At 57.0% G+C, this 230686-nt stretch carries 215 protein-coding genes, 5 tRNA genes and 2 pseudogenes (2 of these 222 running past the window's edge); 150 read left to right on the top strand and 72 right to left on the bottom strand.

Going from position 1 to position 230686, the window contains the following annotated elements:
* From topA to NMK_RS05435, 3 genes are all read right to left on the bottom strand, one after another.
* A protein-coding gene (gene topA / locus NMK_RS05445; RefSeq protein ID WP_109015077.1) for a type I DNA topoisomerase crosses the window boundary here: on the bottom strand, nt 1-1946 show its 5' portion. The gene continues 541 nt to the left of window position 1, outside the view; the window shows 1946 of its 2487 coding nt (coding positions 1-1946); the start codon lies at nt 1944-1946; its stop codon lies off the left edge, out of view.
* Between the two features lie 129 nt (nt 1947-2075).
* Nucleotides 2076-2990, bottom strand: coding sequence for a tRNA 2-thiocytidine(32) synthetase TtcA (gene ttcA, locus NMK_RS05440; RefSeq protein WP_109014736.1), 915 nt, complete (start codon nt 2988-2990; stop codon nt 2076-2078).
* 10 nt (nt 2991-3000) lie between these two features.
* Nucleotides 3001-3741 carry a pteridine reductase gene (locus tag NMK_RS05435; RefSeq protein WP_109015076.1) on the bottom strand — a complete coding sequence of 247 codons (741 nt, stop codon included), beginning with the start codon at nt 3739-3741 and terminating at the stop codon, nt 3001-3003.
* 56 nt (nt 3742-3797) lie between these two features.
* Here NMK_RS05435 and NMK_RS05430 point away from each other — a divergent pair, with 56 nt between their 5' ends.
* A complete protein-coding gene (locus tag NMK_RS05430; protein ID WP_109014735.1) occupies nt 3798-4955 on the top strand; it encodes a class I SAM-dependent methyltransferase in 1158 nt (385 codons plus the stop codon).
* Between the two features lie 7 nt (nt 4956-4962).
* Nucleotides 4963-5637 carry a tRNA (guanosine(46)-N7)-methyltransferase TrmB gene (trmB, locus tag NMK_RS05425; RefSeq protein ID WP_109014734.1) on the top strand — a complete coding sequence of 225 codons (675 nt, stop codon included), beginning with the start codon at nt 4963-4965 and terminating at the stop codon, nt 5635-5637.
* Here trmB and yihA read toward each other — a convergent pair.
* Nucleotides 5596-6234 (bottom strand): ribosome biogenesis GTP-binding protein YihA/YsxC, encoded by a 639-nt coding sequence (gene yihA / locus NMK_RS05420; protein ID WP_109014733.1) that lies wholly within the window; start codon nt 6232-6234, stop codon nt 5596-5598. The genes trmB and yihA overlap by 42 nt on opposite strands.
* Nucleotides 6235-6336: 102 nt before the next feature.
* Here yihA and NMK_RS05415 point away from each other — a divergent pair, with 102 nt between their 5' ends.
* The 3 genes from NMK_RS05415 (at nt 6337) to ccsB (ending at nt 10299) form a co-directional block, all read left to right on the top strand.
* The gene (locus tag NMK_RS05415) at nt 6337-6978 is read left to right on the top strand and encodes a c-type cytochrome (RefSeq protein ID WP_109014732.1); all 642 of its coding nucleotides are present in this window, start codon (nt 6337-6339) and stop codon (nt 6976-6978) included.
* Between the two features lie 165 nt (nt 6979-7143).
* Complete coding sequence (locus NMK_RS05410) at nt 7144-9063, top strand: cytochrome c biogenesis protein ResB (RefSeq protein ID WP_109015075.1); 1920 nt, start codon at nt 7144-7146, stop codon at nt 9061-9063.
* A 90-nt stretch (nt 9064-9153) separates the two neighbouring features.
* Nucleotides 9154-10299 carry a c-type cytochrome biogenesis protein CcsB gene (gene ccsB / locus NMK_RS05405; protein ID WP_109014731.1) on the top strand — a complete coding sequence of 382 codons (1146 nt, stop codon included), beginning with the start codon at nt 9154-9156 and terminating at the stop codon, nt 10297-10299.
* A gap of 71 nt (nt 10300-10370) precedes the next feature.
* Here the strand turns inward: ccsB and NMK_RS05400 are convergent, their stop codons facing one another.
* The 5 genes from NMK_RS05400 to NMK_RS05380 form a co-directional block, all read right to left on the bottom strand.
* Nucleotides 10371-11174: an RMD1 family protein gene (locus NMK_RS05400; protein WP_181376175.1), complete on the bottom strand. Its 804-nt coding sequence runs from the start codon at nt 11172-11174 to the stop codon at nt 10371-10373.
* Nucleotides 11174-11701 (bottom strand): adenine phosphoribosyltransferase, encoded by a 528-nt coding sequence (locus NMK_RS05395; RefSeq protein WP_109014729.1) that lies wholly within the window; start codon nt 11699-11701, stop codon nt 11174-11176. Before NMK_RS05395 ends, NMK_RS05400 begins: the two co-directional genes overlap by 1 nt.
* Nucleotides 11702-11844: 143 nt before the next feature.
* The gene (aspS, locus tag NMK_RS05390; RefSeq protein WP_109014728.1) at nt 11845-13629 is read right to left on the bottom strand and encodes an aspartate--tRNA ligase; all 1785 of its coding nucleotides are present in this window, start codon (nt 13627-13629) and stop codon (nt 11845-11847) included.
* A gap of 31 nt (nt 13630-13660) precedes the next feature.
* Complete coding sequence (locus NMK_RS05385) at nt 13661-14287, bottom strand: DUF502 domain-containing protein (protein ID WP_109014727.1); 627 nt, start codon at nt 14285-14287, stop codon at nt 13661-13663.
* A gap of 59 nt (nt 14288-14346) precedes the next feature.
* Nucleotides 14347-14598, bottom strand: coding sequence for an FmdB family zinc ribbon protein (locus tag NMK_RS05380; protein WP_109014726.1), 252 nt, complete (start codon nt 14596-14598; stop codon nt 14347-14349).
* Nucleotides 14599-14788: 190 nt separating this feature from the next.
* Here NMK_RS05380 and dinB point away from each other — a divergent pair, with 190 nt between their 5' ends.
* Nucleotides 14789-15958 (top strand): DNA polymerase IV, encoded by a 1170-nt coding sequence (gene dinB / locus NMK_RS05375; RefSeq protein ID WP_109014725.1) that lies wholly within the window; start codon nt 14789-14791, stop codon nt 15956-15958.
* A gap of 46 nt (nt 15959-16004) precedes the next feature.
* Here the strand turns inward: dinB and NMK_RS05370 are convergent, their stop codons facing one another.
* Together NMK_RS05370 and NMK_RS05365 are read right to left on the bottom strand one after the other, a co-directional pair.
* The gene (locus NMK_RS05370) at nt 16005-16496 is read right to left on the bottom strand and encodes a single-stranded DNA-binding protein (RefSeq protein ID WP_109014724.1); all 492 of its coding nucleotides are present in this window, start codon (nt 16494-16496) and stop codon (nt 16005-16007) included.
* A 1-nt stretch (nt 16497) separates the two neighbouring features.
* Nucleotides 16498-17880: an MFS transporter gene (locus NMK_RS05365; RefSeq protein ID WP_227871376.1), complete on the bottom strand. Its 1383-nt coding sequence runs from the start codon at nt 17878-17880 to the stop codon at nt 16498-16500.
* Nucleotides 17881-17953: 73 nt separating this feature from the next.
* Here NMK_RS05365 and uvrA point away from each other — a divergent pair, with 73 nt between their 5' ends.
* On the top strand, nt 17954-20767 hold the full coding sequence (gene uvrA, locus NMK_RS05360; RefSeq protein ID WP_109014723.1) for an excinuclease ABC subunit UvrA: 2814 nt from the start codon (nt 17954-17956) through the stop codon (nt 20765-20767).
* A 15-nt stretch (nt 20768-20782) separates the two neighbouring features.
* Here uvrA and mtgA read toward each other — a convergent pair whose 3' ends face one another.
* Genes mtgA through NMK_RS05345 form a run of 3 tightly spaced genes read right to left on the bottom strand, consistent with a single transcriptional unit; the run spans nt 20783 to nt 22720 of the window.
* Nucleotides 20783-21475 (bottom strand): monofunctional biosynthetic peptidoglycan transglycosylase, encoded by a 693-nt coding sequence (gene mtgA, locus NMK_RS05355; RefSeq protein ID WP_109014722.1) that lies wholly within the window; start codon nt 21473-21475, stop codon nt 20783-20785.
* On the bottom strand, nt 21472-22272 hold the full coding sequence (gene aroE, locus NMK_RS05350; RefSeq protein ID WP_109014721.1) for a shikimate dehydrogenase: 801 nt from the start codon (nt 22270-22272) through the stop codon (nt 21472-21474). Before aroE ends, mtgA begins: the two co-directional genes overlap by 4 nt.
* Entirely contained in the window at nt 22265-22720 is a 456-nt protein-coding gene (locus NMK_RS05345; protein WP_109014720.1) for a rhodanese-like domain-containing protein, read from the bottom strand. The genes aroE and NMK_RS05345 overlap by 8 nt, the downstream gene beginning before the upstream one ends.
* Nucleotides 22721-22969: 249 nt before the next feature.
* On the opposite strand from NMK_RS05345, the gene glnA reads away from it, so the two are divergent.
* From glnA to ntrC, 4 genes are all read left to right on the top strand, one after another.
* The gene (glnA, locus tag NMK_RS05340; RefSeq protein WP_109014719.1) at nt 22970-24379 is read left to right on the top strand and encodes a type I glutamate--ammonia ligase; all 1410 of its coding nucleotides are present in this window, start codon (nt 22970-22972) and stop codon (nt 24377-24379) included.
* Nucleotides 24380-24488: 109 nt separating this feature from the next.
* Entirely contained in the window at nt 24489-24989 is a 501-nt protein-coding gene (locus NMK_RS05335) for a DUF4124 domain-containing protein (RefSeq protein ID WP_109014718.1), read from the top strand.
* A 57-nt stretch (nt 24990-25046) separates the two neighbouring features.
* Complete coding sequence (glnL, locus tag NMK_RS05330) at nt 25047-26144, top strand: nitrogen regulation protein NR(II) (RefSeq protein WP_109014717.1); 1098 nt, start codon at nt 25047-25049, stop codon at nt 26142-26144.
* The gene (ntrC, locus tag NMK_RS05325) at nt 26141-27532 is read left to right on the top strand and encodes a nitrogen regulation protein NR(I) (RefSeq protein ID WP_109014716.1); all 1392 of its coding nucleotides are present in this window, start codon (nt 26141-26143) and stop codon (nt 27530-27532) included. Before glnL ends, ntrC begins: the two co-directional genes overlap by 4 nt.
* Here ntrC and cysC read toward each other — a convergent pair.
* On the bottom strand, nt 27529-28134 hold the full coding sequence (gene cysC, locus NMK_RS05320; RefSeq protein WP_109014715.1) for an adenylyl-sulfate kinase: 606 nt from the start codon (nt 28132-28134) through the stop codon (nt 27529-27531). The two genes, ntrC and cysC, sit on opposite strands and share 4 nt — an antisense overlap.
* A 70-nt stretch (nt 28135-28204) precedes the next feature.
* Here cysC and nudB point away from each other — a divergent pair, with 70 nt between their 5' ends.
* The 11 genes from nudB to NMK_RS05265 all read left to right on the top strand — a co-directional run bounded on the left by nudB (nt 28205) and on the right by NMK_RS05265 (nt 40263).
* Nucleotides 28205-28654, top strand: coding sequence for a dihydroneopterin triphosphate diphosphatase (gene nudB, locus NMK_RS05315; protein ID WP_109014714.1), 450 nt, complete (start codon nt 28205-28207; stop codon nt 28652-28654).
* Nucleotides 28655-28682: 28 nt separating this feature from the next.
* Complete coding sequence (nadA, locus tag NMK_RS05310; protein ID WP_109014713.1) at nt 28683-29780, top strand: quinolinate synthase NadA; 1098 nt, start codon at nt 28683-28685, stop codon at nt 29778-29780.
* Between the two features lie 6 nt (nt 29781-29786).
* Nucleotides 29787-30527 (top strand): endonuclease/exonuclease/phosphatase family protein, encoded by a 741-nt coding sequence (locus NMK_RS05305; RefSeq protein ID WP_109014712.1) that lies wholly within the window; start codon nt 29787-29789, stop codon nt 30525-30527.
* Nucleotides 30524-31675 carry a cardiolipin synthase ClsB gene (clsB, locus tag NMK_RS05300; protein WP_109014711.1) on the top strand — a complete coding sequence of 384 codons (1152 nt, stop codon included), beginning with the start codon at nt 30524-30526 and terminating at the stop codon, nt 31673-31675. Before NMK_RS05305 ends, clsB begins: the two co-directional genes overlap by 4 nt.
* Before the next feature lie 52 nt (nt 31676-31727).
* Nucleotides 31728-31803: transfer RNA gene (locus NMK_RS05295), tRNA-Thr, on the top strand.
* 174 nt (nt 31804-31977) lie between these two features.
* A complete protein-coding gene (locus NMK_RS05290; RefSeq protein ID WP_109014710.1) occupies nt 31978-33204 on the top strand; it encodes a tyrosine-type recombinase/integrase in 1227 nt (408 codons plus the stop codon).
* A 124-nt stretch (nt 33205-33328) separates the two neighbouring features.
* A complete protein-coding gene (locus NMK_RS05285; RefSeq protein WP_109014709.1) occupies nt 33329-34714 on the top strand; it encodes a deoxyguanosinetriphosphate triphosphohydrolase family protein in 1386 nt (461 codons plus the stop codon).
* A complete protein-coding gene (locus tag NMK_RS05280) occupies nt 34687-35580 on the top strand; it encodes a nucleotidyltransferase domain-containing protein (protein ID WP_109014708.1) in 894 nt (297 codons plus the stop codon). Before NMK_RS05285 ends, NMK_RS05280 begins: the two co-directional genes overlap by 28 nt.
* A 230-nt stretch (nt 35581-35810) precedes the next feature.
* Nucleotides 35811-36779 (top strand): DNA adenine methylase, encoded by a 969-nt coding sequence (locus NMK_RS05275; protein WP_181376174.1) that lies wholly within the window; start codon nt 35811-35813, stop codon nt 36777-36779.
* A gap of 26 nt (nt 36780-36805) precedes the next feature.
* The gene (locus NMK_RS05270) at nt 36806-38896 is read left to right on the top strand and encodes an ATP-binding protein (protein ID WP_109014706.1); all 2091 of its coding nucleotides are present in this window, start codon (nt 36806-36808) and stop codon (nt 38894-38896) included.
* Nucleotides 38896-40263, top strand: coding sequence for a hypothetical protein (locus NMK_RS05265; protein WP_109014705.1), 1368 nt, complete (start codon nt 38896-38898; stop codon nt 40261-40263). The genes NMK_RS05270 and NMK_RS05265 overlap by 1 nt, the downstream gene beginning before the upstream one ends.
* A 109-nt stretch (nt 40264-40372) precedes the next feature.
* Here NMK_RS05265 and NMK_RS05260 read toward each other — a convergent pair whose 3' ends face one another.
* Both NMK_RS05260 and NMK_RS05255 read right to left on the bottom strand, forming a co-directional pair.
* On the bottom strand, nt 40373-41860 hold the full coding sequence (locus NMK_RS05260) for a YfjI family protein (protein ID WP_109014704.1): 1488 nt from the start codon (nt 41858-41860) through the stop codon (nt 40373-40375).
* Nucleotides 41857-42192, bottom strand: a complete 336-nt coding sequence (locus tag NMK_RS05255) for a helix-turn-helix transcriptional regulator (RefSeq protein WP_181376173.1) — start codon at nt 42190-42192, stop codon at nt 41857-41859. The genes NMK_RS05260 and NMK_RS05255 overlap by 4 nt, the downstream gene beginning before the upstream one ends.
* Before the next feature lie 1048 nt (nt 42193-43240).
* On the opposite strand from NMK_RS05255, the gene NMK_RS05250 reads away from it, so the two are divergent.
* The 3 genes from NMK_RS05250 (at nt 43241) to NMK_RS05240 (ending at nt 47489) form a co-directional block, all read left to right on the top strand.
* Complete coding sequence (locus NMK_RS05250) at nt 43241-44953, top strand: type IV secretory system conjugative DNA transfer family protein (RefSeq protein WP_109014702.1); 1713 nt, start codon at nt 43241-43243, stop codon at nt 44951-44953.
* Nucleotides 44954-45823: a winged helix-turn-helix domain-containing protein gene (locus NMK_RS05245; RefSeq protein ID WP_109014701.1), complete on the top strand. Its 870-nt coding sequence runs from the start codon at nt 44954-44956 to the stop codon at nt 45821-45823.
* Between the two features lie 475 nt (nt 45824-46298).
* Complete coding sequence (locus NMK_RS05240) at nt 46299-47489, top strand: HD domain-containing phosphohydrolase (protein ID WP_109014700.1); 1191 nt, start codon at nt 46299-46301, stop codon at nt 47487-47489.
* Nucleotides 47490-47720: 231 nt separating this feature from the next.
* On the opposite strand, the gene NMK_RS05235 is transcribed toward NMK_RS05240, so the two are convergent.
* Nucleotides 47721-47996, bottom strand: coding sequence for a Rho termination factor N-terminal domain-containing protein (locus tag NMK_RS05235; protein WP_109014699.1), 276 nt, complete (start codon nt 47994-47996; stop codon nt 47721-47723).
* A gap of 162 nt (nt 47997-48158) precedes the next feature.
* A complete protein-coding gene (locus tag NMK_RS05230) occupies nt 48159-49247 on the bottom strand; it encodes a DNA topoisomerase IB (RefSeq protein ID WP_227871375.1) in 1089 nt (362 codons plus the stop codon).
* A 91-nt stretch (nt 49248-49338) separates the two neighbouring features.
* Between NMK_RS05230 and NMK_RS05225 the strand changes: the two genes are divergently transcribed.
* From NMK_RS05225 to NMK_RS05205, 5 genes are all read left to right on the top strand, one after another.
* Nucleotides 49339-49857 (top strand): SRPBCC family protein, encoded by a 519-nt coding sequence (locus NMK_RS05225; RefSeq protein ID WP_227871374.1) that lies wholly within the window; start codon nt 49339-49341, stop codon nt 49855-49857.
* 110 nt (nt 49858-49967) lie between these two features.
* The gene (locus NMK_RS05220; RefSeq protein WP_109014697.1) at nt 49968-50459 is read left to right on the top strand and encodes a MarR family winged helix-turn-helix transcriptional regulator; all 492 of its coding nucleotides are present in this window, start codon (nt 49968-49970) and stop codon (nt 50457-50459) included.
* Complete coding sequence (locus NMK_RS05215) at nt 50452-51897, top strand: efflux transporter outer membrane subunit (RefSeq protein ID WP_227871373.1); 1446 nt, start codon at nt 50452-50454, stop codon at nt 51895-51897. Before NMK_RS05220 ends, NMK_RS05215 begins: the two co-directional genes overlap by 8 nt.
* Nucleotides 51890-53167 (top strand): HlyD family secretion protein, encoded by a 1278-nt coding sequence (locus tag NMK_RS05210; RefSeq protein WP_109014695.1) that lies wholly within the window; start codon nt 51890-51892, stop codon nt 53165-53167. The genes NMK_RS05215 and NMK_RS05210 overlap by 8 nt, the downstream gene beginning before the upstream one ends.
* Nucleotides 53148-54770: a DHA2 family efflux MFS transporter permease subunit gene (locus NMK_RS05205; RefSeq protein ID WP_109014694.1), complete on the top strand. Its 1623-nt coding sequence runs from the start codon at nt 53148-53150 to the stop codon at nt 54768-54770. The genes NMK_RS05210 and NMK_RS05205 overlap by 20 nt, the downstream gene beginning before the upstream one ends.
* Nucleotides 54771-54778: 8 nt before the next feature.
* Here NMK_RS05205 and NMK_RS05200 read toward each other — a convergent pair whose 3' ends face one another.
* The 4 genes from NMK_RS05200 to NMK_RS05185 are packed head-to-tail and all read right to left on the bottom strand — an operon-like array spanning nt 54779 to nt 60699.
* Nucleotides 54779-55642: a mechanosensitive ion channel family protein gene (locus tag NMK_RS05200; RefSeq protein ID WP_109015072.1), complete on the bottom strand. Its 864-nt coding sequence runs from the start codon at nt 55640-55642 to the stop codon at nt 54779-54781.
* Nucleotides 55643-55654: 12 nt separating this feature from the next.
* Complete coding sequence (locus NMK_RS05195; RefSeq protein WP_109014693.1) at nt 55655-57607, bottom strand: amylosucrase; 1953 nt, start codon at nt 57605-57607, stop codon at nt 55655-55657.
* A 9-nt stretch (nt 57608-57616) separates the two neighbouring features.
* Entirely contained in the window at nt 57617-59815 is a 2199-nt protein-coding gene (locus NMK_RS05190; RefSeq protein ID WP_109014692.1) for an HAD-IIB family hydrolase, read from the bottom strand.
* Nucleotides 59803-60699 carry a carbohydrate kinase family protein gene (locus NMK_RS05185; protein ID WP_109015071.1) on the bottom strand — a complete coding sequence of 299 codons (897 nt, stop codon included), beginning with the start codon at nt 60697-60699 and terminating at the stop codon, nt 59803-59805. The genes NMK_RS05190 and NMK_RS05185 overlap by 13 nt, the downstream gene beginning before the upstream one ends.
* Nucleotides 60700-60934: 235 nt before the next feature.
* Between NMK_RS05185 and NMK_RS05180 the strand changes: the two genes are divergently transcribed.
* Together NMK_RS05180 and NMK_RS05175 are read left to right on the top strand one after the other, a co-directional pair.
* Entirely contained in the window at nt 60935-62011 is a 1077-nt protein-coding gene (locus NMK_RS05180; RefSeq protein ID WP_109014691.1) for a glycosyltransferase family 4 protein, read from the top strand.
* On the top strand, nt 62004-64169 hold the full coding sequence (locus tag NMK_RS05175; RefSeq protein ID WP_109014690.1) for an amylo-alpha-1,6-glucosidase: 2166 nt from the start codon (nt 62004-62006) through the stop codon (nt 64167-64169). The genes NMK_RS05180 and NMK_RS05175 overlap by 8 nt, the downstream gene beginning before the upstream one ends.
* A gap of 17 nt (nt 64170-64186) precedes the next feature.
* On the opposite strand, the gene NMK_RS05170 is transcribed toward NMK_RS05175, so the two are convergent.
* Nucleotides 64187-65542 carry an acyltransferase family protein gene (locus tag NMK_RS05170; RefSeq protein ID WP_109014689.1) on the bottom strand — a complete coding sequence of 452 codons (1356 nt, stop codon included), beginning with the start codon at nt 65540-65542 and terminating at the stop codon, nt 64187-64189.
* 123 nt (nt 65543-65665) lie between these two features.
* Here NMK_RS05170 and NMK_RS05165 point away from each other — a divergent pair, with 123 nt between their 5' ends.
* On the top strand, nt 65666-66727 hold the full coding sequence (locus tag NMK_RS05165) for an HDOD domain-containing protein (protein WP_181376172.1): 1062 nt from the start codon (nt 65666-65668) through the stop codon (nt 66725-66727).
* A gap of 134 nt (nt 66728-66861) precedes the next feature.
* On the opposite strand, the gene NMK_RS05160 is transcribed toward NMK_RS05165, so the two are convergent.
* From NMK_RS05160 to NMK_RS05150, 3 genes are all read right to left on the bottom strand, one after another.
* Nucleotides 66862-66937: transfer RNA gene (locus NMK_RS05160), tRNA-His, on the bottom strand.
* Between the two features lie 10 nt (nt 66938-66947).
* A tRNA-Arg gene (locus NMK_RS05155) sits at nt 66948-67024 on the bottom strand.
* Nucleotides 67025-67054: 30 nt separating this feature from the next.
* Nucleotides 67055-67131, bottom strand: a tRNA-Pro gene (locus tag NMK_RS05150).
* 82 nt (nt 67132-67213) lie between these two features.
* Here NMK_RS05150 and folD point away from each other — a divergent pair.
* On the top strand, nt 67214-68080 hold the full coding sequence (gene folD / locus NMK_RS05145; protein ID WP_109014687.1) for a bifunctional methylenetetrahydrofolate dehydrogenase/methenyltetrahydrofolate cyclohydrolase FolD: 867 nt from the start codon (nt 67214-67216) through the stop codon (nt 68078-68080).
* Between the two features lie 12 nt (nt 68081-68092).
* Here the strand turns inward: folD and NMK_RS05140 are convergent, their stop codons facing one another.
* Nucleotides 68093-68860 (bottom strand): HAD family hydrolase, encoded by a 768-nt coding sequence (locus NMK_RS05140; RefSeq protein WP_109014686.1) that lies wholly within the window; start codon nt 68858-68860, stop codon nt 68093-68095.
* Nucleotides 68861-68953: 93 nt separating this feature from the next.
* Here NMK_RS05140 and dksA point away from each other — a divergent pair, with 93 nt between their 5' ends.
* A complete protein-coding gene (gene dksA / locus NMK_RS05135; RefSeq protein WP_109014685.1) occupies nt 68954-69376 on the top strand; it encodes an RNA polymerase-binding protein DksA in 423 nt (140 codons plus the stop codon).
* Nucleotides 69377-69493: 117 nt separating this feature from the next.
* Here dksA and pnp read toward each other — a convergent pair whose 3' ends face one another.
* Nucleotides 69494-71620: a polyribonucleotide nucleotidyltransferase gene (pnp, locus tag NMK_RS05130; RefSeq protein ID WP_109014684.1), complete on the bottom strand. Its 2127-nt coding sequence runs from the start codon at nt 71618-71620 to the stop codon at nt 69494-69496.
* Between the two features lie 87 nt (nt 71621-71707).
* On the bottom strand, nt 71708-71977 hold the full coding sequence (gene rpsO, locus NMK_RS05125; RefSeq protein WP_109014683.1) for a 30S ribosomal protein S15: 270 nt from the start codon (nt 71975-71977) through the stop codon (nt 71708-71710).
* 203 nt (nt 71978-72180) lie between these two features.
* Between rpsO and rpsP the strand changes: the two genes are divergently transcribed.
* The 6 genes from rpsP (at nt 72181) to xerD (ending at nt 75547) form a co-directional block, all read left to right on the top strand.
* Nucleotides 72181-72423: a 30S ribosomal protein S16 gene (gene rpsP, locus NMK_RS05120; protein ID WP_109014682.1), complete on the top strand. Its 243-nt coding sequence runs from the start codon at nt 72181-72183 to the stop codon at nt 72421-72423.
* 39 nt (nt 72424-72462) lie between these two features.
* A complete protein-coding gene (rimM, locus tag NMK_RS05115) occupies nt 72463-72951 on the top strand; it encodes a ribosome maturation factor RimM (RefSeq protein ID WP_227871400.1) in 489 nt (162 codons plus the stop codon).
* A gap of 2 nt (nt 72952-72953) precedes the next feature.
* Nucleotides 72954-73706, top strand: a complete 753-nt coding sequence (gene trmD, locus NMK_RS05110) for a tRNA (guanosine(37)-N1)-methyltransferase TrmD (protein WP_109015070.1) — start codon at nt 72954-72956, stop codon at nt 73704-73706.
* Between the two features lie 18 nt (nt 73707-73724).
* Nucleotides 73725-74123, top strand: coding sequence for a 50S ribosomal protein L19 (gene rplS / locus NMK_RS05105; RefSeq protein WP_109014680.1), 399 nt, complete (start codon nt 73725-73727; stop codon nt 74121-74123).
* An 82-nt stretch (nt 74124-74205) separates the two neighbouring features.
* Nucleotides 74206-74682 (top strand): methylated-DNA--[protein]-cysteine S-methyltransferase, encoded by a 477-nt coding sequence (locus tag NMK_RS05100; protein ID WP_109014679.1) that lies wholly within the window; start codon nt 74206-74208, stop codon nt 74680-74682.
* Nucleotides 74654-75547, top strand: a complete 894-nt coding sequence (gene xerD / locus NMK_RS05095) for a site-specific tyrosine recombinase XerD (RefSeq protein WP_109014678.1) — start codon at nt 74654-74656, stop codon at nt 75545-75547. The genes NMK_RS05100 and xerD overlap by 29 nt, the downstream gene beginning before the upstream one ends.
* 74 nt (nt 75548-75621) lie before the next feature.
* Here xerD and fabB read toward each other — a convergent pair whose 3' ends face one another.
* Nucleotides 75622-76839 carry a beta-ketoacyl-ACP synthase I gene (gene fabB / locus NMK_RS05090; RefSeq protein ID WP_109014677.1) on the bottom strand — a complete coding sequence of 406 codons (1218 nt, stop codon included), beginning with the start codon at nt 76837-76839 and terminating at the stop codon, nt 75622-75624.
* Between the two features lie 16 nt (nt 76840-76855).
* Complete coding sequence (fabA, locus tag NMK_RS05085; protein ID WP_109014676.1) at nt 76856-77371, bottom strand: 3-hydroxyacyl-[acyl-carrier-protein] dehydratase FabA; 516 nt, start codon at nt 77369-77371, stop codon at nt 76856-76858.
* Between the two features lie 123 nt (nt 77372-77494).
* Here fabA and NMK_RS05080 point away from each other — a divergent pair, with 123 nt between their 5' ends.
* Both NMK_RS05080 and NMK_RS05075 read left to right on the top strand, forming a co-directional pair.
* Nucleotides 77495-77959 (top strand): FKBP-type peptidyl-prolyl cis-trans isomerase, encoded by a 465-nt coding sequence (locus NMK_RS05080; protein WP_181376171.1) that lies wholly within the window; start codon nt 77495-77497, stop codon nt 77957-77959.
* Nucleotides 77960-78093: 134 nt separating this feature from the next.
* Nucleotides 78094-78210 (top strand): DUF3149 domain-containing protein, encoded by a 117-nt coding sequence (locus NMK_RS05075; protein ID WP_109014675.1) that lies wholly within the window; start codon nt 78094-78096, stop codon nt 78208-78210.
* Between the two features lie 21 nt (nt 78211-78231).
* On the opposite strand, the gene ubiD is transcribed toward NMK_RS05075, so the two are convergent.
* Nucleotides 78232-79698, bottom strand: coding sequence for a 4-hydroxy-3-polyprenylbenzoate decarboxylase (ubiD, locus tag NMK_RS05070; protein ID WP_109014674.1), 1467 nt, complete (start codon nt 79696-79698; stop codon nt 78232-78234).
* Nucleotides 79699-79812: 114 nt separating this feature from the next.
* Between ubiD and NMK_RS05065 the strand changes: the two genes are divergently transcribed.
* Complete coding sequence (locus tag NMK_RS05065) at nt 79813-80244, top strand: OsmC family protein (protein ID WP_109015068.1); 432 nt, start codon at nt 79813-79815, stop codon at nt 80242-80244.
* Nucleotides 80245-80251: 7 nt separating this feature from the next.
* On the opposite strand, the gene fur is transcribed toward NMK_RS05065, so the two are convergent.
* The 5 genes from fur to NMK_RS05040 all read right to left on the bottom strand — a co-directional run bounded on the left by fur (nt 80252) and on the right by NMK_RS05040 (nt 83076).
* Nucleotides 80252-80677, bottom strand: a complete 426-nt coding sequence (gene fur, locus NMK_RS05060; protein ID WP_109014673.1) for a ferric iron uptake transcriptional regulator — start codon at nt 80675-80677, stop codon at nt 80252-80254.
* Between the two features lie 53 nt (nt 80678-80730).
* Nucleotides 80731-81198: a transcription antitermination factor NusB gene (gene nusB, locus NMK_RS05055; protein WP_109014672.1), complete on the bottom strand. Its 468-nt coding sequence runs from the start codon at nt 81196-81198 to the stop codon at nt 80731-80733.
* Nucleotides 81195-81644 carry a 6,7-dimethyl-8-ribityllumazine synthase gene (gene ribH / locus NMK_RS05050; RefSeq protein WP_109014671.1) on the bottom strand — a complete coding sequence of 150 codons (450 nt, stop codon included), beginning with the start codon at nt 81642-81644 and terminating at the stop codon, nt 81195-81197. The genes nusB and ribH overlap by 4 nt, the downstream gene beginning before the upstream one ends.
* A gap of 7 nt (nt 81645-81651) precedes the next feature.
* Nucleotides 81652-82236, bottom strand: a complete 585-nt coding sequence (locus NMK_RS05045) for a phospholipase D family nuclease (protein ID WP_109014670.1) — start codon at nt 82234-82236, stop codon at nt 81652-81654.
* A 183-nt stretch (nt 82237-82419) separates the two neighbouring features.
* Nucleotides 82420-83076, bottom strand: coding sequence for a helix-turn-helix domain-containing protein (locus tag NMK_RS05040; RefSeq protein WP_109014669.1), 657 nt, complete (start codon nt 83074-83076; stop codon nt 82420-82422).
* A gap of 212 nt (nt 83077-83288) precedes the next feature.
* On the opposite strand from NMK_RS05040, the gene NMK_RS05035 reads away from it, so the two are divergent.
* The 34 genes and pseudogenes from NMK_RS05035 to NMK_RS18980 all read left to right on the top strand — a co-directional run.
* On the top strand, nt 83289-84530 hold the full coding sequence (locus NMK_RS05035) for an FAD-dependent oxidoreductase (RefSeq protein WP_109014668.1): 1242 nt from the start codon (nt 83289-83291) through the stop codon (nt 84528-84530).
* Between the two features lie 12 nt (nt 84531-84542).
* On the top strand, nt 84543-84806 hold the full coding sequence (locus NMK_RS05030; RefSeq protein ID WP_109014667.1) for a sarcosine oxidase subunit delta: 264 nt from the start codon (nt 84543-84545) through the stop codon (nt 84804-84806).
* Nucleotides 84803-87700 (top strand): 2Fe-2S iron-sulfur cluster-binding protein, encoded by a 2898-nt coding sequence (locus tag NMK_RS05025; protein ID WP_109014666.1) that lies wholly within the window; start codon nt 84803-84805, stop codon nt 87698-87700. The genes NMK_RS05030 and NMK_RS05025 overlap by 4 nt, the downstream gene beginning before the upstream one ends.
* Before the next feature lies 1 nt (nt 87701).
* Nucleotides 87702-88379, top strand: a complete 678-nt coding sequence (locus tag NMK_RS05020) for an aminomethyltransferase family protein (protein ID WP_109014665.1) — start codon at nt 87702-87704, stop codon at nt 88377-88379.
* 30 nt (nt 88380-88409) lie between these two features.
* Entirely contained in the window at nt 88410-89744 is a 1335-nt protein-coding gene (glnT, locus tag NMK_RS05015) for a type III glutamate--ammonia ligase (protein WP_109014664.1), read from the top strand.
* 34 nt (nt 89745-89778) lie between these two features.
* The gene (locus NMK_RS05010) at nt 89779-90675 is read left to right on the top strand and encodes a class II glutamine amidotransferase (protein WP_109014663.1); all 897 of its coding nucleotides are present in this window, start codon (nt 89779-89781) and stop codon (nt 90673-90675) included.
* Nucleotides 90663-91346, top strand: a complete 684-nt coding sequence (locus tag NMK_RS05005; RefSeq protein ID WP_109014662.1) for a GltB/FmdC/FwdC-like GXGXG domain-containing protein — start codon at nt 90663-90665, stop codon at nt 91344-91346. The genes NMK_RS05010 and NMK_RS05005 overlap by 13 nt, the downstream gene beginning before the upstream one ends.
* A gap of 13 nt (nt 91347-91359) precedes the next feature.
* Nucleotides 91360-92706: an FMN-binding glutamate synthase family protein gene (locus tag NMK_RS05000; RefSeq protein ID WP_109014661.1), complete on the top strand. Its 1347-nt coding sequence runs from the start codon at nt 91360-91362 to the stop codon at nt 92704-92706.
* Between the two features lie 333 nt (nt 92707-93039).
* Nucleotides 93040-93333 carry a hypothetical protein gene (locus NMK_RS04995; RefSeq protein WP_227871372.1) on the top strand — a complete coding sequence of 98 codons (294 nt, stop codon included), beginning with the start codon at nt 93040-93042 and terminating at the stop codon, nt 93331-93333.
* 44 nt (nt 93334-93377) lie between these two features.
* Nucleotides 93378-93758 (top strand): hypothetical protein, encoded by a 381-nt coding sequence (locus NMK_RS04990; RefSeq protein ID WP_109014659.1) that lies wholly within the window; start codon nt 93378-93380, stop codon nt 93756-93758.
* Nucleotides 93759-93799: 41 nt separating this feature from the next.
* Nucleotides 93800-93955, top strand: a complete 156-nt coding sequence (locus tag NMK_RS18415; RefSeq protein ID WP_181376170.1) for a hypothetical protein — start codon at nt 93800-93802, stop codon at nt 93953-93955.
* 22 nt (nt 93956-93977) lie between these two features.
* Entirely contained in the window at nt 93978-95372 is a 1395-nt protein-coding gene (locus NMK_RS04985; protein WP_109014658.1) for an APC family permease, read from the top strand.
* A 27-nt stretch (nt 95373-95399) separates the two neighbouring features.
* The gene (locus tag NMK_RS04980; protein WP_109014657.1) at nt 95400-95831 is read left to right on the top strand and encodes a universal stress protein; all 432 of its coding nucleotides are present in this window, start codon (nt 95400-95402) and stop codon (nt 95829-95831) included.
* 126 nt (nt 95832-95957) lie between these two features.
* Nucleotides 95958-96863, top strand: a complete 906-nt coding sequence (locus NMK_RS04975) for a TorF family putative porin (RefSeq protein ID WP_227871371.1) — start codon at nt 95958-95960, stop codon at nt 96861-96863.
* Between the two features lie 66 nt (nt 96864-96929).
* A complete protein-coding gene (locus tag NMK_RS04970; RefSeq protein WP_109014656.1) occupies nt 96930-97589 on the top strand; it encodes a hypothetical protein in 660 nt (219 codons plus the stop codon).
* Entirely contained in the window at nt 97586-97873 is a 288-nt protein-coding gene (locus tag NMK_RS04965) for a hypothetical protein (protein ID WP_109014655.1), read from the top strand. Before NMK_RS04970 ends, NMK_RS04965 begins: the two co-directional genes overlap by 4 nt.
* Nucleotides 97870-98577 (top strand): type 1 glutamine amidotransferase, encoded by a 708-nt coding sequence (locus NMK_RS04960; RefSeq protein WP_109014654.1) that lies wholly within the window; start codon nt 97870-97872, stop codon nt 98575-98577. Before NMK_RS04965 ends, NMK_RS04960 begins: the two co-directional genes overlap by 4 nt.
* Nucleotides 98578-98587: 10 nt before the next feature.
* The gene (locus NMK_RS04955; protein WP_109014653.1) at nt 98588-100591 is read left to right on the top strand and encodes a methyl-accepting chemotaxis protein; all 2004 of its coding nucleotides are present in this window, start codon (nt 98588-98590) and stop codon (nt 100589-100591) included.
* A gap of 60 nt (nt 100592-100651) precedes the next feature.
* The gene (fae, locus tag NMK_RS04950) at nt 100652-101200 is read left to right on the top strand and encodes a formaldehyde-activating enzyme (protein WP_109014652.1); all 549 of its coding nucleotides are present in this window, start codon (nt 100652-100654) and stop codon (nt 101198-101200) included.
* Nucleotides 101201-101217: 17 nt separating this feature from the next.
* Complete coding sequence (gene hutG, locus NMK_RS04945) at nt 101218-102039, top strand: N-formylglutamate deformylase (protein ID WP_109015066.1); 822 nt, start codon at nt 101218-101220, stop codon at nt 102037-102039.
* A gap of 48 nt (nt 102040-102087) precedes the next feature.
* Nucleotides 102088-103257, top strand: coding sequence for a trans-sulfuration enzyme family protein (locus NMK_RS04940; RefSeq protein WP_109014651.1), 1170 nt, complete (start codon nt 102088-102090; stop codon nt 103255-103257).
* A 368-nt stretch (nt 103258-103625) separates the two neighbouring features.
* Entirely contained in the window at nt 103626-104423 is a 798-nt protein-coding gene (folE2, locus tag NMK_RS04935; RefSeq protein WP_109014650.1) for a GTP cyclohydrolase FolE2, read from the top strand.
* Entirely contained in the window at nt 104420-105553 is a 1134-nt protein-coding gene (gene ribBA, locus NMK_RS04930; RefSeq protein ID WP_109014649.1) for a bifunctional 3,4-dihydroxy-2-butanone-4-phosphate synthase/GTP cyclohydrolase II, read from the top strand. Before folE2 ends, ribBA begins: the two co-directional genes overlap by 4 nt.
* An 8-nt stretch (nt 105554-105561) precedes the next feature.
* Complete coding sequence (locus NMK_RS04925; protein ID WP_109014648.1) at nt 105562-106626, top strand: DMT family transporter; 1065 nt, start codon at nt 105562-105564, stop codon at nt 106624-106626.
* Nucleotides 106623-106916: a hypothetical protein gene (locus NMK_RS04920; RefSeq protein ID WP_109014647.1), complete on the top strand. Its 294-nt coding sequence runs from the start codon at nt 106623-106625 to the stop codon at nt 106914-106916. The genes NMK_RS04925 and NMK_RS04920 overlap by 4 nt, the downstream gene beginning before the upstream one ends.
* A 268-nt stretch (nt 106917-107184) precedes the next feature.
* Nucleotides 107185-107937 (top strand): FAD-binding oxidoreductase, encoded by a 753-nt coding sequence (locus NMK_RS04915; RefSeq protein WP_109014646.1) that lies wholly within the window; start codon nt 107185-107187, stop codon nt 107935-107937.
* Nucleotides 107938-108221: 284 nt separating this feature from the next.
* A complete protein-coding gene (locus NMK_RS04910; protein ID WP_109014645.1) occupies nt 108222-109901 on the top strand; it encodes an APC family permease in 1680 nt (559 codons plus the stop codon).
* A 220-nt stretch (nt 109902-110121) separates the two neighbouring features.
* Nucleotides 110122-112314: an oxidoreductase gene (locus NMK_RS04905; RefSeq protein ID WP_109014644.1), complete on the top strand. Its 2193-nt coding sequence runs from the start codon at nt 110122-110124 to the stop codon at nt 112312-112314.
* Nucleotides 112315-112402: 88 nt separating this feature from the next.
* Nucleotides 112403-114535, top strand: coding sequence for a heterodisulfide reductase-related iron-sulfur binding cluster (locus NMK_RS04900; protein ID WP_109014643.1), 2133 nt, complete (start codon nt 112403-112405; stop codon nt 114533-114535).
* Complete coding sequence (locus NMK_RS04895) at nt 114519-115898, top strand: DUF2336 domain-containing protein (RefSeq protein ID WP_146187128.1); 1380 nt, start codon at nt 114519-114521, stop codon at nt 115896-115898. The genes NMK_RS04900 and NMK_RS04895 overlap by 17 nt, the downstream gene beginning before the upstream one ends.
* Before the next feature lie 51 nt (nt 115899-115949).
* Nucleotides 115950-116744, top strand: a complete 795-nt coding sequence (locus NMK_RS04890; RefSeq protein ID WP_109014641.1) for an electron transfer flavoprotein subunit beta/FixA family protein — start codon at nt 115950-115952, stop codon at nt 116742-116744.
* Between the two features lies 1 nt (nt 116745).
* Complete coding sequence (locus tag NMK_RS04885) at nt 116746-117705, top strand: electron transfer flavoprotein subunit alpha/FixB family protein (RefSeq protein ID WP_109014640.1); 960 nt, start codon at nt 116746-116748, stop codon at nt 117703-117705.
* Nucleotides 117706-117790: 85 nt separating this feature from the next.
* Nucleotides 117791-118531 (top strand): annotated as a pseudogene (locus NMK_RS18945) (PAS domain-containing protein); the annotation flags it as partial.
* 12 nt (nt 118532-118543) lie between these two features.
* A pseudogene (locus NMK_RS18980) lies at nt 118544-118768 on the top strand (methyl-accepting chemotaxis protein); the annotation flags it as partial.
* An 83-nt stretch (nt 118769-118851) separates the two neighbouring features.
* Here the strand turns inward: NMK_RS18980 and NMK_RS04875 are convergent.
* Nucleotides 118852-119205 carry a cupin domain-containing protein gene (locus tag NMK_RS04875; RefSeq protein WP_109014638.1) on the bottom strand — a complete coding sequence of 118 codons (354 nt, stop codon included), beginning with the start codon at nt 119203-119205 and terminating at the stop codon, nt 118852-118854.
* Nucleotides 119206-119456: 251 nt separating this feature from the next.
* On the opposite strand from NMK_RS04875, the gene NMK_RS04870 reads away from it, so the two are divergent.
* The 7 genes from NMK_RS04870 (at nt 119457) to NMK_RS04840 (ending at nt 125190) form a co-directional block, all read left to right on the top strand.
* The gene (locus NMK_RS04870) at nt 119457-119870 is read left to right on the top strand and encodes a globin family protein (protein WP_109014637.1); all 414 of its coding nucleotides are present in this window, start codon (nt 119457-119459) and stop codon (nt 119868-119870) included.
* A gap of 122 nt (nt 119871-119992) precedes the next feature.
* Entirely contained in the window at nt 119993-121108 is a 1116-nt protein-coding gene (locus NMK_RS04865; RefSeq protein WP_109014636.1) for an aminomethyl transferase family protein, read from the top strand.
* Nucleotides 121109-121136: 28 nt separating this feature from the next.
* Nucleotides 121137-121739 carry a dimethylamine monooxygenase subunit DmmA family protein gene (locus tag NMK_RS04860; protein ID WP_109014635.1) on the top strand — a complete coding sequence of 201 codons (603 nt, stop codon included), beginning with the start codon at nt 121137-121139 and terminating at the stop codon, nt 121737-121739.
* Nucleotides 121736-122689 (top strand): PDR/VanB family oxidoreductase, encoded by a 954-nt coding sequence (locus NMK_RS04855; RefSeq protein WP_109014634.1) that lies wholly within the window; start codon nt 121736-121738, stop codon nt 122687-122689. The genes NMK_RS04860 and NMK_RS04855 overlap by 4 nt, the downstream gene beginning before the upstream one ends.
* A 12-nt stretch (nt 122690-122701) precedes the next feature.
* Nucleotides 122702-123742, top strand: a complete 1041-nt coding sequence (locus tag NMK_RS04850; protein ID WP_109014633.1) for a heme-dependent oxidative N-demethylase family protein — start codon at nt 122702-122704, stop codon at nt 123740-123742.
* 25 nt (nt 123743-123767) lie between these two features.
* Nucleotides 123768-124190 (top strand): group II truncated hemoglobin, encoded by a 423-nt coding sequence (locus NMK_RS04845; protein WP_227871370.1) that lies wholly within the window; start codon nt 123768-123770, stop codon nt 124188-124190.
* 142 nt (nt 124191-124332) lie between these two features.
* The gene (locus tag NMK_RS04840; protein ID WP_227871369.1) at nt 124333-125190 is read left to right on the top strand and encodes a TorF family putative porin; all 858 of its coding nucleotides are present in this window, start codon (nt 124333-124335) and stop codon (nt 125188-125190) included.
* A gap of 101 nt (nt 125191-125291) precedes the next feature.
* Here NMK_RS04840 and NMK_RS04835 read toward each other — a convergent pair whose 3' ends face one another.
* Nucleotides 125292-126671: a PAS domain-containing protein gene (locus NMK_RS04835; protein WP_109014631.1), complete on the bottom strand. Its 1380-nt coding sequence runs from the start codon at nt 126669-126671 to the stop codon at nt 125292-125294.
* Nucleotides 126672-126946: 275 nt separating this feature from the next.
* Between NMK_RS04835 and NMK_RS04830 the strand changes: the two genes are divergently transcribed.
* The 9 genes from NMK_RS04830 to NMK_RS04790 all read left to right on the top strand — a co-directional run bounded on the left by NMK_RS04830 (nt 126947) and on the right by NMK_RS04790 (nt 135170).
* On the top strand, nt 126947-128569 hold the full coding sequence (locus NMK_RS04830; RefSeq protein WP_227871368.1) for a histidine kinase: 1623 nt from the start codon (nt 126947-126949) through the stop codon (nt 128567-128569).
* Nucleotides 128570-128578: 9 nt separating this feature from the next.
* A complete protein-coding gene (gene narL / locus NMK_RS04825; RefSeq protein WP_227871367.1) occupies nt 128579-129232 on the top strand; it encodes a two-component system response regulator NarL in 654 nt (217 codons plus the stop codon).
* A 254-nt stretch (nt 129233-129486) separates the two neighbouring features.
* Nucleotides 129487-129804: a cupredoxin domain-containing protein gene (locus tag NMK_RS04820; RefSeq protein ID WP_109015063.1), complete on the top strand. Its 318-nt coding sequence runs from the start codon at nt 129487-129489 to the stop codon at nt 129802-129804.
* 25 nt (nt 129805-129829) lie between these two features.
* On the top strand, nt 129830-130651 hold the full coding sequence (locus NMK_RS04815; RefSeq protein WP_109014629.1) for an FTR1 family iron permease: 822 nt from the start codon (nt 129830-129832) through the stop codon (nt 130649-130651).
* A 32-nt stretch (nt 130652-130683) separates the two neighbouring features.
* Nucleotides 130684-131424: a hypothetical protein gene (locus NMK_RS04810; protein WP_109014628.1), complete on the top strand. Its 741-nt coding sequence runs from the start codon at nt 130684-130686 to the stop codon at nt 131422-131424.
* A gap of 167 nt (nt 131425-131591) precedes the next feature.
* Nucleotides 131592-133001: a S41 family peptidase gene (locus NMK_RS04805; RefSeq protein ID WP_109014627.1), complete on the top strand. Its 1410-nt coding sequence runs from the start codon at nt 131592-131594 to the stop codon at nt 132999-133001.
* 60 nt (nt 133002-133061) lie between these two features.
* Nucleotides 133062-134213 (top strand): (Fe-S)-binding protein, encoded by a 1152-nt coding sequence (locus NMK_RS04800; protein WP_109014626.1) that lies wholly within the window; start codon nt 133062-133064, stop codon nt 134211-134213.
* Between the two features lie 2 nt (nt 134214-134215).
* Entirely contained in the window at nt 134216-134851 is a 636-nt protein-coding gene (gene coq7, locus NMK_RS04795; RefSeq protein ID WP_109014625.1) for a 2-polyprenyl-3-methyl-6-methoxy-1,4-benzoquinone monooxygenase, read from the top strand.
* Between the two features lies 1 nt (nt 134852).
* Entirely contained in the window at nt 134853-135170 is a 318-nt protein-coding gene (locus NMK_RS04790; RefSeq protein WP_109014624.1) for a DUF2322 family protein, read from the top strand.
* Nucleotides 135171-135290: 120 nt separating this feature from the next.
* Here the strand turns inward: NMK_RS04790 and recN are convergent, their stop codons facing one another.
* Nucleotides 135291-136946: a DNA repair protein RecN gene (gene recN, locus NMK_RS04785; protein WP_109014623.1), complete on the bottom strand. Its 1656-nt coding sequence runs from the start codon at nt 136944-136946 to the stop codon at nt 135291-135293.
* Between the two features lie 25 nt (nt 136947-136971).
* On the bottom strand, nt 136972-137835 hold the full coding sequence (locus tag NMK_RS04780) for an NAD(+) kinase (RefSeq protein ID WP_109014622.1): 864 nt from the start codon (nt 137833-137835) through the stop codon (nt 136972-136974).
* A gap of 119 nt (nt 137836-137954) precedes the next feature.
* Between NMK_RS04780 and NMK_RS04775 the strand changes: the two genes are divergently transcribed.
* From NMK_RS04775 to NMK_RS04720, 12 genes are all read left to right on the top strand, one after another.
* Entirely contained in the window at nt 137955-139856 is a 1902-nt protein-coding gene (locus NMK_RS04775; RefSeq protein WP_109014621.1) for a sulfatase-like hydrolase/transferase, read from the top strand.
* A gap of 12 nt (nt 139857-139868) precedes the next feature.
* Nucleotides 139869-140885, top strand: coding sequence for a heat-inducible transcriptional repressor HrcA (gene hrcA, locus NMK_RS04770; protein ID WP_181376191.1), 1017 nt, complete (start codon nt 139869-139871; stop codon nt 140883-140885).
* Nucleotides 140886-140888: 3 nt separating this feature from the next.
* The gene (hemH, locus tag NMK_RS04765; protein ID WP_109014620.1) at nt 140889-141989 is read left to right on the top strand and encodes a ferrochelatase; all 1101 of its coding nucleotides are present in this window, start codon (nt 140889-140891) and stop codon (nt 141987-141989) included.
* A gap of 17 nt (nt 141990-142006) precedes the next feature.
* Nucleotides 142007-143407 (top strand): ArnT family glycosyltransferase, encoded by a 1401-nt coding sequence (locus NMK_RS04760; protein ID WP_109014619.1) that lies wholly within the window; start codon nt 142007-142009, stop codon nt 143405-143407.
* A 54-nt stretch (nt 143408-143461) separates the two neighbouring features.
* Nucleotides 143462-144436, top strand: a complete 975-nt coding sequence (gene rfaD, locus NMK_RS04755; protein WP_109014618.1) for an ADP-glyceromanno-heptose 6-epimerase — start codon at nt 143462-143464, stop codon at nt 144434-144436.
* A complete protein-coding gene (locus tag NMK_RS04750) occupies nt 144423-144998 on the top strand; it encodes a D-sedoheptulose-7-phosphate isomerase (RefSeq protein ID WP_109014617.1) in 576 nt (191 codons plus the stop codon). The genes rfaD and NMK_RS04750 overlap by 14 nt, the downstream gene beginning before the upstream one ends.
* The gene (gene rfaE1, locus NMK_RS04745) at nt 144979-146466 is read left to right on the top strand and encodes a D-glycero-beta-D-manno-heptose-7-phosphate kinase (RefSeq protein WP_109014616.1); all 1488 of its coding nucleotides are present in this window, start codon (nt 144979-144981) and stop codon (nt 146464-146466) included. Before NMK_RS04750 ends, rfaE1 begins: the two co-directional genes overlap by 20 nt.
* 2 nt (nt 146467-146468) lie before the next feature.
* Nucleotides 146469-147497, top strand: coding sequence for a lipopolysaccharide heptosyltransferase II (gene waaF, locus NMK_RS04740; RefSeq protein WP_109014615.1), 1029 nt, complete (start codon nt 146469-146471; stop codon nt 147495-147497).
* On the top strand, nt 147494-149029 hold the full coding sequence (locus tag NMK_RS04735; protein WP_109014614.1) for a putative glycosyltransferase family protein: 1536 nt from the start codon (nt 147494-147496) through the stop codon (nt 149027-149029). The genes waaF and NMK_RS04735 overlap by 4 nt, the downstream gene beginning before the upstream one ends.
* 25 nt (nt 149030-149054) lie before the next feature.
* Nucleotides 149055-150146 (top strand): glycosyltransferase family 4 protein, encoded by a 1092-nt coding sequence (locus NMK_RS04730; RefSeq protein ID WP_109014613.1) that lies wholly within the window; start codon nt 149055-149057, stop codon nt 150144-150146.
* Between the two features lie 19 nt (nt 150147-150165).
* Nucleotides 150166-150861, top strand: coding sequence for a polysaccharide deacetylase family protein (locus NMK_RS04725; protein ID WP_227871366.1), 696 nt, complete (start codon nt 150166-150168; stop codon nt 150859-150861).
* Nucleotides 150862-150922: 61 nt separating this feature from the next.
* On the top strand, nt 150923-151915 hold the full coding sequence (locus NMK_RS04720) for a glycosyltransferase family 9 protein (RefSeq protein ID WP_109014612.1): 993 nt from the start codon (nt 150923-150925) through the stop codon (nt 151913-151915).
* On the opposite strand, the gene NMK_RS04715 is transcribed toward NMK_RS04720, so the two are convergent.
* From NMK_RS04715 to NMK_RS04690, 6 genes are read right to left on the bottom strand one after another with little or no spacing between them, the layout of a single operon-like run.
* Nucleotides 151912-152820 carry a glycosyltransferase family 2 protein gene (locus tag NMK_RS04715; protein ID WP_109014611.1) on the bottom strand — a complete coding sequence of 303 codons (909 nt, stop codon included), beginning with the start codon at nt 152818-152820 and terminating at the stop codon, nt 151912-151914. The two genes, NMK_RS04720 and NMK_RS04715, sit on opposite strands and share 4 nt — an antisense overlap.
* Entirely contained in the window at nt 152817-154541 is a 1725-nt protein-coding gene (locus tag NMK_RS04710) for a carbamoyltransferase family protein (protein ID WP_109014610.1), read from the bottom strand. The genes NMK_RS04715 and NMK_RS04710 overlap by 4 nt, the downstream gene beginning before the upstream one ends.
* Nucleotides 154538-156010, bottom strand: coding sequence for a lipopolysaccharide kinase InaA family protein (locus tag NMK_RS04705; protein ID WP_109014609.1), 1473 nt, complete (start codon nt 156008-156010; stop codon nt 154538-154540). Before NMK_RS04705 ends, NMK_RS04710 begins: the two co-directional genes overlap by 4 nt.
* Nucleotides 155986-157494, bottom strand: a complete 1509-nt coding sequence (locus NMK_RS04700; RefSeq protein WP_109014608.1) for an ArnT family glycosyltransferase — start codon at nt 157492-157494, stop codon at nt 155986-155988. The genes NMK_RS04705 and NMK_RS04700 overlap by 25 nt, the downstream gene beginning before the upstream one ends.
* Nucleotides 157491-158321 (bottom strand): lipopolysaccharide core heptose(I) kinase RfaP, encoded by an 831-nt coding sequence (gene rfaP / locus NMK_RS04695; RefSeq protein ID WP_109014607.1) that lies wholly within the window; start codon nt 158319-158321, stop codon nt 157491-157493. Before rfaP ends, NMK_RS04700 begins: the two co-directional genes overlap by 4 nt.
* Nucleotides 158318-159448, bottom strand: a complete 1131-nt coding sequence (locus NMK_RS04690; RefSeq protein WP_109014606.1) for a glycosyltransferase family 4 protein — start codon at nt 159446-159448, stop codon at nt 158318-158320. Before NMK_RS04690 ends, rfaP begins: the two co-directional genes overlap by 4 nt.
* Before the next feature lie 87 nt (nt 159449-159535).
* Here NMK_RS04690 and waaC point away from each other — a divergent pair, with 87 nt between their 5' ends.
* The 5 genes from waaC (at nt 159536) to dnaJ (ending at nt 165511) form a co-directional block, all read left to right on the top strand.
* A complete protein-coding gene (gene waaC, locus NMK_RS04685) occupies nt 159536-160522 on the top strand; it encodes a lipopolysaccharide heptosyltransferase I (RefSeq protein ID WP_109014605.1) in 987 nt (328 codons plus the stop codon).
* A gap of 43 nt (nt 160523-160565) precedes the next feature.
* The gene (locus tag NMK_RS04680; RefSeq protein WP_109014604.1) at nt 160566-161579 is read left to right on the top strand and encodes an SPM autocatalytic domain-containing protein; all 1014 of its coding nucleotides are present in this window, start codon (nt 160566-160568) and stop codon (nt 161577-161579) included.
* Nucleotides 161580-161698: 119 nt separating this feature from the next.
* Nucleotides 161699-162268 carry a nucleotide exchange factor GrpE gene (gene grpE / locus NMK_RS04675; RefSeq protein ID WP_109014603.1) on the top strand — a complete coding sequence of 190 codons (570 nt, stop codon included), beginning with the start codon at nt 161699-161701 and terminating at the stop codon, nt 162266-162268.
* A gap of 81 nt (nt 162269-162349) precedes the next feature.
* Nucleotides 162350-164281 (top strand): molecular chaperone DnaK, encoded by a 1932-nt coding sequence (gene dnaK / locus NMK_RS04670; RefSeq protein WP_109014602.1) that lies wholly within the window; start codon nt 162350-162352, stop codon nt 164279-164281.
* Between the two features lie 105 nt (nt 164282-164386).
* Nucleotides 164387-165511, top strand: coding sequence for a molecular chaperone DnaJ (gene dnaJ, locus NMK_RS04665; protein ID WP_109014601.1), 1125 nt, complete (start codon nt 164387-164389; stop codon nt 165509-165511).
* A gap of 41 nt (nt 165512-165552) precedes the next feature.
* Here the strand turns inward: dnaJ and NMK_RS04660 are convergent, their stop codons facing one another.
* Nucleotides 165553-166251: a tetratricopeptide repeat protein gene (locus tag NMK_RS04660; RefSeq protein ID WP_181376169.1), complete on the bottom strand. Its 699-nt coding sequence runs from the start codon at nt 166249-166251 to the stop codon at nt 165553-165555.
* A gap of 177 nt (nt 166252-166428) precedes the next feature.
* On the opposite strand from NMK_RS04660, the gene NMK_RS04655 reads away from it, so the two are divergent.
* Nucleotides 166429-166704, top strand: coding sequence for a (2Fe-2S) ferredoxin domain-containing protein (locus NMK_RS04655; RefSeq protein WP_181376168.1), 276 nt, complete (start codon nt 166429-166431; stop codon nt 166702-166704).
* Nucleotides 166705-166717: 13 nt separating this feature from the next.
* On the top strand, nt 166718-167869 hold the full coding sequence (locus NMK_RS04650; RefSeq protein WP_109014598.1) for a nuclear transport factor 2 family protein: 1152 nt from the start codon (nt 166718-166720) through the stop codon (nt 167867-167869).
* A 53-nt stretch (nt 167870-167922) separates the two neighbouring features.
* Here the strand turns inward: NMK_RS04650 and NMK_RS04645 are convergent, their stop codons facing one another.
* The 5 genes from NMK_RS04645 to NMK_RS04625 form a co-directional block, all read right to left on the bottom strand.
* Nucleotides 167923-169548 (bottom strand): HD family phosphohydrolase, encoded by a 1626-nt coding sequence (locus NMK_RS04645; protein WP_109014597.1) that lies wholly within the window; start codon nt 169546-169548, stop codon nt 167923-167925.
* Nucleotides 169549-169551: 3 nt separating this feature from the next.
* On the bottom strand, nt 169552-170295 hold the full coding sequence (locus NMK_RS04640; RefSeq protein WP_109014596.1) for an FHA domain-containing protein: 744 nt from the start codon (nt 170293-170295) through the stop codon (nt 169552-169554).
* 25 nt (nt 170296-170320) lie between these two features.
* A complete protein-coding gene (locus NMK_RS04635; protein ID WP_109014595.1) occupies nt 170321-171145 on the bottom strand; it encodes a Stp1/IreP family PP2C-type Ser/Thr phosphatase in 825 nt (274 codons plus the stop codon).
* Nucleotides 171142-173667 carry a CHASE2 domain-containing serine/threonine-protein kinase gene (locus NMK_RS04630; protein ID WP_109014594.1) on the bottom strand — a complete coding sequence of 842 codons (2526 nt, stop codon included), beginning with the start codon at nt 173665-173667 and terminating at the stop codon, nt 171142-171144. The genes NMK_RS04635 and NMK_RS04630 overlap by 4 nt, the downstream gene beginning before the upstream one ends.
* Nucleotides 173668-173749: 82 nt before the next feature.
* Complete coding sequence (locus tag NMK_RS04625) at nt 173750-174112, bottom strand: dihydroneopterin aldolase (RefSeq protein ID WP_109014593.1); 363 nt, start codon at nt 174110-174112, stop codon at nt 173750-173752.
* Between the two features lie 184 nt (nt 174113-174296).
* On the opposite strand from NMK_RS04625, the gene plsY reads away from it, so the two are divergent.
* Entirely contained in the window at nt 174297-174908 is a 612-nt protein-coding gene (gene plsY / locus NMK_RS04620; protein WP_109014592.1) for a glycerol-3-phosphate 1-O-acyltransferase PlsY, read from the top strand.
* A gap of 27 nt (nt 174909-174935) precedes the next feature.
* Here plsY and tsaD read toward each other — a convergent pair whose 3' ends face one another.
* Nucleotides 174936-175952 carry a tRNA (adenosine(37)-N6)-threonylcarbamoyltransferase complex transferase subunit TsaD gene (gene tsaD, locus NMK_RS04615; RefSeq protein ID WP_109014591.1) on the bottom strand — a complete coding sequence of 339 codons (1017 nt, stop codon included), beginning with the start codon at nt 175950-175952 and terminating at the stop codon, nt 174936-174938.
* Nucleotides 175953-176038: 86 nt separating this feature from the next.
* On the opposite strand from tsaD, the gene rpsU reads away from it, so the two are divergent.
* The 7 genes from rpsU (at nt 176039) to NMK_RS04580 (ending at nt 183566) form a co-directional block, all read left to right on the top strand.
* Nucleotides 176039-176251 carry a 30S ribosomal protein S21 gene (rpsU, locus tag NMK_RS04610; RefSeq protein WP_109014590.1) on the top strand — a complete coding sequence of 71 codons (213 nt, stop codon included), beginning with the start codon at nt 176039-176041 and terminating at the stop codon, nt 176249-176251.
* A gap of 15 nt (nt 176252-176266) precedes the next feature.
* Complete coding sequence (locus NMK_RS04605; RefSeq protein WP_109014589.1) at nt 176267-176713, top strand: GatB/YqeY domain-containing protein; 447 nt, start codon at nt 176267-176269, stop codon at nt 176711-176713.
* 76 nt (nt 176714-176789) lie between these two features.
* The gene (dnaG, locus tag NMK_RS04600; RefSeq protein ID WP_109015060.1) at nt 176790-178535 is read left to right on the top strand and encodes a DNA primase; all 1746 of its coding nucleotides are present in this window, start codon (nt 176790-176792) and stop codon (nt 178533-178535) included.
* A gap of 56 nt (nt 178536-178591) precedes the next feature.
* Nucleotides 178592-180514: an RNA polymerase sigma factor RpoD gene (rpoD, locus tag NMK_RS04595; RefSeq protein WP_109014588.1), complete on the top strand. Its 1923-nt coding sequence runs from the start codon at nt 178592-178594 to the stop codon at nt 180512-180514.
* Between the two features lie 9 nt (nt 180515-180523).
* Nucleotides 180524-180602 (top strand) — tRNA-Ile (locus NMK_RS04590).
* 454 nt (nt 180603-181056) lie between these two features.
* A complete protein-coding gene (locus NMK_RS04585) occupies nt 181057-182259 on the top strand; it encodes a porin (RefSeq protein WP_109014587.1) in 1203 nt (400 codons plus the stop codon).
* 77 nt (nt 182260-182336) lie between these two features.
* Entirely contained in the window at nt 182337-183566 is a 1230-nt protein-coding gene (locus NMK_RS04580) for a tetratricopeptide repeat protein (RefSeq protein WP_109014586.1), read from the top strand.
* A 1-nt stretch (nt 183567) separates the two neighbouring features.
* Here the strand turns inward: NMK_RS04580 and NMK_RS04575 are convergent, their stop codons facing one another.
* From NMK_RS04575 to rsmI, 3 genes are read right to left on the bottom strand one after another with little or no spacing between them, the layout of a single operon-like run.
* Complete coding sequence (locus tag NMK_RS04575) at nt 183568-183810, bottom strand: hypothetical protein (protein WP_227871365.1); 243 nt, start codon at nt 183808-183810, stop codon at nt 183568-183570.
* Nucleotides 183810-184844, bottom strand: a complete 1035-nt coding sequence (gene pyrC, locus NMK_RS04570; protein ID WP_109014585.1) for a dihydroorotase — start codon at nt 184842-184844, stop codon at nt 183810-183812. Before pyrC ends, NMK_RS04575 begins: the two co-directional genes overlap by 1 nt.
* Nucleotides 184845-184846: 2 nt before the next feature.
* Entirely contained in the window at nt 184847-185692 is an 846-nt protein-coding gene (gene rsmI / locus NMK_RS04565) for a 16S rRNA (cytidine(1402)-2'-O)-methyltransferase (RefSeq protein ID WP_109014584.1), read from the bottom strand.
* Here rsmI and NMK_RS04560 point away from each other — a divergent pair.
* Genes NMK_RS04560 through NMK_RS04545 form a run of 4 tightly spaced genes read left to right on the top strand, consistent with a single transcriptional unit; the run spans nt 185684 to nt 188613 of the window.
* The gene (locus tag NMK_RS04560; protein WP_109014583.1) at nt 185684-187348 is read left to right on the top strand and encodes a penicillin-binding protein activator; all 1665 of its coding nucleotides are present in this window, start codon (nt 185684-185686) and stop codon (nt 187346-187348) included. The genes rsmI and NMK_RS04560 overlap by 9 nt on opposite strands.
* Nucleotides 187345-187692, top strand: coding sequence for a YraN family protein (locus NMK_RS04555; RefSeq protein ID WP_109014582.1), 348 nt, complete (start codon nt 187345-187347; stop codon nt 187690-187692). The genes NMK_RS04560 and NMK_RS04555 overlap by 4 nt, the downstream gene beginning before the upstream one ends.
* Nucleotides 187693-187694: 2 nt before the next feature.
* Nucleotides 187695-188270, top strand: coding sequence for a BON domain-containing protein (locus tag NMK_RS04550; protein ID WP_109014581.1), 576 nt, complete (start codon nt 187695-187697; stop codon nt 188268-188270).
* A gap of 46 nt (nt 188271-188316) precedes the next feature.
* A complete protein-coding gene (locus NMK_RS04545) occupies nt 188317-188613 on the top strand; it encodes a DUF3579 domain-containing protein (RefSeq protein ID WP_109014580.1) in 297 nt (98 codons plus the stop codon).
* 11 nt (nt 188614-188624) lie between these two features.
* Here NMK_RS04545 and NMK_RS04540 read toward each other — a convergent pair whose 3' ends face one another.
* Together NMK_RS04540 and NMK_RS04535 are read right to left on the bottom strand one after the other, a co-directional pair.
* A complete protein-coding gene (locus NMK_RS04540; protein WP_109014579.1) occupies nt 188625-189080 on the bottom strand; it encodes a TlpA disulfide reductase family protein in 456 nt (151 codons plus the stop codon).
* Nucleotides 189080-189643, bottom strand: a complete 564-nt coding sequence (locus NMK_RS04535; protein ID WP_109014578.1) for a YqhA family protein — start codon at nt 189641-189643, stop codon at nt 189080-189082. The genes NMK_RS04540 and NMK_RS04535 overlap by 1 nt, the downstream gene beginning before the upstream one ends.
* A 243-nt stretch (nt 189644-189886) precedes the next feature.
* Between NMK_RS04535 and trxA the strand changes: the two genes are divergently transcribed.
* The 6 genes from trxA to NMK_RS04505 all read left to right on the top strand — a co-directional run bounded on the left by trxA (nt 189887) and on the right by NMK_RS04505 (nt 195548).
* Nucleotides 189887-190213: a thioredoxin TrxA gene (gene trxA, locus NMK_RS04530; RefSeq protein ID WP_109014577.1), complete on the top strand. Its 327-nt coding sequence runs from the start codon at nt 189887-189889 to the stop codon at nt 190211-190213.
* Nucleotides 190214-190346: 133 nt separating this feature from the next.
* Nucleotides 190347-191606 (top strand): transcription termination factor Rho, encoded by a 1260-nt coding sequence (gene rho, locus NMK_RS04525; RefSeq protein ID WP_109014576.1) that lies wholly within the window; start codon nt 190347-190349, stop codon nt 191604-191606.
* 146 nt (nt 191607-191752) lie between these two features.
* On the top strand, nt 191753-192298 hold the full coding sequence (locus NMK_RS04520) for an iron transporter (RefSeq protein ID WP_109014575.1): 546 nt from the start codon (nt 191753-191755) through the stop codon (nt 192296-192298).
* On the top strand, nt 192298-193803 hold the full coding sequence (locus NMK_RS04515) for a carbohydrate porin (RefSeq protein WP_109014574.1): 1506 nt from the start codon (nt 192298-192300) through the stop codon (nt 193801-193803). The genes NMK_RS04520 and NMK_RS04515 overlap by 1 nt, the downstream gene beginning before the upstream one ends.
* Before the next feature lie 11 nt (nt 193804-193814).
* A complete protein-coding gene (locus NMK_RS04510) occupies nt 193815-194141 on the top strand; it encodes a cupredoxin domain-containing protein (RefSeq protein ID WP_109015058.1) in 327 nt (108 codons plus the stop codon).
* Between the two features lie 3 nt (nt 194142-194144).
* Entirely contained in the window at nt 194145-195548 is a 1404-nt protein-coding gene (locus NMK_RS04505; RefSeq protein ID WP_109014573.1) for a 4Fe-4S binding protein, read from the top strand.
* Nucleotides 195549-195578: 30 nt separating this feature from the next.
* Here NMK_RS04505 and NMK_RS18410 read toward each other — a convergent pair whose 3' ends face one another.
* Entirely contained in the window at nt 195579-195743 is a 165-nt protein-coding gene (locus NMK_RS18410; RefSeq protein WP_181376167.1) for a hypothetical protein, read from the bottom strand.
* A gap of 161 nt (nt 195744-195904) precedes the next feature.
* Between NMK_RS18410 and NMK_RS04500 the strand changes: the two genes are divergently transcribed.
* From NMK_RS04500 to NMK_RS04490, 3 genes are read left to right on the top strand one after another with little or no spacing between them, the layout of a single operon-like run.
* Complete coding sequence (locus tag NMK_RS04500; protein WP_109014572.1) at nt 195905-197797, top strand: ATP-binding cassette domain-containing protein; 1893 nt, start codon at nt 195905-195907, stop codon at nt 197795-197797.
* A 40-nt stretch (nt 197798-197837) separates the two neighbouring features.
* Nucleotides 197838-198314 (top strand): hypothetical protein, encoded by a 477-nt coding sequence (locus NMK_RS04495; RefSeq protein ID WP_109014571.1) that lies wholly within the window; start codon nt 197838-197840, stop codon nt 198312-198314.
* Nucleotides 198311-198838, top strand: coding sequence for a hemerythrin domain-containing protein (locus tag NMK_RS04490; RefSeq protein WP_181376166.1), 528 nt, complete (start codon nt 198311-198313; stop codon nt 198836-198838). Before NMK_RS04495 ends, NMK_RS04490 begins: the two co-directional genes overlap by 4 nt.
* 214 nt (nt 198839-199052) lie before the next feature.
* On the opposite strand, the gene NMK_RS04485 is transcribed toward NMK_RS04490, so the two are convergent.
* The 3 genes from NMK_RS04485 to NMK_RS04475 form a co-directional block, all read right to left on the bottom strand.
* A complete protein-coding gene (locus tag NMK_RS04485; RefSeq protein ID WP_109014569.1) occupies nt 199053-200627 on the bottom strand; it encodes a peptide chain release factor 3 in 1575 nt (524 codons plus the stop codon).
* 169 nt (nt 200628-200796) lie between these two features.
* Nucleotides 200797-201267, bottom strand: coding sequence for a glycine zipper 2TM domain-containing protein (locus tag NMK_RS04480; protein WP_109014568.1), 471 nt, complete (start codon nt 201265-201267; stop codon nt 200797-200799).
* Nucleotides 201268-201446: 179 nt separating this feature from the next.
* Entirely contained in the window at nt 201447-202130 is a 684-nt protein-coding gene (locus tag NMK_RS04475; RefSeq protein ID WP_109014567.1) for a Pr6Pr family membrane protein, read from the bottom strand.
* An 83-nt stretch (nt 202131-202213) separates the two neighbouring features.
* Between NMK_RS04475 and NMK_RS04470 the strand changes: the two genes are divergently transcribed.
* The 6 genes from NMK_RS04470 (at nt 202214) to NMK_RS04445 (ending at nt 209405) form a co-directional block, all read left to right on the top strand.
* Entirely contained in the window at nt 202214-202591 is a 378-nt protein-coding gene (locus NMK_RS04470) for a hypothetical protein (RefSeq protein ID WP_109014566.1), read from the top strand.
* 119 nt (nt 202592-202710) lie between these two features.
* Nucleotides 202711-203037 carry a copper-binding protein gene (locus NMK_RS04465; protein ID WP_181376165.1) on the top strand — a complete coding sequence of 109 codons (327 nt, stop codon included), beginning with the start codon at nt 202711-202713 and terminating at the stop codon, nt 203035-203037.
* 47 nt (nt 203038-203084) lie between these two features.
* Nucleotides 203085-204359, top strand: coding sequence for a TolC family protein (locus NMK_RS04460; RefSeq protein ID WP_109014564.1), 1275 nt, complete (start codon nt 203085-203087; stop codon nt 204357-204359).
* The gene (locus NMK_RS04455) at nt 204359-205771 is read left to right on the top strand and encodes an efflux RND transporter periplasmic adaptor subunit (RefSeq protein ID WP_109014563.1); all 1413 of its coding nucleotides are present in this window, start codon (nt 204359-204361) and stop codon (nt 205769-205771) included. The genes NMK_RS04460 and NMK_RS04455 overlap by 1 nt, the downstream gene beginning before the upstream one ends.
* A gap of 1 nt (nt 205772) precedes the next feature.
* Entirely contained in the window at nt 205773-208901 is a 3129-nt protein-coding gene (locus NMK_RS04450; RefSeq protein ID WP_109014562.1) for an efflux RND transporter permease subunit, read from the top strand.
* A 102-nt stretch (nt 208902-209003) separates the two neighbouring features.
* Nucleotides 209004-209405, top strand: coding sequence for a four-helix bundle copper-binding protein (locus tag NMK_RS04445; protein WP_227871364.1), 402 nt, complete (start codon nt 209004-209006; stop codon nt 209403-209405).
* Between the two features lie 388 nt (nt 209406-209793).
* On the opposite strand, the gene NMK_RS04440 is transcribed toward NMK_RS04445, so the two are convergent.
* From NMK_RS04440 to NMK_RS04430, 3 genes are all read right to left on the bottom strand, one after another.
* Entirely contained in the window at nt 209794-210480 is a 687-nt protein-coding gene (locus tag NMK_RS04440; protein ID WP_109014561.1) for an SH3 domain-containing protein, read from the bottom strand.
* A 466-nt stretch (nt 210481-210946) separates the two neighbouring features.
* Nucleotides 210947-213541 (bottom strand): FAD-dependent oxidoreductase, encoded by a 2595-nt coding sequence (locus tag NMK_RS04435; RefSeq protein ID WP_109015056.1) that lies wholly within the window; start codon nt 213539-213541, stop codon nt 210947-210949.
* A 390-nt stretch (nt 213542-213931) separates the two neighbouring features.
* A complete protein-coding gene (locus NMK_RS04430) occupies nt 213932-215197 on the bottom strand; it encodes an EAL domain-containing protein (RefSeq protein WP_109014560.1) in 1266 nt (421 codons plus the stop codon).
* A 387-nt stretch (nt 215198-215584) separates the two neighbouring features.
* On the opposite strand from NMK_RS04430, the gene NMK_RS04425 reads away from it, so the two are divergent.
* Together NMK_RS04425 and NMK_RS04420 are read left to right on the top strand one after the other, a co-directional pair.
* Nucleotides 215585-216832: a class I SAM-dependent methyltransferase gene (locus tag NMK_RS04425; protein WP_227871363.1), complete on the top strand. Its 1248-nt coding sequence runs from the start codon at nt 215585-215587 to the stop codon at nt 216830-216832.
* A 15-nt stretch (nt 216833-216847) separates the two neighbouring features.
* On the top strand, nt 216848-217300 hold the full coding sequence (locus tag NMK_RS04420; RefSeq protein WP_109014558.1) for a CBS domain-containing protein: 453 nt from the start codon (nt 216848-216850) through the stop codon (nt 217298-217300).
* Between the two features lie 57 nt (nt 217301-217357).
* Here NMK_RS04420 and NMK_RS04415 read toward each other — a convergent pair whose 3' ends face one another.
* From NMK_RS04415 to NMK_RS04405, 3 genes are read right to left on the bottom strand one after another with little or no spacing between them, the layout of a single operon-like run.
* The gene (locus NMK_RS04415; RefSeq protein WP_109014557.1) at nt 217358-218545 is read right to left on the bottom strand and encodes an NAD(P)/FAD-dependent oxidoreductase; all 1188 of its coding nucleotides are present in this window, start codon (nt 218543-218545) and stop codon (nt 217358-217360) included.
* Nucleotides 218520-219194, bottom strand: a complete 675-nt coding sequence (locus tag NMK_RS04410; protein ID WP_109014556.1) for a methyltransferase domain-containing protein — start codon at nt 219192-219194, stop codon at nt 218520-218522. Before NMK_RS04410 ends, NMK_RS04415 begins: the two co-directional genes overlap by 26 nt.
* On the bottom strand, nt 219191-220249 hold the full coding sequence (locus NMK_RS04405) for a type III polyketide synthase (RefSeq protein ID WP_109014555.1): 1059 nt from the start codon (nt 220247-220249) through the stop codon (nt 219191-219193). Before NMK_RS04405 ends, NMK_RS04410 begins: the two co-directional genes overlap by 4 nt.
* A 199-nt stretch (nt 220250-220448) precedes the next feature.
* On the opposite strand from NMK_RS04405, the gene NMK_RS04400 reads away from it, so the two are divergent.
* The 6 genes from NMK_RS04400 to NMK_RS04375 all read left to right on the top strand — a co-directional run bounded on the left by NMK_RS04400 (nt 220449) and on the right by NMK_RS04375 (nt 226351).
* Nucleotides 220449-220859 carry a CHRD domain-containing protein gene (locus NMK_RS04400; RefSeq protein ID WP_109014554.1) on the top strand — a complete coding sequence of 137 codons (411 nt, stop codon included), beginning with the start codon at nt 220449-220451 and terminating at the stop codon, nt 220857-220859.
* Nucleotides 220860-220910: 51 nt separating this feature from the next.
* A complete protein-coding gene (locus NMK_RS04395; protein WP_227871362.1) occupies nt 220911-221267 on the top strand; it encodes an acylphosphatase in 357 nt (118 codons plus the stop codon).
* A 78-nt stretch (nt 221268-221345) separates the two neighbouring features.
* Entirely contained in the window at nt 221346-223127 is a 1782-nt protein-coding gene (locus NMK_RS04390) for a glycoside hydrolase family 2 protein (protein ID WP_227871361.1), read from the top strand.
* On the top strand, nt 223127-224233 hold the full coding sequence (gene galT / locus NMK_RS04385) for a galactose-1-phosphate uridylyltransferase (RefSeq protein ID WP_227871360.1): 1107 nt from the start codon (nt 223127-223129) through the stop codon (nt 224231-224233). Before NMK_RS04390 ends, galT begins: the two co-directional genes overlap by 1 nt.
* Nucleotides 224226-225305 (top strand): galactokinase, encoded by a 1080-nt coding sequence (gene galK, locus NMK_RS04380; RefSeq protein ID WP_109014551.1) that lies wholly within the window; start codon nt 224226-224228, stop codon nt 225303-225305. Before galT ends, galK begins: the two co-directional genes overlap by 8 nt.
* Complete coding sequence (locus NMK_RS04375; protein ID WP_109014550.1) at nt 225302-226351, top strand: aldose epimerase family protein; 1050 nt, start codon at nt 225302-225304, stop codon at nt 226349-226351. The genes galK and NMK_RS04375 overlap by 4 nt, the downstream gene beginning before the upstream one ends.
* 35 nt (nt 226352-226386) lie before the next feature.
* On the opposite strand, the gene NMK_RS04370 is transcribed toward NMK_RS04375, so the two are convergent.
* Nucleotides 226387-228546 (bottom strand): sugar nucleotide-binding protein, encoded by a 2160-nt coding sequence (locus tag NMK_RS04370; RefSeq protein WP_109014549.1) that lies wholly within the window; start codon nt 228544-228546, stop codon nt 226387-226389.
* A 77-nt stretch (nt 228547-228623) separates the two neighbouring features.
* Complete coding sequence (locus NMK_RS04365) at nt 228624-228956, bottom strand: DUF3135 domain-containing protein (RefSeq protein WP_181376164.1); 333 nt, start codon at nt 228954-228956, stop codon at nt 228624-228626.
* A 308-nt stretch (nt 228957-229264) separates the two neighbouring features.
* On the opposite strand from NMK_RS04365, the gene NMK_RS04360 reads away from it, so the two are divergent.
* Together NMK_RS04360 and NMK_RS04355 are read left to right on the top strand one after the other, a co-directional pair.
* Entirely contained in the window at nt 229265-230485 is a 1221-nt protein-coding gene (locus NMK_RS04360) for an MFS transporter (protein WP_109014547.1), read from the top strand.
* 29 nt (nt 230486-230514) lie between these two features.
* A protein-coding gene (locus NMK_RS04355) for a quinone oxidoreductase family protein (RefSeq protein WP_109014546.1) crosses the window boundary here: on the top strand, nt 230515-230686 show its beginning. 800 nt of this gene lie beyond the right edge of the window; the window shows 172 of its 972 coding nt (coding positions 1-172); the start codon lies at nt 230515-230517; its stop codon lies beyond the right edge, outside the window.

Below are 230686 nucleotides of genomic sequence, written 5' to 3'. Positions count from 1 at the left end.
TAGGGGCCAATCAACAGGCGCACTTCCTTACCGGTATCAGGATCGACACCCAATACGGCCGGCGTACTTTCCTCCGCGCCGTTGCCGTCCATGTTGCGGGTGTAGTCGCACTCTGGGTAGCCCGTGCAGCCGATAAAGCTGCCGCGCTTGCCTAGGCGCTTGTTGAGCGGCTTGCCGCACTTGGGGCAGGCTTCGTCCAGGATTTCTGTGCCTGGGCGCTCGACTTCTTCCTTGACCGCGATCTGGTCCTTGAGGCCTTTCCAGAAGCTATCCAGTACCGGAATCCAATCGCGCTCGCCTTCAGCGATATCGTCGAGTTCGTTTTCAAGGTCGGCCGTAAAGCCATAGTCGACGTATTTGGTGAAATGCTCGGTCAGGAACTTGTTCACTACGCGGCCCACATCCGTCGGGATGAAGCGCTTTTTATCCAGTGTGGTGTATTCACGGTCCTGCAAAGTGGAGATGATGCTGGCATAGGTCGAAGGGCGGCCGATGCCGTATTCTTCCAGCGCTTTCACCAGGCTGGCTTCGGTATAGCGCGGGGGCGGCTCGGTAAAGTGCTGCTCGCCGAATATCTTGTCGATATCCAGCATCTCGCCCACTTCCAGCGCCGGTAGCTTGCTTTCGCCTTCTTCCTCGGTGTCGTCCACGCCTTCGGTGTAAACCGCGATAAAACCGGGGAATACCAGCGTCTGGCCGGTAGCGCGGAAGACGTTGGCTTCGCCGCCGACGGTGATGTCCACGCTGACCGAATCGAACTTGGCCGGCGCCATCTGGCAGGCCAGAGCGCGCTTCCAGATCATATCGTAGAGCTTGAACTGCTCAGGCGACAGGTAATTGCGTAGGCTGGCCGGAGTGCGGCTGATATCGGTCGGGCGAATCGCCTCGTGTGCTTCCTGGGCGTTTTTGGACTTGGTCTTGTACATGATTGGCGATTTCGGCAGGTATTCTGGCTCGAAATTGCTCTTGATGTGCTGGCGGATCTGCATCACCGCTTCGGTGGCCAGGCTGAACGAGTCGGTACGCATGTAGGTGATCAAACCCACAGTGCCGGTGCCGATGTCCACGCCTTCGTAAAGCTGCTGTGCAATGCGCATGGCGCGGCTGGTGGTAAAGCCTAGCTTGCGCACGGCTTCCTGTTGCAGGGTCGAGGTCGTAAATGGCGCTGCTGGGCTGCGCATGCGCTGCTTCTTCTCGACGCGGGTAACCAGCGCCTTGCCGGCGCTCGACGCCAGTAGCTTGCCGACCACGTCTTGTTCTTGCTCGGCACTGGTGATGTCGAACTGTTCCAGCTTCTTGCCCTGGTATTGCACCAGCTTGGCGTCCACCATCTGGCGTTGCTTGCGAGCGTTGAGATGGATGGACCAGTACTCGCGGCTGACGAAGGCCTCGATTTCCAGTTCGCGCTCGACGATCAGGCGCAAGGCCGGGCTTTGCACGCGGCCGGCGGAAAGGCCGCGCCGGATTTTTTTCCACAACAGCGGCGACAGGTTGAACCCGACCAGATAATCCAGCGCACGGCGGGCTTGCTGGGCGTTGACCAGCGGCATGGCGATGTCGCGCGGATTATCTACAGCCTGCTGGACGGCGGACTTGGTGATTTCATGGAACACCACGCGGCGCAAGGGTTTGTCCTTGATCAACCGCTTGGATTTGAGGATTTCTGCAATATGCCAGGCAATGGCTTCGCCTTCGCGGTCCGGGTCGGTTGCGAGCAGGATTTCGTCGGACTGCTTGACAGCTTTGGCGATGGCGTCGACGTGCTTGGCGTTGCGGTCGATCACCTCGTATTTCATCTCGTAGCCGTGTTCGGTATCGACGGCACCGTTCTTGGGAATGAGGTCGCGTACGTGGCCATAGGAGGCCAGCACCTGGAAATCCTTGCCAAGATACTTGTTCAGTGTCTTGGCCTTGGAGGGCGACTCGACGATCAGCAGCTTGGACATGGCCTGGGCAAAATAAATGGGAAGCGGCAGATAATAAGAGGAAAAGTTGAGGAAGGGCAAGGGCCGTCGTCTTAACGGCCGCTTCCGACTTGTCGCCCTAACGCCAAAACGGAGGGGATTTTTACGTTTTTAGGCAGCTTCGTCCCGCAGGTTACGGATGAACTGGATGCGGGTGCCGTCGGTCTCGGAAAGATCAAAGGCCGAGCTACCCTCGTCGCCGAACAACGGGTCGCTCACATCCCCTGCGTCGCCCGACAGCGATTTGAAATCGAACAGATCAGTATCCGCCAAATGCGAGGGCACCACGTTTTGCAGCGAGCGGAAAATCTTGTCCGCGCGGCCGGGGAATTCACGCTCCCACCCCTGGATCATGGTCTTGATCTTCTTGCGCTGCAGGTTTTCCTGCGAGCCGCACAAGTCGCACGGAATGATGGGGAACGCCATATGCCGGGCATAGGTGGCAATGTCTTTCTCGGCGCAGTAAGCCAGCGGCCGGATGACGATGTGTTCACCGGTGTCGGTTGCCAGCTTAGGCGGCATGGCTTTCAATGTCCCGCCGAAAAACATATTGAGGAACAGCGTTTCGATGATGTCGTCGCGGTGATGACCCAGCGCGATCTTGGTCGCGCCGAGTTCCTTGGCCGTGCGGTAAATCACCCCGCGGCGCAAGCGCGAACAAAGCGAGCAGGTGGTTTTGCCTTCGGGAATCTTTTCCTTGACGACGGAATAGGTATCGGCTTCGACGATGCGGAAATCCACGCCAATAGAGGATAAGTAACCTGGCAGTACATCTTCCGGAAACCCCGGCTGCTTCTGATCCAGGTTAATGGCGATGATCTTGAAATCGATCGGCGCGCGCTCCTGCAAGGCTCGCAAAATGGTCAATAGCGTGTAGGAGTCCTTACCTCCGCTCAGGCACACCATGACGGTGTCGCCTTCCTCGATCATGTTGAAATCGGCGATAGCCTTGCCAACTGCGCTTTGCAAGCGTTTTTGCAGGCGGAAGAAGTTGTTGGAGGGCGATACAGGAGCGGATGTCGACATAATCAAAACATTACAAACTGAGCGAACGGCCGCCATCGACGGCAATGATGTGGCCGGTGATAAAGGGCGCGTCCTGAATCAAAAAGCGCACGGCGCGCGCGACGTCCTCTGGCTCTCCAAGGCGTTTTAGCAGGGTCTGCGAAATCACGCGCTGGCGATAGACTTCATCGAACTGCGGATTGTCTTCCGGCCACATGACCGGTCCGGGCGCTACGGCATTGACGCGTACATCGGGGGCAAGTTCCAGTGCCAACGATTTGGTCAGGGTGACCAGGCCCGCCTTGGCGATGTTGTAGACGATATAGCCTTTCTTGGGGCGTTCCACGTGCATGTCGGTGATGTTGACGATGCAGCCGTGCTGTTTGCGCAATTCCGGCGCGGCGGCCTGAGAAAGCCACAGCGGCGCCTTGAGATTGGAACCCATCAGGTCTTCCCACTCGCGCTCGCTGATTTCCCCGAGTTCGGTCGAGTAATAGCTGGAGGCGTTGTTGACCAGTACATCCAATTGGCCGAAACGGCTGATCGTTTCGTGCACCAGGTTTTCCAGCTTGGCGACATTCAGCAAGTCGCCCTGGATGATGGCGGCGGAGTCCGGACGTTTCAGGTTGAGCTCCGATTGCAAGGCGCGTGCCTCGCCGTCGGAGTTGCGATAGTGAATCATCAGCTTGGCGCCATGTGCGTGCAGCAGTCGGCAAATAGCCGCACCGACGCGCTTGGCGCCGCCCGTGATGAGGACGACCTTGTCTTGCAGTGAATTATCCAAGGGGAATGGCGGGAAAAAACGGTAGGCTATAATGTAGCACAGCCATGTCATCCTTACCCCCACCCAGTCCCGAAGCCCTCGCCCATAGCGCATGCCTTGCCGAAGCGATCCGTAACGAAATCGCCCAGGCCGGAGGCTGGTTGAACTTTGCCCGCTATATGGAGTTTGCCTTGTATGCGCCCGGATTGGGCTATTACAGCGCAGGGTCGGTAAAGCTCGGAGAAGACGGCGATTTCGTCACTGCGCCCGAGATTTCCTCGTTGTTCGGCCGTTGCGTTGCACGACAAGCAGCACAAGTACTGGCCGAGGTAGGCGGTGGCAGCGTCCTCGAGCTGGGGGCCGGCAGCGGCAAGCTGACGGTCGATGTGCTTAGCGAACTGGACCGGTTGGAGCAACTGCCGGAGCGGTATTGCATTCTCGAAGTCAGCGGTGATTTGCGTGCTCGACAGCAGCGCTTGATACAAGCTGACTTGCCTCCAGCATTAGCTGGGCGAGTTAGCTGGTTTGATGCTTTGCCGGAAACTTTTGCCGGAGTGGTGCTGGGCAACGAGGTGCTGGATGCCGTGCCGGTGCATCTAGTGGCATGGACGAACGAGGGCCTGTTCGAGCGAGGGGTCGAATTCGAGGATGGCCGCTTTGCCTGGCGCGATCAGCCTTTGGCGGAAGGGCCTTTGCTAGAGGCGGCATCGCCGATCGATGTCTTGCCCGAGCATCTAAGTGAAATCAGCTTGGCGGCCAACGGGCTGGTGACAAGCTTGGCGCGCATGTTGGAAAAGGGAGCCGTCATTCTGGTGGACTACGGTTTTCCGCGCCGCGAGTTCTATCATCCGCACCGGGCGCAGGGCACCTTGATGTGCCACTATCGCCATCAGTCGCACGACGACCCGCTGATTTATCCTGGATTGCAGGACATTACGGCGCACGTGGATTTCACGGCCGTGGCCGAGGCGGCTATAGACGGCGGGGCATCGCTCATGGGCTATTGCAGCCAGACGCAATTCCTCATCAATTGCGGCATTACAAACTTTCTTTCCGAGGTCTCGCCGAGCGATGCGGCTGCTTATCTGCCGCTCGCCGCCCAAGCGCAAAAATTGCTCTCGCCCGCCGAAATGGGCGAATTATTCAAGGCCATTGCCTTCGGCAAAGGGCTAAAACAACCGCTTCTGGGATTTGCCGGCGGCGATAAACGACACACGCTTTAATATCATCATGACAGAACAACACCGTCCCATCCGTAGCTTCGTCTTGCGCCAGGGGCGCATTTCCGAGGCGCAGCAGCGGGCTTACGAACAGCATCAGGCGCGCTATGTGATCGACTATGCGCCGCAACTATTGAACTTGGACGTGGCATTCGGACGGCAGGCGCCGAAAATCCTGGAGATTGGATTTGGTATGGGCGGGGCGACGGCGCATATCGCTGCCGAGCATCCCGAGAACGACTACCTGGGGATTGAGGTGCACACGCCGGGCGTCGGCGCATTGATGCGCTTGTTGGACGCCGGCAATATCGACAATACCCGCATCATCCAGCACGATGCGGTCGAGGTGCTCAACCACATGATTGCGCCGGCTTCCCTCGACGGCATACACATTTATTTTCCCGATCCATGGCCGAAAAAACGCCATCACAAGCGCCGCCTCATCCAGCCGCCGCTCGTGGCCTTGCTGGCTTCACGCCTCAAGCCGGGCGGCTATCTGCATCTGGCGACGGATTGGCAGGAATACGCGGAATGGATGCTGGAAGTATTGCGCGGTGAGCCGCAGCTCAAGAATACGGCGGAGGATTATGCGCCCAAGCCCGATTACCGCCCGGAAACCAAGTTTGAGCGGCGCGGGATCAATCTAGGCCACGGGGTCTGGGATTTGGTCTTCCGACGCGTCTGAAGGGGCGGCTAGCCACGGAGCGATGATTTTTTCCGCCTCGTCGACGCCTTGCTTTTTCAGGCTGGAAAAAAGCTGTGCAGTGCAACTGCCCCAGTTTTCGTTGAGTTCCTTGCGCACCGCGGCCAGCGTTTTCATGGCCTCGCTACGCGAAAGCTTGTCCGACTTGGTCAGCAGCACGTGGATGGGCTTGCCGGTGGGGCCGAACCAATCCAGCATCTGGCGATCCAGCGAGGTGAGCGGATGGCGCGAATCCATCACGAGTACCAAGCCGCGTAGGCTGGGGCGGGTGGACAGGTAAGTGGCGAGCACATGCTGCCAATGCTTGCGCATGGCTTCCGGCACCTTCGCGTAGCCGTAGCCCGGCAAGTCCACCAGGTAAGCATTTTCGCTGATGGTGAAAAAATTGATGAGCTGGGTTCGCCCCGGCTGCTTACTTACGAACGCTAAACGGTTGTGGTTTGCCAACGTATTGATTGCGCTCGATTTTCCGGCGTTTGAGCGGCCGGCGAACGCGACCTCCGCGCAGCCGTCTTCCTTCGGAAGTTCGTGCAGATGGTGGGCGGAAGCGAAATATGCGGCGTTCTGGAAGAGTGGCATGGGCGTGTGCTGTGCAAAATCAGCGAAATAGTACCATGCATGCCGGGCGCTATTGCGATAAAATCACGCCCATTTCCGATTTTCGAATTTGAGGAGCATGAGATGAAGTTCCCCGCAGTTGCGCTGATTGCCGCCGGCCTGTTGAGCGCAAACCTGGCTTTTGCCGCCGAAGCTGCCGTACCGACCGAAGCCAAGGCAGATGCCCCCAAGGCCGACATCACGACCACCGTGAACACGGTTTGCGCAGCCTGCCATAACGCAGACGGCAACAGCATTATTACGACCAATCCGCGACTGGCAGGTCAACATCCCCAATACATCACCAAGCAGCTCACCCAATTCAAGTCCGGCGAGCGCAAGAATCCCGTGATGAGCGGCATCGCTGCTACTCTCAGCGCCGACGACATGATTAAGCTCGGCCAGTACTTCAGTAGCCAGAAGCCCAAGGGCGGCAACGCTAAGGAAAACGGCCCCGGCTCACTGGGCGAGAAGATCTACAAGGGCGGTATCGTCGCTCGCGGCGTTGCAGCTTGCGCAGCCTGTCACGGTCCGACCGGCGGCGGCATTCCTGTGCAGTTCCCGCGTATCGGCGGTCAGCATGCTGATTACGTGATGGTGCAGCTCAAAGCCTTCCGTGCCGGCGAGCGTGCCAACGACGCCAACAAGGCCATGCGCATGATCGCAGCTAAGCTGAGCGATCAGGAAATCGCCGCTGTTGCTGATTACGTGCAAGGGCTGCATTAATGCACCAAAGGGAGCGGCGGGCACTTTCCGAGTGTCTTGCCGTCTCACACCGGTAGATAGACTAACGATTCAGGGGTGGCATCTTGCCGCCCCTTTCGCCATTTATAGATCTTGAAAAACCACACTCACAGTCGCCTGCGCGAAATCTACGACCTGCTCAGTTCCATGCGGTTTGCCGTCTCCTTGCTGACGGTACTGGGCATCGCCTCCATCATCGGCACGGTGCTCAAGCAGAACGAGCCGTACCCGAACTACATCATCCAGTTCGGCCAGTTCTGGTTTAGCGCCTTCGAAAAACTGGGGCTGTACGACGTTTACCACAGCGGCTGGTTCATCGTCATTTTGGCCTTCCTGGTGATTTCCACCGCCTTATGCGTGTATCGCAACACCCCCCTGATGCTGCGCGAGATTCGTTCATGGCGCGAGCACGCGACGGAAAAGTCGCTGCGCTTGTTCAGCCACCAGGCCGAATATGCGACAACGCTCACCAAGGAAGAATCATTGCCCAAGTTGCAAGGTTTCCTGACGGCGCACGGTTTCCGTTTCAAGACCGTGGATCGCGAAGCGGGCGATGTATTGATCGCTGCGAAAGCAGGCGCTTACCAGCGCCTGGGCTACATTCTGACCCATGCGGCGATTATCGTGATCTGCATCGGCGGACTGATCGATGGCAATCTGCCGTTCAAGTTCCAGGAAATCATGGGCTGGAAAAAGATCGAGACGCGCGATCTTGCGGCCGATAAAGTTCCTGCCATTAGCCGCCTGCCGGTCAACAACCTGTCTTTCCGCGGCAACATTACGATCCCCGAAGGTTCGCAAGGCGATGTCGTGTTCCTGCGCATGCGCGACGGCTATCTGGTGCAAGAACTGCCCTTCGCCATCGCGCTCAAGAAATTCCGCATCGAGCATTACCCCACCGGCCAGCCCAAGTCGTTCGAGAGCGACGTGGCCATTCTCGACCCGGATCGCAAGGAACCCTTCAATGCCACCATCAGCGTCAACCATCCGCTGATCTATAAGGGTGTGGCTATCTACCAATCCGATTTCCAGGACGGCGGCTCCAGCCTCTCCTTCGATGGCTGGCAGTTGGCAAGCGCCGAGGCGCGGCCGTTCAAGGTGGACGGCAAGGTCAACGGCACGGTGACGCTTACTACCTCTGGCGCGCCTCTTACCGTGGAACTGGACGATTTCCGCCTGTTCAATGTGCTCAACCTGAGTTCCGACGGCAAGGGCAAGCCGCACAACGTCGGTCCCAGCGTGACTTTCAAGGTGCGTGATGCTCAGGGCCAGGCCCACGAATACCTCAATTACATGCAGCCCATGCAATTGGACGGCCGTACCTATTTCGTCTCCGGCATGCGCGGCAGCCCGAGCGAAAGCTTCCGCTATCTCCGTATTCCTGCGGATGAAGACGTTTCCATCCAGGGCTACATGCAGTGGCATGCGCTCATGTCCGATCCGGCGAAAGCACCCATATTGGCCAAGCGTCTTGCCGACAAGGTGTTGCAAGGTGAGGCGGGCGCCGAGGCTATGCGTCCGAAATTCATCAACAGCGTGCAGCAACTGCTGGGACTGTTCGCCAAGGGCGGTTTTAACGCTGTGGCGGATTTCATCGAGAAATCCGTACCGGCGAACGAGCGTGAAAAGGCCGCGCAGACGTATATCCGGATTCTGGAAAACGTGGCTTTCGAAGCCTACGGCATGAGCCGCGAGGCTGACGGTAAGCCCGCACCCAAGACCGACGAGGCCACGCTTGCCTTCATTCGCGATAGCCTCAATTCGGCCAGCGATGTGTTCTTCTACGGTTCGCCGTTCTTCTTGCAGCTGACCAGTTTTGAACACCGCCAAGCAAGCGGCTTCCAACTGACGCGTTCGCCGGGCAAGAACTTGGTATACGGTGGCTCCATCCTGCTGGTGTTGGGTATTTTCGCCATGTTCTACGTGCGTGAACGCCGTGTGTGGTTGCTGGTCAAACCTGGCACGCAGCGTGTACTGTTCGCGATGTCGAGCGCCCGCAAGAGCCGAGATTTCGATGCGGAGTTCGAACGCTTCAAGGGCCGCCTGCAACAACTGATGCAACAATAAAACCGGTGTAATTCAGAGCCGGATGTCATCGCGTTGCGATGTTCATCCGTTTTCTGCTGGCAAACCGGAATATTGACCGAGGATCAAGCAATGGAATTGACGCAAAACTATATCGAGCCGCAACCCCTGCTCAAGACCCTGTCGTGGGTGGATTGGGCTTATGCCTTGCTGCTGCTTTTCGGCGGTGTTTTCGCCTTCAGTCGTTACGGCGCTTACATGGATGCCTATGAAAAGAGCTTCCTGCTGGGGGCTGTTGCGGGTTTTAGCTGGCTGGGCTGGTTCTGGAAACCGGTGCGTCCGCTGCTGGTCGGTATCGCCGCGTTGAGCCTATTCGGCATCAGCCAATATCACGGCGATCTTGCTAGCGTCGATCACGCCTTCTTCCTGAAGTTCTTCGTCGGCAGCCAGACCGCCATCATGTGGATGAATGTCCTCTTCGTGCTGGCAATGCTGACCTACTGGGGCGCGACGTTCTCTCGCTCGATGTTCGTAGGCAAAGTGGCGACGGGACTGACCTGGAGCGCCGTGCTAATGGGCTTTACCGGCCTCATGGTGCGCTGGTACGAGTCTTATCTCATTTCGCCCGATGTCGGCCATATCCCTATCAGCAACTTGTATGAAGTATTCATCCTGTTCTGCCTGATCACGTCGCTGCTGTACTTGTATTACGAAGGCCGCTTCAACACCCGCCAGCTGGGTGGGTTCGTGCTGCTGGTGGTGAATGCAGGTGTGGGGTTCATCCTGTGGTACACCTTCGATCGTCAGGCGAGCGGTATTCAGCCACTGGTGCCGGCACTACAGTCCTATTGGATGAAGATCCACGTGCCGGCCAACTTTATCGGCTACGGCTCGTTCTCGCTGGCTGCCATGGTGGGGAGTGCCTACCTGCTGTCGCAACGTGGCATCCTGACATCTCGCCTGCCGGCCCTGGAAGTTCTGGACGACCTGATGTACAAGGTCATCGCCATCGGCTTCGCCTTCTTCACCATCGCTACCATCCTCGGTGCCATGTGGGCGGCGGAAGCATGGGGCGGCTACTGGTCCTGGGACCCGAAGGAAACCTGGGCGCTGATCGTCTGGCTTAACTATGCGGCCTGGCTGCACTTGCGCCTCGTCAAGGGTCTGCGCGGAACGGTATTGGCCTGGTGGGCGCTGATCGGCCTGCTGGTGACGACCTTCGCCTTCCTGGGTGTGAATATGTTCCTGTCCGGCTTGCATTCCTACGGGCAGCTCTAAATGACGACTTAAGTGCAAGCTGACCAACAAAAAAGCCGGGTGCATACCCGGCTTTTTTGTTGAGGTGAAGCTCAATGAAAAAACTTATCGCCTAGCTCGAACAAGCTGATGATGATCTCAAAGACGATGAGTCCGATGACATACCATTCCAGCTTATGCAGCTGCTTGTTGTCCCATACGTCGGCAAGCGTCTGGGCGGTATCTGAGATCAGTCCCAGCTTGCGCTCCAGCGCAGCTTGCCGCTCCGGCAACTCGAATTCGTCCTCCAGGCTCGCATACAGTCCGCCTAGTTGCGGATAATCCCAGAGGGTTTCCGGCTTATCGCCGAGCTCTGCCCGTCCTACCATGCGATGCTCGATGAGCAGCATGTTGCCTATCTTGGATAGCAGCGTCTTGGCATCCGCGCTGACCTTGCCGTGCGTTGCGAGCTGCTGTGCCAAGGGCTCGATCTTGTCGAATTCGCTGCCCACTGTTTTTTCATAAAGCGACAATAGCAAGCTCTTGCTCAATGCATCGGCGATCACCTGCATTTTCTCGAGCGAAATTTCATCCAATGAAACGGCCCCGCTCTGCACGCCCAGGCCGGACTTTCCGCAGTGGATATCCATTTCTTCGATTTCCGGCGTCGCATAGGGATTGGTGATCAAGGGCTTGAGCGTGTCGATGAACCGGACTTCGTCGAGGCTTTTCACGCCGAAAAACACCACCACCCCATAGCGGAACAGCACCGCAATGCCGCCGTCGGCATCCGCTTCCAGCGTCAATGGCGTCGTCGCGAGACAATCTGCAATCTTGAATGCCCTGAGATCAAGGCGATCGCCCAGCAAGAGCGCGCGAGCCTTAAGATCTTGCCGATTCGTGAGTGCGAGCTTCATCAATCCCCCTCGAATTCGCACAAGGCAAAGACCGAGTACCCTTCACCTTCAAGCCGACGACGGCCGCCGACATCCGGCAGGTCGACGACGAAAGCGCATTCCACGAGCGCTCCTCCAAGCTTCTCGATGAGGTGAATCCCTGCGAGGGCCGTGCCGCCTGTCGCTAGCAGGTCGTCTACAAGCAGTACCTTTTCCCCAGACTCGATCGCATCGCTATGCAGTTCCAGGCGGTCGCTGCCGTATTCCAGCTGATAGTCGTGCCCGACCTTCTCTCCCGGAAGCTTGCCTGGCTTGCGGATAGGCACTAACCCCACACCAAGCTGCACGGCGAGCGGCGCAGCGATGATGAAGCCGCGCGATTCGATCGCGGCTATCTTGTCGATCTTCTGCCCCGTATAGCGCTTGAACAATTCGTAGACGACGAGGCGCAGACCGAGAGGATCCTTGAGCAAAGTCGTGATGTCGCGGTATTGGATTCCGTATTTGGGGAAATGCGGAATGGTGCGGATACGGGATTTGATGGGCATGGACTACATGCTCCTGAGGGCTGGTCGGTGATTTCGAAGAATAATTGCAGTGCAGTTGCCATGCAATTGCGATGGATATAAAAATGGCCTCGGTACATCTGCACCGAGGCCATTGATAGCCTAAAAAGCTAGATGCTGAGCTATTAGCCGGCGACGTTCTGCTGGCGCACGCGGATATGCAACTCGCGCAGCTGCTTCTCGTCGACCTCGTTCGGTGCCTTGGTCATCAAGCACTGAGCACGCTGGGTCTTGGGGAAGGCGATGACGTCGCGGATGGACTCGGCGCCGGCCATGAGTGTGACCAGACGATCCAGGCCGAAAGCCAGGCCGCCGTGCGGGGGCGCACCGTATTGCAGGGCATCGAGCAGGAAGCCGAATTTCTCCTGGGCTTCTTCTGCAGAGATTTTGAGCGCATCGAATACCTTCGATTGCACTTCCTGGCGGTGGATACGGACGGAACCTCCGCCGACTTCCCAGCCGTTCAACACCATGTCGTAGGCCTTGGAGAGTGCTGCACCAGGGTTAGTGGTGAGCAGGTCTTCGTGGCCGTCCTTGGGCGAAGTGAAGGGGTGATGCAAGGCGACCCAGCGGTCGGCTTCCTCGTCGTGTTCAAACATCGGGAAATCCACCACCCAAAGCGGAGCCCAGGTGCGGCCGTCGACGTGGCCCTTCTCGTGGCCGACCTTGGCGCGCAGTGCGCCTAGCGCTTCGTTGACCACCTTGGCCTTGTCGGCGCCAAAGAACACGAGATCGCCGTTCTGAGCGCCGGTGCGCTTAATGACGGCTTGCAGCGCGTTGACGTGGATGTTTTTCACGATCGGCGATTGCAGGCCTTCTTCGTTGAGCTTGGTGATGTCGTTGATCTTGACATAGGCCAGACCCTTGGCACCGTAAATCTTGACGAATTCGGTGTATGCGTCGATTTCGCCGCGGGTCAGTGCAGAGCCGCCAGGGATACGCAAGCCGGCCACTCGGCCGCCTGCCATATTGGCTGCACCCGAGAACACCTTGAAGTCGACATCCTTCATTACATCGGTGAGTTCGGTGATTTCCAGCGTGACGCGCATGTCAGGCTTGTCGGAGCCGTAGCGGTTCATCGCTTCGCTGAAAGGCATGCGCGGGAAGGGATTGGGCAGGTCGATGTCCTGCACTTGCTTGAACATGCGGCGGATCATTTCCTCGACGATGTCCATGATCTGGTTTTCGTTGAGGAAGGAGGTCTCGATATCCACCTGGGTGAATTCCGGCTGACGGTCGGCGCGCAGGTCTTCGTCGCGGAAGCACTTGGTGATCTGGAAGTACTTGTCGAAGCCTGCCACCATGAGGAGTTGCTTGAACAACTGCGGAGACTGCGGCAGCGCGAAGAACATGCCATGGTGCACGCGTGACGGCACCAGGTAGTCGCGTGCACCTTCCGGGGTGCTGCGGGTCAGCATCGGCGTCTCGACTTCGATGAAACCGGCAGTATCGAGATAATCGCGCAAGGTCTTGGCAACACGATAGCGCAGCATCATGTTCTTCTGCATCGCGGGACGGCGCAGGTCGAGATAGCGGTGCTCCAGACGCACGGTTTCACTCAGGTTGTCGTCGTCCAGCATGAAGGGGGGCGTGAGCGATGGGTTGAGGATTTCGATTTCGCTTGCCAGCATTTCGACCTCGCCGGTCGGAATATTAGGGTTGACCGTGCCTTCGGGACGAGGGCGCACCTTGCATGTAATCTTGAGTACGAATTCATTGCGTACGGTTTCGGCCAAGGCAAAGGCTTCGGGGGTGTCCGGATCGATCACGATTTGCGACATACCGGTGCGGTCGCGCAGGTCGATGAAGATAACGCCGCCGTGGTCGCGGCGGCGATGCGCCCAACCGCATAGGGTGACGATTTGTCCGATATGTTGGCTATTGAGCTCGCCGCAGTAATGAGTACGCATAGAAATTTCGAATTGCTTGTTTGAAGTTGAGTTAATCGCCAACGTAATTGGCGGCTTGGATATCTTTTGGCGTCGGCACTACGACGCCCATCGAGACGATGTATTTCAATGCCTCGTCCACGCTGATATCGAGTTCGACGGTGTCGCTTTTTTTCACGAAGAAGAAAAAGCCGTTGACCGGACTAGGCGCGGTGGGGATGAATACGCTCACCAGTTCTTCGTCGCTGTGCTGGGCCACTTGTGGGGTCGGCGTGCCGGTTTGAAACGCAATCGACAAGGCGCCCTGGTGTGGGTAGGGAACGAGCAGCACTTTCCCGAAGTGCTCGCCAGTGCCGGAAAACAACGTGTCCGAGACTTGCTTGACGCTGTAGTAGATGGATTTGACCACCGGCACGCGTGCCAGCAAACCTTCCCAAAACAGGATCAGTCGCTTGCCGAAGAAATTGGTGGCGAGGATGCCGGTAATCAGCACGATCAGTACCGTCAGCACCGCACCCATGCCGGGCACGCTAAAGCCGAAACGACTCTCAGGGCGCCAGCTCGGCGGCAGCAGCAACAGGCTTTGGTCCATGAGGCCGATCAGGGTCGCCAATACCCATACGGTAATGGCGAGCGGCACCAGGACGAGCAGGCCGGTCAGGAAATAACGTTTTAGCATGAGATGAAAAAAGCAAAGTCCGCTATGCGCGAACTTTGCTATTGGGTCTCTTCAATCGCTTAGTGGCAAGCGCAGCTGCCGCCGCACGGCGTGCTAGCTGGCGCGCTGTCTTCCTTGGGCTTGGAACTCGCGCCCTTGAAATCGGTAGCGTACCAACCGCTGCCCTTGAGCTGGAAGCCGGCTGCGGACAATTGCTTGGCGAACGTTTCCTTGCCGCAATCCGGGCAGGTGGTGAGCGGCGCATCGCTCATCTTTTGCATGACTTCTTTTTCGACGCCGCAGCTGGTGCAGCGGTATTCGTAAATCGGCATAAGGAACCTCCTTAAAAAACAAAATTATACCTGACAAGCCATGTTTTTCTATTACCGCACCGATATTGGGGCATAGGCTTGCGGTATCAAGGGGCGGAAATGTAGCGCAAAGACGCGTTTCAGAACGGTTCGCGGCGTTGCAGATAAAGCGCAAGCATCATTTGCGCCATCCGATGTCATAATTTCAGCTATGGAGCCGCTACCCGCCAATCACTCCCCTCGTCGCATCGCCCATCTGGATATGGACATGTTTTTCGCGGGGGTGGAACTGCTGCGCTATCCCGAGCTGAGGGGCCTGCCCATGGTTGTGGGCGGGCGTTCCATCGATGCGCCACGAGTGCTGCCCGACGGCACCCGCAGTTTTGCAAAGCTGCGCAATTATGTTGGGCGAGGCGTCGTTACTACCTCCACCTATGAAGCAAGAGCGCTCGGCGTGTTTTCCGCCATGGGCGTGATGAAGGCGGCCAAGCTGGCGCTGGACGCCGTGCTGCTGCCAGCTGATTTCAATGCCTACCGCCATTATTCGCTGCTGTTCAAGCAGGCCGTCTCGATCATCGCGCCGGAAATCGAAGATCGCGGCATCGACGAGATTTATATCGACCTGACCCAGCATGCCGAGGAAACTCATGCCTTGGCGGCGCGTATCAAGCAGGCCGTCTTTGAAGCTACCGGGCTGCGATGTTCCATCGCCGTCGCGCCCAACAAACTGCTCGCCAAGATCGGCTCCGACCTCGACAAGCCGGACGGCCTCACCATTCTTGCGCCGGAGGATATTCCTGCACGTATCTGGCCGCTCAAGGCCAGCAAGGTCAACGGCATCGGTCCCAAGGCGGCGCAACGGCTTGCATCGCTTGGGATAGAAACCATCGGTCAACTTGCCCAGGCCGATCCGAAAGTACTACTGGAGCACTTCGGCCGCAGCTACGCCGAATGGCTGATCGACGCGGCCAATGGTCGGGACAACAGACCGGTAGTGACACGCTCCGAGCCCAAGTCGGTCAGCCGTGAAACCACTTTCGAGCGCGACCTGCACGTGCGGCAAGATCGTCAATTGCTGACCGATGCGCTGACCCGGCTGTGCGATCGGGTTGCCGACGATCTCAAGCGCAAGGGGTACGAGGGCAAAACTATCGGCATCAAGCTTCGGTTTCAGGATTTCAGTACGGTGACGCGCGACATCACGCTGCCTTACGTAACACAACGCCCTGACGATATCCTTCAAGCGTCCCGGGAATGCTTGAAGCGGGTTCGGATGGTGCAAAGGCTTAGGCTGCTGGGGATAAGGGTAGGTGGACTAGCGCCCTTTGGCGTGGGGCTGGAACAAAGAGAGGCCTTTCAGCAAGCCGAGTTACCGTTTTGAAAGACAAAAGGCCGCACGGGCGGCCTTTGGGTTCAGCACTGACAGATCAAAATGGAATATCGTCATCCATATCATCAAACGATGACGCCGGTGCCGGGGCTGCTGCCGGACGGCTGGCGGGGGCTTGCTGGCGTTGCGGGGCGGGAGCGGAGCTGCCCATGCTCATGTCGTCATCCATTACTTCGAAGCTGTTGCCGCCGCCGGAACTGCGGCCGCCCAGCATTTGCATGCGGTCGGCGACGATCTCGGTGGTGTACTGGTCCTGGCCTTCCTTGTTGGTCCACTTGCGGGTTTGCATGCGGCCTTCGATGTAGACCGAGGAGCCTTTCTTGAGGTATTCGCCGGCGATCTCGGCTTGCTTGCCGAACATCACGATGCGGACCCATTCGGTACGCTCCTGCTTGGCACCGCTCTTGTCGCGGAAGCTGTCAGTACAGGCAATGGAGAAGTTGGCCATTGCGTCGCCGCTCGGCATGTAGCGGACTTCCGGGTCGCGCCCGAGGTTGCCGATGAAGATGCATTTGTTGACTGACGCCATATCATTCCCCTTTTTCGATCAATTCACGTGCACGGGCTTCATCCCAGTCGCCCATGCTCACTTTTAAATAGGCCACGCCTTCGTCGGCGATCACCACGGCTTCGTTGACGCCGTTCAAGGCGGAGAGCTGTTCGGACAGCGCGCGGGCTTTTTGTTCATCCAAGGCGTAGCCGACATGATACATGCGGGTACGGACGGCTGGCGGCTTTTCCATGGAGAGCGCCAGCAGCAGCCATGCCAGGCATAGTCCGGACGAGAAGGCGAACACGGCTGCATGGCTGGCATGCTGGGCCAGGAAGCCGCCAATGGTGCCTCCCAGGAACAAGCCCAGGAATTGGAAGCTGTTGTAGACGCCGATGGCTGTACCTTTGCTGCCGGCCGGAGCGATCTTGGAAATCAGCGAAGGTAGGGTGGCTTCCAGCAGGTTGAACGCGAGGAAGAACAGGAAAAGCGCGGCGACGATGCCGTAGAAATTGTTCACCATCATTGCCATGAGCAACGTAGCAATAGTCAGCAGTCCGACGGCACTGCAAAACACCGGCTTCATCTTGCCTCGCGTCTCGGCGATGATGATGGCGGGCACCACGGCGAAGAACGAAATCGCCATGACCGGCAGGTAGACCTTCCAGTGCTCGTTGACCGGCAAGGGGCCGACATTGAGCAGCAGCAACGGCACTACGACGAATAGTCCGCGCATGGCTGCATGCAGGCTGAATATACCGAAGTCGAGGCGTTGCAACTCGGTGTTCTTGAGCACGCCGAGAATTTGCGACGGCACTGTACCTGCGTCGGCATGTTGACGGCTGATCTGCGGCGTCGGCACGACGAAGCGGATGACGAAGATGGCGCCCAATGCCAGCACGCCAGTCAGCGCAAAGATGCCGGAAACGCCGATGTAGTGGTTGAGTGCCGGACCTAAGGCCATCGATGCGCCGAAGGTGACGCCGATGCTCATGCCGATCACGGCCATGGATTTGGAGCGATGTTCCTCGCGCGTCAAATCGGCCAGCAGCGCAATGATGGCAGCGGCAACAGCGCCTGTGCCCTGCACCAACCGGCCCAGGATGATCATGTAGATATCGTGGGCGCCTGCTGCGATGAAACTTCCCAGCGCAAACAGTGCCAATCCGATGTAGATCATGCGCTTGCGGCCGTAACGGTCGGACAGCAAGCCGAACGGGATTTGCAAAACGGCCTGGGCCAATCCATCGATGCCGAGCGCGATACCTACCAGCAGCGGCATGCTGCCGCCGGGCAGCGATTGGGCGTGGATCGCGAGCACAGGCAGGATGGAAAACATGCCGAACATGCGCAACGCGAACACCAAAGCCAATGAAACGGTGGTCCGCATCTCCAGCGGAGTCATCTTTTCTGAGGGCTGCATGGAAATTTGAGATTGAGAAATTGGTGCGAAGTTGCGTATATTATCAGGTTAGCCTAACACTCGTCAGGAACCCATGGACAGCATTCGCATTCGAGGTGCGCGTACGCACAACCTCAAGAATATTTCCCTCGACCTGCCTCGCAACAAGATGATCGTGATTACCGGCCTGTCGGGCTCGGGTAAGTCTTCACTTGCGTTCGATACCTTGTATGCAGAGGGGCAGCGCCGGTATGTGGAATCGCTGTCAGCCTATGCGCGCCAATTTTTGGACCGGATGGAGAAGCCCGATGTCGACCTGATCGAGGGCTTGAGCCCGGCGATTTCCATCGAGCAAAAGTCCACCTCGCACAACCCTCGCTCCACCGTCGGCACCGTGACCGAAATCCACGATTACCTGCGACTGTTGTTCGCCCGTGCCGGCGATCCGGAGTGTCCGGAACACGGGATCAAACTCGAAGCCCAGACGGTCTCGCAAATGGTGGATGCCGTGATGGCGCTGCCGGAAGAAACCAAGCTCATGGTGCTGGCGCCGGTGGTGGCCAACCGCAAGGGCGAGCAACTGGAGTTGTTCGACGATTTGCGTGCCCAGGGTTTTGTCCGAGTGCGGGTAGACGGCAAGATTTACGAACTGGACGAGGTGCCCAAGCTCGCCAAGACGCAAAAACATGACGTCGACGTGGTGGTGGATCGTCTCAAGATTCGCGCCGACATCAAGCAGCGTCTGGCGGAATCGTTCGAAACCGCGTTGCGCCTGGCTGACGGGCGGGCGATTGCGATGGAAATGGATACTGGCCGCGAGCAATTGTTCTCTGCCAAGTTCGCCTGCCCGGTGTGTAATTTCGCCTTGCAGGAGCTGGAGCCCCGTCTCTTCTCCTTCAACAACCCCATGGGCGCCTGCCCCAAGTGCGATGGCCTGGGTGCAGTCAGTTTCTTCGATCCCAAGCGCGTGGTGGCCTTCCCGCACATGTCGCTGGCATCGGGGGCGGTGAAGGGCTGGGACAAGCGCAACCAGTTCTATTTCCAGATGCTGCAAAGCCTGGCGTCGTTCTACGATTTCGATATCGACGCGCCGTTCGAAAAGTTGTCGGAAAACGTGCAGGACATCCTGCTCAACGGCAGCGGCAAGGAAACCATTCCCTTCATATACCTCAACGAGCGGGGTGTCGCGAGCACGCGCAGCCATGCGTTCGAGGGCATCCTGCACAACCTCGAGCGCCGCTATCGCGAAACGGATTCCGTGTTGGTGCGTGAGGAGCTGGCGAAATATCTCAATTCCAAGCCCTGCCCCGAGTGCGATGGCACGCGGCTGCGCAAGGAGGCTCGCCACGTGAAAGTGGGCGGCAAGACGCTGCACGAGGTGTGCGAGTGGCCGTTGAAGCAGGCGCTGGTGTTTTTCGACCAGTTGCAACTGAGCGGACAGAAACTTGCGATTGCAGACAAGATCGTCAAGGAGACGGTAAGCCGCTTGTCCTTTCTCACCAATGTGGGGCTGGATTACCTGTCGCTGTCGCGATCGGCGGAAACGCTATCCGGCGGCGAGGCGCAGCGCATCCGGCTTGCGAGCCAGATCGGCTCGGGTCTGACGGGCGTAATGTACGTGCTGGACGAACCTTCCATCGGCCTGCACCAACGCGACAATGACCGACTGCTCGAAACCATGCATCGCCTGCGCGACATCGGCAACAGCGTGATTGTGGTCGAGCACGACCAGGATGCCATCATGGCAGCGGATTATGTGGTGGATATTGGTCCTGGCGCCGGCGAGCACGGGGGGCAGATCATCTCGCAGGGTACGCCCAAGGAGGTCATGTCCGATGAGAAATCCCTGACCGGCCAGTATCTTTCCGGCCGAAAGAAAATCGAGGTGCCGCGTGAGCGTCATGCACCTGATGACAAGCGTTGGCTCAAGCTGGAGAACGCCACCGGCAACAACCTCAAGAATGTCACGCTCGATCTGCCCGTAGGCTTGTTTGTCTGCGTGACGGGTGTCTCCGGTTCAGGCAAGTCCACGCTCATCAACGACACGCTTTATCGCGTGGTGGCGCGGCATTTGTACGGCTCCAGCACCGAGCCCGCGGCTTATGAGGAAATCAGCGGCCTGGAGTTTTTCGACAAGGTGGTGGACGTGGATCAGAGTCCGATCGGCCGTACCCCGCGTTCGAATCCAGCCACCTATACGGGGCTCTTCACGCCGATCCGTGAGCTGTTCGCCGAAGTGCCGGAATCCCGTGCCCGCGGTTACGGTCCGGGACGCTACTCCTTCAACGTCAAGGGCGGCCGCTGCGAGGCCTGTCAGGGCGATGGCGTGATCCGCGTGGAAATGCACTTTTTGCCCGATATCTACGTGCCGTGCGATATCTGCAAGGGACATCGCTACAACCGCGAAACGCTGGAAATCCAGTACAAGGGCAAGAACATCCACGATGTGCTGCAAATGACTGTGGAGCAAGCGCATCAGTTCTTCAACGCGGTTCCAGTGGTAGCGCGCAAGCTGCAAACCTTGCTGGACGTGGGCTTGGGTTATATCACGCTGGGGCAGTCGGCGACGACGTTATCCGGCGGCGAGGCGCAACGCGTCAAGCTGGCGCTGGAACTCTCCAAGCGCGATACCGGCCGCACCATGTATATCCTGGACGAACCGACCACGGGCTTGCATTTTGCGGATATCCAATTGCTGCTGGACGTGCTGCATCGCCTGCGCGATCACGGCAATACCATCGTGGTGATCGAGCATAACCTCGACGTGATCAAGACGGCGGACTGGATCATCGATCTCGGCCCCGAAGGCGGCAGCGGCGGAGGCCAAATCATTGCTCAGGGCACACCTGAAACAGTGGCAGCCACACCTGCGAGCTATACCGGAAAATACCTCAAGCCGATGCTTTGATCGGGCGCGTGCCGGTCAGGGCAGCTCTGCCGCCGGCATACGAGCGAGGATGATGCCGGTCTTGCGACCCAGGCCCACGGCGTTGCGGTGCGCGTCGTAATACCGTGGATTGGGCACCATGGCCGCCAGCTTTGCAGCTTGTGCTGCGGAAAGGCCGGCGGCTGAGGTGTGGAAGTAGTGGCGCGACGCTGCTTCTGCACCGAATACGCCGTTGCCCCATTCGATGCTGTTGAGGTAAATCTCGAGGATGCGGCGCTTGGTCATGAGCTTTTCCAGCATCAGCGTGATCATTGCCTCTTCCAGCTTGCGCCAGGGTGTTCGGCGTCCCGACAGAAACAAGTTCTTGGCAAGCTGTTGGCTGATGGTCGAGCCGCCCGCGACAATCTTCCCCTTCTTGAGATTCTTTTCGTAGGCTTTTTGGATGCCGTCCCAGTCGAAGCCTTCGTGGTCGACGAACTTGGCATCTTCGGCAGCAATCACGGCGCGCTTGAGGTTGTTCGATATCTTGTTGTACGGCACCCAGCGGTGCTTGATCTCCGCATCCGGGTTTTTCGCCTGCAGGATTTGCTCCTGCTCTTCCATGAAAGCGCTGGAGTCGGGGTTGTGATCCACCCACCACCATACGTGCAGGAAAATCCAGAGCTGGTAGAGCACAAGCAAGATCAGCAGCGCGAGCAGGCCGCGCCAGAGAAAGCGCTTAAAGGTCATGCGGCGCGGAATTGGGCGATGACGGGCGCGGTTTGGGGGCGGACGCCGCGCCAGATGAAGAAGGCCTCTGCCGCCTGCTCTACCAGCATGCCCAGCCCGTCGGCCACAGTAGTGCCATGTTCGCGGGCAAAACGCATGAAGGGTGTTTCGCGGCCGTACATCATGTCGTAGGCCAACGCGCCGTCGGAAAAAACGGTGTCGGGCAGCGGCGGCAGTTGGTCGGAAAGTCCGCTGGACGTCGCGTTGATGACGAGATCGAATTGTCTGCCCTGCAAATCGGCATAGCCGCCGGTTTTGATGCCGTTAAAGAAATCGCGCAAGAGATGCGCTTTTTCCTCAGTGCGATTGACCACCATCAGCGCGGCCGGCTTGGCCTCAAGTAGTGGCTGAATTACGCCGCGTGCCGCGCCTCCGGCACCCATGAGTAAGATACGTTTTCCGGCGGGTTCGAAGTGCAGATTGTCGCGAATGTCCCGCACCAAGCCTGCACCATCGGTATTGTCACCGAGAATTTCGTCGCCTTTGAAGGTCAGCGTGTTGACGGCCTCCGCCTTGGCCGCGCGTTCTGAAAGTTGGGTGGCAAGGCGAAACGCCTCTTCCTTGAACGGCACGGTCACGTTTGCGCCGCGACCGCCCTCTACCGCAAAGGTGATTGCGGCTTGAGTGAAGCCGTCCAGCGCTGCCAGCCTGGCTTCATAAACGATGTCCTGCCCCGTCTGCCGGGCAAAGGCGGCATGGATGAGGGGGGACTTGCTGTGGCCGATGGGATTGCCGAAAACTGCGTAACGATCAGGCATTGAACCAGGGCAGGTGAGCCGCCCGCCAACCGTTGATTTCGCCGCGATGACGGGTCTGCGCGTTGGCCTCGCCTTCGAAGCCTTCCAGCATGTTATAGACCTCGGCGAAACCGGCTGCCGCGGCTGCCTTGGCTGCCTTGTCGGAACGTGCGCCCGTGCGGCACATGAAGATCACTACGCCTTCAGGGTCCACCTGCTGCTTGAGCTGGGCAATAAAGTCGGGGTTGGGTTTCCACTCCGGGTAGAACGCCCATTGAATATGGGTGGTCTCGGGAACGCGGCCGACCAGGTCGAGTTCAGCCTGGCTGCGCACGTCGACGAGTTTTGCGGTCGGGGCTTTTTTCAGCACTTCCCAGGCTTCGGTCGGAGTGAGTGCGCCGGTATAGCCCAAGCCGTTTTCGGTAGCGCGCTGTTTGGCGCGGCCTAAAATTGCGTTCAAGGATTCCATGATCGGTCTTCCCGGTGGTCCAAATGGCGCGAGTATAAGGCTTTTTTCATGAAGGGAATACGATGCCAACCTAAATGCACCTTGTTGGTGCTCTGCCTCGTCGATTTGCCCATAATTGGTGCGGCGCTTTTTGTTTCGCTTCCCTATCTGTTTGTGGGAGAATGGAAACTTTACAAAAATTGAGTGGCACGAATTGTGCTGCTCAACCGGGTCGCTTTAATCTTTAACTCGCGTTTTGAGGAGAAATAAATGGCAGTCGCCGACGTAATGAAGCTGGTCAAGGATAACGAAATCCGCTTCGTCGATTTTCGTTTTACCGACACCCGCGGCAAAGAACAGCACGTTTCCGTGCCGGTTTCCGCTTTCAATGAAGAGAAGTTCACTGAAGGTCACGCCTTCGATGGTTCTTCCATCGCCGGCTGGAAGGGTATCCAAGCTTCCGACATGCTGCTGATGCCGGATCCGGATACCGCTTACATTGACCCGTTCTTCGACGAGCCCACGCTGGTGTTGACCTGCGACGTCGTCGATCCGACCGACGGCCTGGGTTACGACCGCGACCCCCGTTCCATCGCCAAGCGCGCTGAAGCTTACCTGAAGGCTTCCGGCCTGGGCGACACCGCTTACTTCGGTCCTGAGCCCGAATTCTTCATTTTCGACTCCGTGCAGTGGAACATCGACATGTCCGGCTGCAGCGTCAAGATCAACTCCGAAGAAGCTGCATGGGCTTCCGGCGAGAAGTTCGAAGGCGGCAACATCGGCCACCGTCCGACGGTCAAGGGCGGCTACTTCCCGGTTCCTCCGGTCGATAGCCTGCACGACATCCGTTCCGCGATGGTCATGGCGCTGGAAGAAGTAGGCATTCCCGTTGAAGTGCATCACCATGAAGTGGCAACTGCCGGTCAGTGCGAAATCGGTACCCTGTTCAACACGCTGACCAAGCGTGCAGACTGGACGCAAACCCTTAAGTACATCGTGCACAACGTTGCACACCAGTACGGCAAGACCGCGACCTTCATGCCTAAGCCCATCGTTGGCGACAACGGTTCCGGTATGCACGTTCACCAGTCCATCTGGAAGGACGGCAAGAACCTGTTCGCTGGTAACGGCTACGCTGGTTTGTCCGAATTTGCCCTGTTCTACATCGGCGGTGTCATCAAGCACGTGAAGGCGCTGAACGCCATCACCAACCCGGGTACCAACTCCTACAAGCGTCTGGTTCCGCACTACGAAGCACCGGTCAAGGTGGCTTACTCCGCCAAGAACCGTTCCGCTTCCATCCGCGTGCCGCACGTGCAGTCCGACAAGGCTCGCCGTATCGAAACCCGCTTCCCGGATCCGATCGCGAACCCGTACTTGGCATTCTCCGCTTTGATGATGGCTGGTCTGGACGGCGTTCAGAACAAGATTCATCCTGGCGATGCCGCAGACAAGAACCTGTACGATCTGCCGCCGGAAGAAGATGCAAAGATCCCAACCGTGTGCGCAAGCCTGGACGAAGCTTTGGCTGCCCTGGACAAGGATCGCGAGTTCCTGACCCGTGGCGGTGTGTTCTCCAACGAATGGATCGATGCTTACATCGAACTGAAGATGCAAGAAGTCAACAACATCCGTATGACCACGCACCCGATCGAGTTCCAGATGTACTACAGCGTTTAATCGACGTTGTGAATTAAAAAAGGCGGGGAAACCCGCCTTTTTTATTGCCTGTCATCGGATACTGAGCACATGCGTTGTTCGAGGTGATTTTCTCTACTACACTAGCACCATGAAAATATTACCTTTTTTCCTGAGTTTGGCTTTTGCGATGCCGGTATGGGCAGACACATGCAAGTATCAGGATGCCGACGGCCACATCATCTACAGCAATATTCCCATGAAGGGCGTTAAAAAACTGAGCTGTTTCGGCTCTGATGGCAGCAGTTCCGGCGGAGCCGCGCCGCGGGCCAGCCAGCCCACACCTTCCAACTTCCCCAAGGTGGATGCGGGCACTCAAAAGCAGCGCGATGACACGCGCCGCAAGATATTGCAGGACGAATTGGCGAGCGAGCAGGTGGCGCTCGAGCAAGCCAAGAAGGCTTACGCCGAGGGTGAGTCCGATCCGGAAACTTTCAAGACCACCATCGTCGGCAAGGATGGTAAGTCCCAGACCGTGACGCGACGCAATGTAGCGGCGTTCGATGAGAAAATGAAAAAACTCCAGGACGACGTCGATCTGCACCAAAAAAATATAGAAATGTTGCAGAAAGAATTGTCCGGTCTGCGCTAAAGCTGGTCTTTCGATGCGAATGCGAAAAAATGGCCCGGCTCTTGCTAGAGGGTTGGGATGCTGAGCCAATTACCTACATCTTTCGCCGGTCTTGAACATCTAGCCACTGCCGTATTCCTCCTCGATGGCGAGCGACGCGTGATCTACGCCAACCCCGCCGCCGAGGTCATGTTCGCCGTCAGCCACCACCACGTGTTCATGATGCCGCTCGACCAGGTGTTCGTCGGCGCGGAAATGCTGTGCGGAGCGGTCGGCAGCGCGTTGGTAAGTAATAGTCCCTTCCGCGAGCACGAGCTGACGCTAAACACCTATCGTGGCGCGACCTTGGCAGCGACTTGCACAGTCACTCCTGTCGATCTGCCGCCGGTGCGCGTCGTGGTCGAATTCCAGCAAATGGACCAGCAACTGCGCATCGCCCGCGAGGAGCGCATGCTGATCCAGCAGCAGGCCAATGCCGAGCTACTACGCAATCTTGCTCATGAGATCCGCAATCCTTTGGGCGGTCTTCGTGGCGCCGCACAGTTGCTGGAGCACGAGCTGGCGCAGCCGACCTTGCGCGAATACACCCAGGTCATCATCAAGGAAGCTGACCGTCTGCAATCGCTGATGGATCGATTGATGGCGCCGCATCGTGTGCCCAAGTACGAGCTCACCAATATTCACGAGGTCTTAGAGCGCGTGCGCAGCCTGTTGCTGGCAGAATCGCCGGGGGGTATTACCATTCGCCGCGACTACGACACCAGCTTGCCCGACCTCGTCGGCGATCGCGAAAAGTTGATCCAAGCGGTGCTCAACATTGCCCGTAACGCCGTGCAGGCCATGCACGGACAGGGGATGATTACGTTGAGAACGCGCGCCGAGCGGCAAGTCACCCTGGCAAAGAAGCGTTATCGCGTCGCGATCAAACTACAGATCGTCGACAACGGTCCGGGTATCCCCGAAGACATCCGCGAGCGTATTTTCTATCCGCTGGTGTCGGGCCGCGAAGGCGGAACCGGACTGGGGCTGACGCTCGCGCAGAATTTCATCACCCAGCATCACGGCATGATCGAGTGCGAGAGCGAGCCCGGCCGCACCTGTTTTACCATTCTGCTGCCCATCGAATACACGGCCACACGCGCCAATCACCAAGCCAGGAACCAGGACACACTATGAAACCCATCTGGATTATCGACGACGACCGCTCCATACGCTGGGTGTTCGAAAAGGCCTTGGGCCGTACCGATATGCCGTTCAAGACATTCTCATCCGTGCCTGAGGCGATGACCGAGTTGGAAAGCTCGAAGCCGCAGGTCGTCGTGAGCGATATCCGTATGCCCGGTGGTTCCGGCCTCGATTTCCTGCAGGAAATCAAGAAGCGCTTGCCCGAAGTGCCCGTCATCATCATGACGGCGTATTCCGACCTGGAAAGCGCCGTTGCGGCTTTCCAGGGCGGGGCGTTCGAATATCTGGCCAAGCCCTTCGATGTGGATCAGGCCGTTGAGATCATCCGCCGTGCCGTGGAAGAAAGCGAACGCGAGAGTGCCAGCGTGCAGGTCGTGGAGGAAACGCCGGAAATCATCGGACAGGCGCCTGCCATGCAGGAGGTTTTCCGCGCCATCGGCCGCTTGTCGCGCTCGCATGCGACGGTCCTGATCAACGGCGAGTCGGGCACCGGCAAGGAACTGGTTGCACGCGCCTTGCACCGCCATAGCCCGCGTGCAGACAAGCCTTTCATCGCCATCAACACGGCGGCGATTCCCAAGGATTTGTTGGAGTCCGAATTGTTCGGCCACGAGCGCGGTGCCTTTACCGGTGCCCAGGGTGCGCGACGCGGTCGCTTCGAGCAGGCCGACAGCGGCACGTTGTTCCTGGACGAAATTGGCGATATGCCTTCGGATTTGCAGACGCGTCTGCTGCGGGTGCTGTGCGATGGCCAGTTCTACCGCGTGGGCGGCCATCAGCCGGTCAAGGTCAACGTGCGGATTATCGCTGCCACGCACCAGGACCTCGAAGACCGCGTGCGGCAAGGCTTGTTCCGCGAGGACTTGTTCCACCGCCTCAACGTGATCCGCCTGCGACTCCCGCCGTTGCGCGAGCGCCGTGAAGATATCCCCTTGCTCACGCGGCACTTCCTGCAGCAAAGCGCCCAGCAATTGGGTGTGGAGCCCAAACATCCCTCGCCGGCTGCTCTGCGCTTTCTGTCCTCGCTCAACTGGGGCGGCAATGTCCGCCAACTGGAAAACGTCTGCCATTGGCTCACGGTCATGGCACCCGGGCAGAACGTGGACGTGGCGGATTTGCCGCCGGAGCTGCGCCAGGACAGCGAAACGCATCCCGCAGCTTCGACGGACTGGCTGAGCGCCTTGGAAGGTCAGGTAGGCAGTATGCTGGATCGAGGCGAGCCGGAAATCCTCGATACGCTGACGCGCCAGTTCGAGCGCGTCATCATCACCAAGGCGCTTTCCCATACCGGCGGGCGCCGCATTGAAGCGGCCACTATGCTTGGCATGGGGCGCAATACCTTGACCCGCAAAGTGCAGGAGTTGGGGATCGAGGATTAAGGAATGATCTTGCGCTGGCGCAATAGCGCCAGCACTTGGTCGACGCAGGCGTCGAGAGTTTGAAGGTTTGTATTGATCGTCAGCTCAGGCGCTTCCGGTGCTTCATAAGGCGATGAAATTCCGGTGAACTCCTTGATTAGCCCCTGCCGGGCTTTAGCATACAAGCCTTTCACATCACGCCCCTCGCATACGTCTAGTGGGCACTGGCAGTAGATTTCGAGAAAATTTCCTTCTCCGGCTAAGACGCGGACACGGTCACGATCGGAACGAAACGGCGAGATGAACGCCGTGAGGGCGATGACACCAGCCTCGATAAACAACTTGGCCATTTCGCCGATGCGCCGGATGTTTTCCGTGCGATCCTCAGCCGAGAATCCCAGGTCTGCGCACAAGCCATGACGAACATTGTCGCCGTCGAAAACAAAAGTCTTGCAACCGAGATCGAAAAGCCTTTTTTCGACGGCATGGGCAACCGTGGATTTACCCGCGCCGGACAGACCGGTAAACCACAGTATCACGCTCCCGTGTCCGTTTTGACGGTTGCGGTCGCTGCGGCTGACCTGAGCTTCATGCCAGCGGATGTTTTTATCGTTGGAGTTCAAAATAGATCAATCAATTACATAAACCGAGTATGGTGGTAATTGTATCAGGCTCTGGTAAAGTATCGCCCCGATGCCCTACAAGACGCCTGTTTCCGTTCTCGTCCTGATTCATACCCCGGATTTGCAAGTACTGCTGCTGGAGCGGGCCGATAAGCCCGGTTTTTGGCAATCCGTCACGGGGAGTCTCGAGGATGGCGAATTGCCGATAGATGCGGCGGTGCGCGAGGTCGCGGAAGAAACCGGGCTCGACGCCGAACACTACGGTCTTGAAGATTGGCAGACGCAACACATATACGAGATCTATCCGCACTGGCGCTATCGGTATGCGCCGAGCGTGACGCACAATACCGAGCACCAGTTCGGGCTGGAACTGCCGGCCCCGCTGCCGGTCACATTAGCACCGGACGAGCACTTGCGGTATGAATGGGTGGATTGGCGGGAAGCCGCCGTCCGTGTTTTTTCATGGACCAATGTCGAGGCTTTGCGGTTGCTGGGCGAACGGCATGGCCAACACTTATAAGTAATCCGGTTGAGTACCAAGGCAGACTATGCAATCAGCTCCCATCAAATTCGAACGCTTCCAGTCCGAGAACGACGATGCTTGCCAGGAACGCATCCTGTCGGCCATCGACAAGCTCGGCGACCGGCTGGTGATCTTAGGCCATCATTACCAGCACGAGGGCGTTTACCGCCATGCCGATTTCACGGGCGATTCGCTTAAGCTTTCGCGCTACGCGGCTGGGTCGGATGCTGAATATATCGTCTTCCTCGGCGTGCATTTCATGGCGGAAGTGGCGGATATCCTGTCCCGTCCCGATCAGGTCGCCATTCTCCCGGACATGGCCGCCGGCTGTTCCATGGCCGACATGGCCAATCTCGCCAAGGTCGAGCGCTGCCGCCGCGAACTGTCCGAACACTACGATTTCGATCAGACCTTTACCCCGGTTACCTACATTAACTCCGCAGCTGATCTCAAGGCATTTTGCGGAGAGCATGGCGGCATCGTGTGCACTTCCAGCAATGCGACCAAGATTGCCGAATGGGCATTCAACCAGCGCGAAAAAATCCTGTTCTTCCCCGACCAGCACCTGGGCCGCTGGACCGGCTACAAGATGGGTATTCCGCTCGACGAGATGATGGTGTGGGATCCGGATCTGCCGCTGGGCGGCTTGACCAAGGAAGAGATCGACAAAGCCAAAATCCTGCTGTGGAAGGGCCATTGCTCGGTCCACCAGATGTTCCAGCCGCAGCACATCGCCAAGTTCCGCGAGCAATATCCGGAAGGCAAGGTCATCGCGCACCCCGAATGTACGTTCGAGGTTTGCCGCCAGTCCGATTACGTCGGCTCGACAGAATTCATCCTTAAGACCGTGTCCGAGTCTGCACCCGGTACGCGCTGGTTGGTAGGCACCGAACTCAACCTGGTCAATCGCCTGGCCGAGCGGATGAAGCCGGAAGGCAAGGTGGTGCAGTTCATGTCGCCGCTAGTGTGCGAGTGCTCGACCATGGCTCGCATCGATCCACAGCATCTGGCCTGGACGCTGGAAAATCTCGCCTCCGGCAATGTTGTCAACCGTATCCACGTCGCTCCCGATGAGGCAGAACTGGCGAAGCTGACACTGGATAGGATGCTAGCCGTTTCATAATTCGAGATGTCGAACACGCTGCGCATCGCAACGTTCAACATCCACAAGGGCATGACCAGTTTCAATGCCCGCATGGTCTTGCACGAGCAGCGCGAGATGATTCGCAAGCTGCAAGCCGATATCGTGTTTTTGCAGGAAGTCCAGGGTGAGCATGCGCGGCACGAACCCTTGTTCCGCGGGCTTCAGCACGAATTCCTGGCCGACAGCATCTGGTCTAGTCATGCCTACGGCAAGAACGCCGTTTATCCTGCCGGCCACCACGGCAACGCGCTGCTTTCAAAATATCCAATTTCCAAATGGGAAAACGAGGATATTTCCGCCCACGCTACAGAGAAACGCGGCATGTTGCACTGCGAGATGGCCGTGCCCGGCTGGGATCAGCCACTGCATTGCGTATGCACACATCTCGGTCTGTTTGGCCGTTGGCGCGAGCAGCAGATCCTGGCGCTACGCGAACGCATCGAAACCCTGGTGCCGCCCCATGCGCCGCTCATCATTGCCGGCGATTTCAACGACTGGCGCATGCATGCCAGTCGGATCCTTTGCGAAAAGCTCCAACTCAAGGAAGTCTTCGAAAACCAGCGCGGAAAGCCTGCGCGTAGCTTTCCATCGGTATTCCCCATGCTGCGGCTCGACCGTATCTACATTCGCGGGTTTCATGTTCAACAGGCGCAAGTCTATGGTGGCACCGCCTACGCCAAAATCTCCGATCATGCTGCCTTGTCTGCCGTGCTGACGAGGCTATGACCGATTTTCTCCCGCATAACCAGATCACCCTGCTACGCAATGGCACCGAGTATTTTCCGGCATTGGAGCGCGCCATCGAGCAAGCCAGCTTCGAAATTCACCTACAAACCTACATTTTCGAAGACGACATCATCGGTCGCCGTATCGGCGGCGCCTTGATGCATGCCGCCCAGCGCGGTGTCCATGTGTGCTTGCTGGTAGATGGTTTTGGGTGCAATCGGCTGCCTCGCAAGTTCATTGCAGAACTGCAAGACTCCGGCGTCGAAGTATTGATCTATCGCCCCAAGATTTCGCCCTGGACCCTCAAGCGCAACCGCCTGCGTCGCTTGCATCGAAAAGTGGCGGTCATGGACGGCAAGGTTGCCTTCGTGGGGGGCATCAACATCATCGACGACATGAATACGCCGGGCCATACGCCACCGCGAGTGGATTACGCAGTTCAGGTAGAAGGTCCGCTGCTACCGAGTATCGAGGCTAGCGTCAGACGCTTATGGCGTCGTATAGCCTGGGCCAGGCTCCGTAGTGTTCGACCGCATCGTACCCTGGCAGCGCCTCACCAGGTTGGTAACATGTGGGCGGCATACGTCATGCGCGACAATGCCTTGCACCGCCATGACATCGAACAAGCCTATCTCGCGGCGATCGAGTCTGCCCAGCACGAAATTGTCATCGCAAACGCCTATTTTCTTCCCGGTATGGATTTTCGCCGCGCTTTGATCAGCGCTTCCAGACGCGGCGTCAGGGTCGTCCTGCTACTGCAAGGCCGCGTGGAATACTGGTTGTTACACCACGCAACTCGTGCCCTCTATCGCAGTTTTCTCGCCGCGGGCATCGAAATCCACGAGTACCAAAAGAGCTTTATGCACTCCAAGGTGGCCGTCATCGACAACCGTTGGGCGACGGTGGGTTCGTCCAATATCGACCCGATGAGCCTGTGGCTCGCCCGCGAAGCCAACATCGTGGTGGACGATGAAGGCTTCGCCCGGCAATTGCGTGCTGACCTCGAATTCTCCATCCAGAGCGGCGCACGCTTGTTGCGTCTAGATGATTGGAACCATATCGGCTGGATAAGGCGCGGCACGACATGGATGACCTACAACTTCATCCGCTTCGTGATGGGCCTGGTTGGATTTCCCGATAAGGCTTGATAGAAAAACCAAAATTGCACATGTAGCCGAGACAATCTATAATCGCGCCTTCGCCGCTGTAGCTCAGTCGGTAGAGCAGCGCATTCGTAATGCGAAGGTCACCAGTTCGATTCCGGTCAGCGGCACCAGTTTTAAGTCTAAAGCAGTCCAAAATAATCCAGAAAACCCAATAAAACCGTGAATTTAAGCGGTTTTATTGTCTGGGTTAGTCCAATCTGATCCGTAGACATCCAAGAAAAATCCGTATATAAAACCGTATACATTCGTTTGTATACAAAATTTGTATACGTTTTGGAGGCGATATGGCTACGGAATTGTTGACAGACAAGTCAATTAGCAACGCCAAGAGCACCGAAAAGCCGTGGACTCTGAAGGACGGCGGCGGGCTTTTTGTGCTCATTCATCCAAACGGAAGCAAATATTTCCAGGTACGAACCACCTTGCACGGCAAAGAAAAGCTGGTGCGCCTGGGTAGCTATCCCGATATGAGCCTGGCAGAGGCACGAGATGCGGCTAAAGCGGCGCGTAAGCTCGTCGCTGATGGCGTAGATCCAATCCAGCATAAGCGCAAGGTTGCCGAATCAAAGGCACTAGAAGCGGAAACAACTTTCAAGGCGGTCGCCCAGGAATGGATCGAGATCAAAGGCAGCGGAATCTCCGAGTCCTATCGCAGTAAGATCACAGCAACTTTCGCAGCTAACGTCTATCCCCGAATCGGAACCCTTTCGGTTTCTGACATCACTTCCCCTTTACTGCTATCTACGCTGCGTGTCATGGAATCACGCGGCGCATTGGAGTTGATGGGTAAATGCCGAGCATGGTTGTGCCAGGTATTCGACTATGCCAAAGCCACAGGAAAGCTCAAAGGCGATAATCCGGCCTCATGCCTGGTGGGTGTGCTCAAGAAACCAGAGAGCGAAGGCTATCCAACTTTTCTCAATCGAAATGATGCCGGGGAGTTCCTGCGGCGCTTGACCGACTATCAAGGGCGACACGAGACCATCTTAGCGATCTGGTTACTCATGCTCACTGCTAAGCGACCAAGCGAGCTACGCGCAGCCCAATGGGATGAGTTCAATTTGGATAAAGCAGAATGGACGATTCCAAAAGAGCGCATGAAAACGCGTCAGGCGCACATAGTCACGCTATCAAGGCAGGCTATCGCGGCCCTGGAAGATTTGGAGCGATTAACAGGCCATAGCAAATGGCTGTTCCCTGGTAGCGATCCAACCAAGCCAATATCAGAAATGACGCTGACCAAAGCATTCAGAATGCTCTGGCCCGAGTATCGAGTTGTTCCTCATGGTTGCCGTCATTTCTTCAGCACGATGGCGAACGAGCATGGGCAATTCCGGCACGATGTGATCGAGGCGGCTTTGGCTCATAAAGACCGAGATGCGATCCGAGCTACTTACAACCGGGCCACGTACATCGAAGAACGCCACAAGCTGGCGCAATGGTGGGCCGATGAACTGGAAACGATGCGGGAAGGGGGAAGAGTGCTACCTCTTCGAGCGAGATCTCCATAATGGACCTATCGTTAATAACTGTATTCGGCTTGAGCGAGAATGCTCTCAAATTTGGTTATTAATATTTATTGACGATGTTCTGAAGTTCTTTAATGATTTTGTACGATTCGAACGAGGGGGAAAAATGCTTGAGTGGAAAAAATTGTTGAATCAATCAAGGCGTAAGGATCTGCATGGATCAGCTGAGTCCATAGGAACAGGTGCAAGCAGGACAGAGTTTGAGAGAGATTTTGACCGTATTCTATTTGCTACCCCAACGCGAAGATTGGCTGACAAAACGCAAGTTTTTCCGATGGAAGAGCACGATTCTGTAAGGAACAGACTTACACACTCCCATGAAGTTAGTAATCTAGCTAGAAGTATTGGTGTGCGTTTGGCTTTTGAACATGCAGAAAAGGTTTTTGGTTCGGCGCATGAAGAGCTTCAAGTAAAAAGAAATGTCCCTGCGTTATTGGCTGCGGTAGGTTTGGCACATGATTTAGGTAACCCACCATTTGGACATCAGGGTGAGGTTGCAATGCAACAATGGTTTCGTAGTGACAAAGCATGCCCTCATGCTGACATTGACTTTCGTGAGTTCGATGGTAACGCTCAGACGTTTAGGCTTTTAACGCGCCTACAAATATTAAATGATCAATTTGGTCTTAATTTGACTGTTGGGACGCTTGCCGCGCTTATTAAGTATCCGAGTGTGTATGGATCTAAAAATAAAGGCGGATTCAAAAAGTTTGGTATTTTCAATGGTGAAGAAGAAATAGTCCAAGAAGTATGGCAGCACACTGGCCTTGCAGAAGGAATTAGGCATCCCTTGGCTTACGTGATGGAGGCTTGTGACGATATTGCTTATTCAATAATCGATGCCGAAGACACCGTGAAGAAAGGTTATGCATCATTTTACGACCTTATGGATTTTCTCGAATCTCATGATGGGAGCGACGACGTAATAAGAGACGTTATCAAAGTGTCTAGGGATCAGAACGGTAAATTTAAAAAAAATGACTTAAGCTCCCGAGAGTTAAACGACATTTCGATGCAAATGTTCAGGGTTAAGGCAATATCCGCAATGGTTGAGTCGGCAACAAATGTGTTTGTAGCCCATGTTGAAAGTATGATGAATGGAACGATAGAGCTTGGTTTTGAATTAATTAAAAATTCACCTTGTGCTCAGTTATGTAAAGCGGTGAAAGATTTTGATTTTCGCCACGGTTTTCAACATAAGGATGTATTACTGCTTGAGCTAAAGGGAAATAACTACATTAAAAACATGATGGACATGGTTTGGGATGCCATTTCTGCTGACGGATCTTCTGAAAAGCCTTTTGAAAGATTCATCTTTGGAGAAATTTCCGAAAATTATCGAAGAATTTATGATGCCTCCGACAAAACCCTTTACAACAAATGCCAACTTTTATGTGACACGATTTCTGGGATGACCGAAAGTTACTTAGTAAAAAAGCATGACCTATTTGTCTCTCTCAAAAAATGCAATACGCTAAACCTCATCCAGTAAGATCGTTTGAGAATCTGCGAGACAGAGTAGATCGCCTTATACGGCCTTCCAAGAAGAGCTCGAGTAAGCCATCACAGTTATTACTAGATTTTCCTTTTGAGTTAAAGCCTAAGAAAAATATTATTTACCCAAGCAAAAGCATATGGGAATTCTTAAATTTCATTTGCGATGCCGTCCCTGATGGGGAGGTCTATTTGTTTGGAGGGGTGTTGCGGGATATGGCACTTCTTGGGAAAAGAGGATTTGGCTCCGATATCGATGTTGTTGTAGAGGGGGCTTGGGATAATTGTGTCAATTATTTGGAATCTAATGGAGCCAAAAGAAATAAGTTTGGTGGTTTTCGCCTTGAGATAGATGGTTGGCCGGTAGATATATGGAATGCAGAAGAAACATGGGCAATAAAACAAGGCTTAGTAGAGTATAAAAGTATAGCCTCTCTGACTGAAACTACAGTACTCAATTGGGACGCAATACTAATGAACTGGAGAACAAGATCATTTATTTGTCGTGATAAATATCTTGAAGAGCTAAGATCCAGAGTATTAGATGTCGTACTGGAGAAAAACCCAGATCCGCTAGGAATGGTTGTTAGAGTGTTTAGGCATTTTTGCTTGAAAGACGCCAGAAAAATCAGTGCGAACGCTCTCGTATATTTGGCTAACAGCACAGCCATATACAGTTTTGAGACGATTAAGAACAGAGAGATCCAGAGCTATGGGAATACGATGATTGCTCCCCCAGTTTATAAATTCTTTGCCTACTTGAAAGAAAAAGAATATATGGACTTACAAAGTAGATACAGCGTTGTAAGCAACATACTAAAAAAAGAATTAGATTTGTCCTCGCCCTTTTCATTTAATACATAGCAACCTATTCCATCTGATAGGTAGAACCTTCAAAACCAATCCCTTAAAATAAAACTGGATAACTTGGGTATTGAAACAAACGATTCATCTTGCTAAGGGCCTAATATGTGCACATTCCCATATGATGTATGGTGTATTGATTGAGGATTAAACATTCGCGGTGACTAGGCCACAATGATGTCCATGTGCATAGTTGTACTTACAATTTAAAAATAACAACAGGAATTATCTTGTCGACAAACACACGGAGTCTTCTGCGCTATCCGGGAAGTAAAGCGCGCTTTGTCGACTTCATTAGTCGTGCCATTCGCCTGAATGGTTTGAGCGGCTATGTTTTTGCAGAGCCATTTTGTGGTGGAGCTAGTGCGTCTATTGCTCTCTTGGAATCTGGTTGCGCTGATTACGTTGCACTTAATGATGCTGATCCGCTAGTTGCTCATCTCTGGGATACCGTTTTCTCGGAAACCCATGCTGAGTGGCTTGCGGAGCAAGTCATGACGATACCTCTTACCATTGATGAATGGCGCAGACAAAAAGCTCTTGAGCCCATAAGCCCGAGAGAGTCCGCTCTGAAGTGTCTATACCTCAATCGCACATCATTTAACGGCATCATCCACCAATCTGGGCCATTAGGCGGATGGGGCCAAACCAAAAGAACCGTTGGTGTCAGATTTAATCGTGAAAGACTAGCCACCAGGATTCGCGAATTAAGCAAATTAGGCGATAGAGTCTTAAGCGTTTCCAATAATAATTGGGAGACTTTTTGCGATCGACTACTAGCAAATAATAAATGTTTTTTCTACCTGGATCCGCCTTACTATCACAAAGCAGAACAGCTCTACGGATACTATTTTGATAAGGAGGGACATGCTCGTTTACGCGACTACTTGATCGCTTCAAAAGCAAAATGGATGCTTTCCTATGATGATGCACCTGAAGTCCGCTCTTTGTATCAGAGGTATTCTTTAAAGGCTCGAATCATTGATAGTACCTACTCTACCCATCCCATGGGCGGTGCTTCGCATGTCGGAAGAGAGGTGCTTTATTCTAATCTTCCTAGGCTACCTGCTCCGGATAAAGGGGTAATAGTTCATAGCGGCTTAACAGTCAGGGACTCCACGTTTGTAAAGCCAGATAAGGTTAAATTAACCCGCATTCCAGTCAATAGTACTAATGGCGATGACGTAGCTATCGCCTGATAAAAAATACCCATAAAAGGACGATCATGGATCTTCTTAATCAAATCCTGGTGGATACAAATCAGCTGGCTGCTTTACTGACTGATCCTGCAGTCAACCATATCGGATATGTTTATTCGATGGGTTTCAAAGAAGCTATGGTCCTGACAAACGACGCATGGAAAGAGCGGGTGGCAGGGATTCCTCATAATAGCTTTCTGATTGCTGCCTCCTTTGACCCTGCCAAATTTGGAAATGCATTGGAGTTTGATAAGGAGGTTGTCTTATTGCGTGTGCTTGGGCCGGCGAACCTGCCTCAAGACGTGGATATGCTAAGAACCCGCATAGAGCATAGTCAACGCCGCACAGCTGATGAGCTCTTTGGCGAAGACGTCCATGATGGGCTCGACCCATTAACGCATGCGGAGCTTCAATACGGTGGCCTCAAATGCCGAGTATTAGGCACCTTCTACCTTGATGATGGGCATTTGAAGCTGGGGAGCGATATTGAGAACTACATGAGCTCTACCAGGTTGCGAGTATTCAAACCACGAGGCAATGCCCTTGCAAGCATCGTCAACCATATCAACCAGGAAGTTTTGGCCAAGAGCATCGAAGAGGCTAAGAAATCTGGATTTAGCGGGCTGCCGACACCCATCGAGATAGGAACGGTCCGGTATACCTCAACCGCGCGTTTGCATCGAGGCGCTAGTGAGCCAAAAGTTCCGGTACGCATTCAGCCCTCCGATTTTCTTGCTCGCAGAACAGCCGTGCTGGGGATGACTCGGACAGGTAAGTCAAACACGGTAAAAACCACTGTGGCGGCAGTAACCATGGCCGCCAAGCGAGATGGTATTAAAGTAGGCCAGATAATTTTTGATATCAATGGTGAATACGCCAATGCCAACCATCAGGATGATGGTAGTTCCATCGCTGATGTTTTTGGCACCGAATGCATTCGTTATCGAGCCATTGAGACTCCTGGCTTTGAAGATTTACGTACCAATTTCTATGTTGAGACTGAGCAAGGATTGAACTTGATTCAGGCTTTGTTCAGAGCAGACACATCTCCGTTCTCCGGTCAGGATCTGGACAATTTTATGACGTCCACCTTGGAAGAACCCAATATTTCTGATCACAGTGAACATACACGATGGGAAGTGCTTCAGGCTGTGTTTCAGTGCATTCTTTATCGCGCGGGCTACCAAGCACCTAGCGGTTTTACGGTAAAGGTTCCACTGTCAAAAAATCTTGTTAAGCAAATATCGGACTACGCTTCAAGCCAAACACCTCCCGAACAGGTTGTTATACCTGCTTCTGATAAAGTGGCGCTATCAGAGGCTAGTGCATGGTTTGAAACAATTCGCGCATATAACCTTAAACTAAGAGATGCTCAAAAAGCTGCTGGACAACCAATTCTCGGGTTGAAATCCAGTACTGCGGGTAATCCTTGGGTCGATCCAAACCTTGAATCTTTCCTGAATATTTTGGCCAGGGAAAACAGTAAAAGCCAAGCCTTCGGTGGCTACCGAGCAATCGTAAAATACAGGCCATACCATTCAAGCAGACGTGCCGCTGATGTCACTTCGGAAGTGATCCAGCATCTTTTGGCCGGGAAAATTGTAATCCTTGACCTTTCCGCTGGTCCCGTTGAGGTTAGGTCGGTGCTCTCCGAGAGGATTGCACGCCAGATATTCGAGCGCTCATTTAAGGAGATGAATGAGGGCAAGGTTCCTCAGAACATGGTGATTTACGTAGAAGAGGCACACAACCTTATCGGCAAGAAGGAAGAACTAACTGCCACTTGGCCGAGAATTGCCAAGGAAGGAGCAAAGGCAAAAATTGCATTTGTTTACGCTACACAAGAGCCATCTTCTATACACCCGAATATTCTGGCGAATACTGAAAACTGGTTCGTAACTCATCTGAACAATGACGATGAGTTGAGGGCTTTGGGCAAGTTCTACGACTTTGCAGACTTTCAGGACTCCCTTAAAACAGCCCAGGATGTCGGCTTCGCTCGCATCAAAACACTGTCTTCACCATTTGTTGTGCCAACTCAGATTAATCGGTTTACCCCAGATCAACTGAAAGTTGAACTACAAAATATTGCTGCTGCAAAATCTGGGGGCATCTGATGCCGTATAACCGAGAACGGGGAAGCAAAAGTGGCCATATGGATTTGGTTAAAAATCCCGACGTCGAGAGCTTTTTGCAAAATTGTGACTATATGCGGGAACCCAGCGAAGCCGATGGTCAGGAAATCGCAAAGGCATTTATTCCTGCTCCTGAGTCAGACAAGCTGCCTCAAAAGGTCGTAGCTTCCGATGCAAGCCCCTATTCAGAACCTCTGACAGACAAGTTTCCGAGTACGCAGCTAGGGTATGTGAAAGTTAGCCTCGTGCTGGTGGACCTGAAGGAGTTTGATGCTCTGACGCAGCCCGGAACAAGGTATGTGGACCCCTTTAAGGCTGCGAAACTGCATCGAAATGCTAACGGGATTGCGTTTACGCTTCCGGGCAGCAACATTCGATACAAAGGGGCTAAAACGGTCAGGGACGGTTTCCGTAAAGCGGTATATGAGCAATATAAGGATGGCCGTACCAACTTTAAAGCGGATGGAGCATATTCACTTGCAGATACGTTGTTGCATATAAGTGGTGGGCGAATCGATATAGATAAATGCCCCTCATGCGGTGAAGCTCACCCAAGCTCATTTTTATTCAATGCCGTTAATTCAGTGCTTTCTTGCCCGGCCTGTAACGAAGAGGTTTATTTAACCGACAAGCTTCGCCTGCATGAGCAGTTGAGCGATTTTGGTGACAATGCTTCTGCCATGACCAGATTCATGAATGTCACGGAGCACTTGTTAGTGGCAAGTTGTGTAAGAACCCTCCTGGATGTGGATCCGGTTGGATTGTCAAACATGGGATTCATTGTTGATGGCCCACTGGCAATTTTCGGACAGCCGGCAAAAATTCATGCTCCCTTAATGGCGTTTTATCATCGGGTGTCAACTGAGCTCATCCGACGTGGATTGACTCCACCTGTAATTGTTGGTTTGCAAAAGGATGGCCAAGTTATGGAACACGCCAGGGCAATAAATCGTTTTGTGCAGCCGGGAATGTATCGCCCCGTTGATGATGATTATCGGGCCGAATTCATTCGAGGGAATGAAATGCTTAATTTAAATTTTGGGCATGAGACTTACTATGGACAAGATTTCATTTTAAAAACAGAGTCTGGACGTATTTTTACTGTTGGTGTTCCTTATCCGTTCCCTAATAAGCTTAATCCAGCTGATTTTTCTAAGAAGAAAGTGGATACAACAAATTATGGTGATGCCCTTGCAAGGGCGTTCGCTTTGATTCGATACTTTGAATTTGACTTATACGAGAATGCCGTCGTACCAATCGCGTTAGCACACCGGCATGCCTCTATCAGCCTTGTTCCTGGCGGGAAGGTATTAGATTTGGTTACCCGTGCGGGTTTAAACGTGCACTAACTGCCTGTGCTTTTGAAACTGAGCAGTCCTCTTCAACTATGTCATAAAGCTAACTGTAAGAACTGCAAAAAGGCCTTATTGCAGTTCTTACAGTTAATGTCTTTGTCTTTCACAAAAAAATGGCCGGATTAGCTAAATAAGTAACTCGCGGACGTCCCCCAGTGTTTTCCTGAACAAAATTTAACCACCCTAAATCAACGAGAAGGTTTAATGCAGACTTCACTGTTTCAGAGTTGGTGAGCTTTGCCCATTTGGGTCGCCAGACATGCCAACTTGAGAAGTGGTCTTGAAGATCTCCAGTACGTATTCGACGAATAATTTCTTTTGCTGCTTCTGCCTCATGATTAAATGCACTGGCATAAAATCGATTCGCATGAGATTCGAGATAAGCTGCCCATTTGATTGATTTCCTAACAGCGGATTCTGAAATTGGTCCTTGTCCTTTCTCGGCTAGATGAATAACCAGTGCAAGACTCGGTACAAGTTTTCTATATTTGGAAAGGTGGGCTTCCACGGCTTCATGCAAATCGCCTTTTTTCAATCTTTGTTCAAAATCAGTGCGCCACTCTATAAAAAGTTCAGATGCATCAGGGCAGAAGCGCAAGTATGGCAATTCTTCAGAGCTATTTTCATCAATAACCGCTCCTACCGCTTTCACATCAAGAGAAGCGAGCATTTCGAAAACTTGGCATGCATTTTCTGCAGCTTCAAAATTAGGCGCTTTATCAATGTTGTGCCATGTCTTATGATTGTCCGGCCAAACTAATAATCCAAATCGCTGGATCAGACCATCATCACCACCTTTATTGATGGACGTTTGGACAAACTCTGAAACTCTTCCTGGCTGGCAGCTCCCTAATAAAGATAGGCAGAGTGCAGGAATCCAAGAATGACCGCGACTGATTCGGTCTATTGCATGGGGTGTTTTGCTAGCCCAAGCACTTAAATAGAAACTGCGATCATCAGCATTCTCTGGACGCTCCAAGAGTTTCAATAGTGAATACATCTCGTCGCGATAAACGAGAACTCCTTGTGGATTCTGAACCAGAATTTCTCCAAGTGCTGCTAAGGTTGAGTCATTGACTATATAGCGCTTCAGAATTGGTGCCGCAGGCTCATCGGGAAAATATTCTGAAACATCGACATCAGGGTTATTTTTCAATGCTATTTTTGCATTTTTTTCGTGAGCATCAGATTTGAATTTATGGATTTTTTGCTGCCTAAAATACTCTTTCTCATCCCTTTGAAATTGTTCAAAAGCAATAGCCTGTAATTTCCTCAATGGAACGAGAGCAGCCTCCATCGCTGGACTTTTCATCACCCCTGGGCGCCCAATTAATAAAGCCCATTGATTGCCGAATTCCGACCAATTTGTAAGTTGTTGTGGTCGAACCGCTAATTTGCGGCCAATAACAGCACCTAAGGCAGTCATTATGGTAACGCCAACAAAATCTGCTGGGCATTGCATCCTATGACATATGTCCTCGGCCCAGTTTTGCAGAGGTTCTGGGAGGAGTAAAAAATCGAAAGGATCAACAATGGGTAAACCATCTGGCAATGGAAGAGGGGCTTGCCAAAAATCAGATAACTCGCTCATTCATTGATCTCCTTTGCCGGAAGATCTAATCCAAATTTACGGCTCACCTTATCGAAAGCAAGTTTGCGATTTTCCTCTAGCTGAAGAACAAGAGCACGTATTTCCTCTTTGCACTTGCCAGAAGCCCACGCTGCCATGACGATCTCAATTTCACTGCGTGGCCATGCAGATGAATTTCCACCAGGTTTGATGGGCGCAGGGTAAAGATTGTCCTTAATCTTGACGTAAAGTGAGGACTTTTTTTCCCCTGTCATTTTCATGACGTGGATCAACCTCAACCACTCTTCATTGCCGGCTATATATTCAAGCTGCGTAAATTTTATGTTGGTCATTTTTGCTCCTTTTGTCGTAAACATTTGAAAGCTGATTTTTGTCAGGCATTTCAACCACGAAAACAAGGTTAGCAAGTTGACCCCCTCAAACTAAGCGATTAAATTTTGATGTGGTTGTGCTCCATAATATGGTTGTATCAGCCTTAGTTTTCTTAGGCTCAACATAAGTCTTAGCTTCCTACGTCGATTTGCCTTCGTTAATAGTTCTCGAAACTGCAGTCTCACGAGGCACTTTAACGAAAACATCTCACGATGATTTCTCTTCGTGCCAAGTCCACCATCAACGCTCCGCTCCTCGCGACGCAAGACGCCTTAAGGCTTTGCTGCGAGCTGATTGCTGATCTAGGGATCAGCTGGCCTTAATCTTTGCCCCCGCCTTGCCGCGCTCTTCGGCGCTCGGCTCCCTGCTTTGCAGGGCTGCGCCGGCGGACGTTGTCACTTGGCTTGTGTCGGCTGCCGCCACCATCGTCCTGAACGGACGACCTCGGGAAACTTTGACGCAATCGCGTCTTGTTTCCCGACCGTTACTATCGTCACGGCTTCAAAGCAGGGAGCCGAGCGCCGCTTCGCAGCTTCGGCGGGGGTGGGCTCCGCCCCCCGTGCGCGAGCGCCTGCCTTGGGGCAGGCTTTCACTCGGCGACGGCTGCTTCGCAGCCTGCCGGCTCATCGCTTCGGCACCCCCCATGCTTACTGCCATTCTGCTTGAGCAGAATTTTTCAAAGCGGAGTACTTGCTGCTCGCCCTAGGCTTTACGCAAGTGAGCCCCTTGCCTGCCGCACTACTTAGTTTTTTCGGGGAGGTTGGTAAAACTCTTGAAAGCTCATCTATTTCACGTATTATAGTTATTTAAGTGATTGTTTTATTTATAATTTATTGTCTACCAAGGTCCAAGCATGTCCAATATTGTCCTATGGCTTCCAAAACAAATTTTTTTTGCTCACTACGTGATGTACATCCATCTGGTAACACCGCGCAGGCAGTTAGATGAAGCGGAGCAACGCATCGAGTTAATGCAACGCTTGCTTTTCCCGGTAAAACGAGGCGAGTAATGCTGGGTCATCAGTTGCTTGTCAGGATGGAAGATTTGCTCATGCCGTGGTGTGGTGCGCTGACAGGTTTTTTTAGCGTTGGGGCAATAACCGCTTTTCATGCTGAGAAGCAGATACGTTCCGAGATCATGACCTATCTCTCCGTGAGTGGCATTGTCGGGATTTTTACCTGGATGCTGCTACCTGAGGCCCCTCGCCTAGACGGCCAGCTTTGGCTAGTTTTGCTGCTTACTGGATTTGCTTTGGTTTGGTGCTGGTATCGCAGGGGTATTCAAATGCTGGACAAGCTTAAATTATGGCTCACTCGACCTTCTCAGCTTGCGCGTGAGGGACGCACTGATGTCCGTTATGTGGCATCTCTCTTGCCCCAACCTAGGGAAGAATATGATCCCCGACAGTATCACATTCATGATGGATTTTTTATGGGGTTGTCTGTGACAGGGGCTCCAATTTATTGGAGAGACAGATTGCCACATCTGGCAATCGCTGGCACTTCTGGCAGCGGTAAAGGAAGAAAACTGCAAGACCTAGCGGCACAGACTATCGCAAAAGGGGAAGCCGTCGTCTATCTTGATCCCAAGGACGATGAGTGGGGGGCACACGCATTATTTTCCGCCTGCTTCCACACAGGCAGACCTTATCACTATCTCAGACTGCTGCCGGAATCACCTCCGCAATTCAATCTCCTCGCCGGTGCTAAAGCGTGGGAGATTGAAGAATTGTTTATCGCTACGTTTGATTTGAGTGACAAAGGTAAAGCATCGGATTTTTTTAAGGCCAAGGACCGGAATGCTGCCGCTGTGGCGGCAAAGCTTGCAGCGGAACGCAGCTTAACGATTAGCGAGCTGTATCATGAAATGGCAGCAGATGCGTTCTGGGTAGAGGACTCGCCGGGTTTTTTGGGAAAGTTGCGTGAAATTGCTGGCGTCGAGGCTGTCAATGCCAAAGCTGGTGACTTGTCTTTGGCTACACTGATTGAAGAAGGCGGCGGGCTCTATGTGGTTGGCTCGATGACATTGCAATCGGTTCGTCGCGTACAGCAAATGATCTTTGTGCGTGTGCAGCAGATCGCCAGCGCACGGGACCGCATGGCAGGGGAATTGCGCACTGTCTGCGTGATTGCTGATGAGGCGAAATACCACATCAGCCGGCCGGTGCTACAGGGTCTGGGAGCATCTCGCGATAAGGGCATGCGCGTGGTGCTGGCCTTTCAAAGTTTTCTGGATCTACGTGATTGCCCTGACGATATGGATCCGGATATGGTGGTCGGCGCCATCATTGAAAATACCCCCTGCAAGCTAATCTACCGTATTGAGGACCCTGTTACGGCGCGCTGGCTGGCCGAGAAAAGCGGAATCATCCTGATCGATGATGAAGCCCGCCAACTGGAAAGAAATTTCGCGCTTGCAGAAACTGGTGATGGCGGTCGAACAATTCGACAGGCCGAACATTTCCTCATTGATACCAACAAAATCACAAGCCTTCCTTCTGGATGGGGCGTGCTATATGGCCAAGGGCTGGCCGAGCTTTGCTACGTCAGTCCCTATCGCGTTAAGAAATGCAATGAAGCCATTACTGCCACGTCTGCGATTTCATCTGATATCAACCTCCCCGATAATGGCTCAAGCACTACGCCATCATCAGTAACATCAGGCATGGTCAATAAATCGCAACGATTGCGTAACGAATGCATTTTTGACTTAGACGAGTAGATGATGCAGATGAAAAATCAAGAAGCATTCGCTATACCAAACCAGCAATCTGCAGCAGTTGCCGCCCGAATTACTCATCTGATTGAGAACCCTGTTCAGCGAAAAGCACGTGCTGAAGAGAAGCGTGCAAAAATCTTGCGATTACTGCGCGATGAAATTTGGACGGTCACTGAGGTCATTGCCAGACTGCTGGGAGTAGGTTATCCCGCTGCGCATGCGGCCTTAAAAGCTATGGTTCGGGATGGCCTTATTACTTCAGCTCCTTTGCATATTCCCTCTCGACGTGGCACTAGCCGAGTCATTCTGCACGGGATCACCGCTCAAGGTTTAGCTTATGCCTGGGGCCTGGATGAAACCCCATTGCCGCGCAATCCATGGGAACCGAGCAAAACTAACGCGTTGTTTGTTCCACATCAAATTGCTATCCAATTGGCTAGAGGTGATGCTGAAGAAGCAGGATGGCGCGAGTGGAAACCAGCCCGTGCCCTAATGGGACAGGGGCTACCGAAATTGCCAGACGCCGAGGCCATTGATCCAGAGGGGAATGCCGTAGCTATTGAGTTGGAACGCGAGATAAAGACAGATAAACGCTATGAGGCTGTCATTGGAGCTTACATTTCGGTCATCAAGCAGGAGAACCGCTGGTCTCGTATTGATTATATTTGCCCCGATGCCGATTTTGCTGGGCGTCTGGCAAGAGTATTTGGGCGATTAAAACAATTGCGCCTAGAAACTCGTGGGGGACAACCAGCCAAAGTTGGGCAACTTCAACCGGTGCATTTGGGGCGATTCCGATTTTATGCAGTTGGGGATTGGCCAAATGGAAAATTTATTCAACCATTTATGAGGGAGTTCACGGGACAATTATGAGCACGGTATTTCCCATTACGCGAGGCATATTTCAAATTGCAGTCAATTTACTCATGCTAGTGAGCAAGCTGCCATGGTGGATCACATCCATTATTTTGGTAATGTTGTATTTTGCTGCCAAAATTGAGTCTTAGGTCTTGAGGGTGATGGGTTAAGAAGCGTATACAAATCCGTATACAAAATAATATTTATAATTATTTATCTAATATCGGTAACGCTTCTGGAGCATTTTTCTATGCCGGTCAGCGCACCAGTTTTAAGTCCTAAGTAGTCCAAAAAAGTCCGAAAATCCAGCAATATCAAGGGTTATCGGGCTTTTTTATTGTCTATATATTCCAGAACGGTTTTTTTGACATCCGGGTAAAGGCGCGGGTAAATCATTTTGCTGCAGCAAATTTTACCCATCTAGGGCCTGCTGCATTGCCATTCCCCTATTAAGGTATTATCGCTTCCAAATTACGAATTCTTTGTAACTATGGAAAATCCCGGTAGTGCCAACGATACGCTTCTTCATCAGGTCCAGCGGTTAAACTGGACGTTGAATGTCATCAGTCGAAGCAACAGCGTTTTAGTTCACGCGCAGGATGAATGGAGCCTGTATAAAGGAGTCTGTGAGTCGATTACTTCTGCGGAGGGGTTCCCGTTAGCCTGGGTGGGAATTCCGCGGCTGGATGAGCAGAAATCGATCGAGGTATTCGCTAGTGCTGGATCGGCTACGGCATATCTGGATGGCATCGTGGTTTCCTGGGGCACTTCGTCGGAGGGCAATGGGCCCTCGGGACGTGCGATCCGTACCGGGGAGATTCAATTCAACAACAATATGCTGCTCAGCCCTCAGTTTTTGCCGTGGGTCGAGCGCGCTAAAAAACATAATCTTCAATCCTCTTTTGCGTTGCCCATTACCCTTTCCTCGGGAGAAATCGTCGCGGCGCTCATGGTGTATTCGGAGTTTCCCGATGCTTTCGGCGATGCTGAGCTCAAACTTCTCGGCCAATTGAGCGCCGACCTCGGGTATGGCGTGGAATCATTACGGACGCGGGCTGCATACGAACAAGCCTTGATCGAAAACCAGCAGCGCGCACAGGAAGTCGTAACGCTGTTGGAAAACTCCGTCGAGCTGCTTGCCTATACCGTCGAGATACGTGATCCCTATACTGCGGGGCATGAGAAAAGAGTCTCGGCGTTATCTGTCGCCATTGCCAAAGCCATGGGGCTTGATGAGGAAAGAATACGTGGATTGCGGCTTGCTGCGACCGTGCACGATATAGGAAAAATCCAGGTGCCTGCGGAAATCCTCGTCAAACCAGGTCCCTTAAGCGATATCGAAAAACGTCTGGTAAAGGAGCATCCGACGGTCGGCTATAACATCCTCAAACAAATTGACTATCCGTGGCCTGTAGCAGAAGCCGTGTGGCAGCATCACGAGCGGTTGGACGGTTCGGGCTATCCCCGTGGACTACTAGGGAATGAAATAATTCTCGAGGCGAGGATTATCGCGGTTGCTGATATTGTCGAATCGATGTTTTCTCACCGGCCCTATCGCCCAGCCTTAGGGCTGGATGCGGCGTTTGCGGAAGTGCAGAGGCTAAGCCCGGTGCAACTGGATCAGAATGTTGTTCAAGCATGTCTGGATGTATTCAAAAGCGAGGTGTTTCAATTGAGTTAGACGGTGCCATAGGTCTCGTTTGCACTCGTCAGGGTCATATTTTTGTAACAATCGAGGCGTCTAATGAACGTCGATTTCTTATGCATATCTCCTCCTCTTTCCAAGCGGCCTTCGGGCCGCTTTTTTATTGCTGATGATGGGGATGAGCGGGCGGAGATCGATAGCCATCGAAGCAAAAGCTCCGCCCTAAGAGTTTCTATTACTAAGCGATACTCGGTAATAGATCGCTGATCAGCGGTGATGAGATGAGCCCTTGTTTTGTTGTGTCTTATTGCCGGAGCCTGGTCTGCTGCTTTGGTTGGTGGACTGGTTGCTGCGGCTGCCGGAAGAGGCTCTGTCGTCCTTGCCGTGCGAACTACCCGAACGCGATTCCGATCCTTTCAATGCATTGAGTAGCTCGTCCTTGCTCATTGAGGATTTGCCTGGAATATCCATTTCCTTGGCTTTTTCGTACAACTCCTCTCTCGTCATCGATTCCAGGTCATTGTGCTTTTTCTCGCTAGTCATCACTGGTTCCTTTCATGGCAATGGTGGATGAATGCGGATGAGCACATGAGATAAAGCCTGCTCCATGTGCTGCCCGTAGTGATGTTTTACTGTGGGGAGCGAGAAATGTATGTCCGACAAGCCGCTTTTAAGCGGGATATGGCATAACGATGGCCGCAAGGCCTAAACGGAATCAGAACACTCGAGCGCGCCCAGCACTGCCAAAAAAGCTTGCTCTCCGCTGGTCAGTCCGGGTACCTGTTCTATGCTATTCAATGACAGATCCGCTGCACTCATATGCTCTCCAGTGATGAACGCTAAGACGCGAGGGTGAATGTAGGATTTGCGGCAGACCGCAACGGTGTTGCCCAGGCTTTTCGCCACTTCGCTCAAGAGTTTTTTAACGGTCTCGGTCGAGATGTCTCCGGCCGTGCGGGATTGCTGCCATAACTCCAGGGCTTGCACACTGGCGTGCCAGGTCCTGAAATCCTTCGCGGTGAACTCGCCGCCGCTGGCTTCCCGCAGGTATTCGTTGACCTCGCGCGAGCCGATGCTGTGCAGCGTGCCATCGTCGTCCAGGTATTTGAACAATTCCTGCCCCGGCAATGTTTGGCATTTTTTCAGGATGCGAGCAATTCGCCGATCTTGCAGCGATACTTCATGCACGACGCCGCTCTTGCCTTTGAAATGGAGGCGCAGACGGCTGCCTTCCAACTTGACATGCCGCTTTCTCAAGGTCGTCAATCCATAGGTGCCGTTCGACCGCGCATATTCATCGTTGCCAATTCGGATCAAGGTTCTATCCAATAGCGAGACAACAGTGGCAATGACAATTTGCCGCGTGACCTGGCTGCCTGTAGAGGCATCCAGGTCCTGCTTGATCCGCGTTCGTATCTCCGGCAGCGCATGGCCGAATTCCAGCATACGGTCGAACTTGGTTTCGTCGCGATGTTGCCGCCAGTCTGGATGGTAGACGTACTGCTTGCGTCCCCGGGCATCCCGCGCCGTCGCCTGGAGATGACCGTTCTCGACTGGGCAAATCCACACCTCCCCATAGGCGGGGGGAATGGCGAGCTTGCGGATACGGGCCAATTCGGCCTCGTCAGTGATGCGACTTCCGTCCGGGAGGAGATAAACGAAGGCCTTGCCGCGTTTCTTGCGCGTGATACCGGGCATGTCGTCATGCACATAGACTAATCCCTCGGGGATGACGGGCAATTCCTCAGGCTGGTTCATGACGTCTTTAAGCACGGGTAGGTTCAGCCTGACCATGCATCAAAACATCGGTTTCCACTGTTCGCCATCACATACTGTTTTAGTACCAGGGTCAGTTACCGAACAGAGTTTCGCTGCGAAGTATGTAATGTTGGTATCACGCGCTCCGGCGCGTTTTGTTCATTTCGGTCTTACACCGTTTAACGAACAGGAGGGCATGATGTCTACCGTCGATAAAACCATCGAAGTGAATGTTCCGGTTCAGGTGGCTTACAACCAATGGACCCAATTCGAGGATTTTCCGGCCTTCATGGAAGGCATTACGGAGGTCCGTCAACTCGATAATACCCATTTGCACTGGCGTGCCGATATTGCCGGCAAGGAGACGGAATGGGACGCCGAAATCACCGAGCAGGTGCCCGATCGCCGCATCGCTTGGCATAGCACTTCCGGTGCGACCAATGACGGCATGGTTAGCTTCGAAAGTGCCGGAACCGATAAAACCCGGGTCATGCTGCATCTTGACTACGATCCGCAGGGCTTTGTCGAAAACATAGGTGATGCGCTCGGCATGGTGTCGCGGCGAGTGGAGGGCGATCTAAGGCGATACAAGGCGTTGCTCGAGTCGCGGGGCTCGGAAACCGGCGCCTGGCGCGGCCGCGTTTAAGCTTTTCCTTCATAATCCTCCCCCCTCATCCCCAGGCCGATAAACTTCCGGCCTGTTCCCTTGTTAATTTGTTGTAGACGCAATTGCTGCATGTGCAGTAATATTTATCTATGACGACATCCAACACACCTAAAGCAGATCAGGTTGCCTTCTACGACGGTTCCCATTACGTCATGGAAGAATCTATCGGCTACCTCATTCGCCAAGCCCAGCTAGCGATGCATCGCACCATCGATGCCCGCATGGTGGAGCTTGATCTCACTGCACAGCAATGGATTCCGCTGCTGCTTCTGGATCAGTGCAAAGCCCAGACGGCGGCCGAGCTTTCCCGATGTCTTGGCGTAGACACCAGCACAACAACTCGCATGCTGGATCGTCTGGAAGCCAAAGGTTTGCTGGAGCGTCAACGTAGCGCAGACGATCGCCGCATCATCAATCTCGTATTGACCGAAACCGGCAAGACGCTGGCTGGGCGTATCCCTTATGTCACGGCAGAGTCGCTCAATCTCCACTTGCGCGATTTCAGCCAGGCAGAATTCACCGAGCTTAAACGCTTATTGCGCAAGCTCACGGCCAATGAGGAGGGCGCCAAGGGTGAGTGACGGCGCCCAACCCGCTAGGCTATTGGGTTGGCTGATGCTCGCCTCCTTGGCGGGGTGTGTCAGCCCGGCCGGGATCCAGCACGATCAGGTGTTGCGTGATCCTGCGCCGTTAGGTGCCAAAGCCGGACAGTTTGCGCAATGGCCCAGTGAGGATTGGTGGCGCGCCTGGAACGATCCTCAACTGGATCACCTGATGCAGTTGGCGTTGCAAGAGAACCCGAGCCTGATCCAGGCCGCCAAACGCGTGGATAAGGCAACGGCCTATGCCAGTGCCGCAGAGTCAGTGCTGAAGCCCCAAGTCACGGGTAACGTCAACGTAAGCCGCCAGCGTTTGTCGGAGAATGCCTTCTATCCGCCCCCCTATGGCGGCTCATGGCAGACAATTGCCGACGGATCGATTAACGCCGCCTGGGATCTGGATTTCTGGGGGCGCAATCGCAGTGCCTTGCAATCGGCGTTATCGCAAGTCGAAGCTGCGAAGGCGGAACAAGCCGCAGCCAAGTTGCTGCTGACAACCGCTGTTGCACGTGCCTACAACCAGCTCTCTAACGGTTTGGCCCAACAGGTTCTGGCCCAGCAGGCGCTGAAACAGCGCGAGCAGGAGTTCTCCTTGATTCGCCAGCGCGTGGAAAACGGCCTCGATACCAACTTGGAGTTGCGCCAGGGTGAAAGCCAGGTGGCGGCGGCGCGTGAGCAGGTCGAAACGCTGGATGAAAAAATCGGATTGGCCCGCAACGCGTTGGCAGCCTTGACCGCACAAGACGCCGACACATTGAAATCGCTCAAGCCTTTGCTGACACAACGCGAAATCCAGGCCGAGCCAACCGCGATCCCGGCAGACCTCATCGGTAGGCGGCCTGATTTGGCAGCCGCGCGATTGCGTGTGGATGCTGCGGAAGCCGATATCGCCTCGGCCAAGGCAGAGTTCTATCCCAACATCAGCCTATCGGCCTTTGTCGGATTATCGTCGTTCGGCCTGTCTAAATTCGTCGAACTAGGCAGTACGCTAGCTGGCGTCGGACCCGCCGTGCACTTGCCGATATTCGATGCGGGACGGCTGCGTGCCAATCTCAAGGGCAAGAACGTCGATTACGATCTGGCGGTTGCCAGTTACAACCAGACCTTGATCGAAGCCGTGCACGACGTGGCAGACCAAGTAACCTCGGTGCAGTCCGTGCGCAAGCAAATCGAGTCGCAGCGACAAGCGTTAACAGCTGCCGAATCGGCATACCAACTCGCTATGCAGCGGTACGAAGCCGGAATATCCAACTATCTCACTGTGCTCACGGCATCGGACGCCGTGGTGCGGGAACGTGCCAGAAATGCCGATTTGAACGCCAGGCTCACCGACCTCAGTATCGCCCTGGTCAAGAGCCTGGGCGGCGGTTACGACCATCCTCCCTTCAACCAAGCCAGTACGAGCGAACGCCATGAGTGAAGCACAAGAACAGACACCCTCCAACGGTAACGGCCTGCGACGCCGCCTGCTGACCATCGTCGGCATCGTCGTCGCCGTCGTCGGCTTGGCGTGGTTCGCGTGGTGGTACCTAGAGTCGCGTAACTACGAATCAACAGACAACGCCTACGTGGCGGGAAACATTGTGCAGATCACGTCGCAAATCAGCGGCACGGTGGTCGCCATCAATGCCGAGGACACGGATTTCGTCCCAGCCGGCAAGGTCATGGTACGACTAGATCCTACGGATGCTGATGTCGCCCTGGGCCAGGCCGAGGCGCAGCTTGGGCAGGCGGTACGGCAGGCGCGGACCCTGTTTGCCAATAACGAAGCCTTGAGCGCTGTCATGGCCGAACGTAAGTCGCAGATCGCCAGTGCACAGGCTGACTTGGACAAGACCCGCGAAGACTTGGCGCGGCGTGAAAAACTGGTGGCAACCGGCGCAGTATCGCGCGAGGAACTCCAGCATGCTCAAACAGCCGTGACCAATGCCGTCAATGAATTAGCTGCGGCACGGTCGAATCTGGCAGGTGCACAGGAGCAACTTTCCTCCAGTCGTGCGTTGACCGAGGGTACGACAGTCGAGAACCATCCCGGCGTGCAGCAAGCGGCAGCACGGGTGCGCGAGGCGTATCTGGCCCGAGTCCGCTGCGACATCGTCGCGCCTATCGCGGGCCAAGTCGCCAAGCGCGGCGTACAGGTAGGACAGCGTATCCAGCCGGGGGTACCGCTCATGACGGTGATTCCGCTCGGCGACGTGTGGGTCGATGCCAACTTCAAGGAAAACCAGCTGCGCAACATGCGCATCGGCCAGCCGGTCGTACTGCATGCGGATATTTACGGCGGTAAGGTGGAATACCGTGGCCGTGTGGTAGGGCTGGGTGCCGGCACCGGAGCGGCGTTCTCGCTGCTGCCTGCCCAGAACGCCACTGGCAATTGGATCAAGGTGGTGCAGCGCGTGCCGGTGCGTATCGCACTCGATCCTGCACAGCTGAAACAGAACCCCTTGCGCGTCGGTCTATCCATGGAAGCCGAAGTCGAGATCCGCGACGCCAGCGGCCCCTTGCTCGCCAACGCCGTGCGTACATCGCCAGTGCAATCGACGACTCAGCTGGATGTACAGGCAGAAGCAGCCGACGCCTTGGTCAATCGCATCATCGCGGCCAATAACAACGGCAAGGTCGATACGGCCAAACGCGGCGCTCAAGTGAAGACTGTCCCGCAGAAAAAGCATGGCCTCAGCCGAATCTAAATCAGCGCAGGAAGGTCTCGCCGTCGAGGACTTGCTCGATAGCGAATCCACTGCTGTTCCCCAACGCAAGGCCCCTGCACCATTGGCCGGCGGTTGCCTGGCGCTGGGAACGGTTGCCTTGTCGTTGGCGACCTTCATGAACGTGCTGGACACCTCCATTGCCAACGTCTCGCTCCCGGCGATTGCAGGCAACCTGGGTGTGGCGCCGAATCAAGCCACCTGGGTGATTACCTCGTTCGCGGTGGCGAACGCGATTTCAATCCCGCTGACCGGCTGGCTCACCCTGCGATTCGGTGCGGTCAGACTCTTCGTGACCTCCATCCTGCTGTTCGTGTTCGCCTCGCTGCTGTGCGGATTGGCGCCTTCCATCGAGATGCTCATTCTGTTCCGCGTGATCCAGGGCGCAGTGGCAGGGCCGATGATCCCGCTGTCGCAATCGCTGCTATTGTCGAGCTATCCCCAACACAAGAGCGGGACGGCGCTCGCCATGTGGTCGTTGACAACGCTGGTCGCGCCTATCATGGGGCCGTTGCTGGGTGGCTACATCACGGACAATTTTTCCTGGCCGTGGATCTTCTATATCAATATCCCGGTAGGCATCGGGGCGGCCTGGGTGACCTGGGCAATTTATCATCGGCGCGAGACGCCCAAACGCAAATTGCCGGTAGACAAGGTAGGGTTGGCCTTGCTGGTGGTCTGGGTCGGCACCTTGCAGATCGCGCTCGACAAAGGCAAGGAACTGGACTGGTTCGAGTCGCCGTTGATCTTGGGGCTGACGGCGACCGCGCTGGTGAGCTTCGTCGTGTTCCTCATCTGGGAGTTGACGGAAGATCATCCGGTGGTCGACCTGAAACTGTTTGCGCGACGCAATTTCACGGTGGGTGTCATCGGCCTGGCGCTCGGCTACGGCGTATTCTTCGGCAACGTGGTGCTGCTGCCGTTGTGGCTGCAGCAATACATGGGCTACACGGCGACTTGGGCGGGACTGGTGACGGCGCCGGTCGGCCTGCTGGCCTTGTTGTTCTCGCCGTGGGTGGGCAAGAACGTCAACAAGTACGATCCGCGCTTGCTCACGACGGTAGCATTCCTGGTGTTCGCCGTGGTGTTCTGGATGCGCTCGCGCTTTACCCCGCAGAGCGACGTCGAGACCTTGCTGATTCCGACCTTGCTGCAAGGGGTGTCGATGGCGTTTTTCTTCATTCCGCTGGTGAGCATGACGCTCTCGGGCATGGACCATCACCAGATTCCCGCAGCCTCGGGGCTGTCGAACTTCATGCGTATTACGGCTGGGGCGTTCGGCACGTCGATCTCCACCACGGTATGGGATAACCGTGCCAGCCTGCATCATGCCCAGCTTATTGAACATATCACGCCGTTTTCCCCGGAAAGCACGCAGGTGCTCGATCAGCTCCAGCAATCCGGCCTGACGGCGGGCCAAGCGACGGCACAACTCAACCAGATGATCAACCAGCAGGCGTTCATGCGTTCGGCTGACGATATCTTTTACGTCTCGGCCATGATCTGCGTGCTGCTGGTGGGGATTGTCTGGTTGGCGCGGCCGGTGCGTTCCGCGCAACCCGTCGATGCTGGCGGTGCTCACTGAAGTCTGGATCAGGCAGCTTTTTCTTCAGCCGATTTTTCTGCAGCAACTTCTGCTTTTCTGAGGTCGTAAGCCTTCTTGAAGCGTAGCAAGTACTCACGGCGGATATCCCATTGCTCCAGCGGTAACACCTTGAAGCGGCAGCGTAGAACGACATTTGCGGTGTCCAGTTTGTCCACGCCAGCCATTTCCATATCGTCGATGATCTTGGGGCCGAGGTGCGGGTCCTTGCGCAGTTCGGTACCTACTTCACGCATCACCTCCATGGCGAGGTCGACGTCCTCGGCATAGGCCAGTCCGATGTCGATCACGGAATAGGCAAAGCCGCGGCTGAAATTGGTCACGGTGGTGATGACGCTGTTGGGGATGGTGTGCACGTTGCCGTCGTAGTCGCGCATCTTGATATGGCGCAACGTGACTTCCTCGACCAACCCTCCCTTGCCCGCCGCCTCGATGACGTCCCCCTGCCGCACCTGGTTTTCCAGCAGCAGGAAAAAGCCGTTGAAGTAATCCTTGATCAGGCTTTGCGCGCCGAAACCCACTGCGACGCCGACCACCCCCGCAGTGGCCAGCACCGGCGCAATGGAAATCCCCAACTGGTGCATGACCTCCATCCCGGCGATGACGCCGATGGTCACGGTGGCGATATAGCCGAATACCTGGCCCAGTGTCTCGATACGCTTGATAGTCTCGGCGTCGTTCCCCGCACGGTGCTCAAGATGATGCTGCATGATCCCGATGGCACGCGCGCTGATGCTCAGCAAGATGCGCGCAACAACCAGGATGAGCACGATACGGATGCTGGTTTCTAGCAATTGCAGCCACTCCTTGTTGTGGAGGAAAGGTAGGCCACTGAGATATTTGTGCAAGTCCATGGCGTACCCCAATCAGGTTTCCAGCCAGTAGAAGGTCTGCGCGGGAATGAGCAAGTTGTCTTGCCGCGTGGAGAATTGCTCGCCGGAATATAAGTCTTTGACGCTTTCGAGCGTGAAGAATCCCATTTTGCGTAAAGGCTCGAGCGCCAGCGGCTGCGGTGTGAGCGCGAAATTGCCGACAACTAATACCTTTGACTGGCTGCTGGGGTAGTCGAAGCGCGAGAATACGAAGAGATGCGGGTTATCCACGTCGATCAGGGTGCGGTTGTCGAGGTCGGCGAAGGCCTTGATCTCTTTCCTGACGGCAATCATCTTCTTCAATGCCGTGAAGACTTGGTATTCCACCGTTCCCGGCATGTTGCGGCGTTCGGCCTTGTCCCAATCCATGCGTGGACGATGTATCCAGCGGTTGTCGTTGAACTTGTGCTCGTCCTCCATGTAGGAGCGGTCGTTCGGCGTGCCGATGGCGTCGCCGTAGTACAGCAGCGGGATGCCGCCGAAGGCCAGGATCATGCTGTGCAGCAGCAGGATGGTCTTGATGCTGGATTCCACCTCGTCCGGCAGGTTGTTGGCGAGGGCGTATTCCAGACCTGTGAGCGAGGCAGTCGAGCCGGAAATGCGGGCGTCGCCGGTTTTCTCGTTGCGGGCAAAGGCCAGGCCGATGGCGTTAGAACCTTCAAATGCTCCGGTGAAATAGTCCACCAAAAATTGGCGGTGCTGCCGGGGGTCGTAGCCGGCCTGCTGAATGTCGATATCGCTGAAACCCCAGCCGATGTCGTCGTGGCAGCGTACGTAGTTGAGCCAGGTGGCGCGCTCCAGCTTGTTGGGGATGCTGCGCAGGCCGCGGGCGAGCAGCGTGGTCTTCTTGGTCGCCACGGCTTCCCACAGCAACGCCATGAACGTGGCGTTGTAGGCGATCTCGCATTCCTTGGCGTTGATCGCGTCCTCGCCGAAGTACTTGATGATCTCCACCGGCGCTACGATCGCTTCGGCGATGAACAGCACACCCGGGGCCGTGACCTGGCAGCAGTCTTTCATCAGTTGCAGGATGAGGTGCGCCTTGCGTTCGTTCTGGCAAGTGGTGCCGATTTCCTTCCAGAGGAAAGCTACTGCGTCGAGACGCAGGATATCCGCGCCGCGGTTGGCCCAGAACAGGATGATGTCCAGCATCTCGATGAATACCGCCGGATTGCGGTAGTTGAGATCCCACTGGTAGTTGTGGAACACCGTCATCACCCATTTGCCCATTTCCTCGTTCCAGGTGAAGTTGCCGGGCGCAGTTTCCGGGAACACCTCGGGCATGGATTCCTCGAACATATCGGGCGTTTCGCGGGTGTCGAACACGTAGTAGTAATCCTGATAGGTCTGCTCGCCCTGACGCGCCTTTACCGCCCATTCGTGCTCGTCCGAGGTATGGTTCACCACCACATCCAGTGTCAGCAGGATGCCGCGCTTGCGCAGGTTGGCAATGAGCTCATCCAGGTCGTCCAAGCTACCGATGCGCGTATCGATGTTGCGGAAGTCGCGTACTGCATAGCCGCCGTCGCTGCGGCCCTTGGGGCAGTCGAGGATAGGCATGATGTGCAGCATATTGACGCCCAGGTCCTGCAAGAAATTGAGATGCGACTGCAAACCTGCCAGGTCGCCGCCGAACTCACGGCAATACAGCGCCATGCCCACCCATTTTTGATGCAGGAACCAGGTATGGTCTTTTTCTCGCTCCAGGTCCAGCGTCTTGAGTTCGGCCGGGCGCTGGACGTACTGACGCACCATGGTCTCGACCAGACGCCGCATCTGTTCCTTGAAGTCGTCGCGCTCGCCGTAGAGCACGTGGAACAGCGAATAGATGGCGAAGAAATTGGCGCCCAAGCGGGTGTAGAAGTGCTGCAGATCGACGCTGCGCACACCGGGCTTGATCGATTGCAACATCTCGTTGAGCAGCGAATGAGAAACCTGTTCGTACATGACAGTCTCCTATTCGGTTGATGGTCGGTCCTTAGCGTCGCCTGTGGCAACGAAACCGTAATGCTCCAGCCCTTCCAGGATGCCCGCCGCACAATGACCTTGGGCGAAATAGACTTGTTCCAGCCCGCGCAGAGGTTCCAGTTCCGGGCTGTGGTTGCCGACGACGACAGCGAGCGTGTCGCCGACCAGCATTTCGGTATCGTTGCCGGAATCGCCGGCGATGAGGAAGTTCTTGAGCGGCAAGCCCCATTTGTAGGCCAGGTAGCGGATGGCATGGCCTTTGGAAGCGCGAATCGGCAGCACATCCAGGAATTTCTGATGCGAATAGATCAGCTGCGCATCAAGCTTGTGCTGGTGCAGGTAGCGATCCAGATCGCGTAGCGGCGGCATTTGCTCTGGCGCGACGATATAGCTTAGCTTGAACTCGCGTTGGTCCTCAGGCGGTTGCAGAGCGAGCCCGGGAATGCGCGACAGGGCTTCCGCCAGCGCCTCGCGTCGCCACAAATGGCGAATATGGTTCAACCAGGCCGTATCCGGAATCAGCTTGCGACCGTAATAAATTTCCGTGCCGACAGCCGTGATGAGCACGTCTGGGATGGGGATGCGCCAAGCCTTGAGCACCTTGAGGGTTTTTTCCAGACTGCGTCCGGTCGCCACCCCAAAACCGAGCCGTCCGGCATTGGCGCGCAGCCAGGCAATGAGTTCGGCCAGGCTAGCCTTGTCACCGATGAGCGTGTTGTCGATATCGCTGATGAGCACGCGCTGTACCAGTGGCATGGGGGAATCCCCAACATCGAAGGCCAGCGCATGGTGCCGCCGTACGCGCTTCTTTTCGCGGTGCAGCAGGGTGCGCACGGTTTTGACGTATCTGTTGACGTGGGCTTCCCAACTGTAATGGCGCTTTACGCCCTGGATGCCGTTGTTCGACCACACGCGCCATTGCTGGCGATCCGCCAACGCCTGCTTGAGTTTGTCGGCGATGTCTTGGGTGTCGAGTGTGTTGGCGAGCAAGCCGCTACGACAATTGGCAACGATATCGCGGGGGCCGCCGTCGTCCGGCGCTATAAAAGGCAAGCCGCTTGCGGCCGCTTCGATCAGCGTCAGGCCGAAAGGCTCCGTAAGTGCCGGATTGACGAATACTCCGCGGCTGCGGGCAGCAATCTGGTAGAGACCGGGAATATCCTCCTGCCCGATATGCTTGGGGATCGCCACCTTGCCCCAGATGTCGTGCCGGTCGATATCGAGTAACAAGTCCACCATGATGCTGCGCTGGGCTTCTTCCATCTGCCGGATGTCTTCCCGCACGCCGGCGACGACGACCAAATTGGCTTTGTCCTTGAGCGCTGTATCGTTGCCGTAGGCTGCTAGCAAGCCTTCGAGGTTTTTGCGCTCCGAAGGGCGTGAGATGGCGAGGACCATCGGCTTCAACGGCTCGGCCAGGAACTTGCCGACTTTCTGACGCACGTCGTGATTGAGCCTGCGCCGATGAGGTGGTGAAAAGCGCGAAGTGTCGATACCCGGTGGGATCACCACGCAGCGGCGCGCATCATGGTTGAGATACATGCCGTATTGCTCGTCGATTTCCTGACGCGTGCTGGTAATGATGAGCGAGGCATGCTTGAGGACGTCTTCTTCTACAGTGATGCGACGGGTCAGGTTGAATTGTCGCTCGATGGCGCTAGGCCTTCGCCCCGACGCAAGTAGGCGCTCGCGTTTGGAGCGGCCCAGCGAGTGCCCTGTGTGGACGAGCGGGATGCCCAGCAGCAGTGAGAGTTGCTGTCCTACGTAGGCAGCATCGGCGTAGTGCGAGTGGATGAGGTCGGGTAGGCGGCCCTGCTGGCGGATGAAATGCAGGCATTTATCGACCATCTGGTCGAGGTGCGGCCAGAGCATTTCCTTGCGGATGTAGCGGCGAGGACCGCAAGCCAGCCTGACGAGGCGGGCGCCTTCGGCCAAAGGCTCCTCGGCTGTGGTGTAGTCAGGGGAAATGGCAGGGTCGTCCACCAAACGGGTGACCAGGTCGACTTTGTCGACTTGACGGTGGCGGGCCAGCGCCCGTGCCACTTCGACCACATATTTGGTTTGGCCGCCGGTGTCGGCGTCGCGGCCCAGTTCGAGTTCGCTACTGCGGATCAGCCCATGGACGCTGATCATGAGGATATAAAGCGGTTGTTCGGATTGCGTGTGCTGCCGGATCACAACTTCCATTCCAGTTTAAAGGGCGCGTAGAACGGCTCCGCCTCTTCCGGTGCCGCGCCGCGGATGGCGCAGACGGCACCGGCGAAGTCGTTAGCGCGCGCGAGCGTGGTTTCCATCGGCCAGCCGGAAAGGCGGCCAAGCATGTAGACCGCAGCGAAAGCATCGCCAGCGCCCACCGTATCGGCGAGCGGAATTGTTGCTTTGCTCGGCGCACACAAGATGTCATGGCCGCGCTCAAGCACCCAGGCTCCGCCTGCACCGCAGGTCACCAAGACGACGTCGAGGTCGAAGTTTTCCAGCAGCGCGGCGGCTTGGAGTTCGGGATGGTCGGCCTTGAGGTTGAGCATGCGGGCCACGATGGCAAGTTCTTCGTCGTTGATCTTGACCTGATGGGCGAGGACTAGCGAGCGTTCGATGGTATTGAGGTCGTACCAGGGCTGGCGCAGGTTGATATCCAGAAAACGCGGGCTCTTGTTGTTGGCGAGGAAGATATCCAGCGCATAGCGCGATTGTGGACAGCGCTGCGCCAGTGTACCGAAGTAGATCATGTCCGGCGGTTCGGCCGTGACAATAAGCTCGTCCGAGCGGATATGGTCGTAGGCCTGGTCGGGCAGAATCTCGAACCGGTGACCGGAAGACTCGATGTGCACTCTCACCTGGCCGGTGGGGTGCTCGTCGTCGCGCTGCACATCCGTGGTATCCATGCCGAGGTCTTTCATGGCGTCGAGCAGTTCTTGACCCAGCTTGTCCTTCCCGATGCGCGTGACCATACGCGGTTTATGCCCGAATACCTGGAGGTGGCGCGCCGCATTGAAAGGAGCGCCGCCGAGGACGGAACGGTCGGGAAACACGTCGGCCAGGATTTCGCCGAAGAACGCGATGGTTTTACTCATGATGTTCGATTTGGTTGTTGGGTCGAGGTCGGACAATGGCGCATTTTCTCGACGACGGCAATCGATGCGCTACCCCGGCCACGAGCACTGGCATTATTGCTTGGGGCTCCGCGCCAGGATGTGCGTTCCCGCACGTTTGCTTAAGCCGTGGATTGCTAGACTGGGGCTCAGGGTTGGCGAGCGGATCGGCTTAAGTCTCCTTCCGCTCACAAGCGAAACAAGGAGAACGTACCCCATGAGAATTGCACAGGTTTCCCCACTTTTCGAAAGCGTCCCGCCCAAGACCTACGGCGGCACTGAGCGCGTCGTTTCCTACCTGACCGAAGAACTGGTGCGGCAGGGCCACGACGTTACTTTATTTGCCAGCGGTGATTCGATCACTAGTGCCCGGCTCATCGCCACCGTTCCGCAGAGCATGCGCAGCGTGGGCGCAAGCACGAACGCCTACCTGGCGATGCAGACGGTGCAGATGGGGCAGGTGCTTGAAATGGCGCATGCCTTCGACATCGTTCATTTTCATACCGGCTTTGCGCACTTTCCGTCTGCAGCCCATCTCAAGACGCCCCACCTTACCACCGTGCACGACCGGCAGGATCTGGCGGAATACCGCCCGCTTTACCTCCAATACGATCAGGAACCGCTGATTTCCATTTCCAACAGCCAGCGCGCCGCTCAACCCAGCGCCTACTGGACGGACACGGTGTATCACGGGTTGCCGGAGGATTTGTTCGCTTTTTCGCCCAAGCACGAAGGCTACTTAGCTTTTCTGGGCCGCATCAGTCCCGAGAAGCGGGTGGATCGCGCGATTGAAATCGCGATTCGCTGCGAAACGCCGATATATGTGGCGGCCAAGGTGGACGGCGTGTACGAGGACTATTTCATGGAGCGCATCAAGCCCTTGTTATCACATCCGCTGGTGCATTTTCTCGGCGAGGTCGGCGGGGCGGATAAGTGGCGATTGCTGGCCCACGCGAAGGCGCTGCTGTTCCCCATCGATTGGCCCGAACCTTTCGGTCTGGTGATGATCGAGGCGATGGCTTGCGGTACGCCGGTCGTCGCCTACCGCAACGGAGCAGTGCCGGAGGTCATGGAGCACGGGGTGACAGGTTTTGTGGTGACGAATCAGGACGAGGCGGTGGCGGCGGCAATGCGCGTCGATGAACTGGATCGCCGGGTTTGCCGTGCCGCCTTCGAGCGACGCTTTACCGTGGAGCGGATGACCGAGCATTACTTGCGGGTGTACCACCGCCTGATGAACCGTCAGGCCAAGGTTGCCGACCTGCGACAAGTGGCGGGAGAACGCCATGGTTGAAAAAATCCGGCTGGAGGACAAATGGTACATCCTGGCCACATCGTCCCCGCCGGATGAGCGCCGGCGGGTTCTCAAGCACAACGATACCTTCGCCATGTTCGACCGTTTCGGCGATATCCAGTCCATTGGACTGGAGGATGGTCTTTACCATGGAGATACTTGTTTCCTCTCCCACCAAGAACTGTTAATTGAAGGTATTCGTCCACTGTTCCTGAATTCAACGGTCAAAGACGACAACGGTCTATTTATCGTCGAGCTGATGAACCCCGACCTGCATCCGCATGGCCGGAATGCCGTGGCCAAGGGCACGCTGCATATCTTTCGCGCCAAGCTGTTGTGGAACAACGCTTGTTACGAGCATATCCGGGTGGTCAATTACGGGCTGGAGCGTGTCAAGACCAAGGTAGAGCTGCATTTCGGTGCGGATTTCAAGGACATGTTCGAGGTGCGCGGTTTCGGTCGAACCCGGCGTGGGCAAATGCTGGAGCCGCAAGTCGACGAATCCGAGCTGACGCTGAGCTATCGAGGGCTGGACGACGTGATCCGGCGTTCCCACATCCTGCTCAACCCCATGCCTGAGAAGTTGAGCGCCAGCTGTGCCGAGTTTTGCCTCGATCTTGCGCCCAAGAGCGAAGCGCATCTTTACGTCACCATTGGCTGCGAGCAAGAAGGGGACTTCGACTTCGAGAGGATCGAGTATTTGTCGGCGTTCAAGTCTCTGAACGATTGCACCCAGCCTCGGCTTAACCGGCGCTGTCGGCTGGTCACATCCGACCCTTTGTTCAACCGCTGGGTGGAGCGCTCCAATGCCGATCTGGTGATGCTGACGACGTCGCTTAAGGACGGCGATTATCCCTATGCCGGTGTGCCGTGGTTTTCCACGACTTTCGGCCGCGACGGGATTTTGACAGCGTGGGAGTATTTGTGGATCGAACCGGCTTTTGCCAAGGGGGTGCTGGCATTTCTCGCTGCGCACCAGGCAACCGAGCACAACCCCTTGCAAGATGCAGAACCGGGCAAGATATTGCACGAGGCTCGCAACGGCGAGCTGGCGGCACTAAACGAAATTCCCTTCCGGCTTTATTACGGCACGGTGGATGCCACGCCATTGTTCGTGGCACTGGCTGGGGCGTATTACGAGCGTACGGGCGACCTGGCATTTATCCGCACCATCTGGCCCAACATCATAGCGGCGCTCAAGTGGATAGACGAATACGGGGATTGCGACGGTGACGGATTCATCGAATACGCCCGTCGCGGAGACCGCGGACTGGTGCAGCAGGGCTGGAAAGACTCGGACGATTCCGTTTTTCATCAGGACGGCCGCATGGCGGAGCCGCCCATTGCCCTATGCGAAGTCCAGGGCTATGTCTACGAGGCACGGTTGCATGCGGCGCGGTTGGCCCGCTTATTGGACGAGCCGGCGCTCTCGCTGGAGCTGGACGCAGCAGCTGTTCAACTCAAGAAGAAATTCAACGAGGCCTTCTGGTGCGATGAAATCGGCATGTATGCCCTTGCGCTGGACGGCCGCAAGCAGCAATGCAAGGTGGCTTCATCCAATGCCGGACACACCTTGTGGAGCGGCATTGCTACGCCGCGCCGGGCAGAGCGCATTGCCAAACGGCTGTTAGAAGAGGATTTTTTCTGCGGCTGGGGAATTCGTACTATCAGCAGCAATGAGTTGCGCTACAACCCCATGTCCTACCACAACGGTTCGATCTGGCCCCACGACAACGCAATCATCGCCGCCGGAATGTCACGCTACGGCTTTACCGACAAGGCGTTGAAGATATTCACCGGTATGCGCGAAGTTAGCCTCTACATGGACCAAAACCGGATGCCGGAATTGTTCTGCGGCTTCGAAAAGCGCCCTGACGAAGGCCCCACGCTGTACCCGGTTGCTTGCTCGCCCCAAGCCTGGGCTGCAGCCAGTGTGTTCTACCTCGTGCAGGCTTGCCTTGGACTTTCGTTCGATCCTCATAACCGACAAATCCTCTTCAAGCATCCCCAACTGCCGGATTTCCTGCAAAGCGTCGATATTCGTGGATTACCAGTCGGCAGTTCGACGGTGGATTTGTCGCTGCAACGCTATCCAAACAATATCGGTATCAATGTGGTTGGTAAGGACGGGAATGTTCAGATCGTGAATATCGCCTGATGGGTGTTTATGGATTTCTAAACGAGCTTGTTCGTCTTTTGAAAGCGCTTGGCACGTAACCATTCGGTCACTGCAGAAGTTCGTTCTAGCGCCGGTTTCTCAATCATGGAAAAACTGGCAAAGCTAATGCAAATAAGAACGGGCGTAAGGATGAAGATTGTGAACCAATGATGTAAAGGTTCGAGTGGAATTGCTCCTGCTTGACCTAATATATATCTGAAAGAAAAGAACAAAATGATGCCGTGTAACAAATATATGCTGTAGGCCATTTCACCTAAGGTCCGGGTGGCATGATGTGTTAACAACCCGAATAAGCTATTCCCTCCAGCGATAAGACTAAATGCGATAGCAAGAAACAATACTGGTGCTGTGCCGTGTGAAGACGGATACAAGGAAGCTGCAGCTGTAAGCGCTGCAAGAATGACCAGCGAGGCGCTGAAGCTTGCCGCTAGGCGACAGAAACCTGTATTCCTGACCAAGATCGACGCCAGGATGCCCCCGAGAAAAGATAAAAGGATATAACCATGAGGGTGCCAGTATGCATATGCCGCAACTCCCACCACCAGATAGGGAAGCGGCGCAATCTTTCTAGTGAAAATCGCAATAAATGGCAGTGAGAGATAAAAAAGCCATTCATGTTTTAGCGTCCAGGTTACCCCTGCAATCATCACTTTAGTGTTCTCGACTTGATTGATATCGGGCCCGCCTTTAATGGTAAAGGTAAGCCATTGCATGCATTCAACCATGATCTTGGGCCAGGGCTCATGCTGAATTCCTGCGGAGGCCAAAGCCACCAGGATGAACAGCAACATCATTGAAAAGAAATAAAGTGGCGTCAGGCGGAGGATTCTTGAGATATAGAGTTTTAACCAATCCATTTCTTTATTTCGAGAATCGAGGAGTTTTCCGAAGAAAAGGAATCCAGTAATCATAAAGAAAAGCAGCACGCTACTTTGCCCTAAGTGAACGTATAGCTGAGAGGGCGGTAATTTCCATTCTCCCGATCGCGAAAAGAAGTACCAGAGGCAGGCATGGTGAATAAAAACAGACAGCGCCAGAATCCCCCGTAACCCATCGATGCTTAAGTAGCGGCCTAGTGCTGGAGGTTTGCCAAAGCGCAGGGATAGCAGATGACAAGTCGTGAGTGCTAGAAATAAGCAAGCAAGGATCGGGAAGGGGCTGGTCGGATTCAAAAGGTTAAGCCAGTCTGATTTGTTTTTTAGTGAAAGCAGCGCCTCAATATTACCATTGTGCCTGCCGTGACATGGCAGGTAACGGCACATGGCTTGAAATGAGAAAAGTGATAGGATGAGCATCGGGCCATCCGAAAAATTAGGCTGGCGCAGGGCAGAAATATTTGCCCCGGATTCCATTCACTTCTGCGGGCAATTACTGTCATGATTACTTTTCTTGCTGTCATCAGCGCTGCCATTGTTCTTTTGGTTCTTGTCTCGCGCCGGAGCAAGGCTGAAGTCGGAGTGAAAGGGCAGCCAGGCTTGAATAAAACAGCCGAAATGCCGGTGCAGCCCAGCATGCAGCAACCCCTGTCTTCGCCAACTGTTTCCTCCGCTGAACCCCTAGCCTCTGTTTTGCCTGACCCTCGGCCTGTGCCAGAAGCTTTGCAAACGCTGAAATTGCAAACAGCCGACGTGTTGGATGGGGCCACTTTGCAATCCTTGATGGATCGCATCAGCAATATCCCACGGCCGCCGCGCTCCTTCGTCAAGATGGTTTCCGGCAATGCGCTCGCTACGGCGACGTCGGACGAATTGGCCGATCTGGTCATGAGCGAGCCGTTGATCGCTGCTAAGGTCATTGCCCGCGTCAATGCACCGCTGTATGGCTTGAGTAAGCCTGTGGTCAATGTGGGGCAGGCAATTACTTTCCTCGGCATGAACAACGTGCGTGCCATTTGCGTGCAGTATTTGCTGGAGGAGTCGTTCAAGGCTGATATCCCGCAGCGTCAGGCCATTTTCGACGATATCTGGACGTCCAGCGCCTTGGCGAGCGACCTGTGTTTCCGCCTCGCGCAGAAACTCAATTTGCCCAACCCTGGTGTTCTTTCGACATTGACCGTGCTGTCTTACATCGGCCATATCGCAGCAGCCTACTTGCTGCCTGCGAACGAGATCGAGGTATCTAAGGCTGATTTGGTTGAGCGCGTTCGGGTGGAGCAAGCCAGCTTGGGAATTGCGGCTGGTGAGATATCGCGCTTGCTGATGCTGGCTTGGGCGCTGCCGGACGAATTGGTCCAGACCGTATCCGGGATCGATCGCATGCTGTTCGCCGATGCGGATCAAAGCTTGGACTCGCATCGGATGGATTCAGCTGCGTTGTGCTATCTCAGTGCACGCTTGGGTGAGCGCTTGGCGCATGGCGATATTGCAGTGCCGCTTGGTATGGAGGCGGTGGATGCAGCCGGTGACGACTTTTTCCATCTCGCCCCACGGTTGCGTTCGGCAGCCTTCATTAAACTCCCGGAAGCATTGCAAGCCAAGGATTTGAACCTGGCGGTAGAAACGATGTTGGAAGGTGTTAGCGGCAGTGCACATTCCTGAACCAATGCATGTGGCCCAGGCTGATGCTTGGAGATTTGGTGACAAGTAAGTAGGAATTGCCATCAGATGCGGGACCTAGAGGGTTCCGCTTATCTCTGCATAACCAATGTGCGAGAGATTCTGAAGAAGATAGATGGGGTGGCTGATGGGACTCGAACCCACGACAACCGGAATCACAATCCGGGACTCTACCAACTGAGCTACAGCCACCACTGAAAACTGGCCTGCCCGACAGGAATCGAACCTGTAACCCCCAGCTTAGAAGGCTGGTGCTCTATCCGGTTGAGCTACGGGCAGATCGTCGGGCGATCTATGAAATCTTTATTCTGGTCGGGGTGGAGAGATTCGAACTCCCGACATCCTGCTCCCAAAGCAGGCGCGCTACCAGGCTACGCTACACCCCGAGGGCCGCAACTATAGCTAAATCGCCGGTGGGCGTCAAATGGAATCTGCTAAAATACCCTCTTTTATTCGGCAGCATTTCTCATGACGGCACAGATCATCGACGGCAAGGCTATTTCCGCTCAATTGCTGGAGGGCGTCAAGCAGCGCATCGCGCAGCGGGCGGCCAAGGGCTTGCGTGTGCCTTGCCTGGCGGTCGTGCTGGTGGGCGGCGATCCGGCCTCGACGATTTATGTGCGCAAGAAGCGGGAGAACTGCGAGGCGCTCGGCATGCGTTCTCTGGCGCACAACCTGCCTGAAACCACAACGCAGGAAGATCTGCTCGCTCTGATCGATCAATTGAATGCCGATGCTTCTGTCGACGGCATCCTCGTTCAGCTCCCGCTGCCGCAGCATCTTGATGCGACAGCCGTCATCGAACGCATCGATCCCGCCAAGGACGTGGACGGTTTCCATCCCTATAACGTCGGCCGCCTGGCGCAACGTATTCCTACGTTGCGGCCTTGTACGCCCAAAGGGGTGATGACGATGCTGGCGAGTTTGAATGTCGACCTCAAGGGTATGAATGCAGTGATCGTCGGCGCTTCCAACATTGTCGGTCGGCCCATGGCTATGGAATTGCTGCTGGCTGGATGTACGGTGACCGTATGTCATCGCTTCACCAAAGACTTGCCAGGCCTGCTGTCCAATGCGGATATCGTCGTTGCCGCGGCCGGCAAGCCGGGATTGGTGAAAGGCGAGTGGATTCGGCCAGGGTCCATCGTGGTCGATGTCGGCATCAATCGACTCGAAAGCGGGAAGATTTGCGGCGACGTGGAATACGAAACCGCCCGCGAGCGCGCTGGTTGGATTACCCCGGTGCCGGGTGGCGTAGGGCCGATGACGGTCGCCACCCTGATGGAAAATACCTTGGATGCCTTGGAGCAGCGCGAGGCTGCCGGTAAGGCTTAACTTTTCCTCAGATCACCCTGCCGTTGCGTTCATCCAGCGGCGAATTAGCTCGATGTCCAGGTAAGACTTCTCCGTGCGCTGGCCCGACAGCACCTTGAACGGTGCATCGGGCTCGCCCAGGTCACTCATTACGGCTAGGGCGCCTTCGAAATCATCTTTAGCCGTATAGTCGTTGATCGTCACCAGGGTTGGAATGCCTGCGCCGCGACTGGCTCGAATGCCGTTGCGCGAATCTTCGAAGGCTACGCACTCTTCCGGTGGCAGGTCCAATGCTTTTAGTGCCCATGAATAGATGTCAGGTGCAGGCTTTTTGGAAGGCACGATATCGCCCGCGGCAATTACTTCGAACCAGCTTTCCGCATCTTCGGACAAGCTGTGACGCAATAGGCCGCTGACGTTTTCAGGAGAAGTGGTGGTGGCGATGGCCAGCCGCAAGCCGGTGCTACGAGCTTCAGTCAGAAGGCGCTTGATGCCTGGGCGTAAAGGAATGCCGCCTGCTGCCAACAGTTCGGTGTAATGTCGGGTTTTGGTTTTATGCAGTTCGGCGACGAGGTCGTCGAAGTGCTGGGGCTTGACGTAATCCGGGCGGAACTCGTCGATATAATAGCGGATTCTCTCCTTGCCTCCGGTGACTGCCAGAAGCTTGCCGTAAAGCGCTTCGTCCCAATGCCAGTCGAGACCGAGATCCTCGAATGCTTGATTGAAAGCAGGCCTGTGGCCGTCGCGTTCGGTATCGGCCAGAGTGCCGTCCACATCGAACAAAAGTGCTTCAAGAGCCATGCTGGATTTATTTCCCATTCATCAGTAAACTTGCGCCTTCATTGATTTTTTGATACTGAGCGCTTCCTCTCACAGGGGAGCCGGATAATCGATATGCCAGAAGATATTTCCCGCCATTTCACTCCTTACGAGCCCAAGGCTGGCGAGGAGTATATGAATGGTCAGCAAAAAGATCATTTTCGCAAAATCCTAAATAACTGGAAAGCCGAGCTTTCCAACGATATCGACCGTACCGTGCATACCATGCAGGACGAAGTGACCATGTTTGCCGATCCCAACGATCGCGCAAGCCAGGAATCCGATATGGCGCTGGAACTGCGCAACCGCGATCGCGAACGTAAACTCATCAAGAAGATCGACGAGACGCTCGGCAAGATTGATGCAGACGAATACGGCTACTGCGAAAGCTGCGGTGTTGAAATCGGTTTGAAGCGCCTGGAAGCCCGTCCCACAGCAACCTTGTGCATCGACTGCAAGACGCTGGACGAAATCCGCGAACGCCAAGTCGCTAAATAACTCGTTGCTGGGCTAATTCGACAAAGCGATTTAGCTTGATACAAACAAAAAGGCCGGTTGCTTGCGCTTCCGGCCTTTTTGTTTTGGCCCGGCGTTGGCCGGGCCTGTCTTGCCTGATTACTGTTGCTCTGCAGGCGCAGCTTGCTCTTCGCGCGCCGGCGGATCGATCAGTGCCTTCATGGACAGGCGAACCTTGCCCTTGTCGTCCACTTCGATTACCTTGACCTTCACGATCTGGCCTTCCTTGAGGAAGTCGGAAACAGCGTTCACGCGTTGATGGGCAATCTGAGAGATGTGCACCAGGCCGTCCTTGCCAGGCAGCAGGGAGACGACGGCGCCGAAGTCCAGCAGACGCTGAACAGCACCTTCATAAACCTGGCCGACTTCAACTTCGGCGGTAATCGCAGCGATACGACGTTGGGCTTCTTCACCAGCTTCGGCATTGATGCAGCCGATCTTGATGGTGCCGTCGTCTTCAATATCAATAGTCGTGCCGGTTTCTTCGGTCAGTGCACGAATGACTGCGCCACCCTTGCCGATCACGTCGCGGATCTTCTCCGGGTTGATCTTCATGGTGATGATGCGCGGTGCGAATGCCGACAGTTCCTGGCGGGATTCACCCATGGCGCCCTTCATCAGGCCCAGGATGTGCATGCGGCCTTCTTGAGCCTGAGCCAATGCAACCTTCATGATCTCGGCGGTGATGCCGGTGATCTTGATGTCCATCTGCAGGGCGGTGATGCCGTTAGCGGTACCAGCCACCTTGAAGTCCATGTCGCCGAGGTGATCCTCGTCGCCCAGGATGTCGGTCAGCACGGCAAAGCGGTTGCCTTCCTTGATCAGGCCCATGGCGATACCGGCAACGTGCTCCTTCATCGGAACGCCGGCATCCATCAGTGCCAGGCAGCCGCCGCAGACGGAAGCCATGGAACTGGAGCCGTTGGATTCGGTGATTTCGGACACCACGCGGATGGTGTAGCCGAATTCTTCCTTGGAGGGTAGTGCTGCGATCAATGCGCGCTTGGCCAGACGTCCGTGGCCGATTTCGCGGCGCTTCGGCGTGCCCACGCGACCAGTTTCGCCGGTGGCATACGGAGGCATGTTGTAGTGCAGCATGAAGCGGTCGGCATATTCGCCTTGCAGCGCATCGATGATCTGCTCGTCGCGGCCGGTGCCCAGCGTGGCAACGACCAATGCCTGTGTTTCGCCGCGGGTGAACAGGGCGGAACCGTGGGTACGTGGCAGAACGCCGGTACGAATGCTGATGGGGCGTACGGTGCGAGTGTCACGGCCGTCGATGCGGGGTTCGCCATTCAGGATCTGGCTACGTACGACCTTGGCTTCCAGGCTGAACAGTGCATCCTTGATCTGATTCTTGCGGGCGGTGCTGGTTTCTTCCGTCACCAGTTCTGCCAGCACGCGGCTCTTGATCTCATCCAGCTTGGTGGAGCGAGCTTGCTTGGACTTGATCTTGTAGGCTTCGTTGAGGTCGTTGCCAGCCAGTGCCGTGAGTTGCTCGATGAGCGCTGTATCGGCTTCGGGCGGGGTCCAGTCCCAAGGTTCCTTGCCGGCCTCGGCAGCCAATTCGTTGATCATGTTGATCACGGCTTGCATTTCGGTATGGCCGTAAACGACGGCGCCGAGCATCACTTCTTCGGACAATTGTTGGGCTTCGGATTCAACCATCAGCACGGCGGTGTTGGTGCCGGCGACCACGAGATCGAGCTGGGTTTCCTTGAGTTCGGAGGCGGTCGGGTTGAGTACATATTCGCCGTTGATGTAACCGACGCGTGCTGCACCGATCGGGCCGTAGAACGGGATGCCCGAAATCGCCAATGCGGCGGAAGCGCCGATGATGGCGGGGATGTCGGAATCGATCTCGCTGTCGGACGACATCACGGTCGCGACGATTTGCACTTCGTTATAGAAGGCTTCGGGGAACAGCGGACGCAGCGGGCGGTCGATCAGGCGGGAGGTCAGCGTTTCCTTTTCGGAAGGGCGGCCTTCACGCTTGAAAAAGCCACCGGGGATTTTGCCGGCTGCGTAGGTCTTTTCCTGGTAGTCGACGGTCAGGGGGAAGAAGTCCTGGCCTTCCTTGACTTCCTGCTTGCCGACCGCACTCACCAAGACCACGGTGTCATCGAGGCTGACCAGGACGGCGCCGTCTGCTTGACGGGCGATTTCGCCGGTTTCCAGCGTCAGCGTGTGTTTGCCAAACTGAATCGATTTTTTGATTGGGTTCACGTTATTGTCCTTTGATAGCAAACAAGCCGATCAGACGCTGCGTTACCGCTGCGCCTGATCGGCTTGTTGATAAATGCAAAATGAAGCTTACTTGCGCAGACCAAGGCGCTCGATCAGCGAGCGATAGCGATCAGCGTTCTTGCGCTTCAGGTAGTCCAGCAGCTTGCGGCGTTGGCTCACCAGCATCAGCAGACCACGACGGGAGTGATGGTCCTTGGCGTGCGTCTTGAAGTGCTCGGTCAGCGTAGAGATGCGGCTGGTCAGCAGGGCAACCTGAACTTCCGGGGAACCGGTGTCGTTCTGGGCCAGCTGGTATTCGCCAACAATCTTGGCTTTTTCGGCGGTCGTAACGGACATCTTGACTCTCTCTTTGTTCTCTAAAATCTTGAGCCGGGCATTTTAACCTTATTGCTCTGGGCTTTACAAGCGGTTTTCGACTTTAATTTAATGCTGAGCTTGAACACACTATATAAAATAAGCATCGGTGCTTCTTGCCAAGTCGGACGAAAATCCAGTAGAATCCGCGCTTTTCCTTTTTCAGAACAAAGAGAAAACCGACCATGGTTATTATCAGACTTGCACGCGGCGGTTCCAAGCGCCGTCCGTTCTACAACGTAGTCGTGGCTGATTCCCGCAATCGTCGCGATGGCCGCTTTATCGAGCGCGTTGGTTTCTACGATCCGTTGGCTAAGGAAGGCGTTGAAGGTCTGCGCCTCAACAGCGAGCGTATCGCTTATTGGCAAGGCAACGGCGCGCAGCTTTCCGACTGCGTGGCTCGCCTGGTCAAGAACACCGCAGCCTAAGGCTCGGTCATTAAAGAGTTGGAGCAGCCATCTGACAAGATGGTGGTGATGGGGCGCATTGTCGCCCCATACGGCATTAAAGGGTGGGTGAAAATCCAGCCCTACACCGAAACGCTGGACAGCCTTTTCGATTACGAGCATTGGTGGCTTAGCGAAAAGGGCGGTTGGCGCGAAGGTGAGGTTGAAGACGCCAAAATCCACGGTGGCGTGATTGCTGCGAAGTTTGCCGGGGTTGAGGACCGCGACCAAGCCTTGGCGCTCAAGGGCAAGGAAGTCGGCGTTCCACGCGAGGACTTCCCAGAAGCGGACGAAGACGAGTACTACTGGTCCGATTTGGTCGGACTCAAGGTGCGTAACCAGCAAGGCGTCGAACTTGGCGTGATCGGCAGCCTGTTTGAGACCGGCGCGAACGACGTCATGGTCGTCGAAGGCGAGCGTGAGCGGTTGATCCCGTTTGTCGGGCAAGTGGTGCTGGAGGTCAATCTCGAAGCCGGCACGATGCTGGTGGATTGGGACGCAGACTTTTGAGCGTGCAGTTCGATGTGGTGACGCTGTTTCCGCCGATGTTTGACGCGGTCGGCAAGCACGGTGTTACGGCGCGCGCCTTGGACATGGGGTTGTACGGCCTCCACTTGTGGAACCCACGTGATTTCACCACCGACAACTACCATACCGTAGACCATCGGCCTTATGGCGGCGGTCCGGGAATGGTGATGATGGCGGAGCCGCTGGACAAGGCAATTGACGCAGCGCGACAACGTCAGCAGCAAGCCGGTATAGGCGAGACGCACGTGATTCACCTCTCGCCCCAGGGCCAACCGTTGACGCATGCCAAGGTCATGGAATTGACGGCTCGTCCGGGCCTGATTCTGTTGGCGAGTCGTTATGAAGGTGTGGACGAGCGCTTGATCCAACGCCAGGTGGATGAGGAAATCTCCATTGGCGATTATGTGCTCTCAGGTGGTGAGTTGCCGGCGATGGTGCTGATCGATGCGATCGTACGGCATATTCCGGGTGCGTTGAACGACGCCGATTCCGCGATTGAGGATTCATTCGTGGACGGCCTGCTGGATTGCCCGCACTACACGCGGCCGGAAATTTACGAAAACGAAGCGGTGCCCCCGGTGTTACTCTCGGGGCATCACGAAGCGATTCGTCGCTGGCGCTTGAAGCAAGCGTTGGCGCGAACACGGGCAAGGCGCCCGGACCTGCTGGAACATCGGCAGTTGACTAAAGAGGAGTCTCGGCTGCTCGCAGAGATCGAGCAGGAACAAGACTCGTAAAGCTAGGAAGGAAGTCCTATGAGCAACATCATCCAACAACTGGAACAGGAAGAAATCGCCCGCCTGGGTAAGACCATTCCCGCTTTCGCTCCCGGTGACACCGTTGTCGTGCAAGTGAAGGTGAAGGAAGGTAACCGCGAACGTCTGCAGGCTTATGAAGGCGTGGTCGTTGCCAAGCGCAACCGCGGCCTCAACTCCAGCTTCATCGTGCGCAAGATTTCTTCCGGCGAAGGCGTCGAACGTACCTTTCAGACCTACTCCCCGCTGATCGCCAGCATCGAGCTGAAGCGCCGCGGTGATGTGCGTCGCGCCAAGCTGTACTACCTCCGCGAGCGTTCCGGCAAGTCTGCACGCATCAAGGAAAAGCTGCCGAACCGCGTCAAGGAAGCTGCTGCAAGCGAAACCGCTGCAGAGTAATCGTCGCGTTTCATGCACGACTCAAAACCCGCGCTCGCAAGGCGCGGGTTTTTTATTGTCCGTCCTGCGGTAAGATAACCGGATGACCTACCAGGCTTGTTTTTCTGTTCCCCATACCACGCTCGGCATTCGTTGCAATGAGGATACGGTAACGGAAATCCTATTCCTGCCGCATTCGACACCAGCCTCTGCACCTACTAACGCCCTGGCTGAGAAGGTATGCCAGGCGCTGGATCGCTATTTCAATGACCCAACGACGCAATTCGATTTGCCGCTGGCAATTCGAGGAACACCTTTCCAGCAGCGCGTATGGGCGGCTATAGCAGCGGTTCCAGCAGGAGAGACGATCACCTATCGCGAACTTGCAGAACGTGTCGGTTCTGGTCCGAGAGCGGTAGCAAACGCCTGCGGTGCCAACCATTTCCCGATCGTGATTCCTTGCCATCGCATCGTTGCAACCAACGGATTGGGCGGATTTATGAGCGGCAGAAAGTCGGATTCCCTGGATATCAAACGTTGGCTGCTTGCCCATGAACGAAACGCAGCAAGCGCTGCTTGATCAATTCATCGATCATTTGTGGCTGGAAGACGGCCTTGCGCGCAACACGCTGGAGAGCTATCGCCGCGACCTGACGCAATTTGGTGAATGGATGGCGGAGCGTAAGCGCCCTTTGCAGCAAGTAGTCTTGGAAGACCTGCAGGATTATCTCGCGGTGCGCTCCGCGGCTACCAAATCGCGCAGTGTGGCCCGTCTCATCGCCAGTTTGCGGCGCTTCTATCGATATCTTTTGCGCGAAGGCAAGATCGATGCTGATCCCAGCTTGCTGCTGGATTCGCCCAAGTTGCCGCGCTCCCTGCCCAAGAGTCTGACGGAAGACGATGTGGTGGCGCTACTCAATGCTCCCAGTGATACCGAATTGCTGGGCTTGCGCGATCGTGCCATGTTGGAGACGCTCTATGCCACCGGGTTGCGCGTATCCGAATTAGTCAATCTGAAGGTGGCGGAAGTCAGTATCGGGGACGGTGTGCTGCGCGTGACCGGAAAAGGCAGCAAGACACGGTTAGTCCCGCTGGGCGAAGAGGCGTTGGATTGGCTAACGCGCTATATGAAGGAAGCGCGGCTTGCGATTCTGGATGGCCATATTTCCGACAGCATGTTCGTGACCCAGCGCGGCGGGGCAATGACGCGACAGGCATTCTGGTACCTCATTAAGCGCTATGCCACCAGGGCCGGTATTCACAAGGCGTTATCCCCGCATGTGTTGCGGCATGCCTTTGCGACGCATTTGCTCAATCATGGTGCTGATTTGCGCGTGGTGCAGATGCTGCTTGGTCATGCGGATATTTCTACGACGCAGATTTATACGCATGTCGCGCGGGAGCGGCTTAAACAATTGCATGCAACACATCACCCTCGTGGATGAAGTGCAGGATAAAAAGCAAAAAAGCCGGGGTGTTTCCCGGCTTTTTTGCTTTATTGCTAACAGCGTGCTTGGCGTTATTGCTTGTAACGCGAAAAAACCAGGCTCGCGTTCGTACCACCGAAACCGAAGCTGTTGGAGAGCGCTGTCTGAATATTGGCATTGTCGATTCGTTGGCGGACGATGTTCATCCCTTCCGCTGCCGGGTCGAGGGTTTCGATGTTGGCGGATGCGGCGATGAAATTGTTTTCCATCATCAGCAGCGTGTAGATGGCCTCGTTCACGCCAGCTGCGCCCAATGCGTGGCCGGACAGTGACTTGGTGGATGCGGTAGGCGGCACCTGATCGCCAAACACAGCACGGATTGCTTCCAGTTCCTTCACATCGCCAACCGACGTGCTGGTGCCGTGGGTATTGATGTAATCGATTGGGCCTTCAACGCCTTGCAGCGCCTGCTGCATGCAGCGCATCGCGCCTTCACCGGATGGGGCTACCATGTCATAACCGTCGGACGTTGCGCCGTAACCAACCACTTCGGCATAAATCTTTGCACCGCGTGCCTTGGCGTGTTCATATTCTTCCAGCACGAGGATGCCGCCGCCGCCGGAAATCACAAAGCCATCGCGGTCCGCGTCATAAGTGCGCGAAGCCTTTTCCGGGGTGTCGTTGTATTTGCTGGACAGCGCGCCCATGGCATCGAACATGAAGGATAGCGACCAGTGCTCTTCCTCGCCGCCGCCGGCGAATACGATGTCCTGCTTGCCGAGCTGAATCTGCTCTACACCTGCCCCGATGCAGTGAGCACTGGTAGCGCAGGCGGAACTGATGGCGTAATTGATGCCTTTGATCTTGGCGCCAGTGGCGAGGCAAGCCGAAATGCCACTGGTCATGGATTTGGTCACCATGTACGGGCCGACTCGACGCACACCCCTTTCGCGCAGCGTATCTACGCCTTCGACAATGCTTTCGTGCGAGGCCCCGCCCTGGCCGACGATCAAGCCAGTGCGTACATTGGATACCAATTCTTCTGGCAAGCCGGCGTCGGCGATGGCTTCCTGCATGGCAACCCAGGTGTAAGCGTGGCCCTTGGCCATGAAGCGCATGAGCTTCCTGTCGATGAGCTCTTCGACATTGAGCTTGACCGAACCGGCAACCTGCGAGCGCAGGCCGCGCTCGGCATATTCCGGCTGAAAGGTGATGCCGGAGCGGCCTTCGCGAAGGCTGCCCAGTACTTCCTCTTTGTTATTGCCCAGGCTGGATACAATGCCCATCCCGGTGACGACGACGCGACGCATTTCCACGTCCTCCTACTTAAAAATTATCCGTGCGAGTGAAGAGTCCGACGCGCAAGTCTGTAGCCGCATAAATCTCGCGTCCGTCTACTTCCATACGCGCATCGGCGATACCCATGACTAATTTACGCATAATGACGCGTTTCATGTCGATGTGGTAGGTGATTTTTTTTGCTGTAGGCACCACTTGGCCCGTAAATTTTACTTCACCGGCGCCCAGCGCGCGGCCGTGTCCCGGGCCACCCATCCAGCCCAGAAAGAATCCAACCAATTGCCACATGGCATCGAGCCCGAGGCAGCCCGGCATGACAGGGTCGCCTTCGAAATGGCAGCCAAAAAACCAGAGGTCCGGCCGAACATCCAGTTCCGCGACGATGTTGCCTTTATCGTATTTACCACCGTCTTCGGTGATGGAAACGATCCGATCGAACATCAGCATCGGAGGGAGGGGTAATTGCGCATTGCCCGGACCGAACATTTCGCCGCGGCCACAAGCAAGCAGCTCCTCAAAGGTAAAGCTGTTTTTTTTCTGCATTGGAAAAAATTGCGGGGGAAGTAGACTAATATGAAATCATAACCAACTGTGCCGATTGGCACAATTGCGAAGTTACCTGAACTTTCGGGTATGATCGCCACTTTCTGCTTTGGAGCAAACCCCATGAAGAAAAAAGTGTTTGTTGTGATCGGCTGCATTTCCGCTCTGGTGGCGGCTGTGGCCGGTTATAACGCTGTTGCCGACACCAATGTCAAGGATAAACCTGCAATGAAACAAACCATCAACGAACTCGAGACCATCGACCAGAAAGTCGGCGATGGCAAAGAGGCTTTTCCTGGTACCAACGTCAAGGTGCACTATACCGGTTGGTTGTACGATCCCAGCAAGCCGGAAGGTCACGGCACCAAGTTCGATAGCTCGGTAGATCGCGGAGAGCCCTTCATGTTCTTCCTCGGTGGTGGCCAGGTCATCCGCGGATGGGACGAAGGCGTTGTCGGCATGAAAGTCGGCGGCAAGCGCACGCTGATCATTCCGTCCCACATGGGCTATGGTGCGCATGGCGCGGGCGGTGTGATCCCGCCCTATGCGACGTTGATTTTCGACGTGGAACTCTTATACGTTCAATAAGTTACTACCGTTATAAAAAAGCCCGGAGAGAGTATCAGCTTCCGGGCTTTGTCTTTTCTGGAATAGGGTCTTTACAAAATGGCTTCGGGGCGTAAAATGGGACTTGCTTATCTTTTTAACGAAGGAGATTTGCTATGTTGGACGTCCTGTTTAAAACACCCGTAGGTCTGATGAGCATCCTGACCGTGACGGGGACCATGGTCGTTGTTTCGTTCTGGTTGTATTTCATTTTCAAAAAACACGACAACTAAAAACGAGAATGTCCTTGTGGGTCAGTCCAGTCCGAGGCTGCCCCACAAGTTGTCCACCCGCTGCTTGATCTCCTCGGACATGGCAATGGCCTGCCCCCACTCCCGATTCGTTTCGCCCTTCCATTTATTCGTAGCATCAATGCCCATTTTGCTGCCCAAGCCTGAGACCGGGCTGGCAAAGTCGAGGTAGTCGATAGGCGTGTTTTCGGCGATCAGGGTATCGCGTGCCGCGTCTACCCGGGTCGTCAGCGCCCAGACAACTTCTTTCCAGTCGCGGATATCCACGTCGTCGTCAGTCACAATGATGAACTTGGTGTACATGAACTGTCGCAAGAAGCTCCAGATGCCGAACATCACGCGCTTGGCATGGCCGGGGTACTGCTTGCGAATGCTGACCACGGCCAACCGGTAGCTGCAGCCTTCGGGCGGAAGATAAAAGTCGATGATCTCCGGGAACTGCTTTTGCAGCAGCGGAACAAAAACTTCGTTGAGTGCGACGCCGAGGACTGCCGGTTCATCCGGAGGTTTGCCCGTATAGGTGCTGTGATAAATCGGATCGCGCCGCATGGTGATGCGGGTAATGGTGAAGACAGGAAAACGGTCGACTTCGTTGTAATAGCCGGTATGGTCGCCGAAGGGGCCTTCCAGTGCGGTTTCGTCCGGTGCGATATGGCCTTCGAGCACGATTTCCGCTCCCGCCGGGACGTGCAGGTCGTTGCCCAGGCATTTCACGATTTCGGTCTTACCGCCGCGCAACAGGCCCGCGAATTGGTATTCCGATAAGGTATCCGGTACGGGGGTCACTGCGCCCAGGATTGTGGCCGGATCGGCCCCTAATGCCACTGCAACCGGGAAATTCTCGCCCGGATGCGCCAGGCACCAATCGCGAAAATCCAAAGCGCCGCCGCGATGTGCCAGCCAACGCATAATGACCTTGTTACGGCCGATCACCTGCTGGCGATAAATGCCGAGGTTCTGACGTTCCTTATGCGGCCCTTTGGTGACTGTCAGGCCCCAGGTAATCAGCGGTCCGGCGTCTCCAGGCCAACAGGTCTGGATCGGTAGGCGGGCGAGATCGACGTCGTCACCCTCCAATACTACCTCCTGGCATGGCGCGCTTGAAACCACCTTGGGTGCCATGTCGAGGATCTTCTTGAACTTGGGCCACTTCTCCCACGCATCGCGGAGCCCTTTCGGCGGTTCCGGTTCCTTCAAGAAGGCCAGCAGCTTGCCCACATCGCGTAGCGCTTCTACCGATTCCTCGCCCATGCCCAAGGCAACGCGGCGGGGGGTGCCGAATAAATTGGCCAGTACGGGAATTGTATGGCCCTCAGGATGCTCGAACAACACGGCCGGTCCGCCGGACTTGAGCACGCGATCGCAGATTTCCGTCATTTCGAGGCGTGGGTCGACCGTGACGTTGACCCGGCGCAATTCGCCCAGTTGTTCCAATTGTTGGATGAAGTCACGTAGATCGCGGTATTTCATGGAATGACCTAATTGCGGGATGAGGCTGATTGTAGCAGTGCAACGGGCATGATTTGCATGCGGATTGGCGGAACCGCTACACTGCTAGATTCATTTTGAGGAGAGATGGGCAGCATGAAAGCGCGAGTGAAGTGGGTTGAGAACGTATGTTTCATGGGCGAATCGGAAACCGGGCATGCGGTTGTCCTGGATGGCGCGCCGGAGATGGGCGGACGCAATCTCGGCATGCGACCGATGGAAATGCTGCTGATCGGCATGGGCGGCTGTACTTCTTTCGACGTGGTGACCATCCTGAAGAAATCGCGTCAGGCGATCAGCGATTGCGTGGCAGAGATCCAAGCGGAACGTGCCGACGAGGTGCCAAAGGTGTTCACCAAGATTCACGTTCACTTCGTCGTGAAAGGTCGTAATCTCAATCCCGTACAGGTTGAACGCGCAGTGAAACTCTCAGCCGAGAAGTATTGCTCGGCTTCGATCATGCTGGGGAAAACGGCTGAGATCACCCACGATTTCGAAATCGTGGAAGAGACAGACCAAGTGGACTAATCGACGTTTAATCCTTGTACGGGCAGGGCTGCTTGGTGCAGTCGGCGTAAATGTGCAGGGAATGATCGTGTATGGAAAAGCCGCGCTCAGTCGCGGCTTTTTTCTGACGGGCTTCAATCTCTTCGTCATAGAACTCTTCAACCCGGCCGCACTGCAAGCACACGATATGGTCGTGGTGGGTACCGTGGTTGAGCTCGAACACGGCCTTGTCGCTCTCGAAGTGATGGCGCACCAGCAAGCCGGCTTGCTCGAACTGGGTCAGCACACGGTAAACGGTCGCCAAGCCAATATCCTCGCCACTGGTCAGTAGCATGCGATACACGTCTTCAGCGGACAAATGGCGCTGCTCGCTGCTTTCAAACAACGAGAGCACCTTAAGGCGCGGCAACGTCGCCTTCAAACCTGCATTCTTGAGTTCTTGGGGTTCGGACATGGCTTGCAATATAAACCGAAAATGCGCCGCTGCACACTAGGGCCGAAACAGGGTTAAGACTTGGGCGCGGGGCGTCGCTTCTGAATCTCTTCGGGGCGCAGGTCGGCTGCCAAACGATCCAGCACGCCGTTGACGTACTTGTGACCGTCTGCGCCGCCATAGCGTTTTGCCAATTCAATGGCCTCGTTGATGGCGACACGATAAGGGATGGACATATCGAACGCCAGTTCATAACCAGCGATGCAGAGGATGGCGTGCTCGATGGGGCTGAGTTCCTCGATCTTGCGATCGATGAATTGGGCGATCTTGGCATCCAGTCCGGGCAGGTTTTCCATTACGCCGTTGATCAACGTCTTGCAATACGCCTGGTCTGCGTGCAAATAAGTACTGTCCTCGGTCATGCCGCGCAAGATATCGCTGGTGCTGTTGCCGCTCAGGAATTGCTGGTAAAGCCCTTTGAGCACCAGTTCGCGCGATAACCGGCGGTTGCGGCCGGGTTTGACATCCTGTTCCGTGGTCATATGCACCTCAGAAGATTGATCATTTCGATCACTACTTGAGCTGCTTCTGCACCTTTGACGGACATGCGAGCCAGCGCCTGGTCGTCGTTCTCGGTGGTAAGGATCGCATTGGCGACCGGGATGCCTGTTTCCAGTTGAACTTCGGAAACGCCGCGTGCCGATTCGTTGGAGACCACTTCGAAGTGGTAGGTCTCGCCGCGAATAATCGCGCCCAATGCGATGAGGCCGTCAAACTTTTCGCTTAACGCCATCTTTTGCAGGATGAGCGGGGTTTCCAGCGCGCCGGGGACGCTTGCCAGGGCGATGTCGTCTTCGGCTACACCGAGCTTGCGCAACTCGGAAGTGCAGGCGCTCAAGAGCCCGTCACCGATATCGGAGTTGAAACGCGACAATACGATGCCGATGCGCATGCCTTTGCCGTCCAGGTTTTGATCGATTTCTCTCATAGCTATCTCAATGTAATCTCAAAGGTTGGGAGTGTACAAGATGCGCCTGCCAATTGCGGACGTAATCGTCGGCGAGTTTCTCGCTGCCACTCAAAAAAACCATGTTTTCTGCGTTTTTATTCTGTGCTGCCTTGGTGAAGTTGAACGAACCGGTGATCACCGTGGCGGAAGTCGTCCCGGCGTCGATGATCACGATCTTGTTGTGCGCGATCTGATGCACGCCGTCCAGCCATACCGGAACACCGGCCGAGGCCATTCGCAAAATCTGTCCGCGTTCCATTTTCTCCGCATCGCCCTGGTCGGCGATGACCTTCACCTCGACTCCGCGTCGTTGCGCGTCGATCAAGGCCTTGGCGATGCCGTCGTGCGTAAAGGAATAAGCTTGGACCAGCACTTGTCGACGTGCGTTGCGAATGGCATCGGAGATCTGGCCGGCAACGTTATCTCCGGGCGTGAATGCTGCGCGCGCACTTACTTGAGTGGTGGGGTTCGCGGTTTGGCCGATGTGTAAATCGAAGGCCTTTGCAGGCGCAATTGCCAGCGAGGTCAAGAACGCAAGTAATGTAATTAAAGAATGCTTGGGGATTTTCATGCTTGTTTCGGTGCACTACATGGGCTGTGTGGCAAGAGGCAAGGTGCGAGACGCTCGTCTTTGTCACGATTTCTGCTGGGATTCGGGTGCGAAGTGTTGCCTACACAGTATAGGGTTGTCAACCAATCAAGCCTATGGCCGCTTAGGTAGCAACTATTGAGAAGAGGGATGCTGGGTATGTCCTTATATATCCTCGTTCATTTCCTCGTTGCTAGCAGCGTCGTAATGAGTGATGGAGAGAAAGCGGGTCGGCAGCTGGTGCATTTTCTCCGGACGATGCGGAATTTCGCCTCGAAAAGTCAGCGAGTCTCCCGGCTCCATGACAAAAGTCTCGTCTCCCACGCGATATTCCAGTACACCTTCCAACATATATAGGAACTCTGTTCCCGGGTGTTCGAAGGCAGGAAACTCTTCCCCCGCCTCTTCTAATGTAATCAAGAATGGCTCGAAGGACTTTTGTGGACCCTGGTCGTAGGCCAGCAGGTGATAGGTGTGGCCGATCTTGGTTCCGCGGCGCACCACTTCCAGCCCTTGCCCTTTCTTGACCAGCTGTGCGCCGTTTGATGGCGCGTTATATCCCCGGAATAGGCGCGAGAGCGTTACACCTAATGTATTTGCGAGTTGTTCGAGCGTCTCCAGGCTGGGGGAAGTCACACCATTTTCGATCTTGCTCAACATGCCTCTGCTGATGCCGGCACGCTCCGAGATTTCAGCAATCGTCAGTCCGTGTTCCTGGCGCAGTTGGCGAATCGTGTTCCCGAGATAGCGATCCAATGGGTTCGCCTGTGCTTCTGCCTGAGCAACATTGTCTGCGGTTTGTAACGTTTCGACGGCATTCATGGCTTATTTCTTGAGCCTCGTAAGTTTCATAACTCCTTCAGTCTACGTGAAAAAAAATTACGGCACCATAAAAAGATTCCTCAGGTGAAAAAAAGTTGCAAAAAGTTGTTGACGGACAGTTACACCTTTGGTTAAATGAGCCCAACAGTTTCATACACGTAAACAAAGTTAATTGTTTTTATGTGTAACCCAAATTAATTCAGGGGAATGCAATGCCGTACAGACTGCTTAAATTCGCGTTGAAGAAAGAGCACGACGAACCGCGCTTTTTCCGTGCTCTGGAAACACCCAAGAAGAGTTATGACGCTGTCATCATCGGTGGCGGTGGCCATGGCTTGGCGGCTGCGTACTACCTCGCCAAGGATCACGGCATTACCAATGTGGCCGTACTGGAACGCGGTTATATTGGTGGCGGCAACACCGGCCGTAACACCACGATCGTGCGCTCCAACTACCTCACGCCCGAAGGTGTGAATTTCTACGACGCCAGCGTGAAGATCTACGAAGGCCTGTCGGAAGAGCTCGATCTCAACCTGTTCTATTCCACCCGCGGTCACTTCACCCTGGCCCACACCGAATCCGCCATGCGCACCATGCGTTGGCGTGCCGAGGTAAATAAGCATGTAGGCGTGGAAAGCTATGTGGTTGGCCCGGACGAAATTGCCAAGGCCTGCCCGCAACTTGATCTTTCCTGTAGCGGCAAGGCACCTATCCTGGGAGCCCTGTTCCATGCGCCCGGTTCCGTAGCACGTCATGACGCCGTGGCCTGGGGCTACGCCCGCGGTGCGGATCGGTTGGGTGTTGAGATTTTCCAGAACACCGAAGTGACCGGCATCGATGTGCAAGGTGGCAAGGTGGCCGGCGTGCAGACCAGCCGCGGCTATATCGCGACGAACAGAGTGCTGTCCGCCGTGGCCGGTTTCACGCCCCGCGTTTGCAAGATGGTGGATGTGAAGACCCCCATCGTGATTCATCCGCTGCAAGCCTGCGTAACCGAGCCCATGAAGCCGTGGCTCGACACCATCCTGGTTTCCGGCAGCTTGCATGTGTATGTCAGCCAGTCTTCGCGTGGCGAATTGGTGATGGGCTCCTCCCTGGATCCGTATGAAGTCCATTCGACGCGCTCGTCGCTAGATTTCGTCGAGGGGCTGACTTCGCACATGCTGGACATGTTCCCCTTCCTATCCAACATCAAGGTCGTTCGTCAGTGGGCCGGTATGGCCGACATGACGCCGGACTTCGCGCCCATCATGGGCAAGACGCCGGTGGACGGGTTCTACCTCGATGCCGGCTGGGGTACCTGGGGCTTCAAGGCTACGCCGATCAGCGGCAAGACCATGGCCGAGACCATTGCCCGCGATAAAGCGCCCGAACTGATCCATTCTTTCCGCCTATCCCGCTTTGAGGACTACGAGCTGACGGGAGAGAAGGGCGCCGCTTCGGTTGGTCATTAAGGAGAGATACGAATGAAACTGATCAATTGCCCGATTAACGGAGTACGCCCAGTAAGCGAGTTCGTCTTCGGCGGCGAACTCCGCGAGATGCCCGATCCCGATCAATGCAGCGATGCCGACTGGGCGACTTATGTACATCACAGGAACGGCGCCCCCGGCTTGAAGAAGGAATGGTGGTATCACGCGCCCAGCGGTACTTGGTTTATTGCCGAACGTAACACGATGACCGAAGAGATCGTTCGCACCTATCTGTTCGGACAGGAGGAAGAAAAATGAGCATGCGTTTGCCCCGCTCGACAGGGGAATGGATCAATCGCGACAAGGTGATCAAGTTCTCTTTCGAAGGCAAGGACTACACCGCTTTCGAAGGCGACACGGTGAGCAGCGCCCTGTGGGCCGCTGGAGAGAGAGCTCTAGGCAGAAGTTTCAAGTATCACCGTCCGCGCGGCGTGCTGAGTTTTGCCAACCATGATGTCAACGTCATGCTGACCGACGGCCTGGATACCAATATCCGCGGCGACGTCGTCACGATTCGCGACGGACAGAAGTTTGTTGCCGTCAACACCGATGGCGGCGTTCGCAACGACAAGAACAAATATATCGACTCCATCTCTCCGTTGCTGCCCGTAGGTTTCTACTACAAGGCATTCCATACTCCGCGCCGGATGTTCCCCTTCTGGGAAAACATCATCCGTAAGGCTGCCGGTCTGGGTATCGTCAATTTCAATTTCCCGCGCGTCACCAAGAGAAAACTGAATAGGCACTGTGATCTGCTGGTGATCGGCGCCGGCCCCGCAGGCTTGTCTGCCGCATTGGTGGCAGCCGAGGCCGGGCTCGATGTAGTGGTGGTCGACGAGAACCAATACGCCGGCGGCAGTCTGAGTTACGACCGTGCAGGATCGGGCGAACTGGCAACCAAGCTGGCCGACCTGCTGAGCATGGTCAACAGGACCCCCAATATCAAGCTCTACACCGGCGCCTATGCAGCAGGCTACTACACCGACCATCTGGTCCCGATCGTCCGTGCGGATGGCATTACCAAGGTGCGGGCCAAGTCCGTCATCGTAGCCAGCGGCGCATTCGAGCAGCCGCCAGTGTTCCGCAACAACGATCTTCCCGGCGTCATGCTGGGTTCGGCAGCCCAGCGAATGATCCATCGTTACAGCACCAAGCCCTTCGATAAAGGATTGGTGGTGACGGCAAACGATCACGGTTATCGGGTCGCGCTGGACCTCATCGAGGCAGGCGTGAAGGTGTTGGCGGTCGTCGATTTGCGCGCATCGGGCCAGAACGCCGATTTGATGAGCAACGTCGTTCGCAAGGGCATTGCAGTACATACCGGCCAATGCGTGTACGAAGCGGTGCCGACGGAAGGCAAGTTCGGCGTCAAGGAAGCGGTGGTTTGCCCGTTCGACGAAGCGACAGCCACTGTGGACACGAGCAAGGCTGTCACCATCCCTTGCGACGGGATCGCCATGAGCGCCGGTTGGGCGCCCGCAGCAGCGCTGTTGTATCAGGCAGGTACCGCAATGCGTTACGACTACACGGTTCAGCAGTTCGTGCCTGCCAAGCTTCCTGCCGGCGTATTTGCCGCGGGCAAGGTCAATGGTGTGTTCGATCTGGCTCAGCGCGTACATGACGGCGCTCGTGCTGCCAACGATGTATTGCGGTACTTGGGTAAGCCCGCGGCAGATGTGGTTGTCTCCGAACATGCAGGCGCTGCGCCCAGCCATCCTTACCCTGTCGTGCCGCATCCGAAAGCGAAGAATTTCGTCGATTTCGACGAAGATCTCCAGCTCAAGGACTTCATCAACGGTGCCAAGGAAGGCTTCGACAACATCGAATTGATGAAGCGCTTCACCACCGTGGGCATGGGCCCTAGCCAGGGCAAGCATTCCAACATGAATGCGATTCGCATCCTGGCTCGCATCCGCGGATTGCCTGTGGAAAAAATCGGCACGACCACAGCTCGTCCGTTCTTCCATCCGACACCTATCGGTCATCTGGCAGGCCGCGGTTTGCATCCGCATCGCTTGACGCCGATGCATGCCTGGCACGAAGAAGCCGGCGCCGAATTCGTGGAAGTCGGTCCCTGGATGCGTGCTGCCTACTACAAGAAACCCGGATTATCCAAGGCTGAGATCGTGCAGGAAGAGGCGCTCGCAGTGCGCCATGCTGCCGGCATCATCGACGGCGGATCGCTGGGTAAGTTCGAACTGCAAGGGCCGGATGCGTCTGAGTTCCTTAACCGGTTCTACACGGGGATTTTCAGCAGCCAGAAAATCGGCGAAACGCGCTATGCGCTGATGCTGGATGAGGCCGGTGTGGTCGTGGATGACGGCGTCGTCTCCCGACTCGGGCTCGAGTCCTTCTATGTCACCGTCAGCACGTCCAACGCGGCTGCCGTGTATCGCGAAATGCAGCGTTGTCTCCAGACCTGGAAGCTCAATGTCGGATTGACCAACGTGACCGGTGCCGTGGGATTGATCAATGTTGCCGGTCCCAAGGCACGCCAGATTGTCGCCAAGACGACTTCTTTGGATATCTCGGACAAGGCTTTCCCGTTCGGCGAAATCCGCGAAACCGAAGTGGCCGGGGTTCCTGCCCGCATCATCCGGGTGGGTTTCGTCTCGGACCTGGCTTTCGAGATTCACATGGCGGCAGGGTATGCACGGCATGTTTGGGACGCCTTGCTGGCTGCGGGTAAAGACGAAGGTCTGCGCCCTTTTGGGACAGATGCGCAGCGCCTGCTTCGTCTGGAAATGGGCAATCACCTCGTGGGACACGATACCGACGGCCTGACCAACCCCTTCGAAATCGGCGCCGAATGGGCCATCAAGATGGCCAAGGGATTCTTCGTGGGCCAGCGCAGCCTGAAGATCATCGCCAAGCGTCCGCTCAAGAAGCGCCTGGTGCCCTTTGTCCTGGATGAAAGCTACAAGGGACAGATGCCGCAGGAGTGCAACCTGGTGATCGAGGACGGCCAGATCAAGGGACGTACCACCAGCGTTTCGTACAGTAAGAGTGCAGGCCGGGTTATCGGCTTTGCGTATGTCGATCCAAATCAGGCAAGTCCAGGGTCCCGATTCAATATCCGGACTGACAGCGGCGTCATGGTCAAGGCGACTGTCGTCAAAGCCCCTTTCGTTAGCCTGCAGCAAGGAGCTTGAGATGCAAAACACTTCAATCATCCAGCCTAGCCCCATCACCTACGGGCATATCGCAGAACCTTCAAAAATCGGGTCTGTGCATGGCATGGCCGTCGCGCTCAAGTTCGGCAACGGCGATGAGGAATCCAAGCGCCGGCAATTGATCGGCATCGCTGATATCAGCTGCCTGTCCCGCTTCGGGGTGAAGGGCCCCAACGCCGTGCAATGGCTCCGGGCGCACAAGGTCGATTTGCCGGAAGAGCGCAATAGCTGGGTCGCCACCAGCAGCGGTGCCGTGGTGCTGCGACTGGGTAACAGCGAGTTCCTCATCGAGGACAGCCCGACCAGCAGCCTCGCCCCATCCCTCGCTTCCGATCCGCCCAAGATGTTCGGCGTTTATACGGTGCGACGTTCGGATGCGTCCCTGGTGCTGAGCGGCAGCCGAGTACAAGAGTTGCTTGCGGAAGTATGCACCCTGGATTTGAGCGAAAAGGCGCTTGGCAAGAATGCCGTGGTGATGACTCAAGTGGCCGGTATTTCCGCCACGGTGCTGCGTCAATCGCTGAACGGTGAAACGGTTTATCGCCTCTGGTGCGACGGTACCTACGGCACGTATATGTGGCACACATTGGTTGAGATCGCAGAGGAACTGGGGGGCGGCGCAGTCGGGCTCTCCAGCTATTTCAAGGAGTTAGCTTAAGTATTTTTAAAGTCATCAAGGGGAATTCTTATGAAGTCACTGGCAGAAGCAAAGAAGTTCATTAAAGAGAACAACGTCAAATACGTCCTGGCACAGTTCGTGGACATTCATGGCGTTGCAAAGGTGAAATCGGTCCCCGCCGATCACCTCGAAGACGTGCTGAAAAATGGTGCCGGTTTTGCTGGCGGCGCCATCTGGGGCATGGGGATTGAGCCTAACGGCCCCGACTACATGGCTGTTGGTGAGCTTGCTACGCTGAGTCTGGTGCCCTGGCAGCCTGGCTACGCACGGATCATCTGTGATGGTCACGTTGAAGGTAAGCCGTACGAATACGATTCCCGCGTGGTTCTGAAGAAGCAGATCGACCGCCTCGCCAAGAACGGCTGGACCCTGTACACCGGCCTGGAGCCCGAATTCTCCCTGCTGCGTATGGATGAGAACGGCACCATTCACCCCTTCGATCCGACGGACAAGCTGCAAAAGCCCTGCTACGACTACAAGGGCATTACGCGCCACGCCGCTTACCTCGAGCGCTTGACCGAATCCCTGCGCGCCGTCGGTATGGATGTCTACCAGATTGACCACGAAGATGCCAATGGCCAGTTCGAGATCAATTACACCTACGCCGACTGCCTGAAGAGCGCAGACGACTACATCATGTTCAAGATGGCGGCGAGCGAGATCGCCAACGAAATGGGCATGATCTGCTCCTTCATGCCCAAGCCGTTCAGCAACCGCCCCGGCAACGGCATGCACATGCACATGTCCATCGGCGACGGCAAGAAGAGCCTGTTCTACGACGATAGCGACCCCACCGGCCACGGCCTGTCCAAGCTTGCCTACCACTTCCTGGCAGGTATCCTGGCACACGCCCCTGCGCTCTGTGCGCTGGCAGCACCTACCGTCAACTCCTACAAGCGTTTGGTCGTGGGCCGTTCGCTCACCGGTGCCACCTGGGCACCGGCGTACATTTCCTACGGCAACAACAATCGCTCGACCATGGTGCGTATCCCCTACGGTCGCATCGAGCTGCGCTTGCCCGACGGCGCCAGCAACCCTTACCTGACCACAGCTGCGGTGATCGCCGCCGGCCTCGACGGCGTCAAGCGCGAACTCGACCCGGGCAAGGGCTACGACATCAACTTGTATGACCTGAGCCCCGCCGAACTCAAGAAAAAGGGTATCGGCGTCCTGCCCCAAGACCTCAACCAGGCACTGAACGCGCTGGAAGCCGACAAGGTGATCCGCGACGCCCTGGGCGACGGCCTGAGCTCGGAGTTCATCAACCTGAAGCGTATGGAATGGGTGGAGTACATGCGTCACGTGTCGGATTGGGAAATCAACCGCTACGTTGAATTTTATTGAGATCGCCCGCTGGGCTTAAAGAAGGAGAAGCACTATGTGTGGAATTGTTGGATTGCTGGTGAAAAACCAGAAAATGCGTGCCGACATCGGCAAGCTGATGCTGCCGATGCTGATCGGCATGACGGAGCGCGGCCCGGACTCTGCCGGTTTGGCGATTTTCGGTGCACCGGTCTCAAATGCTGATCGTAAATTCAGCCTGTATGCCGCTGACGAGGATTTCAACTGGCAGAAGCTGGGTCACGACTTCACCAACCATCTGGGTACGCCTGCCCGTATCGAGCAGAAGGCCAACCATGCCGTGTTGACCACCCACCTCGAGCCGTCCACGGTCCGCGTCTGGCTGAAGGAACACTATCCCAGCCTGCACCTGTTGTCCGTCGGTCAACTGATGGATATCTACAAGGATACCGGCACCCCTGCCGAAGTGGCTGAGCGCTACAGCTTCCAGAACCTGCAAGGCAGCCACCTGGTCGGCCACACCCGCATGGCGACGGAATCCGCTGTGACCCCGGCACACGCCCACCCGTTCACGGCCGGCGAAGACTGGTGCCTGGTGCACAACGGCTCCTTGTCCAACCCCAACAGCATCCGCCGCATGCTCCAGCATCAAGGCATCAGCTTCGAAACGGACAACGACACCGAAGCCGCTTGCCGCTTCCTGGAGTGGCGCATGCGTGAAGGCGACGACCTGCGCACCGCGCTGAACAAGGGTTTCGACGAACTGGACGGTTTCTTCACCCTGCTGATGGGTACCAAGGACCAGCTCGCCCTGGTACGCGACCCGTTCGCCTGCAAGCCGGCCATCGTTGCCGAGCATGACGATTATGTGGCGATTGCTTCCGAATACCGTTCTCTGGCGCACCTGCCGGATGTGAAGAACGCCAACCTTTACGAACCGATGCCTGAGGAGCTTTACATATGGAAAGTCTAGACCTTCACAAGATCACCGTGCGGGAGCTGAACCAATTCCTGCATAAGGAACTGCCAGGAAAGGGTGTCAAGAAACTGGAAATCCTGAACCCGGACGGTGTGCATAGCATCGCGGCCGGCATGGATACCGAGGTCGATATCGACATCCAGGGGCACGGTGGCTACTACGTCGGCGGCATGAACAAGCACGCCAACATTACCGTCCACGGCAACGTAGGTTGGGGCGTCGCGGAAAACATGATGTCCGGCACGGTTCGCGTCAAGGGCTTCGCCTCTTCCGCAGCCGGCGCCAGCGGCCACGGCGGCACGCTAATCATCGAGGGCGATACCAGCTTGCGCTGCGGCATCTCGATGAAAGGCATCGACATCGTGGTCGGCGGCAGCATCGGCAATTTCTCCGGCTTCATGGCGCAAGCCGGTCGCATGGTGATCTGCGGCGATGCTGGCGACGGCCTGGGCGATTCCATGTACGAAGCGGTGTTCTACGTACGCGGCAACATTAAGTCCCTGGGCGCCGATGCTCAAATTGAGCCAATGACCGATGCCGACTATGCCGCTGTACAAGAGTTGCTCAACCGTGCCGGTTTCAAGCACGACCCGAAGGAGTTCAAGCGGGTCGCCGGTGCCAAGAAACTCTATAACTGGAACGCTGACGCGAACCAGGAATATTGATTAGGGAACCATCATGAGCAAAAAATTAGTGTTGGAAGAAAGCGCTGGCTTTAACCAGAAAGTCATCGAGTACGTGCACCGTGCCTCGGCGACCGGCTTGTATGAAATTCGCGGTATGGGCGCCAAGCGCCAGCTGCCGTCCTTCGACGACCTGGTGTTCCTGGCCGGCTCCGCCTCGCGTTACCCGTTGGAAGGTTATCGCGAGAAGTGCACCACGACCACGGTTCTCGGCACGCGTTTCGCCAAGAAGCCGATCGAACTGGCGATCCCCATCACCGTTGCAGGCATGAGCTTCGGCGCCTTGTCCGGCCGTGTGAAGGAAGCCCTGGGTCGCGCCGCGACCGAAATGGGTACCTCGACCACCACCGGCGACGGCGGTATGACCCCGGAAGAGCGTCAGTCCTCCAAGACGCTGGTGTACCAGTGCCTGCCTTCCCGTTACGGCTTCAACCCGGACGACCTGCGCAAGGCTGATGCCATCGAACTGGTGATTGGCCAAGGTGCCAAGCCGGGCGGCGGCGGCATGCTGCTGGGCCAGAAGGTAACCAAGCGCGTGGCCGGCATGCGTACGCTGCCGGTCGGTGTGGACCAGCGTTCCGCTTGCCGTCACCCTGACTGGACCGGTCCTGACGACCTGGCCATCAAGGTGGCAGAGCTGCGCGAAATTACCGACTGGGAAAAGCCGATCTACATCAAGGTGGGCGCCACCCGTACGTTCAACGACGTGAAGCTGGCCGTACACGCCGGTGCCGACGTGATCGTGGTCGACGGTATGCAAGGCGGTACGGCTGCAACCCAGACCGTGTTCATCGAGCACATCGGTATCCCGACCCTGGCCGCATTGCGCCAGGCTGTGGATGCGCTGGAAGACATGAACATGCGCGGCAAGGTGCAGTTGATCGTCTCCGGCGGTATCCGTACCGGTGCAGACGTCGCCAAGGCACTCGCCATGGGTGCAGATGCCGTAGCGATCGGCCAGGGCGTATTGCTGTCCCTCGGCTGCAACAGCAGCAGCTACGTGCAGAACGGTCAGCACATCGATGCCACCGCGGACTACAACGCACTGGGTACCGCACCTGGCTTCTGCCATCACTGCCAGACCGGTAAGTGCCCGGTCGGTGTGACGACCCAGGACGAGATCCTCGAGCAGCGACTGGAGCCGTTGGTAGGTGCCAAGCGTCTCAAGAACTACCTGAAGACGCTGAACATGGAACTCACCACGGTTGCCCGTGCCTGCGGCAAATCCAACGTGCATCACCTGGAGAAGGAAGACCTGGTCGCGCTGACGCTCGAAGCGGCAGCCATGGCCAAGATTCCGCTGGCTGGTACCAACTGGATTCCGGGAGTTTCACCGTTCTAAAGATTTCCATGTTGCAACTCCTCCCGACGTAGCGTCGTCGGTTTTGAAGGGAGCTTCGGGCCATGACGAATATCAAAATGCGAGGTGTTAGCCGAGATATCTGCCGCAAGGCAGGTATCGAGGCGGTTTGCTCAATCTCGCATGGCTCCCTTCTTTCTTTATTCAATGCGGAGGACGAATTCGTTCCTCCGTTTTTTATTTGTGCAGGCGTGTCCTGCGAATGTCGTTTGTAAATCGGAGGCTGTTTTGTAGTTAATTTTTCAATTAAAGGAGGAAATGATGAAGCAGGATATGAAATCGCGGATACAGCGAATGTTTTTGCAGGACTGTGCCATGGCCTGGGTCGACATACTGTTGCTTTGGGGCGCAGTGGGGTTCGTCCTGGTCAGTATTCTCAGTATTGTGCATGACCCCCAGATCAGGTTTGCCATGTATTGCGGCAGCGGGTTGCTGGTCCTTTTCAACACGGCCTCCGTCACCGCAATGACCACCCATTATGCCGAGGACAAGGATTTCATCTACGGTCTCGACATCAAGCATCTCGACGCCAATCGCGCCGCAGCAAAACAGGCAAAAGCCGATGCCGCAGCCGATGCGCTCAACGTTGTCCCGTCTACAACAAAATAAAAAATCCCATTCATCAGTATTAGGTTTGAGGAGAGGAGCAGTCGATGGCTAAGAAATTTATCCCCAAAAAACAGAGCGGATTAGGTCAATTCGTTGACAGTATTTTTATTCTCGTTCTGGTCTACGTCAGTCTTTACATTCCGCTCTGGCTAAAGAGCGAAAGCGCTGCTGCAGCGGCAAACAACGGCCCCAAGCCCACTTGGGAATCGCTGCATCTGCCAGCAGTCATTCAGGAGCAGTGGGTCAAGCTCGGTTACGACGCAGAGAAGGCTGCTGCGCTCATCGACACCAAGTTCGACTATACGATCGATCCCGTCATGTTGCTGGTTACCGCAGCGGTCATCATCGGTTACTTCATCTACATGATTAAGGTTTCGGACAAGCAATACAGGGAAGTTATCGCAGAGAAATTCGGCGATAAGTAACTGTTCAACACACATCTGTATTCATTCCGAAGGGATCAATTATGAATTTCTGGCAAGTATTGAGCTATGCCGCCTGGATCGTATCCGGCCTGCTTTTTTTATGGATGCTGGCAGATCTGGTGAGCGTGGCCAAAGAATATGACGAAGACTTTCTCATGAGTTCGCGGGAAGGTGCCGACGAACTGATGGATCAATAAAGACAAAAGGGAGACATTGGAGATGAGCACAAGTGCTGCAAGCGCCACCGGCGGTGAGCGCATAACCATGTTGAAGGTGCTGAACCCCTTCCATATCTGGGCGTTAGGGGTTGGCATCGTGTTGGTAGGGGAATTCATGGGATGGAATTTCTCTGTCGCAAAAGGGGGGGCTTACGGGTCCCTGATCGCCTGTTGGGTCATCGGGTTGCTGTATACCTGCGTGGCCATGATCGACTCAGAAGTGACTTCGACGGTGGCGGCGGCAGGGGGGCAATATACCCAGGCCAAACACATCATCGGGCCATTGATGGCGTTTAACGTCGGGCTATATCTGGTCATGGCCTATACCATGCTGGAGGCGGCGGATGCGCTGGTCGTGGGCGACCTCATGAAGTCGGGTGCGGAAGCGCTAGGCTACGCCGGGCTCGATACCAAACCGTTCGTGGTGCTGACCATCGCCTTCCTGGCGTGGCTCAACTACCGCGGCGTGTTCATGACGTTGACGCTCAATTTCGTCATCACGCTATTCGCGTTTTTCGCCATTCTGGTCCTGTTCCTCGTGACCGACCCGGTGCATCCGGGCGCCGTGCTCAAGCACAGCGAACTGCTGACCGACCTGCCCTACGGCTGGATCGGTGTCATTGCCTCGTTGCAGTTCGGCATGTGGTATTACCTGGGGATCGAAGGCACCTGCCAGGCCGCAGAGGAAGTACGTTCCGCGGGTCGCGCCATTCCGCTGGGCACCATGGGCGGCATGATGACCTTATTGGTGGCCGCAAGCCTGACCTGGTACATCTGTTCCGGTCTCATGCCCTGGCAATACCTGGGCCAGGCTGTCACGCCGCTGTATGACGCCGCTTCGCTCATCGGCAATACCAAGGTGCAGGTCCTGCTGTTCATCGGCACCATGTTCTCCGCGATCGCCTCGGCCAACGGTTGTATTAACGATGCCGCCCGCGCCTGGTTCTCGCTGGGACGCGACCGCTATATGCCGGTCTGGTTCGGTGCGATCCATCCGCGCTACCGTACGCCGTATCGTTCGATCATTTTCCTGATTCCCATCGCCGTGTCCTTCGCGTTTACCGGCCTGCTGGATCAGGTGATCACCTTCTCCATCCTGTCGGGCTTGCTGGGTTACACCTTCATGTCCATCAACATGGTGAAGTTCCGCAAGAAATGGCCGCTCAACAGCATCAAGCGCGGCTATATCCACCCGTTCCACCCGATCCCGGCAATCACGTTGTTCATCCTCTGCTCTGCGGTTTATTTCGCCACGTTCCTGGGCTACGGCGCATCGCTGCTGTCCATCATGGCGTTCTACATCGTGGCTTCGCTCTGGTTCACTTTCCGAAGGTACCAGTTCGTCAAGCGCGGCGATCAATTCACGATGCCTTGGCCGCGTCCCAAGGGCTATTAAGACCGACTGAGAGAGGGAGAACATCTGATGAACAACAAATTACTCTGTGCCACCGATGGGTCGCACAGTTCAGACAAAGCCGTGGATTACGCCATTGCTCTCGCCGGGAAGACCGGTGCGCACGTGACATTTTTCACCGTGAACCGTATCACCAACAGCGATCTTGCACACCGCTATTTCTGGGATTCCAACATGCTGAACGCGGCGGATGCCCAGATGCAGGATGAACTGCAAGCGGCGATTGCGAAAGCCAAGGCGGCGGGGTTGAGCAATGTCGCTTGTGCGACCGAAGGCGGCCATAACATCGCCGCCTGCATCATCGACTTCGCAGAAAAAAACGGTTACGACCACATCATTACCGGCACTGTCGGCCGCACCGGGGTATCCCGCATGCTGCTCGGCTCCATCGCCCACGACGTCATCGTCAAGGCGCATTGCCCGGTCACCGTTGTGCGTTAATTGGGCCCCTTAATTTAGCTCGGTAATTATGGTGCGGTAGTGCGAGGCGTCGTGCGGCAATGAAACCGTCACGCGTCTCGCACCGCTCCCATTGATGTGCGCCGACTATGATTGAAAGGTTAAAACATGTTTCAGAAATTGATTCCCGGCGCCATGCTGGTCGCCGTTTCTGCTGTCGCTGCAGGTAATGCTTTTGCCGAGGATGCTGCCGCTCCGGCGGCGGCTCCCGCTGCTGCTGCGCCTGCGCCCGACTGGACTTTTCCGGCCAGTATTTCCTTTGTCACCGACTACATTTTTCGCGGCCAGTCCCAAACCTGGGGCAAGCCGGCAGCGCAGTTCGGCATTGAGGCGGATCACAAGTCCGGTTTCTATGCAGGCTTCGCCGCCTCCAACGTGAGCGATCAATGGCTGCCGGGCGCCAACCTGGAAACCGACTTCTACGGCGGCTTTCGCGGTGCTATTCCTGCCGTTGCCGACCTGAGTTTCGACGTTGGCGGCATCTATTACTACTACCCCGGCGCCAACTGGAGCGATTCCGGTTTCCAGCCTGATCGCGGCTATCCAGTCACCAAGTCCAATTCGTTGAACACCTTCGAGATTTACGGTGCGCTGACCTACAAGTGGCTAACCGTGAAGGCCGGTCGCACCCTTACCGAATACTGGGGCTGGAACAACAATAATTCCGGCGTCGGCGGCGGTTTCAATGGCGATGTGAACGCGGGTATCAAGCCCGGCGGCGACACCAAGGGTTCGTACTACTACGAAGCCGATGCGGCTTACGAAGTATTCCCGACCTGGACGGTATCCGGGCAATTGGGCCGGCAGATCATTGCCGACTCCAACGGCCTGGATATCAGCTACTGGAAACTGGGTGTCACCAAGGGCTTTGCCGGCGGTTGGTCTGTGGGTGCGTTTTATTCCGGCACGAACGAACCCGATGCCTACAAGGACTTCCTGAGCTTGCGCAACACCACCTCCAAGTCGGACATCGCGAGGGACACCGGTTTCGTGGTCCTGACCAAGAGCTTCTGAGGTGAATAGCAGGGGCGCTCGGCAGAAGTCTTGCATCGAGCGCTCCTCAATCTGGCGACGTTAAACATGACTCTGATGACATTGGGACTGTTGGTTGTTTTCGCTTCCGTGTTGGGCTGGATGTACTGGCGCAACCGTCGCGACACTTTGTCGGCCCGCGGGCACTTGCTCAATGAATGCGCACAACTGCTGGAAGGTGCCGTCATTACGCGCAACGAAGCCGGCTACGCCATGTTGGAAGGGCGCTACCGGGGATATCCGGTGCGGTTGACCCTCGAGGAAGACCATATCGCGCCGCGCAAGATACCTTCGTTGTGGCTGCACGTGACAGTCGAAGGCCGTAATAGCGCCTGGGGCACGTTGGACATGCTGGTCAGGCCGCAGAATATCGAATTTTATAGTCCGTCCTGGCATTGGGACGGCAGCGTGGAGCCCTTGCCGAATTGGCCGACTCATGCGCTATACAAGACTTGCAGCACCCCGCCCGACCTCAAGTTGATCGACCCGGCCGTACGGTTGTTCTTTGCCGATGAAAAAGCCAAGGAATTGCTGCTGACGCCGCAACGCTTGCGGATGACTTATCAAGCCAAGCAGGCGGAGCGCGGCGATTACTTGCTATTGCGTGCCACCACGTTCGATGCCCAGCCGCTACCGAGCCAGGCCATCGCCGGGCTCGTTGACCAGGCAGTACAACTGCGCTGCAAACTGGAAGGAGCAACCGCATGACGACGGCTGAAAAATCCTTGAGACCGCCCTTGCATCCGCTGCTGGTGCTGGTGATCGCGATGTTCCTGCCGGGTGTCGGGCAGGTGATCAACAACACGCCCACGCGCGGCCTCATGATGCTGTTCTTCATGCTCATGCTGGGGGTGGTCACGTTCAACCTGGCAGCCCCCGGCGTTTCTATTGTCGGCAAGTTCGCCGGCGGCTTGTTCATCTATGCGCTCTCGGTCATGGACGCTTATTACTGGGCCAAATACCGCTGGGAGAAATTCAGGCGCAGCGTATGAAACCCGTCGGCATCATTCGTTTTTCTCCCACGGAGGGGCCGGGCTACCTGTCGAAATTCCTCAATGAGGCAGGAATTCGCTGGCAGCTCATCCGGATCGACGCGGGCGAGCCGCTGCCGACGGATTGTTCGGCTTATGCCGGCATCGCCATGATGGGCGGCCCCATGAGCGTCAACGATCCCTTGCCGTGGATCCCGCCGCTGCTGGCATTGATCAGGGATGCCGTGCGCAAGGATATCCCGCTGCTCGGACATTGTCTGGGCGGCCAGATGATGGCCAAGGCGATGGGCGGCACGATCACCAACAACAAATGCATGGAAAAAGGCTGGCATGCAGTCGAGGTGTTGCCTCAACCGGAAGCTCGGCAATGGTTCGGCGGCATCGAGCGTTTTACCACGTTCCAATGGCACTACCAGACCTTCAGCATTCCACCCGGCGCCATGCAAATCCTGCGCAACGACTATTGCGAAAACCAGGCGTTCACCCACGGCCCGCACATCGGTTTTCAGTGCCATATCGAGATGACGGTTGAAATGGTGCGCGAATGGTGTAAAGGCGAGGACCCTGTGATGGCTCGGCCGGTCGAAACACCATCGGTGCAGTCGAACATGGAGATTCAGCAAGACTTGGAAACGCGGATTGCAAGCCTGAATCGCTTGGCTGCAAGCGTCTATACCAGATGGATCGAAGGATTGAAGAAGTGAGAGTCGGCTCATGAACATTCAAATCAAAACCTTCCGTATGAAAATCGTCCTGGCTGCGGCAGCGATCATGCTCGTCAGCTACCTTTTACTGCTCGGGTTCATGACCACTACCCGAACCAACGAAGCCAGGCAGAGCGGTCTCGATATGGCGCAGCAGATCGCCAAGACCGAGGCACAGCGCATCTCGCAGCGACTTTCCCTGGCCATGGCGGTTGCCCAGGATTCCGGTAACGCCATCCTCGGCCTCCGGAAAAGCGGCGTGCGCGACAGGCGTACGACCAACGACATCATCGAAGCCACCTTGCGCGAGCATCATGAAATCCTGGCGCTTTATACGGGGTGGGAAGCCAACGCCTTCGACGATGCGGACGCACATTTTGCCAACCAGCCGGGGTCGGACGCCGCCGGACGATATATGCCGTACTGGCACTACGACGGCGAGAAGATCGTCGTCGAGCCCTTGGTCGACTACGATAAGGAAGGGGCCGGGGATTATTACTTGCTGCCCAAGAAACAGGGCAAGCCGGTATTGATCGATCCTTATATCTACACCGTCTCGGGTGTGCCTACCCTGATGACGTCGCTGGTGGTGCCCATGGTGGAAAACGGCAAGTTCGTAGGCATCAGCGGGGTCGATATCGGACTCAAGAATTTCCAGGGAGAGTTAAGGACAATCCGTCCTTTTGAGAGCGGCTTTCTCAAGCTGTATTCAAGCCAGGGCACCTATATTGCGACCCCCGAAGATGCCAGTGTGGGCAAGGCTGCCAGTGAGGGCGATCTACCCCAGGAGGCCAGGGCCATGCTGAAACAGGGCAAGTCGTTTCAATATATGAACGACGGCACCGCGCATTTTCTGGAGCCTGTGATGGTTAAAGGGGTCGAGTCGCCATGGATATTGGAGGTGACCGTTCCGCTTGCCAAAATATTGGAAAAATCGGCCTCGGATCGCAACAAGTCGATGCTCATCGCATTTGTCAGCCTACTGTTGATGATCGGCGGTTTGATTTTCCTGCTCGATTACCTGACCCGGCCGATTCGCAAGATGCGCGACGCCATGTGCCAGCTGGCCGACGGCAGCGGCGACCTCAGTTCGCAGCTCGCGGTGGAAAGCCAGGATGAAATCGGCGAAACCGCATCTGCGTTCAACGAATTCATCGGCAAGCTCAGGCAGATGTTCCTGGAGGTGCGCGGAGAAATCCAGGACTTGAGCAAAGGCATCAGCGAGCTAAGCAACGCTACGGCCGAGATCACCGAGAGCTCGCACCGTCACGCCGACATCTCGCGTGAAAACTCCGCCACCCTCGAACAATTGACGGTGAGCATCGCGCATGTCGCCGACAATGCCAGGAACGCGGATGAGATGAGTCGCCAGGCGGGCGATTCTGCCGCGGCAAGCGTCGATACGGTGCATCGAGCATCCGATCTTGTCGCCAAGGTGTCGGCCGACATGGATGCATTGAGCTCGACCATGAAGGATCTCGCCGGGCGTTCGCACGATATTCAAAGCATCGTCGGAGTCATTCGCGAGATTTCCGACCAGACCAACCTGCTGGCGCTCAATGCTGCTATCGAGGCCGCCCGTGCCGGGGATGTGGGGCGGGGATTTGCGGTCGTTGCCGATGAAGTGCGCAAGCTTGCCGAGCGTACCGCGCAAGCAACGGTAGAGATCGGCGAAATGATCGAAGGCGTGCGGCAGGATACGATGCGCGCGGTCGGCAACATGGAAGCCGCGGGCGATGCCGTTGGCCAAAGCATGCGGCAAGCGTCCGACGCTTCGGACGAAATCCGCAGGATGCAGGAAACGTTGCAAGGCGTGGTGATCGTCATGGCAGATATTGCCAATGCCACCACCGAGCAATCGGTCGCGGCGTCGCAAATGGCGCAGGCGGTCGAGCGGGTCGACAACATGGCCCAAACCACCAACGAAAGTATGTCGGGTGCCACGCGCACGCTGCACGAGCTGAACGAACGTGCAGCCGAACTCTTTCGTATCGTCGGGCAGTTCAAGCTATGACGAGACTCCTGATTAAGTAACTTTAATTTTTTACCAAAACCAACCTTTTTGAGGACAATGATGAGCGACAAGATTTACATGAGAGTGGGCGAAGCACTGGTAGCTGGCGGCCCTGCGGGAACGGCAGCCGAGCCCGAAGTGGCAATCGGCGAGATGAGCGGCCCCATGGGAACGGCATTCGGCACCTTGCTGGGCGACCAGGTCAAGGGACATAGCCGCGTGCTCGCTTTGTTGAATACGGACGTCATGATTCGTCCTGCGACCATCATGGTGAGCAAGGTCACCGTGGAAAGCAGCCGCTACACCAATATCCTGATGGGAACGGTGCAGGCGGCAGTGGCCAACGGTGTGCTCGATGCCGTCCGCAACGGCGATATCCCGAAGGAAAAAGCCAACGATCTGGGCATCATCGTCTCGGTCTGGCTCAACCCCATCGTGGTCGAGCAAAAAGATCTGGACCACAGGATTCTGTTCAATATCCACCGCGAAGCCACCGCCAAGGCGATCCACAAGGCGATGTCGCATGAGCCCGATATCGACTGGCTGCTCGAGAACCAGGAAAAAATCGTGCATAAGTACTTCCAGATGGGCTTGGACGGCAAGCTCTGATTAATGCGTCGATGACCATGAGCGAGCAAACGCTTCCGTCCGAGCCCGTGTTCCTGCTGCGGCAGGGCGGGAGCCCGCTCGTGGTCTCGATGCCCCACACCGGGACTTGTCTTCCTCCCTGGCTTGTTCCGCGCTTGCGGCCGGAAGCCCTGGCACTCCCCGATACCGACTGGCACCTCGATATTCTCTACGATTTTCTGGAGACGCTCGATGCCACCGTGCTTGTCGCCACGCATTCCAGATATGTCATCGACCTGAATCGGCCGCCGGACAATGCCAGCCTGTACCCGGGCAAATCCACGACCAACCTCTGCCCGTTGGATGGCTTTGATGGCGCACCGCTGTATAAGGCTGATGCGGCGCCTGACCTGGACGAAATCGCAGAGCGATTGGAAGCCTACTGGTGTCCTTATCATGATCAATTAAAGGCTGTGCTGCAGCGCGTCAAGGCGCAGCATGGCTATGCGCTGTTGTGGGATGCCCATTCCATCCGGGGACGCGTCCCCCGGTTTTTCGACGGAGAGCTTCCCGATTTCAATATCGGCACGGCCGATGGGCAATCCTGCAATGCCTTGTTGGTCGAACGTCTCACCGAAGTGCTCCAGCGCCAGGATCGATATTCCTGGGTCGTGAACCAGCGGTTCAAAGGAGGGTACATCACCCGCCACTACGGCAACCCGATTGAAGGCGTCCATGCAGTTCAAATGGAGATGTCGATGAATACCTATATGTCGAGGACGCGTGCCGATCAGATCGATCCGGCCTCGGCGCAGCAGGTGAAAGGCGTGCTGCGGGCGATGCTGGAATCCATGCTCGAATGGCGCCCAGGCATGACTTGAATGACGACTTGAATTGTCGGCTTGAATGGAAAAGCAGAGGAGCTAAACATGGCTAAGGACGGAAAAGGAACAGCGACCAGAATGATCCATGGCGGGGCCATCAAGGATGCGCTCGGCTCGCCGCATTTGCCGCTATACGACACCACGACCTTCAAGTTCGATACGACGCGCCAGCTGCTGGATGTGGTGGAGGGGCATCGCGAAGGTTTTCTCTATACCCGCTACGGGGCCAACCCCACCATCCAAGACCTCGAGGCCAAGCTCGCCAGCCTGGACGATGCGGAGGCCGCCTTGGTCTTCTCGTCGGGCATGGCCGCGCTGTCGGCCTTGTTTCTGGCGCACGGCCGTCGCGGCATCGTCTGCATCGGCGATGCGTATGGCGGCACCCTCGAATTGCTTTCGGAGCAGCTCCCCGGGCTGGGATTTTCGACCTACCAGCTTTTCGCCTCGGATTTGCAGCAACTCGAGCAGCTGCTCGCCGACGGCGTGGGCATGGTGTTTTTCGAAACGCCTACCAATCCTCGCCTGGAACTGCTCGATATCGAAAAAATTGCCACCATGGCCCACGCCCATGGTGCGCTGGTGGCCGTGGATAACACCTTTGCCACACCGATCAACCAGCAGCCTTTGAAGCTGGGCGCGGATATCGTCATGCAAAGCGCTACCAAATACCTGGGCGGTCATAGCGACCTGACAGGCGGGGTATTGGCGGCAACCCGGGCCTTGCTGGCGCCGGTACGTCCCTGGCGCAAGAACCTGGGGCAGATGCTGGCGCCCGAAACCGCGCATAAGCTTTCGAGAAGCCTGGCGACGCTGACCTTACGAGTCGAACGCCACAACGCCAATGCCCTGGCTATTGCCCGCTTCCTGCAAGCGCATCCATCCATCACCCGCGTCTACTATCCCGGATTGCCGGATTCTCCCGATTACGCATTGGCTGCACGACAGATGCGCGGGTTCGGCGGCATGGTGACCTTCGAGGTTGACTCTACCAAGCGGGATGCTGGCGAGGTCGTGGAGCGCTTCAAGATCATCAGCCTGGCGCCGAGCTTGGGCGGGGTCGAAAGCCTGGTGACTCAGCCGGTCACCACTTCGCACCACGACATGAGCGAGGAAGAACGTGCGCGACGCGGCATCAGCGAGAGCATGGTACGCCTATCGGTAGGGCTGGAGGATGTGGTGGATTTGATCGCGGATCTTGAGCAGGCGCTGGCTTGAGCCATGCCGGTTTGATGAGTGCGCGTAGATATACGGCTAAAGAGTAAAACGGCTAACCCCAAGGGAGTAATCCTTAGTTGGAATTGTGCCGAGTGCTAGCCAGGCTGAATAATTCACCCCAAGTTGGTTAGCTTTGGAAGCTCAGAGCCAATCGGCTTGTCTCCTCTCTTAACCAGGAATGGTTAAGGTTTGAGAAGGGGGTCGGGAGCGCGCGCATCGGTGTACGTCTTAGCAGTCCGTAGCGACTCGGGTTGTGACAATGTATATCCCATGACCCCCTTCGCTTTTTTAGAGAGGCGTCGGTTTGCGGCTTTAAAAAAGCACGGCGGCGCTGAACCGGAAATCAGTTGAATGAGTGGGGCAAACAAATGAATCAAGTCGTCGACTTTCCTATAGAAGATGTCCAGGGCATGGTGGATACACGGCATCTTGCCATCGACAAGGTCGGTATCAAGTCCATGCGTCACCCGGTCAAGGTCAAGGACAAGAGCGGCGGCGTGCAGCACACGGTGGCGATGTTCAATATGTACGTGCATCTGCCCCATCACTTCAAGGGCACGCATATGTCGCGCTTCGTGGAGATGCTCAACGTCAACGACCGCGAGATTTCCATGGAGAATTTCGAATCCATCCTGCGCGAGATGGCCCATCGCCTCGAAGCCCAGTCCGGGCTCATCGAGATGAGTTTTCCCTACTTCATCAACAAGTCGGCCCCAGTGTCCGGGGTGACCAGCCTGCTGGACTATGACGTCACCTTCATCGGCGAGGTCAAGAACGGCGAGTACAGCATCACGGTGAAGGTCCTGGTCCCGGTCACCAGCCTGTGCCCATGCTCCAAGAAAATTTCCAACTACGGCGCGCACAACCAGCGTTCGCACGTCACGGTAACAGCGAAGATCAACGAGTTCATCTGGGTGGAAGACATTATCGGCTTGGTGGAAGGCCAGGCGTCGAGCGAGCTGTACGGCTTGCTGAAGCGCCCGGACGAGAAATACGTGACTGAGCTGGCCTACGACAATCCCAAGTTCGTGGAAGACATGGTGCGCGACGTCGCGGCCCAGCTCAATGAGGAACCGCGCCTCGGTGCCTATACCGTGGAATGCGAGAACTTCGAGTCCATCCACAATCACTCGGCCTATGCGGTGATTGAGGGCAAGCAGTCATGAACGACATCAATCCAGCATTTCTGGGCTTCGACGGGCTGCTGGCCCCCGGCATCAGCCCGATTACCGAGATCATCGAGGACATCCGCGCCGGCAAGATGGTCGTGCTGGTGGATGAGGAAGACCGCGAGAATGAAGGTGATTTGGTGCTCGGTGCCGAGTTCGCCACGCAGCAAAACATCAATTTCATGGCCAAGCACGGGCGGGGGCTGATTTGCCTGACGCTGACGCAAGACCGTTGCGACCGTCTCGGCCTGTCCCCCATGGTGCAGCGCAACGGGACGCGCCTGGGCACTAATTTCACGGCGTCGATCGAAGCCGCGCATGGCGTCACTACCGGCATTTCCGCGGCCGACCGCTCGCATACCATCCTCACCGCGGTGGCCGCCGAGGCACGTCCTGAGGATATCGTCAGCCCCGGGCATGTGTTCCCGCTCATCGCGCAAAACGACGGCGTGCTGGTGCGTGCTGGCCATACCGAGGCCGGCTGCGATCTGGCCCGCATGGCGGGGCTCGAGCCTGCCGCCGTGATCTGCGAGATCCTCAAGGACGACGGCAGCATGGCGCGCTTGCCCGACTTGCGCGAATTCGCCGCGGTGCACGGCCTCAAGATCGGCACCATCGCCGACCTGATCCGCTACCGGAGCGAGAACGAAACCCTGGTGGAACGTGCAGCCGAGCGCGTGATCGAGACGGCCCACGGCGAGTTCAGGCTGATCGCCTATCATGACCGGACCGCCGACGAAACCCACCTCGCGCTTGTGAAAGGCGAGCCGGTGCCCGGTGAGGAAATCCTGGTGCGGGTGCACGAACCGCTGTCGGTCCTCGATCTGCTCGACGGCGACAGCCAGGCCCATGCGTGGAGCGTGCCGCAAGCGATGCGGACGATCGCGGCGGAAGGCTGCGGCGTCATCGTGCTGTTGCGGCGCCCCGAGGGCAATGGCGATTTGATCGACCGCGTGCGTTTTGCCGGCGAGCCGGTTCGGGTCAAGCACGAGCTGCGCGACTACGGCATTGGTGCTCAAATCCTGCGCGATCTCGGCGTCACCAAAATGCGCCTCATGACGGCGCCTCGCAAGATGCCGAGCATGGCCGGTTTCGGCCTGGAAGTGACCGGTTTCCTGAACGTTTGAGCGATGGTATGAGCAACGCCCTGGAACTGGCTATACACCGGCATCATGCTCGCAACCAGCGCTGGGGCTTCATGTGGGCGCTATGGACGGCGGTGCTATGGGGTGCCTGGTATGTGCCGGGAACCGCGCTGTGGTACGAACAGCCCTTTTCGCTGATTGCCGCAGACGATCAATCGCTACGGTTGGCCGCGACCGCGGTAATGACCTGGATCCATGCCATTACCGTGATGCTGTTCCTGTTGTTGTGGAACGGCGTGCTGGGCAAGGTTCGCGATTATGGGCGGACCATGGTGCGCTTTCGCAAGATATCGAAGTGGTATGCGCTGGCCTCCCTGTTCGGCGGGCCGATGGCGATTTTCGGTTCCTACATGGCCATGGGCTACGTCGGTCCGGTGTTCGCGGCGATCACCTCGCTGTTCTACCCCGTGGTCGGGGCAGTGATTGCCACGCTTTGGTATAAGGAAAAAATCTCCCGCCAGGCCGCCATCGGCATGAGCATCATCATCCTGGGCGGCATGGTCATCTACGGACCGGGGCTGCTGGGCGAGATGGATCTTTCCGGCAGCCATGCCTGGCTGGGGTATGTCGGCGGCATCATGTCGGCGATCGGCTGGGGAGCCGAGGGGGCGGTCGCAGCTCGTGCAATGGACGTGACCGATCCCGACGTGGGCATTCAATGCCGGTTCAGCTTCGAGATTTTGTTCTGGGGGCTGTTGATCCTGCCGCTGCTGGCGATCTTTACCGACTTGCCTATCGGTTCGCTGATTCTTTCTACCGTGACGGAAAGCCGAGCCATGTTGTGGATTTTCCTGGCGGCCGCGTGTCACGCCTATTGCTATACCGCCTTCTACAAGAGTTTCAGCCTGATCGGAGTCGGTCGCGGCGAGGCGGTAGGCAATCTGTACGCAGTGTTCGCCTTGATTTTCATCGCGGCGTTTACGCTGCAATTGCCGCAATGGTATTTCCTCGTCGGGTTGGCGCTGACGGTCCTGGGGAGCTTTGTGATGTTCGGCGAGTCGGCGGAATCCGTCGCGCAACTACGTGAGGTCGGTCCTGTGGAGGAGGGGACGTGAAACTGCATCAGAAAGGTTTTCTGCTCGTCGAAATCAGCAAGGCTGCGAGCATTTGGGATAGCGATTTAATTTCCAAGGTCCTCAAGGAATACAACCTCTCGGGCGACTATTGGGTCAACAGCATCCGCGTGGCGCTGGATGAATTGGCGGCAGCAGGTCTCATCGTGCGCGTTTCCAGCCGGCTCGACGACCGTACCCCCACGATACCCGGAAGCTTGCGATTCAACTGGCGGCTCTCCGAATTCGGCCGTTCGCGCATGCGCGATACCGGTTTGCTGGCTTATCCCTGATGTTTGCAAAAGTTCGAAAGGCCGTGCGATGAGCGAGTTCTGGGGCTATCCGAATGCCGATATCCTGGCGGTGATCATCATAGGCGCATGCAGCGGGCTCTGTCTTTACTGCGCCCGGCGCTTTGTCAGCCGCTATCAGTAAAGCAGCTTCCAAGTTCTTACTCCCACGGGATACCACCATGGGAGTACTTCTTCAACACAATTATTTCCATCGCCGGATGCCGGTATCTTGTCCGTTATTCCCAGCAATAGCGACAGGAAATCGGCCATGAAATCGGCACATCCAATCGACCATCGGCTAAAAGCAACCGTCATACGTGTTGCGGAACTTACGCCGGGGATTATCGGCATCAGGCTGTCCTGTCCGGAGGTCTCCGATTACAAGGCAGGGCAATACATCCGCGTGTGGATCGACGAGCACCGGGTCAAGAGCTTTTCACTGGCCAGCGCCCCCAGCATCGACGGCGAATTGCAACTTCACGTCAAGTGCGTTGCGGGTAGCGAAGTCAGCCGCTGGCTGCATGAAGAAATGCGTCCCGGCGACACGTTGTACATCGAGAGGCCGCAAGGCAGGAGTTTTTACACGCCTAGCCGTTTCGACCAGCCTATTCTCATGATCGGCACGGGTTCCGGCCTGGCCCCGCTCTACGGAATGGCGCGCGAAGCCTTGCGGCAAGGTCATCGCGGCGAGATCCATCTTTATCACGGCGTACGCTACCGCGAAGAGCTCTATCTGACGGAGCAGCTGCGCGCCTTATCCAGCCTCAACCGGAATTTTCACTATTCGCCTTGCCTATCGCGCGAGCGGCTGCCCGAACACGGCCAGTACGGAAGAGCTTCCAACCTGGCGTTACAGCAGATCCCGCTATCTTCGCAGTGGCTGGTGTATTTGAGCGGCAATATCGATATGGTGCGCGATGCGGCTCAGGTTGCGGTAGACGCAGGCGTGCCGCCGGAGGCGGTGCTCTCGGATATGGTGCGGCCGGAGGAACTCTGCATCAAGACAGCCCGTGCGGCATGACCGAAGCGCCTTGGATGTCTGTGGCGATCATGCCAAATGGGTATGCTAAAAAAGATAACAAAATCCCATTACCTCTTAAGGAGTAATCCGTAAAGGGAATTGTTGGGGCATGCGGGAAATCCGCAGAATGAACTTAATGCAGAAGTTGTGCATGTCATTTAAAAATATGAAATTTCAAGGGCACCAGGTAACAACGGCGATGTGGGAAGAGGGGGGTTGGGTTTTTTAGGCATCGTCGTCAACCGACTAACGTAAAGGGGTTCAAATTGAAAAATCCACCAGTAATGGACGCGATCACGGCAGACCTTGCCGATGATGTGGTCGCGCAAAATGCAACACTGCATCGCAAGATCGATTGGAAGGGCGCGTTCTGGGTAGCCAGCGGCGTGCCTGCCCTCGTGCTGTTCTCGATCGGCGCGATCGCGGCAACCGTAGGCAAACCGTCGTGGATCGTCTGGATGCTGTCGATCGGCTTCGGCTTCATCCAAGCATTTACCTATGCTGAAATCGCCGGCTTGTTCCCGCATAAATCCGGCGGCGCATCGGTTTACGGTGCTATTGCCTGGGTCAAGTACAGCAAGTTCATCGCGCCGGTCTCGGTCTGGTGTAACTGGTTCGCCTGGTCTCCCGTGCTCGCCATCGGATCGGGCCTCGCGGCGGGTTACATGCTCAATGCATTGTTCGCCCCCGACGCAGTCATCAATACCTGGCAAATCACCCTGCTCGACCTCGGTGCGATCAAGGATGGCCTGGTGCTCCGCATCAATGCCACCTTCATCCTGGGCGCGGCGGTCTTGCTGACGGTGTTCGCCATTCAGCACGGCGGTATCCTGCGTTCCGCCAAGGCGACATTGGTCCTCGGTATCACCGCCCTGATCCCGCTGATGCTCATCGGCCTGGTGCCGATCTTCACCGGCGATATCCCGCAAGCGCACTTCTTCCCGTTCGCACCGCTGGCTTATGACCCTGCCGGTAACGTGATCGACGGCGTATGGGGCATCGAAGGCTGGAAACTGATGGCGGGTGGCCTGTTCATCGCAGCCTGGTCGACCTACGGTTTCGAAACCGCCGTCTGCTATACCCGTGAATTCAAAAACCCCAAGACCGACACCTTCAAGGCCATTTTCTACTCCGGCTTGCTGTGTATCGCAGTATTCACCCTGGTGCCGATCGCTTTCCAAGGTCACCTCGGCCTGGGTCACCTGGTCACCCCTGCAGTTACCGATGCCGCCGGCAAGGTAACAACGCCTGCGGTGTACAACGGTATGCTTGCTCCCGATATCTACAGCGGCATGGGTGTTGCGGCAGTGCTTTCCAACATGCTGGGCGGCGGTAAGTTCATCGGTGGTGTGCTGGTAGTGATGCTGGTGCTCGCGCTCATGCTGTCCATCATGACTTCGATGGCCGGTTCTTCACGTACGTTGTACCAGGCCTCCGTAGACGGTTGGTTGCCCAAGTATCTCTCCCACGTCAACGAACACGGCGCACCGACCCGTGCGATGTGGACCGACCTCTGCTTCAACCTGATTCTGCTGTTGATGTCCGACTACGTGTTCGTGCTGGCTGCGTCCAACGTCGGTTACATCATCTTCAACTTCCTCAACCTGAACTCCGGCTGGATCCATCGCATGGATCGTCCGAACTGGGATCGCCCCTATAAGGCCCCTACGCTCCTGTTGCTGAGCGGCGCATTGCTGGGCTACGTGAATCTGTCGATGATGGGCCTGGGTGCCGATGTGTGGGGCGCCGGTACTCTCAAGACCGGCTTGATCTTCGCTTCGCTGATCGTTCCGGTCTTCATCTACCGTCACTTCGTTCAGGATAAGGGCGTGTTCCCGAAAGCCATGTTGGAAGACATGCACCTGGCCTCCAATGAGACAGGGGTTACCAACCGCGCGGGCATCCTGCCGTACGTAGCCCTCGGTGCAGGCGTACTGGTGGTGTACTTCTTCCACAGCCTGTAACGCAGCAACCTCCCGCCTGTCTTCCCGCAGGCGTGCCTCGAAGTGGGCGGAGCAATCCGCCCACTTTTTTTATTCCCGACTAATTCAGGTGTTCCTGATTTACCCCGTTGGGACAGGCCGACTAACACCTTGGTAGTAAGGCGTAAGGAGAATTGTTGGGCCCCTGCCGCGTGCCGAAAATACCTCTACGTTTAACGAGTACAACCCACAGGAGGAAAAGATGGCACGTGATCCCAAGCATGACATTCTGTTCGAGCCGATCCAGATCGGTCCGAAGACTTTACGCAACCGCTTCTATCAGGTCCCGCACTGCATCGGCGCCGGCTCCGACAAGCCCGGCTTCCAGGCTGCGCACCGTTCCATGAAGGCTGAGGGCGGCTGGGCTGCAATGAATACCGAGTATTGCTCGATCCACCCCGAGTCCGACGACACCCACCGTTTGTCCGCTCGCCTGTGGGACGAAGGCGACGTGCGCAACCTGCGTGCGATGACCGACGAGATCCACAAGTACGGCGCGCTGGCCGGCGTCGAGTTGTGGTACGGCGGCGCACACGCACCTTGTATGGAGTCGCGTGCTACCCCGCGCGGCGCCAGCCAGATCGCTTCGGAATTCGAAACGCTGACCTACTGTAAGGAAATGGACCAGAGCGATATCAACATGGTCCAGCAATACTATGTCGACGCGGCCAAGCGTGCTCGCGATGCCGGCATGGACATCGTCTACGTCTACGGCGCGCACTCCTACCTGCCGCTGCAGTTCCTCAACCCGTACTACAACAAGCGCACCGACAAGTACGGCGGTTCGCTGGAAAACCGCGCACGCTTCTGGCTGGAAACGCTGGAAAAGGTGCGTAATGCGGTCGGCGGCGATTGCGCCATCGCAACCCGTTTCGCCGTGGACACCGTGTACGGCCCGGGCCAGATCGAAGTCGAAGTCGACGGTATGAAGTTCGTCGAACTGGCCGATCCGCTGGTCGACCTGTGGGACGTGGACGTTGGCGACATCGCCGAATGGGGCGAAGATGCCGGTCCTTCCCGCTTCTACCAGCAAGGCCACCAAGTGCCTTGGACCAAGTTCGTCAAGCAGGTTTCCAAGAAGCCGGTGCTGGGCGTCGGTCGCTATACCGATCCTGAAAAGATGACCGAGATCGTGACCAAGGGTTACGCCGATATCATCGGCTGCGCCCGTCCGTCCATCGCCGATCCGTTCCTGCCGAAGAAGGTGGAAGAAGGTCGCTACGACGACATCCGTGTTTGTATCGGCTGCAACGTTTGTATTTCCCGCTGGGAAATCGGCGGCCCTCCGATGATCTGCACGCAGAACGCAACGGCCGGTGAAGAATACCGCCGCGGCTGGCACCCGGAGAAGTTCCAGAAGAAGGGCTCCAACGATTCCGTGCTGGTCGTCGGTGCCGGTCCTTCCGGTTCTGAAGCAGCCCGTGTGCTGATGGAGCGTGGCTATACCGTGCACTTGTACGACAGCGCCGAGAAGGTTGGCGGTCACCTCAACAGCATTGCAACGCTGCCGGGTCTGGGCGAGTGGAGCTATCACCGCGACTACCGCGAAACCCAGCTCAACAAGCTGGTGAAGCAGAACAAGGAATCCGTCATCGCCCTGGGTCAGAAGCGCCTCACCGCCGACGATATCCTGGAGTACGGTGCCGACAAGGTGATCATCGCCACTGGCGCTACCTGGAATACCGACGGCACCAACTGCCTGACCCACGATCCGATCCCGGGTGCCGACGCTTCGCAACCCGATCAACTCACGCCTGACCAAGTGTTCGAAGGCAAGAAGAAGATCGGCAAGCGCGTCGTGATCCTCAACGCCGATACCTACTTCATGGCACCGAGCCTGGCCGAAAAGCTGGCGACGGCAGGCCACGAAGTGACCATCGTGTCCGGCGTACATCTGGCTAACTACATGCACTTCACGCTGGAGTACCCGAACATGATGCGCCGCCTGCACGAACTGGGCGTCGAGGAAATGGGCGATCACTTCTGCTCCAAGATCGAAAAGGGCCGCCTGGAGGTTTACAACATCTGGGGCGACGGTTCCAAGCGTAGCTATCGCGGTCCCGGCGTTGCACCGCGCGATGCGAACAAGACCCATCGCTGGGTCGAGTTCGACTCGCTGATCCTGGTGACCGGACGTCATTCCGAGAATGCACTGTGGAATGAGCTGAAGGCACGCGAAGGCGAGTGGGCTGCCAACGGCATCAAGGGTGTGTACCTGATCGGCGATGCCGAAGCACCGCGCCTGATCGCCGATGCGACCTTCACCGGCCATCGCGTGGCCCGCGAGATCGAAGAAGCCAATCCGCAATATCCGCTGCCGTACAAGCGCGAAGTCGCGGTTTGGGGCGCCCCGCACATGCCGGGCGGCACCTTCAAGATCGAGTACAAGGTCTAGCAAGGAACCTGCCGCCGCGGTTTGCCGCGGCGGCGGTTTTCGATGCTCACAGTTTTTCAGTCACGCAATTTCGAATAGGTAACTCCCCATGAGCGATCCCAGAGAAATCACCCGAGTGCTGTTCGAGAATTTCCAGCCCCAGGCGATCTATTTGTTCTACGCCTTCGGCTATGCGGCGATCGCCGTCTTTCTCTACGGCACCTACGCGCAAATCCGTAAATACCGGCGCGGTCAGCCCGACGGATCGTGGGGCGAACTGCTGCACCGCTTCGGCGACATGGCGAAAACCATGCTCACCCACCGCACCCTAGTCCGCCGCGACAAGTCGGCCGGACGTGCGCACAAGCTCATCTTTTTCGGTTTCATCATGCTGTTCCTCGGTACGGTCACCATCACGCTGGAATACGACTTCACGGCGCGCTTGTTCGGCTGGCACTTCTGGTACGGCAGTTTCTATCTGTGGTTCTCGCTGATTCTCGATTTCGCCGGCGTCGGCGTTATCGGCGGCCTGCTCTACATGATGTACCGCCGCAAATGGCTGCACCTGCCCAAGCTCGACTACACGCGGCCCGATCGTCAGCCGGGTGATCCCGACTACGACCGTAGCGGCTATCGCCGCGAGGACTGGGCCTTCCTGTGGTCGTTCATCCTCATCGCCGTCACCGGCTTTATTCTTGAGGCGACCCGTCTGGTGTGGCTGGCCGATCGGCCTACGGTGTGGGACTACCGCTGGTGGTCGCCGGTAGGCGCTCTCATCGCCCAGGTCATGCAGGGCATCGGCTTCAGTGCCGAAGGTGCAGGCACGCTGCGCAGCGGCTTGTGGTGGTTCCATGGCCTGCTGGCGCTGACCTTCGTCGCCTGCATTCCCTACACCAAGATCAAGCACATCTTCACGGCCTCTGCGTCGCTGATGTTCCGCGATCCGTTGCCGGCACAGCGTCTGCCCAAGGTGCCGGAAGAGCAGGAGAGCGCCGGCTACAAGTACATCACCGACCTCACCTGGAAGCAGTTGCTGCACCTTGACGCCTGCACCAAGTGCGGCCGCTGCCACGAGGCTTGCCCGGCTAATGCCGTCGGTGCCCCGCTGTCGCCGCGCGACGTGATCCTGTCGCTGCGCGAGTTCGCCAACAACGCGATGAGTTCGGGCACCTTGCCGGACAAGGCGGAACTCGACATCCACGGTAAGGACGTGGGCCAGGTCTTCATGGAAACCCTGTGGTCCTGCCGTACCTGCATGGCCTGCGTGGAAATCTGCCCGGTAGCGGTGGAGCATGTGCCCATCATCGTGCAGATGCGCCGCAAGCTGGTCGAGGACGGCGATATGGATCCCATCCTGGAAAAGACGCTGGGCGCGATCCACAAGACCGGGAATTCCTTCGGCGATTCCAAGCGCAAGCGTCCTGCCTGGACCAAGGCGCTGCCGTTCGAGGTCAAGGACGCACGTAAGGAGCCCGTCGATCTGTTGTGGTTCGTCGGCGACTACGCCTCGTTCGACCCGCGCAACCAGAAGGTCACGCAAGCCTTTGCCCGGCTCATGCACCACGCCGGTGTCGATTTCGGCCTGCTGTTCGAGTCGGAAATGAACGCCGGCAACGACGTGCGCCGCGTGGGTGAAGAAGGTCTGTACGAGCTGTTGGCGACATCCAATATCGGCACACTGCAATCCTGCGATTTCAAGTCCATCGTCACGACTGACCCGCACTCGTTCAACACCATCCGTAACGAGTACCCGGATTTCGGTGGCGAGTTCGAGATCCAGCACTACACCACCGTGGTGAAACAGCTCATCGAGCAGGGTCGCATCAAGCTCAAGAAGAAGCTCGATTACCGGGTGACCTTCCACGACCCTTGCCATCTGGGCCGTTACAACAAGGGCTACGACGCACCGCGCGACATCATCAAGATGCTGGGCTGCGAGCTGGTGGAAATGGGGCGCAACCGCGACAACTCCTTCTGCTGCGGTGCAGGCGGCGGCCGCATCTGGATTCCCGATCCGGTCGGTTTGGAAAAGCCCTCGGCCAACCGTATGAAGGAAGCCGGGACGATCGAAGGGCTGCAAGTGTTCATCGTCTCCTGCCCCAAGGACCTGACCATGTTCGAGGACGCGCTCAAGACCTCAGGGTTTGAAGGCAAGTTCGTCGTGCGCGAGCTGATCGAGCTGATCGACGAGTGCATCGAATATGAAGAATGGGAAGACGAGGTTGTTGCTGCTGAGATCTGAGAGCGACGTGCCGACCAGGGTGGAGGATTTAGCCGCCCTGGCCCTGGTCACGGGTGATCTTCATGCCGCGGCTGCCGTGTATGAGGCGGTTTCGCCGAAGTTGCGCGAGCGGTTGGCCGCGATGATGTTCTCCCAGCGGCGCAACGCCTTGATGCTGGCCCGTTGGGAGCATACGCCGCCCTCGGTGCTGGCACGGCTGGCCGGGTATTCGGATACCGCTATTCGCCTCCGCCTTGACAAGCATGCCGGTACGCCGTCGCAGGCCTTGGCCGACCTGTACCGGGACGAAAAACAGATCGCGCTGATTCGCTTGATTGCCCAGCACCGGCAAGCCCCTTCTGACTTGCTGACACGCCTGGCGGCGATCAGCGACGACCAGGAAGTGCTCAAGGCTGTCGCCGGCAATCCGACCGCCGGCTGCGATGCGTTCGAATCCATCAATCGCCGCATGCCGGAAGCATTCGACAGCGACATGGCGGCCAATGCCGCTACCCCTGCAACCGTGCTCGAGGCGATTTATCGGCGCGGTAATGCGTATCTTCGGGCGGCCGTAGCAGGGCATCCGCATTGCCCGTCCTCTGTCATGGCGCTTGCCGCCGAGGAAAACGAGCCGGTGGTACTGAGGCAGGTGGCGCGCGATAGCCGACTTGGCGAGGCTGCCCTCAAGCGACTTGCTGTTCATCCCGATGCCGGCGTACGGCGGGGCGTGGCGAGCAACGTCGCAACGCCGGGTGATGCGATCCCGCAACTCGCTCGCGACGAAGCTGCTCCCGTCCGGCGCTGCATTGCGGCCCGTGAGGATCTCGCGCCTTCGCTCATGCAGTATTTGGCCAACGATCCAGATCATTGGGTACGCCAGTGGCTGGCGCGTAACCCGGCCACGCCGGATGAATTGCTGCAAACCCTGGCGAGGGATGAAGAAACGGAAGTACGCCGTGCGGTCGGACGGAATGCCAGATGCCCGGAGTTGCTATTGACTCAACTTGCGGAGGACAACGACCCCTGGGTCCGGGCCGCCGTGGCGTATCACGCGAACGCCAAGCCGTCGCTGCTCAACAAGCTGGCCGAGGATGATTCGGTCGATGTGCTGAGCGGCGTGGCCTCCAATGCGAACACGTCGCAAACAGTGTTGAGAACCCTGGCCCGGCACCCGGAAGACGACGTACGACGCGGTGTCATCCTCAACCGCAAGGCCGGCCGCAACACGCTACTGCCCTTGCTGCAAGACCCGTATTACCTGCATCGCATGCTGTTGGTCGGCAACGCCGCCTTGCATGCAGAAGATAAATGGGGGCTGCACGACGACCCCGACCCGACGGTGAGATTTGCGGTGTTCAAGTGGTTTGCCGACCGCTGCACGTAAATCCTTTCGTGCCAAGTAGCTATTCTTAAAACAGTCTCTCAGGAGAGAACCATGAAGATATTGGTTGCAGTAAAGCAGGTCGCAGCATTGGACGAGGACTTCGAGTTCCGTGCCGACGGCAAGGACGTGGACGAAGACTTCTTCATCTACGACCTTAACGAGTGGGACGACTACTCGCTCGAAGAAGCCATGAAGATCAAGGAAGCCAGCAGCTCCGAAGTGGAAGTGGTGGTGGTTTCCATCGGCCCCGACCGCGTCGATGAAAGCCTGCGCAAGTGCCTGGCTAAAGGTGCAGATCGCGCCGTTCGCGTGTGGGACGACGCCCTGGAAGGCGCCGATTCCATCGCCATCGGTCGCGTGCTCGCTGCCGTGGTGAAGAAGGAAGCGCCCGATATGGTATTCGCCGGGGTGCAATCGTCCGACCAGGCCTACGGCTCGACCGGTATCTCGACCGCGGCTTACCTCGATTGGCCGCATGCCGCAGTGGTGGCCGAGTTGCAGTACCAGCCCGGCGCCAACAAGGCCGTGGTACGTCGCGAACTGGAAGGCGGATTGTCCCAGGAAGTCGAAGTTGCTTGCCCGGCTGTGCTGACCATCCAGCTCGGTATCAACAAGCCTCGCTACGCGTCGCTGCGCGGTATCAAGCAGGCGGCATCCAAACCCATCGAAGAAATCTCGCTCGGCGACATCGGCTTGAGCGCTGCCGATGCCGGGGCTGATCGCTCCGCCTCGCGCGTCCGCCGTATGTACGTGCCGACCAAGGGCCGTGCCGCCATGATCGACGGCACACCCGCCGAGCAGGCCGCCAAGCTGATTGAGATCATCCGTGAATACAAGGGGGAATGAAATGAAAACGATATTGGTAATCGCAGAGCATAGACGCGGCGAACTGCGCCCCGTGACGCAAGAACTCATCGGTGCAGCACAAGGGTTGCGCCAGGGCGACGACCGCGTAGTGGTCGGGATCATCGGCGCACAGTCATCGGTCTACGTGAAAGACGTTTCGCTCAACGGCGTGGACGAAGTCGTCACCGTCGTGACGCCCACTGTGGATTTCGACCCCGAAATTCATGAAGCCGCAGTATCGGCACTGATCGTGAGCAAGCGCCCGGATGTCGTGCTGTTGCCGCATACGGTGGATACGCTCGGTTACGCGGCGACGCTCGCAGCCAAGGGCGGCCTGGGCTTTGCCACCGATGTGTTCAAGATGGAATACGACGGTGCCGACCTGGTGGCGACGCGCGGCGGCTACAACCAGAAGGTCAACGTGGAAGTCGATTTCCCCGGCAAAACCTGCGTGGCACTGGCACTCCGCGCCAGCGTGTTCAAGCCGGTGGAAGAAGCAGGCTCGCCGGTGGTCAGCACGCTCGACATGAGCAGCGTGCCGTCGCGCAGCCGTAACTTGGAATTCGTCGAGCAAGGCGGCGGCAACGACATCGACATCACGACCGTCGATTTCATCATGTCTATCGGTCGCGGCATCGGCGAGGAAAGCAATGTCGAGCAGTTCCGCGAACTGGCCGAGATGGCCGGCGCAACGCTGTGCTGCTCGCGTCCGATTGCCGATGCCGGCTGGTTGCCCAAGTCGCGCCAGGTGGGGCAGTCCGGCAAGGTGGTGAGCTCGTGCAAGCTGTATGTTGCCATGGGTATCTCCGGCTCCATCCAGCACATGGCGGGCATGAAGCACGTGCCGACCATCATCGGGGTCAACACCGACCCCAACGCCTCGATTTTCACTATCGCCAAATACGGTATCGTCGGCGACATCTTCGAAATCGAGGAGGAATTGCGTAACCAACTCGCTTAATCCTTGGTGCTCGCAATACGACAGGCAGGAGGCTGGGCTTCCTGCCTGTTGCTTTATCCAAATATCAACAAGAAGGAGTGGGACGATGTCTTGGCCGTTTTTGCGCACTTCCAGAATTTCCAGCTTAGAACAGGTGATTCGCGATCTCGCTGCCGGTGACCCTACCGCGCTGAGTCGCCTCGACACGGTACTTGTGAGCTTCGTCGGCGACGCGTTGAGATCGGTCGAACGGCATCGGACCGAGCTGACAGCGGCACACGAAAGTGAAGTTCTTACCCTGCGGCGGCAGTTCGATGCCAGCCTGGCCGATCGTGAAGACGAACTCAACTGCAAGATCGAGGCGCTGTCTGCCGAAATCGAGGTGCTGCGGGAGCAGGCCGAGGCCGTCACCCGGGAAAAAGCCGAGATCGAGGAAAAGATGGCCGCGGCATCGGTGCTGTACGAAGATTTCGAACTCGCAAAATCGGCATTGACGGAAGGTATCTGGATCTTGCACATCGTGGACGGCGACCCCGACCATCCCGAGAACAAGATCGTCTGGTCGCAGCAGTTCCGGGCATTGCTCGGCTATAGCGCGGAGGAGTTTCCCGATGGATGGGATAGCTGGACGCGCGCGATCCACCCTGAAGACAAGCCCCGCGTATTAGAAGAATTCTCCCGGCATATCGCCGATGCGAGCGGCTTGACGCCGTACAGCGTCGAATACCGGCTGATGACGCGCGAACGCGGCTACGTCTGGTTCCGCGAACGGGCAGCGACTTTGCGCAATGAGTTCGGCAGGCCGTTGAAATCGGCCGGCGCATTTCGCGATATCACGCACGAGCACGAAGCCAAGGCCATGCATCTGGCCGAGATCGAACGTGCCGAAACCAATATGCAGCGGATCATCAAGGTATCCGACGCCATCAGCGAGATCACCAAGCAGACCAACCTGCTGGCGCTTAATGCGGCGATTGAAGCGGCGCGTGCCGGCGATGCGGGAAGGGGATTCGCGGTGGTGGCAGACGAGGTGCGCAAGCTGGTGGAGCGTACGTCCCAGGCCACGGATGAGATCAGGAACATGGCGCAAGGCCCGAATTAATTCGTTGCCATGTGTAAGAACCATGCCCGGCGCGAGCCGGGCATGGCGTTGCTGCAACAGCCGTATTACAGCGGCTTGCGCTGACCGCAGAAGAAACCTACTGCACGGTGCGGTGTATCGAAAATGATGTGATCGCCATCGGCGAAATACAGCACGTCGCCTGGCTTGCAGTTGTACTTATTGCCGGTCTTGACTTCGGTGATGTTGAACTCGCCTTCCACCACGATCTTCATTTCCTCGTAGTCGTAGGTGTAGTCCAGCGGCTTGCCGGCTTCCAGGTGGAAGAAACCTGCACAGAGCGGCTGATCCTTGTTGGGCTCGTTCTTGGCGGAGATGAACACGTCACCCAGCCAGGCCTTGACGCCGTCAACGTTCATCGAGGGTTGGCTGTCGGCGATAGCTTGCTTCTTGTACTTCATGCGATTACTCCTTTTATTGCAGTGGTTGATGGTGAATAAATTAAATCCGCCTCAGCAACCATCCACAATTATCCCTAAGGGGTACTCTCAAAGAAGCATGTCCCATCCTACCCCTTTCCCTACGCCCGCAACGCCTTGATTCATGGCGGTTTCAGCCGCATTCCTACCACTTTCGAAGTAAGCCCAAAGAGGAATTGTTGAACCGGATATGGATATCGACAATGCACTCAAACATTCATCGGAGAGGCGTGATGACACCGCATCAAATTTCGCTGGTACAGAAGACATGGGCCTTGGCCGAACCTTTGGGCGATACCGTGACGACCTTGTTCTACGGCCGTTTGTTCGAGCTTGATCCCGGCCTGCGATCCTTGTTCAAGGCAGATATGCAAGAGCAGGGGCGCAGCCTGCGCACCATGCTGTCGCTCGTGATTACCGGACTCACCCAGATGGACAGGCTGGCGCCCGCCATCGCGGCTTGCGGCCGACGCCATGTGGCCTACGGCGTGTCCGACAGTCAGTACGATACTGTGGGTGAAGCACTGTACTGGACGCTCGAACAAGGGTTGCGCGGCCACTACACCGACGAGGTGCACAAGGCCTGGAAGGCGACTTACGAGTTCATGGCCGGCGCGATGAAGCAAGCCGCCCACATGCCGGCTTAAAGGAGTATTTCTCGGTGGCTTGCTACCCCTTAGGGAGTACGCCATCGAGAGAATTCTAGAGGCTGGTCCCTTTCTATATCTTTTCTTTAAGTTATTCATATCCATCATGGGAGTTGGCAGATATGTCGCGTAATTCAATTCTTAACGTCAGGCATCGCGAGCTGGGGTCCAAGCTCGATGGCGATACATGGAACGACATGCCGATTCCATGGAGCTATCACAGCGATGCGCATGATGAAGTCGTCGCCGTGCGTTCGCGCGCCGGACTCTACGACGTGTCTGCCCTCAATATCGTCAACGTCAGCGGCGAAGATGCCGAAAGCGTGCTCGACCGCCTGGTAGCGATCGACGTGACGAGCATGCAGCCTGGGACTTCGCGCCTTGCGGCTGAGGTCGATGAAAACGGCGCGCTGTGCGACGACATCATGATCATCCGCGACAGCAAGACCGAATTCCGCGTCTCGCACGGCAGTGGCAAGACGCCGCAACACCTGGCCATGCTGGCCGCCGGCAAGAAGGTTGTCGTCGCGGCAGACCTCGACGTACACATCCTCTCCCTGCAAGGCCCCAAGTCGCTGGACGTGCTGGCGCCGCATGTCGGTTTTGACCTGGCTGCGCTGCCTTATTTCAAGCACGTCAAAACCCAGGTGTTCGGCTGTGACGTCTATGTGGCACGCGGCGGTTACTCCGGCGAGCGCGGCTACGAAGTGTATTGCGCCAGCAAGGACGCCATCCTGATCTGGGACAAGATCCTGGAGGTCGGTGCGCCTTTCGGTGTGATTGCGGCCTCCTGGAATTCACTCGACCTGACCCGTATCGAAGCAGCGCTGCTGTTCTTCCCCTTTGAAATGCCGGAAGGCGATACCACGCCTTGGGAAGTCAACATGGGCTGGGGTGTCGATCTCGACAAGAAGGGCGATTACATCGGCAAGGAAGCCGTGCTGAAGCTGCGCGGACGCGAGCGCGTCAAGCAGGTCGGCCTGGTGTGCGATTCCGCCACGGCAGTCGAGGCAGGCGCAAAGCTGGTCAAGGACGGCAAGGAAATCGGCGTTGTGACGAGCGCAAGTTTTAGCCGCTACCTGATGCAATCGTTGGCTATGGCGCACGTCAAGCCGGAGTTTTCGCAGATCGGCACCCAGCTGGAAGTGGTGGGCAGCAAGACCTCCAAGGCCAGGGTGGTACGCACGCCGTTCTACGATCCGATGCGTCTGCGTACGCATCCGGATGGCGCCAAGTAAACCGCTCTAATCATTCGAGGCCGGAATCATGGAACGTGGGTACAGGATCAGAAGCAAGCCGAACTACGAAACGCTGGTGTGGAAAGAGAAGGCATCGGCGCATGTAGTCGTGGCAAAAGGGGCCGGAGGAATGGCGGTATTGCAGCTGTTTCAGCAGATGCATCCCGTACAGCCGGTGACCGTGTTTTACGTGCGGGGCGACAGCACCGACAAGGACTATTCGCAGACGCTCACCAAGCTCGTCGGTGACGAATTGCAGGTGTTCGATACCCAGATGGAAGCGCTTTACGCCTTCTATCGCCGTTTGCCCGATATGAAGATGGGCACGCGCTTTTATGTCTCGGGGACGGAAAGTTTCATTTGGTCGCTGTGCAAGCTGGCCGCGCTGTTCGATATCCAGGAAAGCGAAATTGTGAAGCAGCTTTCCAACAGCCTTTCGCGACCGGTCTATTGCGTCCATTGCAAGGCGACCACGCCGAACGTCACGACCAATATCGTGGCCTGCAGCAAGTGCTCCAGGAAGCTCTTCGTGCGCGATCACTTTTCGCGCCATCTCGGCGCCTACATGGGCTTGATGATCGACGCCGAAAATCCGGGCGAAGTGCCCGCCATTGAGGAAATTTACCCATGAGTACGGTCAATGTCCGCGTTGCCGCCATCGAGCAGGTGACGCCGCTGGTCAAGCATTTCACGCTGGTGCGGGAAGACGGGCAAGCTTTCCCGCCCTTTTCCGGCGGCAGCCATGTCGTCGTGGCCATGGACATCGGCGGGCGCATTCATCGCAATGCTTATTCGCTGATGGGCGCTCCTGACGATACACAGGCGTATCACATCTCGGTTCGACGCCAGGAGCGTTCGCGCGGCGGTTCGGCCTACATGCACGATAACGTGGCTGAAGGCTCGGTCTTGCAGATCACCATGCCGGTCAATTTGTTCCAGCTGATCCGGATGGGGCGCAAGCATGTGCTGATCGCCGGCGGCATCGGCATTACGCCGTTCATGTCGCAATTGCACGATCTCAAGCGCAACGGTTTCGAATACGAACTGCACTATGCATTCCGCTCGCCCGAGCACGGCGCATTCAGTGCGCAACTCAAGTCTGAATGCGGCGAGCGTGCCCATTTCTACATCGATTCGCTGGGGCAGCAGCTGGATATCCCGGCGGTGCTGAGCCGCCAGCCCTTGGGGACGCATGTCTACGTCTGCGGACCTGCACCCATGGTAAACGCCGTGCTGGAAGCAGCTCGCGAGCTGGGTTGGCCGGAAAACCATGTCCATAGCGAACAGTTTACCGCGCCGCCGATGGGCGATGCCTTCAAGGTGCAATTGGCCAAATCGAACATGGAGGTGGAAGTGACTGCCGACATGACCTTACTCGAGGCGCTTGAGACGGCCGGGGTGGGGCCCGATTCGCTATGTCGCGGCGGGGCCTGTGGCCGTTGCGAGCTCGATGTGCTGGAACTGGATGGCGAAATCTTCCACCACGACCACTACCTGAGCGACGCCGAAAAATCTTCGGGCAAGAAAATCCTGCCCTGTGTTTCCCGTGCGCGTTGTACGCACATGCTGCTTGATATCTAAAGGAATTTCATCATGGGACTTGCATTCAAGGAAGAGACTTTCCGCGACGACTATACCTATCGCAATTCGCTGGATGCGATTCGCCGCTTTCCTTTCCCGTTCCCCGAAGACAAATACATGTACTCGGTCAACATCGAGCCGCATGTAAAGGGTAAGCCTGGTTCGGTCCTGGAGTTTCCGCTGGATATCGACGAGCACTACGTGTCCGAATGTCGGGACAAGGCGATCACGCTGGCCCGCGACCCGGGACGTTACGCCTCGTTGCCGCACATGATGGATGCGCAGTGGGATGTCCTGGAACTGATCATGGAATCGCTCTCGCGCGATTACCCGGAGCAGTTCAAGTTGACCAAGGACGGCAATCGCTGGACTTGGCAGAACCTGCCGCTGGGCATTGAAAACACCTTTACGTTCGGTGACCGTTCGTCGTTGCCGATGGAGCCGTTCGAATATGTGGGGCGCCAGATCCAGGGCGACTGGGTGATCCTCGACCAGCGCGAAGGCACCTTGTTTGCCGACGCTGGCATTGTCACCAGCCAAGCCGACTGGTCGCTCGCCTTCGATGTGGGCATGTCTTGGCATCAATGGCATGCACCGGTGCCGCGTGCGACGGAAATCGGGGTGATGGACCGTGCCCTGAAGTTCATGATGAACCTGCAGCTGGGTGAGCCGGTACGCCGTCTCAACTGGACCATGACCCTCAACCCGCGCCTGGATACCTCGCCTGAGAACTATCCGCTGTGGGGGCCGGACCGCAATCACATCACCCTGGATAACGCCGGCGATCGGGTGCATTTGCGCGTCGAGCTGCAAACCTTGTTCAGGTTGCCGCGCAGCAACGGCATCGTGTTCAGCATCCGCTGCTATCTCATCAGCTTGAACGAGCTTGCCACGTATCCGCGCTGGGCAAAACGCTTCCATCGCATTCTGAAGGACTTGCATCCCGATCTGCTCGAGTACAAGGGCCTGACGAAATTTCACGCGACGGCGGTGGAATGGCTCAGCCGATACGACGATGGCGCGCCGCTCGATATCGGTACGCATCCGGAATAGTTTCGAAGCACGAAGGGAGGGTTGAATGATGCAAAGCACATCGACATCGGTTGAATCTGCCAATGCCAATCTCTACAACCTGGTGGGTGGGGAAAACGGGATTCGACGACTCGTCGAGACGTTTTACGACATCGTCGAGCAGCACCCCGAGGGAGAGCCCGTCAGCGTGCTGCACTTGCGGGGCCACGGCATCGCCCATTCTCGGGTCGAGCAGTTCAACTTCCTTTCCGGGTTTCTTGGCGGCCCTAATCTTTATGCCGAGAAGTACGGACATTCCAACGTGCGGACCATGCATGAGCACGTAGAAATCAATGCCAAAGCCAAGGATGCTTGGCTGGTTTGCATGGATATGGCCATCGACGAAGTCGGGCTGGGCCCGGACGTGAAAAGCAAGCTGATGGCCAATTTCACCGTCGTGGCCGAGTTGCTGGTCAATCGCAACGATTAAAGACAGAAACCGCAAATAAGACCGCTTGTTTTGCAATCTTTACCGCAGTGCTGCAAAGCGGCAAAGGCGGATGAATAAAAGAATGTTCGCAACACCGTTGTTTATCGGCAGTTAATTTTTCAACTTTTAAGGGGTGGCATAAATGAACGCAAGGAAACCGTTGTATCTCATTGGACTATTAGGAGCTGCATTGACGGCTGCATCTCCCGCTATGGCAGAGGAAGCCGCCGCTGCTGCTCCGGCAGCCGCTGCACCCGCACCTGCCGAACCCGCACCTGCCGAACCCGCATCGCCGCATTCTTTCAGTGCCAATATTGGCATCTACGGCCAGTACGTGTTCCGCGGCATCACCTACACCAATGAGCGTCCCGCATTGCAGGGTGGTTTCGATTATGCGCACTCCAGCGGCGTCTACCTGGGCGTTTGGGGTTCCAACGTCGACAAGGACGCGCTATACGGCAATACGCTCGAAATCGACCTCTACGGCGGATATGCCCGTCAGATCACGCAGGATATCGGTATTAACGTCGGCTTCCTGCAGTTCTATTACCCCGACAACGAGCATCCGAATTTCGGTGCGGGCACCAAGGAATCGCCCAACACTACGGAATTGAATGCAGCCGCCACCTGGAAGTGGTTCACGCTGAAATATAGCTACGCTGTGAGCGATTTCTTCGGTCTCAACAACAAGAGCCTGGGCGATGGCAAGGGCGACAGCCGCGGCAGCGATTACACCGAGCTGAACTTCAACTACACGCTGCCCTACGATATCAACCTCGCGCTGCACGCCGGCCGTCAAACGGTTGAAGGACGTTCAGTCGCCGACTACACCGACTATCTGGTGGGCGTGAACAAGAACTTCTCCATCGCTGGCAGCACGGGTTGGAACGCCGGGGTTAACTTCACTACCACCAATGCGCGTCATTCCTGGTATGTGGACGGCAAGGGTACCTACACCGGCGACGACCACGTCGTGTTGTTCCTCAAGAGAACCTTCTAATCTTGAGATAACGCATTTAGCTTTTAAATAAGCTCTCTTCCGTAGGCGCTTAGGCGCCTTCTTTTTTGTCAGGAAGAAGATGTGGATATTGAATCGGGTGGTTAAACGATCTGGCGAATGTCGAGCATGCCGTCTTCATTGTCATGGCTTGCCAGGTCGGTAATGAATCCTTCGAGGGCAAGCAGGTCGCCAGTGCTCGAAAAGACGCCCTTGCCTTGCTCCCAGACATATTTGACCTGGCCTGACCGCGTTGTGATGCGGTAGATGAACTGGAATCGCTCCTGCTTGGCGACCTGCCGCTGGCAGAGATCCCAGGTGCGAGCACGATCATCCGGGTGAATGATCTGGGTGTAGGCGAAATTAGGGTTGTTGACCATTTCGTAGGGTTCATAGCCGGTGACGTCCAGACTGCCGTCACTGACGAATTCGAAGGTCCAGTTCTTGTCGTTCTTGCAGCGATAAACCATGCCGGGGACGTTGCTGAGCAGCATGCTGAGGGAGCGCCGGTTGGCGCGCAGGCTGGCTTCGGTCTGCTTCATGCGGCTGATGTCGGTCAATGTGCCGATCACGCTCGAAAGTTCTCCGGGGTTGCCGCTGATGTTCCGGGCGCGGAGTTCAACCCAGCGAGAATCGCCGTTCCTGCCGATCAACCGTGTCTCGAGTAGGCAGTGGTTGCGCCGGCCGAGGGTGAGGGAGTTAAGCCGTGCATCCACCATGGGTTTATCCTCTGGGTGGATGTAGGCGAGCAGGGATTTATTGAGGCTGCCTTCGAGCTTGTGGTCCAGCAACCGCTCCCACGAGGGGTTGAGAAAGATAATTTCGCGGGCGGTATTCAGTTGAAACACGATCTGCTCGATCTGTTCGACCAACAGGTGATAGTCGAATAAATCCGGCGTGCTGGTGAAGGTGTGTTTTACCGCGGTCGTCGGAGACAGCTGAAGCAGGTTGAATTCAGGATTGTCCGTGGTGCTTAATGGGGAGATTGCGGCAAAAACGGGAATGCTGGTGCCGTCGGCACTCAGTATGCGCAGTTTGATGGTGAAGCTTTGGTCTGTTTCGTCTGCCGAACCTCGGGCAAACAGTTTTGCGATATTCTGGTGGTCACTGGGATGGACGAGGTTGGTGAGCGGCATTCCGATGACTTGGTCGCTCATGCCCGACATGCCGAGTTCGTTCAAAAAGGCCTTGTTGGCAAACACGACATTGTAGCCGTCGAGTACGGCGGCAGGCGTGGAGAGCTTGTTGGAAACGTCGATGCCCCAGGCGGCCTTGTCTTCTTTTGAAATGCGGCGTCCGAACCGGGAACGCGACGCCAAAACAGGATAAAGTGCGATCAGCAGCGTGATACACAACATAGTGGCGCAGACCACGGCAAGCGCAGCCAGGTGAACCTTGAACGGAGCACTTCCGTTCCACCAGCTGCCCATGACCAGCATAAACACCAGACTTAGCACAAAAGTACTAAAAACGTATAAGCTCATTTTATGGTTTAAGGGTTACCCTTGATGCGTTTTTTCAATATGTCTGGACGGTTATCTTCACCTTGAAATTTCTTGATCTTTCTTTTTTCTCCGGCATGAGAAGCTTGTTCCGTCACACGCTTTATACCCGCTTGCTGACGCTGCTGCTTTGTTTGGTAATTACGATCGTACTAATGCAAGCCGGGTCGCTGTTTCTCGTCGATTATATTCCAACTGCGCAAGAAGAAATCCAAAAAATAAGAGAACAGCAGCTTTTTTGGAAATATCATCTAGATATGACGGAGGCACAGTCGTCGGTGCAAACCGAGGAACTGCTGGGGCGATTGTCACGCAGAAATCTGGATGATTCCGACCCGGCATTGACGTGGCTGGGCAGGCTATCCGATGCCTCTTTCGGCCAGAGGTTGAAGGAGATTCAGTCTGCTCGTAACGACTTCTCGATAGCCATGACGCGGTCATCTCTCGCAGATAAATTGAGCGCGGCGCGCAAGGTGGAAACGGCTTACGACAGCCTGGGCGATGCGATTGAGCATGACATGGAGATGAGGCAGTCCGTCATCGCATTGCTGCAATTGGTCGGGCTGTTGCTGGTCATGAGCTGTATTGCAGCGATTGCCCTGGGCGCCCGGCGCGTCTTGCTCGATCGGCTGGACCATTTGTTATCGCTTGTGCCGCCGGAATTTGCGAAAGATGTACAGGGTGCCAGTACCGATGAGTTCGTGCGGCTGGAGCGCATGTTCTATGAAATTGCATCCCGGCTCGAGGGTTTCAAGGCCGAAACGCAATGGGTCAATCAGTCGAGCGGGGAACGTATCCGGCGATTGATCCGGTCGCAGGATTTTCTTATTAAATTCGTGGAGCTCATCAATACCAGCACCCTGAGCGAGATGACGCTGCGGAAGATTTTGTATTCGTTGGAAAGAACGCTGGATGTGAATAATGTGGCGTTGATTTTCCCGGCATACGATTCCGATTCGGGCCAGCGCGTGCTGTTTTCACAATATTTGCCATCCATGATGCAGCGGGAGTTGGTCGAGGATGCGGAGGGCTCTGTACCGATCGAAATGGTGATGACTACTGATAGCGGCGTCAGTATGCGCTGCCTAGCAGTTGCGTTCTCCGGTGCATATGATGAACTGGCAATTCTAAAGATCGAGGCGGACGAGGGGCGTGAATTCGAGGATGCGGAAAGAAATCTCGTAGAGGTCACAGCGCAGTTGCTGGCCATGATCATGGGCATTCAAAGCCGCGAACAGGAGGGGCGTCGGGTTGCGCTTCTCGAGGAGCGTGCGGCCATTGCGCGCGAGTTGCACGATTCGCTCGCGCAGTCGTTGTCTTTCATGAAAATCCAGCTTTCTCGCCTGCAATCGAGTGCGGTAGTGCAAGAAGCCGGAAGCGAAATACAAGGCATCCTGGATGAGTTGCGCCAAGGCCTGGACGGCGCCTATAAGGAGCTCAGGGAGTTGCTGACCACGTTCCGGGTGCATATGGACGTGCGAGGCTTGGGTACGGCAATCCAGACCGCCATCGACGAGTTCACCCAGCGTTCCAGCCTGGCGATTACCCTGGATAACCGGCTGGTCAATTGCCGCCTCACCGTGAACGAGGAGTTCCATATCTTGCATGTCGTGCGGGAGGCGCTGTCCAATATCGTACGCCATGCGGGGGCCAGCAACGTGGTGATCGCGCTCGTGTTTCAGTCGAACGGTACGGTGATGGTGACCATCGACGATGACGGTGTCGGCTACATGGCGACGCAGGGCGATGAGCCGCATCATTACGGCCAAGCCATCATGAAGGAGCGGGCCTTTAGTCTGGGGGGCGAAATCCAGGTGATGGCCCGCCGCAAGGGGGGGACGCGAGTCAGGCTGGTGTTTACGCCAAAACTCGCTCAATAGGAGAAGGAGATGGATATGAGTGACTCAATCAAGGTATTACTGATCGACGACCACGCGCTGTTTCGGAAAGGGGTGCGGCAGATCATTTCCGACCAGGCGGATTTCGAGGTGGTCGGTGAAGCCTCTTCCGGGCAGGAAGGGCTGGATTTGGCGCAAGAGGTGCTGCCGGACATGGTGCTGATCGACCTCAACATGAAGGGTATGAACGGCTTGGAAACCTTGAGGCGCTTTAAGGAATCTCCGCTCAAGGCGCGGTACATCGTTTTGACGGTATCCGATGCCGAGGACGATTTGCTCGAAGCGTTGCGTGCGGGCGCCGATGGATATCTGCTCAAGGATATGGAGCCCGAGGATTTGTGTGCGAATCTGAAAAAGGCAGCCTCAGGTATCACGGTCCTGCAGGATAGTTTGACGGAAATCCTCAAGAACGCCCTGTTGGATCCGACCCTCAAAAAGGCCAACAGCGATGTGGCGCTGACCGAACGCGAGCAGGAAATCCTGGATTGCCTTGCTAACGGCATGAACAACAAGACGATTGCGCGATATCTGGGTATCAGCGATACCACGGTGAAAGTCCATATCAAGAATTTGCTGCGCAAGTTGAACCTGACGAGCCGGCTCGAAGCGGCCGTGTGGAAGCATCAGAACAAGCCGCAACATTAGTTAGTCATGATGGATTCTGATAGTGGAGCCTGCCAGCCAGGCTCCACTGGTATTGACTGCAAATTTTCCTCGAACCAGTCGGCGAACTAGCCACGTTGCGCGTTCAACGGAGGAGCTTTTCCTCCTTCAATCTTCATACCGCATTGATGGTCATTTCATAAAACAATATCAATAAGCAGTGAATGGATTATAGTTGCCATCACAAATGAGAACGGTTATCATTAGCCTAAATTTCCATGAAAGAAAATGTTTCGATGAAAAAGATATTGATGCTGGTTTTGCTGCTGCCGATCACAGGCATGGCCGCAGACGCGGATTTCACCATCGTCATCAAGGATCACAAATTCCAGCCGGCCGAGCTCGCGGTGCCGGCAGGCAAGAAAATCAAGCTGCTGGTCGAGAACCAGGACCCTACGCCTGAAGAGTTCGAAAGCTATCCGTTGAACCGTGAAAAACTGGTCGCAGGCAAGAGCAGCACCACCGTGTACATCGGTCCGTTGGAGCCTGGGCGCTATCCCTTCTTCGGCGACTTTAACCAAGCCACGGCGCAAGGCGTCATCGTAGCCAAGTAATACAGAAGCAAGACTGGAGAACAGCATGTTCGGAACTGCCGTCATCGTTTTTCGTGAAGTGCTCGAAGCAGCCATCATCATCGGCATTGTGGCTGCAGCGACGCGCGATGTACCCGGGCGCAAGCGCTGGTTGGCCGCCGGGTTAATGGCCGGGCTGATCGGCTCGGGCATTGTCGCGGCTTCGACAGATGTGATCGCAGAATTCGCCAGCGGCATCGGCCAGGAGTTGTTCAACGCTATGGTGCTGAGCGTGGCCGTGGTCATGCTGGCATGGCACAACATCTGGATGTCGTCGCATGGTGCAGAACTGGCGGCCAACGCGCGCAACGTCGGCAAGGAAATTCGCGAGGGACGCAGCGAATGTTCGATTCTGTTGGTTGTCGTGGGCTTGGCGGTGCTGAGGGAGGGGTCGGAGACCGTACTGTTCCTTTACGGCATCGCGGCATCCGGCGGCAGCAGCATGCACGCCATGATGGCGGGTGGTGCGATAGGGGTACTGGCCGGTGCGCTGGTCGGGTATGCCATTTATGCCGGGTTGCTGCGCATACCCATGCGCTGGTTCTTTGTCGCTACGAGCGTGCTGGTGTTGCTGCTGGCTGCCGGCATGGCTTCGCAAGTGGCGCGCTATCTCATCCAGGCAGACATTCTGCCTAGCCTGGCGACGCCGCTTTGGAACACTTCCGCGATTCTGCCGGAGCAATCGGTGACCGGCATGGTGCTGCATAGCTTGATTGGGTACGACGCCCAGCCTGCCGGAATGCAACTGGTGTTCTACATCGCTGCATTGGCCATCATCGTGGCCGGCATGCAGTGGGTGAAGCGCCAGCAGTTTTCTTCGCACAAATAAGATTTCTTCACAATTAGTAGGGGCCGTTTTAAATGCAAGTTCGTAAGGGGTTGTTGGTTGCCGGTTTGCTGCACGCTGGGTTGGTCATGGCGAGTCCTGCCGATTATGTCTACACGCCGCTGGTAGAGTCCGGCGAAAAAGAAATCGATTTCAAGTTCGGCACTGCCAAGGATGCGGATAAGGTTCGCGAGCATGCCGCCAGCATCGGCTTCGGTTACGGCGCGACGGATTACTGGTTCACCGAGTTGTACTTGAAGCGCGAAACCGCTGGTAGCGAAGGCGTGACGCTGGCCGAGTGGGAAAACAAGTTCCAGTTGACCGATGCTGGCAAATATCCGGTGGATATCGGCTTGATTACGGAGATTGAGGCGCCACTGAGCAACAAGCGCCATACACCCTACGAATTCAAGTTCGGCCCATTGTTCCAGACGGAATTCGGCAAGCTGCAATTGAACGGCAACGTGTTGTTCGAACGTCAATTCGGGCCATCCGATGAAGACGAAAAGCACGTGACCGAAATCGGCTATCAGTGGCAGGTCAAGTACCGCTGGCAGCAGGAACTGGAATTCGGCCTGCAAGGCATGGGTGAGATGGGGAAATGGAATCGCTGGGAAGACAGCGACCAGCAAAACCATCGTATGGGCCCGGCAGTGTTCGGCAAGGTTGGCGTGGGGCAGCATCAGGCTATCCGATATAACGCTGCCTGGTTGGTCGGGGTGAGCGATGCTGCGCCGAACAACACTTTCCGTATGCAAGTGGAATACGAGTTTTAAGCAGCCGTCACTTTTCGGGCAGCCATTCCGGCTGCCCCGAACCGCATTTTCCGGCAACTCTCCCGGATTTTCCTAGATCATCTTTTGCACAATGCCGGCAAATCGCGGAGAATAAACGCTTTGTGATTTTCACTGTCCAACGAGCGGTCATTTAACAGGAACACAACATGCGTGCGAGATTTGAAAAGTTCGGATGGATCGGGATTGGTGCTTTGCTGGGCGTGCTGCTCAGCCTCAATATCCCAGCGATCGCCGACAAGGATAACAACAAGACCCAACTGCCGTTGGACGATTTGCGCGCATTTGCCGAAGTGTTCGGCAAGATCAAGAGCGATTACGTCGAGCCGGTCGAAGACAAAAAGCTCATCTCCGAAGCCATCAACGGCATGTTGTCGGGCCTCGATCCGCACTCAGCCTATCTTGATGCAGATGCATTCAAGGAACTCCAGGCCGGCACCCAAGGCGAATTCGGCGGCCTGGGCATCGAGGTCGGCATGGAAGACGGTTTCGTCAAGGTTGTTTCTCCCATCGAAGACACGCCAGCCTACAAGGCCGGCATCAAGCCCAATGACCTGATCATCAAGCTCGACGAGACGCCGGTCAAAGGCATGACCTTGAACGATGCCGTCAAGCGCATGCGCGGCAAACCCGATACGCAAATCGTGCTGACCATCCTGCGCAAGGGTGAAAGCAAGCCGTTGGTGATTCCGTTGACCCGTGCCGTGGTGAAGGTGCAAAGCGTAAAGGCCAAGATGCCTGAGCCGGGCTATGCCTATGTGCGCATCACCCAGTTCCAGGAACACACCGGCGAAGATCTGGCGAAAGCTATTAAGTCCCTGCATGACCAAAGCGGCGGTCCTTTCAAGGGCTTCGTACTCGATCTGCGCAATAACCCAGGTGGTTTGTTGAATGCAGCCGTGGGGGTTTCCGCAGCGTTCCTGCCCAAGAACGACCTTGTGGTGTACACCGAAGGCCGTACTGCGGATGCTAAGATGCGCTTGACTGCAACGCCTGAAAACTACGCCAAGGGCGGTGCACGTGAGGATTACCTCAAGGGTGAAGCAGCCGACATGAAATCCGTGCCTATGGTGGTGCTGGTGAACGGCGGCTCGGCCTCGGCTTCCGAAATCGTGTCGGGCGCTTTGCAAGACCACAAGCGCGCCATCATTCTCGGTACGCAAACGTTCGGCAAGGGTTCGGTTCAGACCATCCTGCCGATGAATAACGGCACCGCGATCAAGCTCACGACTGCCCGTTACTTCACTCCGAACGGCCGTTCTATCCAGGCCAAGGGCATCGTGCCGGATATCGTGGTCGAAGACGCCTCCGACAGCGGATTTAATATTCGCGAAGCAGACCTGACCCGTCACCTGGCGAACCCCAAGGATGCCGATACGACACCGGCCGATGCGATCAAGCCGGCTGCGCCTGAAAAGGACGACAGCAAGGACAAGTCGGACAAGGACAGCAAGGCCGATCATCAAGCGCCGATCGAGCCGGGCTCCAAGAACGACTTCCAGTTCACCCAGGCCATGAACTTGCTCAAGGGCCTGCAAATCCTGCAAAAGAAGCAATAATTTCCTGACCCGCGCCGCCATGCTGCCTTCGTAGCATGGCGGTTTTTTGTTTTAAGAAACATGGATAAAACCGCGCTCATTGCTGAAACCGGAAGGTGCGTTGCTTGCGGTTTGTGTCTGCCGCACTGCCCCACCTACCGCAAAACACAGTCGGAAGCCGACTCCCCGCGTGGCCGCATCCTCATGACGCAGGCCGTGGCTCAAGGCGTATTGCCGGCCAACGAACGCTACGCCGAGCACATGGATTTGTGCCTCACCTGTCGGGCTTGTGAAAGCGTTTGCCCCAACCAGGTCAATTACGGCAAGGTGGCCGATGAGGCGCGCGCAATGATCCGGGGAACCCAACCGATGCCGCGCATGCTGCGTCTGGCAACTTGGCTGTTCGAGCGGCCACGCCTCATGCGCTTCGGCGGCGGTTTGCTGCGCCTCGCCCATAAGTTCGGGCTCAAACATGGGCCGCAGGTGAGCCAACAGTATCGATGGCAGGACAGTTATCCGGCTGAGTCAGCACAAGGCGAGGTGGCGCTTTTCCTGGGCTGCGTCACCAATGCGATCGATGCGGAGACGCTGGCCTCCGCCATTTATGTGCTGAATCGCTTGGGTTACACCGTCCATGTCCCTTCGTCGCAAGGATGCTGCGGTGGTCTTCACCGGCAAGCTGGGGACCGCACTGGGGCGGAAGCTCTGGAGGCCAACAACCAAGCCGCTTTTTCCCGATACGGCGACTTGCCGATTTTGAGCGTTGCGAGCGGCTGTGGGGCAAGGTTGGCAGAATACTTGCCGAAGCGGGCGCAGGATATCAACGTGTTTCTATCGCAAGCGCAAGGCTGGGATCGAGCTAAGGTGCAGCCCTTGCCTGCCAAGGTGGTGGTGCAGGAACCTTGCACCTTGCGCAACGCCCTCGACGCCAAGGGCAGCCAGCAAGTCGTGCTTAAGCGCATCCCTTCATTGGAAGTGGTGGCCTTGCCTGGGAATGCGCAATGTTGCGGCGGTGCCGGGAGTTATGTGTTGACCCAGCCAGAGATGGCGAATCGGCTGCGCGATGATAAAATTATCGCATATCAGACAATCGAGTCTGATTATTTGGTCACGGCAAATATCGGTTGTGCCATGCATCTGGCTTCTGGATTTAATCGGGCAGGAGAGGCTGTACAGATCATGCATCCGGTAGTGCTATTGGCTCGTCAAATGGGATTTACGGGAGAGATTTAGCCATGCTGCAAAAACTCACGCTGGATACGTTCATCGCCGAATTCGACAAAGGGCTGCGCACGGTCTTTTCCACGGCGCATACGGTGCGGCCCCATCCCGACCATGACTTGGCAGAGCCAGCCCTGACCGACGCCGAGAAAAAACAGGCCGCTGCCCTCATGCGCATCAACCATAGTGGCGAAGTCTGTGCTCAGGCGCTCTACAACGGACAGGCGCTGACCTCGCGCAACATCCAGACCGAGGCGGCGCTGCGCCAGGCCTCGCAGGAAGAAACCGAACATTTGGCCTGGTGCGAAAAGCGCATTGAAGAGCTCGGCAGCCACAAGAGCCTCCTTAATCCGGTGTGGTACGCCGGTTCGTTTGCCTTGGGCGCGCTGGCCGGTGCCTTGGGCGATAAATGGAACCTGGGTTTTCTCGCCGAGACCGAAATGCAGGTCGGCAAACACATCGAAAATCACCTGTCGCGCTTGCCGGGGCAGGATGCCAAGAGCCGTGCGGTGCTCGAGCAGATGAAGGTCGACGAGGCCAAGCACGCTGCCACGGCTATCCAGCATGGCGGGGCACAACTGCCGCTGCCGGTGCGGCTGGCGATGAAACTCTCTTCAAAAGTCATGACAAAAACCACTTACTGGATCTGAAATGCCAAGCTTCAAGGAAAATCTCGACACCTTCCCTACCATCGATCATCTGGCTCGCCTTGAGTTGCTGGACGCCACGGGCAGTACTGCGGCCGTCATCGAGAACAAGGCGGGCAGCCAGGGCTCATTGCGCCTGTATCTCCATCTTGCCAATCAATTCGGCAGCATCACGCCTGAGGCCGCCAAGCTCGGCTGCGAGTTGTATGCCGAGCATACGGATGATGCAAGGTTAAATCGCGGCAAACATCCCAACATTGACCGCCTGTTCGAACTGATTGAAAAGAACGAGACGTTGACGGTAAAGGCGATCCTGGCCTAAGCCCTAGCTGCGGCATTATTCACACCAACCGGCAAGCGACGCCTGTATAGAGGCGTCGCTTGCCGGTTTTTTTTAAGCGAGTGAAGTTAAAGGCGAGTTGACTGCGGTGCCCGAGAAAGCTCAGGCGAAGCCGAGCATCTCGCGGGCGTGCTGACGGGTGGTGTCGGTGATTTGCATGCCGCCCAGCATGCGGGCGATTTCTTCGGTGCGGTGGGTATTATCCAGGGGCTGGATGGTGCTCAATGTTTGGCCCTCGTGGGTAGATTTGCTGACGCGCAGATGGGTACGGCCTTGTGCCGCGACTTGCGGCAAGTGCGTGATGACAAGCACCTGGCGATTTTCGCCCAAGGTGCTGAGCAACTGGCCGACGACTTCCGCCACGCCGCCGCCGATACCCACGTCCACTTCGTCAAAAATCATGGTCGGCGTTTCGCCCTGTTGAGCCGTAACGACGCGGATGGCGAGGCTGATACGAGAAAGCTCGCCGCCGGAGGCGACTTTGCTCAATGGGCGCGGTTCTACGCCCGCGTGGCCTGCGACCAGGAATTCGATTTGCTCAAGCCCGTGCGCGGTGCCTTCTCCCAACGCCGTCAATGCAATGGCGAAGCGCCCGCCGGCGAGGGAAAGGCGTTGCATCTCGGCGCTGACCTTGTCTTGCAGCGAGGCGGCCGCCTGGGCACGCCCATGGCTGAGTTCTTGTGCCAGCGATTCATACGCCTGGCGCGCGGCGGTTTCCTGCTGAGCGAGCGCACCGTCGGAACCGGCGCCTTCGAGTTCGGTCATCCGTGCTTGCCAGCGTTCCAGCAGTTCAGCCAATTCTTCGGGGCGGCAGCGATGCTTGCGCGCTGTGGCGTGCAGTGCCTGGATGCGGCTATCGACCTCGTTCAATCGTTCCGGGTCCAGATCGGAGCGATTGAGATACCGCTTGAGGAAGCGGTCAGATTCTTCCAGTTGGATGACGGCGGGGTCGATTGCGTCCAGCGCTTCTTGCAAGGCCGGATCGTAATCGAGCAATTCCCGCAGCTTGTGCTGCACGAAATGCAATTGGCGCAGGGCAGAGGTCTCGCCTTCGGCCAGCATGTCGCGGCACTCCACGCCGCCGGTCAGGATACTGGCGGCATGGGCGAGGCGGCTGTGTTCCTGTTGCAGCGCCTCCCACTCTTCGGCAGAAGGGCCTAATTGCGCTAACTCGCGGGTCTGGTCGCGCAGTTCAGCCAGTTCTTCCGCATAAGCCGCTGCATTGCGTTCCATCTCGACTCGTCGCGTGTGCAACTCGCGCCATTGCTTGTAACTGGCGGCGACCTTACCTGCCAAAGCTTGCAAACTACCGTAGGCATTGAGCAATTCGCGCTGGGAGGCCGATTTCAGTAGGGAGTGGTGCGCGTGTTGGCTGTAGATGTCGACCAAAAATTCGCCGGCTTCCCGCAGTTGTTGCATGGTGGCTGATGAACCGTTGATGAAGCCGCGGGAGCGCCCATCCGTGTAAAGGATGCGGCGCAATAGGCATGCGTTTCCGTCGAGTAACTCGTGTTCGCTCAACCAGGCCTGCAAATTGGGTAATTCGGAGACATCGAATTCGGCGGTAATCTCAGCGCGCTCGCAGCCTTGCCGCACCATGCCGGATTCGCCGCGTTCACCCAAAGCCAAAGACAGCGCATCGATGAGGATGGATTTGCCGGCCCCGGTTTCGCCGGTCAATACGGTAAAACCGGAGGGAAAATCCAGCTCGAGCTGATCGACGATCACGAAGTCGCGAATGGAGAGGGAACGCAGCATGATGTTTGGTGTTGGTTTGCTGGAATTAGCCCCAGTGCAGCTTTTCGCGCAGCAACTCGTAGTGACTATGGCCGAGCGGATGCAGCAACGGGATGGTGTTGTTGAGCCGGTTGATAATGACTTTGTCGCCCATGCTCAACTCGGCATGCAATTGGCCGTCGAAATGCACCCGAGCATCGTCGGCGCGCATCAGGGTGATTTCGACCGTGCTGTTGCTGTTGATGGCGAACGGGCGATTGGATAGGGTGTGCGGACAGATCGGCACCAGGGCGATGGCTTCCAATGTCGGGTGCAACAACGGGCCTCCCGCCGAGAGAGCATAGGCCGTAGTCCCGGTGGGCGTCGAAACGATGAGGCCATCGGAGCGTTGGCGATGTACGTACTGGCCGTCGATGGTGACTTCCAGCTCGATGAGGCGCGCCTGCCCGCCCTTGCTGACGACGATGTCGTTGAGGGCACGGCCTTTGCTCAAGACCCTGCCGTTGCGAACGATATCGGCACCCAAGAGGATGCGTTGTTCCACCGTGTATTCGCCGTCCAGAATCTTGCCGACGGCCTGAAGCATGCCGTCCGTGGAAATGTCGGTGAGGAAGCCGAAGCGGCCGCGATTGATGCCGACGAGCGGCACATGATCGTCCAGCAATGCACGCGCAGCAGTGAGCATGGTGCCGTCGCCGCCGAGCACGATCACCAGGTCGGAAACCTTGCCTACGCCCTCCATGGCGACGCTGGGAATATCGGAAATGCCGAGCTTCTCGGCCGTGACCATTTCGATATGGATTTTGATGCCGCGTTGGTTGAGCAAAACGGCCAGGGCTTCGACATACTCCCGCATGCGCGGGTCCATGTATTTCCCAATCAGGGTAACGGCTTTGAACGGATGTGACATGGCTGCATTAAACCACAGAAGCAGGCCACGAAAAAGTTGGGGAGAGGGGGATGGAACTTGTCGGTATAATCCCTATCTATAGTGCACGATAATTAAACGGGGCAGGATTTTTCTCTTATATGTCAGCAGGTTCCTCGAAGCAGCAAACGTACGGCTGGTATTTTCTTTTCGTCTATCTGATCCTGCTGTGGATTACTCGGGATACCGTCAGTTTTTCCGCGGCCAGCACGCAAGGGACGGCAGCAACCTTTTTTCTAGCAAATGCTTTCCTGAGTTACAACACCCAGTATCTACTACCGGCCATTCTCCTGACATGGTTGGCCAACAAGCTTTTTTCGCGCTTTAGCGGGGGAGGGCGCTGGACAGCTGGGGTTGCCATTTTTCTGGGTGCTATTACCACCCTCTTTTTCTATGCCAATGCCAAATTGCATGCCTTGTATGGCATGTTCGTCAATGGTTTTGTCGTTAACCTGATCGTCACTCCTGGCGGAATCGAATCGCTGGGTGGCAGCAACGCGACCACGCTGACTTTTGCGCTGATCGCCCTGGGTTTTGTTGCAGTGCATGCCTTGCTTTTGTTTGTGGCGAAAAAATTAAGCGATCGGGGCAATCTAAGCGGGAAGGGCAAGTGGCTGGTGCCTGTAGTTGCTTTGTTCCTGGTCTCATCTTGTGCCGATCGCGCTACGTATGCATATTCCAGCGCTTTGGGCGATTCTCGCATCCTGGCCTATAGCGAAGGCATACCTTATTACGTGGGAGTCACTGCTCGCAGCCTTTTTAAAACGCTGGGCTTCAAGGTCAACGCCAAGCAGGCCAACCTTTCGGTCAAGGATGAGGGCGCAAGCAGCCTGAACTATCCCTTGCATCCACTCGATTTCAAGCAGCCTGCAAAGCCGTTGAACATCGTGTGGCTGGTGTCGGAATCATTGCGTGCCGACATGTTGGACCAGGAAATCATGCCCGCGACCTGGGATTTCGCTCAGCACGGTCAGCGCTTCACCCATCATTTCAGCGGCGGTAACGGCACGCGTAACGGCATTTTCACCATGTTTACGGGCATCCCCGGTAATTATTGGGAATCGTTCTTTGAGTTGAATCGTGGCGCGCCCATCATCGATGTCCTGCAAAAGCAGAATTATCAAATGTCGCTCTATACCAGCGCCAAATTCTCTTATCCCGAATTCGACAAGACGATTTTCAGCAAGGTGCCGGCTTCCGAATTGCATACGCTTGAGAGCGGGGCCGGATGGCAGCGTGACCGGGAGAATGTCGGCAATCTGCTCAAGTTCATCGACCAGCGCGATCCCAAGCGGCCGTTCTTCACTTTCATGTTCTTCGAGTCGCCGCATGCGCGCTATTACTTTCCTCCGGAAAGCGTCATCCGTACGCCTTACCGTGACGACATCAATTATGCGACTTTGAGCAAGGAGCAACTGCGGAACGACATTGTTCCGATCAAGAACCGCTATATCAACGCGGTGCACCACCTCGATAGCCAATTTGCGCGGGTATTCGATTACCTCAAGCAAAACAACTTGCTGGATAACACCATTGTCATTGTCACCGGCGACCACGGTGAGGAGTTCATGGAGGCCGGATATTGGGGCCATAACTCGACGATCTCGGACCCGCAGGTTCGCACCCCCATGGTCTTATGGGTGCCGGGCATGGTGCCGGGCGTACACGACAAGATGACCAGTCATCTGGATATCATTCCCACCATCATGCCGATGCTGGGTGTGACCAATCCGGTGGAGGATTATTCGGTGGGTATCAGCCTCCTCTCGCCGCAAAAGCGTGATCATGTGATCATCACTGCCTGGACCGATGTGGGATATATCGACGATACGGCCAAGATCACGCTGCCTATCGGCGTGCAAACTTCAGGGCGCCATGTTACGGATGTGCATGATAAGCCGTTGGAAGGCGCGGAAGCCGACAAGGTGTTCGAGCAAAAGCAGGGCAAGCTGCTTGCCATGATGAAAGAACTGGGACGCTATAAAAAGAAGGCGAATCCCTGATAGGATTTGATGATGCTGGATCAACGTGCACAAATTCTCCTCAAGACCCTGGTCGAACACTACATCAGTGAAGGCCAGCCTGTCGGCTCGCGTACGCTGGCCCAGTGCTCGGGGTTGGAGCTGAGCCCGGCCAGTATCCGCAACATGATGGCCGACCTCGAGGGCATGGGCTTTATCGCCAGCCCGCATACCTCGGCCGGCCGCATTCCAACGCCGCGCGGGTATCGGCTGTTTGTCGACACGCTGCTGACGGTCAAGCCGTTGGGGTCGACGGAAATCAGGCAACTCGAAGACCGCTTGCAATCGCCCGATCCCCAGGAGCTGATCGGCTCGGCCGCCAAGATGCTGTCCGAGTTGAGCAAGTTCGCCGGTGTGGTGATGATCCCCAAGCGCAAGGGCGTGGCTTTCCGCCAACTCGAATTCGTGCCGCTTTCCGAGAAGCGCATCTTGCTCATCATCGTGGCGGCGGACGGCAATGTGCAAAATCGCATCATCACCACCGAGCGGCCGTTCAACGCGTCCGAGCTCACCCAGGCTGCCAATTTCTTCAACCAGCATTTCTCCGGCCAGACCTTCGACGAAGTGCGCCAGAAAATCCATGCCGAGCTGCAGCAGATGCGTTCCGACATCACGCGTCTCATGACTGCGGCGCTGGAAGCCAGCGATCAAGGCAAGAGCGATGACGATGGCTTGGTACTGGCGGGCGAGAGCAGGCTGCTCAACGTGGCCGATCTGTCGTCCAACGTCACTTCGCTTCGCAAGCTGTTCGAGGCGTTTGAGAACCGAACCTCGCTGCTGCAACTGCTCGACAACAGCCAATGCGCCGAGGGGGTGCAGATTTTCATCGGGGGCGAATCGGGTTATTCGCCGCTGGACGAGTGCAGCATGGTCACGGCACCGTACGAGGTTGATGGCGATGTGGTCGGCACGCTGGGCGTGATTGGCCCGACCCGTATGGCCTATGAACGCGTGATTCCCATCGTGGATATCACTGCCAAACTGCTTTCCAACGCATTGTCTTCACACTAACCCATGGCTAATTTTCTGCCCGAACCGTCTTTTGCGCACGGTAGCAAATCGCGCGTCGGTATTCTCCTGCTCAACCTCGGTACGCCTGATGAGCCTACGGCTCCTGCTTTGCGCCGTTATCTCAAGCAGTTTCTCAGCGACCCGCGCGTGGTGGAAATCCCAAAGGCCGTATGGTGGGTAATCCTGAACGCTTTCATCCTGCCTTTCCGTCCGCAAAAGTCAGCGGAGAAGTATGCGCAAATCTGGACCAGCGACGGTTCTCCGCTCATGGTGCATGCCCAGCGCCAGGCCAAGCTGCTGCAGGGGTATTTGGGCAACGCCCTTGGGCAGGCGCTCCCGGTGGAGTTGGGCATGAGCTACGGCAATCCGTCGGTCGCTTCCGCTATCGCCAAGCTGCGCGAGCAGGGCTGCGATCGTATCCTAGTGTTTCCGCTGTTTCCGCAATATGCGGCCAGCAGCACGGCTTCTGCTTTCGATGCCGTGTTCAAGAGCTTGCTCAAGACTCGCAACCTGCCCGAGCTGCGTACCATCAAGCAGTATCACGACCATCCGGCTTATATCGCTGCGCTGGCCGACAGCGTGCGCAAGTACTGGATGGTGCACGGCAAGCCGGAGAAGCTCATCATGAGCTTCCATGGTATACCGCGCCGCAGCCTCGACCTCGGCGACCCTTATCATTGCTTCTGCCACAAGACCGGCCGCCTACTTGCCGAAGCGCTGGGATTGAATGCGCAGCAGTACATGGTGTGCTTCCAGTCCCGTTTCGGCCGCGCGGAGTGGCTCAAACCTTATTTCGCACCGACGTTGGAAGACCTAGGCAAGCAGCGGGTGAAGCGCGTCGACGTGATTTGCCCCGGTTTCTCCAGCGACTGCCTGGAAACGCTGGAAGAAATCGCCATGGAAGGCAAGGCCACGTTTCTGGCTGCGGGAGGCAGCGAGTACCACTACATTCCCGCCTTGAACGAACGCGAGGAATGGATCCAGGCCATGGTTGAGATCGTGAAGCCCCATCTTCAAGGCTGGGTCGAGCCGGAGCGTGTGCCTGATGCCGCCGAACTGGAACAGTCGCGATTGCGTGCTCTGGCGATGGGCGCTAAAAATTAATCAGAAACTAAGCGGTCATGCTTAAACAACAACGATGGCTTTGGGCGTTGGCAATTGCCACGCTGGGGATTTATTTCTGGGGATTGGGCAGCATTCCCCTGCTCTCGTTTAACGAAGCCAGGCGCGGCGTTCCCGTGCAGGAAATGCTCGCTTCCGGCGATTGGCTCATCCCCACGCTCAACCATCATTTGTACATCAGCAAGCCGCCGTTGCTGTATTGGCTGGCGGCGATTCCCGCGGTAGTGATCGGAAACGCCTCGGAGTGGGCGGTGCGCCTGCCGTCCGCCTTGGCCGCGTTGGGAGTCACCTGGTTTTCCTTTTTCGTCGTGCGCCGCCATTTCGGGCTTGCCGCTGCCGTAACGACAGTCGTCGTGCTCATCACCAGTGCCGGTTTTACCACGTTTGCCCGCCGTGCAGAGATCGAGATGCTGCTGGCCTCGTGCTGTTTCGCCAGCATACTGTCGGCGTTCGAATACATCTTCGGCAGCCATGACAGGAAATGGCTGAATCTGGCCTTTATATTTATCGGTCTGGCCTTGTTGACCAAGGGGCCGGTGGCCTTGCTGTTTTATGTTCCATTGATGTTGGTGTTCTGGTGGCGTTATCGCGTGCCGCAAGCGATGGAATGCCTAACACACTGGCGCGGCTGGCTGATCGCCCTGCTGATCGCCTTGCCCTGGTATCTGGCGGTTTCGCTCAAGTTGGGGTGGGATATCTGGGGTCATATCGTGGAAACCGATATGGCCGGTAAAATCGAACGCGCCCAGGCCGATCCGCTGTACCAATATCCGCTTTGGCTCATCGCCGATTTTCTGCCATGGTGCCTACTTGTGTTGCTGAATCCGACCAAGAATACTAGGCGGTGGCTGGACTCACCTAAAAGCGGCTTCATGTTGATCGCCGCCGTGATACCGCTGGTGCTGTTTTCACTGATGGCAAACAAGCACGCCAAATACCTTCTCCCGTCATACCCTGCATGGGCGATTTTATTCGCTCTGCTGGCGAGTGAGGTTTACCTGAAGCTGAGCTCCCAAAAGCAGCGCTGGGCTGTGGGCGGATGTGCAGTCTTAGTCGCGGCATTTTTCGTGTTTTACGCAGTCGGGGAGGCCAAGGTGTTCAAGCATCGCTACCAAGCACTGCCACAAATTGCCAAGACCTTTGTTCAATACCCGCAGGTACCCGTTTATGCCTTGCACGAGGTTGATCCGCGGGCGGTGTATTACCGCGGTCAGCCTATGCCGGTACTGGAAGCTGTCGATATTGCCCAGAAGGCGAGCGCAGGCGAGCGCTTTTTATTGTTCGTCGAAGAAAAATCGCTTGTTCCGAGTTTGAATCTATGCAAATTGGCCGAATTTTCGCCGTATCTTAAACAAGGCCATAGCGCCGCGATTTACGGCAGCGGAGCCCTTTGCAAGTAAGTCGGCGTTGCGTTCTTGCTATACTAGCGTTTTCGCATTAACCCTCTGAACGACATGATCGTAATTACTGGCGGCGCCGGCATGATAGGCAGCATGATCGCCTGGCATCTCAACACCCAAGAAGGGCGAGATGACCTCGTGATCGTGGATCGCTGCAAGCATCCCGAACAATGGCAAAACCTTTGCCATCGGCGCTACGCGGATTATCTGGACAAGGACGAGTTGCCAGGGTGGCTTGCGCAGAATCGCGGCAAGGTGACAGCGATCATCCATATGGGGGCCATCAGCGCGACCACCGAGCGCGATTTCAACCTGCTGGTGCAGGACAACTTCCGTTACAGCCAGCAACTGTGGAACTGGTGTGCGCAAAACGACGTGCCTTTCCTCTACGCCAGTTCGGCTGCAACCTACGGCGGCGGTGAGCAGGGGTACGACGATACGATGGAGACCTTGCGTCCGCTCAATGGCTACGGATATTCCAAGTATCTGTTCGACCAATGGGCGTTGCGGCAAGTCAAAACGGGCGCCGCCGTGCCGCCGCAGTGGTGCGGATTCAAGTTCTTTAACGTCTACGGTCCCAACGAATATCACAAGGAACGCATGGCCAGTGTGGCGTTCCACAGCTTCAATCAATTCCGCGATACCGGTACCGTCAAATTGTTCAAGAGTGACCGGCCTGAAGTGCAAGACGGCATGCAGCTGCGCGATTTCGTTTATGTGAAGGATGTGGCGGAGGTCGTCACTTTCTTCCTCAAGCACCCTGATCAATCCGGCATTTTCAACGTCGGTACGGGCGAGGCTCGTGCGTTCAAGGATTTGGCCACTGCGGTTATGACTAGCATGAGCCGCGAGCCCTCGATCACATGGATCGACATGCCGGACGATCTCAAGGGCAAGTACCAGTACTACACCCAGGCCAACATGACCAAATTGCGTGCCGCCGGCTACGACAAGCCTTTCCGAACGCTGGAAGACGGCGTTCGCGATTACGTTCAAAACTACCTGATGCAAGCCGATGCTTATTGCTGACACCATACGCAGCGCCATCAGCGCTCACCGCGACACCATCGCCCAATTGGACGCGCTCGTTCCCGAGATCGAGCGCCTTGCCAAAATGATGATGGAAACCTTGGAGCGGGGCGGAAAAATTCTCTGGATGGGCAACGGCGGAAGCGCAGCCGATAGCCAGCACATGGCCGCGGAATTCGTTGGTCGCTATGTGAAAGAACGGCGCGGATTACCTTCCATCGCGCTGACCACAGATACCTCCATTCTCACCTCTGTCGGTAACGACTACGGCTACGACTATGTCTTCGCTCGCCAGATCGAGGCCTTGTGTACCGAGAAAGACCTCGTGGTCGGCATCTCTACTTCCGGCAACAGTCCTAATGTGCTGCGTGCAATCGAAGCCGCAAAAGCCATTGGCGCGACAACCGTGGGTTGGACAGGCGAAGGCAAGGGCAAACTGGGCGAGCTGTGCGACATGACGCTGGCCGCACCCTCGAAGGTTACGGCACGTATCCAGGAAGCGCATATTCTGATCGGCCACATACTTTGCGAACTGGTAGACGATGCAAACACGCCTGATTGACACGATCAAGCGCAAGTTTGCGCCTGAGGGAGGCAGCACCACCGCATGGGCGCTGGTGATCGGCGATCTCATGCTGGATCGCTACCTCTGGGGCAAGGTGGAGCGCGTCTCTCCCGAGGCGCCCGTTCCCGTGGTGCTGCTCGATAAGGAAAACTGCCGTCCGGGCGGCGCCGCCAATGTCGCCGCGAATATTGCCGGACTGGGGCTCCATTGTCGTCTGCTGGGAACGGTGGGCAACGATGAGGCCGGTAGACAACTGGTCGATGCCGTTGGCCAGGTGGGAGTAGAAACTCATCACATCGTCAAACTGGCGGAGCGTCCGACGATTACCAAGACGCGAATCGTGGGTGGTCACCAGCAGATATTGCGTGTGGATCGCGAGTCATCAGAAATTTTTAATGCGGACGAGGCAGCAGCGCTGGAGCATGCCATTCGTCAGGCCATGGCTGACGATCCCGCTATTGTCGTGTTGTCCGATTACAACAAGGGCGTGCTGACGCCCGAAATATGCCAAGTCGTCATCGGCCTTGCAAGGCAAGCACGAATCCAAGTGCTGGTCGATCCTAAAGGTCGTGATTATTCCAAATACCGGGGCGCCACAGCACTGACGCCTAACCGCCGTGAAACCGCCGAGGCTTGCGGCGGCATTAGTGATATCGAGGCACTGCTGGATGCTGCAGATCATTTGCGCGTCGATTTGGCGCTCGATTTTCTGGCGGTCACGCGCAGTGAAGAAGGTATTTCTTTGATTGAAGACGGGCAGCGCATGCAAATTCCCGCCGTGGCCAAACAAGTGTTTGATGTTTCCGGCGCTGGAGATACCGTTATTGCAACGCTGGCAGCAGGCTTGGTCGCTAAACTCAGTCATTATGATGCCTTGCATCTTGCCAATTTGGCAGCTGGAATTGTGGTGGGCAAAGTTGGAACGGTTGCCATTACCGCAGAGGAATTGCTGGCGGAATTGGCAAATGAGGAAGTGCGTGAGCAGGCGGACAAGGTTTGCGATCTCGACCGCCTGCTGGTGCGTGTCGCCAACTGGAAGGCCGCAGGCAAAACTATCGTTTTCACTAACGGCTGTTTCGACCTCCTGCATAGCGGGCATGTGACTTATCTCGAACAAGCGCGCAAGCTCGGTCACAAACTCATTATAGGCCTCAACACCGACCGCTCTGTGAGCGCGCTTAAAGGACCCAGTCGACCGGTGATTCATGAGTCGGATCGTGCGCGTGTCCTCGCAGCGCTGGAATCGGTCGATGCGGTGACCCTGTTCGACGACGATACTCCGCTCAAGCTGATCGAGCTTATTCGACCGCACGTGCTCGTCAAGGGCAGCGATTACACTGAAGATCAAGTGGTGGGTGGCCAGGAAGTGAAATCCTGGGGCGGGCGAGTGGCGCTTGTCGATATTGTTCCAGGACGCAGCACCACGCGCATTATCGGCAAATTGGCGTCCGTAGAAAACCAGTAAGCATGGCTGAACGGATACTCGTCCTGGGGCCGTCCTGGGTAGGCGATATGGTGCTGGCGCACAGCCTGTTCCAGTCACTAAAAGCTCGGGATCCCCATGCTTACGTGGCAGTGGCTGCGCCCGGTTGGACACTGCCTCTGCTTTCCCGCATGCCCGAGGTAGACGAAGCGATTGCGCTGCCGTTCAAGCATGGAGAGTTTGCCTTGGGTGAGCGTATCCGGTTCGGTCAGAGTTTGCGCGACCGTCATTTCACCCAAGCTATCCTTCTCGTCAATTCTTTCAAGTCGGCAATTCTGCCGCTTGCTGCGCGGATTCCCATACGCACCGGTTTTCTTGGAGAGTTCCGTTACGGTTTGCTGAACGATATCCGGCCATTGGATAAGGCCTCACTGCCGAGAACGGTGGACCGTTTCTGTGTGCTCGGCCTGGAATCAGGCGAGAAGCTCCCTGCGACACTCCCTCAACCGCGGTTGGTCACAAATCCAGCGAACGCACATTCAGCATTGCAGAAGCTCGGCATTGCCGAGTCGAAATCACCGGTACTGGCGCTCTGCCCTGGGGCAGAGTACGGCTCGGCCAAGCGCTGGCCCGAGGCTTACTATGCAGAGGTTGCCAACCGGATGCTGGATTTTGGTTGGCAGGTATGGTTATTCGGCTCGGAAAAAGACCGCCCGGTTACAGCCACTATCAATCGTCTAACGCAGGGACGTTGTCAGGATCTTAGCGGTAGAACCAGCCTGGGTGAGGCAATCGACCTGATGGCGCTCGCCTCCGCCGTGGTGAGCAACGACTCCGGACTCATGCATGTTGCCGCCGCCTTGCAGCGGCCTCTGGTGGCCGTTTATGGATCCTCTGATCCATCGCATACCCCACCGATGAGCAATGAGGCAAAAATCCTCAGTCTGGGCCTTTCTTGTAGTCCGTGTTTCAAGCGCGAGTGCCCGCTGGGCCATTTGCGATGCTTGCGAGAAATTACTCCAGCGCAGGTCATTGAAAGCTTGCCAACCTTAGAGGTTGCGCAACGGTCATGAGCAATCCATTGAACCAGTTTTCCGCAAGCTCTCGTTTGCCTTGGCTTTGGGCTTTACTATCCTTGCCGCTGGCTATCTGGATGATGGTGCAATCGTACGGCAGCATCAATGTCGACGGGATTCTCTATATCGAAGTCGCAAGGAAATTCGATGCAGGAGAATGGCGTCAAGGCCTAGAACTCTACAATTGGCCGTTTTATCCCCTGTTGATGATGTTGGTGCACAAACTGGGGAATCTTGGGTTCGAAATGTCAGCGCATTTGCTCGACATGATGTTTTTTGCCGCGCTGACGGCCGGCCTGCTCACACTAGTGCGGGAAGTCGGTGGCGATCGCCCAGCGATGATTGCGGCAGGTGTCTTGCTTTTTGTTTCCTCCAGCATCGTCCGTACTTATCTTCCGATGGTGCTGCGAGACCCAGGTTTTTGGGCGTTTCATCTGTGGAGCATCGTCTTTTTCCTTCGGTTTTATCGCAGCCAACGCTGGAGTAATGCCTTAGGCTGGGGGATCACTGCTGCCGTGGCTGCATTGTTCCGGGTAGAGGGACTGACTTATCTGGCAGTTTTGCCGCTGCTCATTCTGTTTCAGCGACAAAATACTGACCGGGCGATGTCTTATATCAAGATGAACCTGCTGCTGATCCTGGCGGGCTGTGGGTTATTGATTGCTTGGTTGCTGCATCCTGCGTTGGATCTGCAAAAGATGGGGCGGCTGGGCGATCCTCTCCTGTTACTCCAGGGGGCCTATGAACAGTTGGCGCATGGCCTGCTTGAGAAAGCCCGGCTTTATGGAAACACGGTACTCGGCAAGTTCATCTCGGCTTATGGCATGGACGGCCTGCTGCTGACGTTGATTTACATCCTTGTGGCCAAAATTTCGACCTCTGCAGGTTGGCTACATCTATTGCTGGCGGGCTATGCCCGAAAATATCTGGAATCGGAAAAACTGCCTAAATTCCAGAACGTATTCGCTTGGCTGATTGCAATAGGCACAACACATGCGGCATTTATGCTTCTGAGCAGTTTTCTGCTCCCAAAGCGCTATTTGATGCCGATCGGCTTTGTCATCATCGTCTATGCCGCTTTCGGGCTGGCAGGGCTATATAGAACCTGGCACCAAAAGCCTTGGCATCTGCTATCCGATAATTGGAAGTTTCCTCTTGTTGCCGCGATACTAGGAATTCAGTTCGGCATGATGGTGGGTGTGTGGAATAAGGAGAAAACCGACGAACTGGATGCTGCCAAGTGGATGATATCCCATGCAGCATCCGGTAGTCGCATCTATGCGGATTCGCCACGTTTGCGGTATTACGCTGACGCCAGCCAACCTTTCCGCCGCGGTATGGTGCTCATGGAGGAGATCCAGCAGGTGTTCTCAACGAGGGAAGCAGCTCAATACGATTATTTGATGGTGCACGCTGATGGCGAACGACGGGAACTGACCGACTTTCTGTCCAGGCAACCGGCATTAACCCTTATGACTACCTTAAGTCATGGACGCGATTCGATCTCGGTTTACCGGGTGAGTCATTAGGTTCTAACCGGAGAAGACGGAATCCATGCGTATCCTGCATACCGAATCCAGTATCAATTGGGGAGGTAAGGAATTGCGAGCCCTGGAGGAAATCCGGTGGCTCAACGCCCACGGCCATGAAGCATGGATTGCTGCACGACCTAACGCCAAGATACTGGAATGGGCCCGGACTTGGAACGTGCCGTATTTCGAGGTGCCTTTCCGCGGCGCTGTTCTTCCCGCAGCCATGAGCCGGCTGTGGTCCTTGATGCGTCAGTATCGGTTCGATCTGGTGCATTGCCACGATGCTCACGATGCGATGCATGGCGCAGTGCTGCGTCTGCTGGGCGCGAAAGTGATCCGAACCTTGCATAGCGAAGGGATCAGCCGTCGCAAACTACAGCAACTGATCTGGCGGCACGGCAGTGATCGTGTGATCGTGGTTTCGGAAGTGCTGAAGCAGCGTCTTGTAGCGATGGGAGTATCGAGCACAAAAATCGAAGTCATCAACGAAGGCATCGATCTTGCCGAGTTCAATTTTCGGCGTACCGGAGACAAGATTCGCAGCGAGTTCAATATTTCCTCCGGCTGCAAGGTTCTGACTAATATCGGCATGATTCGGCCGAACAAGGGGCAACGTTATCTGGTGGAGGCAGCCGACGCCATTGTGGCGGCTATTCCAGATGTGCGTTTTTTATTGGTGGGCGAAGCCACACGAATGGAATTCGATGAGGAACTTAAGAGCAGTCTGGCGGCGTGTTCCCAGCGTGATAAGTTCGTACTGACCGGTTACAGGACTGACGTAGCCGACTTTATTGCGGCATCGGATTGCGTGGTGATCAGCTCGACAGCAGAGGCCCATTCCCGCGTAGTCCCGCAAGCATTCGCCATGAAACGGCCTGTGGTGGCCACCGATGTCGGCGGCTTGCCTGAACTGGTCAAGCCCGGAGTGACCGGCACCCTGGTGCCGGCTGCTGATCCAGCCGCGCTGGCTGAAGCGGTCATCAGTACATTGAAGGCTGATAACAGTTCGATTTTGGATAATGCCTATTCCATGGCGCTGGAGCGATTCCAGATCGATGGCATGATGCAGCGAACGCTGGCATGCTATGAGCGGGCGCTGGGCACTAATCGTTGAATCACTAAAGGCGGTTGCGATGCGTTCGATTCCAATCTTCATGTACCACAACATCGGGCAACCTGCGTCCGAGGACCGCAAGCCTCGGCTATATGTGCAGACCAAGGCTTTTGCCTGGCAAATGGCATTGCTGCGCTTGTTGGGGTATCGCGGTATCTCGATGAACGAAGCCATGCCTTATTTGCGCGATGATGCAAAAGGCAAGGTGGCGGTCATCACTTTCGACGACGGTTATGCCGATACGTTGGATGCGGCCCTTCCGATCTTGCAGCGTTACGGCCACACCGCCACCTGTTACATGGTTAGCCAGCGCATGGGGCAGCACAACAATTGGGATGCGGATTTAATTGGCGCGCGCAAACCGTTGATGAACGAGGAGCAACTGCTGAAATGGAGTGCTGCGGGCATGGAGGTGGGGGCACATACGCAAACTCACCCGCATTTGCCGGATTGCGACGCTGATAGTCTTCAGCGCGAGATCGCCGGCTCCAAAGCAGACTTGGAATCCCTGCTGCAAAAGCCGGTGACGCAGTTCTGCTATCCCTACGGCTCCCTTGATGCTCGCGTGGTCGAGGCGGTGCGTAAGGCCGGGTATGAAGCGGCGACTACCACAGCGCGCGGAATAGCGAGCATCGGTGACAATCCATACTTGCTGCCTCGGGAACGCCCCAGATTTTCACGTATTCTCTTTAAACTCGGTTTGGGCATAGGCTGACTGAAGTTTGCAGCCTCAATTCGTATTTTTCTTAAAAAACCCTGAAACGGAAATGTAGCCGATGCAAACTAATGAGGGGCGTTCGCCGACCATTCTTGGAGACCAGGTACTTCTCGTCGCTGCCAGTCATACGGGAAACAATATCTTTTGTACTCCGGCAATCCGTTTTCTCAAAAAACATTACCCTGGAACCACTTTCGATCTGGTGGCGTTGAACAAGAAAAGCGCGGAAGTGTTTTATGGCAATCCGGATATCCGTACGCTATTGATCTCGGACAGCAAGCGCAAACTGGCAAAGCTGGCCGAACAGTATTCTCAAGTGATCTGCTTGTACTATAAATCCATCGATGCCGTATCCGGAATCAAGAAGAATCTGGTCTCGGTTCCGCCGCTGGTTTCCGGGGTACATCATGCAGAGCAGGTGTTGCAGTTCGTTGCCGGCTACACAGGGTATCCGTTGACCGATGAAGATCGTGCCTATGTGATTGGGAGAGGAGTGAATGGACATCCTTCTCCGCTCGCCAATGTCGGGATCAAGCCAGACGACATCTTGATCTGCATGCACCTGGGCTGTGCCAGGACGGCTATCCACGGATGGAAGTTCTTCTACCGAAGGCAAGCGACGCATCAAAAACTGTGGCCGGTCGATCGCTACATCGAATTGGCCAATCGCCTGATTGACGCAGACTCACGGATACGATTCGTGATTACCGGAACCAAGCATGAGTCGTTTCTCGGTAAACGCTTCGAGCAAAGCGTTCCCGGTACGATTAATTTGATCGGAAAGACTGATGTTCCGGAACTATTCAAGCTGATGAGCGAGGTGAACCTGTATATCTCGCAGGACTGCGGTGTGTTGCATGTTGCTTCAGGGTCTAACGTCCCCCTCGTTGGACTCTTCGGACCTACCAATCCTGCGAACACTGGCCCGTATCCCGTCAAGCAGAACCATGCGGTGATCAAGAAGGAATCGATGGATGATATCGATACGGCAGAGGTAGCGGCTGCAGCGTTGAATCTGCTGAAAGCTTTCCCGCGAGCGAAAGAAGCTTAATTTTTGGAAAGCGTTTCTCGCGCAACGATGCTTTCCGCATCTAGCCGATGTTTCTGGCCCAGGTAGTCGGATTGGGACACGAGGCCGAGCAGTCGGCGCAGCCCGAGTTGGATGCGTTTAAAGGCAGTCGTCATCAAAGACATGCGGGCGATGTGAGCGACATCCCTCGCATCGTAATGTTTTCTGCAGAAGAGAAAAAATCCCCGTTTTTTGCGTAGAAACTTCTCCAGCGTTGGGGAGCTCTGTTCGCTAGCCCCACCGATATGCGTGATCTTGGCCGAGGGGTAGTAGGCGATGCTGTAGCCGGCGAGTCGCGCGCGCAGGCAAATATCGATATCCTCTCCGTAGAGAAAATAATCCGGGTCGAATCCGCCCAATTGATTGTAAACAGGTTTGCGCAGCATAATGCAGGCACCCAGGATCCAGGCATATTCGCCCGGCAGAGCCTTGAGCTTGGAAGTATGTTTCAGGCGCGATTCTGATGGATAGCGCTGTCGCGGTAGTACGTATTTGCGCTTGGACGGTTCATGGACTTGCGGGCCGGCAATTCCAATCTTTGGGTTTTCCAAGAGAAAATCCGCCAAGGTGGCAACCGCCGTATCCTCCAGCAGAACCGCATCCGGGTTGATCAGTAGCAATATGTCGCCGCGAGCGGATGTAGCCGCCAGATTGTTGGCGCGGCCGAATCCCAGGTTTTCCCGACTTTCGATAAGAGTGATGCGCTCTCCGAATGTCGTGCGGAGAATGTCGACACTGTCATCACGGCTGGCGTTGTCGACGACGATAATATCGAGCTCGACAGCCGTTTGCTTCAGCAGGGAGGTGATGCATTCGACAGCATGCTCCCCCGAATTGTAGTTAACGATGAGCGCAGAGACTCGCAATGGGTTGCTGTCCCGGCTCATGCTGTTTCTTTGGTGACCAGCACGTCTTCCATAATCAAATACTGCAAATCTGACCCGAAGAACATGTTGAGCGCATCCTCCGGGCTGCACACCATGGGCTCGCCTCGACGGTTGAGCGAGGTGTTGAGCACGACCGGGTTGCCTCGACGTTTCTCGAGTTCTTCGATTAACCGGTAATAGCGCGGGTTGGTATCCATGGTGACGACTTGGGCTCGTGCCGTCCCGTCTTCATGTACGACTTCGGGAATGCGCGGTTTCCATTGTTCGGCCACGTCGAAAGTGAACGTCATGTAAGGCGCTGGATGGTTGGTACCGAGGATATCGGCAGCGGCCCGATCCAGCATGGACGGGCAGAAGGGCCGCCAACGTTCGCGGTATTTGATCTGGGCATTGATACGATCAGCCACGCCAGGGTGGCTGGGGTCGCCGAGGATACTGCGGCAGCCCAAGGCACGAGGGCCGAACTCCATGCGCCCCTGGAACCAGGCGAGCGGATTGCCTCCTGCCAAAATCTCCGCGCCCTTTGCTGAGGCATCGTCGATACGTTGCCATTTAGGCTTGGAAGGATGGATTTCGCAGGCGGCAATACATTCTTCGGTTGTGAAGGCTGGACCGAGATAGGCATGACGCATAGGCTCTACCTTTTCACCCATTTCCGCAGCGACATAAGTTGCGGCACCGAGAGCAGTCCCGGCATCGCCGGAAGCGGGTTGTACGAACAACTCTTTAACACCGGGCATGGCGATGATGCGCTGGTTGAGCTTAACGTTGAGCGCTACGCCGCCTGCCATCGCAATACGGCCGGTTTCGCGGATGATGTCGCCGACGTAATGATCGATGAGCTTGAGCGAAACGTCTTCCAGCAGTTGCTGTACCGCCGCGGCGTAATGGATATACGGATCGTCGATTTCGTCGCCGTTACGTTTCGGCCCCAGCCAGTCCACCAACGCTTTGGCGAAATAGTAGCCTTTACCGTTTTCCTTGTAGCGGCGAAGGCCGACAACGTTGATGAGCTTGGTGTTGACGCGAAAATTCTCGCCGTCGAATTCCAGTAGTCGCGATAGGTCGTATTTCTTGGGGTCACCGTAAGGCGCCATCCCCATGACCTTGAATTCGCCATCCAGCATTTCGAAGCCGAGATATTCGGTAATTGCGCCGTACAGACCGCCAAGTGAATCGGGATCGAAGAATTCCTTGATCTTGTGGATCTTGCCGTTTTCGCCATAGCCGAAGAAGGTGGTGGCGTACTCGCCCTTGCCGTCGATACCAACAATCGCGGTTTTTTCCTTGAATCCGCTCAAGTGGTAGGCGCTACTGGCATGGGCCAGATGGTGTTCCACGGGAACGAAGCGGGCCTTGCTCAGGCCGAGTTCCTCCATGAGTTTCAGTACGCCGTCTCGATTTCGGCGGAAACGTCGATTGCCGTTGAAGATCGCATCGAGCGCGCGGTCCGGGGCGTACCAGTAACGTTTGGCGTAGTGCCAGCGAGCAGGGGACGTCAGCGGAATTTCGGCATAGGGGAACGCAACGATGTCCACTTGATCGGGGGTGATGCCGGCTTCGCGCAGACAGTATTTTGCTGATTCCAGCGGGTATTTGCCTTTGGCGTGCTTGTCGCGCAAAAAGCGCTCTTCTTCGGCTGCGGCAATTAACTTGCCGTCTACTAGGATGGCGGCAGAAGCATCGTGCCCCACGGCACCGGATAAACCCAGAATAATCATTGTTGCTTGTCTCTTATTACCCCGGCCAATACCGGGTCTTTTCCATAAACCTTGAGCAGGGCGTGCTGCATGAGTTCGAAGGTCGCTGCATCATCGACCCAGTTTTTGAGCAATCGCCGCAGGTCTCGTGCATGACGTCGCTTGAACAGCCAGTCGCAGCGGTACTCCTTGAGGCTGTCCAGGTCGATCAGCACGGGAGTGCCGTCGACGATTTTGATATTGGTCGCCTTGAGGTCGCCGTGGGCAAAGCGCAAACGCTGCATCTTGCGCAGCAATTGCGCGACCGAATATGCGGTTTGCTGTCGCTGCGGTGCGTCGCCTTGCGCCATCCATTCCGTCAAGTCCGGCCCTTCTACGTATTCGGCCAGGAACCAGGCACGACCGCGCAGGATGCCGCGGCGTTCCTCAACCATGGCAACAGGCGCCGCGACGGCGATACCCGCCAAGCGTAGCCGGAATGTATTCGACCACGACAAAGCTGCCCGCGATTTCCGCAATGCCCGACCCAAAGCATGGCGCAAATTCTTGATATTGTACCGTTTGACGACGATTTTGCGCCCGTCGAGTTCAGTCAGGCCAACCGTGCAGGTGTTGCCGGATTTGAGTCGCTCGCCATCCGCCAGCTGTGCGTCCAGGTCTTGCAGCAATGCATCGGCCTGGACGACCCAAGGGCGGGCGATGGCTACAAATCGGTCATGGCGGCGCTCGACGTGAACGTCGGTACATTCACGCAGTACCTTGCGGTCGGCATATTCCGTCGAGACTTCATGACGTACGCGCCGGACCTCCGATAAGAGCCGGTGCAGTTGCTTTGGATTCGAGTCCCAGCCTCGTTCGATACAGTAAGCCTCATAAAGGCAGTGCATACTATCGTCATCTGTAGCATCCAGCTTCGACCAAAGCGTTGCGATGTTTCTCAGTTCGCGCTGGTGCCGTCGCCAATGGCCCAACAAGCGTATGCCGTCGCCGTCCAGGGTATGGATGCGGTCGTCTTCGACGAGAAAATTCTTGAGGTACAGGTCTGTCTGGACTATGCCTGCATTGTGATGCTGGGCTACGGTCCGGGTGAGTGTCAGTGCGAGTTGCAGCCGTTCCTCATGTGCTTTTAATCCCTGCATGATGACATCGGCGTTATCCGCGGGAATTGCTTGATAGATCAGCACCTCGCACTCGGAAAGCGATTCTGCGTGCAGCAGTGGAGGGGTTGCCAGTCGATCTGCAGCAAGCCATTCCACGCCTTGCCGGTCACGATTGGCATGGCGGCGAGCGTGGGGGCCGAGAAAGAGTTTGGCGTATACGCCTTGGCCATGCCACAAGCCCTCGCACACCAGCCGCTTCCCTGGAACGCGCCGCACGATGCGGATGCATTCAAGCATGCCGCCTTGGCTTAGCGGCAAGACGAATGGGCGATCTCCAGAGACGGAGAGGCCTGCCAAATCCGGCATCACGGTTTGTGTTGCAGCCTGCATAACTTGAGCTCGTCGGCTTCTGCAACCACGTCGACCATGCTCCCCGGTACCGTGGGGGCGACATGAGTAATCAGCCAAACCGTTCCTGTTTTCTGGACCAGGGTTTGCAAGGCTTCGTTCTTGACGGGAGGGATGACGCGATGCGCATAGAACGAAAGTGCACCGTCGCCAGGCGCGGATTGATAAAGCGGCGCCGCATTCCCCGCCGCAGTCAAAACGGTTTGTGCCGCCACTTTGCGCGGCTCTTTGGAAAGTTGCTCGTCGCTGTAGAGGTAAGTCATGGCTGCGATGCCCGCAACGAACAAGACCGGGGCTGAAATATCCGTACGCAATACGCGGTGCAACAAAAGCGGCAACAAGGGCAACAACAGCCAAAGCGCAGCGGAAATCCCGGCTTTTACCAGGATGTAGCCCACGCCCATGGCTGCGATTGCGGTGAAGAGGTAAAACAACCCCTGATTGACGCCGGCAAAACGGCCATGGGTGCTAGTGAGGTAGTACCCTAGAATGACGGCGAGCGGCGGTGCGAACAAGAGGGCGTACTGCATCTGCTTGTTGATCGTGGCGGTCAGCAGGACGAACACGACCGCAAGCCAAATCCAGGCGAATTTCACATGCGCAGGCAGCGAGGATGTCTCCCGAGAACGATAAGCCGCCCAACCTGCCGGAATCAGCAAGAAGCCCCAGGGCGCGAAAAATTCCAAGATATGGGGGGGATACCACCAAGCGGGCTTGGCGTGGGTGCCGCTCACGAAGGTTTCGTCGACCTGCTTGGTGACGAAATAATGCACCGCATCCGGACGTTTCCACACTAGCCACGCATACCAGCCGAAAGCGGTCACGAGGAGCAATACGATCCCCGTCAGACTGAAGCATTGCTTGAACGCCCCAAGCCGCTTTTCCATCCATCCATAACCCAGCAGCGTCAGCAGCGGAATGGCAAGCGCCGCAGGTCCCTTGCTCAAGAACCCCAGGCCCAGCGCCAGGCCAAACAAGGTTTGCAAGCCCTTGTTGCCCCCGTGTAGAAACACTTGGTAGCCGATCAAGCAAGCTGCGCTGATAAAGAACAGCAGAATCGCATCCGCTTCACCGCTACGACCGTAACGAATGCCGATATAACTTGCTGTCAGCACCAGCGCGGTATTGGCGGCCGCCTTGATGCCGGTCTCGCGCTGTACCCAAGTAAACAACAGCATGGCTGTCAGCAAGCTGAAAAGTACTGCCGGTAGACGTGTCGTCGTTTCGTCGATGCCGCCGATTTCGTAGCTGGCAGCGGTCAGCCAGTAAGGCAGCGGCGGTTTTTGCAGGCGGAGTTCGCCGTTGTAGTGCGGCATGTCCCAGTTGCCGCTGGCGATCATTTCGCGCGCGGTTTCAGCAATCCGGACTTCCTGGATTTTATAGACAGGCCGCGAGCCCAAGCCGATCAGCAGCGTGGGCAGCAGCAGGGCGAGGATGACGAGGAGAGCTTTGAGGGAAGGAGTCAAAGCCGACTTTCTATATCGGGCCAGCGGCCATGAAACTTGTGGTAGAGCTTGCGCGCTCGCTGCGTCACCGTTGCCCAGAATGACGCTTCTGCCTTAAGCGATTGCAAGCTGCCGCGGTAACGGCGCACGAAGCGTAGATAATCGCGCCGGTTCAGTCCCGCATCCATGGCCGAGAAATAAAGCGCCGCGATGTCTTTCATTCGAGCGGCGGGTTGGATGACCGTGCGTATGCCTACACGATGCAGGTCGAGCAGGTAGAGCTGGATGGCGTCTTCGGTCAGCAGGGCACCATCGAGGCAAAAATGGCAGATATAAAAGTCGCGATGGTTGAGTCCGTGGTCGTGCAGGATGCGAGCGATGTCGGCAACGGCCTGGATCAGGCGGCGCTTGAAATGCGGATGCGGGGGGAGCGTGGCCCAGTCGCGGCAAAAGTCTTCCAGTGACAGGATATTGCCCAAATCGCGAGTGATCACGAAGGAACGGCGCTTGGCTGGATTCCAGCCGCGGCTTGCGTAAGCTACGCCGGGCGTTGTATGAAGACCGAGTTCATGCAAGCGATGAATGGCGCGCCATTCCGTATCGGCGCCGAGAATGGGCAGCCGCGCCGTCAGCAAGTTCTTGAAAATCTCTTTCCAGCCCACGCCGAAGTGCTGCTTGATGAAATAAGACTGCCCCCCGAGCGTGACCCGGATCGTCTTGCGCCCAGGCACGTCGCGGAACACTTGGCCTTGCATGGCCATGATGTGCTCGAACACATCTCCTGCCGGAAGCAATGCCCGGAAGTCGGCAGGAATATGGTCGGGGGTTTGAGGGTGAAAAATGCTCATGCGTGTTTAGCCGCGGCGAGTTGTTCGAGCAGATCGGCTTCGGCCGTTGGGGAAAAACGTGCGGCGATATCGCCCGTATAGCGCAGGCCGTTTTCGCGCCAAGGCGTGCGGTCGGCTTCCAGGATATGGGCCAATGCCCGGTTCAGGTCGTCCTGGTTGAACGGCTCCGGCAGCACGGCACCGGCCTTGGCTGCCTCGATATGGGGTGCATAACCGCAGATATCGGTCACGATGACGGGGAGACCGGCGGTCATGGCCTCGATCAAGACCAGCCCGGCCAATTCGGAGCGGGCCGCATGGACGAAAACATCGGCCCCCATCATTAAGCGCGGCACGTCGGGACGTCCGCCTGTGAGGATGAGGCGGTTTTCGATACCCAGTCTGCGTGCTAATGCCAGCATGCCCTCCGGTTTATCCTCGCCTACAGCCAGAATCCAGGTGTTGTTGCGAAGCGGCTCGGGCAATGAAGCGGTCCCAGTGATAGTGCGGTCCAGGCCCTTGCGGATGAAGGCCGAACCCACCATGAGGACGATATTCGCCTGCTCCGGTAGACCAAATTCCAGGCGGACTTCGCGTCGTGTCGTATCCCGGTCGATTCCCGAAAATGCTTGCGCAGGAATATTAGGCGGCAATACGTGGAAGCGCTCGTCCGGAGTCTGGTACCAGCGCTGGAAAATCGTTTTCTCGCGCGGCGATAGCGAGAGGATATGACACCCGCTTTCTTGCGACATGACAGCCTTTTCGCTGGCCGCGAAGAAACGGTATCGGCCGGAAAGCCTATACAGGCAATTACGCTCGGTGTACGCGCGCTCGATGAAACAAGGATCGGCAGCGTAATACGCGTCGAGTCCCGGCATGCGGTTGAAGCCCACCACGATATCCGGCCGGTCGATGGCCAATTGTGCCGTGATGGCGGCGATCAGCTGCTGGTGGCGCTGATGGTTAAGAAATCCGGAATAAGGAAGAATCGCCACCTCGATATTTTTATGAGGCCGTTCGCCATGCCATTGGCCGGTGTAGATCTTCACCTGATGGCCGCGCGCCGCACAATCCCGGGCAATGCGCAACATATCGCGCTGGGCGCCGCCGTAGGGGAAATATTTAAAAATGACGAAAGCGAACTTCATCCAAGCGCAAGCGCGGCCCTGATCCAGAAAAACATGAATTGTATGCGAAAATAAGCCCCGCCCGAATCATTCCAATAACCTGACTCCATGCCGCGCCTGCTTATCGTCAAAACGTCCTCTTTGGGCGACATCGTCCACAATCTGCCTGCCGTTACCGATATTCATCGTCAGTTTCCAGAGATGCAGATCGATTGGGCGGTCGAGGATGGTTTTGCCGAGATTCCCCGATTGCATCCGGCAATTTCCGAGGTGATCCCGGTTTCCCTGCGTCGCTGGCGGCGCGGGCTGTTGACTGCTCGCACCTGGAAGGAGATCGCTGCCTGCAAGCAGCATTTGCAGGATCGGCATTACGACCTGGTGCTGGATAGCCAGGGCTTGCTCAAGAGTGTCCTGATCGCCTCCTGGGCCAAGGGTCCGATGCATGGCTACAGCATGGGGTCGGGCCGCGAGCCCTTGCCTGCGTTGTTTTATCGGCATCGGCACAAAGTGCTGTGGGAGCAGCAAGCCGTGGTGCGCATCCGTAAGTTGGCTGCTTTGGCATTGGGATACCCCTTGCCGGAAACGCCGCCCGATTACGGTATCGAGATCCCCAGCGAAATGTTGCCAATCGCGCTGTCGTCTCAATATGTCGTCGCCTTGCATGGTACAAGCCGCGATTCCAAACTCTGGCCGATAGAACACTGGACGGCCCTTGGCAAGATATTAGCCGAGCACGGATTGGTGCTGGTGCTGCCGTGGGGGAATGTCGGGGAACAACAGCGGGCGCAGCATATCGCGACGCAGGTTCCGGAAGCGTTAGTGTTGCCGAAGTTGGGCTTGCGGCAACTCGCCAATGTATTGGGGCATGCCGTCGCGGCTATCGGTGTGGATACCGGGCTGGTGCATCTGGCGGCAGCGCTCAAGACGCCAACCGTCGCGATTTATACCGATACCGATCCAGCCTTGACCGGCGTGCTGGGCACGCACTCGTCCCTGTTCCGCAACCTGGGCGGTATCGGCAAAGTACCCTCGCCGGTGGAAGCACTTTCTGCACTGAATACCCTCAAGCCCGACCTGTATTTGCCGATATCCTGATACGGCGGTTCCGCCGTGTTGATATTTGAGCAAGGCGGCGAATATGAAGATTTCCGAATCTACCGTGCTGCTGGCTTCCAGCCATCAGGCCAGCGAGCAGCACAGCGTCAAGCAATCCCTGCGGGTATGGTCCGATCGCCCGGCTTCCAGTGCTGGTAACCCATCGACCGTTGTTAATCTGTCTGACCAAGGCAAGGTTCAGGCGAGTAGCGATTCCTCGGATGAGGATCGCTTGGATCCCAAGCTCAAAGTCCTGGTGCGTATCGTCGAGGCCTTCCTGGGCAGGAAAATCAAACTGGTCAGCGCGGCCGACTTGCAGGCTATGCAGGCGCAAGGAGCCCAAAATTCCAACGCTGCGCCGGCATCTACTACGCCTCAACGTCTAGGCTGGGGTATGCAGTACGACCAGGTCGAGACACACAGTGAATCGGAACAAACCAGTTTTGCCGCCCAAGGCGTGATCAAGACCGCCGACGGCAAGGAAATTCAATTCGATCTACAGCTTTCCATGGCGCGTTCGTTCCAGAGCCAGGACAGCCTTTCCGTCCAGGCCGGCGATGCGCCGCGAACAAAGGATCCGTTGGTCATCAATTTTGACGGCACCGCGGCGGAACTGACGTCTACCAAGTTCTCGTTCGACCTTAACAGCGACGGTACACAAGACCAGATGTCTTTCGTCGGACCGGGCAGCGGATTTCTTGCGCTCGACCTCAATGGCAACGGAAAAATCGATGACGGCAGCGAGTTATTCGGTGCCAAGAGCGGCAACGGGTTTGCCGACCTGGCCAAATACGACGGGGACGGTAACCACTGGATCGATGAAAACGACGCGGTCTTTGCCAAGCTGTTGGTGTGGTCCAAGGATGCCCAGGGCCAGGATAAGCTCCAAACCCTGGCGCAGCGCAATGTCGGCGCGCTTTATCTCGGCAGCGTCGCTACCCCCTTCTCGGCAAAAGATGCTGAGAACCAACTTCAAGGCCAGGTACGCAGCAGCGGCGTCTATCTCCAGGAGAACGGTGCAGTAGGCACGTTGCAGCAGGTGGATTTAGCCGTCTAAGCGCTTTCTTTACCTCATCTTTATTCCGGCCCGGCTCGAAATTTTTATCGAGCCGGGCTTGTTTTTTTTCGACTCGTCTCCATGTTGGAAAACACGTGATTAATGGACGAGGAATTTTCATGTCGCAACAAAACCAGACCCCGGAACAGCCTACCGAAGAACAATTGCTGTCCGCGGCTGCAGGCGAAGCACCTGCTGCCCAGCCAGCGCCAAGCCAGGTCGAAGTCATGCCCAGCAACGAAGAAATGCTGCGCGAAGCCGAGCGCAAAGCGCAGGAGCATTACGATGCCTGGATGTACGCCAAGGCCGAAGGCGAAAACATCCGCCGCCGTGCCCAGGACGATATCGAAAAAGCGCGCAAGTTCGCGCTGGAGAAATTCTCCTCCGAACTGCTGGCGGTAAAAGACAGCATGGAAGCCGCGCTCAATGTCGAGACCGGCACGGTCGAGAGCTACAAGAACGGCGTGGAATTGACGCTCAAGCAGCTCACCAGCGTATTCGAGAAGTTCAATGTGGCCGAAGTCGGCAACGTGGGCGAGAAATTCGACCCGCACAAGCACCAGGCCATCAGCATGGTGGAATCCGACGCCGAAGCCAATAGCATCATCAGCGTGCTGCAAAAGGGCTACACCTTGCACGACCGCGTGCTGCGTCCCGCGCTGGTGGTGGTTTCCAAGGGTAAGAGCTAAAACTGCACTTAAGCGCTTGAAAAATAGCGCATCGTCTACATATAACAAACATCTTAAAAGACTTAATGTAAGGAACAGAACATGGGAAAGATTATTGGTATTGACCTGGGTACGACCAACTCTTGCGTTGCTGTGATGGAAGGCGGCAAGCCGCGTGTGATCGAGAACGCCGAAGGCGCTCGCACCACGCCGTCCATCATTGCCTATCAGGACGACGGTGAAGTCTTGGCTGGCGCGCCTGCCAAGCGTCAAGCCGTTACCAACCCCAAGAACACGCTGTATGCGGTCAAGCGCTTGATCGGCCGCCGCTTCGAAGAGCAGGCCGTGCAGAAGGACATCGACTTGATGCCCTACGCCATCGTCAAGGCCGACAACGGCGACGCATGGGTGGAGGTGCGCGGTCAGAAAATGGCGCCGCCGCAAATCTCCGCCGAAGTGCTGCGCAAGATGAAGAAGACCGCCGAGGACTATCTGGGCGAAGAAGTGACCGAAGCCGTGATCACCGTGCCGGCTTACTTCAACGACAGCCAGCGCCAAGCTACCAAGGACGCCGGCCGCATCGCCGGCCTGGAAGTGAAGCGCATCATCAATGAACCGACCGCAGCCGCGCTGGCTTTCGGTATGGACAAGCAGGAAGGCGATCGCAAGATTGCGGTGTACGACCTGGGCGGCGGCACGTTCGATATCTCTATCATCGAAATTGCCGAGCTCGACGGCGAACATCAGTTCGAAGTGCTGTCCACCAACGGTGACACCTTCCTGGGCGGCGAAGACTTCGACAATCGCTTGATCGATTTCCTGGCTGACGAATTCAAGAAGGAAAACGGTCTCGACCTGCGCAACGACCTGCTGGCCAAGCAGCGCCTGAAGGAAGCGGCCGAAAAGGCCAAGATCGAGTTGTCTTCCAGCACCCAGACTGAAGTCAACCTGCCGTACATCACGGCGGATGCCACCGGTCCAAAGCATCTGGTCGTTAAGATCACCCGTGCCAAGTTCGAAAGCCTGGTCGAGGACTTGATCGAACGCTCCATCAAGCCTTGCGAAATCGCCATGAAGGATGCCGGCGTCAAGCTGTCCGATATCTCCGACGTGATCCTGGTCGGCGGCCAAACCCGCATGCCCAAGGTGCAAGAGAAGGTCAAGGAATTCTTCGGTCGCGAACCGCGCAAGGACGTGAACCCGGACGAAGCCGTGGCTGTCGGTGCTTGTATCCAGGGCGGCGTGCTGCAAGGTGAAGTGAAGGACGTGCTGCTCCTGGACGTGACCCCGTTGTCCCTCGGTATCGAAACCATGGGCGGCGTGATGACCAAGATCATCCAGAAGAACACCACGATCCCGACCAAGGCTTCGCAAGTGTTCTCCACCGCCGAAGACAACCAGTCTGCTGTGACCATCCACGTGCTGCAAGGCGAGCGTGAAATGGCTTCCGGCAACAAGAGCCTGGGCCAGTTCAATCTGGGCGATATCCCGCCGGCACCGCGCGGCATGCCACAGATTGAGGTGACGTTCAACATCGACGCCAACGGTATCCTGCACGTGTCCGCCAAGGACAAGGCGACCGGCAAGGAAAGCAACATCACCATCAAGGCGAGCTCCGGTTTGAGCGAAGAGGAAATCCGCCGCATGGAAGAAGATGCGGCTGCCCACGCCGAGGAAGACAAGAAGCTGCGCGAACTGGTCGATGCCCGCAATGCGGCCGACGGCATGGTGCATAGCGTGAAGAAGTCCCTCTCCGAGCACGGCGACAAGCTGGACGCCGGCGAGAAGGAAAAGATCGAAGCTGCATTGAAGGAAGTCGAGGAAGTGCTCAAGTCCGATAACAAGGACGAGATCGAAGCCAAGACCAACGCCTTGATGGAAGCTTCGCACAAGCTGGCCGAGAAGATTTACGCCCAGCAGCAACCTGAAGGCGGTGCCGAAGCCGGCCATGCGCATGCGGAAGCCGAGAAGAACGCATCCGACGACAACATCGTCGATGCGGAATTCGAAGAAGTCAAAGACGAGAAGAAGTAATCCAGTCGTGAGCTTGAAGTGAAGAGCCGAGAGTCGGGCAGCCTGCCCCTCTCGGCGCTTCACCTTGTTCTCGGCTCACCGCTCTCTACTCTCGACTAGAAAATTATGGCAAAAAAAGATTATTACGAAGTTCTCGGCGTAAATCGCGATGCGTCGGACGACGAGATCAAGAAGGCTTATCGCAAGCTGGCGATGAAATACCATCCGGACCGCAATCCGGATAATCCCAAGGCTGAAGAACAGTTCAAGGAAGCCAAGGAAGCCTACGAGATCCTGTCGGACGCGCAAAAGCGAGCGGCCTATGACCAGTATGGCCATGCCGGGGTTGACCCCTCAGCCGGTGCCGGTGCGGGGGCGCATGGCTTCGGCAATTTCGCGGATGCGTTCGGCGATATCTTCGGTGACATCTTCGGCGGCGCGGGCGGCGGCGGACGCCGTTCCAACGTCTATCGTGGCGCGGACTTGCGCTACAACATGGAAATTTCGCTGGAAGACGCGGCGCGTGGCACGGAAACCAAGATTCGCATCCCGGTCATGTCAGAATGCGAAACCTGCCATGGTTCCGGCGCCAAGCCGGGCACGCAACCTACCACGTGTACCACGTGCGGCGGCCATGGCCAGGTGCGCATGCAGCAAGGTTTCTTCTCCATCCAGCAGACCTGTCCCAAGTGTCACGGCAGCGGCAAGATGGTGTCATCTCCTTGCCCGACCTGTCACGGCGACGGTCGCGTCAAGCAGCAGAAGACGCTGGCGGTGAAGATTCCCGCCGGGGTGGACGAGGGCGACCGCATTCGTCTGACCGGCGAAGGCGAAGCCGGCGTCAACGGCGGGCCTCCGGGCGATTTGTACGTGGTGGTGCATCTCAAGAAGCACACCATTTTTGAACGCGATGGCGGCGATCTGCACTGCGAAATGCCGATCAGCTTTACGACCGCGGCTTTGGGCGGCGAGATCGAAATCCCCACGCTGGACGGTCACGCTAAGATGAAGATTCCGCCCGAGACTCAGACCGGTGCGGTGTTCCGATTGCGCAGCAAGGGCATCAAGGCATTACGCAGCAGCGAGCATGGCGATTTGATGTGTCATGTGGTGGTGGAAACGCCGGTCAAGCTGACCGACCGTGCCAAGGAGCTGTTGATCGAACTGGAGAAGATCAACCAGATGGATGCTTCCAAGCATAATCCTCGCGCCAAGTCATGGATGGCCAAGGTCAAGGATTTCTTCCAGTAGTTGGATTGATCCTCGAGTAATCCCCCAGACTGCGGGAAAAGTCAGATGGCAGGTTTGCCACCTGGCTTTTTCCGCGGTTTTCCTTTTTTGGTTTTGGCTTTCGCCGGCGCTGCCTTCTGCGGCGCATATTTTCCCAGCCACCAGTCGCTCGCCATGTTTTGCGCGTCGCGCTCTTCGCTCTCGGTCAGCAGGCTGCCGATTTTGTCTCGTTGTTCCGCGGCGGTTTTGAGTAGGTCATCGCGCTGCGGATCGTCTTTCTTCGCGCCGGGCCGCTCGGCCACGGCGGCAATCGCAAACCACTTATAGGACTGCACCAGATCGCGCGGCGTGCCTTCGCCGTTGGCGTACATGTTGGCGACCATGAGCTGGGCCGGGAGGTCGCCTTTTTCCGCAATCTGCTTTGCCCAATACAAGGCTTCCGGGTGGTCTGCAGGCACGTCGTAGCCATTGAACAACTTGACGGCCAATAGGCGAGCCGCATCGGCATTACCCGCAGTGGCGGATCGGCGCAGCCAGATCAGGGCTTCGTTGGTGTTGCGCGGAACGCCTCGGCCGTAATTGAATCGCGAGGCCAGTTCGAACTGGGCGATAGGATTCTGTGCATTGGCCTTGGCGATGAGCTGCGGCAAGGGTAGTTTGTCGTACTCGGTTTTCTTGGGCGGGGCTTCTTGCTCGGGTGTTTTCTTCTGCGTGCCTTCCGGATTGTCTGTTGATGGATTCTTGGCCGAACTGCCGGGCATGGCGTCGGCTCCTTTTCCGTCTGGTGGTTGACTGTCAGCCGCGAGGACGATGGAATTAGCTGCTATGACCAGCCATGGACCCAGCATTAGCGTAAGGATTTGCTTACGACGGCTCAAACTCAAGGATAATAGTCTCATCGCGTCATAGTATAGCCGTGGGGCTTGAAAGCTGGGCAAGTGAAAAAAAGTGTGATCGTGTGTGTGAATCGCAGGGCCAATCCGGACATGCCGTCCTGCGGCCATCGGGGCGGAATGGATATTGCGGATACGCTCGAATCGGCCTTGGCCCTGACTCGGGGCGATGTGCAAGTGCAGCGTTTTAATTGCCTGGGTTGCTGCGATTTGGGGCCAAACCTGCGGCTCTCACCCGGCGGCGAGTTCTGGCATCATGTGCGCGTCGACGATGTGCCGCGGTTGGTGAAACGGCTGGCGGAGTTTGACCAAGAAACTTGAACGGGGGAACGCAATGAAAATCCGGATCGCGATTTTCCTCTTGCTGATGTGGACGTGGCCGAGCGTTGCTGCAGATGCTGTGTACGACATCAATCAACTGGTAAAAAAGGGCAAGCCCGACCAGGCGCTCGAACAGATCGATGCCTATCTGGCAGCGCAACCCAAGAACGCCTGGGGCCGTAATATTACGCAGATGCGCTTTCTCAAGGGCGTGTTGCTGGCTGACCAGAAACGTACTGCCGATGCTATCCAGGTATTCACACGGCTGACCCAGGACTATCCCGACCTACCCGAACCCTATAACAACCTCGCCGCCTTGTACGCTGGCCAAGGCCAGTACGAAAAGGCGCGCGACGTGCTGGAACGCGGCCTGCGTACCGATCCTGTCTACGCCACGTCTTACCGCAACCTCAACGAGGTCTATGCTCAATTGGCTAACCGGGCCTATGACCACACCTTGCAAGCCAGCAAGGAATCTTCCCCTGCCTTGATCAAGGAACTGTGCGACAACTATTCGCGTGTCGCCAGGCAAGCCGTCGGACGGGGACAGTCTATGACGGGAGATGTTGCGCTCGTGCGCGACATTCCCAAGTCGCGATCCTCTGCTGCCGCTCCGCCGAGCAAGGTGGACGTGGACGAAATGGCGGTCGCCGGAATTGACGACGAACCGCCGGTGCCGGTCGCGTTCAATAATCCCGGCTACAAACCAGCTTCGCCAGCGCCTTCTGCCGTCGTAGTGCCGAGCTCGCAGAAACCAGAAGCCGCCAAACCACCTCTTGCCAAGGAGACGACGGTCCAGCCTGCCGAAAAAGCGCCCAGCGTGGATGAAAAAGCTGTGCTGGCCGCGGTGAATGCCTGGGCCGCCAGCTGGGCGCGCAAGGATGTGGCTGGCTATCTCACTTATTACGCCAAGGACTTTCATACGCCCAACGGGATGTCCCGGGGTGACTGGGCGCAGCAACGGCGTGAGCGCATCGGCAAGCCAAAATCCATCAAGGTGACGGTGGAGACGCCTAAGGTGGTCGCGCAGGATGCGAGCCATGCAACGGTGAATTTCCGCCAGGGCTATCGCTCGGATAATCTACAGTCGTCTACTCGCAAGACCCTGGTCATGGTCAAGGTCGGCACCAGATGGCTGATTCAGGATGAGCGGGTAGGCGGGTAAAAAACAAGGCCGGGATCGCTCCCGGCCTTTGGGTTTCAAACAAGGGGCTTAATTTAGGCTGTGTAACCTGGAATCTTGCTCTCATCGACGGCGTCGATCTGGTCCGGCTCCAAAAATTGCTCCGCATAGCGCAGATAGACTTTCTCGCGGATGAAAAGATCGAACAGGTCGGGATCGACGTGGTTGTCGAGCTTCATCTTGCCGAGGATGAATAGCGATTCGGACAGCGTCTTGGCCTTTTTGTAAGGCCGGTCCCGCGCTGTCAGGGCTTCGAAGATATCAGCAATGCCCATCATGCGAGCCGGGATCGACATCTGCTCGCGCGTCAGACCTCGCGGATAGCCCTTGCCGTCCATGCGTTCGTGGTGGCCGCCGGCGTATTCCGGCACGCGGCGCAGCGCTTTGGGGTAGGGTAGCGATTCCAGCATGTTGATCGTCACCACGATGTGGTTGTTGATGATCTCGCGTTCTTCGTTGGTCAACGTGCCGCGGGCGATGTTGAGGTTGTAGACCTCATTCTCTGTGAGGAAAGGCACAACGTTGCCATGCTCGTCCAATAGCCGGTATTCCGCGATCTGTTTCACCCTGGCCTGGTGCTCTGGCGTCATGAATTCGCCGCCGATATTGGCGTTGCGCAAGAACTCGCGGTCGTCGTCCAGCTGCCGCACATAGCTTTGGAATTGGATTTCCATGCTCTGCGCCTGGCCAGCCTGCCCCTTTTGCATCAGCGCCATCTGCTTGCGCAGCATGTCCACTTCTGCCTGTTTCTTCAGCAGTTCGAAGCGCTGGTCGATGAGGTGGACGCGGTCGAAAATAGTGGCCAGCTTGGTGGGTTTGTCGACTACGTATTCCGGCGTGGTGACCTTGCCGCAATCGTGCAGCCAGGCCGCGATGCGCAACTCGTAGAGCTCCTTTTCCGTCATGCTGAAGTCGGCCAGCGCGCCAGACTTCGTGCCGATGGCCGTTTGCGCTAGCATCATCGCAAGTTCAGGGACGCGGCGACAATGGCCGCCGGTGTAAGGCGATTTTTCGTCGATGGCCTCGGCGATGAGCTCGATGAAAGACTCGAACAGGTTTTTCAGGCCTTCGATCAGGTTCTGGTTGGTCAACGCTACCGCAGCCTGTGATGCCAGTGACTCTGCCAGACGCTGGCTGCTGGCAGAGAAAGGGACAACCTTGCCGCTTTGCGGATCGATGGCGTTGAGCAGCTGTAGCAGACCGATGATCTCGTTCTCGTGGTTCTTGAGCGGAATGGTGAGGAACGAGGTGGAGCGGTAGCCGGTTTTTTCGTCGAATTTGCGCGTGCCGGAAAAATCGAAGCCATCCGCTGTATAAGCATCCTCGATATTGATGGTGGCATCGTTGAGCACCGAGTAGGCAGCCACCATGTTCTTGTTGGGCGAGCCGTCCTCAAGATAGAGCGGCAGTGGCGGGAAGGGAATGTCCTTGCCGGTGGTGCCGCCCATGGCGATGCCGAGCGAATCCGTGCGCATGATCTCGAACTTGAGGCGCTGGTCGTCGGTGACGGTATAAAGCGTACCGCCGTCGGCGTTGGTAATTTCCTTGGCGCCCAGCAGGATCATTTCCAGCAGCTGGGCAGTATTGCGTTCGGCGGATAGCGCGATCCCGATGCGGTTAAGGCGCTCGATGTTTTCCAGAAGTTCTTGATGGTCGGACATGCGTTAATTTCCTGCCTGGAAAAATTCCATTTTCACACCGGCGAGTTCGATGACGTCGTGGTCGTTCAAGGCATGAGCCTGTACGCCGATCGATGCGCCGTTGACCACAGGCTGGTTGGCCCCTTCGACGTGGGTGATGAAAAAACCCTGCGGACGACGCGAAATCACTGCGACCTGCACGCCTGGCTTGCCCAGCGTCGTCAACGACTTGTTAAGCACCAGTTCGCGGCCGGCGCTGGGGCCGGTCAACACTTGGATATGACCCACGGGCAAGCCGTCTTGAGGTTTCGCGGCTTGAGGCGCAGTTTCATGGATGGGCGCTGGCTGTGGTGCTGGAGGGGGCTCCGGCGTAACGGCTGGTGCGGCTTCCGGTTGCTGTGTCATGGCCTGCACGGCGGCCGGACGAATGATCATCGTCTTTTCGAAATCTTCTTCAGCAGCGTTGCCGGCGGCAATCGCGGATTCATCCACGAAACGCAGTTGGTATTTGCCCACCTCAATCAGGTCGCCGTGCTTAAGCAGGTGTTTCTTGACCGGCTTGCCGTCGATGTAGGTGCCGTTGGTGCTGTTGAGATCTTCCAGGAAATAATCGCTGCCCAGGACACGTACTACCGCGTGGTTGCCGCTGACGGCTAGATTGTCGATCTGCACGTCATTGCTGGGACGGCGTCCGATGGTGAGGGCGTCATTGTCGATGTCGTGTTCGCCCAGCAGTGCGCCGTCCAGCGTCAGTATGAGTTTAGCCATGGTCTTCCTCAGTCGTCGAAGCCTGTTATTTGAGCCATTGGGTGAGTTTATCGCGCCAGCCGTTCTTCGCCGGAAACGGTTTGAGTGTCCGTGCCAGAATGACCGAAATATTGTCCTTGCCGCCGTTATCGTTGGCCATTTGCACGAGTTGGTGCGCGGCGAGCTCGAGGTTGGCCGAAAGCGTATTCAGCGTGAGTTCGATCTCTTCGTCTTCCACCAGGTCGGAAAGTCCGTCGGAGCATAGCAGATAAATGTCGCCGGGCTCCACGACGTGTTCGTGCAGTTCCAGTTCAACTTCGGGGTCTACACCCAACGCCCGGGTGACCAGGTTCTTGTTGTTGGAAACCTTGGCCTGCTCTGGGGTAATTAGGCCGGCCTTGAGCTGTTCGTTAAGCAGGGAATGGTCTTCGGTGAGCTGTGCCAGCGTCCCATCCCGTAAGCGATAGAGCCGCGAGTCGCCGATATGGCCCACGCCCACCCGATTGTCGGCGAAGACCGCAGCGACCAGCGTGGTGCCCATGCCGGCGCATTGCGGTTGGCTTTGCGAAACGTTGTAGATGGCGCTATTGGCCCGGGCTACGGCATCGCGCAAAACCACGCTTTCTTGCATGAGGCCGGTAGTCGCGTCGGTTTCGCCGGGCGAGAGTTCCAGCATGCCGTCGCGGAGGCCGGAGACGATGGTCAGCACAGCCATCTCGCTGGCAACTTCGCCCGCCTTGTAGCCGCCCATGCCGTCTGCGAGGACCAGCAAGCCGGTCTCCATATCGCTCGCCACGGCGTCTTCGTTGTGTTCGCGCCGTAGTCCGACGTCGGTCAATCGCACGACCTGGATGGTGCCGTTAAGATTCATTTTTTCGCTATACCCGCCTTGATCACCGCCCAGCACTTGCGCAAATCCGCCGCGATCTCGGTGCCCCGTTGATAGCGCTGATCCGCGTCCTTGGTCAGCATTTTGTCGATGATAGCAGACAGGCACGGCGGCAGTTCCGGACGCAGGGTGGTCGCCGCTGGATGCGGATCATTGGCGATCTTGAACATGAGCGCGGCCATTGAGTCGGCTACGAAGGGCAATTGCCCCGTGACCAGCTGGTAGAACATCACACCCAGCGAGAACAGGTCGGAACGGCCATCGACTTTCTTGCCGGAAAGCTGCTCCGGCGACATGTAGGACGGCGTGCCCAGCACCATGCCGGTCTTGGTGCGCGAGGAATCGGTGATGCGAGCGATGCCGAAGTCGGTCACTTTGACTACGCCGGTTTCGACCTCATACATGATGTTGGCGGGTTTAATGTCGCGGTGGACAACGTTGTTCAGGTGCGCGTAATCGAGGGCGTCGGCTACTTTCAGCACGATATCCATGACGCGCGGGATCGGCAGTAGCTGGCCGGGCTTGGTGTAGGGCACGAGATCCTTGCCCTTGAGAAATTCCATGGCGATGTAGCACAGGTCATGCTCTTCGCCGGCGTCGTACATAGTGACGATGTTGGGATGATTGAGCCTGCCTGCAGTCTCAGCTTCGCGGAAGAAGCGTTCCTTCACATCCGCCAGTTCGTCGGGCTCGAACTCCTGGGCGAGCGCCATGGTCTTGATGGCCACGGTGCGGCTGATTTTTGGATCGGACCCTAGGTAGACCACGCCCATGGCGCCCTTGCCCAATTCTTTTTCCACCTGATAGCGGCCGAGCATGGGCTTTTCTATACCGCCTTCCGTCAGGATGCTGGCATTGCTGCGCCCGCCGCTTGTCCCGCCCAGGATGACTGTTTCCGCCATCGCCTTGGAGCGCGCTAGTCGTTGTTCCAGGTCGCGGAACTTGGGGTTGTATTCGGCCATGTAGCCGAACACCGACTCGGCCTTGTTGAACTGGCGCTTGCGTTCGAAATCCAGCGCCAGGTTGTAGAGCAAGTCCATGAGCGAATCGTCCATGGGACATTTGCGCAACTTGTCGAAAGCCATGTCGAGCTGGCCTTGCCCCTGGAACATCAAGCCCAGGCTACGGTTATTTTCAGCCGATTCGGCTTCGGATTTTTCCTTGCCGCGCTCAGTGACGAGGAAACGCTTGGTGGTGAGCAGCAGATGGCCGACCAGCAGCAGCGTGGCTGGCAGCATGAGTTGCAGCCACAGCCCTTGCTGGGTCATGAGTACGAAATGCGTCAGCAGCAGTGCTGCTAGTAGGGCTGCCGTGATGGCCGCAGCTGTTCCAGCTTTGAGTCGCGGCAAGGCGAGAATCAGGTAAAGCGCGACCAATAGCCAGGCGAGGCGCTCCGCCCATGGCGCCCAATTGGGGACGACGAAGAAATGCTGGTTGAGAATGCTGGCAACGGTATGTGCCAGGGTTTGCACCGGAGCCATGGCAGGAGAAATTGGTGTGACCTGGTTGGCCCCCACGCCGGTAGCTGTTGCTCCGATGAGGACGATCTTGCCGGCGTATTTCGACGCGGGAACTTTGCCTTCGATCACGTCGAAGAATGAATCTTGCGGAAACGCCGATTTACCGTCCTGACCGCTGTAGAAGAACGTGTGCATCTGCAAGGCGCTGTCGGTGGCGATGTTGAGGTTGCCCAATTTGACCCCCTCGCCGAGTCGCGCCTGGATATCCTTGGGCTGCAAGTTTAGGTAGCGCGCGGCGATTTGCAGTGCGAGAGAGGGATAGAACTGGTCGTAATAGCGGACAACCAGCGGTTCGGTGCGGATCGCCCCATCCACGTCCGGGTTGACGTTGAGGTGGCCGATGGCGGCAGCGGTCTGGGCGATTTCGGGGATCGGCGGCAGCACGGCGATGGCAGGCAGGGGCAGGTTACCGTTGCCAGGATCTACGACCTTGCCGAGCGAGTTGCGAACAATGGTTTCGGGCAAGGGCTTGTCGGGCTTGCCTTGCGGCTCGCCTAGCGTAAACGGCATAGCAAGGACCACGTTGCCGGCTTTCTTGATGCTCTCGGCCAGCTTGCGGTCGGTGTTGAGCGTGTCTTGCGCGGTCTTGATGAGGGCGTCGAGTTGTGGTCCATCCGCGCTGGAAGGGATGCCGGATTTAGCGACGAAATCGGCGATCGCATCGATGTGCTTCAGGCCGGGGTCGAGTTGCGGCTCGATGAAGAACGCCGTATTGCCGATCACCTTGGCTTGTCCCGACAACAGGTCAGTCATTTTGGCATGGACGTCACGCGGCCACGGCCAGCGGCCGATGTTGGCAATGCTGGCGTCGTCGATAGCAATGATGGCGATTTTGTCCCCCGGGTTGCGGCTGGAGGCGGCAACGCCGATGTCGTAGGCCTTACGCTCCAGGCTTTGCAATAAGTCGGTATTGGCCGCCAGCAGGAACAGCAATGAGATCAGCAGCCCTGCAAACCAGTCCTGCTTCCAGAGATTCTTGTTCAAGCCCGCCCCTTGGGTTGTTTATTCAACTCATTGATTGCTATGCGGAATCATCTCACATGAGCGTGAATCCGCCAATGCGAGGCTAATTGTTGGTTTTTTGGCCGCGCTCGATGACGACACCTAGTTGCTTGACCCCAGGCAGAATGCCCGGTTTTGCCACGCGAATCTTGATCCATGGGGTGCCGAATTCGCCCATGATCATTTGGGCGAGGTCCTCGGCCAGGGCTTCCACCAGGCGGAAGGACTTTTCCGCCAACCGCTCGCGCATACGGGCGACAATCCGGCCGTAATCGATGGTGTCCTCGATGGCATCGCTCTGGCACGAGCGGCTATGCGGCATGGCGAGTTCAATATCTAGCACCACGGTTTGCGGCTGCATGCGCTCCCATTCCGGCACCCCGAGGATGGTCTGGATTTTGACTTCTTGCAGAAAAATGATGTCCATTTGAAACTCGTCAAAACGTTGGATGGGACAAAACCAGGCGAAAAGTGGGATCAATCTGGCATTTGAGTGGGCGTTAATGAGGAGCTAAGCTCGACTCTGCACACCGAATCACCAAGCGAATTGTTTTTCGCACCGCTCCATTTGATAGAATCCGGCTTTCTTCGAAGAATTCTAATCTATTCCCATGAACGAAGCATTTTTCCTGCTGGGCGCGTATCTGCTGGGCTCGGTTTCTTTCGGCATCCTCGTCAGCAAGGCGTTCGGCCTGCCCGACCCGCGTACCCATGGTTCGGGTAATCCTGGTGCCACCAACGTGCTGCGTAGCGGTAAGAAAATCGCGGCGCTGCTGACGTTGCTGGGTGATGCGGCCAAGGGCTGGTTGGCAGTATGGCTCGCGCAGCACTATGGCTTGGGGGATGAGGTTGTGTACGGCGTGGCCATCGCGGCTTTCTTCGGGCATCTGTATCCGGTGTATTACGGCTTCAAGGGCGGCAAGGGCGTAGCGACTGCGGCGGGGATTCTGCTGGCGTTGTCGCCTTGGCTGGGCTTGAGCGTGCTGGCGACTTGGATACTGGCGTTCTTCATGTGGCGCATTTCTTCGCTGGCGGCACTCATCGCCGCGGGCTTTGCACCGGTCTATGCGGCAGCCTTTTTCGGGTTCGGGCTGAAAGTGGTGGTCGTGCTGCTGTTGTCGCTCATGCTGGTGTGGCGGCATAAGAGCAATATCAAGAAACTGCTTGCGGGAGAAGAAGCAGGTTTCGGCAAGCCAAAGGCGGGGCATCAGCCGCCGCAGTAATTCAATGGTTACTGCGGCGATCGGGGTTTACGGTGCCGTCAGTTCCGATAAATCCCACCGCGGTCGCACCGAGAAAGCATGGTTGCCGGGCTGGGCGTGCTTCAGGCGCATCGCGCCGGCAAAGGCAATCATCGCGCCGTTGTCGGTGCAGAATTCCAGGCGCGGATAAAACACTTCGTAGCCGCGGCGTTCTGCCGCTTGATTGAGTGCCGAGCGTAATTGCTTGTTGGCGCCGACGCCGCCTGAAACCACCAGTCTTTTCAGCTTGGTCTGCTTGAGTGCGTTCATGCACTTGGTAGCAAGCACATCCACCGCTGCCGCCTGGAAGGCGTTGGCGATATCGGCCTTGATTTGTTCCGTGAGCGGCTGGTGTTGCATGGCCAGCGTCAGCACGGCGGTTTTCAAGCCGCTGAAGCTGAAATTGAGGTCGCCGCTATTGATCATGGGGCGCGGCAGCTTGAAATGACCGGGCCGGCCTTGCTCGGCCAGCCTGGAAATCGCGGGCCCGCCGGGATAGGGTAGATCAAGCAGCTTTGCGGTCTTGTCGAAGGCTTCTCCTGCGGCGTCGTCGAGCGTATCGCCCAGGAGTTCGTAATCGCCGATGCCGCCTACTCGCATGATCTGAGTATGTCCGCCGGAAACCAGCAGCGCAACGAATGGAAAAGGCGGCGGATTTTCTTCGAGCAGCGGCGAGAGCAGATGGCCTTCGAGATGATGCACGCCAACCGTAGGAAGATTCAGCGCGAACGCCAGTGATTCGGCGATGCTGGTGCCCACCAGTAGCGCGCCCGCCAAGCCAGGACCTTGGGTGTAGGCGATTGCCTCGATATCGTCGAGCTTGGCGCCGGATTGCTTGAGCACCTGCTCGGTGAGCGGCAGGGCGCGCCGGATATGATCGCGCGAAGCCAGTTCAGGCACGACACCGCCGTATTCTGCATGCATCTTGATTTGCGAATGAAGCGCATGGCCGAGCAGGCCCTGCTCGCTGTGATAGAGGGCGATACCGGTCTCATCGCAGGAGGATTCAATACCCAGAACTAGCATGGAATGTAGAAAAGTGATTGATTCTTCAAAGAAGGCTGGCTAGAATACCAAGTTTTCCAGAATCCCATCAAGGAGAGTGATTTTCCATGTCCAGCGTACGAGTGAAAGAGAACGAGCCATTTGACGTGGCCCTGCGCCGCTTCAAGCGCATCATCGAGAAGACCGGTCTGTTGACCGAATTGCGTGCTCGCGAGTTCTACGAGAAGCCGACCTGGGAGCGTAAGCGCAAGTCCGCTGCTGCCGTGAAGCGTCATCATCGTCGTCTGCGCGGTCAAACTCTGCCTCCCAAGCTGTACTAATCCCCGCGTCTGCTGATGTCCTTAAAGGCGCAAATCACTGAAGATATGAAGTCGGCCATGCGCGCTAAAGATAGCGCGCGGTTGAATGCCATTCGTCTGCTTCAGGCTGCGATGAAGCAGCGCGAAGTGGACGAACGCATCGAGCTCGACGATACCCAGGTGATTGAGGTGATCGAAAAGATGCTCAAGCAGCGTCGCGATTCCATCAGTCAGTATGAAGCTGCCAATCGTCAGGATCTGGCGGATGCCGAGAAGTTCGAGGTGGGCGTGCTGTCCACCTATCTTCCCCTGCCCTTGAGCGACGAAGAGATTGCCTCTTTACTCGACGGCGTGATTGCCGAAACCGGTGCGGCTGGTGTCAAGGATATGGGCAAGGTCATGGCGGCGATCAAGCCCAAGATTGTCGGGCGGGCCGATGTGGCCAAGGTCTCAGGGTTGATTAAGGCGCGGCTTGCAGGTTAGAGGTTTCAGTCGTAGTTGAAGTGACCAAAAAGGAGCGATAAGCTCCTTTTTTATTTCCATTCGCCAGGTGCTAGGCTTGATTCCCAACCATTTTGTGCAGGAACTGCTAAATCGCGTCGACATTGTTGACGTAGTTGATACTGCGGTGCCGCTGAAAAAGGCTGGTGCGAATTACGTTGCCTGCTGCCCGTTCCATGGCGAAAAAACACCTTCGTTTACGGTGAGCCCTACCAAGCAGTTCTATCACTGTTTCGGTTGCGGAGCGCATGGGACTGCCATCGGCTTCGTGATGGAGTATCACGGCCTGGGTTTTGTCGAGGCGGTTGAGGATCTGGCAAAGCGCGCCGGGGTTGCGGTGCCGCGCGAGGCTGCTACCACGGCCAGGGCGCCCAGGGTGGCCCCGGATCTGTATGAGGTGATGAAGCAGGCTTCTCAATACTATCGGGGTGAGCTTAAGAAATCGCCCCGTGCGATTGAGTATTTGAAGGGGCGTGGGCTGTCGGGCGAGATTGCTGCGAAATTCCAGATCGGCTATGCGCCTCCCGGCTGGCAACCGTTGCGCGACGTGTTTCCGGAATATGAGTCGGAGGCGCTTTCGACCGTCGGGTTGACGATTCGCAATGATGAGGGGCGAGTTTACGACCGCTTCCGGGATCGTGTGATGTTCCCGATCCACGACCAGCGCGGTCAGATCATCGGTTTCGGCGGTCGCGTATTGGGTGGCGACGGGGATGGCCCCAAGTACTTGAATTCGCCCGAGACGCCGTTGTTTCAGAAGGGGCAGGAGCTTTACGGCTTGTTCCTCGCCCGCCCCGCAATTCGCGCTAGCGGCAAGGTGGTGGTGGTTGAAGGTTATATGGATGTGGTTGCCCTGTCGCAGCATGGTGTGGAATATGCCGTTGCGACCTTGGGGACTGCGACTACGCCTTTACACATCGCCAAGCTGACGCGGCAAACCGAGGATATCGTGTTCTGCTTCGACGGGGATGCGGCTGGTCGCAAGGCGGCTTGGCGTGCGGCCATGAATGCGCTGCCTGCCGTGACTGACGGTTTGAAATTGTCTTTCCTGTTCTTGCCGCCCGAGCATGATCCGGATAGTTATGTGCGCGAATTCGGTCGCGAAGGCTTTGAATCTGCGTTGAGCGAAGCGCTGCCCTTGTCCACCTATGTGGTGGAGGAACTTTCAGGGCGGCATGAGCTCGGTACTCCGGAGGGGCGGGTGCGGTTTTTGGAAGACGCCAAGCCTATTTTGCAGCAATTGCAGGCGCCCAAGTTCGGCCTGATGCTGCGCAAACGCGTAGCTGAGCTGGCGGGGGTGAGTCAGAGCGAAGTGGAGCAGTTGCTTAAGCTGGAAGCACCCAAGCCCATCGGTAAGGTGCTGGCGAGAGCGCCAAGAAAGGCACCGACACTCACGCGTAAATTGTTGCAGCTGCTTATGCTTAAGCCGCAACTAGCGCGTTCGCTGGAGAGTGAATGGGTGCCGAGCACGGCAGTGGAGCGAGATGCATTAGTGCACGTGATCGAATCGGTCCAGGCTGACCCCATGCTCAACAGTGCAGCGTTATTACAAGGGCTTCAGGGCATAGCTTCGCAGCAATTGCTGGGGGAGTTGGCCGGCGAGCTGCTGGCCTGGGACGAAGAAGAGACGTTCGACCTCGAAAACGAATTCGACGGCGCGGTGCGTCAATTGCGAGGCGCGACCGAGCAGCGAGAGTTTTTAGCTATCGTACAGCTTGCGCAGGAGCGCGGTTTGCAGGCTTTGTCGCCGGAGCAACGGGAGATTCTGCAACAATTCCGACGTCCTGCGACTCAAAAAGAATAATTGATTTTGTGGTATAATTTAAGGTTTCCTGCTTACATCCGGATTGGAATCGATATATGGCCAGCGATCAGCTCAACGACAAATCCAACGACAAATCCGAAGCGCAGTCTCACACTACTGACCTCGATGTCCGCCGCACGCGACTTAAGAACCTGATCGCGCTGGGCAAGGAGCGGGGCTACCTCACCTACGCTGAAATCAACGACCACCTGCCGGACGACGTGCAGGATCCGGAGCAGATCGACAGCATCATCGGCATGATCAGCGACATGGGTATCCAGGTCTATGAAGAGGCGCCGGATGCTGAAGCGTTGCTGATGTCGGATGCGCCTCCTGCCGTTACCGACGAAGATGCGGTGGAAGAAGCTGAGCAAGCACTTTCAACCGTCGATTCCGAGTTCGGCCGCACGACCGACCCGGTCCGTATGTACATGCGCGAAATGGGTACGGTGGACCTGTTGACTCGCGAGGGCGAAATCGAGATCGCCAAGCGTATTGAAGACGGCCTCAAGCACATGGTGCAAGCGATCGCCGCTTGCCCGAGCACCATTGCCGAAATGCTCGAGATCGTCGACAAGATCGAAAAGGATGAGCTCCGCGCCGACGATTTGGTCGATGGCGTGATCGATGCGAGCGAAGGGATGGAAGAAGCCCTGGCCGAGGGTGAGGGCGAAGAAGAGCCTGTCGAGGAGCTCGACGAAGAAGAGGATGACGACGAAGATGGCGCCAAGGCTGCAGCCGTTTCCGCCGAGGCACTTGCCAAGCTCAAGGAAGAAGTCCTGGCTCGTTTTGCCATCGTCCGCGACGCCTACGACAAGATGGTGAAAGTGTTGGAAAAGCACGGCTCCCAACACAAGGATTATCAGAAGTGCCAGGAAGTCATTCTTGAGCAAATGATGGCTTTCCGCTTCTCCGCCAAGCAGGTGGAAGCTTTGTGCGACAGCCTCCGCTCCACCGTAGAAAAGCTTCGTACCCATGAGCGCAACATCATGGAGTACTGCGTTGACCGCGCCGGTATGCAGCGTCAGCACTTTATCAAGGTGTTCCCCGGTAACGAGTGCAACCTTGAATGGCTGGATTCTGAAATCGCTGCCGGACGTCCTTGCAGCCCCAGGCTCGAGCGTTTCCGCCATGCCATCATCGACCAGCAGCAACAGCTGATCGACATGCAGGCCAAGGTCGGTATCCCGATCAAGGAAATCAAGGAAATCAACAAGCAGATGTCCACGGGCGAGGCTCGTGCACGTCGTGCTAAGCGCGAGATGATCGAGGCTAACTTGCGTCTCGTGATTTCCATCGCCAAGAAATACACCAACCGCGGCTTGCAGTTCCTCGACCTGATTCAGGAAGGTAACATCGGTCTGATGAAGGCGGTGGATAAGTTCGAATACCGTCGCGGCTACAAGTTCTCGACCTACGCGACCTGGTGGATTCGTCAGGCCATTACGCGTTCCATCGCCGACCAGGCTCGTACCATCCGTATTCCGGTGCACATGATCGAAACCATCAACAAGATGAATCGCATCAGTCGCCAGATTCTGCAGGAAACGGGGTTGGAGCCTGATCCGGCGACGCTCGCGGAAAAGATGGATATGCCCGAGGATAAGATTCGCAAGATCCTCAAGATTTCCAAGGAGCCCATCTCCATGGAAACACCGATCGGCGACGACGACGATTCACATCTCGGCGACTTTATCGAAGACCAGTCCACCATGGCCCCGGTTGATGCCGCTGTTTACGCCAACTTGCGCGAGGCAACCAAGGAAATCCTGGATTCCTTGACGCCGCGCGAAGCCAAGGTTTTGCGTATGCGTTTCGGTATCGAAATGAATACGGACCACACGCTGGAAGAAGTCGGCAAGCAGTTTGACGTAACCCGCGAACGTATTCGCCAAATCGAAGCTAAGGCCCTGCGGAAGCTGCGCCACCCGACACGTTCGGATAAACTGCGCAGCTTTATCGAAAATAACAACGAATAAACGATTGCCGGGCCTCTAGCTCATGCCTGGTTAGAGCAGCGGACTCATAATCCGTTGGTGCTCGGTTCGACTCCGAGGAGGCCCACCAAATAATAAAGGGGTTGGTTGATGCCAACCCCTTTATTATTTCTATCTGACAACGCGAGAACTTCGGAATGAGTAATGTTGCATTGATTGTTACAAATGAATGAGCTGTGGAAATAATTCATTTACATGCAGATGCTTTAATAAAGCCAAATCAGCTTTAGCTCACTCCATTAGCGTTGTAGCTGATCTCTCCTTTCTTCCTCGGCGGATTTCCCAATCCGCCATTTTTTTGCCTGTCGCCAATTTGTTGCGAAAATGCAACACAAGATTTTCTAATCCTGATTAATTCGTTCAAATTCCTTGCGCCGCGGTTTGTCACTTTGGCATGATAGACCCAACTTCTCGCAAGGGGAGTTCGCGAACTCTCCCAGGCTCATATAAAAAGAGTCGGGGGTAAGCAGTAACGGGGTTCGAGGAAAGCTCCTCGAAACTTTGAAACTACATCAGGAGGTTTTATGAACAAGAATCTGAGCATGGCAGTTGCCGGCGCCGTTCTGGCGATGGGCGCTTCCGCAGCTAACGCTGGTATCACCATTCCGGCTGGCGATTGGACCATTGACATCGGTGGTAACGTCAACGCTTACTACACCCACACCAAGTACAGTGGCGATCTGAAGAGCGACACCAAGGGTGCTTTCGGTAACAAGTCTGCGAATCAAATCTCTACCGGCCTGCTGCCTTCCGCAGTTGGCATTGGTGGTAAGACCCGTCAAAACGATCTGGACATTGCTTTCCAGTTCACGTTCTTCACTGGCTCTGATTCCGGTACTGGTACCGCTTTCGGCAGCAACAGCCTGAACATTCGTCAAGCTTACATGACCTTCGGCGACAAGAGCTGGGGTACCATCAAGATGGGTCGTGACCTCGGTATCTTCGGTTCCGACGCAATTCTGTCCGACATGACGCTGCTGGGTGTTGGTGCTGGTGCTGGTAACAACGGTTCCTCCACCTTGGGTCGTATCGGTTCCGGTTATCAGTACGCTGACTGGAAGGGTCAAATCTCCTACGCATCCCCCAACTGGAACGGCTTCTCGTTCAATGCTGGTTTGATGGAAGGTTATGACAACGCCATTGATTCTACCCAACACAACCTCGGTTACGAAGGTAAGGTTGGTTACGAATGGGCTGGCGATTTCGCTGGTAAGGTTTGGGCTGGTGCTCTGTACAACAAGCACGAAGGTAACGCAACTGTTCGCGGTTACAAGACCGAAGGCTGGGAAATCGGCGGTAAGGTTGATGTTGCTGGCTTCGGCTTGGTTGGCTATTACTACGACGGCCAAGGTCTGTCTGGTGCTAGCTCCACCCGTTTGGCTGGTTACCCTGGTGGTCTGAACGGTGGTGTTAACTTCCTCGGCGTCAGCGAGACCGACGACAAGGGCGGTTACGTTCAAGCCACCTACACCATTCCTAACGTTGGTACCAAGTTGGGCGTGAGCTGGGGCGAAAGCAAGTCTAGCGCAGACGTTGGCATTGGCGATTTCAAGAACAAGTCTTGGATCGTTGGCGCTTACCATCCGCTCACCAAGAGCCTGAACCTTGTTGCTGAATACACGCACAACAAGATCGAAGGCACCAATGCTGACAACGCTACGGCTGCTCAGCAAGCCATGGATGGCAAGGCTAAGACCCTGTCTCTGGGCGCAATCCTGTTCTTCTAAGATTTTCTTAGCAAGAGCTTGAAAGCTAAAACGGCACCTTCGGGTGCCGTTTTTATTTAGTCGATCGAAACAAAAATATGGCCAGTAAAATTGGACGTAATGATCCTTGTCCGTGTGGTAGTGGCAAGAAACATAAGCATTGTTGCCAACTTCAGTCCAAGCAAGCTGAAGTTAGTGGAAACGAGCCTTCTATCCCGTCATTGCTACAGAAGGGAATGCAGTATTTGAATGCCGGTTTTATTGCAGAGGCGGAAACGACGTTTCACCGAGTGTTACAGCAAAGTCCCAAGCACCCTATGGCGCAGCATATTCTGGGCTCAATTGCATTGAAAAGTGGGGATTTCGCGCTAGCGGCCGAGTATTTTACCCGAGCGGTGAAGTTGCAGCCCGATAACTACGAGGCGCATTGCAATTTAGGATTGGCTCTGCATGAGCAGGGATTGCTGGACCAGGCAATTGTGCAATACCAAACTGCTATAAAGCTTAAGCCGAATTATTCCGATGCATTATATAACCTCCATGCTGGAGAGATTCGTTCTGAAAAGCTAGAACCCGCAATTGAATGCTTGGAAAAAGTATTAGCTATCAATGCCAACGATAACGATGCCAAATTTACCCTCGGCGCACTGAAGAACTATCAAGACGCTAAGCAAGGTCGAGACTTGATGACCGAAGCAGCTAGTAAGGGGGGGCGGGTTTTTAAGTCAAGGTTAGACGCCTGGGATTACTTGAAAGCTGCTACGGGGACATTACCTCCTATCACGGGAAGCAATATTGAGACCTTCCGACTGTGTATTGAGGCAGCCAAGGTTAATGGACTCATATTGGAATTTGGTGTTAGACATGGGAATACCATTCGTCAAATTGCCAAATTAGTAAATCAGCAGGTCCATGGTTTCGATAGTTTTGAGGGATTGCCTGAGGTTTGGCATCACGAGCCCAAGGGGAGCTATACGACCAAAGGCGTAATCCCGCAAGTGCCAGCGAATGTGGAGCTGCATGTCGGCTGGTTTGAGGATACGCTGTCAAAGTTCCTTGAAACGCACCCCGGTCCGGTGAGATTTGTGAACGTGGATTGCGATATCTACAGTTCGACAAAAACAGTACTGGATGCACTAGCGCCCAGAATTGTCCCGGGGACGGTGCTCGTGTTTGACGAATATATCGGCAATGAACATTGGCGCGAGGATGAGTTCAAGGCGTTTCAGGAGGCGGTTCAAAACTACGGGTGGAAGTATGAATATATTTGCTTTAGCTTGTTTACCAAGCAAGTGGCAGTGATTATTAAGTCGACCGCCATTCACTAGGTTATTTGCAGCTGATATCCATCGTCCGCCCTTGGGTGATCAGGTTTTCTTCCTGATTAGCTATATCGTAGCCCTTAGCGCAAAGATGTCTTGCCTCTTCATGGCACTTGTTCCAATGGGCGAAACCGCTACAAGAAACGGAAATCCACTCTCTATTTTCTTTGCTCGGAGTTAAACCGCAACCACTCAATATCATGACCACAAGGCTGATTATTAGATATTTCATTATATTAGTCATGATCATCAAATGAATTTCCAAGGAATAGTGGTAGCTGCACGCATAGGAATCAGGGCCTCATCGCCGAACGGTAATTCTTCTTCTACCTGCCAAGGGTCTTTTGCCAAGGTGATTTTTTCTTCATTACGCGGCAACCCGTAAAAATCCGCCCCATAAAAGCTAGCAAATCCTTCGAGCTTATCCAGAGCGCCAGCCTGTTCGAATGCTTCAGCATAAAGCTCAATCGCAGCATGCGCCGTGTACATTCCTGCGCATCCACAAGCAGATTCTTTTGCTGATTTTGGGTGGGGAGCGCTATCTGTGCCCAAGAAAAACTTAGGGCTGCCTGAGGTAGCGGCATTTACCAAGGCTTGACGATGGGATTCGCGCTTGAGAACCGGCAGGCAGTAATGGTGTGGGCGAATGCCGCCGGCGAACATCGCATTGCGGTTCATCAACAGGTGATGCGCAGTGATTGTGGCGCCGATGTTTGCTGGGGCGCTAGATACGAAATCAGCGGCATCCTTGGTTGTAATGTGCTCGAACACTATTTTGAGTCCAGGGAAGCGCTGCGTCAGTGGGATCATGTGTCGTTCGATAAACACTGCTTCTCGGTCGAAGACGTCGACATCGGGGTCAGTAACTTCGGCGTGTACCAGCAATGGCATACCCAGTTTTTCCATTTCAGCCAAAGTGGCATGGCATTTGGCAATATCGCTAACGCCGGAGTCTGAATTAGTGGTGGCACCAGCGGGGTATAACTTGACGCCATGAACGATGCCGCTTGCTTTCGCCTTCGCGATTTCCTCGGGACGCGTGTTGTCGGTGAGGTAAAGCGTCATCAGCGGTTCGAAAGTCATCCCCTGGGCCAATGCAGCCAAAATGCGCTGGCGGTAGGTGACGGCTTGCTCGACGGTGGTGACAGGTGGACGCAGATTGGGCATGACAATTGCCCGTGCAAAGCGTTTTGCCGTATCAGGCAGTACGTCGCGCATCGCGTCGCCGTCGCGCAGATGCAGATGCCAGTCGTCCGGTCGAGTAATGGTGATGGTTTGCGTCATGATTAATTCGATTTCAATGTAAGTGCGAGTTCGTAAAGGGCGTTTTTCTTGGCGCCGGTAATGTCTGCGGCTAATTTTACCGCTTGTTTGAGGGGGAGTTCTGCAAGCAGGAGTTCCAGGGTGCGTTGGGTATCTGGTTCGATAGCCTGTTCTTCAGCGATGGGTACCGCCTCTACGATGACGACAAACTCTCCCCGTTGATTGTTGCTGTCAGACTCAAGCCAGGCTAGGGCTTCGCCCAGTAGGCAGCGATGTATAGTTTCGAAGGTTTTGGTGAGTTCACGCCCGAACGTAATTTGCCGGTCAGCTCCGAAAACACCTAGCATGTCTACCGTGCTTTCCACGATACGGTGCGGCGCCTCGTAAAAGATTAAACTATAAGGGTGGTTGCGGAGCGATTCGAGTGCCTGTCGACGTTGGGAAGACTTGGTCGGCAAAAAACCGTAGAAAAGGAAGTGGGGCGATAGATTGCCTGCCGCGGAAAGCGCAGTAATAGCAGCGCTGGCGCCCGGAATGGGCATCACCCGATAACCTGCAGCGCGAACGATGTCGACAGCAACGGCACCGGGGTCCGAAACGGCAGGAGTGCCGGCGTCGGAAACCAGCGCCACAGACAACCCTTCCGCAAGCAGTGCCAGGATTTTTTCCCCGGCGGCGCGTTCGTTATGCTCATGCACGGCCATCAGCCGCGTTTTGATACCGAAATGATTGAGTAGTTGGGACGTATGACGCGTATCTTCTGCCGCGATAACGTCAGCACTTTTTAATGTCTCCAGCGCTCTTAATGTGATGTCCTGCAAATTTCCAATCGGTGTGGCGACCACATATAATGTACCGCTATGGTTCAACGTCTTTTAACCTCTCTTATCACGGCTTTGTTTGCGCTTTCCTGTGGTGTTGCGACAGCGGCGGAAGCGGTAAAAAGCACTCCTCCGACCAACGGGATAAAACCCTCTAAAACGGCTGAAGTCCGCTATCTGGACGGCCTAGATTGCCTCAAGGCCAAGGATATCGGCTGTGCCAGCGTGACATTGGCAGGGATTGGTCCTGCTTCACCCTATGCCAAATTACTGCAAGCACAAATCGCCGCACAAAACGGCGCATACGATACACCGCTTCGGCTATTGATCCCTTTGCAGGCCGAAACGGGGCTTATTCCCCAAGCGTCTGCAAGTCTACACGCAACCCTCGCGCTCGCCTACGAAGCTCAGGACAACCTGTTGAATGCAGTGGAGCAGCGTGTTGCAGCCGAACCGTTCCTTGAGCAAAGGCCCGATATTGAAGCAAATCAGGCCAGCATCTGGAAGCTGTTATCTTCTCAGCCTCGTGATGCCTTGATTGAGTTGCGCGGTGAAAGTGGTGACTCTGTCGTCCAAGGTTGGATTGACCTTGCCCTGGCCGTGCAGGGGAGCGAACGCAAGGCGTCAAGCGTCGCCCAGTGGCGCAACAGCTATCCAGATCATCCGGCCGGGGAGTCGCTACTGAACAAGATCGTAGCCGCACAGACTGGTGTTAAAGAAATGGCTAACGGGACCGGATTTACTGGAAATATTGCGTTACTGCTGCCACTGGAGTCTCCTGATTACGCTGCTGCTGCGCGTGCGGTGCAAGCTGGCGTCATGGCCGCTTTCAAGGCTGAAGGCGGACGGGGTGCAGTTCAAGCGTACGATAGCGGCGGTCCGGAAGGTGTGGCTCAGGCTTACCAGCAGGCGGTTGCCAATGGCGCACAATTCGTCATCGGCCCGCTTACTCGGGATGAAGTGGTCACCCTATCGAATCAAAATCTTACGGTTCCTGTGTTGGCGCTGAATCAACCGGACACTAACCTCAAAGCCCAAGCCAATCTCTTGTTGTTCGGCTTACCGGTAGATGCAGAATCTCGGCAAATCGCTCATCTAGCGCGGAATAGCGGAATGCAAACGGCTTTGGTCGTGGCCGCAGATAATCCCTTGGGGCAACGCATGGCCAAGGCCTTCGTGGAAGAGTGGCGAAATTTAGGCGCCAAAGTCACTGCGCAGCTCACTATTCCCGCACAGGATGCCTTGCCGGCCCTTAAGTCAGAAGCCGCGATGCATCCTGCAGACATGATTTTCCTGGCGGCGGGCGCGGATCAAGCCAGGATTGCACGGCCCTACCTGGACTTGGCAACCCCGACTTATGCAACGTCCCATATCTACGACGGCGCTAGCAAGAGCGTACAAAACGTCGATCTGGTCGCCATCCATTTTGTCGATCTGCCGTGGCTAGTTGATCCAGAAAACCCGGCCTTATCGCTTTTCCGTAGCAACGAATTGCTCCCCAATGCCGAGATGCAGCGGCTCTATGCGATGGGGCTGGATGCGTATCGGCTGGTTCCTCTCATCGAAGCGCATCCGGCGCCTGGCAAAAAGATTCTGGACGGCGCGACGGGTAATATTTCGGTCACGGAAAGCGGGGCGTTAGTGCGTGAACTACCCATAGCGCAGTTCCGTAACGAGGGTGTGGCGCTCGAAAACATGCCATGAGCAAGCCGGGACCAGAAGCGGAAAAGCTCGCTGTAGAATTTCTGCAACGGAACGGATTGATACTGGTTGAGTCCAATTTCCGCAGTCGCTTCGGGGAAATAGATCTGATATTGAAGGATGGTGCCTCGCTGGTATTCGCCGAAGTGCGCTTGCGCTCCAGTCAGCATTTCGGTGGTGCCGCCGCCAGCATTACCTCGGCAAAACAGGCCAAGATAATCCGGACGGCCCAACATTATCTCCAGCAGACACGCAGCAACCGTCCCTGTCGCTTTGACGCCGTGCTACTGGATAGTCTCGATGCACATCGCATCGAATGGATACGTAACGCTTTTGAAGGAGAATAAGGATGCGTTTGATACTTGCGCTGATTGCAGCTGCCATGCTCGCTGGGAATCTTGCCGGATGTGTACCTGTTGTTGCGGGAGGTGCGGCTGCAGGCGGACTGATGGCGGCCGACCGTCGTACTTCCGGCGCCTACATCGATGACCAGGCGATTGAGCTGAAGGCCAGCAAACAGCTCAACGATACGCTGGATACGCGTGTCCACGCCGATGTCACGAGCTATAACCGTAATGTGTTGCTGACCGGCGAGGCCTACGACGAACCTGCCAAGCAAAAGGCCGAAAGCGTCGTTAAAGGGATCGAGAACGTGCGCAGCGTGACCAACGAGATGATTATCGGGCCGCAGAGCTCAATGTCCTCCCGTAGCAATGATGCGTATATCACCTCCAAGGTGAAGGCCCGTATGGTGAGCGAGAATAAATTCCCTGCAAATTACGTTAAGGTCATCACCGAGAACGGTGTGGTCTACTTGATGGGGATGGTGACGCGTCAAGAAGCCGATGATGCCGTTGAAATTGCCCGCAATACCGAGGGCGTGGACAAGGTGGTGAAAGTGTTCGAATACGTCGTGGTGGAATGAGCCTGAGCTATAATTGCGCCATTCCTAATTGCTTTGAGCATATCCCATGAGTACCCAAGAAATCATCATCGAGGGCCTGACCAAGGCCGGTAAACCGTTTCGTCCCAGCGACTGGGTGGACCGTATGTGCAGCACGTACGCCACCTTCGGCGAGGATCGCAAGTTGCGCTACTCGCCTTATCTCAAGCCCCGTGTCATCAATGGCGTGAGGTGCCTGGTCGTCGATACCAAGCTCAAGGATGTGAATCCGGAAGGCTATGCCCAACTGCGTCAGTTCGCTGACGAGAACCAGCTGGGCATCAAGGATATGGAAGGGGCTGCCCTGGAATCCCTGCCGGCATAGACCGGTAGGCTTTACCTGGTTTTTTCAGAGATCAGCTTTTCGACGAGCTTCCGCGTCAGCAACCCGCGATGCAGCTTTATCAGCTTGCCTTGCGGGTTGAAGATGAAGGTCGTGGGTAACACGTCCATCGTGCCGAATTGATTGGTGACGCTGTCGTCCCCTAGAACGATGGGATAAGACATGAGATTGTCGTCGGCAAACTTGGCAATCTCTTTCTTGTCCTTGTAATCCATTGCGACTCCGATCACTACGACATCCTTGCGCTTGTCGTTCAGCATGATGAGGTCCGGAATTTCTTCCAGGCAGGGCGGGCACCAGGTCGCCCAGAAGTTCACCAGCACCCATTTGCCTTTGTAATCCGCTAGGGTATGCGTTTTGCTGTTCAGGTCTTTAAGGCTGAAGCTTTCTGCTGCTGCCGGCAGGGCCAGCAGGCATAGCATTAGCAAGATAAACGCTCGCCGCAGCATTAGTGTTTTTCCTCGGGCTCAGTGTCGCTGTGCTCGGTGCTGCTTTCTCCCTTGTGCATCAGGAACAAGGCGAGGCCGACCAGCGCGATGCTGCCGCCGAAGTTGAGCAGATCGATCGGGCCTTCCATCTTCATCTTCAGCGCGTGCTCAAACAGCGTCACGATGAGAATCATCACGATCACCTTGGCCAGGCGAGCTTTCAAGTCATCCAGGTTGCGGATGACCAACACCTTGCTCGATTTTTCGCTGTGCTGGGCGGCATCAATATCGCTAATGAACAATTCATACATGCCCAGCGAGAACATCAGCATGACGGTTGCAAGGAGGTAGCCGTCCACGACCTCGACGATATGAGAAATGGTTTCGTCATGGATCGCCTTGCGCGCGAGGGTTTCAAGGGCAGGATCTGCATAATGGATGACGTGGCCAACAAGATAATAGACATCCACGGTCGCCATGTAGAAGACCGCGAAGCCGGCGGCCAGGCTGGCAACGACTGCAAGAAGTACGACAAAACGGCTGTTCCAAAGAAAGCTTTCGAAAAAATTCTCGAGAAATTTCACGCGCTGGTTCCTATAAAAAGATCGCCTAAATATACCATCGGGCGAGTCGCGGAGGGTTGTTTCACGACTCTCTGAACTCCTGTTAGCGCTAACTCTCTAATTACAAACGAGTTGCTTGAGCGCTGAAAAAGACCGTTACAAGGCCGTTACATTGAACTTCACGAACTGCTTTTTTTTGGTTACGATAGTGCAATACGGTCTCAACACCCTCTAATTTTCCGAATTCTTACCACGAGGTTCTCCATGAGCGAACACATTACCCATTTGAACGATGCATCCTTTCAGCAGGACGTACTTGAATCCACGACGCCGGTACTGGTTGATTACTGGGCTGAGTGGTGCGGTCCCTGCAAGATGATCGCTCCGATTCTCGATGAGATCGCCAAGGAATACTCAGGTCGCCTCAAGGTTGCCAAGTTGAACATCGATGAAAACCAGGCAACTCCGCCGAAATACGGCATTCGCGGTATCCCGACCCTGATGCTGTTCAAGAACGGCAACGTAGAAGCTACGAAGGTAGGCGCACTGTCCAAATCGCAACTCACTGCTTTTATTGACAGCAATATCTGAAACACGTACTCTTAAGGCTGATTCCCGGGATTCATTGCAACACTTCTGAATAGCACCGGGAATCGGCTCTAAAACCGCTTCTCTTCTTCTTTCCCCGCTCCGCCTAATACCTCTTAGACAGGTTGTACTTCGTATGCACTTATCCGAACTGAAACAAACTCCGGTGACCGAACTCGTCGAAATGGCAATTGCCAATGAGATCGAAGGCGCTAACCGCATGCGTAAGCAGGATCTCATTTTCGCGCTGCTAAAGAACAAGGGCCGCAAGGGGGAAACGATTTCAGGCGATGGCACGCTCGAAGTGCTCCCAGACGGTTTTGGCTTCCTGCGCTCGCCGGATAGCTCCTACCTCGCGGGACCTGACGATATTTACGTGTCGCCCTCGCAAATTCGTCGTTTCAATTTGCATACCGGCGATACGATTACCGGCGAAATCAGGACACCGAAGGAAGGCGAGCGCTATTTTGCCCTGGTGAAAGTCGATACCGTCAACGGCGAGTCACCGGAGAGCACCAAGCATAAGATTCTGTTCGAAAACCTGACGCCGCTGTTCCCCACTGAAGCCCTCAAGCTGGAACGCGACATCAAGAGCGACGAGAACATTACTGGTCGTGTCATCGACATGATCGCGCCTATCGGCAAGGGCCAGCGCGGTCTGCTTGTCGCCAGCCCCAAATCCGGCAAGACCGTGATGCTGCAACATATTGCACACGCCATCACGTCCAACCATCCCGAAGTCCTGCTGATCGTCCTGCTCATCGACGAACGTCCTGAAGAAGTGACGGAAATGACCCGTACCGTGCGCGGTGAAGTCGTGGCTTCTACCTTCGACGAGCCTGCGACGCGTCACGTACAGGTGGCTGAAATGGTGCTGGAAAAGGCCAAACGCCTGGTCGAGCACAAGAAGGACGTCGTCATTCTGCTCGACTCGATTACTCGTCTTGCCCGCGCTTACAACACTGTGGTTCCGGCATCCGGTAAGGTGTTGACCGGCGGTGTGGACGCTAATGCCTTGCAACGTCCTAAGCGTTTCTTCGGTGCAGCACGTAACATTGAGGAGGGCGGTTCGCTGACCATTATCGCCACGGCACTTGTCGATACCGGCAGCCGTATGGACGATGTGATCTACGAAGAATTCAAGGGCACCGGCAATATGGAAATCCACCTCGACCGCCGCATGGCCGAGAAGCGCCTGTATCCTGCCATCAACGTCAATCGCTCCGGCACCCGCCGCGAGGAAATGCTCATCGAGAAAGACGTCCTGCAAAAAATCTGGGTGCTGCGCAAATTGCTCTACCCCATGGACGATCTCGAAGCGATGGAGTTTCTGCTGGACAAGATCAAATCCACCAAGAATAACGGCGAATTCTTCGACGCCATGCGCCGCGGATAACGTTCTGCTTGTTAGTAATCTCATCAAAGGCCGCGCAAGCGGCCTTTTTGTTTTTACACCTATTTACATCAATCTCGGAAGCTCATTCTTGACCCATTAAATGAGAATAATTATCATTGGCGAAAACTAACCTAAAGGAGTCGTCAATGAAACGTTCGATTTTGTGTGGATTACTGGGCGCAGGTATGGGCTTAGGGGCGATCTCGGCCCAGGCAGTGGAATATCCCATCGGTACGCCGCAGCAGCGCAACGGTATGGAAATCGCCGCGGTGTATCTGCAACCGGTGTTGATGGAGCCGGACGGCATGATGGCCAAGCCCGAGGAGTCCGATGTCCACATGGAAGCCGATATCCATGCTCTCGCCAATAATCCCAACGGCTTCGAGGACGGGGCCTGGGTTCCGTATCTTGAGATCAAGTACGAAATCACCAAGCTGCCGGAAGGCAAGGTCATCAAGGGCGATTTCATGCCCATGGTGGCCAACGACGGTCCGCACTACGGCGACAACATCAAGCTCATGGGGCCGGGCAAATACAAGGTCAAGTACACCATCGCACCGCCCACGGCCAACCCGCATTCTCATTTCGGTCGACATACGGATCGACTCACCGGCGTACGTCCCTGGTTCAAGCCGTTCGACGTGGAATATGAATTCACCTTCGCCGGCATCGGCAAGAAGGGCGGCTATTGATGATGCGAAAGCCAGCCACCATTGCGGCTCTGCTAGCGATGACGGCCTCGCCCTCCTATGCTGAAGATCCCTCGATGCAGGATTTGCTGAAGGAAATGAAGCAACTCTCCGGTCGCCTGCAAGTACTGGAAGAAGACAATGCCAAGCTGCGTAAGCAGTTGGAAAATCAGCCCTCCGCACCGATCCTGGCCGAGCGAGTCAAAGTGCTGGAAGAGCATAACGCCCAATTGGAAGCCTCGCTCGAAAACGACAGCATTAGCGAAAACGAGCCGGAGCTGGCCTCTCGCCTAAAAGCTGTCGAGGCCCAGGCCCTGGGCATGCAGAAATCCGCCAAAGTGGTGGAAGCGCTGGAGGGGGTAAAGGCCGATGCCAGCTTTACCTCAGTGTGGCAAAAGCCGAGCGGTTTGGAAAACAACAAGTCCCGCGTCAATTATCGCGCTGATGTCACCGTGAGCCTGCCGGCAGGAGAAATGGGGGATATCACCAGCACGATCTTCGGCCATTTCCGCATCGGCCAAGGCAAGGGCGCGTCGGAAAACATGACGGCGTTCAGCGGTCCCAATGCAACATCGTTCCAGTTGGGTTCCGCCCTTACGCCCGATACCAGCGCAGTGATGCTGGCCGAGGCTTGGTACCAGGCCGAGATTCCGCTGCCGCTGGGCGGATTCAAGCCACAGTCGAAACAAATGCTGACCATCAATTTTGGCAAGATGGACCCCTTTGCGTTCTTCGACCAGAACAGCGCCGGCAACGACGAGACGCGTCAGTTCCTCTCCAGCATGTTCGTGCACAACGCCTTGCTGGATAACCCGCTCGCCGCCAACGTCGGTGCCGACGGTTATGGATTCACGCCGGGCGCTCGGGTGGCTTGGCGCAACAATGCGGCAAAGCCGGAAAGTTATGAGCTCTCAATCGGCGTGTTCGGTTCCGGCCCGGGCGCAGCGTTCGACGGCTCTTTCACCAAGCCGTTCATCATCGGGCAAGCCGAAGCCACGACTCGTCTCCTGGGTGATGTTGGCCATTACCGTTTGCTGGCCTGGACCAATGGTCAAGCGCCGACCTATGTGGCGGATGAGTTGGAGCGCCATGAAGGCATGGGGATCAACTTCGACCAGAAGGTCGGCGATTACACCACGATATTCGGTCGTTACGGCAAGGGCTGGGGTCGTCATCTGCCGTTCGACCAGACCGTCAGCCTGGGTGCTGAATTCGGTGGCAGCTACTGGAATCGTGCCGGCGATGCCATCGGTATTGCCTTAGGCGCCAACCGCGTCAGCAGCGATTTCCACCGGGAAGCGCTGACCTTGGATGCTAACAGCGACGGCAGTGCCGATTACGGCTTCAAGGCAAGCGGGATCGAAAAAACGATGGAAGCCTATTACCGCTATCGCATCAATCATCAGTTCGAGATCACGCCGGATATCCAGTGGATCAGCAATCCTGCCGGAAACACTGCGGCAAACAATGTGACGGTATTGGGCATGCGCGCCCAGATCAACTATTAATGGGGAAAAGCATGCGCTGGATCGTTCTGCTAATGATGGGCCTGGCCTTTAACGGTCAGGCCAACGCTGAAGGCATGCTGGAATACAAGCTCACCATCAAGGGCGGCCACTTTTTTCCGGAAACCGTCGAAGTGCCTGCGGGGGTGAAATTTAAGCTGCTCATCACCAACCAGGGGCCGGGACCAGAGGAGTTCGAAAGCTATGAACTCAAGAAGGAATCGGTAATGGGCGAGGGGGTGACCAGACCCATGGTGTTCGCACCTTTAAAGCCGGGCACCTATCCTTTCTTCGGAGAATTTCATCCCGAGACGGCCAAAGGCCGCATCATCGCTAAGTAGGCTATGCAAAGACTGATACAACCGCTCACGCCGTTCCATACGCCTGACCCAACTAGGCTTGCCTGGTTGGGTGAGCTTTTACGGCGACACCGAACCACCATCATCGCTCTGCAATGGATCGTCGTCCTGGCCTATATCGGATTGGTGACGGTGCCAGCCTTGCTGCCGCTGCCTCCCGCCGATGGACGCATGCTGCACAACCTAACCCTGTTCGCGCAATTCGTGTTCTGGGGCATCTGGTGGCCATTCGTGATCCTGTCGATGATGTTGATGGGGCGCGTCTGGTGCGGGGTGTTGTGCCCCGAGGGCGCCTTGAGCGAGTTCGCCTCGAAATTCGGCTTAGGGAAACCAATCCCCAGGTGGATGAAATGGGGTGGATGGCCCTTCGTGGCGTTTATCTTGACCACTGTTTACGGGCAGTTGGTGAGCGTATACGAATACGCCGTAGCAGCGCTGCTGGTACTGGGCGGCTCGACGCTGGCCGCCATCGGCATCGGCCTGGTCTACGGCAAGAACAAGCGCGTCTGGTGTCGCCACTTGTGTCCGGTCAACGGCGTGTTCGGACTGCTTTCACGACTGGCACCGGTGCATTTTCGCGTCGATCAGGAGACATGGAAGGCTTCGACAACGCCTCCGCAAGCCATTCATTGCGCACCGATGGTGCATATCAAGTCCATGAAAGGTGCGTCCGATTGCCACATGTGCGGACAATGTGCGGGGCACAAAGGGGCCATCGCACTCACCTTGCGCAATCCGGGATCTGAAGTGGTGGACATGCATACCAACGAGGCCAAACCCTGGGAAGCGGCACTGCTGGTATTCGGCATGATCGGTACCGCCATCGGCGCCTTCCAGTGGTCCGGCTCTCCCTGGTTCGTCGCCGCCAAGCAGGCGGCTGCGGAATGGTTGGTGGCCAAGGAATGGTGGTGGGCGCTCGATACCAATGCACCGTGGTGGTTGCTGACCCATTATCCGGAAGCTTCCGACACCTTCACCTGGCTCGACGGCGCTATGATCCTGACCTATATCGCCGCCACGGCCATCATTGTGGGCAGTTGGGTCTGGGCCTGGCTCAAGGTTGCCGCAGTCATATTGGGCGGAAAGCCGCACGTCACCCCGTCCCGATTGGCCTACAGCCTCATCCCGATGGGCGGTTTCGGCGTATTCCTGGGGTTGTCTGCATTGACCGTCACCATGCTGAAAGCCGAAGGTCTCATGTTCCCCTGGCTGGGGACGGCAAGGGCGCTGGTACTGGCGTTTGCAGCAGCATGGAGCCTGCATCTCGCTTATGGGGTCATCAGTCGGCAGAACAGGACGCTCGCAGCACGCTATTGTTCGCTAGCGGCTGTCGCAATGGCTATAGGCGGGATCATCGTCCCGTGGGTATTGCTGTTTTACATCTGGTAAACCATCAGTAGCGAAGCGGCGTGGCTGTCGTCATTGCGACCGCTTGTCCGCATGGTCGATACTGTTCTCATCAAGCGGCTGCATGGCGCAGACCACGTGGCCGTCATGCAGCTCCGCAAAGGCTTGCGCCTCTTCCCGCGTTGCCGCTTGAATGTAGAACACTGTGTCTTCGTCGTAGCATAGCCATTTGTACATCGCGAACTCCTTATGGTCTTGTAGTCATCTCATCCAAGCAGGTTCCATACCATTGCCTGGGCTGTCATGGCTGGGATGATGGCAAAACTTTGTGACAGCCATGCGTTCCTGGATGCCTTGCCGGCCTTTATACTGGCGGCTTTTCATCCGTATTCCCCGCTGTGATCCAATTTCGCAATCTCACCCTCGCCCGCGGCGCAAAACCCTTGATCGAAGGGGCCTCGCTGCAAATCCACCCGGGACAGAAAGTCGCGCTGACCGGCGCCAATGGTGCAGGAAAATCCAGTCTGTTCGCCCTGTTGCGGGGAGAACTCCACCAGGAAGCTGGCGATCTGGACATTCCCCCAGTCTGGGTGGTTGCCCACGTTGCCCAGGAAACGCCCGCCTTACCCGATCAGGCGCTCGATTTCGTGCTGGATGGCGACGCCGAACTGCGCAGCATCGAGCGCGCCATCAAGGAAGCCGAGGCGAGCCACGATGGTGCACATCTGGGCGAACTCCATGCCCGGCTGGGCGATATCGGCGGCTATGCCGCTCCGGCGAGAGCCGCGGAATTACTACATGGACTGGGCTTCTCCGACAGCGATTTCACCCGCCCGGTGAGCGATTTCTCCGGCGGCTGGCGCGTGCGCCTCAACCTGGCACGAGCGCTCATGTGCCGCTCGGACTTGCTGTTGCTGGACGAGCCCACCAACCACCTCGATCTGGACGCCGTCATCTGGCTGGAAAGCTGGCTCAAGGAATATCGCGGCACGTTGGTGTTGATCTCGCACGACCGCGATTTCATCGACGCCGTGGTCGATCAGGTCGCCCACATCGAAAACCAGAAGCTCACACTGTACAAAGGCGGCTATTCCGATTTCGAACGCCAGCGCTCCGAACGCCTGGCGCAGCAGCAGTCCCTTTACGAGCGCCAACAGCGCGAGATGGCGCACTTGCACAGCTACATCGACCGTTTCCGTGCCAAGGCCACCAAGGCACGGCAGGCGCAGAGCCGTATCAAGGCGTTGGAGCGTATGGAGCTGATTTCCGCGGCTCACGTCGATTCGCCGTTCAGCTTCCATTTCCGCGATATGGCGGCAGCGCCCGATCCGCTATTGGTGTTGGATGAAGCGCAGGTCGGCTACGCTGGCCAAGCCCTGCTGCGCGATATTGCACTGACCTTGCGTCCCGGCGAGCGGCTGGGGTTGCTCGGCCGCAACGGCGCGGGTAAATCCACCCTGATCAAGCTGCTGGCCGGCGAACTACCGGTGATGTCCGGCAAACGGGTCGAGGGTAAGGATCTCAACATCGGTTATTTCGCCCAGCATCAGCTTGAACAGCTGCGACCGGAGGAATCACCTCTACAGCACATGATGCGGCTCGACCCCAAGACGCGCGAGCAAGAGTTGCGCGATCACCTGGGCGGCTTCGATTTCCGCGGCGACATGGCCACCACACCGTGCGGCCCGTTCTCGGGCGGCGAGAAATCGCGGCTCGCACTGGCACTGCTAATCTGGCAACGGCCCAATTTATTGTTGCTGGACGAGCCCACCAACCACCTCGACCTGGAAATGCGCCATGCGCTTACCATGGCCTTGCAGGAATACGACGGCGGCGTGGTGCTGGTGTCGCACGACCGTGCCTTGCTGCGCGCCACTTGCGACCGTTTTTTGCTGGTGGCCGACGGCAAGGCCGCGCCCTTCGACGGCGATCTCGACGATTACAAACAGTGGCTGGCTGAACAGCGCACCGCCGAAAAACCGGCTCCGAGCGCAGACAAGGCAGCGCTCAAGGCGGAGCGCGCCCAAGCCCAGGCCGACCGCCAGGCACGCTTGGCGCAGCGCCGTACGTTGACCAAGGAAGCCGAGCAGCTTGAGAAAAAACTCGCCGCCTGGCAAACCGAGAAGACCGAGCTGGATGAACGCCTGGGCGATCCGGAACTCTATACCCAAGGCGAGTCCACGCAATTGCAAACCCTGCTGAAGCGCCAGGCCGAGCTGAGCGGCTGGATTGACGAGGCCGAGATGCGCTGGCTGGAAGTGCACGAGGCGCTGGAAGCCATCCCGGCCTAACCAGGGCGAATTCAAGAACAGGCGAATCAAGAAAGAGACCGTGGAAACCTTCATCATCGCTCGCGTGCTGCATGTACTCGGTGTCGTGCTGTGGATCGGCGGCGTGGGCATGGTGACGATGGTGCTGCTGCCCGCCGTCAAGGCGTTCCGCAGCGAAGCAGAGCGCGTGGAGTTTTTCGAAGCGGTGGAAAGCCGTTTTGCCCGCCAGGCGCGAATCTACACCCTGATCACCGGGCTTTCCGGCTTTTACATGCTCTACGTGTTGAACGCCTGGGACCGTTACCTGGACGCCCAGTTCTGGTGGGTGCACGCCATGACGGCCACCTGGGCGATCTTTACTTTGATGCTGTTCGTGCTGGAACCGCTGGTATTGCACCGCAAACTGGCCCAATCTGCTCGAACCGCCCCACGCAAGACGCTGACCGCGATTATCGTGATGCATTGGCTATTGCTGACGATGAGCCTAGTCACCGTAGCAGGCGCGGTTGCCGGTAGCCACGGATGGAGCTTTCAATGAACCCTTTCAACACGCCAGCCCCCGATTTCCAGCATCCGCTGCAACTGCTCAGCGCCTGCCACGGCCGCATTACCGGCTTCAACGATTTGCTGCTGCGCCTGCCGGCGCATATCGCCGAGCACGGCACCGATGCCGACGCGCAACAAGCGGCTACGCGCATCCTCAAGTATTTCGACACCGCCGGCCAACATCACCACGAGGACGAGGAACGCAGCCTGTTCCCTGTTCTGCGCGACATTGCCGCCCAAGAAGGAAACCAGGAGATTCTAGGATTGTTGGAACTGCTGGTGACCCAACATCAGGAAATGAACCAGGCGTGGCAGGAGCTGCGGCTTTATCTGTTGACGCTGTCCCAAGGCGGAGAGGTCGATCCGGCGGCCATGCCGGTGGAGCGTTTTGTCGGGCTATACCACGAGCATATGCCGCTGGAAGACAAGGTGCTGCTGCCCTATGCCAGCCGGGTGTTGAACCCAGCGCAGCTCGACGCATTGGGGAATGCCATGGCCGAGCGGCGCGGCGTTTAGAAGCTGTTTAAAAATGGCTGCGGAGCATTGTCTGCGGCGTTGCCCGGTGTTGGCTCCGGCCGACGCTACGCGTCTTAACATCGCTTTGCGAGTTAGCCTACGCCGCAACTGCGTTGTCACTTCCTCGCCGTACTAAATGTACTGTCTCGGTCGTTGCGCTCCGTGCGCTTTGCATCCAACCCTCCTCGCTCATTTTTAATTCAGCTTCGGGGCGTCAGCTGATTTCCCGTGTTTCCAGGAACTGGATATCCGGGTAGCGCTCTTGCGCCATCGCCAAGTTGACGCGGTTGGGCGCCAGGTAGACGTAATCTTCCGCGCCGTCCAGCGCCACGTTGTAGCCGTACTTGTCCGCAATGGACTTGAGATCGGCGTCTGAACCGCGCAGCCAGCGTGCGGTAGAGCAATCGAAGGATTCAAAGGCAACGTCCACGCCGTATTCGAATTCCAGCCGGTGCGCCACCACGTCGAATTGCAGCGTACCTACCGCACCCAGAATCAAATCGTTGGAAGCCAGGGGGCGGAACAACTGCGAGGCGCCTTCCTCGGCCAACTGCTGCAAGCCTTTTTGCAATTGCTTCATCTTGAGCGGGTTCTTCAATCGTGCACGGCGGAAGTGTTCCGGTGCGAAGGACGGGATGCCCGTGAACTTCAAATCCTCGCCTTCGGTGAAGGTGTCGCCCAGCTTGATCGTACCGTGATTGGGAATGCCGATGATGTCGCCAGCATAGGCTTCGTCGGTAGTGTTGCGGTCCTGCGCCATAAAGGTGATGGCATTGTTGACGGCAATCTGCTTGTCCACGGCCACGTGCTTCAGCTTCATGCCGCGCTCGAACTTGCCTGAGCAAACCCGCACGAACGCGATGCGGTCGCGGTGCTTGGGGTCCATGTTGGCCTGAATCTTGAACACGAAGCCTGTGAACTTGGGTTCGTCCGGCGTGACCTCGCGGGTCACGGTTTTGCGCGATAGCGGCGTCGGCGACAAATCCACCACGGCGTCGAGCAGCGATTGCACGCCGAAATTGTTGACGGCCGAGCCGAAGAACACCGGTGTCTGCTTGCCGGAGAGATAGGCTTCCTTGTCGAAGGTGTGCGAAGCGCCGCGCACCAGTTCGATATCCATGCGCAGTTCCGCCGCCTGATGGCCGATCAGCTCGTCCAGACGCGGATTGTCGATCCCCTGGATCATTTCCGACGTGCCCTTTTCTGCGTGCGGGTCGAAGAAGGCAATGGTGTCGTTGACGAGGTGATACACCCCGCGGAAAGTCTTGCCCATGCCGATCGGCCACGTCACCGGCGCGCACTGCATGCCGAGTACGGATTCGATTTCGTCCAGCAAGTCGATCGGGGCTTTGCCTTCTCTATCCAGCTTGTTGACGAACGTGACGATAGGCGTGTCGCGCATGCGGCAGACGTTGAGCAGCTTGATGGTCTGGGCTTCCACGCCGTTGACCGAGTCGATCACCATCACCGCCGAGTCCACGGCGGTCAGTGTGCGATAGGTATCTTCCGAGAAGTCGTCGTGGCCCGGGGTATCGAGCAGGTTGATGATGCAGTCGCGGTAGGGAAACTGCATCACCGACGACGTGACCGAAATCCCGCGCTGCTTTTCCAGCTCCATCCAGTCCGAGGTCGCATGCTTGCCGGCCTTGCGGGCTCGCACCGCCCCCGCCATCTGGATCGCGCCGCCGAACCACAGCAGTTTTTCGGTCAGCGTGGTTTTACCGGCGTCGGGGTGGGAGATGATGGCGAACGTGCGTCGCCGCTGGATTTCGTCGTGGAGGGTGCTCAAGATGGTACTCGGGGATAGGCGATTGATTAAGGGCGGTATTTTACCGGGTTTTGGGGTGGGCTGAGCGGATGACGTCAGAACAAAACGCGGCGAGGGCGTTTCCCGTGAGGGGCGACGCCAGAAATGGAGAAAGGATGCCGGCCGAGGCGGCTGGCATCCTTGAAAAAGATTACTGACGGCTCAGGCTGTTCCCGCTGACCTTGACCTTATCACCTTGCTTGTAATCCGGTGCCTGGTCGAAGCTCACCGTGCGATGGGTGTTGTCTTCCATCAGCACCACCACATCCCAGCGCGTTTTCTTGCGCAGGTATTTCTCGCCGTAATGCCCTGCGACGCCGCCGCCTACAGCACCGAGCACCGTCGCCAGAGTTTTACCTTTGCCCTTGCCGACCTGGTTACCCAACACCCCGCCAGCAACGGCTCCCGCTACAGCGCCGAGCCCGGAAGCATCTTCCGTTTCGACCGTATTCACGGCTTCGACCGTGCCGCAGTCGGCACATACAGGTTTTTGCATTTGCACGCATTCAGGCGGCGTCCAACCACCACCTGTGGTGTTGCTTGCCGGACATTGGTATGCAGCGACGGCGTTCGTGCCGATCAATAGCCCAGCTGCAATGATTGTGATGCGTAAGTGACTCATGTGCCCCTCCTTATTGTTGAGATAGCCCTACCATACACGCAATTTCTTAAGTCGAAATTAAGGGCGAACCCATACATCTGGAGGGTGAACGGCTCAGAAGCAGCTATCCACAGAATCGGTGGATAGGGTTGTGGATAAGTGGGTTAAGCGCTTGATCGTAGTTGCGCTAAACGTGCTGGTTATTTTTTGTGGCTTGAGTTTCCGTCTGTTCCAATGGCAGCCGCCAAACGACGATGCTGGAATCGATCCAGCAGCATGAATACCGCCGAAATCGCAATCATCCCCGCGAGGATTCCCAGGGCGTTGATCAAGGTTTGTTGATAGCCCAGCTTGGCCACGTTGATGAAGGGGTAGGGATACCATCCCACCGCCGCGCCGCGAATGAGGGAGTAGCAGAAAAACCCGATGGGGTAGAACAGCCACAAGGCGATGCTGCGCCACTGCCACGTACCCTTTGGCGCGAACAGCCACCAGTACACCACGAACAGCAGCGGGATCAGGTCGTGCAGGATGAAATCAGCACCGATTTGCACGCCGTGCAGCGGGAACACGTGCCGCAGCAGCAGGTTGAAGGTGAGGCTCACCACCACGAGATTGGCCGCGATGCCAGCGATGATGCTCCCGCGCTGGAAGAAACGTGCGCCTGGCAGCTTGAACAGGGGCAGGGTGACCGCCAGCGCTGCGAGCATATTCGTGAGGTGGGTATAAAAGCTCAGGTATTTGACCAGCCCCGCCATCCACGAGTCGGAAATCCCGATCAGAAACGCCAGCCGCACGCCCAGAGCGAACCAGAGCAGCGGGGCCATCACCATCAAGAATAGCGATTGGTGGCGATGTTGGTCATGAGCGAAGGGTAAGCGCATGAATAACAGAATAGCAAAATTGCGTAATGCGACGAGGCGTTAGCGCGATTGAAAAAAAGACCCACTGCTCCCATAATGGAAATATGCGCAAGCTGCTCAAATTCCTGGTCGCCGTATTTCTGGTGCTCTGCCTGCCCCTGCAAGGGCTGGCCGGCGTGACCATGCCTGCGTGCGCCGGCCATGCGCCTGTCGCCGTGCAAATGGCCGACGACCATGACGCAATGGAGAGCCACTGTCAGCATATGAAAATGGCTGCCGAGAAAAAAGCGCATGACCACAAGATATCTCACGACAAATGCGCCGCCTGCTACATCAGCGTCTCCCAGGCTATCGTGCCGCAAGTGACGGTCGCCGTGCCGCTGCTGGGCACCACGGCGTATTCGCACCTCGCCCTGGTCGAGTACCAGACCCAGCTTTCCACCCCTTATCATCCCCCCAGATCGACCGCAGCCCAGGGCTGAAGGTCGTCTTAGTTCGTGCCCGCATTTTATCGGGCCAACCCTTAACGTCGGCCTTCGCGCCCTTTGAACGCTCCGTGCTGTTCCGCGGTATCACGATTTGATTTCAAAGGATGTGCGAAATGAAGAAGTATCTACCCCTAGCCGCTGCGATTCTGGCGCTCGGCCTCAATGGCTCCCCGGCAATTGCTGATGTTGCTAAGTCTCAGGCCGCAGCACATAACACCTATGCTGCCAAAGGCGAGATCGTGGCTGTCGATGCGACAAACGCCAAGGTCAAGCTCAAGCACGAAGCCGTGCCCGAATTGCAATGGCCGGGCATGACCATGGATTTTGCAGTCGCGGACAAGGCCCAGCTCAAAGGGCTCAAGGCCGGCGACAAGGTCGCGTTCCGATTCGCGCTCGTCGGCGGCCAGGCACGCATCACCGAAATCCAGCGACTCAAATAACGTTCGAGCCGGCCGGGTAAGACTCGGCCGGCAATCGAGGATTCACTATGAAAACGCTTATTTTTGCTGCCGTGCTGCTGCCGCTCCATGCCTGGTCGGCCGAGGTGCTCCCGGGCTCGCCGCAATCGAGCTTGGTTCCCGGCGCGACGGTGCAAGAGCTCCTGCAATGGGCGGACGCCAACAATCCCGAACTCACTGCCATGGGCTATGAAGTCGAGGCGGCGAGTCAACGCATCCAGCCTGCCGGCGCTTTGCCCGATCCCGTGCTGCGGGCCGAGATTCAGGATTTCGCGGGACGGGACGCGCCCAACGGCTTCAATCCCTTGCCCAACAAGGCCGGCTCCACCAAATACACGTTCATGCAGAGCATCCCCTTGTGGGGCAAACGCGGGTTGAAGGAAGAGGTGGCGACGGCGGAATTGGATCAGGCCAAGGGGCGCAAGCTGTCCTCCGCAGCCGAGATTCACGCCAAGATCAAATCCGCCTATGCCCAGCTTTACCAGGCCACCGGCATGAAGGCGCTCAACGACGAACTGGCGGGGCTCTACGACCGGCTGGAAGCGGTGGCGCAGGTGCGTTATGCCAGCGGACTCGTGCCGCAGCAGGACGTGATTCGCGCCCAGGTCGAGAAAACTTCCTTGCGTTCCGAAGCGATTGCCTTGGAGGCCGAACAGCAGCAGGCCCGCGCTCGGTTGAATGCGGTGCTGGGCCGTCCGCAAGGCGCGCCGCTGGCTGAACCGAAAATGCTGGAAAAAGGCATCCCAGCCAAGCTGGAGGCCGCAACCTTGCAGCAGCGGGTGATGGATCGCAACCCGTGGCTTTCCAGCCAGACCGCGCAGATTTCCGCGGCCGAGGCCAACCGGCGATTGGTCGAGAAAAACCGCTATCCCGACGTCACGCTGGGCATCGCGCCCATCCAGCGCGGCACCAGCATCGCGAGCTGGGAGGCCATGATCGAGGTCAACATCCCGCTGCGGCAGGATACGCGCCGTTCGCAGGAAGGCGAGGCCAACGCCTTGCTGCTCGCCGCACAGCAGCGCCAGCAGGCCATGGCCAACCAGATCATGGGGGAGGTGGGCGAAAACCTGGCTGCTTGGCAGGCCGCCAACCGCCAGGAACAACTCACCGCCAATACCTTGCTGCCTCAGGCGCAACTCACTTTTCAATCCGCGCTGGCCGGCTATGAAACCGGCAAGGTGGATTTCGCCACGCTGCTAGACGCCCAGCGCGCCATCAAGCGGGCAAAGCAGGACATCCTCAAGGCCCAGGTAGAGCAGGCGCAGCGCCTGGCCGAAATCGAAAAAATGGCAGGGGAAGAATGATGAACAACAAAGGATTATGGCTTGTGCTGGCGCTCGTCGGCATTGCAGCCGCGGCAGGGGGCGGCTATTGGTTCGGCGCTCGGCATACTGCCCAGCCGGAGGCCGCAACGCCGGCCAAGCAGGAACGCAAGGTGCTTTATTACCGCAACCCAATGGGGCTTCCCGATACCTCGCCCGTGCCCAAGAAGGACAACATGGGGATGGACTATGTGCCGGTTTACGCGGACGAAGCCGCGCCGCCGAAAGCCGAACGCAAGATTCTCTACTACCGCAACCCCATGGGCTTGCCCGACACGTCGCCTACCCCCAAGAAAGACAGCATGGGCATGGATTACGTGCCGGTGTATGCCGACGAGGCGCCTGCCGGACAAGTGAGCATCAGCCCCGACCGCGTGCAGAAGCTGGGAGTCAAGACCGAAGCGGCGACCATGCGGCCGTTGAGCCATACCGTGCGCGCCGTCGGCCGTTTCGAAATCGACGAAAACCGTATGCATAGCGTCACGACCAAGTTCGAAGGCTGGATCGAAGCGCTCTATGTCAGTGCCGTGGGTGATTCGGTGCGTGCCGGACAGCCCTTGATGCAGGTCTATAGCCCGGAATTGGTCTCTGCGCAGGAGGAATACCTCATCGCTTGGAACGGCCGTCAATCGCTCAAGGAAGGCACGACGGAAGCCCAGGCCGGCGTGGATAAATTGGCCGAAAGCGCGCTGAAACGGCTGCGCTACTGGGACATATCCGATGCCCAGTTGGAGCGGCTGCAACGCGAAGGCAAGGCCATGCGCACGCTGACCATCTATTCGCCTGGCAGCGGTTTCGTCATGGAAAAGAACGCCATGCATGGCATGCGGTTCGCGCCGGGCGACATCCTCTACAAAATCGCCGACCTGTCGCGCATCTGGCTGGTGGCGGACGTGTTCGAGCAAGACCTGGCGGCGATCAAGATCGGCCAGACGGCCAGGATCAAGGTGGACGCTTTCCCCGACAAGGAATTCAGCGGCAAGGTGACGTTCATCTATCCCACCTTCAACGCCGAAACCCGTACGGCCCAGGTGCGCGTCGAGCTACCCAATCCGGGCGGGCTGCTCAAACCGGCGATGTTCGGCAATGTGGAACTGGCGGCGGGCAACGACAAGGCGCCCGCGTTGACGATTCCCGCTTCCGCCGTGCTCAATACCGGCACGCGGCAGGTGGTGCTGGTGAACGTGGCCGAGGGCCGATTCGAGCCGCGCGAGGTCAAGCTCGGGCGCCAGTCGGAAGATTATGTCGAGGTTCTGGATGGCGTTGCAGAAGGCGAAAACGTGGTAGTAGGCGCAAACTTCCTGATCGACGCCGAGAGCAACCTCAAGGCCGCTCTGGGCAGTTTTTCGCACGAGCCTAGCACCGCGCCGGCGGCTTCTCACGAGGGCCACTGACATGCTGAGCCGTATCATCGAATGGTCGGCGCGCAACCTGCTCGTCGTGCTGCTGGCGACGGTGTTCGTCATCGGCGCGGGTGTTTATGCCGTAATCAAGACACCGCTGGATGCGCTGCCCGATCTCTCCGACGTGCAGGTCATCGTCTACACCGAATACCCCGGCCAGGCACCGCAGGTGGTGGAAGACCAGGTCACTTATCCGCTCACCACTGCCATGCTCTCCGTGCCCAAGTCGCGGGTGGTGCGCGGCTTCTCGTTCTTCGGCGCGTCGTTCGTGTACGTGATTTTCGAGGACGGCACGGATATCTACTGGGCACGTTCTCGGGTGGTGGAATCGCTCAATGCTGCGACCAGCCGGTTGCCCGCAGGCATTACCCCGACCTTGGGGCCGGACGCGACGGGCGTGGGCTGGGTGTACCAATACGCTGTGCTGGCCAAGAACCGCTCGCTGGCCGAGCTGCGCACCTTGCAGGACTGGTATCTGCGCTACCAGCTCACCAAGGCGCACGGCGTGGCCGAAGTCGCGAGCATCGGCGGCTTCGTCAAGCAGTATCAGGTCGTGGTCGATCCGCGGCGTCTGCAAGGCTACGGCATTCCCTTGAGCCGCGTGAGTGATGTCATCCGCGCCAGCAACCGCGACGTCGGCGGGCGCGTGGTGGAAATGACCGAGACCGAGTACATGGTGCGCGGCCGGGGTTATCTGCGCGGCAAGAGCGATATCGAACAACTGGTACTCAAGTCCGACAAGGGCGTGCCGGTGCTGCTGCGCGACGTGGCGCGGGTAGAGCTGGGGCCGGACGAGCGGCGGGGGCTGGCCGAGTTGGATGGCGAAGGCGAGGCCGTGGGCGGCATTGCCATGGCGCGCTACGGGCAGAACGCGCTGGAAGTCATCGACAACCTCAAGCAAAAAGTGGCCGAGATTTCCAGCGGCCTGCCGCAAGGCGTCAGCATCAAGACCGTCTACGACCGTTCCGAGCTGATCCATCGCGCCATCGAAAACCTCAAGGGCACGCTGCTGGAAGAAAGCATCATCGTGGCGCTGGTGTGCCTCTTGTTCCTGCTGCACGTGCGCAGCGCCATGGTGGCGATCGTCATGCTGCCGGTGGGCGTGCTCATCGCTTTCATCGCCATGCGCCAGCTCGGCATCAATTCCAACATCATGAGCCTGGGCGGCATCGCCATTGCCATCGGGGCCATGGTGGATGCGGCCATCGTGATGATCGAGAACGCGCACAAGCATCTGGAACGCGTACCGGAGAATGCTCCGCAAAGCGCTCGCACCCAAGCCATCGTCGATGCCTGCAAGGAAGTCGGCCCGGCGCTGTTTTTCTCGCTGCTGATCATCACCGTTTCCTTCCTGCCGGTGTTCACGCTGGAATCGCAGGAAGGCCGGCTGTTCTCGCCGCTGGCCTATACCAAGACGTTCTCCATGGCAGGCGCGGCGCTGCTTTCGGTGACGCTGGTGCCGGTGCTGATGTTGCTGTTCGTGCGCGGCAGAATTATTTCCGAAGCTAGAAACCCGGTGAACCGCGTGCTGATCTGGCTGTACCGCCCCATTATCGGCTGGGTGATGCGCTGGAAGAAGCTGACGATCCTGCTGGCCGCGCTGGTGCTGGGCCTGAGCTGGATTCCGGCTTCGCGCCTCGGCAGCGAATTCATGCCCACGCTCAACGAAGGCACGCTGCTTTACATGCCGTCCTCGCTGCCGGCCATGTCCGTCACCAAGGCCGCTGAGCTGATCCAGACGCAGGATCGCATCATCAAGAGCTTCCCCGAGGTGGAATCGGTGTTCGGCAAGGCGGGGCGTGCCCAGAGTGCCACCGACCCCGCGCCGCTGGAGATGTTTGAAACCGTCATCAACCTCAAGCCGGAATCGCAATGGCGACCGGGCATGACCACCGACAAGCTCATCGCCGAGCTCGACCAGGCCTTGCAGTTCCCCGGCGTTTCCAACGCGTGGACCATGCCCATCAAGGCCCGCATCGACATGCTCTCCACCGGCATCCGCACGCCCGTCGGCATCAAGGTGTTCGGCAATGACCTCGCAGAAATGGAGCGCGTCGCCAAGGAAATCGAAGCCGTGGTGAAACGCGTGCCTGGCACGACCAGCGCTTATGCCGAGCGCATCACCGGCGGTTATTACCTCGATATCCAGCCGGATCGGGGACAGCTAGCGCGGTATGGACTGGCGGTTGGCGAGTTGCAGGACGTCATTGCCACTGCTTTAGGTGGTGAGAACGTGACGACGACGGTCGAAGGCCGCGAGCGCTTCGGAGTAAGCGTGCGCTATCCCCGTGAGCTCCGTTCTTCGCCGCAGATGATTGCGACGCAGGTGCTGGTGCCCATCCCCGGCGGCGCCATGATCCCGCTCGGCCAACTGGCAAAAATCGAGATCGTCAAAGGCGCTCCGGCCATCCGGACCGAGAACGCCTTGCTCTCGTCCTACATCTACGTCGACCTGCGCGGACGCGACATCGGCGGTTATGTCGCCGAGGCGCAGAAAGCCGTGCGCGAGCAGGTGAAATTTCCGCCGGGCTACTACGCCACCTGGAGCGGGCAGTTCGAGTATATGGAGCGGGCCAAGGCCAAGATGAAGCTGGTGATCCCGGTCACGCTGTTCATCATCTTCGTACTGCTGTTCCTCAACTTCCGCCGCATGACCGAAACCCTCATCGTCATGCTCTCGGTGCCGTTCGCGCTGGTGGGCGGGGTGTGGCTTATGTACTTGCTCGGGTACAACTTGTCGGTGGCGGTCGCCGTCGGCTTCATCGCTTTGGCTGGCGTCGCGGCGGAAACAGGCGTGGTGATGCTGATCTACCTCGACCACGCCATGCGCGAACTCAAGGCCCGACGCGAGCAGGAAGGTCAGCCCTTTGTGCTGGCCGATCTGTATGCCGCGGTGATGGAAGGCGCCGTCGAACGCGTGCGGCCCAAGATGATGACTGTCGTCGCCATCATGGCGGGGCTGCTGCCCATCATGTGGAGCACAGGCACCGGCGCCGAGGTGATGAAGCGCATCGCCGCGCCCATGGTGGGCGGCATGATCTCGTCCACGGTGCTGACGCTGGTCGTCATTCCGGCCTTGTATGCGTGGGTGAAGCAGCGCGAGGTGGAGAAGGCCGAATAATCGGGCCTATATGTGATGTGAGAAACAGTCTCGGCGAGCCGGCTGCTTAAAAATGCCCGCTCGCGGACCCGCCGGGGTCCGGCTTATTGCCAGGAGATTGCCATGTATACCACTACCTCGTCCCGATCCGATCCACGCATGATGCAGAGCATGCAGGACTGTATTCAGAACTGTCTGGACTGTGCCCGCATGTGCGAGGAATGCGCCGCCGAATGCATCCGCATGGAAAGCCAAGGCATGTCCGACTGCATCGCCATCTGCCTCGATTGCGCCGACATCTGCCTGCTCGATGCCAAGCTCATGAGTCGCGATTCGCCCTATCACTTCCAGACGTGCGAATTGTGTGCGGATATCTGCCAGGAATGTGCCAGCGCTTGCGATAGTGCCGCGGCGAATATGGAGAACAATAGCGTGCTCCAGCAATGTGCCAGTGTTTGCCGGAGGTGTGCGGAGACTTGCGAGGCGATGGCGGGGATGGATGATGTGGGGGCGGGGGTGCATTGAGGGGTGAGCCGTCATTCCGGAGCTGCGCAGCAGAACCTGAAATCCAGATGTTTTAGCTCCCTCGCCCCTTGCGGGAGAGGGTTGGGGTGAGGGGGCTTTTGAACTGGGTTTTAAAACCAAAACCGTCGGACTCGGCCGACAGCCGAGTTACCTTCTCTTGCTCGCCCAAGAGAAGGTAACCGAAGAGAACGGCGCCCCGCTTACCCGCCCTCTACGAGGGTTCCCTGCGCTGCGCGCCAAGCCGGGCGGCTGCGGAACTCGGGCTTGCGCCCTCAAACCGTCCTCGCCGAAAGCCCCCGACTTGACTGTGCTGCTCGGCGGGTGCACAGGGGGGAGTTACCCCTATGCCGCAGAGGAGAGGAAAGTGCCTTCTTGACTCGCCGCACTGTCAGTCACCAGCAAAATATATACCCGCAATTGGTGATTCTGCTTGCTGTACCCCATCGCGAATTTTTACCCATCCGAGCAATCCGAATGGAGTTTTTACCAAATAGTGCTCACCTTCATTTAGTAACACTGTTACGGGCGATCCTTTAGGTAAAGTCGCAACAATCTGTTTGTATTCTTGCGAGGAGAATAATTCAATGGGCTCTCTTGTTGTTGTATCTAGTCCTACAAAGTTGAATGGCTGTTTAATTTCTATGCACTTTCCATCGTGCCATCCGTACTTTTTACGGACATTGAACATCGTATCGTTATGACCTTCAACGTAGATGTTGCCGTTCCCTGGTAAGGCAAACCGTAGTCCCAAAGTTTGGAAAACTTTTTTTAGCTTACCTTCGTTTTCTAACAAAAATGTACATCCCGGATCCCAACTTCCACCTGAGTCACAATCAATGGTGAAGAATCCTTTCCCTAGACCAAGAAGTTGTGTTCTGAGAGGACGAGAGATGAATACTCCGGCTTCTTCGTAATTCTTTGCTTCGGGGTGGTTGCCACTAAGCACTGTGCTTATTTTTGGATCGTAGTAAAGCGTTACGTCTGCATTTTTTATATGAAGTGCTCTAAGCCCAGGGAATGTTTCCACTCCTTCAGCAGTAGCTTGGTTTTTACACGCTGAAATCCCAATGAGCATGCCGATGCATCCGCATAATAGTATTTAAAAACTACGGATTTTCATGTTTTTTCCTTCTATTTCTTATGGTTAGAGATTTCTTGTCAGCATAGTAATAATTAGCAAATACGCACGCAAGCAATAGCAGTTACCATCGAATTATCGTTCCCTATATTGAACAAAAGCGGATCAACGACCCCCTCCCCCTTACGCCCCGCCGAGCAGCACAGTCAAGTCGGGGGTCGTCGGCGAGGACTGTCTGAGGGCTGTAAGCCCGAGTTCCGCAGCCGCCCGGCTTGGCGCGCAGCGGAGGGGAGCCCGGAGGGCTGGGGCGTGGGGTGTCTTTTTCTTTCACCGATTTCTTTTGGACAAGCAAAAGAAATCGGTTCGGCTGTCGGCCGAGACCGACGGTTTTCAACCCCAATAAAAAAGCCGAGTTTCCCCGGCTTTCTCATATCTTCGGATGATTAACTCAGCAGCCATTCCCTCAAACATTCGCCGCCATCTTATCCTCTGTTGCCCCAGCCACCTGCTCCGCCGCCTTCTTCCCGGCGATGAAAGCATGATCCGAGTTGTAATACTCCCACTCGCTATACCTTCCCGCTAACACAATGTTGTTATCGGCCGTCCAGTCTCGGATGGTGCCAACGTTCTGGCTGCGTTCGTGATCGTAGACGACATAGGCATACGGGATATCAATCTCGTTGGCGGCCCAAATTTCATCATCGGGCTGGATCATGCCGACGCGGATGCAGTCGTCAATGCAACGCTGGATGAGGTCGGGGCCGGAGTACGGCAGGGGTTTGTATTCCGAATACGTGATCTCGCAGGTTAGGCCGAATCCGCCCGGCGGGTTGCAGTGGGGGCTGGCGTTGCCTTGCAGGAAGATGCGGTGGAAGATCGGGTATTCGGGGTAGTAGACCCAATGTTTTTCCGTGATGTTGGGCCGTCCGATGCCGAGGTTCACGCAGCGTACCGAGACGTGGCGCAGCCCGGCGGCGGCCTGCTTAAGGTCTTCCGTTGCCTCGTCGCCCATGGCTTGCACCAATTTAGGCAGCGGCAGGGTGCTGATCAGGTTGTCGTAGCGGAAACGGCGGCCGTCGGCAAGCGTCACGATGCGCTTGGACGGCGATACGCCGACCACCCTGGCGTTGAACTGCAGATCGCCCTTGAGGTGCGGCAAGAAGCCGTTCATCAGCGCCTGGAAGCCGCCTTTTAGCGGATAGCCGAATCGGGCGTTGGGTCCCATGGGCTTGGGTACCGGTTTCAACGCGCCTTCGATCATTTCCTCCAGGTCCGGCATGGGCACGCGGTTGCCCAGCCAGGAGGTCTCCATCTCGGTGAGCGGCACCGCCCACAGCTTCTTGTTGTAGGGGATGGCGAAATGCTTGGCGACGCCGGCGCCCCACACTTTGTAGATGAATTCCTCGAAATTCTGCGGCGGCCTGGCTTCGCCCACCACGCCGCCTTTCTCCGTGCTGCTGGCGGCGGCACGGCGGTCTTCCTTCTTGAGCGGGCCGAAGCGAGCTTCGATGGCACCCATCACGCATTCCTTGAGCACGTCCGGCGGCAGGCCGTAGAGCGCGCCCTGGAACGGGTAGCGGGTATAGACCTCCTTGCTGTAGATCCAGGCTTCGCGGTTTTGCCAGTGGATGTTGTTGCCCAGCAGCTTCTTGTACATCTCCAGCACGTAGTCGTCGTTGGAGAACATGATGTGACCGGCGAAATCGAAGGTGAAACCGTTGTCCTCAATCGACCGGCACCAGCCGCCGACGGTAGGTTGCGCTTCCAGCAACAGGCTGCCTTCGCCTAGATGATAAGCCGCCGATAGCCCCGTCGGACCGGCACCAAGAATAATGGTGTCGTACTCTGGCATGGTGTTGGGCGTGGCCGTCACGGGCACGTTATAGCTGGGCGCGTTGTGGATGGCGACGGGCAGCGGTACGACACCGGTTGCTTCCTCGCTGGTGGCCGGTTGCAGTTGGGCGATGAGGTTGTGCATGGCGAGCGCAGTCTTGTCCCAGGAGGTCTTGGCAACGATGCGGCGCATGGCGTCGATGCGGATGGCGCGGTCTTTCTCCGGTTCTTCCAGTAGTCGTGCGCAATCGGCGACGAACTCTTCATGGCTACGCGCAATCGGCACCACATGGCCGTAAGGCTCGGCGACGTCCTTGATGCGTGTGCTGACCATGGGGCGCTGTGCCGCCATGTATTCCAGCGTCTTGGTGGGACTGATGAAGCGCGTCGACTCGTTGAGCGCAAACGGCAGCAGGCAGAGATCCCAGCCTGCGAGGAAATGCGGCAGTTCCTCGTAGGTATGCTGGCCCATCCAATGGATATTGGGGCGTTGCGGGAGGGACTCCGGATCGATCTTGACCACGGGGCCGACCATGACGATTTGCCAATCCGGTCGCGCATCGGCCAGGGCGGCAATGAGGTCGAGGTCGATGCGCTCGTCGATGACCCCGTAGTAGCCCAGCCGGGGATGAGGAATGTCACCGTGTAAAAGCACGTCGATGTGGATATGCGATTCCCCCGCTTTCGGTGCGAAATGGTCTGCATCCACGCTGCTGGCGAAGCAATGCACGTTGGGATGGTGCAGTTTTTTGGCCTGGTAGAGGCTGGGGCCGCCGGTAAAGACGAGGTCGGCGGCTTCGAACAACGCTTTTTCACGCTCGATAAGTTGCGCCGGTGCGTTCTTGAAGGCGCTCAGTTCGTCCATGCAATCGTAGATGACGTTGCGCGGGGTGCGGCCTTCGAGCAGCGGCAGTGCCATGGGCGTGTAGAACCAGGCGAAGAAATCGTCGATCTCGTGCGCCGCAAGATAGTTATCCAACAGACCGCGCAGCGCGGGCATGTTGGCATCGTCGAACCCATACGTCTCTCCCGGAACATGCGGCCGCAGCACCTCGATATAAGCGCTGGGAGTAAAACGCTCGAGGAAAGGCTCTTGCGCATTATCCATCGGCTCTTCGAGAAAAATAATGCGGTAGCGTCCTGCCAGGCGGGAAAGCAGATGCTGCGGGCGCTGATAGACGAAGTTCCAGCGCAAGTGGGAGAAGACGACGACGGTCGGTGGCATGGTGATTCCTTTCGGGGCGAATTGTTGCGCATGGGCTTGCATTGGGTCTGGGCCACTGAGCATCCGGTCCACTTAACATCCGACCCGCAAACATCGGCAGCGATGGCATAAGAATGGAACAGGCCCGGAATTCGGGCCTGGGCCAGAGTTTGTGCATTGGGATGTGCTTGCGGTGCGGTCATGTCGGCGGATGCTTTCGATTGCATCGGCTTTGGACGTGCCGATGTCAAAATCATTGTGGCCCTGCGCGAGATCGACTTCTGTACGCTTGCCTACAGTGACCTAGGGTTAGGTCGGAATGGGGGGGGTGTGGTGAAAGGAAAGAAGGGGACAGAAACTGTCAGGAATTCATGAGCTAGCGAGATGCTGAACTTGCAATGAGGAGCTTACCTACGGATGCCCGTCTTCTTCGTTCCAATCGATGTCGCAGCACAACACTTGAGTCTGCTCGCCTAGACGGAAAGTACACGACAGAGTCACGCAGAGCCGTGCGCTGGTGATCGAAAGGTAAGGTCGGCTGATCTGCACTTCGTTGGGATGCATGGTCGCCCGATAGTGATACGGCTTGTGCGCCCAGTTGGTCGCGACGGTTTGCTCCAGCGGTGCGAAGCGTGCGGTACGGGCATCTCTCGGTCCGCGCAAGCCCGGCGCATGCTGGTCGCCGTTGCTATCGATGACATAGCACTGTTCGCTTTTGGGCATCAGGCTCAATTCGCCGCAGGCAGATTCCAGCGTTTCACCGGAGGAGAGCCTGGCCAGCGCCGCCTTGAACTTCAGGATATAAGGCTGCAATGAGCGGTGACGCAGACCCTCGGCCGAGGCGTAGCGCTCCGAAAGTTCGCGGATGCCGCCGTCGCCAGCCAGCAGCGGGACATCGGCGGGACGAGCGAAGAAAAAGCCTTGCACCATGTCTGCGCCGCTATCCAGCGCAATGTTCGCCTGGGCTTCGTTTTCGACCCCTTCCAGCAGCGCCAGGCTGCCTGATTCGTGGATCAGCGCCACTGTGGCTTGGAGGATGCGGCGCGCTTTGATATTGAACTCTGCAGCGGCGATGAGCTTGCGGTCCAGCTTGACGATATCGGGGCTGGCACGCCAGATGCGCTCGATATCCGAAGCCTCGGCACCGAAATCGTCGATGGCCACCACGCAGCCCGCGTTGCGGTAAAACTCCACCGCTTCCGTCAGCAGGCGGAAATCCGGGATGAACCCTTCCACGATCTCCACCACGATGCGGCGCGGCTCGATGTTGTAACGATGCAGCAGTTCGGAAAAGAACGGCTCGTGGTCGCGCCTGCGGTTGATCACATCCGCCGATACATTGAGGAACAGCCAGCGGTCCTCCTCGCCCATCTGGTAGTTATGCACATGCAAGGCACGACACAGGCGATCCAGGAACACCGATTCGGTTTCCGCGACATTGCCGAGCAGGTTTAGCGGCGGCACTGCCTTGTCGTTGACGGTGGCACGCATCAAGCCCTCGTGGCCTACGATACGCCGATGCGAAATACTATAGATCGGCTGGAATACGCTGCTGATTCGCGCATCCTTGAATTGACCGACGGCGCGGTCGCCGGAAAGCGTCATCGCGCGCTGGATCTCATCCAGCGAAGCGCGTAGATAACCAATGCCGGGGAGTTCTTGGGTTGTTGTGAGCATGGTTGGGTTCCTGAAAAATCGTCTGCAGTCCGGACGAAAAGGCTGACAGCTACTGCAGGCCGTGCAAAAAAGTGCGGCGCTAATCTCACGCGAGAATGCAAGTTGCGGGCCAGTAACTCAAGCACTTGGGCAACCCTTTGAACTAATAGGGATTCTGAGTAATCTAATTTAATTCTTACAATACCTTGTGCACCAAGGCGGATCGCTCGACCCGTGCATTGACCCAGATTGGGGCATGCGGAATCAGGGCTGTGTGCGCTAGCGAACTTAAACGGTAGATAAATCCCCACAACATAGCGCTTGTCACCGGTTCCCGGTTCGCCCCGCCTGCAGAAAGGACCGTCTATGCTTGCCCAACCGACTCAACCTTCTGGCATTCAGCCTGGAATGGAAACCGTAAAGAGGATTCTGCATCGCTTGCTGGGGAGTTACCCCGGCAGCTTGGAGGTCGTCTTGTGGAACGGCCGTACCTTTCGTTTTGGCGATGGCCAGCCCGCATTCACCCTGACTTTTCGCCACCCCCGCGTGTTGCGAGACCTCGTTTGGTCCCGCGATCCGGTCAAGCTGGCCGAAGCCTATTTCGGCGGGCATGTCGAAGTCTCGGGCGATTTCGATGCCGCGCTCGGGCTGCGCCAGCACTTGGAAAGCCTCAGGCTGAGCTTCACCGATAAAGTCTCCCTGCTGCTGCATACCCTCTCGCTCGATAGTGCGACCACTTATTTCCTGCCCGATCAAGAGATCCCCCAGGCACCGGCCGAGCACCAGAACGGGCGGGAAAGTATCGCCTTTCACTACGACGTTTCAAACGCCTTCTACAAGTTGTGGCTGGACGAACGCATGGTGTATTCCTGCGGCTATTTCGAAACGCCGGAGCAGGATATCAACCAAGCCCAGCGCAACAAGCTCGACCACATCTGCCGCAAGCTGCGCTTGAAACCGAATGAAACCTTGCTCGATATCGGCTGCGGCTGGGGTGCGCTGGTGTGTTGGGCGGCGGCCGTCTACGGCGTCAAGGCGCACGGCATCACCTTGAGCCAGAATCAGTACGACTACGCGCAGGAACAGATTCGCCTGCAAGGCCTGCAAGACCGCGTCACGGTCGAACTGCGCGATTACCGCACACTGCCGGCCGCTCAGTACGACAAGGTGGTGAGCGTGGGGATGTTCGAGCATGTCGGCTTGAAGAACCTGCCGCTGTATTTCGACGCCGCTTTCCGCTCGGTCAAGCCCGGCGGCCTGTTCCTAAACCACGGTATTTCAACCGACAAGCCGGGCTGGAATCCGGATAGTTCCTCGCGCTTCATCAACCGCCACGTGTTCCCGGACGGTGAACTGGATACGGTGAGTAGCGTGATGTGCCGCATGGAGGCGCACGGTTTCGAGATTTTCGATGTGGAGGGCCTGCGGCCGCATTACGCCCTGACCCTGCGACAGTGGGTGAAACGCCTGGAAGCGCACGCGGCTGAAGCCATCCAACTGGTGGGAGAACGCACCTACCGCATCTGGCGGCTTTACATGACGGGCTGCGCCAAGCAGTTCGAGCAGGGCAAGACAGGCATCTACCAAATCCTTGCGGTGCGCCGCCGTGACGGCTTTCCGGCGCTGCCGCTGACGCGCCGCGATCTTTATAACTAACCAGGGAGCTTAGCCATGCCGATCGGAGATATTTGCAATCGCGACGTCATCACTGTGCATGTCGAGGATACGGTATTGCAGGCCGCCAAGGTCATGCGTCAGCGGCACGTGGGCGATGTGGTGGTCATGGATCAACGTGACGGCAGGACGGTGCCCGTAGGCATCATTACCGACCGCGATGTGGTGGTGGAACTCGTCGCGCCGGAGCTGGACCCCAGCGCCATTACGGTGGGCGACATCATGGTGCCGGAACTCGCCAAGGTGAAGGAAGGCGCGGGGGTGTTCGAGACCATCCAGACCATGTGCGACAAGGGCGTGCGGCGCCTCCCCGTCGTCACGGACGACGAGCAGGAACTGGCGGGCATCGTTACCCTGGACGACATCATGATGCTGTTGGCCGAGGAATTCGGCGCCCTGACGCGGCTGGTGACCTGCGAGCGCAACAACGAAGCGTCGCTGCGGCGCTAATTCTTGATGGCTATGCTGACGAAATCGGCGATCCCCCACTGGCAGCGCGATTGACGTTCATTCGAGCGCCATCGTCTTGCCCGCCAATCGGGCGCCCAGGCCCAGCAACTGCGGCACGGCGCGGAACATTGGCAGCAGCATAGTGGTCGCCCAAGGACGTATCGCGAGTTGTGCGAAGACCTGGGACGCATGGATGCGGGGACCGAATTGCTTGCGGTAGGCGGCTTCGTACGATTTCGCAACGGCTTGCAACGGCGGGTTATCCCACGAGGGTTGCGCCAACAACCGTTGGCTCAGCAACCATGCCGATTGCAGCGCGATGCTGAGACCGTCGGCGATGATGGGGTGCGCCTCGCCCGCGGCATTGCCGACAAGAAAAATGCCGGGATGAGGTGCGCGCCGCAAGCCAGGTTGTATCGGTCCCGCGGCAAGCCAATCGTCTTCCAACACTGCGCCTTCCACCACTTCTGCTACGCCTAGGCAATGGCTTGCAATATGCCGTAGCACAGCCTCTCCCGCTGACATACCCGGCTGGCGAATGGCCGCCAAACGATCACGGCGGATGCAGCAGGATAGGCTCACGCGTCCGCCATCGCTTTCTACCATCCCGCCGTAGCCGCCGGGAAACACCAGGAGCGGCATGAGGCCTGGTGGGAGCCGGCTGTTGCGGAAATGCGCCTTGAATCCCAGCAAGTCGTGCGGTGTGTGCGATGTTGCGGTTTGCGTGGGCAAACGGCCGGATTCCCAGCTGCCGTGTGCGGCGATCACCACGGGGGCCTCGATGGTGAGCGTCTCGTTCGTCGCTCGATGCTGCGCCGTGCAACGCCAGCCGGAATGTAACGCCTCCAACGCCAGGGCCTTGTAAGGCTGATAGATCGTCGCACCGGCTTGCGAGGCTTGGTCCAGCAGCCAGGTATCCAATTTGTCGCGGCTCAAGGCCCGGCCATAGGGGGAGCCGTCCGCGACTGGCATCGGCACGACAATCTTGTCGCGACCGACGAACAATCCCACCTCGCGCACTTCCGGTCCCGCCATGGTCGAGAATGCCTGGCCGAGACCCAGCGCATCCAGCAAGGCTAGGCTGGGCGCGGAGATGAATTCGCCGCAGACCTTGCGGCGGGGGAATGTTGATTGTTCCAGCACGGCAACGCGTCGACCGGCGCGGGCCAGGAGCATGGCTGTCGGGGCGCCTGCCGGGCCGCCGCCGATGATCAGAGCTTCATAACCGACGGGCGGCGAAGGCATGGCTAAACAGCCCGGCGTGTTGTTCTTTCAAGTGCCAACCCGCAGGCTTCGGCCACAAAGTGCTGAGCTCTTGCCCGACGAAACCTGCCTTAACGCTGGCAACGGCGTCATGTCGGGTCACGGCATTGCAGCCTATGAATCCTACACAGCGACTCGCCATCAATGCCGTCCATTGTCGCGCAGGTTCCAGTGCAATCAGGCCCAGCGCGCGGTTGGCACATTCATCGAAGAGTTCGGCAAGTGCATGGTCGGGTAGATGGTGCAAGAACAGGTTGCACAGCAGTAGATCGGTGGGCAGCAACTTCGCCATCCACACGAAAATATCGTAGGGCATGATGTCCACCTGCCAGCCCAGTTCGTCGAAGGCTTGCAAGGTCGAGGCCCGTACTGCCGGTTGCCGATCCACCAGGACGATGTGCCCTGGCGGCGCCTTCATGGCTCGGACCAGCGCCAGCAAAAACGTGCCGTCACCGCCCCCCAGTTCTACCAACCGTCCGCGGCCCCTGCCGTAGCGCTCAAGCATGTTCTGCATGAGGCCGATGTGCCCCATGATGCGGTTGAGCCGTTGCAAATCCCGACGCGAACCCTGCGCACGCGGGTCGTCCGCGGGCAGCTCGTCCAGCCATTCCGGCTCCATCATGCGCTTCATGCTGTGACCTTGAGCAAGCCGCCATGGCAACTAAACCCGGCGCCGAAGGACGACATCCACCACCAGCCGGATTGAGGCTGGTCGGCCAAGGCCGCTTGCAGTACGAAATAGACGAAGGCGCTGCTTAAATTGCCGTAGTCGTTGAGGATGCGGCGGCTGTGCCGTACCGCGCTGTCGGCCAGTCCCAGCTTGGCTTGCAAGGCATCGAGCACGTTCTTGCCGCCGCCGTGCCATACCCAGCCGGCGATATCGCTTTGCGCCAGGCTGTGTTTTTGCAGCATCGGCATCAGCACCGCCTCGGCGTAATGGGCGGCGCGTTCCGGCACTTGCGGACTGAGGATGTTGCGCAGCAAACCGTGACGATGTTCGAAGCGTAGCAGGTCGCGATCCTCGGGGTGGGTAAGGGCGTAGGTATCCAGCCATTCCACCTGCGGTCCGGTGCCGGGTTCAGCACTCAAAACGGCCGCCCCAGCGCCATCCCCAAATAGGCAGGCACTCACTAGCACGCCCGCGTCGTCGTCCAAATACATGGCCGCGCTGCACACTTCGACGCACACCGAAAGCACATGTTGCGCGCGTCCTGCGGCGATCAATGCTTCCGAAGTGCGCAGGTTGGGAATAGCTGCGCCGCAACCTTGGCCTACGAGGTCGAGCGCCAAGGTATCTGGCTTAAGGCCCATGCGTTCGATGACATAGCTGGTAAGGCCGGGGCAGAGGTAGCCGGTGCAGGTGCTGATGACTACGGCATCGATGTCTTCAACGGTTATGCCAGCATCGGCCAAGGCACGAAATGCCGCTTCAGTTGCCAGCTTAGGTGCGTTTTCGTCGAAGCGCTGTTGCATGACGTCGGGCGCCAGTTCGAATGCTTGCGCGAGATCGTCGAGCGCGAAATGGCGGGTAGCAATGCCGTGGGGATGTTGCAGGATGCGGGCAATGAGCGCCTGCGATGAGGGCTTCAAGGCGTCGTAGCAGGGATGCGCTTGCAGCGCGCGCAGGCATTCGGCCTGCGTGTAGCGTTGCGGCGGATTGGCGGTACCCAGGCCTACGATAAACATCGACGACTCCCACGGCACGAATTTGGAGGGTACGACTTTTTGAAGGTCGTAACGGCTTTCAAGGTCGAACTGGCAGTTTAACTGCAAACGCCAGCCCTGCAATGAACGGCAGCCCACAAGCCGATTTATGTACGTTATCGGACGGAAGCTGAATCTGACGTTCGGATAATGACCAGCATTACAGGCGTGGAGACTTGTCATGAAGATGCGCAATCTAGGACTGGCCGTGCTGCTGTTAAGCGGCGTTGCGCTGCAAGCCGCCGCGGCAGACATCAAGGTGACGTTGAGCGGCAAACAGGAAGTCCCGGCGGTAGCGAGCGAGGCGACCGGTAGCGGCACCATCAGCGTGGGCGACGATAAAAGCGTCAAGGGCAGCATCAAGACCAGCGGTATCGTGGGTGTTGCCGCGCATATCCACGAGGCCGGACCAGGCAAGAATGGACCCGTCGCCATACCGCTCATGAAATCCGGCAAGGACGAGTGGCGCGTACCTGACGGCGCCAAGCTGACCGATGTGCAATATGCGAGCTACAAGGCGGGCAATCTGTATGTGAATGTCCATAGCGACGCTCATCCCGACGGCGAGATCCGCGGGCAGATCAAGCCCTAAGGGAGCCTACCTTGCGCATGCTGACATGGAGTACCATGGCCGGGTCTCTTGATGCCTCCTCGCATAGTCGCCATGTCCGAAACCATCGCTCGCCATCTCAGCATCCACGGCCGTGTGCAAGGCGTGTGGTATCGAGAGTCCATGCGGCGCGAGGCAGAAACCTATGGCATTTCCGGCTGGGTGAGGAATCGTGCGAACGGCACGGTGGAAGCCTATGTTGAAGGCCATCCCGATGCCGTCGAGGCACTCGTTGCCTGGTGTCATGAAGGCCCGCAGCTGGCTCAGGTCAGTCGAGTTGAAATCCTGCCGGTTGAAACGGACCCCCTCTCTATCGAGATCGACCCCGCCACTCTTCAGCCCGACGCGTCGCTCCGCACGCTCGGCTTCCTGGTGCTCCCCTCCGAATAGTCCTCGTTTCGGCCCGAGGGCTTACCGTCCTCGGCTGCATGCGTAGCCATGTCTTTTCCGTCCGGAAAGGAGATCGTATTGAATCGCGCTTACCCCCGTCCTCAGATGGTTCGGCAGCACTGGGTTTCGCTCAACGGCGAATGGAAGTTCGTGTTCGACGACGATTGCCGATTTCATCGGCCCTGCGAAATCGAGGCCTGGCCGCTGCGCATTCAGGTCCCTTTTCCGCCCGAATCGCAAGCCAGCGGCATCGGCGACCGCGGCTTCCATGCCGGGTGTTGGTACGAGCGCGAATTCGAGATCGACCCTCAGGATGGTCGCATCATCCTTCATTTCGGTGCGGTGGATTACACCACTCAGGTGTGGGTCAACGGGCAGCTGGTTGCGACGCATGAAGGAGGACATACGCCGTTTTATGCCGACATTACCTTTGCCTTGAACCCGGGCGGCAAGCAGGTCGTCACGGTGATGGTCAAGGACGATCCGCACGATCTCACCAAACCGCGCGGCAAGCAGGACTGGAAGCTGGAACCGCATTCCATCTGGTATCCAAGGACAACCGGGATCTGGCAAACAGTCTGGCTTGAGCGGGTAGCAAAGACTTACATCCACAAGCTGCGCTGGACCCCGCACATGGAAGAATATTCACTCGGTTTCGAGGCACGAGTCGGCGGCGACCTGAGCACCGAGCTCTCGGTGGAGATCGAGGTCACGCACGAAGGCACGCTGCTCGCCAAGGATTGCTACCTGGTCATCGACGGCGAGACCGACCGCCGCATCATCCTTTCCGACCCCGGCATCGACGATTACCGCAACGAGCTGCTGTGGACGCCCGAACGGCCCACCTTGCTGGATGTGCAGATCCGGCTGAAGCAGGGCGACAAAGTGCTGGACGAGGTGTACTCCTACACCGCGTTGCGCTCGGTCGCCATCTTGCGCGACCGTTTCATGCTCAACGGCCGGCCTTACATGCTGCGGCTGGTACTGGACCAGGGCTATTGGCCGGATACCCTGCTTGCTGCCCCGGACGACGATGCGCTGCGCCGCGATGTGGAGCTGGCCAAGACCATGGGCTTCAACGGTGTGCGCAAGCACCAGAAGATCGAAGATCCGCGCTATCTCTACTGGGCTGACCGGCTGGGCTTGCTGGTTTGGGAAGAAATGCCCTCGGCCTATCGCTTTGCCGGAACCTCCATCAAGCGCTTGGTGAAGGAATGGACCGAGGCCATCGAGCGCGACTACAGCCATCCCTGCGTCATCGTGTGGGTGCCCTTCAACGAATCGTGGGGGGTGCCGGAACTGACTTCCATCCGCGCTCATCGCCACGCGGTCGAGGCCTTGTACTACCTGACCAAGACGCTCGACGAAACGCGGCCCGTGATCGGCAACGATGGCTGGGAAAGCAGCGCGACCGACATCATCGGCATCCACGATTACGAGGCCAATCCCAACGTGCTGCGCCAGCGCTACGGTAGCGAATCCAACACCGATCAATTGTTCGATCGCCGTCGTCCGGGCGGCCGCATCCTCACGCTGGACGGCTATCCGCATCGCGGCCAGCCCATCATGCTGACCGAGTTCGGCGGCATCGCCTATGTCAAATATCCCACGCCGGGCACCAAGCAAACCTGGGGATATTCCGCCGCCAAGAACGACAGCGAGTTCGCCAAGATGTACGAGAAACTCATCGAGGCGGTGAGCGATTCGTCGTTGTTCAGCGGCTTCTGCTACACCCAGTTCGCCGATACCTTCCAGGAAGCAAATGGACTCCTAGGGGCCGACCGTACGCCCAAACTACCTTTGAAAGATATCGCCACCATGACGCGGGTGATTCGTTCCAACATTCCGGGAGGCGTGTGATGGAGATGCATATCCGCAGCCTGACCAAGCCCGACGGCCGCCAGTTGCGGCTCTACAGCAGGCATCCGATCGAGCATGTAGAAAACGCGCCCAGTCCGTTTCCCGATCCGCTGCATGCCAATCCGCATATGCGCTGGCACCCGCTGCGCGGCGAGTGGATTACCTACGCGGCTTACCGTCAGGGACGTACCTTCTTGCCGCCGCCCGAATACAACCCGCTGGCGGTGACTCGTACCCCTGACAATCCAACCGAACTGCCTCCCGGCGATTGGGATGTGGCGGTGTTCGACAATCGCTTTCCATCGTTGAGCCTGGAAGCCCACCATCCGCCCGAAACCATCGTGCCCACCATGCCGTCTACGGGAAAGTGCGAGGTGGTGGTGTTTACGCAAGACCCGCAATCCGCGCTGGGCAAGCTGCCGCTGGCGCATATCGAGCTGCTGCTGCAGGTTTGGGCCGAGCGTACCCTGCAACTCGGCCGACATCCGGATATCCAGTACGTGCTGCCTTTCGAGAACCGCGGTGCCGAGGTGGGCGTTACCCTGCACCATCCGCACGGGCAAATCTACGCCTATCCCGTGGTCCCGCCGGTGCCGGGCCGCATGATGCAGATCGCTGCGGAGCATTACTCGCAACATGGGCGCGGTCCGCTGGAAATGCTGATCGAGCAGGAACTGGCCTGCGACAAGCGCTTGATCTATCGCGGCGAGCATGCGGTGGCTTTTGTCCCGGTATGCGCACGTTATCCCTATGAGGTCTGGGTGGCGCCGATCAAGGCGGTGCCCAGCTTCGTCGAGCTGGATGAGGAACAACGGGCCGATTTGGCGCGCGCGCTCAAGACCGTGCTGATGAAATACGAAGCCTTGTGGAATCGGCCGTTTCCCTACCTCATGGCCTGGTACCAGGCGCCCACCGACGAGCAATGGCACCCCGAGGCGCATTTGCACGCGGAGTTCTACCCGCCGTACCGCACACCAGACAAGCTGAAATACCTGGCCGGGACCGAGCTGGCTGCCGGCTTGTTCGCCATGGACGTGCTGCCCGAGGACAAGGCGCTGGAATTGCAGAATGTGACGGTGCAGCTGGAGGAGCCGGCCCATGCATGAGCGCGAGAAATTCCATGATGTGTTCGGCGCGTATCCCACCATCATGGCGGAAGCGCCCGGACGGGTGAATCTACTGGGCGAACACACGGACTACAACGATGGCTACGTGCTGCCCACAGCGATTCCGCAAAAAATGCGAGTCATGATGCGACCCAACGGCGGGCGCGTGTTCCAGGTTTATGCCGAAGCCCTCGACGAGGCGGTGGAGTTCAGCTTGCTCGATGCGCCAGAGGAGCATTTCGCCAAATACATCTACGGATGTTTGCGGGAGATCGGAACGCTGGGGTTCGATATCCCACCGCTGGATATCTATATCGAGTCGGGGGTGCCGATGGAAGTGGGCGTCTCGTCCAGCGCTGCGCTCGAGGTTGCCGTACTGCGGGGATTGCGTGCCTTGCTTAACCTGCCGCTCGACGATGTGCACATCGCCCGCATCGCCCAGCGTGCGGAGATCGATTATGCCGGCGTCAACTGCGGCATCATGGACCAGATGGCGTCTAGCCTCGCCGATACGGCCCACATGCTGTTCCTGGATACGCGGACCCTGGAACGCGAAGTGCTTCCGCTGCCGCCGCACGCCGAGGTGCTGGTGATCGACTCCGGGGTGGCGCGCTCGCTCGCCGGCAGCAAATACAACGAGCGTCGCAGCGAGTGCGAAAAGGCAGCGGCCTTGCTGGGGGTGCGTTCCTTGCGCGACATCGACGATGCTGAATTGGTGGAAACCTTGCCCGAGACGCTACGCCAACGTGCCCGTCATGTGGTGAGCGAAAACAACCGGGTGCTGCGGGCGCGGCAAGGCATTTCCGCGGAAGAATTCGGCCGGCTCATGAACGAATCCCACGCCAGCCTGCGCGACGATTACGAAGTCTCTATTACGCAATTGGATCGTCTGGTGGCGCTGCTGCAAGCCGAGCCAGGCGTTTACGGCGCTCGGCTCACGGGCGCCGGTTTCGGCGGAGCGTGCGTAGCGCTGTGTCATGCGGGCGATGCGGCCAACATCGGGCTCAAGGTAGTCCAAGTCTATAACGGGGAGGACCGGCGCGGACGGATGCTGGTGCCGGAAGAGCGATGACGATACAGCGAGAAGCCTTCGGAACACTGGACGACGGCCAGCCGGTCGATTGCTATACCCTGACCAACGAGTCGGGCATGGAAGCCCGCATCATGACCTACGGCGGAACGTTGCTTTCGCTGCGTGTGCCTGACCGCGACGGACATCTTGCCGACGTGGTGCTGGGGTTCGATGCGCTCGCCCCCTACCTCGGTGAGCATCCTTACCTCGGCGGCATCATCGGCCGCTACGCCAATCGCATCGCGGGCGGCAGTTTCAGTCTCGACGGTCGTATCTATCAGCTCACTCAGAACGAAGGTCCCAACCAACTGCATGGCGGCGAGCTGGGCTTTCATCGCCAGCTGTGGCGTGCGCTGCCGCAGAAAACGCGCAACGCCGACCAATTGGTGCTGCACTACTTGAGTCGCGACGGCGAGGAGGGCTACCCCGGCGACCTGCATGTGGAGGTTATCTATACCCTCACCAGCCGCAATGAGCTGCGCGTGGATTACCATGCCCAGACCGATCGTCCCACCGTCATCAACCTCACGCATCACGCCTATTTCAACCTAGGTGGCGGCGAGACTATCCTCGACCACGTGTTGACGTTGACGGCCGAGCGTTACCTGCCGGTAGACGGATTGTTGATTCCCACGGGAGAGCTGGCGCCGGTGGCTGATACGCCAATGGATTTTCGCATGCCCACAACCATCGGCAGCCGCATTCATGAACAGGATGCGCAGCTACTGCGAGCCTCGGGTGGCTACGATCATTGCTGGGCGCTGGACAGCAATACCGGCATCCTGGCCGCGGAGCTTTACGATCCAGGTAGCGGGCGCAGGCTGCATGTTTACACCACGCAACCGGGCGTGCAGTTCTACAGCGGGAATTTCTTCGATGGCAGCGTCGTCGGCAAGGGTGGACGCGTATACGGCAAATACGCCGGACTGTGCCTGGAGCCGCAGCATTTCCCCGACTCGCCCAACCAGCCCGATTTCCCTACCACCGTGCTCGGGCCACACGATTTCTACCAGCACAGCACCATCTACGCGTTCGACGTGGCTTGAGTTACAGGTAACTTTTCCGTAGATCCACAGGTGCTCTAACCGCGATGAGGATTTGTGCGTTCATTGACGAAGCGCTTGAGCGCTTTTTCCAAGGGCGGCAGCAAGAGGCCGCGTTCGCTGGATAGCGTGGTCATGCGGGCATCTCCATTGCGCTTGACCAGTTGATCAGTGGATATACCGGCTTCGCGGGCTGCCCATGCGGCAAGTTCGTACCACGAGATGCTGCCTTGGTTGGCGAGATGCCAGATGCCGCTGGCATTGTCGATCAGTAGGTCCAGGACGGCGTTGGCAAGGTCGGGGACGTAGGTGGGCGAAATGAATACGCTATCGGTGGCTTCGAACGCCTCGCCCTTTTCCAAACGGCTCAGCGCGATGTGCAGGAAGTTGTAATGGTCCCACGGGCCGAAGAAGGCACTGGTGCGGATGATCAGCGACTGGGGATAGGCAGACAGTACGCGCCGTTCGGCCTCGGCTTTGCTGGCTCCGTAAACGCTTGCAGGACTCACCGGGTCGCTTTCCACATAGGGCCGTCCCAGTTGTCCGTCGAACACCAGATCGGACGAAAACACTACGTAGGGAATGGCGCGGCGTGCACAGGCTTGGGCGAGTATCTCCGCACCCTCGGCGTTTTCGCGGAAACAGCGTTCCGCATCCTGCTCGGCTTCAGCCACACGCACGTAGCCAGCGGTGTTGATCACGGCCCAGGGCTGGTATTGATCGAGGGCGGCTTCAACGGAGTTGCGGTCGGTGATATCCATGTCGCCGCGTGTGAACAGCAGCCGGTGCAGTCCTCGCACCGCGCCGATCCGTGAAAAAGCATGTCCCAGCGTGCCGGTGGCGCCGGTAATGCCGAGGTGCTGGGCGTTGGGGCGAGGTACGACGATGCGCGACACCGGCTGGTATAGCCGGTCGCCGCGATGCCACCAACCTGGCGTTTCCAGGACGGGATGTTCGAAGCTGCCGGTGGTAGCCAGGGACTTGGCTGCGGCGGCGATGGCCGTGGGATGCGGCGGATTGCAGCGTACGTCGAATGCGCCACTTTCGTAGAATCCGTGCTGTTCCATGAGCAGCGAGTTCCAATCCACGCAGCCCAGCAGCGACCAGACGGTTACCGCACGTAGATCGATGCCTTCTTCGCGCACCGCCTGGGCGGCCTGCCAGACTTCTATCAGCCAGCGTAGTTGCTCATCACGGGCGCCGCCGTGATGAGCTTCGGTCACGGCCATGGGCCGGCGGTAGCGCTGCCAGGCTTCCAGCAGCCGCGCCTTGGGGCCGGTGGTTCCGGGAGGCAGGTCGATGCGTACGGCTTCGACATCGGCGTAGCGGTGACGTTGATTATTGGCGCGATGATAGATGGGATAGCGCTTGACGCGGTGGTCGAGAAATCGCTCGCTGGTGAGGTAGTGGTTGACGCCCAGGATGTCCGGCGGACAAGGGTTTTCCATGAAAAAGGCTAACTCGTCCTCGCCGATGCCGGCGTCGATGAATGTACCGTACCAGGGATGATGGCGGTCGATACGGCCGCAGAGTAAATCAAAGCTCAGCCAACGCCGTTCGTTCTCGTATTCGGCCTGGTAACGCATGGGCGGAGTGGAAAAGACCTTGCCCAGGTCTTCGGTCTGCACCAGTTGGGCGTCCGGGATGAGGCGGCGAATGGCTTGCATGGAGAGCACGATGGCCCGGCACTGCGTGACCAGTGTGCGCAGGAAAATAGGGATATCGGTTCCATGGGGATACCAGTGACCGTACAGCCCGCTAAAGCGCGCCGTGGTGAGCGGCTCATTCACCGGCGTGAAATATCGCAGCCACGGGTAACGTTCTGCTACGCGTTCGGCGTGTTTGGCCAGCATCTCTGGCAGTCGCACGTCGGTGAGATCGGTATATCGCGGGCCGCTGCCATGGTGCATGAGCCCGGCGATCGGCGTGATACCGAGTTGCTGCAAGTGCGTGAGCCGCGCATCGTGCCAGCCCCATTCGCATCGGTCGGGATGGTCTGGCGCGATGGTTTCCCACAGGACCGGATAGCGCAGGGTGCGGATGCCGAGGCCGGCAATGGCGTCGAGATCGGTCTGGCGTTGGTCGTGTCCGGTTTCGGCGATCTGGTTGCGATAGCGTTCGCCGATGCGCACCACCGTGCATTCGATACCGCCCCACAGGGCTAAAGGTGTGTTGGATGCAGGCGGAGAGGAGGACATACGAGATTCTGGAAAAATCGTCCTTGGGCCGCGAGGGCCGCAAGGCGGACACCGGGGACCCAGTGGAAGAGTGGGGATTATTTGCGGAGACGGCGGTAGTGCTGCGACTGGGCCAGTTGGGCGGTAGCCATCATGGCTTGCGGCAACAGCGCCTTGAGTTCGAGCACTTCATCGCCCAGGCGCGAAAGCGAGGTGCACATGCGCTGGCTGATGTAGAGCAGGGCTTCTTCGGGGGATTCGGCCAACTCGCGTTCCACGTCGATACTGGCCTGGAGTGCTTCCAGCCGCGCGCGGTGGCGGCCTGTGGTACGGAGAAACTGCATCAAATACTGCTCCCGGTAGCGCTCGAACCCTTCCGGGTTAGTCTGCGCGAGGAATGCCCATTCGTTGAAGTTGAAATCCAGGTCCATGATAAGGCTCCTGTTTTTCCAGCAAGAACTGGTTTTCCAGCCAAAGCTGGCATCGCAAAGGCTACGGTTAAAGCTATCGTAAGCCCGATAAGAAAAATCAGCCATGTTTTTTTGCATGGTTGGCTCCATGCCTGTCCACCTTGAGAAAACGAGCGGGCAGCGCTACTTTCTGCGATTTGGCAGCATGCATCTGTTCGGGGCGTAACATTGGGTCGAGCTCCGGTTTCCGTATGCGGCAGCCGGTGTTTCGGTCGTGCCTAATCGGGTAAGATGAAGGCCGCCCAACGTCCTGTCTTCTTACGCTTCCCATGACCGCGCATCATCCGCTGCACAACCCCAGCTTCCTCAAGCTTTTGTCTTTTCGCCTGCAAGCCGTACTGGCGTATCAAATCATGGCCGTCGTGGTGGGATGGCATATCTACGAACTGACGCGCGATCCGCTGTCGCTGGGGTTGATCGGCCTGGCCGAAGTCATCCCGTATTTCAGCAGCGCCCTGTTTGCCGGATATGCCGTGGATCATTATTCGCGGCGCATGTTCGGGGTGATGGCGAGCGTGCTCCTGACATTAAATGCAGGCATGCTGGTGGCGGTTTCCTACGGGTTGCTTCCCGGCAATCCGACCCACTGGATTTATTTTTCCATCGCGCTTGTCGGCCTGGCGCGAGCTTTCATCGGACCTTCGTTCAGTGCCTTGTTTGCGCTGGTGCTGCCGCGCGAGCAGTTCGCCAAAGGGGCCGGCATGGGGAGTTCGGTGTTCCAGTTGGGGATCGTCCTCGGCCCGGCGCTGGGCGGCGTGTTGGTGGGTTGGGCCGGCATCGGCGTGGCCTACCTGGTGGCGACGGTGCTGGCTGCCAGTGCATCGATTGCATTGATGATGCTGCGCGTTGAGGAACCCCCGCCTGCCGAGAGTGCGCCGGTATTTGCGAGCATCCGCGAAGGGCTGAAATTCGTTTACAGCAACCAGTTGATCCTCGGCGCACAGGCGCTGGATATGTTCGCGGTGTTGTTCGGCGGCGCGGTGTCCATGCTGCCTGTATTCGTGCACGATATTTTTCATGCGGGTCCGGAAGGGCTGGGCATCCTGCGGGCGGCGCCGGCGGTCGGGGCGCTGGTCACAGGTGTCTATCTTGCGCGGCATCCCATCAACAAGCATGCCGGGCGGATTTTGCTGACGGCGGTGGCCGGATTCGGCGTGTGCATCATCCTGTTCGCGCTGACCACGCATTTCTGGGTGGCGGCAGCGCTCCTGGCCTTGTCGGGCATGTTCGACGGCGTTTCCATCGTGCTTCGCGCTACCATCCTGCAGCTGATGACGCCGGATGCCATGCGCGGCCGGGTTTCGGCGATCAACGGTATTTTCATCGGTTCGTCCAACGAACTCGGGGCGTTTGAGTCCGGTGTCGCGGCTAGGCTGATGGGCTTGATCCCCTCCGTAATTTTCGGCGGGATGATGACGCTAACTGTTGTTGCCGCCACCGCACGCCTGGCACCCAAGTTGCGCCAGCTGCATTTGCACCAGATTCATTGATCTCTTTGGATTGCTGAAAGGAGACTGACATGAAAGCCATTCGATTCCATGAACAGGGCGGACCGGAAGTCTTGCGCCTCGAAGACTTGGAGGTCTCCCTGCCAGGTCCAGGCGAGGCGCAAGTGCGTCATCATGCCTGCGGACTTAATTTCATCGACGTGTATCAGCGTAGCGGTTTGTATTCCGTACCCTTGCCTTCCG

The sequence above is a fragment of the Novimethylophilus kurashikiensis genome (genome assembly GCF_003112435.1).
In the GTDB taxonomy this organism is placed as follows: domain Bacteria; phylum Pseudomonadota; class Gammaproteobacteria; order Burkholderiales; family Methylophilaceae; genus Novimethylophilus; species Novimethylophilus kurashikiensis.
This window is presented reverse-complemented; position numbering and strand designations above follow the sequence as displayed.

Bases quoted from the DNA above. Each gene is read 5' to 3' on its own strand.
- NMK_RS04460 (WP_109014564.1), top strand. From the start codon at position 203,085: ATGAAAACGCTTATTTTTGCTGCCGTGCTGCTGCCGCTCCATGCCTGG.
- NMK_RS04835 (WP_109014631.1), bottom strand. From the start codon at position 126,671: ATGAGCTTATACGTTTTTAGTACTTTTGTGCTAAGTCTGGTGTTTATG.
- rpoD (WP_109014588.1), top strand. From the start codon at position 178,592: ATGGCCAGCGATCAGCTCAACGACAAATCCAACGACAAATCCGAAGCG.
- grpE (WP_109014603.1), top strand. From the start codon at position 161,699: ATGTCGCAACAAAACCAGACCCCGGAACAGCCTACCGAAGAACAATTG.
- folE2 (WP_109014650.1), top strand. From the start codon at position 103,626: ATGAATCAAGTCGTCGACTTTCCTATAGAAGATGTCCAGGGCATGGTG.
- dinB (WP_109014725.1), top strand. From the start codon at position 14,789: ATGGAGCCGCTACCCGCCAATCACTCCCCTCGTCGCATCGCCCATCTG.
- nudB (WP_109014714.1), top strand. From the start codon at position 28,205: ATGCCCTACAAGACGCCTGTTTCCGTTCTCGTCCTGATTCATACCCCG.
- NMK_RS04850 (WP_109014633.1), top strand. From the start codon at position 122,702: ATGGGACTTGCATTCAAGGAAGAGACTTTCCGCGACGACTATACCTAT.
- plsY (WP_109014592.1), top strand. From the start codon at position 174,297: ATGAACGAAGCATTTTTCCTGCTGGGCGCGTATCTGCTGGGCTCGGTT.
- NMK_RS04360 (WP_109014547.1), top strand. From the start codon at position 229,265: ATGACCGCGCATCATCCGCTGCACAACCCCAGCTTCCTCAAGCTTTTG.
- NMK_RS05195 (WP_109014693.1), bottom strand. From the start codon at position 57,607: ATGTACGAACAGGTTTCTCATTCGCTGCTCAACGAGATGTTGCAATCG.
- NMK_RS05075 (WP_109014675.1), top strand. From the start codon at position 78,094: ATGTTGGACGTCCTGTTTAAAACACCCGTAGGTCTGATGAGCATCCTG.
- fae (WP_109014652.1), top strand. From the start codon at position 100,652: ATGAGCGACAAGATTTACATGAGAGTGGGCGAAGCACTGGTAGCTGGC.
- NMK_RS05020 (WP_109014665.1), top strand. From the start codon at position 87,702: ATGCAAAACACTTCAATCATCCAGCCTAGCCCCATCACCTACGGGCAT.
- NMK_RS04455 (WP_109014563.1), top strand. From the start codon at position 204,359: ATGAACAACAAAGGATTATGGCTTGTGCTGGCGCTCGTCGGCATTGCA.
- NMK_RS04545 (WP_109014580.1), top strand. From the start codon at position 188,317: ATGAGTACCCAAGAAATCATCATCGAGGGCCTGACCAAGGCCGGTAAA.
- NMK_RS04435 (WP_109015056.1), bottom strand. From the start codon at position 213,541: ATGCCACCGACCGTCGTCGTCTTCTCCCACTTGCGCTGGAACTTCGTC.
- NMK_RS05080 (WP_181376171.1), top strand. From the start codon at position 77,495: ATGAAGAAAAAAGTGTTTGTTGTGATCGGCTGCATTTCCGCTCTGGTG.
- NMK_RS05260 (WP_109014704.1), bottom strand. From the start codon at position 41,860: ATGAGCGAGTTATCTGATTTTTGGCAAGCCCCTCTTCCATTGCCAGAT.
- NMK_RS04790 (WP_109014624.1), top strand. From the start codon at position 134,853: ATGCCAAGCTTCAAGGAAAATCTCGACACCTTCCCTACCATCGATCAT.
- NMK_RS05305 (WP_109014712.1), top strand. From the start codon at position 29,787: ATGTCGAACACGCTGCGCATCGCAACGTTCAACATCCACAAGGGCATG.
- NMK_RS04815 (WP_109014629.1), top strand. From the start codon at position 129,830: ATGTTCGGAACTGCCGTCATCGTTTTTCGTGAAGTGCTCGAAGCAGCC.
- NMK_RS05365 (WP_227871376.1), bottom strand. From the start codon at position 17,880: ATGCAGCCCTCAGAAAAGATGACTCCGCTGGAGATGCGGACCACCGTT.
- ribH (WP_109014671.1), bottom strand. From the start codon at position 81,644: ATGAGAGAAATCGATCAAAACCTGGACGGCAAAGGCATGCGCATCGGC.
- NMK_RS05100 (WP_109014679.1), top strand. From the start codon at position 74,206: ATGACCTACCAGGCTTGTTTTTCTGTTCCCCATACCACGCTCGGCATT.
- yihA (WP_109014733.1), bottom strand. From the start codon at position 6,234: ATGCCACTCTTCCAGAACGCCGCATATTTCGCTTCCGCCCACCATCTG.
- NMK_RS04445 (WP_227871364.1), top strand. From the start codon at position 209,004: ATGTATACCACTACCTCGTCCCGATCCGATCCACGCATGATGCAGAGC.
- clsB (WP_109014711.1), top strand. From the start codon at position 30,524: ATGACCGATTTTCTCCCGCATAACCAGATCACCCTGCTACGCAATGGC.
- folD (WP_109014687.1), top strand. From the start codon at position 67,214: ATGACGGCACAGATCATCGACGGCAAGGCTATTTCCGCTCAATTGCTG.
- NMK_RS04405 (WP_109014555.1), bottom strand. From the start codon at position 220,249: ATGTTTATCGTAGGCCTGGGTACCGCCAATCCGCCGCAACGCTACACG.
- NMK_RS04715 (WP_109014611.1), bottom strand. From the start codon at position 152,820: ATGAGCCGGGACAGCAACCCATTGCGAGTCTCTGCGCTCATCGTTAAC.
- NMK_RS04580 (WP_109014586.1), top strand. From the start codon at position 182,337: ATGGCCAGTAAAATTGGACGTAATGATCCTTGTCCGTGTGGTAGTGGC.
- trmB (WP_109014734.1), top strand. From the start codon at position 4,963: ATGACAGAACAACACCGTCCCATCCGTAGCTTCGTCTTGCGCCAGGGG.
- NMK_RS05005 (WP_109014662.1), top strand. From the start codon at position 90,663: ATGGAAAGTCTAGACCTTCACAAGATCACCGTGCGGGAGCTGAACCAA.
- waaC (WP_109014605.1), top strand. From the start codon at position 159,536: ATGCCGCGCCTGCTTATCGTCAAAACGTCCTCTTTGGGCGACATCGTC.
- ccsB (WP_109014731.1), top strand. From the start codon at position 9,154: ATGGAATTGACGCAAAACTATATCGAGCCGCAACCCCTGCTCAAGACC.
- NMK_RS05430 (WP_109014735.1), top strand. From the start codon at position 3,798: ATGTCATCCTTACCCCCACCCAGTCCCGAAGCCCTCGCCCATAGCGCA.
- NMK_RS04420 (WP_109014558.1), top strand. From the start codon at position 216,848: ATGCCGATCGGAGATATTTGCAATCGCGACGTCATCACTGTGCATGTC.
- NMK_RS04750 (WP_109014617.1), top strand. From the start codon at position 144,423: ATGCTTATTGCTGACACCATACGCAGCGCCATCAGCGCTCACCGCGAC.
- fur (WP_109014673.1), bottom strand. From the start codon at position 80,677: ATGTCCGAACCCCAAGAACTCAAGAATGCAGGTTTGAAGGCGACGTTG.
- NMK_RS04995 (WP_227871372.1), top strand. From the start codon at position 93,040: ATGGCCTGGGTCGACATACTGTTGCTTTGGGGCGCAGTGGGGTTCGTC.
- aroE (WP_109014721.1), bottom strand. From the start codon at position 22,272: ATGCCTGATCGTTACGCAGTTTTCGGCAATCCCATCGGCCACAGCAAG.
- NMK_RS04910 (WP_109014645.1), top strand. From the start codon at position 108,222: ATGGACGCGATCACGGCAGACCTTGCCGATGATGTGGTCGCGCAAAAT.
- NMK_RS04780 (WP_109014622.1), bottom strand. From the start codon at position 137,835: ATGTCACATCCGTTCAAAGCCGTTACCCTGATTGGGAAATACATGGAC.
- NMK_RS04540 (WP_109014579.1), bottom strand. From the start codon at position 189,080: ATGCTGCGGCGAGCGTTTATCTTGCTAATGCTATGCCTGCTGGCCCTG.
- NMK_RS05225 (WP_227871374.1), top strand. From the start codon at position 49,339: ATGTTGGTATCACGCGCTCCGGCGCGTTTTGTTCATTTCGGTCTTACA.
- NMK_RS05285 (WP_109014709.1), top strand. From the start codon at position 33,329: ATGCTTGAGTGGAAAAAATTGTTGAATCAATCAAGGCGTAAGGATCTG.
- NMK_RS04470 (WP_109014566.1), top strand. From the start codon at position 202,214: ATGCGCAAGCTGCTCAAATTCCTGGTCGCCGTATTTCTGGTGCTCTGC.
- NMK_RS05045 (WP_109014670.1), bottom strand. From the start codon at position 82,236: ATGAAAATCCCCAAGCATTCTTTAATTACATTACTTGCGTTCTTGACC.
- NMK_RS04625 (WP_109014593.1), bottom strand. From the start codon at position 174,112: ATGGACATCATTTTTCTGCAAGAAGTCAAAATCCAGACCATCCTCGGG.
- NMK_RS05040 (WP_109014669.1), bottom strand. From the start codon at position 83,076: ATGAATGCCGTCGAAACGTTACAAACCGCAGACAATGTTGCTCAGGCA.
- NMK_RS04585 (WP_109014587.1), top strand. From the start codon at position 181,057: ATGAACAAGAATCTGAGCATGGCAGTTGCCGGCGCCGTTCTGGCGATG.
- NMK_RS05030 (WP_109014667.1), top strand. From the start codon at position 84,543: ATGAAACTGATCAATTGCCCGATTAACGGAGTACGCCCAGTAAGCGAG.
- NMK_RS04855 (WP_109014634.1), top strand. From the start codon at position 121,736: ATGAGTACGGTCAATGTCCGCGTTGCCGCCATCGAGCAGGTGACGCCG.
- coq7 (WP_109014625.1), top strand. From the start codon at position 134,216: ATGCTGCAAAAACTCACGCTGGATACGTTCATCGCCGAATTCGACAAA.
- NMK_RS04820 (WP_109015063.1), top strand. From the start codon at position 129,487: ATGAAAAAGATATTGATGCTGGTTTTGCTGCTGCCGATCACAGGCATG.
- NMK_RS05265 (WP_109014705.1), top strand. From the start codon at position 38,896: ATGCCGTATAACCGAGAACGGGGAAGCAAAAGTGGCCATATGGATTTG.
- NMK_RS05240 (WP_109014700.1), top strand. From the start codon at position 46,299: ATGGAAAATCCCGGTAGTGCCAACGATACGCTTCTTCATCAGGTCCAG.
- NMK_RS04430 (WP_109014560.1), bottom strand. From the start codon at position 215,197: ATGCTCACAACAACCCAAGAACTCCCCGGCATTGGTTATCTACGCGCT.
- NMK_RS04870 (WP_109014637.1), top strand. From the start codon at position 119,457: ATGACACCGCATCAAATTTCGCTGGTACAGAAGACATGGGCCTTGGCC.
- xerD (WP_109014678.1), top strand. From the start codon at position 74,654: ATGAACGAAACGCAGCAAGCGCTGCTTGATCAATTCATCGATCATTTG.
- NMK_RS04710 (WP_109014610.1), bottom strand. From the start codon at position 154,541: ATGATTATTCTGGGTTTATCCGGTGCCGTGGGGCACGATGCTTCTGCC.
- rpsO (WP_109014683.1), bottom strand. From the start codon at position 71,977: ATGTCCGTTACGACCGCCGAAAAAGCCAAGATTGTTGGCGAATACCAG.
- NMK_RS04440 (WP_109014561.1), bottom strand. From the start codon at position 210,480: ATGCTCATTGGGATTTCAGCGTGTAAAAACCAAGCTACTGCTGAAGGA.
- NMK_RS04680 (WP_109014604.1), top strand. From the start codon at position 160,566: ATGAAGATTTCCGAATCTACCGTGCTGCTGGCTTCCAGCCATCAGGCC.
- rpsU (WP_109014590.1), top strand. From the start codon at position 176,039: ATGTCCAGCGTACGAGTGAAAGAGAACGAGCCATTTGACGTGGCCCTG.
- NMK_RS04890 (WP_109014641.1), top strand. From the start codon at position 115,950: ATGAAGATATTGGTTGCAGTAAAGCAGGTCGCAGCATTGGACGAGGAC.
- nusB (WP_109014672.1), bottom strand. From the start codon at position 81,198: ATGACCACGGAACAGGATGTCAAACCCGGCCGCAACCGCCGGTTATCG.
- NMK_RS05345 (WP_109014720.1), bottom strand. From the start codon at position 22,720: ATGGAATCCTTGAACGCAATTTTAGGCCGCGCCAAACAGCGCGCTACC.
- NMK_RS04555 (WP_109014582.1), top strand. From the start codon at position 187,345: ATGAGCAAGCCGGGACCAGAAGCGGAAAAGCTCGCTGTAGAATTTCTG.
- rplS (WP_109014680.1), top strand. From the start codon at position 73,725: ATGAGCAACATCATCCAACAACTGGAACAGGAAGAAATCGCCCGCCTG.
- NMK_RS04760 (WP_109014619.1), top strand. From the start codon at position 142,007: ATGCTTAAACAACAACGATGGCTTTGGGCGTTGGCAATTGCCACGCTG.
- NMK_RS04480 (WP_109014568.1), bottom strand. From the start codon at position 201,267: ATGAGTCACTTACGCATCACAATCATTGCAGCTGGGCTATTGATCGGC.
- rimM (WP_227871400.1), top strand. From the start codon at position 72,463: ATGGTGGTGATGGGGCGCATTGTCGCCCCATACGGCATTAAAGGGTGG.
- rfaD (WP_109014618.1), top strand. From the start codon at position 143,462: ATGATCGTAATTACTGGCGGCGCCGGCATGATAGGCAGCATGATCGCC.
- NMK_RS04925 (WP_109014648.1), top strand. From the start codon at position 105,562: ATGAGCAACGCCCTGGAACTGGCTATACACCGGCATCATGCTCGCAAC.
- nadA (WP_109014713.1), top strand. From the start codon at position 28,683: ATGCAATCAGCTCCCATCAAATTCGAACGCTTCCAGTCCGAGAACGAC.
- NMK_RS04965 (WP_109014655.1), top strand. From the start codon at position 97,586: ATGACGACGGCTGAAAAATCCTTGAGACCGCCCTTGCATCCGCTGCTG.
- galT (WP_227871360.1), top strand. From the start codon at position 223,127: ATGGAGATGCATATCCGCAGCCTGACCAAGCCCGACGGCCGCCAGTTG.
- trxA (WP_109014577.1), top strand. From the start codon at position 189,887: ATGAGCGAACACATTACCCATTTGAACGATGCATCCTTTCAGCAGGAC.
- ribBA (WP_109014649.1), top strand. From the start codon at position 104,420: ATGAACGACATCAATCCAGCATTTCTGGGCTTCGACGGGCTGCTGGCC.
- NMK_RS05255 (WP_181376173.1), bottom strand. From the start codon at position 42,192: ATGACCAACATAAAATTTACGCAGCTTGAATATATAGCCGGCAATGAA.
- NMK_RS04475 (WP_109014567.1), bottom strand. From the start codon at position 202,130: ATGCGCTTACCCTTCGCTCATGACCAACATCGCCACCAATCGCTATTC.
- NMK_RS04515 (WP_109014574.1), top strand. From the start codon at position 192,298: ATGATGCGAAAGCCAGCCACCATTGCGGCTCTGCTAGCGATGACGGCC.
- NMK_RS05230 (WP_227871375.1), bottom strand. From the start codon at position 49,247: ATGGTCAGGCTGAACCTACCCGTGCTTAAAGACGTCATGAACCAGCCT.
- NMK_RS05245 (WP_109014701.1), top strand. From the start codon at position 44,954: ATGATGCAGATGAAAAATCAAGAAGCATTCGCTATACCAAACCAGCAA.
- mtgA (WP_109014722.1), bottom strand. From the start codon at position 21,475: ATGACCTTTAAGCGCTTTCTCTGGCGCGGCCTGCTCGCGCTGCTGATC.
- NMK_RS04645 (WP_109014597.1), bottom strand. From the start codon at position 169,548: ATGTCCGACCATCAAGAACTTCTGGAAAACATCGAGCGCCTTAACCGC.
- NMK_RS04830 (WP_227871368.1), top strand. From the start codon at position 126,947: ATGACGGAGGCACAGTCGTCGGTGCAAACCGAGGAACTGCTGGGGCGA.
- NMK_RS05290 (WP_109014710.1), top strand. From the start codon at position 31,978: ATGGCTACGGAATTGTTGACAGACAAGTCAATTAGCAACGCCAAGAGC.
- NMK_RS04505 (WP_109014573.1), top strand. From the start codon at position 194,145: ATGCAAAGACTGATACAACCGCTCACGCCGTTCCATACGCCTGACCCA.
- NMK_RS04550 (WP_109014581.1), top strand. From the start codon at position 187,695: ATGCGTTTGATACTTGCGCTGATTGCAGCTGCCATGCTCGCTGGGAAT.
- fabA (WP_109014676.1), bottom strand. From the start codon at position 77,371: ATGCAGAAAAAAAACAGCTTTACCTTTGAGGAGCTGCTTGCTTGTGGC.
- NMK_RS04575 (WP_227871365.1), bottom strand. From the start codon at position 183,810: ATGATCATGACTAATATAATGAAATATCTAATAATCAGCCTTGTGGTC.
- dnaJ (WP_109014601.1), top strand. From the start codon at position 164,387: ATGGCAAAAAAAGATTATTACGAAGTTCTCGGCGTAAATCGCGATGCG.
- waaF (WP_109014615.1), top strand. From the start codon at position 146,469: ATGGCTGAACGGATACTCGTCCTGGGGCCGTCCTGGGTAGGCGATATG.
- NMK_RS05170 (WP_109014689.1), bottom strand. From the start codon at position 65,542: ATGGAATCCGGGGCAAATATTTCTGCCCTGCGCCAGCCTAATTTTTCG.
- NMK_RS04560 (WP_109014583.1), top strand. From the start codon at position 185,684: ATGGTTCAACGTCTTTTAACCTCTCTTATCACGGCTTTGTTTGCGCTT.
- hemH (WP_109014620.1), top strand. From the start codon at position 140,889: ATGGCTAATTTTCTGCCCGAACCGTCTTTTGCGCACGGTAGCAAATCG.
- NMK_RS04510 (WP_109015058.1), top strand. From the start codon at position 193,815: ATGCGCTGGATCGTTCTGCTAATGATGGGCCTGGCCTTTAACGGTCAG.
- NMK_RS04365 (WP_181376164.1), bottom strand. From the start codon at position 228,956: ATGGACCTGGATTTCAACTTCAACGAATGGGCATTCCTCGCGCAGACT.
- NMK_RS04975 (WP_227871371.1), top strand. From the start codon at position 95,958: ATGTTTCAGAAATTGATTCCCGGCGCCATGCTGGTCGCCGTTTCTGCT.
- NMK_RS04635 (WP_109014595.1), bottom strand. From the start codon at position 171,145: ATGAATCTTAACGGCACCATCCAGGTCGTGCGATTGACCGACGTCGGA.
- NMK_RS04955 (WP_109014653.1), top strand. From the start codon at position 98,588: ATGAACATTCAAATCAAAACCTTCCGTATGAAAATCGTCCTGGCTGCG.
- NMK_RS05180 (WP_109014691.1), top strand. From the start codon at position 60,935: ATGAGAATTGCACAGGTTTCCCCACTTTTCGAAAGCGTCCCGCCCAAG.
- glnL (WP_109014717.1), top strand. From the start codon at position 25,047: ATGCTGAGCCAATTACCTACATCTTTCGCCGGTCTTGAACATCTAGCC.
- NMK_RS05235 (WP_109014699.1), bottom strand. From the start codon at position 47,996: ATGACTAGCGAGAAAAAGCACAATGACCTGGAATCGATGACGAGAGAG.
- NMK_RS05185 (WP_109015071.1), bottom strand. From the start codon at position 60,699: ATGAGTAAAACCATCGCGTTCTTCGGCGAAATCCTGGCCGACGTGTTT.
- NMK_RS04395 (WP_227871362.1), top strand. From the start codon at position 220,911: ATGCCTCCTCGCATAGTCGCCATGTCCGAAACCATCGCTCGCCATCTC.
- uvrA (WP_109014723.1), top strand. From the start codon at position 17,954: ATGGACAGCATTCGCATTCGAGGTGCGCGTACGCACAACCTCAAGAAT.
- NMK_RS05280 (WP_109014708.1), top strand. From the start codon at position 34,687: ATGCAATACGCTAAACCTCATCCAGTAAGATCGTTTGAGAATCTGCGA.
- NMK_RS04400 (WP_109014554.1), top strand. From the start codon at position 220,449: ATGAAGATGCGCAATCTAGGACTGGCCGTGCTGCTGTTAAGCGGCGTT.
- NMK_RS04425 (WP_227871363.1), top strand. From the start codon at position 215,585: ATGGAAACCGTAAAGAGGATTCTGCATCGCTTGCTGGGGAGTTACCCC.
- NMK_RS04900 (WP_109014643.1), top strand. From the start codon at position 112,403: ATGAGCGATCCCAGAGAAATCACCCGAGTGCTGTTCGAGAATTTCCAG.
- NMK_RS04660 (WP_181376169.1), bottom strand. From the start codon at position 166,251: ATGCCCGGCAGTTCGGCCAAGAATCCATCAACAGACAATCCGGAAGGC.
- tsaD (WP_109014591.1), bottom strand. From the start codon at position 175,952: ATGCTAGTTCTGGGTATTGAATCCTCCTGCGATGAGACCGGTATCGCC.
- NMK_RS04865 (WP_109014636.1), top strand. From the start codon at position 119,993: ATGTCGCGTAATTCAATTCTTAACGTCAGGCATCGCGAGCTGGGGTCC.
- NMK_RS04810 (WP_109014628.1), top strand. From the start codon at position 130,684: ATGCAAGTTCGTAAGGGGTTGTTGGTTGCCGGTTTGCTGCACGCTGGG.
- NMK_RS05205 (WP_109014694.1), top strand. From the start codon at position 53,148: ATGGCCTCAGCCGAATCTAAATCAGCGCAGGAAGGTCTCGCCGTCGAG.
- NMK_RS04720 (WP_109014612.1), top strand. From the start codon at position 150,923: ATGCAAACTAATGAGGGGCGTTCGCCGACCATTCTTGGAGACCAGGTA.
- NMK_RS04725 (WP_227871366.1), top strand. From the start codon at position 150,166: ATGCGTTCGATTCCAATCTTCATGTACCACAACATCGGGCAACCTGCG.
- rpsP (WP_109014682.1), top strand. From the start codon at position 72,181: ATGGTTATTATCAGACTTGCACGCGGCGGTTCCAAGCGCCGTCCGTTC.
- NMK_RS04845 (WP_227871370.1), top strand. From the start codon at position 123,768: ATGATGCAAAGCACATCGACATCGGTTGAATCTGCCAATGCCAATCTC.
- NMK_RS04520 (WP_109014575.1), top strand. From the start codon at position 191,753: ATGAAACGTTCGATTTTGTGTGGATTACTGGGCGCAGGTATGGGCTTA.
- NMK_RS05380 (WP_109014726.1), bottom strand. From the start codon at position 14,598: ATGCCGATTTACGAATACCGCTGCACCAGCTGCGGCGTCGAAAAAGAA.
- NMK_RS04860 (WP_109014635.1), top strand. From the start codon at position 121,137: ATGGAACGTGGGTACAGGATCAGAAGCAAGCCGAACTACGAAACGCTG.
- dksA (WP_109014685.1), top strand. From the start codon at position 68,954: ATGCCAGAAGATATTTCCCGCCATTTCACTCCTTACGAGCCCAAGGCT.
- NMK_RS04465 (WP_181376165.1), top strand. From the start codon at position 202,711: ATGAAGAAGTATCTACCCCTAGCCGCTGCGATTCTGGCGCTCGGCCTC.
- NMK_RS04840 (WP_227871369.1), top strand. From the start codon at position 124,333: ATGAACGCAAGGAAACCGTTGTATCTCATTGGACTATTAGGAGCTGCA.
- NMK_RS04605 (WP_109014589.1), top strand. From the start codon at position 176,267: ATGTCCTTAAAGGCGCAAATCACTGAAGATATGAAGTCGGCCATGCGC.
- pyrC (WP_109014585.1), bottom strand. From the start codon at position 184,844: ATGACGCAAACCATCACCATTACTCGACCGGACGACTGGCATCTGCAT.
- NMK_RS04800 (WP_109014626.1), top strand. From the start codon at position 133,062: ATGGATAAAACCGCGCTCATTGCTGAAACCGGAAGGTGCGTTGCTTGC.
- NMK_RS04905 (WP_109014644.1), top strand. From the start codon at position 110,122: ATGGCACGTGATCCCAAGCATGACATTCTGTTCGAGCCGATCCAGATC.
- NMK_RS04735 (WP_109014614.1), top strand. From the start codon at position 147,494: ATGAGCAATCCATTGAACCAGTTTTCCGCAAGCTCTCGTTTGCCTTGG.
- NMK_RS05000 (WP_109014661.1), top strand. From the start codon at position 91,360: ATGAGCAAAAAATTAGTGTTGGAAGAAAGCGCTGGCTTTAACCAGAAA.
- NMK_RS04980 (WP_109014657.1), top strand. From the start codon at position 95,400: ATGAACAACAAATTACTCTGTGCCACCGATGGGTCGCACAGTTCAGAC.
- NMK_RS05200 (WP_109015072.1), bottom strand. From the start codon at position 55,642: ATGGACTTGCACAAATATCTCAGTGGCCTACCTTTCCTCCACAACAAG.
- NMK_RS04370 (WP_109014549.1), bottom strand. From the start codon at position 228,546: ATGTCCTCCTCTCCGCCTGCATCCAACACACCTTTAGCCCTGTGGGGC.
- ubiD (WP_109014674.1), bottom strand. From the start codon at position 79,698: ATGAAATACCGCGATCTACGTGACTTCATCCAACAATTGGAACAACTG.
- rfaP (WP_109014607.1), bottom strand. From the start codon at position 158,321: ATGAGCATTTTTCACCCTCAAACCCCCGACCATATTCCTGCCGACTTC.
- galK (WP_109014551.1), top strand. From the start codon at position 224,226: ATGCATGAGCGCGAGAAATTCCATGATGTGTTCGGCGCGTATCCCACC.
- NMK_RS05370 (WP_109014724.1), bottom strand. From the start codon at position 16,496: ATGGCGTCAGTCAACAAATGCATCTTCATCGGCAACCTCGGGCGCGAC.
- aspS (WP_109014728.1), bottom strand. From the start codon at position 13,629: ATGCGTACTCATTACTGCGGCGAGCTCAATAGCCAACATATCGGACAA.
- NMK_RS05175 (WP_109014690.1), top strand. From the start codon at position 62,004: ATGGTTGAAAAAATCCGGCTGGAGGACAAATGGTACATCCTGGCCACA.
- NMK_RS04985 (WP_109014658.1), top strand. From the start codon at position 93,978: ATGAGCACAAGTGCTGCAAGCGCCACCGGCGGTGAGCGCATAACCATG.
- NMK_RS05270 (WP_109014706.1), top strand. From the start codon at position 36,806: ATGGATCTTCTTAATCAAATCCTGGTGGATACAAATCAGCTGGCTGCT.
- dnaK (WP_109014602.1), top strand. From the start codon at position 162,350: ATGGGAAAGATTATTGGTATTGACCTGGGTACGACCAACTCTTGCGTT.
- ttcA (WP_109014736.1), bottom strand. From the start codon at position 2,990: ATGTCGACATCCGCTCCTGTATCGCCCTCCAACAACTTCTTCCGCCTG.
- NMK_RS05415 (WP_109014732.1), top strand. From the start codon at position 6,337: ATGAAGTTCCCCGCAGTTGCGCTGATTGCCGCCGGCCTGTTGAGCGCA.
- NMK_RS05025 (WP_109014666.1), top strand. From the start codon at position 84,803: ATGAGCATGCGTTTGCCCCGCTCGACAGGGGAATGGATCAATCGCGAC.
- NMK_RS05140 (WP_109014686.1), bottom strand. From the start codon at position 68,860: ATGGCTCTTGAAGCACTTTTGTTCGATGTGGACGGCACTCTGGCCGAT.
- NMK_RS04730 (WP_109014613.1), top strand. From the start codon at position 149,055: ATGCGTATCCTGCATACCGAATCCAGTATCAATTGGGGAGGTAAGGAA.
- NMK_RS04650 (WP_109014598.1), top strand. From the start codon at position 166,718: ATGAAAATCCGGATCGCGATTTTCCTCTTGCTGATGTGGACGTGGCCG.
- rfaE1 (WP_109014616.1), top strand. From the start codon at position 144,979: ATGCAAACACGCCTGATTGACACGATCAAGCGCAAGTTTGCGCCTGAG.
- NMK_RS05250 (WP_109014702.1), top strand. From the start codon at position 43,241: ATGCTGGGTCATCAGTTGCTTGTCAGGATGGAAGATTTGCTCATGCCG.
- NMK_RS04960 (WP_109014654.1), top strand. From the start codon at position 97,870: ATGAAACCCGTCGGCATCATTCGTTTTTCTCCCACGGAGGGGCCGGGC.
- NMK_RS04990 (WP_109014659.1), top strand. From the start codon at position 93,378: ATGGCTAAGAAATTTATCCCCAAAAAACAGAGCGGATTAGGTCAATTC.
- NMK_RS05010 (WP_109014663.1), top strand. From the start codon at position 89,779: ATGTGTGGAATTGTTGGATTGCTGGTGAAAAACCAGAAAATGCGTGCC.
- NMK_RS04885 (WP_109014640.1), top strand. From the start codon at position 116,746: ATGAAAACGATATTGGTAATCGCAGAGCATAGACGCGGCGAACTGCGC.
- NMK_RS05335 (WP_109014718.1), top strand. From the start codon at position 24,489: ATGAAAATATTACCTTTTTTCCTGAGTTTGGCTTTTGCGATGCCGGTA.
- NMK_RS04940 (WP_109014651.1), top strand. From the start codon at position 102,088: ATGGCTAAGGACGGAAAAGGAACAGCGACCAGAATGATCCATGGCGGG.
- glnA (WP_109014719.1), top strand. From the start codon at position 22,970: ATGGCAGTCGCCGACGTAATGAAGCTGGTCAAGGATAACGAAATCCGC.
- recN (WP_109014623.1), bottom strand. From the start codon at position 136,946: ATGCTGCGTTCCCTCTCCATTCGCGACTTCGTGATCGTCGATCAGCTC.
- rho (WP_109014576.1), top strand. From the start codon at position 190,347: ATGCACTTATCCGAACTGAAACAAACTCCGGTGACCGAACTCGTCGAA.
- NMK_RS05220 (WP_109014697.1), top strand. From the start codon at position 49,968: ATGACGACATCCAACACACCTAAAGCAGATCAGGTTGCCTTCTACGAC.
- NMK_RS05400 (WP_181376175.1), bottom strand. From the start codon at position 11,174: ATGAAGCTCGCACTCACGAATCGGCAAGATCTTAAGGCTCGCGCGCTC.
- narL (WP_227871367.1), top strand. From the start codon at position 128,579: ATGGATATGAGTGACTCAATCAAGGTATTACTGATCGACGACCACGCG.
- NMK_RS04705 (WP_109014609.1), bottom strand. From the start codon at position 156,010: ATGCAGGCTGCAACACAAACCGTGATGCCGGATTTGGCAGGCCTCTCC.
- NMK_RS18415 (WP_181376170.1), top strand. From the start codon at position 93,800: ATGAATTTCTGGCAAGTATTGAGCTATGCCGCCTGGATCGTATCCGGC.
- NMK_RS18410 (WP_181376167.1), bottom strand. From the start codon at position 195,743: ATGTACAAATGGCTATGCTACGACGAAGACACAGTGTTCTACATTCAA.
- NMK_RS05410 (WP_109015075.1), top strand. From the start codon at position 7,144: ATGCGGTTTGCCGTCTCCTTGCTGACGGTACTGGGCATCGCCTCCATC.
- NMK_RS04970 (WP_109014656.1), top strand. From the start codon at position 96,930: ATGACTCTGATGACATTGGGACTGTTGGTTGTTTTCGCTTCCGTGTTG.
- glnT (WP_109014664.1), top strand. From the start codon at position 88,410: ATGAAGTCACTGGCAGAAGCAAAGAAGTTCATTAAAGAGAACAACGTC.
- NMK_RS04775 (WP_109014621.1), top strand. From the start codon at position 137,955: ATGTCAGCAGGTTCCTCGAAGCAGCAAACGTACGGCTGGTATTTTCTT.
- hrcA (WP_181376191.1), top strand. From the start codon at position 139,869: ATGCTGGATCAACGTGCACAAATTCTCCTCAAGACCCTGGTCGAACAC.
- NMK_RS05065 (WP_109015068.1), top strand. From the start codon at position 79,813: ATGAAAGCGCGAGTGAAGTGGGTTGAGAACGTATGTTTCATGGGCGAA.
- NMK_RS05210 (WP_109014695.1), top strand. From the start codon at position 51,890: ATGAGTGAAGCACAAGAACAGACACCCTCCAACGGTAACGGCCTGCGA.
- hutG (WP_109015066.1), top strand. From the start codon at position 101,218: ATGAGCGAGCAAACGCTTCCGTCCGAGCCCGTGTTCCTGCTGCGGCAG.
- NMK_RS04410 (WP_109014556.1), bottom strand. From the start codon at position 219,194: ATGAAGCGCATGATGGAGCCGGAATGGCTGGACGAGCTGCCCGCGGAC.
- NMK_RS04690 (WP_109014606.1), bottom strand. From the start codon at position 159,448: ATGAAGTTCGCTTTCGTCATTTTTAAATATTTCCCCTACGGCGGCGCC.
- NMK_RS04640 (WP_109014596.1), bottom strand. From the start codon at position 170,295: ATGGCTAAACTCATACTGACGCTGGACGGCGCACTGCTGGGCGAACAC.
- ntrC (WP_109014716.1), top strand. From the start codon at position 26,141: ATGAAACCCATCTGGATTATCGACGACGACCGCTCCATACGCTGGGTG.
- NMK_RS05035 (WP_109014668.1), top strand. From the start codon at position 83,289: ATGCCGTACAGACTGCTTAAATTCGCGTTGAAGAAAGAGCACGACGAA.
- NMK_RS04875 (WP_109014638.1), bottom strand. From the start codon at position 119,205: ATGAAGTACAAGAAGCAAGCTATCGCCGACAGCCAACCCTCGATGAAC.
- NMK_RS04415 (WP_109014557.1), bottom strand. From the start codon at position 218,545: ATGCCTTCGCCGCCCGTCGGTTATGAAGCTCTGATCATCGGCGGCGGC.
- NMK_RS04805 (WP_109014627.1), top strand. From the start codon at position 131,592: ATGCGTGCGAGATTTGAAAAGTTCGGATGGATCGGGATTGGTGCTTTG.
- NMK_RS04375 (WP_109014550.1), top strand. From the start codon at position 225,302: ATGACGATACAGCGAGAAGCCTTCGGAACACTGGACGACGGCCAGCCG.
- NMK_RS04490 (WP_181376166.1), top strand. From the start codon at position 198,311: ATGAACCCTTTCAACACGCCAGCCCCCGATTTCCAGCATCCGCTGCAA.
- NMK_RS05395 (WP_109014729.1), bottom strand. From the start codon at position 11,701: ATGCCCATCAAATCCCGTATCCGCACCATTCCGCATTTCCCCAAATAC.
- NMK_RS05385 (WP_109014727.1), bottom strand. From the start codon at position 14,287: ATGCTAAAACGTTATTTCCTGACCGGCCTGCTCGTCCTGGTGCCGCTC.
- NMK_RS05190 (WP_109014692.1), bottom strand. From the start codon at position 59,815: ATGGAAGTTGTGATCCGGCAGCACACGCAATCCGAACAACCGCTTTAT.
- NMK_RS04915 (WP_109014646.1), top strand. From the start codon at position 107,185: ATGAAATCGGCACATCCAATCGACCATCGGCTAAAAGCAACCGTCATA.
- fabB (WP_109014677.1), bottom strand. From the start codon at position 76,839: ATGCGTCGCGTCGTCGTCACCGGGATGGGCATTGTATCCAGCCTGGGC.
- NMK_RS04450 (WP_109014562.1), top strand. From the start codon at position 205,773: ATGCTGAGCCGTATCATCGAATGGTCGGCGCGCAACCTGCTCGTCGTG.